Raw genomic sequence first — 175,702 nt, 5'->3', positions numbered from 1 at the left:
CGAGTTGCTGTGGTCGTTTTGTTTGCATGCATTGCGGTCGCCGCCGTTCGTGTCGCACAAATGCAACGAGGCCCTGACGGGGCGACACCAAATGCTCCGGACGCCCGCGCGGCAAGGGTTTTGCGGCAAGCAGGCGGGCCAGAGCGGCATGCAGGATTCTTGGGATAGGCGAGATTCTAACGCCGAAATCCCCTTCCCTGGAAGTTATCCACAGGGACGGATCAACGCATCGTGCAGCGGCCTGCTCAATTGGCGACAGAACGGCGGCAGTGGAAATTCGAACGTCGCGATCCTCTAACCTATTGACGACCAAAGAAAATCGGGATTAAATAGCGGGTTCCGCGAAAACCAATCCCTTGTACCACCGGCCATTGCTTTTTCCGCGATGCTCGCCGCGGTCAATTCTCAACAAGTGAGAGCAACATGAAACGTACTTACCAACCTTCCGTTACCCGCCGCAAGCGTACCCATGGCTTCCGCGTGCGTATGAAGACCGCCGGTGGCCGCAAAGTGATCAACGCGCGCCGTGCGAAGGGCCGCAAGCGCCTCGCCATCTAAGGCGTGCCGCTTTCCAGTTTTGTCGATAGCACCGCTATCAGCAGAATCGACCACCATCGAAGATAGCGGGCCTGACGTGAAACTGTCGGAAGAAGCGGACGACGCGCGCACCACCTTGTTGCGAACGCAGGCCGCTTTCCCGAAAGCCGCAAGGCTACTGAAAACGGATGAGTTCTCATCCGTTTTTCGTTTGCGCCCCTGGCGTCGCACCGAGCACTTCGTCGTGTACGGACGTCCCACCGGCAAGGATGCGCGGCTTGGGCTCGTGATCGGCAAGAAGTACGCGCCGCGCGCGGTCACGCGCAACCTGGTGCGCCGCATCGCCCGCGAGGCGTTTCGCGTGCGCCGCGCGCAGTTCGAAGGTTTCGACCTGCTGCTGCGTCTGCACACGAAATTCGATCGCAAGGCCATGCCGGGCGCCTCGTCGCCGCCGCTAAAGGCGTTGTGCCGTACCGAAATCGAGGCTTTGCTCGACAAGGCGGCTCGTGAAGCCGGAAAGCGCCGCATGCATGAGTCTGGGCCGCAAGTGGTCGATCGGCCCGCTGGCTCATGAACACGGCGCACGAAACCGGTAGTCCCGCTGTGCGGACCGCGCCCGACGGCACGGCCCGAGGTTCGTATTCCCATGCCGAGCCGTCCGGCCGCCACGCCATGCAAACGGTACTGATCGCTTTACTGCGCTTCTACAAGCTTGCCGTGAGTCCACTTCTCGGCAACCGGTGCCGCTTTTACCCTTCCTGTTCGGATTACGCGCGCGAAGCAATCCAGTATCATGGCGCCGCGCGTGGGACTTACCTTGCCGCGAAGCGGCTATGCCGCTGCCACCCGTTTTCGGCGGGCGGCGTCGACCTGGTCCCTCCTGCACCCCCGAAAAAGCGCTGACGCGCCACTCCATCGACACTGAGACAACGCATGGATATCAAACGCACCGTCCTATGGGTCATCTTCTTCATGTCAGCGGTCATGCTGTTCGACAACTGGCAGCGCGACCATGGACGCCAGTCGATGTTCTTCCCGAGCGCGACGCAAACCCAGCAGAACGCAGCCAGCGGCGCGACGCCGACGAGTCCGGTCAACGCGGGCAACGGTAGCGCCGCATCCGACCTGCCGGCCACGAGCGCAGGCCAGGCGCCTGCGACCACGGCCCAGCCTGCCGCAGCGGCCGCGCAGCTCGTGCACTTCCGCACCGATGTCTATGACGGCGAGATCGACACGCGCGGCGGCACGCTCACGAAGCTTTCGCTCGTGAAGGAAAGCGCCGACGGCAAGAGCCCCGATCAGTACATGACGCTGTTCGACCACACCAAGGATCACACGTACCTCGCACGTACGGGCCTGCTGGGTGGCGACTTCCCGAACCACAACGACGTGTACACGGCCATCAACGGCCCGCGCGAGCTGAGCGGCGACGCCAACTCGTTCCAGATCAGTCTCGAGTCGCCCGAGAAGGGCGGCGTGAAGGTCACCAAGACCTACACGTTCACGAAGGGCAGCTACGTGATCGGCGTGGACACGAAGGTTCAGAACGTCGGTGGCACGCCGGTCTCGCCCACGCTCTACATGGAGCTCGTGCGCGACAGCGAGCCGGTGGAAACGCCGCGCTTCTCGCATACCTTCATCGGCCCGGCGGTGTACTCGAACGAGCATCACTTCCAGAAGATCTCGTTTAGCGACATCGACAAGAACAAAGCCGACTATGTGAACAAGGCCGACAACGGCTGGATCGGCATGGTGCAGCACTACTTCGCGACCGCGTGGATTCCGCAGCAAGGCGTCAAGCGTGACATCTACGTCGAGAAGTTCGACACCAACCTCTACCGCGTGGGCGTGAAGCAGCCGCTCGGCACGATCGCGCCGGGCGCGACCGACAACGTGCAGGCACGCCTCTTCGCCGGTCCGGAAGAAGAACGCATGCTCGAAAGCATCGCGCCGGGTCTCGAACTCGTGAAGGACTACGGCTGGGTGACGATCATCGCCAAGCCGCTGTTCTGGCTGCTCGAGAAGATCCACAGCTATGTGGGCAACTGGGGCTGGGCAATCGTGCTGCTCACCCTGCTCATTAAGGCCGTGTTCTTCCCGCTCTCCGCCGCGAGCTACAAGTCGATGGCGCGCATGAAGGAGATCACGCCGCGCATGCAGGCGCTGCGCGAGCGCTTCAAGAGCGACCCGCAGAAGATGAACGCGGCGCTCATGGAGCTCTACAAGACCGAGAAGGTGAATCCGTTCGGCGGCTGTCTGCCGGTGGTAATCCAGATTCCGGTGTTCATCTCGCTGTACTGGGTGCTGCTCTCGTCGGTGGAAATGCGCGGCGCGCCGTGGATTCTCTGGATTCACGACCTCTCGCAGCAGGATCCGTTCTTCATCCTGCCGGTCCTGATGGCCGTTTCGATGTTCGTGCAGACCAAGCTGAACCCGACGCCGCCGGATCCCGTCCAGGCCAAGATGATGATGTTCATGCCGATCGCGTTCTCGGTCATGTTCTTCTTCTTCCCGGCCGGCCTCGTGCTCTACTACGTCGTGAACAACGTGCTGTCGATCGCACAGCAGTACTACATCACGCGCATGATGGGCAAAAGCAAGGCTGCTCCGAAGAAGGACGCTGCCTGAGCACAGGGGCGGCGCTGAACCGCCGCCCTCGCCTCACAACGTGGCGCGCAAAAAATGAAGCCGCCCGGCTCAAACCGGGCGGCTTTTTTGTTGCAAGCGCCACGAAAGCGCCTCTCGTATGCGGCGCTTTGTCTGCTTGCCGCGCCAAAGCGCGATCAGGCGATACTGATGGCTAGATCTTCTTGCCGGTGCCGTAAAACTGCGAAACCAGTTCTTCAACCAGGTAGCGGTGATGCACGCTCAACGCCTCGATCTTCGAAGCCAGTTCGAGCGTTTCTTCGGAAAGCGGATATTTCTCGTCGTGTTTGCGCGGCAAGGGAACGGCGCCCGTGACATTGCCCGGCGACGGTCCGTAATGGAGCCAATGCACATCCACGTCAAACCATTTTGCAAGCGTGTCCAGTTTGTCACTGGTGGGAATGGTGCGGCCGCTCAGCCACTTGTGAGCAGTTTGTGGAGACACAGGCTGCTCGCCGTGATGGCGGAGGTTGAACTTGTTGGCGAGGTCGGTGCTGCCACGCAGCTTTTCCGGAGCGCGCTTCATGGCGAACTTGAGACGTTCGGAAAAGGCGGCTTTTTCTTCGATGGTCGGCATGTTTCAAATTGTGCAACCAGCTTTCACCGAAGTTAGCAACCATTTGAGCTATACATAGCCCAAAAAGGCTACATATCGCCCGAAGATGCAGGCAGCGCAAGAATGTTGCGATATCGTTAGATACGCATTCCGCTCGGCCTTTTTGCTAGTCGTCAGGACCCTTGCTCTCAAGATGATCAGTTTTGTCCCAAGACAAATCTTATCTAAATTGAGATAAGAGCGGATTAGATCTTGGTGTAACCGGCGTGGGAGTTGCATGCGTGCCTCGCGTTACAATCCACGCACTTCTTCGGGCGCGGCTGCGCAACTTCGGCACGCCGCTTTCCGCGACACTTCGCCAGCCCTTCACAACCGCCCGCACATCGCAAGCCGCACTTAACCGGCTGTACCTAACCTCGTCGAATCACGTTGAACCAGTCCGCCATGCTCGCCGCCGATACCGATCCCATAGTCGCCATTGCCACCGCGCCCGGACGCGGCGGGATCGGCGTGGTGCGCATCTCGGCCGGCCGGGCTGGTGCCGCCGCCGCCGAAATGGTGATGCAGGCGCTGACCGGCCAGACCTTGAGTGCACGTCATGCGAGTTATGTGCCGTTCCTCGACGGCGCGGGCACGGTGCTCGACCGCGGCATTGCGCTCTACTTCCCGGCGCCGCATTCGTACACGGGCGAGCATGTGGTCGAATTGCAGGGCCACGGCGGCCCGATCGTGCTGCAACTCGTCCTGCAGCGCTGTATCGATGCGGGCCGCGCATTCGGCTTGCGCCTCGCCGAGCCCGGTGAGTTCACGCGCCGCGCGTTCCTCAATGACAAGCTCGATCTCGCCCAGGCCGAGGCCGTCGCCGATTTGATCGAAGCCAGCACCGAGGCTGCCGCCCGCTCGGCGGGCCGCTCGCTCGATGGCGCGTTCTCGCGCGACATCCACGCGCTCGTGGACGACGTCGTCACGCTGCGCATGCTCGTGGAAGCGACGCTCGATTTCCCCGAGGAAGAGATCGATTTCCTGGAGGCCGCCGACGCGCGCGGCAAGCTTTCGAAGATTCGGGCGCAGCTCGATCGTGTGCTTTCGGAGGCGCGCCAGGGCGCGCTGCTGCGCGAAGGGCTCGCGGTCGTGCTCGCGGGGCAGCCCAACGTGGGCAAGTCATCGCTGCTCAACGCGCTAGCGGGCGCCGAACTCGCGATCGTCACACCGGTTGCCGGCACGACACGAGACAAGATTTCGCAGACGATCCAGATCGAAGGCATTCCGCTGCACGTGATCGACACGGCGGGCCTGCGCGACACCGAAGACGAAGTCGAGAAGATCGGCATCGAGCGCACCTGGAGCGAGATCGGTCGAGCAGACGTGGTGCTGCACCTGCTCGACGCGCGTGTTGGCATGACCGCCGAAGACGATGCGATTGCCGGACGCTTTCCCGCAGGTGTGCCCGTCGTGCGCGTGCTCAACAAGACGGATCTGACCGGTGTTGCGCCCGAGGTGACCCAGCGCGAGGCGAACGATGGCAATGACGTGTGCGAGGTGCGCCTATCGGCAAAACAAGGTGACGGCGTTGCACTTCTGCGCGCCGAACTGCTGCGCATCGCGGGCTGGCAGGCCGATGCACAAAGCGTCTATCTCGCGCGCGAGCGCCATCTGATCGCGCTGCGTACGGCGCGTGAACATCTTGCGCAGGCCGCGGCGCACGCGGATCAGAACGCCCAGGCGCTCGATCTTTTTGCCGAAGAGCTGCGGCTCGCGCAAGAGTCGCTCAATTCGATCACTGGCGAGTTCACGTCCGATGATCTGCTTGGGGTGATTTTCAGCCGGTTTTGTATCGGAAAGTAACCCTCGTCTCCCGCTGCCCAAGGTCAACCCAATGAAACACGGCTCAATGAAACGCATTGTCGTATCGCTTTTTTCCGTGGCCATTGCAGCCGCGAGCGCATTCGCAGCGGCAGGCACATCTACGACCAGTGACGTCCCGAAGGAATCGTGCGCAATCGGATATGTCACCGGCGTGGGTGGATCACCGCAAAGCTTTCGCGAATACCAGTCGAGCGACAACAAATATCGCTATCTGGCTGACAATCCCATCCAGTGCCAGGTTTCCGAGGAAGGACGCACGTCCGGCTGCGTTGGCGTGGTCAGCCTGCGCAACGAGCGAGTGAGCGTGTATGACGACGGCGGCGACACGACAATGTCGGTGGTCACGCGCGTGGAACTCGAGCGCGGGACCTACCCCGTGATCATCGTCGTGCGCAAACAGGACGTTCGGTGCGAGGAATGAGCGCCGCGCGGGGTCGCCAACGCGTCATCCCACCGCTCATATCACTTTCGCGACCGAGTGGGCAAGCATTAACAGATCGTTGAACTGCGTAACCAGCTCGAAGCACACGAGGAACGCGAGCACTGAAGCCGGCCCCGGGTAGCGCATCGTCCAGCGCAGCACCGGCGCTGCGGTGCGCTCGCGCACGGGGTCGCGCGTCAAGACCCAGGTAATCACAATGCCGATCGCAGCGCCGGCCAGCAAGTCAGTCGGATAGTGAAAGCCGAGATACGCGCGCGGCAGGCAGATAAAGATCGCCGTATATAAAAGCGCCAACACGCCCACGATGCGCCAAACCAGAAAAATCCCCATGGCGATTGCGGCCCATAGCATGGCGTGGTCGCTCGGAAAGGAACTGAAGCCGGTCAGTCCGCTATCGCGCAACGATTCCATGGCGAAGTGCAGGTGCAAATCCTGATTGAAGATCGGTCGTTCCCGGAACGGCAGAAAATGCGCCATGGAACGGCCGACCGCAAGCGAGATCAAGCCACTCGCTATTGTCGCGAGCACCATTTCGCGCCGCCATTCGCGGCGCTCACCAGGCTGAAACCAGATCCACCACAGCAATGGGATCAGCAAAAAGCCCTTGAAAGTATAAAGCCCCGCAATTACCCGTATCGCGTGATCGGCGATAGCCGGGAGATGGATTTGTGTGAGAAAAGTCAGAATGACTAAATCAAAAGTATTCATTTATTGTGGGCCATTCCGCAGGTTTAATCATATGAATGCGGTCTGTCACTAAAATAAAGACACGCTATTTCGCCAAAAGCCGTCCAGGAAATAGCGCATCGTAAGTTCCCATAAAATTTGCAAGCGTAAAGAATCGAAAGCAAGTGTAAGCAGTAACGTGGAATCACGCAGCGTGCATAGAAACCGTCCGCCCTCGCCGCCCGCCGCGCGGGTTGTGTGGCTTCGTAAACTCCTGTCACAACTCGTTTCGTTTTCCAACGAGGCGCCCACCGACAATACGGGCATTGGGAGAAAACGATGAAGACAATCCGACTCTGCTGTGCAATCGCGCTGGCCATGGCGCTCGCGGGCCTCTCCGGCTGCGTTGTCGCCCCGCCTTATGCCTACGCACCGGCGCCCGCCTATGGATATGGCTATGCGCCCGGTTACTATGCAGCCCCGTCGGTCGATATTGGGGTCGGCTTTGGCGGCTATTATGGCCATGGCTGGCGACGCTAAGCACGCCACCGGCGCGGGTCCACGCTATGTCCCGACACCAGCCTGCCGATGATCCGTCGCGAGGGCTGGACACGCCGGCTGGCAAGGTTCGGCGAACTGGCCGTGCAAGCCTCCCCGCGCCCTATCCATTGTGATAGCTGTTCACACTTCGCCGGCGCATTAGAGTGGCAACAAGTGCCAAAAATGGAGCACCTTCAGGCAATGAGCGCTGTAGCCTGAGTGCGCCCGCCTCGCCTGCCCAGTCAAACCTGCTAGCCGCCTTCGCTGCGCCTGGCATCGCCGATTAACCTCGCCATGTAACCCGAGCATGGATTAGCCCGCCAGGGAGCGGGCTTTTTTCTTTTTGGGCGCGCGATGGCGATCCCACAGATAAATTCGCAGACAAAAAAATGCCGCGGCACAGGCCGCGGCCAAGAGCTTGCCACTACTGACTACAACTACACGGCGCGAGGGGACGTCGCCGCCAGATCATTGTCGCGGGTCGCCCAAAAGCCATCAACGATTACACCGCCGACCTGACAATCGTTAACGTTTATGCCCGTCGGATCTTCCGACCCTCGGTGCGCGCTTTCCCCGCCAAGTTGGAAATCGGCGGGATCTTGAAATTGCGTCTTGTTACCTGCATGTACGCCCACTTTCATCGGAGAATTCTGATCGTGGGAAGCCGCCCCTCCTTCATCGACGATCTCGCTCGCGACCTTTCGCCTGACAGCGCGCACCCCGTCGCCCCAAGCGACGACATCTTGCTTGACGCCTATTCGCGAACCGTCATCGGCGCGCTCGAGCGCGTCCAGCAATCCGTCGCTCATATCGCCGTCGAGCGCCGGACACCCGGTAGCGATTCCGCGCGCGGCGGCAGCGGCTCGGGCTTTTTATTCACGCCCGATGGCTATTTGCTCACCAACAGCCACGTCGTGCACCGCGCAAGTACGCTACGTGTCACGCTTGCCGACGGTGCGACCTACGAAGCCGATCTGGTCGGCGACGACCCGAGCACCGACCTCGCCGTGTTGCGCATCGGCGCGTCCGAGATTCTGCCGCACACCGAACTTGGCGACTCGGCGAAGCTGCGCGTCGGGCAGATCGCGATTGCCGTGGGTAGTCCGCTGGGGCTTGCGCAGACCGTCACCACCGGCGTGGTTTCCGCGCTCGGCCGCTCGTTGCGCTCGAACTCTGGACGCATGATTTATGACGTGATTCAGACTGACGCCGCGCTCAATCCCGGCAACTCCGGCGGGCCGCTCGTGAACTCTGCGGGCCAGGTGATCGGCGTGAACACCGCGATCATTCCCGGCGCGCAGGCCATCTGCTTTGCTACCGCGATCGACACCGCGAAATGGGTCATCACACAATTGTTTGCTCACGGGCGCGTGCGGCGCGCACACGTCGGCATTGCCGGCACCACGGCGCCGATCGCGCGCAAGGTTCAGCGTTATTTCGAACTCCAAACGACTAGCGGCGTGCGCGTGATGGAAATCGTCAAGGGGAGTCCGGCGGCTCTCGGCGGTCTGCGGGTGGACGATACGATCGTCGCGATCGACGGCGTGGCTGTCGACGGAATTGACGCGTTGCAGCGCTTACTCGACGCTTCGCGCATCGGGCGCGAGGCCGAATTCACGGTGATCCGGCTCACGCAAAAATTGAATTTGCAAATCACGCCCGTCGAACAAGCGCTTTTGGTGTAAGCGAAAGGCCGCTGCCGAAGAACGCGGCAGCGGCATTAATTTGGATGACGAACCATCTCACTTACCAGTCGGAAGATTGTCCGTAGTCGCCATAGTAGGGTGCCGGCGGTGCGGGCTGCGGCGGAGCACACGGCACATAGCGGCCAGAGTATTGATCGTAGCAGCTGCTCGGCGCAGGCGTGACAGCATAGACGGGAGCCGGCTGCGCATAGACCGGCGCGGCGACCGGGGCCGGTTCGGCATAGACCGGCGGCGGCTCATACGCGACTGCCGGCGCGCTGTTCATCGCGGCGCCCACCACTGCGCCGATCAGCGCGCCGCCGATCAGCGCCCCTACCACGTCACCGCCGCGGTCGTGCGCGCTGGCCGGGCCAGCCGCTGCCAGGCAGCCTGCCGTCACCAGTAGTACCGCTGCAATCTTTCGCATGTCGTTCTCCTCGAGAACCGTTCGAAAACATGCGTGCGATTGTGGGTGCGACGCGCGGATACAGGTGCTGCAAGTGGTAACGACGCATTACGTCGGCAATGAACGGCGCGGATACGCGTGCAGATTGGGAGGATTGGCAGCAGACGCAGGCACGCGCCGCGAACGGTTCGTCGCGATGTACACCGGGTCTGCCATGAGTGGGGTCAAGCGAGGACACGCGCGTGGCGCGCGCCCCATCTGTCCGGGATTCGACCCGGGCGGTAGTCCTGCCACTGGGGTCAGTGGTGCAGGATACTGCGCAGCGGATGACGCCAGTCGATATGAGGAGCCCCCGCTTCCACGCGCTGCCTATGCTCCTCGAGGATTTCGTCCGAAAACAGAAAAACGACAATGACGAGGGGAATAACCAGAAACGCGCCCAGTATTACGTGTTCGATCACGATAACCTCCTGGTTGTCAAGCGGTTGCAATTCCATTGTAGCTGGAAAGCTACAGCTTGCGCGAGAGGGGGTTATCGATTCTCTGAGCGAAGGTGGGCCGCCGCACGTTCAGGCCGCCGACTTCTTCCAGACAGCCGCGAAAAGCCCCGCGCCGATCAGCAACGAGCCGCCAGTACGATTGACGAGGCGCTGCACGCGCGGACTGCGCACCGCCTTGCGCGCAGCAGCCGCGAGCAGCGCGTAGCCGAACGCGTTGAGCGTGGCGAGCGCAAGGAACGTGGCCTCGAATATGACAATCTGCGGCATCGCAGCCGTATGCGGATCAATGAATTGCGGCACGAACGCGACAAAGAAAATGATGCTCTTCGGGTTGAGGGCGGTGACGGCATAGGCATGCGCGAAGATTCGGCCCGCGCGGGTTTCGGAGGTGTCGGGCGCGTCGGCGGTGGCAATCGGTGCGCGCCAGAGCTTGATGCCCAGATAGATCAGATAGGCGGCTCCGACCCACTTGAGCATCGAAAAAAGCGCTGCGGAGGCGGCGAGGATCACGCCGAGGCCAAGCATGGACGCCGTCATCGCGGTGAAGTCGCCGAGCGCGACGCCTGCGGTCGTCGCCAGCGCATAGCGGCGCCCATGGCCAAGCGCATACGAAACGACCAGCAAGACCGTGGGTCCGGGAATGGCGACGAGAATGGCCGACGCAATCGCGAAAGGCAACCAATGGGCGAGGGGCATAGGTTTCTCCAGTGAGGAAGCCCGATTTATCCACGAAGATCGCAGGGATGCAAGCGAAGGTGAGGGCACGCTTTACGCACTGGGTGCGAGAGAAAGCAATGTATTCCACGAGCCGCTGGCATCGTTTTTATTCTGCGTTTGATGACTAAATGGCTTTGCGCTCAAGCCTTCACGCCGCGACTTTATGTGCACTGCGTCATACATTTGAAAAGCGGATTGAAACGGTAATTTTGAGTACTTTGCACTGGCGCTGGCTCACGGTCGACTTGCAACTGCTGCGCTCGCACACAAGTTCTTCTTGCAGTCCTTTTGCGGTCTTCTAAATTTAAAAAAGTGTGCCGTGCGTAGAAGTTAAATACATAGCTAACCTGAGTATAAGCCTGCGGCGCTATACGGAATCGGAGTAAGCCGTAAAGTGCCAACTCTGATAAGACAGGAGACAACCATGAAAATGCTATTCGCGATGACCGCATTCGCTGCCGGTCTCCTTTGCGCCGTTTCCGCACAAGCGCAGGATTCCGCCTTGAAGCCGCAGCAAACCGTTCAACTCAAGCCCGGCTCGTATGGCTGCCTCTCGAAGGACAAGCTCGACGCGGTTTCCTTGCACGAGCAGGCCGGCGAGCATCAGCAGATGCAGGAATATTTCACCGATTATCGCTGCCTCTCCACGCCTGAGAATCAGTCGTTCCGCATCGTGCGCGTGGTTGGCCATGACGTCGAATTCGTCAATGCGGCGAACACCGACGACCAGGGCCTCTGGACCACCGACCGCTTCATCAAGCAGTAAATGTTGCGTAGCACCGGCGAGCCGCCCGCCATGAGCGGCTCACGCGCCCCGACTGGACCTTCGACCCAGTCGCTCGCCTGCGTTTAATCGGCTCGTCATTGGCCTGTCATCGGCCCATCCGCCTCGATCCCGTCATTGCATCGTCATTTTCGCGACCGACCATCGCGATGATCCAGCACGTCGCCGTCCGATGAATCCGGCACAGGATCTGCTGGAAACTCGCTATCATGTGCGGCTTTTGCGCGGCGCGGAATTCACACGGGATTCGCACCCATTCGATATGGCACTCAAATCGACCATCTATAAGGCAGAACTGCAGATCGCGGACATGGACCGGCATTACTACGCCGACCATGCGCTCACCATCGCATGTCATCCGTCCGAAACCGACGAGCGGATGATGGTGCGCATCGCCGCGTTCGCGCTGTTCGCCAGCGATCGTCTCGAATTCTGCAAGGGCCTGTCGGACACCGATGAGCCCTCGCTCTGGTGCAAGGACTACACCGGCGCGGTGCAGACCTGGATCGAAGTGGGGCAGCCCGACGAGCGTCGCATCGCCAAGGCAAGCGGGCGTGCCGAGGAGGTGATCGTGATCGCTTACGGCGGACGCACCTCGGATATCTGGTGGCAGGGCGTGCGCAGCAAGGTGGAGCGGCTGCGCAACGTGACGGTCTGGTCGCTGGGCGAGGGCGTGGCAGCGTCGCTCGGGGCTCTGGCGGAGCGGACCATGCGCCTTCAGTGCACCGTACAGGACCATGCGGCGTGGATCGGCAACACCGCGAGCGAACCCGTCGCGGTCGAATGGACCGTCCTCAAGGCGCCTGAAAACGTCTGATTGCGCGGCCCTCTCGCACGCGTGCTGCCTTTGTGGGGGTTGCCCGCGGGTCAATCAACGCACCGGCGGCCCTTTCAATTCGACCATGTTGCCCTCGGGATCGAACAGGTACAGCGACGGCCCGAAGCCTTCCGAGCCAAAACGCTCGACCACTTCGCCCGGGCGCGCGCCCATCTGCGTGAGCCAGGCCTTGAGCGCCTCGCCATCGAACGGTTCCACCCGCAGGCATAGATGATCCATGTTGCCGGCAGCGCCTGATGGCGTCGCGCCGCCGTCGCGGTCCAGCGCACCGCCGATCGCGGCGAGATCGACCAGCGAGCGGCCTGCGCGCAGCTGCACGAGCCCCAATTTTTTCTCCTCACGTTCGACGCGGCAGCCCAACACATCGCAATAAAAGCGCGTCATGGCGGCGAGATCGGCCGCGCGAATGACGACATGATCGATTTCGCGAATCTGGATAAGCATGGTTCTCCCCAAAACGGCGCGCGCGGGCGCAATCCACACAGTGTAGGGGAGGGAAATCAGGCGGAAAATGGCGAAGCGCGAGCGCTCGGATCGAGTCGGGCAGGGTGATGCGGTCCGCTGACGAATTCGCTGGACGAAAAAAAGCCCGCTACTGTGAGCGGGCTTAATCCATATCAGGAGGAGACATGGAGGAGACAGAAACTACTATACACAGCGATCTGACGCGGCGCAACAAGTTTTTAAGGGAAAACCCGCAATTGGGCCAAATTGTCGCAGTCACCGCCCCGCTTTTATGGCAGGCGGTTGCTGGCTGGGCATTCGCGGCTGGCAATCGGCAATCAGGCCAGATCTCCTGAACGACAGCGCAAGATCCGGCAGGCCGGCATGCATGGGAGCCGCTACAGTGGGTCCATCGAGTCCACCATTTCCGGGAGTCACGAAATGAACGCCATCCCGACCGCAGCTCACGGCGAGCTTGTCGCCGCCTTCGGGTCGGTCCCCGCACTGACTACCGACGACGAGCGCTGGGCCGCCATCGCGGCGCGCGACGCGCGTGCCGACGGCCAATTCTTCTACGCCGTGCGCACGACCGGTGTGTTCTGCCGCCCGTCCTGCGCGTCGCGCCTGCCGCGCCGCGAGAACGTGGCGTTCTTCGCCGATGCCGATGCCGCGCGCGCGGCCGGCTATCGTGAATGCAAGCGCTGCCGCCCCGGGGGCCTGCCGCGCGAGCTCGAGATCGTGCGCCGCGCCTGCGCTGCCCTCGACGCCGATCCCCAGGCCCGCCTCACGCTCGCGCAGCTCGGCGAGCTCGTGCACCTGAGCCCGTTCCATCTGCAGCGTCTTTTCAAGCGCGTGCTGGGCGTCTCGCCGCGCCAATACTTGGCGGCGCGCCGCGGCGCGGTGCTGCGCGACGCGCTCGCACAAGGCGCCGATGTCACGCGCGCGAGTGCCGACGCGGGCTTCAACTCGTCGTCGCGGCTCTACGAGAGCGTGGCGGGAGAGCTGGGCATGGCGCCGTCGGCGTTCCGCCGCAAGGGCGCGGGACTCACGATCCGCTATGCGGTCGCGGCCACGCCGCTCGGGCGCGTGCTCGTCGCGGCAACGGACAAGGGTATCTGCCGGATCGCGTTCGGCGACGATCCCGGCGCATTGAGCGCAAGCCTCGTGGCCGACTTCTCGAACGCACATTGCATCGAGGACACGGCAGGGCTCGCGCCGTTCGTCGCGCAGATCGACGCCTATCTGCATGGCCGCCGCGAGCACATCGAGCTGCCGCTCGACATTGCCGCGACGGCGTTCCAGCAGCGGGTCTGGGACGCGCTCCAGCGCATTCCGTACGGCGAGACGCGCAGCTATACGCAGATCGCCGAAACGCTCGGCGCGCCGCGCGCGGTACGCGCCGTGGCAAGCGCTTGCGCATCGAACCCGGTGGCGCTGGCGATTCCCTGTCACCGCGTCGTGCAAAAGGGCGGCGCGCTCGCCGGCTACCGCTGGGGACTCGCGCGCAAGGCCGCGCTGATCGACGCCGAAGCGCGTGCGGGCGAAGTCCTCGTCGCTGCCACGGCACAGGCCGGCGGCCCGCCTCCGCGCGACGCGAAACGAGACTCAAAGCGCGGCCGCGCCGACGCCACACCGGAGACCGCCGCTTGAGCGCCGTCCTGCCGAACGAACCACAACAGCCGCGAAGCGGCGGCCCGGATCCCGACGCCACCTTCGAGCTGCCGTTTCGCGCCCCCTACGACTGGCCGCGCATGCTGCGCTTTCTGGCGGGACGCGCGACGCCAGGCGTCGAAACCGTGGAAGACGGCGCGTGGCTGCGTGCAATCGACTTCCATGGCGTGAGCGGCACGCTCGCCGTACGCCGCCATGCGCGCAAGCACTGCCTCGTCGTCGAAGTCGACGGGCCAGTGAGCGCCCATGCAGCCGCATTGGCTGCGCCGCTGGCGCGCATCTTCGACGTGCGGACAAATCCGGCCGCGATCGGCGCGGGCTTCGCCGCCGATCCATGGCTCGCGCCGCTCGTCGCCGCCGCGCCGGGGCTGCGGGTGCCGGGGGCGTGGTCGGGCTTCGAACTCGTGGTGCGCGCGATCGTCGGCCAGCAAGTGAGCGTGAAGGCCGCGACGACCATCGTGGGCCGCCTCGTCGAGCGCGTGGGCAAACGTATCGAGGGCCACGCGCACGCGCGCACCGCATGGCGCTTTCCCACGCCTGCCGCATTGGCCGCCGCCGATCTTGCCGGGATCGGCATGCCGGGCAAACGGGTGGCCGCGCTCCAGGGGTTCGCGGCGGCCGTGGCGAGCGGGACGCTCGTTATCGAACGTCCCGCGGAACGTGCCCCGGAGCGCGCGCGTGCGCAAGGCGCCGCGCTTCGTGCCACCGGCAGCCGGCGCAGTCGCCATGACGAGCCCGCTGGCGATCCCGGGACTGCGCCCGCTGCAGAACATGCCACCGAACGCGCCACCCTCGACGCCATGCGCGCCGGATTGCTCGCACTGCCTGGCATCGGCCCCTGGACCGTCGAGTACGTGGCCATGCGCGCCTGGCGCGACGCCGATGCGTGGCCCGCCACCGACCTCGTGCTGATGCAGGCCATCGCCGCGCGCGACCCCGCGCTCGTGCGCCCCACGCAGCAGCGCGCGCGCACCGACGCATGGCGGCCCTGGCGCGCCTATGCCGCGATGCACCTGTGGAACGAGATCGCCGATCGGGCCGGCGCGGCGCGCGGCGGCTAGCAGACCACCCGCAAAGTCCCGCCCGAAGGGGGCCCAAGCAGGTCTTTCAGCGAGATGTTAAAGTGCCCGCTACCGAAAATCCCTTGCCGGCGGCACGTGCCGCACCGCGTCGCCGGCCAGAGCCCGACCCGCCCTTCAATGCCAGACACGACCTCTACACGCACGAACGACGTTCTCACGCAGCGCCTTTCCGTGCTGAGCGCCGGGCCGCATCGCGACGCGCTCACGCGCGGTCTGCGCGGCATCGAAAAGGAAAGCCTGCGGGTGACGCGCGACGGCCAGCTCGCCATGACGCCGCATTCGGCGGCGCTTGGCTCGGCGCTCACGCATCCGTCGCTCACGACCGACTACTCGGAAGCGCTGATCGAGATCATCACGCCGGCCGAGCACGACGCATCCATCACGCTCGAGAAGCTCGACGAGCTCCATCGCTTTGTCTACGCCACGCTCGCGCGCGACGGCGAGATGCTGTGGAACGAGTCGATGCCGGGCCTCCTGCCCGCCACCGACGACGGCATTCCCATTGCACGTTACGGCAGCTCGAACATCGGCCGCCTCAAGTACGTCTACCGCATGGGGCTCGCGCTGCGTTACGGCCGCACCATGCAATGCATCGCGGGCATCCACTACAACTATTCGCTTAACGAAGAGGTGTGGCGCGTGCTGCACGCGCACGACCAGTCCACGGCCACGCAGATCGACTATCAGTCGGAGCGCTACCTCGCGCTAATCCGCAATTTCCGCCGCACGAGCTGGCTGCTGATGTATCTGTTCGGCGCCTCGCCGGCGCTCGATGCGCGCTTCCTGCGCGGCCGCGCGCATGCGCTCGAAACCTTCGACGCCGACACGCTCTATCTGCCCTACGCGACGAGCCTGCGCATGAGCGACCTCGGCTACTCGAACACCACGGGCCAGTCGGCGCTGCACGCCGACTATGACACGCTGACGGGCTACCTCGACGCGCTCACGCAGGCGGTGAGCCAGCCGTATCCGCCGTACGAAGCCATCGGCACGCACCGCGACGGCGAATGGGTGCAGATCAACACCAACGTGTTGCAGATCGAAAACGAGTTCTATTCGACGATTCGCCCGAAGCGTGTCACGTATCCGGGCGAACGGCCGCTGCATGCGCTCGCCGCGCGCGGCGTGCAATACGTCGAAGTGCGCTGCATGGACATCGATCCGTTCGAGCCCACCGGCATTTCGCTCGAAGCCGCGCGTTTTCTCGACGCCTACCTGCTCACCTGCGCACTCGAAGAAAGCCCCCTGCTGCCGGCGGCCGACTACGCACAGGCGAACGAAAATTTCGGCCTCGTCACGAAGGAAGGGCGCCGCCCGGGCCTCGAGCTCAAACGCGGCAACGACACGGTCTCGCTGCAGGATTGGGCCGCCGAGCTGCTTTCGAAGATCGAGCGCAGTGCCGCCGTGCTGGACGCGCTGCGCGGTGGTGACGAGCATGCGCGCTCGCTTGCTGCACAGCGCGCGAAACTCGCCGATGCGTCGCTCACGCCCTCCGCTCGCGTGCTGGAAGCGATGCGCGGCAACCAGCAATCCTTCCTGCAATTTGCGCTCACGCAAAGCGAGCGCCATGCGGCGCATTTCCTCTCGCGTCCGCTTTCGCCCGAGGCGATGGCACAATTCGAGGCGCTCGCGCGCGAGTCGCTGGAAGACCAGGCCAAGCTCGAGCGCGAGGAGGTGGGCTCGTTCGACGCCTTCGTGACCGCGTATAGCCCCTACACGCTCAATCGCTACAGCGTTTAGCCCTGCGCTAGTGGAGTATTTTGGGCATTCCACTTGCTGGAAACACCAGCGTGCGGGCGCGGTCCAACAATGCATGGGCAGTACGCCCCGCCGACGCCACCGCGTGCCGACGACAAGATAACCGGGCCGCGCTCGACGCGAGCTCATACAGGGAGGAACCACACGATGAAACGAATCCTGCCGATCCTGTTCTGCGCGGCACTGACGGCCTGCGCGCCGCGCGGCCAGGTCAACCCCGACGTCATGCAGATCGCCACCGCGCCGCTCACGTGCAACGACAAGCCGCAGTGCGACATCTGGTGGCAACGTGCCCAGGACTGGGTGCGCGACCATTCGAAGTACGAAGTGCAAACCGTGACCGACACGCTGATCCAGACCGCCGGCCCCGGCGGCGGCAAGCGCGCGCTCGCCTACGAAATCACGCGGACCCACAACAGCGACGGCACGACCACCATCGGCTTTGCGGCCCATTGTGACAGTTCGCTCGGCTGCAAGCCCGATCCATGGGCGGCCGGCGCGGCCTTCAAGCAGTACGTGCGCACGGGCGTCGAACAGCCGATCCAGGGAATCAGCGGCGACGCGGAAAACCCTGACGCGTCCGGTGCGGATACGGGCGCCGCATCGTCGGCTGGGGCGCGCGCGGCGAATGAGTCCAAGTAAGCCCGGCTGGTTCGCACCGCGTGATAGCTCGTATTCCGAATCGAATCACTTCGATTGTGCATTTAAGCATTATCTGATTGGGTGACGTGTCGAGGGATCGTATTGTGGCTCTGCTTCGGCGTGCGCCGGACGACAGTACATTCCTCTTCCATCATTCGAATCGAAAATGAAAATGCGACTTCTGCCAGCCAGCGCACTGGCTGCCCTCATCGTCGTCGCGGCTGGTTGCACGACCGCGTCAGGCCCGACCTACAACCTCGACGTCGTGACGCTCGCCAACGGCTCGCAGGCGTATCGCGTACAGTGCTTGGGCCTGCTGGAAAGCTCGAAGGCCTGTATGAAGAAGGTCACCGAGATTTGCGGCAACAAGGAGCCGCTGCGAGTGTCCTCAACCGACCGCGCTGCGTCCGGATTCAAGGCCGAAAACGACCCGCGCGAAATCATGTTCGTTTGCCAGGCGCCGCAGCCCGCTGTCCAGACACCGCCGCCGCCTCCGCCGCCGGTCGTCGAAACGCAGCCGCGCACCATTACGCTCAGCGCCGACGCCAACTTCGAAATCAACAAGTACAACCTGCTGCCGGAAGGCAAGCAGGCACTCAACAAGTTCATCGCGGACAGCGACGGCGTGAACATCGGCACCGTCGTGATCAATGGCCACACCGATTCGACCGGTTCGAACGCGCTGAACGACCGCCTCTCGCTGCGCCGTGCGGAAACCGTCCGCAACTACCTGCAGTCGCATGGCCTGCATGCGGGCAAATACGAAGTGCACGGCTACGGCAAGTCGAAGCCGATCGCGAGCAACGCCACGGCCGACGGTCGCGCGCAGAATCGCCGCGTCGAGATTCAGACGAGCGGCATCACCGTCCGCTAATCCGAACTTTGAGCGCGCGGCGCGCGCAAGTCTTTGATTTGTCGCGGTTGCGCGTGTCCGGCGGAGTCGGTTACTGGGTACGCGCGGGGCTGATGTTGAGCAGGCGGAAGGCCTTTTCCTGAACAGGTGTGGGCCGCGTGGTCATCACGATCTTCGCCTCAGGGTTCAGAGGTGTGTGGCAGACGTTGTAGGCGAGCGTGGCCAGATCATCGAGCAGCGTGCGGAAGCTGTGGAGTGGCAAGCCGTCCTCACCCAGCCGGGTGGTGTCCTTGGATTTCGCCTGCTCCGAGCGTTGCGCCTTGGCGACTGGCGAAGCTCGGGCGGCGCGCGCGAGCTCGATGTATTCATCGTCAAACAGCATGGGCTTCAAGGTCTCGCGCATGTGCCATTCGACGTAGTAGGCGAGCGTGCACAGAAACACGTGAGCGCGCACGCGCTGGGCGTTCCAGTGGAATATGGGGCGCACCTGCAGGTCGACCGTCTTGAGCGAACGGAACGCACGCTCCACGACCGCCAGGCCCTTGTAGGCCGATACGGCCGCCTCGGCTGGCAGGTCCTGTTCGGGCAAGCTGGTGCGCACCACATATAGACCGTCGAGCGACGCTTCCTGCCGGATCTGTTCGGACTTGCGCGTCCACGTGAAGCCCTCGTCGGTAAAGCTCAGATCGAAGTGCTTGGCCATCTTGTAGTGGTCGATGACGCGGCCCACGCGCAAGGCAATCGTCTCCACGCCCTTCAGGCGGTTGCGGGCCCGCGTGGTCGCTGCGGCGATCTTCATCAACTCGGCTTCAGTGGCCTGCAGCAGCGCCTCGCGCTTGCGGCTGCGCTCCTCGGCCAGCAGCGGATTGCGGCACACGATGAGCCGCTCACCGGGAAACGACTCACTGGTCACCTCGAGCAGATTGCGCTCATCAAACAGCGACGGCTGGAAGGGCCCCTTCTCCTGGGCAAGCGCGCTCACCTGCGGCGCGCGCAGGCTGCTCACCCAGCCCAGGCCCGCCGGGCGCAATACCGTGTCAATACGCGCCTGCGTGAGCATGCCCCGGTCGCCCACCCAGGCGAGCTTGCCGATGCCAAAGCGCGTCTTGAGCTTCTCCACCTGAGAGGCCACGGTAGCCGGATCGGCGGTGTTGCCCGCGAAGACTTCGACGGCCACCGGACATCCATCAGGAGTGCAAACCAGCCCGAACACGATCTGCGGATCGTCGCGCTTGCCATCGCGGCTGTAGCCGTGGGCGGCGAGCTCGCAGCAGCGTCCGGTCACCCAGGTGGAGGTGAGGTCATAGAGCACCAGCGTGTTGCCGGCCAGATGTTTCCTGGCGAGCCGCTTCTCGATGCCTTCCTGGGCATCGCCGAGCCAGTCGAGCGCGGCGTAGATCTGCTCAAGGTCAACGTCGCCCAGACCGAGCAGCCGCGACAGCGAATGGGTGGCGGTTTCGTCGCGCAACATGCGATGGGTGGCGAGCTTGGAAGCCGGCGAGACCACCCGCGCCACCAGCAGTGCCATCACCACCGAGCGCAGCGCGGCAGGCGCCGATGCAAACCACTGCTCGGCGCCACAGGCGCGCGCGGCGCCGAGCGCCGCGGCCACGTGTCCGTGTGGCAGGCTGCGCTCGATCACGAAGGCCTCTTCAGCCGAGGGCACCGCGACGCCCCCGCGCAAGAGGACCTTCAAGCCCTCGATGACCTCGGCGGGAAGCGCCGAGAGGTTGGCGAGGGTGCGCTTCTTCACCTTGTTGCCATCGCGATACGACTCACGCAGCAGGATCGCGGGTGGGGAATTGCGGTTGGGAACGTGTTCGACGTACATGAACACTAATTCAAGCACAAAAACCGCTAAATACAATATAAAAATACTAATTTACATGGGTACACGATAGCCTCAAAAAATAGCCGAAACCCAGCACTGATAGGGGTTCCAGCTATTTGAGAAGGCAAAGCTCGGGCTAATACACCACGTTTATCACGGCAGCAACAGCACACGCCCGCGTTTGTCGCGGGCGTTCATCACGGGATCGCCAGTGGGCCATCAATGGCCCATTGCCGGTCCCGCTCCCTTTCTGGGCTTCGTAATCCAGACCAGCGCCGCAAGCACGACGAACATCGCGCATGAGATGCGGAAGAAGTCGTTGGTCGCCATCATGTAGCCCTGCGCCGTCACCACTTCATTGAGCTTCGCGGTCAGGCCCGGCCCTGCATAGCCGAGACTCGTCAACGCATTGCTGTATGCGCTGGTGTTGGGCGAATATACGCTCACGGACTCCGACAACACCGCGTGGTGATAAATCGCAGAGTTCTCCCAGAACGTCGTGCTCGCCGCCGTTCCAATCGCGCCCGACAGCGTGCGCAAGAAGTTGGACAGACCCGATGCGCTCGCGAGGCGCTCGTCGGAGATGCTCGACAGCGTGATGGTCGTCATCGGCACGAAGAAGCAGGCCACGCCGATGCCCTGCACGAGGCGTGGCAGGATCACCTGGTCGAACGGCACGTCGAGGGTGAACGTGGCGTTCCATAGCGAGACGCCCGCGAACACGACGAATGCGAAGCTCGCCACCATGCGCAGATCGAGCTTGTGCATATTGCGCCCGATCAGCGGCGAGAGCACGAGCGCGAGCAGCCCCACCGGCGCCGTCGCGAGGCCGGCGACGCCGGCCGTGTAGCCCATCACCGTTTGCAGCCAGAGCGGGAAGATCACGACCGAGCCGAAGAACGCCATGAAGCCGAACGAGATGATCAATGCGCCGAGCGCGAAGTTGCGGTCGCGAAAGAGCGAGAGATCGACGACCGGCTCTTTCTCGGTGGCCTCCCACGCAAGCATGAACGCCAGCGACACCGCCGCGATGATTGCGAGCGCAACGATGAACTTCGAGCTGAACCAGTCACGGTCCTTGCCGAGGTCGAGCATCATTTGCAGGCACGACACGCCGATCACGAGCAGCACGAGGCCCACAGCGTCGATGCGCTGTTTCGTGGTCTTCGTTTCGCGTCCGCGCAGCAGCAGGAACGCGCAAACCCCCGAGAAGAGCCCGATCGGCACGTTGATGTAGAAGATCCACGGCCATGTGTAGTTGTCCGTGATCCAGCCGCCCATGACCGGGCCGAAGATGGGCGCGACGATCACCGTCATGGCCCAGAGTCCCAGCGCAAGCCCACGTTTCTCGGGCGGGTAGGAGCGCATGAGGATCGTCTGCGAAAGCGGCACCATCGGACCGGAGACGAGGCCCTGCACGAGACGGAAGGCGATCAGCGTCTCGAAATTGGCGGCGAAACCGCAGGCCGCCGAGGCCAACGTGAACAGGATCACCGAAAGCGTGAAGAGCCGCACTTCGCCCACGCGCCGCGCGAGCCAGCCCGTGAGCGGCACGGCGATTGCCGAGGCGACCGAATACGAGGAGATCACCCAAGTGCCTTCGCTGTTGGCGACGCCGAGCGTGCCGGAAATGGTCGGCACGGCAACGTTGGCGATCGACGTGTCGAGCACCTCCATGAAAGTGCCGAGCGCGAGGCCCACGGTCAGCAGCGCGAGCTTTCCGCCCGAGAACGGCGCGGGCTCCGCGCTGGCAGGAGCGGGAGAGGGCGCGGCGGTGGATGCGTCCATTTTCAGGGTCCTTGCTCGGCTTCTTGCCGAAGTTTCCAGTTCGGGTGGCAGTCCATAAGTTAATGTCGCGGCATTGACTGCCCAGACAGTGATTTATCCGCAATGCGACACGATCGAGGCGAAATCTAGCTGGCGCCAAGGCGCCACGACACCGGCTTCACAGCTTGTGGCGATCTTCCTCGGCTGCGCTGAATGGCACATCCGCGCCGCCTTCGACATGACTGCATACCATCGACGTGTCCGCATCGTTCGCGATGAAACGTTGCAACAGGCTGACGAGCGTGGTCACTTCGTCGGCGGAAAAGCCGCGTAGCTGGTCGTTCACCACCGAGGCGACCAGATCCGGCAGCTGCTGCGCCGCATCACGCCCCAGCGGCGTGAGCGCCAGTTCGACCACACGGCGGTCCGCGTGACTGCGCTGGCGCACGAGAAAGCCTTTTTTCTCCAACCGGTCGAGCATGCGCGTCATCGATCCAGTGTCGTATGACAGCACGCGCGACATTTCATTGGGCGTGCGGGCGTGCTCGAACCACAGTAGGAGGATCACGCCGATCTGCGATGAGGTCAGCCCCAGCGGCGCGACGGCGCGGTCCATCCGCGCGGCCAGCACGTTTCGGGCCGTCGACAGGAAATAGCCCAGGCTCGGCACAACACCGACCTTGCCTGGTACGTACGCACCCTCGCTCATGGGAAGCCGCTCTCACGCATCTCGAAAACAGGCGAATTCTAGCCGGTTATATGCCTGCCTGGGCAGATAAATTGGGTGACGCGTCAGCCACCGATTCTCATGGTCGCTGCGTAAAAACAACAGCACATTTGGTGCGATGCAAAGTGTGTTGTGGTTTGATTGCATAGTCAATATTATGACAGGCAAGCACTTTATCTCCTCGTATTCCCCAATTCTCCTGTTGAATGCGCCATGCTGTACCTAAAAAACGCGCTCGGCGGCATCGGCCGCTCGGTTTCCTGCACTGCCAGGCTTGCTTTCACGCAAACCGGCGGCGCGGCGCGTTGGCGCAAGTTCGCGCTCTATGCAGCGATGTTCGTGCTGCCTGGCGGCTCGATCGCCGTCGCGCTGATGGTGTGGGCCGACCGACGCCGCGCCCAGCGAGACGGGGCGGGCACGTCCGTGGTGATGAGCGGCGTCATGCCGCCTGCAACGAGCCCAAGTGTGGTCGCGGCAAGCATGAATGCAGCAGCGGCCACCACGGCGGCAGCCAAAGCCGCCTGCTCCGGCGTCCAGGTTGCGTGCCGCGCCAACATCATGCGGGGTGCACATACGCGCGCAGGCCGCGCCGCGCTGCACGCCGTTCACGCGCTGGGTTGCTGGCGCCGTAACGACGCGTAATTTGCGACCGGCGTGCGGTAACACATCCTCATCCATTTCCGGCTTACCCTTGGAGGTTCCGCGCTGCGTGTGGCGCGTGCGCTACCATTGCCGCAACTTGCCAGCCCCTCGAACCGAGCCCGGCCCGCCGCATTGCCGCAGAGCGCACCACGCCGCGCGTCTTCGCGCACCAGCTGCGCGCGACTTTCACCCGGTTCGCCAGCCGCTTCGACAGGAATTCCTTGCATGTCTTGCCGTTTCGTCCCTCCCGGCCATCACGTTTCCCGCCGTAGCCGCGCCTGGCGCCTGGCGCCCAGGCCTGCCGTGCTGTGCGCGGTGGCAGCGCTCGCGTTCCAGTTGAGCGGTTGCGCCGTGGGCCCCGACTATCACAAGCCGGCTGCAGCAGTGCCCGAGTCGTACAAGGAAGCGCCCGAGGGCTGGAAGACTGCACAACCCGCCGATACCGCCGATCGCGGCCCCTGGTGGCTCATCTACGACGACGCGCAGCTCAACGGGCTGATGGATCAGCTCAACGCCAACAACCAGACCGTCGCGCAATACGCCGCCGCGTACCGCCAGGCGCGCGCATTGGTAGGCGAGGCGCGCGCGGCATATTTCCCGGTGGTGAGCGCCTCGTTTTCGGGCTCGCGCGCACGCTCCCCCGCGCGGGTTTCGAACTCTAGCAGCAACGGTTTTGCCGGCGGCGGATCGATCTCGAACAACGTCAACCTCGGCCTCGACGCGACCTGGGAACCGGATCTCTGGGGCAAGGTGAGCCGTACGGTCAGCGCGCAGGAAGCCGGCCAGCAGGGCGCCGCCGCCGATCTGGCCAACGCGCGCCTCTCGGCGCAGGCCACGCTCGCGCAAACCTGGTTCACGCTGCGCTCGCTCGACGCCCAGCAGAAGCTGCTCGATGACACCGTCGCGGCTTATCAGAAGTCGCTGCAGCTCACGCAGAACCAGTACGCGCAGGGCGTAGCGGGCCGCGCCGACGTCATCCAGGCGCAAACGCAATTGCAGTCCGCGCAAGCCGCCGCCATCGGCAATGGCGTGGCGCGCGCCCAAGACGAACACGCGATTGCCGTGCTGGTCGGCCAGCCGGCTTCGGCGTTCTCGATTCCGCCTTCACCGCTTATGGCCACCCCGCCCGCCGTGCCGGTCACGATGCCTTCGGCGTTGCTCGAGCGGCGTCCCGACATCGCCTCGGCGGAGCGCAAGGCGGCGGCCGCGAACGAGCAGATCGGCATAGCGATCTCCGCGTTCTTTCCCACGCTGACGCTCTCTGCCAGCGGCGGGTTCGAGAGCTCGGTGCTCTCGCAGCTGCTCTCCATGCCGTCGCGCTTCTGGGCGCTCGGGCCGTCGCTCGCGGCCACGGTGTTCGACGCGGGCCTGCGCCGCGCGCAGACCGAAGCGGCGCGCGCGTCCTATGACCAGCAAGTCGCGGCCTACCGGCAGACCGTGCTGGCCGCATTCCAGGACGTCGAGGACAACCTCGCGTCGCAGCGCATCCTCGCGCAGGAAATCGTCGTGCAGCAGCAGGCCGTGGAATCGGCTCAGCACGCACTGCGGATCGTCACGAACGAATACAAGGCCGGAACAACCGATTACCAGAACGTCCTGTCATCGCAGACGACGGCGTTCACGGCGCAGCAAAAGCTCGCGAGCATCGCGGGGCAGCGCATGGTGTCGTCGGTCGGGCTCGTGAAGGCGCTCGGCGGCGGCTGGGACGTCTCGCAGATGGCGCGCGAAACCGGCGGCGTAGCGGCGCCCGCGCCTGTCGCGGCATCGGACTCCGCGGTGCCGGGCGCGCCAGGCCAGGCGCCTTCGATGCGTGGCGCCGTGCAGGGTGCGGCAGCGCAGGGCGCTCAACCGCAGTAAGCCCGGTGGCGCGCTACACCTCGCGGATTCATGGCGTCAGCGCATGAAGGTCAGCGCCACAGCGCCGGTTCCCGTGGGCCGTCCCAGCAGATTCAGCAATCCCGCCAGATTCTCGCGCTGATCGGGCGTCGCGCTCGCGGTGCCATTGAACGACGCCGACGAGCGCGAAAACGTGCCATGCCCGTCGAGCAGCAACGGTCCTTGCTGCGTGCTCAGATCGAGCGTCGATGACGCGCCCTGCGCCTGAAGCACCGCCTCATACGAGCCGAGCGGCTTCACGAGCGAGACGCGTGAGCTCATGTCGCCGAGCGTGACGGTCAAGCGCCCGAATGCATCGGCGCCGAATACGCGCCAGGGACTCCACGCGAGCCGCACGTTGCCATCCAGATCTAGCGTGTTGAACGGCGCGCCGAGGCCCGCGAGCAGCGACGCGGGCACCGCGATCGCGCCCGACGTGACCGTCGCGCCGCGCAACGTCGCTTCGACGTCGACAGGGTCGGGCATGGCCTCGGTCTGGCGCATCTGCATGCGCACGCGGCCCGTGAGGAGCGCCCAGAACGACGTGCTCCATTCGATGCGGCCCGGCAGAAGCGTCGCGCCCTGCACGTCGCGGCCGGCGGCGAGCATGAGCGTGGCCGAGCCGTGCCAGAGCGAGCCTTGCGGATCGACGAGGTTGACATGGCCCTGGGTCGCGCGCGCGAACTGCGGCGCGATCCACGCGGCGGGCAGCCGCACGAGCAGCACCGCGCCTACGGACAACACGGCTACGAATAGCCAGGGCAACACGGCGCGCGCGCGCCGCATCCAATAAGACATGCGAGGAATCTCCTGTCGACCAGAGTTGGCGCTTTAGCTGTCGGCCGGAGCTAGTGCTTCAGCACTTACTCCGGGCCCATGCAAAGCGCCTTACTCTGGTCCCATGCTTCGCGGTCGACCGCGTTTCGCGCCTTAGCGCGCGTTCGCCGGCTGCAGCGACGCGGTCAAATCGACCTGGCCGTCGGCCTTCAGCGCCGTGATGTGAGCCTCGACCACCTGCACCTTGTACTGCTTGCGCACGTCGTCGAGCCAGGCCGCCCACGCCGGGAACGAGGCATTCTTCATCTGCACCTGCGCTGTCGTGCCGATCAATTGCACCTGCGCGTTCGGCATGCCGTGGTCGGAGAGTGATGCGGTCAGCGCATCCTTGAGCGCCTGGCCGCCAGGCGCGACGCTCGCCGCCGCGCCCGCGAGCGCACGCGCCTCGTCGGCCTGCGCGGTCATCTGCGCAAGCTGGCGCTTCATCGCGGGCAAGTTCTCGCGCAGGCGCGCGCGGCCGTCCGCCGCCGGTTGCCATAGCACCGAATAGCCGATTGCCACGACCAGCACCGCGCCGCCCCAGGTCAGCAGCATTTTTTCGCGCGCGGTGCGGACTTCCCAAAAGTTGCTCCACTGCTCGCTCAAGGTCTGCACCCATGCGCTGCTCGAACCGGTTGTCTTCACGATGCGCTCCTGATCGTCCATTTGCCGCTGCTGCTGTCCTGCGTGGCCGCGAGGCCATTGCGCGCAAGCCGCTTGCTCAAGTCGGCGTCGACATTGACGCCGGGCTTGAAGGTCACGTCGAGGCGCCGGTCGTGATAGTCGAGCGCTGCAATCGCATTCGCGGGCACCGGCCCGAGCGAGCGCGCGAAGGCGTCGGCGAGCGCGAGGAAATCGTCGGGCGAGGGCTCGCCCGCTGCCACGCGCAACTGGGAAAGCTGGCGCGCCATCTGCCCGGCGGGGTCGAGCACCACCGTCGTCTTCGGGAACGCGTTGAGCAGCAGCTCGGTCATCTGCGTGTTGATAGCGTCGCGCTGGCGCGCCAGCATCAGCCACTGCACGTTCGCACCGACGATCGCGACCACGAGCGAAGCCGCCACTAGCGCGAGCGGCACGCGCAGCCGGCGCAGCGTCGCGCGATCGAGACGCCACGGCTGCACCGCGAATTCGAACTGGCAGAGGTCGAACTTGCACGCGAGCGCGCGCTTCGCGAGCGTCTCGAAGCCAAGCGGCTGCGCACCGGGCAGCGCCGCCGCGAGCGCAGCTTTGTCGGCGGCGCTCGCGAATTCGCCTGGCACCCCCGTCAGCACGTAGCGCATGACGGGCGCGTCGCCGGCCAGCGCCGCCACGGTCGCGGCAAGATTTGCCGCCGGCACCGCAAAGCCTTCAGCCATCGCGCCGCGCACGATCGCGAGTTCGAGCAGCGCGCTGGACGCGCCTGCCACGGTGCTGGATACGGCCGCCGCCACGTCAGGCAGAAGCGCGGGCGCCGTCGACATGACCGGGCCGAATACGCAGGCCGTTACCGGGCTGCTTGCACTATCGGCGCCATCGGTACCATCGGCACTGCCTGCGCCGCCGGCAGCTTTGGCATGGTCGGCAACTTCCGTCGAGGCGGGCGGCATGGAGGGCTCGCCTGCGTACGCCGCGGCTTGCAGCGCCTGCGCAGCAGCAGCGCCGGTACCCCCCGCCGCATCGGGCAGGCTATCGGGCAAGCAGCGCGCCACCGGCACCGCGCGCAGGTTGCGGTGCCCCGCGCCCGTGAATCCTTCGATGAGGAAGCGGAACCACCCGCGGTCGACGGCCGCGACGGTCTGCATCCCGCCCGGCAGGCGCGCAGGATCCAGCGCGAGATGGCAAGTCTGCGGATCCTGGATCAGATGATCCTCGACGACGTTCGGCAGCGCCTGGCGCAGCCGCGGCCCCTTGAGCGGCGGCACCGTGGCGGCGACCATGAGCAGATCGCGCGCGGCGATCAGCAGCACGGTGGCCGACGCCTTCGGCAACAGGCCGAGCGCCGCCCGGCCCGCGCGCTGCGTCTGGCCCGCTTTGTCGAGCAGCACGAACGGCAGTTCGGGCAATTGCCATTCCTGCGAGTGGACCGCCGGATCGCGCGGCGGCATCAGGACGATCAGCGTGCTCAAACGCACCTCTTTTCGATGTTGGACGGGTACGATTTCATGGTTCGTCGCGCACGCGCACGATGCGCGTCGTATGGGTGAGCGGGTCGCGCCACACGAGCGTGGTGCGGTCCACGACGGCGCGCTCGTGCTGCACGCGCCCATGAACCACAAAATAGCTTGTATTGACGTCGCATTGCGTCGAGTCGACGCTGGTTTGTCCGGCCCCCGCGCCTTGCAGCGCGAGCTGCACATCGGCGAGGTTGTGGAAAAACACGGTCTGGCGCCGCGCCACGAACGCCTGCGCGCCGGACAGGCTCATGCCCTGCACGATCGCTGCGATCACCTCGGCGCTCGCCGTGTTCATGTTCACAGGCGTCGTGGTGGGCAGGACCGTCACGAACGGGCGCAGCCGCGCGACGATGTCGGGCGTGAAGCCCGGCACGTCGAGCAGCGCATCGGTGCTCGTCATGAGCAGCGGCGCGACGGCGCTGTTGGAGTCGGCATCGGAAAGGCCGGGGTTGTCGGTGAAGTTCGCACCGCCTCCCGTGCCGCCCGCGACTTGCTGAGCATTCGCGGCCGTGCCGGTGCTGCCCGCCGCCGTGGCGCCGGTCTGAAAGCGCGTGATCGAGTGGGCGAGCCCCGAGCGCAGGTAGACGGCCGCATTTTTTGCAAGCTGACCATCGATGCCAAGCAGCTGCAAGAGGCGCGCGAACGCCTGGATTTGCGCGAGATTCAGTTGCAGCGCGCCCGGCGCGGAGGTGGAAACGAGATTGCGCAGATTGAAGCGCGCCTGAGCGTCTTCGATGGAGCCGGAGAGCCAGGTGTCGGCGCCCTGTTCCGCGCGGGCTTCGCCAATCTGGCCGAGGAAGTCGGAAAGGCGCGTCTTCGCGACCGGCATGCCCCACGCGCCGCCCAGATAGGTCACGCCCGCCGAGGTGTCGCCCTCGGAGCGCAGCACGAGGCGCGTCCAGTCGAGCGCGGCGCGCGCGATCCACTGTCCTTGTGCGAGCAGCCGCTGATTTTCGATGCGGCGCACCTGCACCTGCTGGCGCCACAACATGCCCGAGACCAGAATCGCGGCGAGCGCGACCACCAGCAGCGCGCTGATGATCGCGGCGCCGCGCTGGCGACGCGCGGTAGCACGTACCGCGTTACAGGTAAGGAGGCGGGGAATTCGATGCTGTCGCACGCTCATTCCCCCACGAGAAAGACGCGCGTGACCGGCCGCGCAAGCGAGCGCGCGCTAACGCTCACCTCGAGCCCGGTCACCGCGCGCGGCACGGGCGCGTTGCCGAGTTGGGGCACCTTCACGCTGCTATTGTTCGTCGCGATCTGCGAGCGCACCTGGTTCATGTCCGAGGTCCAGCCCAACTTTTCCACGTAGAGCCGCGCGTCGATCGCGCCCACGCCCTGCATCATCGGCAAGGCGCTCCACGCATCGCTCTCGCCGCCACGCAGCGCGCGCCGCAAGTCGCCGAGATTGGCGAGCGGCGGCGACGCGTAGCGTACGACGCGCCCGTCGCTTACGCGGTAGCGCACCACCTGCAAACGCGGCGGCGCGCCGGGCGGCACCGCGAACGCGCGCACGATCTGCAGCGCGCCGCCGTCGACGGAGACCGCGGGCGCACCCGCTTCGTCGTCGCTGACGGCGTGGCGCGCGTCGATGCGCATCTGGTCGAACATCTGCGCAAACACGCGCTCTTCGGCCATCGAATGCGTGAGGACGTCGCGGCCGCGCACGATCTGGTCCAGGCCGCGCCACGACAAGATCGCGACCACCGCGAGAATAGCGATGGCAACGAGCAGTTCGATCAGCGTGAAGCCGGCGGCGCGGCGGGTGCGCAAAGCGCTGCGCGAAGTAGCGTGCCCGGCGGACGGCCCATGCCACCGCCCCGGCGGGACGCGCTTTCGGCGCATCGCGCGATCACAGCGACCGGTTCGTCTCATTGCCGAGCACCGTGACGAGTTGCGCGAGATTGCCGTCACGGCCCGGCGTCGTCACCGAGACCTCCACGCGGCGGAAAACGGGATTGGGCGTGGCCGTGACGTGCTGCGTGCAGGTCAGCTGCAAATTGCCTTGCGAGCAGTCGAAGCGGCGCTCGCCGACCTCGGGCCACGCGTGTGCGAGACGCAGTTGCGCGAGCGCGTTGTCGGCGCTCCAGCCCGCGAGCAGGCGCTGGTGCAGATCGGCTTCGCTCGCCGCGAGGCTACCCACGGCGCGCAACGAGGCCGCAAGCGCGATCGCCACGATGGCGAGCGCGACCAGCACTTCGATCATGGTGAAGCCGCGCGTCGCGGTGCGGGCGTCGCGACGAGGAACCAGGCGGGTGGCCTTGCGCATCTCAGCGGACCTCATACCGGCCCGCGCCGGTACCGACGATGGTGGCATGGCCCGCCGCCGAGAACAGCGTGATTTCGACGGGCTGCTCGACGGCCTCGGTGCCGAACACGAGGCGGCTCGCATGCAGGTCATCGCTGCCGGAGTAGGTAATCGATACGCCCGTCACGCCGCCTTCCCACTTGCGCGGACCGAGCAGATCATCGCGCAGCGGACGCCAGCCGTCCTCGGTATGCACGTCGAAGCGAAACCCGCCCTCGACCGGCTGCCACGCGATAGGGCGCGCACGCACCTGCGCCTCGTCGCCGGCGGATTCGAACAGCAGCGCGAGGCGCTGCGCCTCTTCGTTCAGATCGGTGCGCGGATTGCGTGTAAGCGAAAGCGACGCGAGCGACACCAGCAGCCCCGCGATCATCAGCACGACCAGCATTTCCAGCAGCGTGAAGCCTGCCGAACGGCTAGCCGAACGTGCGCGCGCCGCGCGCGGGGTGCGCATCGGCGTGCGGTCGCAACAGCGAAGGGGACGGGCGTGCATGGAGATGAAGAAAGCGAAGCTGGAGATGATCGGGAAACGGGGCCGCGAGCATGCATCCAGCCCCAGCGAGCCCCGGCAGACCTTGGTGGACCCGTCGGGATTCCATTGCCGGTTCGTAATCTATTCGTTGCCGGTTCGTCGCCGGCTCATGGCCTATTGCCAGGACCCGACGTCGGCGTCGTTGCCTTCGCCGCCGGGCTTGCCGTCGGAGCCATAGCTGAAGACGTCGATCTCGCCGTGCACACCCGGATTCAGGTACTGGTACGGATTGCCCCACGGATCGTTGGGCAGGCGCTCGAGATAGCCGCCGTCCTTCCAGTTGTTCGGCACCGGGTCGGTGGTGGGTTTTTGGACCAGCGCCTGGAGGCCCTGATCCTGAGTCGGATAGCGGCCATTGTCGAGCCGATAGAGCTTCATCGCCTGCATGACCGTACCGATGTCCTGGCGCGCGGCGACGCGGCGGGCTTCATCGGGACGGCTCATGATCTTCGGCACGATCAGCGCCGCGAGAATACCGAGGATCGCGATCACGACCATGATTTCGATCAGCGTGAAACCGCGCTGGCGACGTGCGCGCCGGCGTTCGATTTCGGCATGGCTGCGGGTCCATATGGACATAAGTGGCTTCCCTCCTGGCGAATGATCGTTGCGGCGCACCCTGTGCGCCCTGTTTCGTTGTTGCGCGCGAACCCGGATTCGCGGGTTCGCGCGCGCATGACGGGTCATTGTAATGTCACACGATGACGCCTTTGAGACCCGCACCCGCGGCTCCCGAGGCGCGCCATCAAAACGTTCACAATACTCCGTACAATGGAGCGCATGAACCCACTGCAAATCCGTCTTCTGTCACTCGCCGCGTTCGCGGTGTTCTGCGCCACGGCTGCGTGGTGGACGCTCGAAATCGCCGCAACGCGCGCCACCCCGGTGCAAGCCGCCGCCGCCCAGGCGCCCATTTCGGTCGCCGAGGCCGGCACGCTCTTTGGCGGCAAGCTCGAGCGCAACGTCGTGCAGGACATCCACCTGTTCGGCATCCTCGCGCTCAAGCAGGGCGCAGCGGCCATCGTGAGCTTCGGCGGCGACCCGGCCAAGGCCATCTCGCTCGGCGGCCTGATCGGCCCGGACGCGACGCTCGCCGAAGTGCGCGCACGCTCGATCATCGTCAACCGCCACGGCGTGCACTCCGAAGTCTTCCTGCCGGCCAATGCCGCCGGCCCCACCATCTACGTACGCTGACCGACTCCGCGCGCCGCGCTGCTTGCTGGCAAGCTTTTCTGCTAGCACCCGCCCGGCTCGCTGCGCGACTCACTGCACCAGATTGTTCAACTCGATGATCGGCAGCATCACCGCGAGCACGATCACCAGCACCACGCCCCCCATCGCCAGAATCAACAGCGGCTCGAGCAGGCTCGTGAGAAACATCGTGCGTCGCTCCAGTTCGCGCGCCTCGCCTTCGGCGGCGCGGTCGAGCATGGTCGTGACATCGCCGGTCGCCTCACCCGAGCGGATCAGGTGCACCAGCACGGGCGGAAACGTCTTCGTATTGCCCAGCGCGCGCGAGAGCGACGTGCCTTCGCGCACGCGCACGATGGCGTCGTCCACGTTCATGCGCATGGCGCGGTTCGAAAGCGTTTCGCCGGCCGCCTGCAGTGCGCGCAGGATCGGCACGCCCGCCGCGCTCAGAATGCCGAGCGTGCTCGCAAATCGCACCGTGTTGTAGCCGCGCACGAGCTTGCCCGCGAGCGGCGCCGTGAGGAGCCACCGGTCGAACGCGAGACGCGGCCCGGGCCGGCGCAAGGTCGCGCGCACGATCCACGCGACGATCGCCACCGCGATCAGCACGGCCCACCACCATTGCCGCACGAAGCCCGACAGCGCCATCATCACGATGGTCAGAAACGGCAGTTGCTGCTTGGTGCTCGCAAACACATTCACGACCTGCGGCACCACATAGCTCAGCAGGAACGTGACGATGCCGAACGCGATGATCGTGACGATCGTCGGGTAAGTGAAGGCCAGCACGATCTTCTGCTTGAGCGCGTTGCGCTGCTCGATGTAATCGGCGAGGCGCGAGAGCACGATGCCGAGCTTGCCGGTGTGCTCGCCCGCCGCGACGAGCGCGCGGTAGATGTCGGGAAAATCGCGCGGATGCTGCGCGAGCGCGTTGGCGAGCGAGTGGCCGCCCAGCACTTCTGCGCGGATCGCGGCCATCAGTTCGCGAATGTAGTCGCGCTCGGCCTGCTCGGTGAGCACCGCGAGCGCCTCGCCAAGCGGCAGCCCCGCCACCAGCAGGCTCGCGAGCTGGCGCGTGAGAATCGCCTGCTCGCGCTGCGAGAGACGCCGCCCGAGCGCGAGGCGCTGGGCGCGCGCGCCGCGCGTGCGGGTCGCCGCCGGCTCGACCACGAGCGGCGTGAGGCCCTGGCCGCGCAGTTGCGCACGCGCGCCGCGCGCGCTGTCCGCGTCGAGCACGCCCTTTTGCGCCTTGCCCGCGGCGTCGATCGCTTCGAAACGGAATGCCGGCATCGTCTTCCTTGCCTTCGCCTGAGCGCTTTACGCGCCGCCCGTCACGCGCAGCACTTCCTCTAGCGAGGTCGTGCCCGCGTCGAGCCAGCGCTCGCCGTCGTCGCGCAGCGTGCGCATGCCCTGCGCCCGGCCTGCGGTGAAGATCTCGGCGTCGGCGGCATTGCGGTGAATGAGGTTGCGGATCGGCTCGTCGATGGTGAGCAGCTCGTACACGCCGCGCCGGCCCGAATAGCCCGAATGGCCGCAGCGGTCGCAGCCAACCGGATGCCAGCGCTTGCGCCCATCGTCTTCGAGGCGTTCTTCCTTGCAATGCGGGCACAGTTGCCGCACGAGACGCTGCGCGAGCACGCCAAGCAGCGACGAAGCCAGCAGATAAGGCTCCACCCCCATGTCGGTCAGGCGCGTGACCGCCGAGGCGGCGTCGTTGGTGTGCAGCGTGGCCAGCACGAGGTGGCCCGTGAGCGAGGCCTGCACGGCGATCTGCGCGGTTTCGAGGTCGCGGATTTCGCCGATCATGATGATGTCCGGATCCTGACGCAGGATCGAGCGCAGCGCGCGCGCGAAGGTCATGCCGATGCGCTCGTTCACCTGGGTCTGGCCGATGCCCGCGAGGTCGTACTCGATCGGGTCCTCGACGGTCATGATGTTGGTGGTCGTGGTCTCGAGCCGCGACATCGACGCATAGAGCGTGGTGGTCTTGCCCGAGCCGGTCGGCCCCGTCACGAGCACGATGCCGTGCGGCCTGGCAATCAGCTGGTCGAACTGCTTGAGCGTATCGGCGGCCATGCCGAGCGCTTCGAGATTCAGGCGCTGCGCGTCCTTTTCCAGCAGGCGCAGCACCGCGCGTTCGCCATGACCCGTGGGCAGCGTGGAAACGCGCACGTCCACGGGACGCCCGCCCACGCGCAGCGTGATGCGGCCGTCCTGCGGCAGACGTTTTTCGGCGATGTCGAGCTGCGCCATGATCTTGATACGCGAAATCAGCGCGCCGTGGAGCGCCTTCTTCGGCCGCACCACGTCGCGCAGCGTGCCGTCCACGCGAAAGCGCACCACCGAGGCATTCTCGAAGGGCTCGATATGAATATCGGAGGCCTGCTCGCGCGCCGCCTGGGTAAGCAGCGCGTTGATCATGCGGATGATCGGCGCGTCGTCTTCGGATTCGAGCAGGTCCTCCACCTCGGGAATGTCCTGCATCAGGCGCGAGAGGTCGACTTCGCCTTCCACTTCGCCCACCACCTGCGCCGCGCTGCCGTCCTGGCGCGCGTAGGCCTGGTTGATCGCCTGGGCCAGCTCGTCAGCGGGAATGCGCACGAGCGAAAACGCCCCGAAATTGCGCGCGATTTCGGCAATCGCGGCGCCCGTGGTGCGCTCGCTGATCCACACCTCCAGACCATCCGCGTGCTGCTGCGCGACGAGGATCTGGCCGCTGCGCGCGAAGCCGTACGGCACGAGCCGCGCGGCAACGGGCGAGGGGGCCTCGCGTGGCGTGGCGCTCTCGCGTGCGGCCGCTGGGGACGAGCGGGGCGTATCGGCCATGCTCAAGGCTGCACCCTCTGCCCGGTGAGCGGCTGTTGCACCGGCGACGATTGCACCGGCGCGTATGGCGCCGGGGCGCCTTGCTGCGGATAGGCCGGCTGCATCTGCGTGGCATTAACGGGGCCGGGGGCGGGGGCAGCGGTAGGCGCGGACGCCGTTCCCGCCGCCTGATCGCGCCGCATCTTGTCGAGATCGAACAGGTTCAGCGCCGATCCGCCTTCATTCGGTCCAACCGGCATCGGCGGCACCACCGGGTCGTCGCGGTCCTTGATCAGGTTGTTGTCGGACCGGTACGCGCCCGTCACGCCCTGAATGTAGTCGTAGCGGTTCGACGACACCGCCTGCGCCGTATTGCGATCGTTGATGATCACCGGGCGCAGGAACACCATCAGGTTGGTTTTCTGGCGCGTCTTGTTTTCCGAGCGGAACAGCTGGCCGATCCACGGGATGTCGCCCAGCAGCGGCACCTTGCTGTTGCTGACCTGATAGTTGTCCTGCATCAGGCCGCCGAGCACGATGATCTCGCCGTTGTCGGCGAGCACCGTCGACTGGATCGAACGCTTGGTGAAGTTCGGGCCAGCCGGATTGGTCGTGGCGTTGGTCGTGCCGGTCACGATCGCCGAATCTTCGGTGTAGAGCTGCAGCTTCAGGATGCCGCCGTCGGTGATCTGCGGCTTGATGTGCAGCGTCAAGCCGACGTCGACGCGATCATAGGTGTTGAACGCGGAACTCGTCGAGCCGCTCGTGAGGTTCGAATACGTGCCGGTCTGGATCGGCACGTTCGTGCCGACGACGATCTTCGCTTCCTGGTTGTCGAGCGTGATGAGGTTAGGCGTGGACAGCACGTTGGCGTCGCTCGTCTGCGAGAGCGCCTGCAGCAACGCGCCAAGTCCCTGGACGCCGAAGATATTGTGCACCCAGCCCACGTTCAGGCCCTGCTGGATGGTCGAGCCCGCGAGCGCGCCCGCCAGGCCGCCGGTAGCGGCGCTGGCCGCCGCTGCCGCCGTCAGGTTGATGATGCTGTTGCCGGAGCCGGTCGCAAGGTTGGTCCCGGCCACCACGTTGCTATTGCCGATCTGCCACTGAATGCCGAGATTGGCGTTGGTGTTCGAGTTGAGCTCGACGATCAGCGCCTCGATGTAGACCTGCGCACGCCGCGCGTCGAGCTGGTCGATCACGGCGCGCAGGTTGCGGTACACCGGGTCCGAAGCCGTGATGATCAGCGAGTTGGTCGCCGCGTCGGCCTGGATCATGCCGCCGGGCTGGTTCTCGTCGCCCTTGTCCTTGTCGCCGCCGAGGAACGGCGAATCGGCGTTGCTGCCGCCTGACGCGCCGCCCGTCAGCGAATTGCCCGACGACATGCCGCTGCTGCCGCCGAGCGAACTGGGCAGCGGCGGGGTGCCGGAAAGACCGGTCGACGTATTGCCGTAACCACCGCCACCACCGCCGGAACTGCCCGAATTCTGGTTGAACGAATTCGCGCTGTTGCCCGACGACGATTCGTTACCGCCTTTGCCCAGCATCCCGCGCAAGGTCTTGGCGAGCTGCACCGCGTCGGCGTTGCGCAGCGCAACGACGTGCATGTTGCCCGGCATGCTCGTCGGCGCGTCGAGCTGCTTCGCCAGTTGCACGGCGGCGGCGAGACGCTGTGCGTTCGAGGCGCGCAGCATCAGCGAGTTGGTGCGCGGGTCGGCCACGACCGAAACCTTCAGCGAAGGATCCGAGGCGCCGATCGAGCCCGGATCGAGCATCTTCGAAATTTGCGGCGCGATGTCGAGCGCGTTGGCGTTGCGCAGCGGCACCACCTGCACCTGCTGGCCCGCAGCCGTGTCCACGCCGGCGATGATCGCGGCGATGCGGCGCACGTTGTCCGCATAGTCGGTCACGACGAGCGAGTTGTTGCCCGGATACGCGGCGATCGTGTTGTTCGGCGAAATGAGCGGGCGCAGCACGGGCAGCAGGTTGTTCGCCGATTCGTGCTTGAGCGTGAACACCTGCGTGACCACCTGATCGCCGCGCGCCGCGGGCGTGTTGCCCACATAGGTCGGCACGCCCTGGAGCTTGGCGTCGGCCTCGGGCACGACCTTGAGGACGCCATGATCCTGCACGAGCGCGAAGCCCTGCATGCGCAGCGCCGATTGCAGCGTCTTGAGCGCCTGATCCTCTGGCACAGGGTTCTCGGAAACGAGATTGAGCTGCCCCTTCACGCGCGGGTCGACAATGATCGTTTTGCCAGTGGCCGCGCCGATGGCCTTCGCCACCTGATCGATATCGGCGTTGACGAAGTTAAGCGTGACCTGGGCGTGCGCGAGTTGCGCCGCCATCAGCCCGCTTAGGAGCAGCGCCTTGGCGACGCGACGCAAAGCCATACGATTTCTTCTCATGGGTATCAATTCGAGGCCAGGGACGGACGCCGCCGGCCAGTCGTACTTATCGTACTCAACGTGCTTGCTGTAGCCGCCGCATGATTTCAGGCCGGGCAGCCCGCCGGCTGCGGCCCCGCCGGCGCTCCTCCACCCGGCAATCGACGGCCAGCAAAAAGTGCAACAGTAGCAGCTTTTCGTGTCGAATTTGTCACAAAGAAATTGCGTCTGGGGATTTACTCTAACTTCCGCCTGCATGGGGACGCATACTGAAAGGATTGGAAGCCGCCCCTGGAAGGAAATCGCGCCGCCGCACGCCGGGCGGTCCGCGCCTCTGCCTCGCTCCCGGCCAGCGTGCCATTCGGCTGTATTGACGCGACTTCTTCCGCAGGTATGATACGGGCGATCCACTGCGCACCATGCCGGCAACACTCGACGCAAGCACGGGTTTCCCCCATATAGGGCAACGCAGGCCTGCGCTACGGCTTACCGCAACGTCTCTCGACTTTCCATGAAAAAGGTTGCATCCGCCACGACCGTCGCTGCCCTGATGCTCGCCGCCTTCGCGAGCACGCCGGCGCGCGCGGACTGTTTCGACGAGGCGGCCCGCTACCAGAAGGTCAATCCGCTCATTCTGCGCGCCATCGCCTGGCAGGAATCGCACAACACGCCCGACGCATTGCACAGGAATACGAATGGTTCGGTGGACTACGGGGTGATGCAGATCAACTCGATTCATCTGCCCACGCTCTCGCAATACGGCATTTCGTCCAGCACGCTCATGCAGCCGTGCAAGAACGTCTATATTGCCGCCTGGCATTTGCGCCAGAAGATGAACAAGTATGGCAACACCTGGGCTGCCGTGGGCGCCTATCACTCCGAGACACCGGCATTGCGCGACCGCTACGCACAACAGATCGCGGCGATCTTGCGCAAATGGAAGCTGATGCCCTGAGCGGCACGGTGCTGGCTACCCTGCCAGCGCAGGGCTGGGACGCGTACTGTCAGCGCATCGGGCGCGCATGGTGCAAAATGCAGGCTTGCGCCGCGCGGCCGCGCGCGGCCCGATTCCCGCCTTTCTTTATCCTCACACCGCAATGAATCAGCCGCCACTGCCCGTCACCGTGCTCTCCGGGTTTCTGGGCGCGGGCAAGACCACGTTGCTCAACCACGTCCTCGCGAACCGCGCCGGCCTGCGCGTAGCCGTGATCGTCAACGATCTCGCCGCCGTCAACATCGACGCCTCGCTCGTGCGCGACGCCGCCGCGCTCTCGCATGTCGAGGAGCGGCTCGTCGAGCTGTCCAACGGATGCATTTGCTGCACGCTGCGCGACGACCTGCTCGCCGAAATCCGGCGGCTGGCCGACCCCGCGCAAGCCGGCCAGCAGTTCGACGCCATCCTGATCGAGTCGACCGGCATCGCCGAGCCGATGCCCATCGCCGAAACCTTCACCTTCGCCGATGAAGACGGCACGACGCTCGCCGATATCGCACGGCTCGACACGATGGTGACGGTCGTGGACGCCTTCAACTTCCTGCGCGACTACGCAAGCGCCGATCCGCTCGCCGAGCGCGGCGTGGCGGCGAGCGACACCGACGACCGCACGATCGTCGAACTGCTGATCGAGCAGGTGGAATTCTGCGACGTGCTCGTGCTCAACAAAGCCGATCTCGTGAGCGCCGACGAACTCGCGCGCCTGCAGCGCATTCTCGCGCGCATCAATCCGCGCGCGGTGCAGGTAGTGAGCCGCCATGGCCAGGTGCCGCTTGCCGAGGTGCTCAACTCGGGCCGCTTCGACTTCGACGCTGCCGCGAGCGCGCCGGGCTGGCTAGCCTCGCTGCATGAGCACGATCACGACCATGACGACGGCAGCGCGTCCCACCACGCCCATAGCGAAGCCGATGAATACGGTATCGGCAATTTCGTCTATCGGGCGCGCAAGCCGTTCCATCCCGAGCGTCTGTGGGCGCTGCTCAACCAGGAGTGGAAGGGCGTGCTGCGCTCGAAGGGCTTCTTCTGGCTCGCGACGCGCAACGACGTGGCGGGCTCGCTGTCGCAGGCGGGCGGCGTTTGCCGCCATGGCCCGGCCGGCACCTGGTGGGCGGCGCAGCCGCGCGAGGACTGGCCGCAGGACGCCGAGCTCGAAAAGGAAATCGCGGCCGACTGGTTCGGCGACGCGAACGACACGCGCATCGGCGACCGGCGCCAGGAGCTGGTGATGATCGGCGTGGATCTCGACCGCGAAGCGTGGCAGGCAAAGCTCGATGCATGCCTTCTGACAGACGCCGAATATGCCGCGGGCGCCGACGCCTGGCAGGCGTATGCCGATCCGTTCCCATCGTGGGATTTCGACGATGAGCACGATCACGACCACGACGGCGAGGGAGAAATCGTCCACCGCCACGACTGAGCACGCCGGGTGCGCAAACCCGGCGGACGAAAAAAAACCCGCCAGGGGCGGGTGTCAACTTAAAGCGGCAATCTTTTAGCGCTTGTTGACGGCGTCCTTGAACGCCTTGCCAGCCGTGAACTTGACGGTCTTGGCTGCGGGAATCTTGATGGTTTCGCCGGTCTTCGGGTTGCGACCCGTGCGGGCTGCGCGCTTGCCCGAACCGAAGCTGCCGAAGCCGATCAGCTGGACCGCGTCGCCCTTCGACACAGCCTTCTTGACCACTTCGAGGAGCGTGTCCAGCGTTTCACCGGTTTGTGCCTTGCTAGCGCCCGTCTGTGCTGCGACGGCGTCGATCAGTTCCTGTTTATTCATTGAGAAGTTCCTTTCTGTGTTTAGGTTGACACGAACAGCGCGAACGCGCCGATTATACGGTCGCGTGCCGCGCCGTCGAGCAGCTACGGAGCCGGAGCACCCCGGCATGATTTCGTTGCGACGGCCATGCTGGCCCGCGACGTCCGCGCTGCCGCTTCCCTGGGCGGCGCTTGCTATGATAGCGCAGCGCAAACCCAATAACGACAAGGGTTTCGAAGATTTAGAGGGGTTTGCGCGAGTTTTGCGCGCCCGCCTGTATTTTTGCCGGCCGCCGCATGCAAAAAAGGGCACCGCGACAGCGCCGCACCAGCAAATTTGACGCTTCCGGCGTTGCGCGGCACCAACGCTTTGTGCCCGCAAACCCAATGCCCGTGGGCCTTTTCCGCCGCATCCCGCGCTTCGAGACCCGCCGTTTCCCGCCAACGCGAACGCCATGACTGCCACACTGATCCCCGCCACGCTCGCGTTTCGCGAAGACGGCAAGCCGTATTCGCCACGCTTCGGCGACGTCTATCACAGTACTTTCGGCGCCTTCGAGCAGGCCGAATATGTGTTTTTGCGTGGCAACGACCTGCCCGGGCGCTGGCAGGGCAAGCGCATTTTCACCGTGCTGGAGACGGGATTCGGCATGGGCGTGAACTTTCTGGCGACGTGGGCAGCGTGGCGCGATGCGCCCGCGCGCTGCGAGCGCCTGCATTTCGTCTCGGTGGAAAAGCATCCATTTTCGCGCGACGATCTGCGCGCGGCCCTCGACGCGATAGTTGCGCACGCACCGCACGCTTCCCCCGTTTCGGGCACATCGATCACACGCCTCGCGCGCGAACTCGTCGATGCCTGGCCGATGCTCGTACCCGGCACGCACCGGATCGATTTCGAAGGCGGACGTGTCACGCTCACGCTCGTATTCGGCGACGCGCTCGACGCGCTTCCCAAAATGTGGCTGCGCGCGGACGCCATCTATCTCGACGGCTTCGCCCCCGCGAAAAATCCCGAACTCTGGTCGCCGGCGATCTTCAAGGCGCTCGCACGCGTCGCCGGCGAAGAGGCGACCTTCGCAACCTGGAGCAGCGCGGGCGACGTCAAGCGCGCGCTCGAACAAAACGGCTTCGAATACCGCAAGACCGCGGGCTTCGGCACCAAGTGGACGATGCTGGTTGGCCGCTTCGCGCCACGCTGGCGCGTGCGGCGTTACGAACCGCCGCTGGCGCTGGAACTCGCCGAACGGCACGCGGTAGTGATCGGCGCCGGGCTCGCGGGCAGCGCGCTAGTCGAGCGACTCGCGGCGCGCGGCTGGCGTGTCACGCTGATCGAGCGGCACGCAGTGCCTGCCCGCGAGGCCTCGGGCAATCCCGCCGGCGTGTTTCATCCGCTCGTTTCGCGCGACGACAGCAGCGCGTCGCGCATCACGCGCGCCGGGTTTCTCTACGCATTGCGGCGCTGGGCCGCGCTCGACGCCGCCGCGCAAGCATGCGGGCAGGGTGCAATCGAGGCGCCGGTGCGCTCGCACGCAGGACTCCTGCATCTTGCCTCGGACGACGAATCTCGGGCCGTGGCCGCAGCGCTCGCATCGTTTGGCTATCCCGAGGAATTCGTGCGCGGCGTCGACCGCGCGGAGGCCGAATCGATTGCCGGCATCGCACTCGCGCACGGCGGCTGGTTCTATCAGCGCGGCGGCGCGATCGATCCGGCCTCGCTGTGCCGGGCGCAGCTTGCTGCCGCAAGCGCCTTTCCGGATGCGCGAATCGATTTGCGTTATGGCGTGCAAGTCGCGCGCATCGAGCGCGCTGGCGAAAACTGGCAAGTCTTCGATGAAAGCGGCGCGCTCGTCGCGCAGGCCGGCGCGGTGATCTTCGCGAACGCACACGATGCCGCGCGCGCAGCGGCGCTCGACTTCGCTCCCACCCGCAGCGTGCGCGGCCAGCTCACGCTGCTCGACGAAAGCCCGCTTGCGTCCTTGCGCGTGCCTGTGATCGGCGACGGCTACGCGGTGCCGCTGCCCGGCGGCGTGACGCTCACGGGCGCTACCTACGAAGTCGACGATACCGACACGACGCTGCGCGAAGCCGGCCACCTCGAGAATATCGAACGCGCCGCGCGCATGTTGCCGGGCCTGCATGCCACCGCGGCTGACGCCACGGCCGCCCCGGCCCTGGATTCCTCGCATCAGCGCGTCTGGCGAGGCCGCGTGGCCTTGCGCTGCGTCACAAGCGACCGTCTGCCCATGCTGGGCCAGCTCGGCGACGAAGCGGCGGCACGACGCGACGCACAGCGGCTTTCCGGCGCATGGCCGCTCGACCTGCCGCGCGTGCCCGGTCTGTACGGCGCGTTCGCGTTTGGTTCGCGCGGACTCGTGTGGGCAGCGCTAGGCGCCGAGCTCATCGCCTCGCAGCTCGAAGGCGAGCCGTGGCCCATCGAGCGGGAGCTTGCCGAGCAGGTCGATCCCGCACGCTTTCTCCAGCGCGCCCTGCGTCAGCGCAGCCTCTAGCCACGCGACAATTTCCTGACCAATACGGTTATTCACCCGAGCCTGTGGATAACCGCGCGAATTGTGGGTAAATCCATTGTGGACGCGATGTGGACGTAAACGGGGTAACCCGGCGACCCATGTTCATGGCCCAAAAGTTACTCTTCGATACCCGAGCGCATCTCACACATTTCGCGCGTGGTTGTCCGAATGCCAAGCTGATGATTCACATAGGTATACATAGGTTATCCACAGCAAAGTCACGCCTTTGTTAACTTCTACTACGTATACATACGGTAAACCGTAAACCCAAAGCTGGCGCCATCGGTCTGGAATACGCCCAACGCCCTACTGCGCTGCCTGGAACCGGCTTGCCGCTGCACTGGCGAAACGGTCATTTTTTCCTTATTGTCATAAAGTCCGCCGAAAACGGACGCATTTACCGGCTTCGCCGAGCTTTACCGGCGGAGCGGGACAATTGCAAAAAAGCTATGGCACAATCGCCGTTCTTTTCCGCGTCATGCGCCGCTACAGACGGCCGGCGCGTCCAAGGAACGGATGCCGCATGTCCTGAATCTGATTGCTCAGGAAGGTCGGCAGCGTTCGTTCACCCATTGCGGGCGCTGACACTCCACACAGGACGCGCCAGCGCCGGCTGCTCGCCGCATGAGCGGCGCCGGCGCAGAGGTTTCCCGCTGTTGTCCGTCGTGTCTGGCCGCTACCCTCATCAGGTTGCGAGCCTGCGCGCCTCGTCTGTCAGCGCATGCGGCTCGACCGTGTGCCGGGCGCGAAGTGTCAGGTGTTTGGCGCCGCGCGCGGTCCGATCCCATGCAAGATGTTCTGCCAAGGAGAAGCCACTACGATGAAGTCGGCGTTTTCGTTCTTTCCCGCCTGGCCGTTGCAGCCGGACGGCATATTCTGGGCAGGTCTCGCGCTGCTCGCCGCCGGCCTTGTCGGCGAGCTGTGCTATCGCGCCTGGCGGCTGCCGCGCATTTCGAGCTACGCCATCATCGGGCTGATTGCCGGTTCAGCGGGCTTCGGCGTAATCGGCGGCAATGCTGCCGATGCCTCGCGGCCGCTGCTCGATGTCGCGCTCGGCCTGTTGTTGTTCGAGCTAGGCAGCCGGCTGGACTTGCGCTGGATCCGCCGCAATCCCTGGATCATCCTGTCGAGCCTCGCCGAAGCTACGCTGACCTTCGTGCTCGTGCTCGTCGTGCTGCTATTTCTTTCTGTGCCGGCGATCGTCGCCATCGTCGTGGCTTCGATCGCCATGGCGACTTCGCCCGCGATGGTGATCCAGCTGAAGACCGAGTTGCGCGCCGAAGGCCAGGTCACGCAGCGCCTGCTCACGCTCACGGCGCTCAACAGCATGTATGCGGTCGTGATCGAAAAGCTCGCTTCGGGTTGGGTGCACCAGGAAATTTACGGCAACGTTTTCGCCACCATCCTGCAGCCGCTCTATCTGCTGGTGGGCTCGATCATCCTCGCGTATGTGCTCGCGCACGCCTGCATGATGTTCTACCGCCGCCTGAGCCCGCAGGACGAGCATTCGTTCGTCGCGTTGTTCGGCCTCGTGCTGCTGGCGATCGCCGTGGCGCATCTGCTCAAGCTCTCGACCATCCTGAGCCTGCTGGCCGCGGGCATCATCGTGAAGAATCTCGAGGTGCGGCCGCAATTGTGGCCGCAGCATTTCGGCACGGCCGGCTGGCTGCTCACGGTGATCCTCTTCGTGCTCACGCTAACCACTTTCGAGTGGCATTACATTCTCGTCGGCGGCGTGGCTGCGGCAGGGCTCATCGTCGCGCGGCTGGTGGCGAAACTCGTCGGCGTGCTGATCTTCGCGAAGCCGAGCGGGCTCGAATGGAAGCAGGGCGTCGCGCTCGGTCTTGCGCTCACGCCCATGTCCGCGCTCGCGCTCGTGCTTGTGGAGGACACCTACGATCTTTACCCGTCGTTCGATCCGCGCCTGCGCGCGATCATGATGTGCGCGATCGTGGTGCTGCAATTGCTCGGGCCGTGGCTCGTCTACCGCGCGCTCGCGCTTGTCGGCGAACGCGGCGAAGAATGAATGCGGCGGCCCTGGCCGCCACGAAACACTGCCCGCCGCGCCATGCGCCGACTGGATCGGCAGCGATGCCCGGCACGGCTGAAAGAGGGGATGTCATGTCACTGGAAACTTTTGTCGATTCGCAGCCGTTCACGTTCGGTGTCGAACTCGAAATGCAGGTCGTCAACACGCACGATTACGATCTGACCAAGGCGGGCAGCGACCTCATGCGCCTCATCAAGGATCAGGAGATCCCGGGCAACATCACGCCCGAGATCACCGAAAGCATGATCGAGCTCTCTACCGGCATCTGCACGCATCATGAGCAGGCCGTGGCCGACCTGCGCAAGATCCGCGACGTGCTGGTTGCGGCCGCCGACCGCCTGAACGTGGGCCTGTGCGGCGGCGGCACGCACGCGTTCCAGCAGTGGAGCGACCGGCGCATCGTCGATACGCCGCGCTTTCAGTATCTTTCGGAGCTGTACGGCTATCTCGCGAAGCAGTTCACGGTGTTCGGCCAGCACGTGCATATCGGCTGTCCGGATGCCGATAGCGCACTGTTCCTGCTGCATTCGCTTTCGCGCTTCATCCCGCACTTCATCGCGCTCTCGGCATCGTCGCCTTATGTGCAGGGTGTCGACACCGGATTTCATTCGGCACGGCTGAATTCCGTGTTCGCGTTCCCGCTTTCGGGCCGCGCGCCGTTCGTGCTCAGTTGGGAGGAGTTCAAGGAGTATTTCTCGAAGATGGTGCACACGGGCGTCGTCAACAGCATGAAAGACTTCTACTGGGACATTCGCCCGAAACCGGGCTTCGGCACGATCGAGGTGCGCGTCATGGACACGCCGCTGTCGGTCGAACGCGCGGCGGCGATCGCCTGCTATATCCAGACGCTCGCGCGCCATTTGCTGATCGATCGGCCGATCCAGCCACGCGAAGACGACTACCTCGTCTATACGTTCAATCGCTTCCAGGCATGCCGTTTCGGCCTTGCCGGGACTTGCGTCAATCCGCAGACGGGCGAGCGTCGCACCATCTCTGAAGACATTCTGGCCACGCTCGACAAGATTGCGCCGCATGGCGAGGCGCTCGGCTCCGAGCGCGCGCTTGCAGAAATCGGCACGATTGCGCGCGCCCAGACCAACGATGCGACCTGGCTGCGCGGCGTGGTCGCCGAGGAAAAGTCGCTGCACGAGGCGGTGCGGCAGCAATGTCTGCGCTGGCGCGCCTGAGCGCGTGTGCCGTCCGGGCAACGTCGGACCCCTAATAAGCACAGGACAAGAGGGCAGCTCGCGAGCTGCCCTCGCGTTTTTTGGCGCCCGCGATACTTTGTGCCGCGTAAAAAAAGATTTTTTTGTCCCAGGCAAGTTACCAGGGGGTTCTTATTTTTTTGATGCTCGCGCAAACGGAGTCAATCGTTGCTGACCAAGTGCGCCATTTCTTGTGAAGAAGCACCAAAATGCCTGAAAACTCAATGACCTGCGCAGTCGGCGAGCAGTTAGACTCCGCTTGCGCTGCAGGAAAAAATCAGGGATAACCAGGTATCGGTAGAGCCTGGAGTTGGGCAGCATCGAGTATCAATACACCGACAATGACACACTTACTAACCGGTTATCCACAATTCGCACTGGATAAGTTAGCTGTGCGATTCGCCACTCTCGCATAGAATATTGGTTTGCTGCGCGGGCGCGAGGTCGTGAAGGGCGCTTCGGGCCTGCGAGGCGAGAGATGGAATGCCTGTGTGCGGCGGGCGTTTTTTACGCCAGCGAAGCAGGATTTTTTTGAGATGGTGCGGCCGATCTCCAGGAGTATTCCCGGGCGTCGGGCGCGAACTTTCCCACAAGGTCGCCAGTAGTGTGGCGGCTGACGATGCAGCGCAAGCTGCCAAATAACCAGCGAAAGACTATGAGCGAAGGCGTATACGGAGAGCAGGCAGCCGGGCGGGTGACCCATAGCCTGCTGCGACTGAGCACGGCAATGCGGAGCCAGGCGTGGGACTGGGCCGAAGGGGCGGGACTCACGCCGACCCAGGGTGAAATTCTCGTGCTGCTGATGCAGCGCAAGGGGCCGATGCGCCTCGGCGAGATCGCCCGCGAGACGGCACTGACTGCCGCCACGACCAGCGATGCGGTGAGCACGCTTGAAACCAAGGGTCTCGTCGAAAAGCGCCGCGCGCTCGACGACGGCCGCGCGCTTGCGGTGCGTCTGACCGCGCGTGGCCGCACGGCGGCGAAAAAGGCCGCGCAATGGCCCGACTTCCTCTCGAAGGCCGTCGGCACGCTGCGCGCCGATGAGCAGGCGGCGGTCTACCGCACGCTGCTCAAGACAGTCTACGTGCTGGAGTCGCACGAAGCCATGCCGCAGCATCGCATGTGTCTGACCTGCTCGCACTTCGAGCCGAGCAAGAACCCGAAGAAGACGCCGCATCATTGCGGGCTGCTCAACATCGACATGTCCGACACCGACGTGCGTCTCGATTGCTCGGTGTACGCGCAAGCCGACGCGACGACGCAGAAAAAGAACTGGAAGATCTTCGCGGCATGATGGCTGTGCGGGCCGTGCGGCGTCACGTGACGCCGCGGGCCTGCGGCTGCCCTTTTGCCACGAGCGGCCAGAAGTGGCCAAAAGTATCCGGTTCGACCGTGCGCGAGGGCGTCCTCGCGCGTGATCGTTGCACGCAGGTGCGTGCTCCAGTGTGTGCTTATCGTGCGATGGCGGCATGCCTGCCGCACGCACGAGCTTGTGCATTGTGTAGCTGACCCAGGGATTTGCCGATGAATCGCGAAGTATTGGCCATCCGCCACGTATATTTCGAGGACCTCGGCAGTTTCGAGCGGGTGCTCGGCGATCGTGGCCGTCCGGTGCGTTATGTCGATGTGGGCTTTGCACGCGTCGGCGCGCTCAATCCCGTGTCGGCTTCGCTGATGGTGATCCTCGGCGGTCCCATCAACGCCTGCGACGACGCGCGCTATCCCACTCTCGCGCCCATTGCCGGGCTGATCGAACGGCGCATTGCCGCCGGCTTGCCCACGCTCGGCATTTGCCTTGGCGCCCAGCTCATTGCGCGCGTGCTCGGCGCGCGCGTCTATGCGTCCGGTCGTCAGGAAATCGGCTGGACGCCGCTTACGCTCACCGACGCGGGCCGTGCCTCGCCGCTTCGGCATGTGGATGGCGCCGCCACGTCGATGCTGCACTGGCATGGCGATACGTTCGATCTGCCGCAAGGCGCGACGCGTCTCGCCTCCACGCCGCTGTGCGAAAACCAGGCGTTCTCGTGGGGCTCGCACGTGCTCGGCCTGCAATGCCATCCTGAAGTGCGCGCCGACCGCTTCGAACCCTGGCTGATCGGCAATGCCGCCGAGATCGATGCTGCGGGCATCGACGTCAATCTGCTGCGCGCGCAGACCGCACAACGCGGCCCGACGCTCGAGGCGCAGGCGAGTCGCATGTTCGGCGAATGGCTCGACGCCGCCGATCATGCAGGCATCAACGCACCCGCGAAGTCGCCCTGAGGCACCCTGAAGCATCCTGAGGCGCCGTCAGCGCCTGTCAAAGGCGCGTGCTATTCTCGAACGCTCTCACCACCGTTCGCACTTTCTCCATGAGCAAGCTCTTCACTCCGCTCGAACTGCGTGGCGTGACGCTCGCCAATCGCATTGTCGTGTCGCCGATGTGTCAATACTCGGCAGTGCGAGGCGAGGCCACCGATTGGCACATGATCCACCTTGGCCATCTCGCGCTGTCGGGGGCGGCGATGCTGTGTATCGAAGCGACGGCTGTCGAGCCGGACGGCCGCATCACGCCAGCCGATCTCGGCCTCTGGGACGACGTGACTGAAGCCGCGCTCGAACCGGTGATTGCCGCCATCCGCCGCTATTCGCCGATTCGCATCGCCATGCAGATTTCGCACGCGGGGCGCAAGGCATCGAGCCATGTGCCCTGGGAGGGCGGTCAGCTGATTTCCGTGGCCGATGGCGGATGGTTGCCGCATGCGCCTTCCGATCTACCGCACAAGGACGAAGAAACGCCACCGCTCGCGCTCGACACGGCAGGCCTGAATCGAGTGCGTAATGCATTCGCGGCGACGGCGCGGCGGGCAGCGCGCCTCGGTATCGACGCGCTCGAAATTCACGCGGCGCATGGCTATCTGCTCCATCAATTCCTCTCGCCGATCGCCAACCGGCGCAGCGACGAGTACGGCGGCTCGCGCGAAAATCGCATGCGCTTTCCGCTCGAAGTGTTCGACGCGGTGCGCGCGGAATTCCCGCACGATCGCCCGGTTGGCGTGCGAGTGTCGGCGACCGATTGGGTCGACGGCGGCTGGAGCCCCGAGGACACGGTCGTGTTCGCGCAGGCGCTCAAGGCGCGTGGCGCGGACTGGATCGACGTATCGTCGGGCGGTGTTTCGCCGTTGCAGAAGATTCCGCTCGAGCCCGGCTATCAGGTGCCGTTCGCGCGCAAGGTCAAGCGGGAAACCGGCGCGAACACGATCGCGGTGGGACTCATCACCGACGCGCTGCAGGCCAATCAAATTCTGGAAGCGGGCGAAGCCGACATGATCGCGATGGCGCGCGCGATGCTTTACGATCCGCGCTGGCCATGGCACGCCGCCGCGCAGCTCGGCGCGAGCGTGAGTGCGCCGCCGCAGTACTGGCGCTCGCAGCCTCGCGAGCACAAAACGCTCTTCGGCGAGACGACGCTCGGTCAGCGTTGAACGTGCAGCGCGGAACACGACACAGGCAAGCGCCACGCGAGTTGAACGAACGAGGTGCGAACGTGTACGATGCCGGTTGCAGCGCGCCTATAGGGTCTTGAGGGTTTTCAGGGCCTTTCGATTGAACGCGTGCTCACGAGCGCGGCGCCGACAAGGCGCCGCGTTTGCGTGGCATGACTACACAAGGATTCTTCAATGAGTGTACGCAGGATCGTCGTGCGCCAATCGGGCGTGCACGGCAAGGGCGTATTTGCTGCCGGCGCAATCGAGGCCGGCGAACGGCTGATCGAGTACAAGGGCGAACGCATCTCGTGGAAGGAAGCATTGCGGCGTCATCCGCATAATCCCGACGAACCGAATCACACCTTCTATTTCGCGCTCGACGACGGCGATGTGATCGACGGCAAGGTCAATGGCAACAGCGCGCGCTGGATCAATCATTCGTGCGCGCCGAACTGCGAAGCCGAAGAAGTCGACGGTCACGTCTACATTCATGCGCTGCGCGATATAGCCGAGGGCGAAGAGCTTTTTTACGATTACGGTCTCGTGATCGACGAGAAGCAGACCAAGAAGCTCAAGCGCGAATACGAATGCCGCTGCGGCGCGCGCAAGTGCCGTGGCACGATGCTCGCGCCGCCCGAAGAGAAGGGCGGCAAGTCGAAGAAGGGCAAGAAAAAGAAGTAAGCGTGGCGCGCGGCTGGGCCGTGCGCGCGTGCATCGCCATGAATTGCCGATGTAAATATGGGCCGCAGATTTGAACTGCGGCCCATATTTTTTTGAAGTCAGTCAGCGACCGGCGTCCGGTGCGTCGGCTTCGCTTGCTTCGGCGTGCGCCGCGGCGGCGGCCGAATCCTTGATGCGTTTCGCTTCCTTGCCGTCGTTCGCATCGAGTGCCGGACGGTTCACGAGCGGCACGCGCACGATGAAACGCGCGCCGCCTTCCGGCGCGTCCTCATAATGCACGCTGCCGCGATGCAGCGTCATGATGTCGTGCACGATCGCAAGGCCAAGGCCCGCGCCGCTGTCCACGCCGCTCTCGGTTTGCCCGTCACCGCGGAAGAAGCGCTTGAAAAGATCGGCTTGCTGCGTTTGCGGCACACCGCGGCCATTGTCCTCGACCACGATTTCGGCCATCGGCATGCCATCGGCGCGCGTCTGCGTGACGGTCACGGTAATGCGTCCGCCGTCGGGGCGCGCGGGCGGCAGATACTTCAGTGCATTGTCGAGCAGATTGGCGATCACTTCGTGCAGCAGCACGGGGTTGCCGCGCACCATCAGCGGCGTGTCGTTTTCGGGATCGTCGAGACGCTGGAAGCCGAGGTCGACCTGGCTCGCGAGCGCGCGCGGCACCCACTCGGCGCCGGTTTCAAATGCGAGCGCCGCCATGTCGATGTCGACGAAGCGCGCCGCCTGTTCGCCTGGCTCGGCACGCGCGAGCGAGAGCAACTGGTTGGAGAGCCGCACTGCGCGGTCGGCGGCGGCGCGCAATTCGCGCACGGCGTCGCTGACTTTCTGCGGCTCGCGCGCGTTCACGGCTTGCTCCGCATGCAGCTTCACGGCCGTGAGCGGCGTGCGCAGCTGATGCGCGGCGTCGGCGATGAATTTGCGCTGGGCGTCGAGCGCGGTCTTCAGGCGTCCGAGCAGTGCGTTGAGCGCGCCCGTGAGCGGACGAATTTCGACCGGCACGAAGGTTTCGTCGACGGGTTCGAGCGAGGTGTGCGTCTGCCGATTGAGCGAGTCGGCGAGATCGGTGAGCGGGTTGAGCTGCTGGTTCACCACGCGCCATACGATCGCCCAGCCAGCGAGCAGGAGCAGCAGCAGCGGCATCATGATTGCCACGAGGAATTCGGCGGCGATGCGAAAGCGGTGATGCACGGGCTGGCCCACTTCCACGACGATGGGATTGCCCTTGGCTTGCGGCACACGTACCTGCGCGACACGCACGCTCACGCCCTTGTAAAGGGTCTCGAACACATACGCATAGTGCATGCGGCGCACGTTGGTGCCTTGCAGCGGCAGGTCGTGGTCGCCGGCAATTTCGGTTTCGCCGTCGCTGATACGGTAGACGAGCTGCTCGACCGGGTCGGAGAACATCGCCTGTGCGAGCGGCGGCACGGTAATGGGTGCTTCAGGGCCGGCGATCTGGATCTGCCTTGAAATGGCGGTGGCAAGGTCGGCGAGCGAGCGGTCGACCACGTGCTGCGTGTATTGCCACGCGAGCCAATAGGCAATCAGGCCGCTCATCAGCGCGAGCAGCGAAAGTGGGGCGGCGAGGCGCCGCAATAGCGTGCGCCGCAGGCTCGTTGCGGCCGGTAGGGACATGGTCGGTTCGGGCGATGAAAGGTTACGCGCTCGGCAGGTTCGCGACGGGCGCGCCGCATGAATTGGAGCCCATTTTACGCGGGTGAGCGGGCCTGGGGCAGGCACGGGCCGAAGATGAGGGACGGAGCGAGGGCGGTGACGTGCTTCGCGGGTGAGCGGGCAGGTGTGCGGGTGCTCGCGCAACCGTGCAGTGCTCAGCAAGCCTGCGCAACGGCGCGCGGGGCGCCGCGGGCTTCAACCCATGCGTGGCGGGCTTAAAGCGCAAGCAAAGGAGTGATGGCGGCGCATGAGGGCATGCGCCGCCAATCGAGTGCCTGATGGCTCGCCGGGGCCTCAGGCGGCCTGGCGGATTTCCTGCAGCAGGTAACCGAAACCACGTACCGTGACGATCTCGACACGGCAGCTTTCGAGCTTTTTGCGCACGCGATGCACGTAGACTTCGATTGCGGTGTCGCCGAGATCGCCGCCGAAGTGCGTGAGGTGGTCCTGCAGTTGCGCCTTGCTCACGACGCGGCCATGACGCAGCAGCAGCATTTCGAGCACGGCAAACTCGCGCGGCGAGAGTTCGAGCGGCTTGTCGTCGTTGAAGATGCGGCGGTCGACGCCCGAGAGACGCACGCCGCCGAGCGAGACTTCAGGACGCGGCACGTCGCCGTGCGGGCCGCTGCGGCGCATCACGGCGCGAATGCGGGCTTCGAGTTCGGCCGGCTCGAACGGCTTGAGCATGTAGTCGTCGGCGCCCGAATTGAGGCCTTGCACACGGTCGTTCAACTCGTCGCGTGCGGTGAGCACGATGACAGGCGTGTGCCGGTTGCTCTGACGAAAGCGCGAAAGCAGCGTCATGCCGTCGATGCCCGGCAGGCCGAGGTCGAGAATCACGAGTTCGTGACGGTTTTGCGTGAGTGCCTGTTCGGCGAAGATGCCGTCGTGGACCATGTCGACCGTGAAGCCGGCTTGTTCGAGGCTAGACTGGATACCGCGTGCGATAGGGCGGTCGTCTTCGATCAGAAGGAGTCGCATGGGATTCGCTCAAATACAATGGGTTTAGCACTTACGCACGCAGTTCGCGTTTCGACTTCTGGCGCAACTGCTCGCCTTCGAGCGGCGACGAACTCGTGTTGTCGTTGGGCCAGGAAGTGCGTTCCAGACCGTATGCGCTGCTGATTGTACAGCGTCAGAACGTCTTCTCACCGGAACGTTTAGACCCTATGCAGGCGCTGCCTGGGAGTCTTACGTATCCTTCAAAAATGGCCTTCAAAGCTGAAGGTTTGGACGCCTGATACCCTGCATTATGCTTTCATTGCAGCGCTTATGCGTGCCGTGCGTCGTGCGGGTTTCCATCTAACGCGCGACGCACGCAAAGCGCTTACGCGATCTTCATTCAGGCCGAGGCGGCGAGGGGGCCGGGCGCGATCGAATCGATGAAGCGCGCGAGCTGGATGTCGCGCGTGGTGAGGCCGTCGGCCTCGTGGGTCGAAAGCGTGATTTCGACGCGGTTGTAGACGTTGAACCATTCGGGATGGTGATTCATTTCCTGCGCCTTGATGGCCACGCGCGTCATGAAGCCAAAGGCTTCGTTGAAGTCGGCGAAACGGAAATGACGCTGGATGGCGTCGCGGCCCGCGACGGCATGCCAGCCGCGGAGTTCGGCGAGCTGCGTGGCGCGCTCTTCGGATGTGAGTCGATTGATCATCGTGGCACCTGTCTGTGCTGGGTGTATTCCGGGCCCGGCAAACGCGCCAGGTCAATAGGCCATTTTTTCACGGATGGGCAACCTGCGCGAGCTAGCCGGACAGTGGTGCGGCAATTCGCGCGTCCGGTCGGATGGCGCGCTTAGACGTCGCCGTCGTCGAGCCAGCCTTCGCGCGTGCCGAGTGTGTAGACCGTGTCGCTGTGCAGCACGTCGCCAGCGGTGTAGGGCGCGGCGGCAATGAGCGGCGCGGGATCTGCTAGATGCGCGGCAATGCCCGTGCCCAGCGCGTCGAACAACTGCGCGAACGAGTCGATCACGAAATAGGTCTTCTGAAACGTGTCGATGCGATAACGCGTGCGCAGCACGCGCTCGAGGTCGAAGGCCAGCCGGTTGGGCGCGGCGCTTTCCACGCTGTAGAGCGATTCGCCCTTGCTCGACATAATGCCCGCGCCATAAATCTTCACGCCATGCGGCGCGTTTGCGTCGCCGCTTGTATCACCGCTTGTATCACCGCATGTCTCACGTATCAGGCCGAATTCCACCGTGTACCAATAGAGCCGCGCGAGCAGCGGCAACGCGTTTTCGTCTACGGCAAGCGCGGCTTGCCCGTAAGCGTGGATCCCATCGGCGAAAACGGGGTCGGTCAGCAGCGGCACATGGCCGAACAGATCGTGGAAGCAGTCCGGCTCTTGCAGGTAATCGATCTGGTCCGGGCGGCGCATCCACCAGGTGACCGGGAAGCGGCGGTGCGCCAGGTGCTCGAAGAAGATGCGCTCGGGCACGAGCCCCGGCACCGCCACGATGCGCCAGCCGGTCGCGGCCATCAGCCGTTCGCTCACAGCGTCGAACACCGGCACGTGCGCGACGTCCAGGCCAATGCGGTGTGCGCCTTCGATGAACGCCTCGCAGGCGCGGCCTTCGAGCAGCGCCGTCTGCCGCCGGTAGAGCTGGTCCCAGACGGCGTGATCGACTGCGTCGTAGCGTTCGAGCGGTTGGTCGATGGTGAAGTCGGGACGGGTCGTGAGGCCCGCGTCGAACTCCTCTTGCAGCTTCGCGGTGGCAGCGGCAGCCATGTTTGTAGCGCTCCGATAAAAATGCGGGTGAAGACGCAAGTGTAGAGCGGAGCAGGCGCGGCATGCGCGCATTAGAGGCAAGTAAGACGTTATATATGCAATAATCGAGCATTATTAAACCCATTAATGCGGATTTTTTTCATGCTCGAACTCGATCATTTCGACCTTGCGCTGCTCGATGTCTTGCAGCGCTTTGGCCGCGCCACGCATCAGCAACTGGGCGAGCAGGTGCCGCTTTCGCCTTCGCAGATCGGCAGGCGGCTGCAGCGGCTGGAGGCGTCGGGAGTGATCGACGGCTATCGCGTCGTGCTGCGGCCCGAAAAGCTGGGCTTGGGCGTGACCGCGTTCACGAGCCTGAAATTGAAGCATCACGGGGATTCGATCATCGAGCAGTTCCAGCAGCAGATCGACGTGCTGCCGGAGGTGCTCGAATGCCATGCCGTGGTGGGAGACGCCGACTATTTGCTGCGCATCGTGGCGCCGGATTTGAACGCGCTGTCGTCGTTTGTCATGAAGAAGCTGATGCGGGTGCCCGGCGTGGATAGCGTGCGCTCGAACATCGTGCTCACGACCTTCAAACGCAATGGTCCGCTGCCGCTCGGGCATCTGGAGCCCGGCGCGGCGGCGCCCTGAATCCGGCGCCGCGAGGCGTGCGCTGCCGGCCGCTCAGGCCGCCACGGCTGGCGCGTTGAGCAGATCGACGTAGGCCACGGCCACCAGATCGCTTTCATCCACGCCTAGCTGCCTGAACATTGCGTGGGCTTCGGCTTCGCCGCCTTGCTCGTCGTCCTCGGGGCCGAGCACCACTTCGAGCTCGACGAAGTCGCCCAGACCATCCACGCGGTCCAGATGGATGCGCGTGCGGCCCGCCAGATACACGTGGCGCTCCTTCGACACGATGCCGCGTGTCGTGAGCGCCGTGGCGAGCAGCGAGTGCATCGCCTCGGCATTGGTGACGGGGCTGCGCGTGTAGTACGAGGCTTTCGGGCCGTCACGGTCGTCGCGCTGATAGAAGATCAGCTCTGGCGGTGTGCCGTCGTCGAACTGGCGCAGCTTCAGGCGGCCGCGCGGCACATCATAGAAAAAATCCTGCTGGCGAAAGATCAGCGGCGCGTCGGGTGCGAGTTGGGCGGCGCGTTCGCGCAGAGCGTCGAAATGACGGGCGCGGGCTTTGATTTCGATGTTGCGGGCCATGCACGGCTCCTGTGGGACGGGAAACGATGGGCGAGGCCAGGAACGCGCCGCGCCTCCATGCCTGCATTCGCGCGCATCGGGTGTATCAGGTGGCCAGGGCGCGCAAAACGCGGAGCGAATTGCGAATCTAGCAAAACTTGTGTGACCGCGCTGTTACACCCGCGGTTTCACCCGCCTCTGTCGTGCACACGTTCATGAGCACGGCTCATATCGCCCATTGCGTTTCGATGGCCTTGAGCGCAGCCGCAATGGCCGGTTCGTCGCGGCGCGCGGCGAGCGTGATGAAAGTGAGTTCGGTGGGCACCGTCACGCCTTCGACGATGGTGAGCGCATGCGCGTGTGCTTCGGCGATCGCGGTGGGCTCGCGGGCCAGCGAGAGTCCCACGCCCGATTTCACGAGATCGAGCATCGACGGCTCCTGGTCCACCTCGGCGACTTTCACGGGCTTGGCGTGCGCGGCTTCGAAGAGTCCCGAGAGCAACCGGTTATGCGCCGACGCGGGCGGCGTCCAGATCCACGGCAGGGCCGCGAGCGCGCGCCAGTCGCGCGCGCCCTTGACGCGGTCTTTCCAGCCGGCGGGCGCGAGCACGCGGTATTGAAAGCGGGTGAGCGTGAGGGTGTGGAAGATGTCGGGATCGGGCGCGGGCTGGCCGATGTAATAGCCCACGTCCAGTTCGCGGGCGCGCACCTGGTCGAGCACCCAGCCCGACATGCCGTGACGCAGCGCCGTCTCGATCTGCGGCCAGGTTTCCACGAGCTGGCGCAGGAAGCCGCCGAGGCGCAGGAACGCGGGGTCGAGGATGGTGCCGATGCGCAGCCGGCCGCGCACCTCGTGGCGCAGCGCGGCGGCGGCGCGCTGTACGTCGCCGGCGGCGGCGAGTGCGCGCTCGGCGTGCGGCAGCAGCGCCTGGCCGTCGCGCGTGAGCACGAGGCCATGCGAGGTGCGGGTGAAAAGCGTGACGCCGAGCGTCTCCTGCAAATGCTTGATCTGCAGGCTCACGGCCGGCTGGGTCAGATGCAGATGCGTGGCCGCGCGCGTGAGATTGCCCTCTCGCGCGACCGTCACGAATGCGCGCAACAAGGTCAGGTCCATGCGCTGATATTAACTCGCCTTATATCTCTGTTGAGGATTAATCATTGGATCGCCGATGCCTTGCGCGATTACGCTAACTGGCAAAGAACAGGCGTTACGAGCACAAAAGCTCTGCACGGGATGGAACCTGGCACGAAGGCGCCAGGCCCCATCGACAGGAGACACCCAGCCATGGCCATACAAGAACGCGACGCACCCACGCGCCGCCTGGAAGGCGAATTCGATTATGTGATCGTCGGCGCCGGCTCGGCGGGCTGCGTGCTCGCCAACCGCCTCACGCAAGACCCCGATGTCTCGGTGCTGTTGATCGAGGCGGGCGGCAAGGACGACTATCACTGGATACATATCCCGGTCGGCTACCTGTACTGCATCGGCAATCCGCGCACGGACTGGCGCTACAAAACCGTTGCCGAGGAAGGCCTCAACGGCCGGGCGCTGTCGTATCCGCGTGGGCGCGTGCTGGGGGGATCGTCGTCGATCAACGGCATGATCTATATGCGCGGCCAGCGCGAGGACTATGACGAATGGGCGCGCGTGACCGGCGACTCGGGCTGGTCGTGGGATGCGGTGCTGCCCGTGTTTCGCAGCAGCGAGGATCACCACGGCGGCGCGAACGCGTATCACGGCGCAGGCGGCGAATGGCGCGTCGAGAGGCAGCGCCTGAAGTGGCGGATTCTCGAATCGTTCGCGCAAGCCGCGCAGGAGCAGGGCATTCCCGCTGTCGACGATTTCAATCGCGGCGACAGCGGCGGCCCGAACGGCGGCGTCGGCTATTTCGAGGTGAACCAGAAGCACGGCGTGCGCTGGAACACCTCGAAGGCCTTTCTGCGAGCGGCCATGAAGCGGCCCAATCTCACCGTGATTACGGGCGCGCTCACCGAGCGCATGATCTTCGAGGGCACGCGTTGCGTGGGCGTGGAATATCGCGGCGACGTTGCGTATTTCGCGCGTGCGCGCTGCGAAGTCATTCTGAGCGCGGGCGCGGTGAACTCGCCGCAATTGCTGGAGCGCTCCGGCGTGGGCGATGCGGCGCGGCTCGCGCGGCTCGGGGTGAGCGTCGTGAAGGATTTGCGCGGAGTAGGCGAAAACCTCCAGGACCATCTGCAACTGCGCATGGCGTTTCGCGTGAACGGCGTGCGCACCCTCAACACGGCCTCCGCGCACTGGTGGGGCAAGCTGATGATCGGCATGGAATATGCGCTGTTCCAGAGCGGTCCGATGTCGATGGCGCCCTCGCAGCTCGGCGCGTTCGCGAAGTCCGATCCAGGCAAGACGCGTCCCGACCTGCAGTATCACGTGCAGCCGCTTTCGCTCGATCGCTTTGGCGAGCCGCTGCATCGCTTCAACGCGTTCACGGCATCGGTCTGCAATTTGCAGCCCACATCGCGCGGCAGCATTCATGCAGTGTCGGCTAACCCCGAGGACGCGCCCGTGATTGCGCCGAACTATCTGTCCACCGAGGAAGACTTGCGCGTGGCTGCGAATGCCATGCGGCTTACGCGTCGCATAGCGGCCTCGGCTGCGCTCGCGGGTTATCGTCCGGAGGAAATTCTGCCGGGGTCCGCGTTCCAGAGCGAGGCGCAACTGCGCGAGGCGGCCGGCAACGTGGGCACGACGATTTTCCATCCGGTGGGCACCTGCCGCATGGGCCGCGCCGACGACCCGGACGCCGTGGTCGATGCGCGGCTGCGCGTGCGCGGCGTGCAGGGCTTGCGTGTCGTGGATGCATCGGTGATGCCGATCATCACCTCGGGCAACACGAATTCGCCCACGCTGATGATTGCGGAGCGCGCCGCGCAGATGCTGCGCGAAGACCGTCGGACAGGCGCATCCACGAACGTGCGCAATGAGGCGAGTGCGTCTGCGACACCTGCGTGACGCGCGTTTCGGACCACTATCCAGGACTTGCGCCGCGCAAGGCGGCGCAAGCGCTTTGCCACGTCTTGCGCGCAATCGCGGTGCATTCAAATCGATGTCATCACGATGCCTTCATGCTGCTATTTGCTATCAAATTGCGCGTTGAGAGAATGTGAACCGTGTTGCTCACCCGTAAGTGCAAATCCCAATGATTGCGCTGCATCATTGGCGAGACAATGGCGCGGAATGAGAGAGCGGGCAAACGCGCGCCCAAACATGGCGCGTCGTGCAAAGTCGGGCACTGCCCAGCACGAACGATCTGAAGTGTTACGCCTTACTTCGCGTGGAAGGGGACATGATTCTCGGCGACACGATTCTGGAGACACGCGGCCTCACGAAACAATTCAAAGGTTTCACGGCCGTCAACGGGGTGAACCTGCGGGTGTGCCGCGGTTCGATTCACGCGCTCATTGGACCGAATGGCGCGGGCAAGACCACTTGTTTCAACCTCCTAACTAAATTTCTGGTCCCGAGCTCGGGACGCATCGTCTTCAACGGCATCGACATTACCCATGAGCGGCCCGCGCAGATCGCGCGGCGCGGCATCATTCGCTCGTTTCAGATTTCGGCGGTGTTTCCGCATTTGACGGCGCTGCAGAACGTGCGTATCGGCCTGCAGCGCCAACTCGGCACCGCGTATCACTTCTGGAAGAGCGAGCGCACGCTCGCCGAACTCGACGATCGCGCGATGGATCTGCTCACCCAGGTGGGCCTCACCGATTTCGCCGACGTGCCGACCGTCGAACTCGCCTATGGACGCAAGCGCGCGCTCGAGATCGCGACCACGCTCGCGATGGAGCCCGAACTCATGCTGCTCGACGAGCCCACCCAGGGCATGGGTCACGAAGACGTGGACCGCGTCACGGCGCTCATCAAGAAGGTATCGAGCGGACGCACGATCCTGATGGTCGAGCACAACATGAACGTGATCGCCGGCATTTCCGACACCATTACGGTTCTGCAGCGCGGCGAGGTGCTGGCGGAGGGCAGCTACGCGGAAGTGTCGAAGAACCCGCTCGTGGCTGAAGCGTACATGGGCAGTGCCGACGCGGCGCTCGTGGGGGCGCACGCATGAGCACGGTGACGGAACATGGGCACGAAGCGGCCGTGAATGCGGCATCCGGCGAAAGCGCCCTCGAAATCGCGGGCCTGCAAACCTGGTATGGCGAATCGCACATCCTGCACGGCGTCGATTTTTCCGTGAAACGCGGTGAAGTCGTCACGCTGCTCGGGCGCAACGGTGCGGGGCGCACGACCACGCTGCGCGCGATCATGGGCCTCACGGGCCGGCGCACCGGGTCGATCCGCATTGGCGGGCGCGAGACCATTCATATGCCTACCTACCGCATCGCGCATTGCGGAGTGGGCTACTGCCCCGAGGAGCGCGGCATTTTCTCAAGCCTCTCGTGCGAGGAAAACCTGCTGCTGCCGCCCGCGATCGGCATGAAGGGCGCGAAGGGGATGTCGCTCGACGAGATCTACTCGATGTTCCCGAATCTCGCGGAACGCCGCAACAGCCAGGGTACGCGACTCTCGGGCGGCGAGCAGCAGATGCTCGCCGTGGCGCGCATCCTGCGCACGGGCGCGAACCTGCTGCTGCTCGACGAGATTTCCGAGGGCCTTGCGCCGGTCATCGTGCAGACGCTCGCACGCATGATCATCACGTTGAAGTCGCGCGGCTACACGATCGTGATGGTCGAGCAGAACTTCCGCTTCGCGGCGCCGCTCGCCGACCGTTTCTACGTGATGGAGCACGGGCGCATCGTCGAGCGCTTCGGCATTGCCGAGCTCGAAGGCAAGATGCCCGTGCTGCATGACCTGTTGGGGGTCTAGTTCCCATTTCTTTTGTCGCGTGCGGGCGCAGGACCGCGCCGCGCGATTCGTTTGCCTCCGGTGTTCATGGAGTGTTCCTGAATAACAACGCAACCAAATGAAGGAGACTGCAATGAAGAAAACCACGTTCGCGCGGCTTGCGGGCCTGTTTGCCGCCTCGGCTGCCGTGATGGCGTTCAGCGCAGGGACCGCGCAGGCCGCCAACGACGCGGTGAAGATCGGCTTCATCACCGACATGTCGGGCCTCTATGCGGACGACGACGGCCCGGGCGGCCTCGCCGCCATCAAGATGGCGGTGGCGGACTTCGGCGGCAAGGTGCTCGGCAAGCCAATCCAGGTGGTGTACGCCGACCATCAGAACAAGGCGGACATCGCGGCGTCGAAGGCGCGCGAATGGATGGACCGTGACGGGCTCGACCTGCTGCTCGGCGGCACGAACTCGGCGACCGCACTGGCAATGAACCAGGTCGCGCTCGAGAAGAAGCGCGTGTACATCAACACCGGCGCGGGCACCGATGCGCTGACGAACGAGCAGTGCACCCCGTACACGGTTCACTACGGCTACGACACGGTGGCGCTCGCGAAGGGCACGGGCCTCGCGGTGCTCAAGCAGGGCGGCAAGAGCTGGTTCTTCCTGACCGCCGATTACGCGTTTGGCAAGTCGCTCGAGAAGAACACCGCGGATGTCGTGAAGGCGAACGGTGGCCAGGTGCTCGGCGAAGTGCGCCATCCGCTCTCCGCGTCGGACTTCTCGTCGTTCCTGCTGCAGGCGCAGTCGTCGAAGGCGCAGATTCTCGGCCTCGCGAACGCGGGCGGCGATACGGTCAACGCGATCAAGGCCGCGAAGGAATTCGGCATCAACAAGACGATGAAGACCGCCGCGCTGCTGATGTTCCTGCCCGACGTGCACAGCCTCGGGCTCGACACCACGCAGGGCCTCGTGCTCACGACCGGCTGGTACTGGGACCAGAACGACGCGACGCGCAAGTGGGCGCAGCGCTACTACGACCAGACGAAGAAGATGCCGTCCGAGTTGCAGGCGGCCGATTATTCGGCAGTGACCTCGTATCTGAAGGCGGTGCAGGCGGCCGGCACGACCGATTCCGACAAGGTGATGGCCGAGCTCAAGAAGACGAAGATCGACGACATGTACACGAAGGGCGGCTACATTCGCGCGGATGGCGTGCTGATCCACGACATGTATCTGGTCGAGGTGAAGAAGCCGTCCGAATCGAAGAAGCCGTGGGACTACTACAAGGTCCTGCAGACGATTCCGGGCGAGCAGGCGTACACCACGAAGCAGGAGAGCAAATGCGCGCTGTGGAAGTAAGCGCCCTGGCGTTTTGTCGGACCCGAAGGGTGTGACGCAGGGGTGTCAGGCATGCTGCACGCGGCGCGGCGCAAGAGAAGCCCGCGCCGCGCGCTGCTTGTGTGCATAACCGTTGTTGGCATTCATGGCGGCTTTCATGACGATCTTTGGCATTCCGCTTCCGGCAATGCTGAGCCAGTTGTTGCTCGGGCTCGTGAACGGCTCGTTCTACGCGATCCTGAGCCTGGGCCTCGCGGTGATTTTCGGCATGCTCAACGTGATCAACTTCGCGCACGGCGCGTTGTTCATGCTGGGCGCGATGCTCACGTGGATGGGCCTCGCTTACTTCGACCTGCCGTACTGGGTGATGATCTTCGTCGCGCCCATTCTGGTGGGTCTCATCGGCGTCGTGATCGAGCGTTCGATGCTGCGCTGGCTTTATCGGCTCGATCATTTGTATGGACTCCTGCTGACCTTCGGGCTCACGCTCGTGGTGGAAGGCGTGTTCCGCTCGATCTACGGTTCCTCGGGGCAGCCGTATAACGTGCCCGACGCGCTTTCGGGCGCGACCAATCTCGGCTTCATGTATCTGCCCAACTATCGCGCGTGGGTCGTGGTCGCATCGCTGGCCGTGTGCTTCGCCACCTGGTTCGTGATCGAGAAGACGCGCCTTGGCGCCTATCTGCGCGCCGGCACCGAGAACCCCAAGCTCGTCGAGGCGTTCGGCATCAACGTGCCGCTCATGATCACGCTCACCTATGGCTTCGGCGTTGCGCTTGCCGCGTTCGCGGGCGTGCTGGCCGCGCCGGTCATCCAGGTCTCGCCGCTGATGGGCCAGCCGATGATCATCACGGTGTTCGCCGTGGTCGTGATCGGCGGCATGGGCTCGATCATGGGCTCGATCATCACGGGCCTCCTGCTCGGCGTGATCGAAGGCTTCACGCGCGTGTTCTGGCCTGAGGCTTCCGCTACCGTGGTGTTCGTGATCATGGCGATCGTGCTGCTGATTCGCCCCGCTGGCCTCTTCGGCAAGGAACGGTGATGCAAAGAAAAGTGCTTTATGGCGTCCTGCTGATCGGGCTGATCGTGGCGCCTTTCGTCGGCGCGTATCCGCTCTTCGTGATGAAGGTGCTGTGTTTCGCGCTGTTTGCCGCGGCGTTCAATCTGCTGATCGGCTATACGGGGCTGCTCTCGTTCGGGCATGCGATGTTCCTCGCGACGGCGGGCTATACCACTGGCTACACGATCCAGTCGCTCGGCTTCACGCCGGAGCTGGGCGTGCTGGCCGGCACGGTCGCGGGCACGGCGCTCGGGCTGATCGTGGGACTGTTCGCGATCCGCCGCCAGGGTATCTACTTCGCGATGGTCACGCTCGCGCTCGCGCAGATGGTGTACTTCGTGTACCTGCAGGCGCCGTTCACGCACGGCGAAGATGGCCTCCAGGGCGTGCCGCGCGGCAAGCTGTTCGGGCTCGTCTCGCTCGACTCCGATCTGACGCTGTACTATGTCGTGCTCGTGGTGATGGTGCTCGCGTTCATGTTGATCGTGCGGACCGTGCACTCGCCGTTCGGGCAGGTGCTGGGCGCGATCAAGGAGAACGAGCCGCGCGCCGTTTCGCTCGGCTACGACACCGATCGCTTCAAGCTGCTCGCGTTCGTGCTTTCGGCGGGCCTCGCGGGCCTCGCCGGGGCGCTCAAGGTGCTCGTGCTCGGCTTCGAGACGCTCGGCGACGCCTACTGGACCATGTCCGGTCTTGTGATCCTGATGACGCTCGTGGGCGGCATGGGCACGCTGTTCGGGCCGTTGCTCGGGGCGGCGTTGATCGTGGCGCTCGAAGACCGGCTCGGCGACATCGGCACCGCGCTCGCGCATCTGACGGGCGTGGATTGGTTCCGCTCGCTGGGCGAGTCGGCGACGATCGTGACCGGCCTCATCTTCATCGCGTGCGTGCTGGCGTTCCGGCGCGGCATCGTTGGCGAGATCGTCTCGCGCGTGCGGCCGTTGCGGGCTTGATAGAGCGGCGCAGCAAATGAACGTCCGGCTTCATGGTTTTTGGTCGGCGGCAATGAGACAATGGCACGCCAGAACGCCCGTGGAGCGCTCCCGCAGCGCTCGCGCGGTGCCCTTGCAGTTGCCCTCTTAAGGTGCCGCACTGCACCACTAGGGGTAAATGCTAGTTGCCCGATAGGGGGGGTGAAGTTTAAAGTCTTACCTAGTTCTGGTGCACCAAATTTGCAGGTGGAGAACGAGGAGACAACTGAGGCACAAAGTGCCCGGACAAGGAAGCGCTGTTGGATGGAAATCCAACAGCGCTTTTTATATTCGTGCGCCGTTTTTTGGCTGGCATACGTTCTCGCTTCCAGATTATCTTTTCCCTTCCGGTTTTTCTTCTTTTTCCTCTCGTTACCTCGGTATGGCGTTCGCCAATAATCGGCGCTTTTCGACGATTACGTCCGCATTCTTTCACGTTTCGAATTAAGCAAACGTTGCCGCAGCGAGCGTGAGCCCTGCCAGGCGTTGCATTCGCGCCGTAAGCCATTGGAAAGCGCTTGCTGCGCCAAACATCGCTCCGTTACACTCGCCATTCGCCGACCATGCGGTCAGCATTATCTGCCCGGATGGTTTTACGGATTCGCCGAAAATCCGGGGCAATAAAGAGAACGATTGTCGAAGGAGTCGAGATGCGGTTGGTTTGGCGTTGGATGAGCGCGGCTTGTGTCGCGACCGGGGTGCTCGCGGCGACCGCAGGTGCGGCGCAGGCGGACGTGAAGATCGGCGTGACGCTGTCGACCACGGGGCCGGCGGCATCGCTGGGGATTCCCGAGAGGAATACGGTCGCGCTGCTGCCGAAGGAAATCGCCGGCCAACGCGTCGCGTACATCGTGCTCGACGACGCCACCGATTCCACCCAGGCCGTGAAGAACGCGCGCAAGCTGACGAGCGAAGAGCACGTGGACGCGCTGCTCGGCTCGACCGTGGTGCCGAATTCGCTCGCGATGATCGACGTCGCTGCCGAAACGTCCACCCCGATGATCTCGATGGCCGCTGCGGCCACGATCGTCGAGCCGATGGATGCGAAGCGCGCTTGGGTTTTCAAGACGCCGCAGAACGATCAGTTGATGGCCGGCGCCATCGCGCAGCACATGGCCGCGCACGGCGTGAAGACGGTGGCCTTCATCGGCTTCTCGGACGCCTATGGCGAGAGCTGGTACAAGGAATTCAGCGCCGCTGCCGCGAAGCAGAGCATCAAGATCGTGGCGAACGAGCGCTTCGCGCGCAACGACGCTTCGGTCACGGGCCAGGCGCTCAAGATGATCTCGCAGCATCCCGACGCCGTGCTGATCGCCGGCGCGGGCACGCCGGCCGCGCTGCCGCAGAAGACGCTCAAGGAGCGTGGCTACGCGGGCAGGATCTATCAGACGCATGGCGTGGCGAACAACGATTTCCTGCGTGTGTGCGGCAAGGATTGCGAGGGCACCTATCTGCCGGCGGGGCCGCTGCTTGTGGCCGACCAGTTGCCGGCCTCGAATCCGGTCAGGCAATCGGCGCTCGCATACAAGGCGGCCTACGAAAAGGCCTATGGCCCGGGCTCGATCTCGACGTTCGGCGGTCATGCGTGGGACGCGGGCCTGTTGTTGCAGCACGCGATTCCGGTCGCGCTGAAGGCGGGCCAGCCGGGCACGAAGGCGTTCCGCGAGGCGCTGCGCAAGGCGCTTGAGGAGTCGCACGACGTTGCTGGCGCGCATGGCATCTTCAACATGAGCGCAAACGATCATGCGGGCCTCGATCAACGCGCGCGCGTGATGGTGCAGATTAGCGGCGGCAAGTGGAAGCTGGCCGGCGACTGAGTTTCACGAGGAACGCGCAAGCACAGCAAGCAAGAGACGAAAAAGGCACGCTCGAATCGAGGTGCCTTTTTTTTGTTGCCGATGCAACGAAGCGGGGCGGGCAGGGAAAACCATGCATCACATGCAGGACCCTGATTACTACACTCAGAGGCCAGCGCTGGATTTACGAAGATCATAGTAATTGGCGCCGGATGATTCGATAACACGCAGACAAAGCGTTTGGAGACGCGCAATGAAAACGAAAAAGTGGGTTTTGAGATCGATTAGCGCCGGACTCGCAGCGGCGCTGATGGGGGCGGCAGGCATGGCCGCCGCGCAGGTGAAGATCGGTGTGACGCTGTCAGCAACGGGGCCGGCTGCGTCGCTCGGCATTCCGGAGAAGAACACCGTGGCGCTGTTGCCCAAGGAGATCGCAGGCAAGAGCGTGCAGTACATCGTGCTCGACGACGCCTCCGACACGAGCAAGGCCGTGCAGAACACGCACAAGCTGATCGACGAGGATCACGTGGACGCGATCATCGGTTCGTCGGTGACGCCCAATTCGCTGGCGATGCTCGACGTCGTGATGCAAGGCAAGACGCCGATGATCTCGCTTGCGGCGTCGGCGGCCATCGTGCAGCCAATGGACGACAAGCGTAAATGGGCGTTCAAGACGCCGCAAAACGATGACCTGATGGCCAATGCGATCGCGGGCTATATGGAGAAGCATGGCGTGAAGACGGTGGGCTTCATCGGCTTCACGGATGCCTACGGCGAGAGCTGGTACAAGGAATTCGGCGCGGCGGCCGCGAAGCATAATCTCAAGGTTGTCGCAAACGAGCGCTATAACCGCGCGGATTCGTCGGTCACGGGGCAGGTGCTCAAGCTGATGTCGGCGAATCCTGACGCCGTGCTGATCGCAGGCTCGGGCACGCCGGCGGCGCTGCCCGCGACCACGCTCAAGGATCGCGGCTACAAGGGCAAGATCTATCAGACGCACGGCGTAGCGAACAACGACTTCCTGCGTGTGTGCGGCAAGGACTGCGAAGGCGAGATCCTGCCCGCGGGCCCGATTCTGGTTGCGGATCAACTGCCTGATTCGAACCCTGTGAAGACGTCGGCGCTAGCGTATAAGGCGGCCTACGAGAAGGCCTACGGCGCGGGCTCCGTGGCGACCTTCGGCGGCCACGCCTGGGACGCGGGCCAGATGCTCCAGCGCGCGATTCCGGTGGCGCTGAAGGCCGGGCAGCCCGGTACCGAGGCGTTCCGCGTGGCGCTGCGCGACGCGCTGGAAAACGTCAAGGAACTGCCGCTCTCGCACGGCATCATGAACACCACACCCACCAATCACAACGGCCTCGACGAGCGCGCGCGCGTGATTGTCGAGATCGTTAACGGCAAGTGGAAGTTGCAGGCCGAGTGAGCGCCGCGCACGATGTAGTGGCGTGACGCTGCGCGGCGTCACGTGAAACGCACGCCGCGCCCTCAACACTTGCGGTTCATTCCGGTCACTCACAATGGCTGCGCACCGCGTCTTCGCGGTGTCTCTTTTAAGGCGGCGCAGCCCGGCGGCTGCGCCGCGCGCTTTTCTTGCATCGCCGGTTTTTTCGACGTATCCGGCTTGTTCCTGGTTTCACGCGCTACACAAAGAGGGGTTATGGATTTATCGATCGCCGCGATCCTCGCGCAGGACGGCATCACCACCGGAGCGATCTACGCACTGCTTGCGCTCGCATTGGTGCTGGTGTTCTCCGTGACGCGGGTGATCTTCATTCCGCAGGGCGAGTTCGTCTCATACGGCGCGCTCACGCTGGCCGCGCTGCAATCGCAGAAGTTTCCCGCAACCTGCTGGCTGCTCGTTGCGCTGGGCGCCGCGTGCTTCGTGGTGGAGACTGCCGGGGTCGTGCGGCACGCCGAACGGCGCAAGCACGCGCCGCGCACGCTCGTGACGCTCGCGGGCAAGTATCTGCTGTTTCCTGTCGCGCTCTATGCGCTGACGCGCGGCGTAGCCGGGCAGCCGCTGCCCATGCTCGCGCAGATCGCGCTCACGCTCGCGATCGTCGTGCCGATGGGGCCGTTCGTTTACCGGCTCGCGTACGAGCCCATCGCCGAGGCGACCACGCTGCTGCTGCTGATCGTGGCCGTGGCCGTGCACTTCGCGATGGTGGGGCTCGGGCTCGTGATGTTCGGCGCCGAAGGTTCGCGCACGAACGCATTCACCGACGCAACGTTCAACGTCGGAAGCCTCTCGATTTCAGGGCAGAGCCTGTGGGTCATCGGCACTGCGGTGGTGCTGATCGTCTCGCTGTACTTCTATTTCGACCGCACGATCCCGGGCAAGGCGCTGCGCGCGACCTCGGTGAACCGGCTGGGCGCGCGCCTCGTGGGCATCGGCACGACCCAGGCCGGGCGGCTCGCGTTCACGCTCGCGGCAGGCCTGGGCGCGCTGTGCGGCGTGCTCGTGGCGCCGCTCACCACCATCTACTACGACTCGGGCTTCCTGATCGGTCTGAAGGGCTTCGTGGGCGCCATCATAGGCGGCCTCGTGAGTTATCCGCTTGCGGCTGCCGGCTCCGTGCTCGTGGGCCTGCTGGAGTCGTATTCGTCGTTCTGGGCAAGCTCCTACAAGGAAGTGATCGTGTTCACACTGATCATTCCCGTGCTGTTGTGGCGCAGTCTTTCCACGCCGCATGCCGAAGAGGAAGAGGAGTGACGCGATGAAACGACTCGTTTTGCACAACCGCTTCTTCTGGCTGTTCCTCGTGGTCATGTTCGCGCTGCCGGTGCTGCCAGGCCCCGTGCACGTGCCCGAGTACTGGATCACGCTGCTCAACTATATCGGCCTCTATTCGATCGTCGCCATCGGGCTCGTGCTGCTCACCGGCATCGGCGGGATGACGAGCTTCGGGCAGGCCGCGTTCGTCGGGCTCGGCGCCTATGCGACGGCTTTCCTGACCACGCAATACGGTGTCTCGCCGTGGCTGGCGTTGATCGTCGGCATCGTGATCACGGCGCTTGTCGCGCTCGTGCTGGGGCTCGTCACCATGCGGCTTTCCGGCCACTTCTTGCCGCTCGGCACCATCGCCTGGGGCCTCGCGCTGTTCTTCCTGTTCGGCAACCTTGAGATGCTCGGCAAGTACGACGGGATCAATGGCATTCCGGTACTCAACGTGCTCGGCATCAAGCTCGAATCGGGACGCCATATCTATTACCTGATCTGGGTGGTGGTGCTGGCGTCGGTCATCTCTGTTCAGAATCTGCTTAATAGCCGCACGGGCCGTGCCATCCGGGCCTTGCGCGGCGGTGGTTTGATGGCCGAGGCGATGGGCGTGAACACGGCGTGGATGCGCGTGGTGATCTTCGTTTACGCGGCGGTGCTCGCGGCGGTCTCCGGCTTCCTCTACGCCCATCTTCAACGTGCGGTGAACCCGACGCCCTTCGGCCTGAACCACGGCATCGAATACCTGTTCATGGCCGTGGTGGGCGGCGTGGCGCACGTCTGGGGCGCGGTCCTCGGTGCTGCGATCCTCACCGTGCTGCAAGACTGGCTGCAGACGCTGTTGCCGAAGCTGTTGGGCGAGAACGGTAACTTCGAGATCATCGTGTTCGGCATCTTGATGGTGCTGCTGCTGCAATATGCTCGGCGCGGCGTGTGGCCGTTCGTGGCGCGCTTCTTTCCGCGCGGGCCGCAGGCTCACGTGCCCGAGCATGCCGAGGCCTTGCCGCAGCGCAGCAAGCCAGCCGCGGGCGAAATGCTGCTGACCGTCGATAAGGCGCGCAAGCAGTTTGGCGGGCTCGTCGCCGTCAATGATGTGAGTTTCGAGGTGCGGGCGGGGCAGATCATCGGCTTGATCGGCCCGAACGGCGCGGGCAAATCGACCACCTTCAACCTCGTGACCGGCGTGCTGCAACCGACCAGCGGTGCGATTACGTTCCGCGGCGAGCGCATCGACAAGCTGACTTCACGTGAAATCGTCGCGCGCGGTATCGGGCGGACGTTCCAGCACGTCAAGCTGCTGCCGACGATGACCGTGCTGGAGAACGTGGCGATTGGCGCGCATCTGCGCGGCCATTCGGGTGTGCTGCGCAGCGTCGTAAAGCTCAATGCTGCGGAGGAAGGGCGTCTGATGAGCGAGGCGGCCAGGCAGATTCGCCGCGTCGGCCTCGAGCAGCACATGTACGACGAGGCCGGCAGCCTCGCGCTCGGCCAGCAGCGCATTCTGGAGATTGCGCGGGCGCTCTGCTGCGATCCGACCCTGCTGTTGCTCGACGAGCCCGCAGCCGGCTTGCGTTACAAGGAGAAGCAACAGTTGGCGGGTCTGCTACGCAGACTAAGAGAGGAGGGGATGAGCGTGCTGCTGGTCGAACACGACATGGATTTCGTGATGAACCTCACCGACCGCCTGGTCGTGATGGAGTTTGGCACGCGGATCGCGGAAGGATTGCCGGAAGACGTGCAGCAGGACCCGGCGGTGCTCGAGGCCTATCTGGGCGGGGTGGAGTGATGAGCGCACCTGTACTCGAAGTCTCTGGGCTCGCCGTCCGTTACGGCAAAATCGAGGCGCTGCACAAGGCCGCAATCAAGGTGGGCGCGGGGCAAATCGTCTCCGTGATTGGCCCCAATGGAGCTGGCAAGTCCACGCTGCTCAACGCCATCATGGGTTCGCTGCCCGTCACGGGCTATGCCAGCGGCCGGATCGCCTATCAGGGTGAGGAAATCGGCATGCTGCCGATCGAGCGACGCGTCGCTCGCGGCATGTGTCTCGTGCCCGAGAAGCGCGAGCTGTTTGCTTCAATGACCGTCGAAGACAACCTCGTGCTCGGCGCTTATCGGCGTAAGCGGGCAGGGGAGCGCAACTTTCTCGACCAACTCGATCACGTCTTTCAACTGTTTCCGCGTCTGAAGGAGCGGCGCGCCCAGGCTGCGGGCACGCTGTCGGGCGGCGAGCGCCAGATGCTCGCGGTCGGGCGTGCGCTAATGGGCAAGCCGGATCTGCTGATGCTCGATGAGCCTAGCCTCGGGCTTGCACCGCTGATCGTCAAGGAAATCTTCCATATCATCAGCGCCTTGCGACGGACGGGCGTGGCGACGCTTCTGATCGAACAGAACGCTCGCGCCGCGCTGCAGATTTCCGATTACGGCTACGTATTGGAAACCGGCGATCTGGCGCTCGAGGGGCCGGCGCAAGATCTGGCGCAGAATCCGCGGGTGATCGAGACTTACCTTGGTTTGGCTAAAAAGCAGGTCTGATCTCGTCAACCTCTGTAGAAATGGGCGGCGTGTTTCACGTGAAACACGCCGTTTTTTATTCGCGTGCGCTAACTGACTCTGCGGCTCTGCATGGGACCGGAGTTGAAGCACTAACTCCGGCCGACAAAAATTCGGGTGTGAACGACCTAAAACCCGAAACCGTTATAATTCGCGCATACCACTTTTTTCTGAGAAGGCTCACGCGGTCCATTCGTCCATGCGTGAGGTCCAGCCATGCTTTTTCCCACAGAATTTGACGTCATCGTCGTCGGCGGCGGTCACGCCGGCACCGAGGCTGCGCTTGCCGCCGCTCGCATGGGCGTCAAGACGCTCCTGCTCACGCACAACATCGAAACGCTCGGCCAAATGAGCTGCAATCCGTCGATCGGCGGCATTGGCAAAGGCCATCTGGTCAAGGAAGTCGACGCGCTAGGCGGTGCGATGGCCGCTGCCACCGACGAGGGCGGCATCCAGTTCCGCATTCTCAATTCGTCCAAAGGGCCGGCTGTGCGTGCGACACGTGCGCAGGCCGACCGTATCTTGTACAAGGCAGCGATCCGTCGGCGCCTCGAAAATCAGCCGAACCTGTGGCTGTTCCAGCAGGCGGTTGAGGATCTGATGGTTGAAGGCGACCGCGTTGTCGGGGCTGTGACGCAGGTGGGCATCCGCTTCCGCGCACGCGCGGTGGTGCTGACGGCGGGAACGTTCCTCGACGGCAAGATTCATGTGGGCCTGAACAACTACACAGGCGGCCGTGCCGGTGACCCGGCGGCGGTGACGCTGTCTGCACGCCTGAAAGAGCTGAAGCTGCCGCAAGGGCGCCTTAAAACGGGCACGCCGCCGCGCATTGATGGTCGCTCGATCGATTTTTCGATGCTCGAAGAGCAGCCAGGCGACCTCGATCCGGTGCCTGTGTTCTCGTTTCTGGGCAGGGCAGAGCAGCATCCGAAGCAGATTCCCTGCTGGGTTACACACACCAACGAACGTACGCACGACATTATTCGCGGCGGTCTCGACCGCTCGCCCATGTATACAGGCGTGATCGAAGGGGTGGGGCCACGCTATTGCCCGTCCATCGAAGACAAGATCCACCGATTTGCCTCGAAGGAATCGCATCAGATCTTCCTGGAGCCCGAAGGCCTGACGACGAACGAGTTCTACCCAAATGGGATCTCGACGAGTCTGCCGTTCGACGTTCAGCTGGAGCTCGTGCATTCGATGCGCGGGCTGGAGCATGCTCATATCCTGCGCCCCGGCTATGCGATCGAGTATGACTACTTCGATCCGCGCGGCCTGAAGGCATCGCTGGAAACGAAGGTGATTAGTGGTCTGTTCTTCGCGGGCCAGATTAATGGCACGACCGGCTACGAAGAGGCCGCAGCGCAAGGGCTGCTTGCGGGCATCAACGCAGGCTTGCAGGTGCAGGGTAAGGACGCGTGGTGTCCGCGCCGCGATCAAGCGTACCTCGGCGTGCTGGTCGACGACTTGGTGACACGCGGCGTTTCCGAGCCGTACCGCATGTTTACGAGCCGCGCGGAGTACCGTCTGAGCCTGCGCGAAGACAATGCCGATATGCGCCTGACGGAAATCGGCCGTGAACTTGGTGTTGTCGACGATATTCGCTGGGATGCATTCAGCCGCAAGCGCGACGCTGTTTCACGTGAAACAGAGCGCCTGAAGTCGACTTGGGTGAATCCGAAGACATTGGGCGCAGAAGAGGCAACGGCGCTCCTCGGCAAACCCATCGATCGCGAGTACAACCTCGCGGATCTGCTGCGCCGTCCTGGTGTGAGCTACGATGGCGTGTGCGGCCTGCGCGAAGGCGCCTGCGCGCCTGAGACACCGCTTGCTGACGACGAAATCCTGCTTGCCCAGATCGAGGAGCAGATCGAAATCGGCATCAAATATCAGGGCTATATCGATCGTCAGGCCGATGAGATCGAGCGCAACGGCGCTCACGAGAACACGCGTCTGCCGGACGGCATCGATTACGCTGAAGTTCGCGGTCTATCGTTCGAGGCGCGCCAGAAATTGAATCAATTCCGCCCCGAAACCATTGGCCAGGCGTCGCGCATCTCGGGCATCACGCCTGCCGCTATCTCTCTGCTGATGGTTCACCTGAAGCGCGGCCTGGGCCGCCGGCGCCAGAACCCGTCCGATCAGGGCGCGGACAACACGACGGTGGCTCAATGACGGGGCGCGCAAGGCAACCCGGCATCACGGATCGCGACGCGCTCGCACGGCTGCTGAAGGAGGGCGCGCAGGCGCTCTCCCTCGATTTGAGCGAGCGGCAGCACGAGCAGTTGCTGGACTATGTCGCATTGCTGGCGAAGTGGAACGCCGTCTATAACCTGACGGCGATCCGTGATCCGCGCCAGATGCTCATCCAGCATATCCTCGATTCGCTTTCGATCCTGCCGCATTTACCCAAATGCGCCGACGCCTCGGTGCTCGACGTTGGCTCGGGCGGCGGCTTGCCCGGCATCGTGCTCGCGGTTGCGCGTCCGGACTGGCAAGTCACCCTGAATGACATCGTGCAAAAGAAGTCGGCGTTCCAGTCGCAGGCCAAGGCTGAATTGGATCTTGCGAATCTGTCTGTGGTGACGGGGCGTGTTGAATCGCTGCGTCCTGGGATCGAAGTGCCAAAAAAATTCGATCTGATCGTCTCGCGGGCATTCGCGGAACTGGCCGATTTCGTTACACTGGCCCGTCACCTTGTTGCGGACGGTGGTGCGATCTGGGCGATGAAGGGCGTGAGGCCCGACACCGAGATCGAGCGCTTGCCAGACGGGGCGCGCACGCTGCAGACGATTCGTCTGACGGTACCGATGCTCGATGCGGAGCGGCATCTGACCGAAGTGGTGGTTAAGCCGACACAATAACGTGGTTCACTGGCGGAGATGGCCAGGCTCATACGGCCCAAGCCGAATGGCCCAGGCCGAATGACCGGATAGCGCGCCCAGCGGCATATACGCTATAACGTAAGCAAACTTTTTAAGGCAGTAAAAGGGACACACAAAAGATGGCAAAAATCTTCTGCGTTGCGAACCAGAAGGGCGGCGTCGGCAAGACGACGACAACGGTCAATCTCGCCGCGAGCCTCGCATCGCAGGGACAGCGTGTCCTTCTCATCGATCTCGACCCGCAGGGCAATGCCACGATGGGCAGCGGCATCGACAAGGCGGCGTGCGAGAACACGGTTTACGAAGTGCTGGTCGACGGCGTTTCGGTGCCGGAGGCGCGCACGCGGCCGGAGCAGGTGGGCTACGACGTTCTGCCGGCCAATCGCGAGCTCGCGGGTGCCGAAGTGGAACTGGTGACGGTCGAGCAGCGCGAGCGCCGCTTGCGGGCTGCGCTCGCCCAGGTCGACGACGAATACGATTTCGTGCTGATCGACTGCCCGCCGGCGTTGTCCTTGCTCACACTCAACGGACTGTGCGCGGCGCACGGTGTCGTGATTCCGATGCAGTGCGAGTACTTTGCGCTCGAGGGGTTGTCAGACCTCGTCAACACGATCAAGCAGGTGCACGCGAACATGAATCGCGACCTGAAGGTGATCGGTCTTTTGCGCGTGATGTTCGATCCGCGCATCACGCTGCAGCAACAGGTCTCTGAGCAACTGAAGGAGCACTTTGGCGATAAGGTGTTCGACGCGGTGATTCCGCGCAACGTGCGGCTTGCCGAAGCGCCTAGCTACGGCTTGCCGGGCGTGGTGTTCGATCGCGCGTCGCGCGGCGCGCAGGCTTATGTGCAATTCGGCGCGGAAATGATCGAGCGCGTACGCGCACTCTGACTCGGACTGGGGAAGCACGATGAACGCAGTAGCACGGAAGAAAGGACTGGGCCGAGGACTCGAAGCATTGCTCGGCGGCAGCGCGGACATTACCGAAGCGGTGAAGATCGAGGGCGCGCCCAATACGCTCGCGCTCACGCAGATGCAAGCCGGCAAATACCAGCCGCGCACGCGCATGGACGAAGGCGCGCTACAGGAACTCGCGGCGAGCATTCGTGCGCAAGGGCTGATGCAACCGATCCTGGTGCGCCCGGTTGGCCCCGAGCGCTACGAGATCATCGCGGGCGAGCGACGCTTCCGTGCGGCGCACATTGCCGGTCTCAAGGAAGTGCCGGTTCTCGTGAAGGATGTGCCCGACCAGGCCGCAGCCGCGATGGCGCTGATCGAGAACATCCAGCGCGAAGACCTCAATCCGCTTGAAGAGGCGCAGGGCATTCAGCGTCTGCTCGACGAGTTCAGTTTCACGCACGAGCAGGCCGCCGAATCGGTGGGGCGCTCGCGTAGCGCGGTGTCGAACCTGCTGCGTTTGCTGAATCTTGCTGCACCGGTGCAGACCATGCTGCTCGCAGGCGATCTCGACATGGGCCACGCGCGTGCGTTGCTCGCAGTCGATGCGGCCACACAGATCACGCTCGCCAATCAGGTGGTCAACAAGCGCATGTCGGTGCGTGAAACGGAAAAGCTCGTTTCGAACACCACCAAGGCCGCCCCCGCAGTGAAGGCGAAGGCCGCGCACGACGGCGGCCGCGACACGCGCCGTCTCGAAGATGAGCTGTCCGATTTGCTGGCTGCCACGGTCAAGATCAAGCTTGGCAGGAGAGGGCGCGGCCAGCTCACTGTCGATTTCGGCGACCTCGATGCGCTCGACGGTATTCTGCTTCGCCTGCGTGGCGAAGCTGCTGTTTGACTCCATGCTCATAGTCGTTTGCCGTGCGTGAATCCCATACTGCTTTGCGCGGCCCGTTAAGCGTGCTGCGCGGGCTCGGCGCGTTCGCGCTTGCCGAGCCGGTTTTGTCGATACTCGTCGTCGCGTTCGTCGCGTTGCAGATTTGCGCGCCGCGCGCATGGTCTTCGCTTCCCGCGCTGGTCGACTGGCAAACGGTGATGACGCTCGCCGGTCTGCTGATTCTCACCAAAGCGCTTGAATACTCAGGATTCCTGACTTGGGTGGCGCATAGGCTGGTGCGCCGGATTCGTTCCGAGCGCTCGCTCGCATTCCTTCTCGTTGCATTCGCAGCGTTGCTCTCGACGGTGGTGACGAACGACGTCGCGCTTTTTGTCGTGGTGCCGCTCGTGCTGTCGTTGCACCGACTTACGCCGCTGCCGCTAAAGCGGCTTGTCATCGTGATCGCGCTCGCCGTGAATGCGGGCTCGGTGCTCACGCCGCTAGGCAACCCGCAGAACCTGTTTCTTTGGCAACTTAGCGGTGCGTCATTTGGTCGCTTTGTTGCGTCGCTTGCGCCGCTCTGCGCGCTGTTGATGGCGCTGCTGTTCTTGCTCGCCGCGCTTCTTTTCAAGCCTAAGCCACTCGATTTGACGATCGACGTCGAACGCCATCAAGTCGATCGCGCGCTGGCAGGCGTTGCCGCATTACTTTTCGTAGCGTTCGTGCTGCTTGCAGACACGCATCGCGCGGGCATCGCATTGGGTGGCGTCGGAGTCGGTTTTCTCATCTGGCGCATGAAAATCGTGCTGAAGATCGACTGGCTTTTGCTGCTGATCTTCGTGCTGATGTTCATCGTGTTACGCAGTGCCGCCGCGCTGCCGTGGATTCACCACGCACTTGAGAATCTCGGATTGCAGACGCCACTACGCGCCTACGCAGCAGGCGCCATCCTCTCGCAGGGCATCAGCAACGTGCCTGCCGCCATCGTGCTCGCGGGTTTCACGCACGACTGGCGCGCGTTGGCGTTTGGCGTGAGCGTCGGCGGTTTCGGGTTTGCCATCGGTTCGCTGGCGAATTTGATTGCCGTGCGGCTTTCCGGCGTGCAAGGCGTGTGGCTGCCGTTCCATTTGATCTCTATCCCGTTCTGGGTAATCGCCGTTATCGGTGGTGGACTAGTGTTGTATTTTTTCTGACAGAAAAACCACAATGCAGCGACACAGTCATCTTTCCACGGTAAAATCGCGCCCCGTTTTGCTTGGCTCTCCTGACGTTCGCGCGTGACCTTACAGTTTCCGTTACCTGCGGCGTAATGGTGCGTTTTCCGCATGATGAAGTAGTATTTCATGCGTGTTATGAAACGGCCTAAAGTCTTGAATTGGCTGCAACTATCGCTTACAATCGCCCGGATTTATTTGGTTGGCGGGGCTGTAAGCGCGCTGCAAGAAACCGGGCGGAAGCCAAATATCCGGAATAACGCAATGGTGGGTCAGAGGCCAGACGAGGCGCCGCAGGCGCATGAAGGGCCCGATGGTCCACAACGCGGAGCCGAAGCATCCAGCGAAAAGCAGGGGGCAGGCCCGGACAGAGGACGAGCCGCTAGTGCGCGTGTTGATTCCACAACGGATCACAACGCACGATGGGATCAGCTAGACGCCGACCAGCAAGATAACAACGACATCGTTCCGCTCACCCGGGCCGAAGCCGAGCAGCTCTTCGGCGCACAGGTGAGCCGCCCGTCGCGCGTCACGCCGTTTCGTGTCGTAGCAGCGCAAGTGGCTTTGTCCCTGGTTGCCGCTTTGTTGTGGTGGCTGTTTTATAAGCCGCCGGGGGCGACTGCGCCGGACGCCGTAGCGCTGTCCGCGTTGCTGGGCGGAGCGATCTGCTGGATACCCGGAGCGCTGTTCGCGGCGCGCCTGAAGCAGTTGAGCAGGGCCGGCACGGTGATGAACTGGATGCTCGGCGAAGCATTCAAGATGGGGGCGACGATTGCGATGTTCGTTGCCATTGCGTTCTGGTATCGCGACGTGCAATGGATCCCGTTGCTCGTCACTTACCTGATCGTGCTGAAGACATACTGGATCGCGCTCGCGTGGCGCTGACCCGCAGCTGGCATCGCGCCGCCTTTCATGTGGAAGGCGTGGAGGCGAACAAGGCGGCAAGTGGTTGGCACATGTTGGAGTAAGACTCGATCCGAGGCGGTGCGTTCCCGCAACAGGTTGTTGCGCGGGAGTGGCCAAAACCGATTTTCGACAATTTGGGTGGTTTTAACGATATGGCAGCCAGCGAAGGAACGAGCGCTCCGGGTCCGTCCGAGTACATTGCGCACCACTTGCAGAACTTTGCCACTGGGCACCAGACGTCGATCGTCGATTTCCATGTCTGGAATCTCGACACGCTGTTCTGGTCGATCCTTTGTGGCCTCGTGACCATCCTCTTGCTGCGCCTCGCCGCGCGCAAGGCGACCCCGGGCGTGCCGGGCCGTTTCCAGTGCGCCATCGAAATGCTGGTGGAAATGGTCGAGGATCAGTCGAAGGCCATCGTCCACGGCAACCGTAAATTCATCGCACCGCTCGCGCTGACCGTGTTCGTCTGGGTCGCGCTCATGAACTCCCTCGACTTCATTCCCGTCGATCTGCCGACTCGCGTGATTGGCTGGCTCGGCCTGAGCGAAGTGTTCCCGCATCAGCGCATCGTCCCGACGGCCGACCTCAACGGCACGTTCGGCATCGCGCTCGGCGTGTTCGTGCTGATGATCTATTACAACCTCAAGATCAAGGGCGCAGGCGGCTTCGTGCACGAACTGCTGTCGGCCCCGTTCGGCGCGCATCCGGTCCTGTGGATCCCGAACCTTGCACTTAACATCATCGAGTTCGTCGCCAAGACGGTTTCGCTCGCCCTGCGGTTGTTCGGCAACATGTATGCAGGCGAACTGCTGTTCCTGCTGATCGCGCTGCTGGGCGGTCTGTGGAGCTTCGGCGCGGACACGACGGTGCTTGGCTTCATCGGCCACGTGATTGCGGGCAGCGTCTGGGCGATCTTCCACATCCTGATCGTTCTGCTGCAGGCGTTCATTTTCATGATGCTGACGCTGGTGTACATCGGCCAGGCACACGACAAGCACTAAGGGCTTGTCGAACCCAGAATTGCAGTTTTAAATCCCCAGTTCCAAAAAATCTCACAAAGGAGTGATCATGCAAGCTTTCATCGCCAACATCCAGGGTTTCACGGCCATCGGTATCGGCATCATCATCGGCCTGGGTGCAATCGGCGCCTGTATCGGTATCGGCCTGATGGGCGGCAAGTACATCGAAGCCTGCGCACGTCAGCCTGAACTGATGAACCCGCTGCAGACGAAGATGTTCCTGCTGGCTGGTCTGATCGACGCGGCGTTCCTGATTGGCGTGGGTGTTGCAATGCTGTTCGCGTTCGCTAACCCGCTGCTCTCGAAGCTCGCGGGCTAAGTTCCCTGGATGGTTGCGCCCGACCTATAACTATAGACGCGGGCGCAGGACGGAACGGGTGACGAGGCGCTGATCGAGTTTCACAACCGATGAGCGCCTTGCCGTTTCAACTCCCCGGAATAGCAACGTAAAAGGAAACACCGTGAATATCAACGCAACCCTGTTTGCGCAAATGGTCGTGTTCCTGATCCTCGCGTGGTTCACGATGAAGTTCGTGTGGCCGCCGTTGATCAACGCCCTCGACGAGCGCTCGAAGAAGATCGCTGACGGCCTCGCTGCCGCGGATAAGGGCAAGGCGGAACTCGAAGCCGCGCACAAGCGCGTTGGCGAAGAACTCGCTTCGGCCCGTAACGAGGGTCAAAGCCGCATCGCGGACGCAGAAAAGCGCGCATTGGCCGTCGCAGAAGAAATCAAGGCCCAGGCACAAGCCGAAGCGGCTCGCATCATCGCTCAAGCTAAGGCCGACGCCGACCAGCAGGTCGTGAAGGCACGCGAAGCGCTGCGCGCCGAAGTCGCGGCACTTGCCGTGCAAGGCGCCGAGCAGATCCTGAAGCGCGAAGTCGACCAGGCAGCACACGCCGACCTGCTGAATCAACTGAAAGCTGAGCTCTGATCATGGCCGAACTTGCAACCATCGCCCGCCCGTACGCAGAAGCGCTGTTTGGCGTGGCCGAAGCTGGTGACACCGCCGCCTGGTCCACGCTCGTCACGGAGCTGGCTCAGGTTGCGGCCTTGCCCGAGGTGCTGTCGGTCGCGACAAGCCCGAAAGTGAGCCATGCCCAGGTCGTGGAGCTGCTGCTTGCAGCGGTGAAGTCCCCGCTCAAGGATACGGCCGAGGCCAAGAATCTCGTGCAGATGCTGGTCGCGAACCACCGCCTGGAGCTGCTGCCGGAAATTCACGCACAGTTCGAAGCGCTCAAGAACGCCAAGGCCGGTGCGGCCGACGCGCTGATCGTGAGCGCATACCCGCTCGAAGGCGCGCAGTTGACCGACCTCGTCGCGAGTCTCGAACGCAAGTTCAAATGCAAGCTGAAGCCGGCAGTCGAAGTCGACAAGTCGCTAATCGGCGGCGTGCGCGTCACGGTCGGCGACGAAGTCCTCGATACCTCGGTCCGCGCGCGGCTCGCCAGCATGCAGGTGGCTTTGACCGCTTGAGCGCCCCGATAAATACATCGGGCGCAGCGGCTGGCACGCAACAGAATTGAACATCAGGAGCGAATAATGCAACTCAATCCCTCTGAGATCAGCGAGCTGATCAAGAGCCGGATCCAGGGCCTTGAAGCGAGCGCGGACGTTCGCAACCAGGGCACCGTGATCTCCGTGACCGACGGTATCGTGCGTATCCACGGCCTGTCGGACGTGATGCAGGGCGAAATGCTCGAATTCCCGGGCAACACCTTCGGCCTCGCGCTGAACCTCGAGCGCGACTCGGTCGGCGCCGTGATTCTGGGTGAGTACGAGCACATCTCGGAAGGCGACATCGTCAAGACGACGGGCCGCATTCTCGAAGTGCCGGTGGGTCCGGAACTGATCGGCCGCGTGGTCGATCCGCTCGGCAACCCGATCGACGGCAAGGGCCCGGTCAACGCCAAGATGACCGACGCAATCGAAAAGATTGCTCCGGGCGTGATCTGGCGTGAAGGCGTGTCGCAGCCGATGCAAACGGGCCTCAAGTCGATCGACTCGATGGTGCCGATCGGCCGTGGCCAGCGCGAGCTGATCATTGGCGACCGTCAGTGCGGCAAGACCGCGGTGGCCGTCGACACGATCATCAACCAGAAGGGCAAGGACCTCATCTGTATCTACGTCGCGATCGGCCAGAAGGCTTCGTCGATCCAGAACGTGGTGCGCAAGCTCGAAGAAACGGGCGCGATCGAGTACACGATCGTGGTCGCCGCTTCGGCTTCGGAATCGGCTGCGCTGCAGTACCTCGCGCCGTACGCCGGCTGCACGATGGGCGAATACTTCCGCGACCGCGGTCAAGACGCCCTGATCATTTACGACGACTTGACCAAGCAAGCTTGGGCATATCGCCAGATCTCGCTGCTGCTGCGCCGCCCGCCGGGCCGTGAAGCTTACCCGGGTGACGTGTTCTATCTGCACTCGCGTCTGCTCGAGCGCGCTGCACGCGTTTCGGCCGACTACGTCGAGAAGTTCACGAACGGCGAAGTCAAGGGCAAGACCGGTTCGCTGACGGCACTGCCGATCATCGAAACGCAAGCAGGCGACGTGACCGCATTCGTTCCGACGAACGTGATCTCGATTACCGACGGCCAGATCTTCCTGGAAACCGACCTCTTCAACGCAGGCATCCGCCCGGCTATTAACGCCGGCGTGTCGGTCTCGCGTGTGGGTGGTGCGGCACAGACCAAGGTCATCAAGAAGCTGTCGGGCGGTATCCGTACCGACCTCGCACAGTACCGTGAACTCGCGGCATTCGCCCAGTTCGCATCGGACCTCGACGAAGCAACCCGCAAGCAGCTCGAGCGCGGCCGCCGCGTGACGGAATTGCTCAAGCAGCCGCAATATCAGCCGCTGCAAGTGTGGGAGCTGGCTGTTTCGCTGTTCGCGGCGAACAACGGCTACCTCGACGACCTCGAAGTCAAGGACGTCTTGGCATTCGAGAAGGGCCTGCGCGAATACCTGAAGTCGAAGCACGCCGACCTCGTCGGCCGCATCGAGGACAAGAAGGACCTGTCGAAGGACGACGAGACCGCGCTCCACGCGGCGCTCAAGGACTTCAAGAAGTCCGGCGCATACTGATCCGTCCGGGAATCAACCACGATAAACGGACATTGAAGCGGCGCGGGTTCGCTGTAGTCAGGGCGCCCGCCCCGTTTCGATCAAGGAGCAAGCAATGGCTGGAATGAAGGAAATTCGCGGCAAGATCAAGAGCGTGCAAAACACGCGCAAGATCACCAAGGCGATGGAAATGGTCGCGGCGTCGAAGATGCGCCGTGCCCAGGAGCGCATGCGCGCCGCCCGCCCGTATGCCGACAAGGTCCGCGACATCGCTGCGCACATGAGCCGTGCGAACCCCGAGTATCGCCATCCGTTCATGACGGAAAACAACGATGCGAAGGTTGCCGGCGTGATTCTCGTCACGACCGACAAGGGTCTGTGCGGCGGGATGAACACCAACGTGCTGCGTGCGACGCTGCAGAAGTTCAAGGATCTGGAAGCATCGGGCACGTCGATCGAAGCAACGGCGATCGGCAGCAAGGGCCTCGGTTTCCTGAACCGTCTGCGCGCGAAGGTCGTCTCGAACGTCGTGCAACTCGGCGACACGCCGCACCTCGAGAAGCTGATTGGCGCGGTGAAGGTGCAACTCGACCAGTACTCGGAAGGCAAGCTCTCCGCGGTGTACCTGGCGTACACGCGCTTCGTCAATACGATGAAGCAGGAGCCGGTCATCGAGCAACTGCTGCCGCTGTCGAACGAGCGCCTCGAAGGCAACGACGACGGTACGACGCCGAAGTCGCAGTGGGACTACATCTACGAGCCGGACGCGCAAACCGTCGTGGACGAACTGCTGGTGCGTTATGTCGAAGCCCTGGTCTATCAGGCCGTGGCGGAAAACATGGCGTCGGAGCAGTCGGCCCGTATGGTCGCGATGAAGGCAGCGTCGGACAACGCGAAGACGGTCATCAACGAACTGCAGCTCTCGTACAACAAGAGCCGCCAGGCCGCGATTACGAAGGAACTTTCGGAAATCGTCGGCGGCGCCGCAGCGGTCTGACCGGGCACAAGCCGAACGCGAACCGCGCCGCTATGACTGGCGGCCGAGTGAAGAATTCAGGTATCTAAAGGAAAAGCGATGAGTACAACTGCTTTGGTAGAAGGCAAGATCGTACAGTGCATCGGCGCGGTGATCGACGTGGAATTCCCGCGCGAGAGCATGCCGAAGATCTACGACGCGCTGATTCTCGAAGGGTCGGAACTGACCCTCGAAGTACAGCAGCAGCTCGGCGACGGCGTCGTGCGCACCATTTGTCTGGGTGCGTCGGACGGCCTGCGCCGCGGCACCGTGGTCAAGAACACGGGCGAGCCCATCAGCGTGCCGGTCGGCAAGCCGACGCTCGGCCGCATCATGGACGTGCTGGGCCGCCCGATCGACGAAGCGGGCCCGATCGTCAGCGAGCACAAGCGCGCGATCCACCAGAAGGCACCGGCGTTCGACGAACTGTCGCCGTCCGCAGAGCTGCTCGAAACCGGCATCAAGGTTATCGACCTGATCTGCCCGTTCGCAAAGGGCGGCAAGGTCGGTCTGTTCGGCGGTGCTGGCGTGGGCAAGACCGTCAACATGATGGAGCTCATCAACAACATCGCGAAGGAACACGGCGGCTTCTCCGTGTTCGCGGGCGTGGGCGAGCGTACCCGTGAGGGCAACGACTTCTACCACGAAATGAAGGACTCGAACGTTCTGGACAAGGTCGCGCTGGTGTACGGCCAGATGAACGAGCCGCCGGGCAACCGTCTGCGCGTCGCGCTGACGGGTCTGACGATGGCCGAGCACTTCCGTGACGAAGGCCTCGACGTGCTGTTCTTCGTCGACAACATCTACCGCTTCACGCTGGCCGGTACCGAAGTGTCGGCACTGCTCGGCCGTATGCCTTCGGCAGTGGGTTATCAGCCGACGCTGGCAGAAGAGATGGGCAAGCTGCAAGAGCGCATCACGTCCACGAAGAAGGGCTCGATTACCTCGGTTCAGGCCGTGTACGTCCCTGCGGACGACTTGACCGACCCGTCGCCGGCTACGACCTTCGGCCACCTGGACGCAACCGTCGTGCTGTCGCGTGACATCGCCTCGCTGGGTATCTACCCGGCAGTCGACCCGCTCGACTCGACCTCGCGCCAGATCGACCCGAACGTGATCGGCGAAGAGCACTACTCGATCACGCGCGGCGTGCAGCAGACGCTCCAGCGCTACAAGGAACTGCGCGACATTATCGCGATTCTGGGCATGGACGAACTGTCGCCGGAAGACAAGCTGTCGGTCGCCCGCGCACGCAAGATCCAGCGTTTCCTCTCGCAGCCGTTCCACGTCGCGGAAGTCTTCACGGGCTCGCCGGGCAAGTACGTGCCGCTGAAGGAAACCATCCGCGGCTTCAAGATGATCGTGGGCGGCGAGTGCGATCACCTGCCGGAGCAGGCGTTCTACATGGTCGGCACGATCGACGAAGCCTTCGAAAAGGCCAAGAAGATCCAGTAAGGGTCGCGTTGCAGGCAACGAGGCGGAATGAGTTATCTCGTATAAGTGACGCGTTACTCAATCCGCCGCCGCAACTTTTTGACCCTAGGAGTCGACAGATATGGCAGCAACCATCAAGGTAGACGTCGTTAGCGCCGAAGAGAGCATCTTCGCCGGCCAGGCGAAGTTCGTCGCGCTTCCGGGCGAGGCGGGCGAGCTGGGCATTCTGCCGGGCCACACGCCGCTCATCACGCGGATTCGTCCGGGTGCGGTGCGCATCGTGGGCGCGGAAGGCGATGAAGAGTTCGTGTTCGTCGCCGGCGGCATTCTCGAAGTGCAGCCGGGCGCCGTGACGGTGCTCGCCGACACCGCGATCCGCGGCAAGGATCTCGATGAGGCGAAGGCCGGTGAGGCGCGCAAGCGCGCCGAAGAGGCACTGCAGAACGCAGGTTCGAACCTCGAGTACGCAACGGCGCAGGCGGAACTCGCCTACGCAGTCGCGCAGCTTGCGGCAATCCAGCGCCTGCGCAAGATGAATCAGCATTGATTCCGGCGCGCCCGCCCTGTGTGGCGGGCTGTGGCCGCGAACGAGAAGGGCTCCCACCGGGAGCCCTTTTTCATGGGTGAGCCGTTAGCCGCGGCCACTGTCGTTGAGCACCTCCACGCGCATCACGCCTTGGCGTTCGCTGAAGTAATGCGTATTGGAGAACAAATAGTCGCCCACCTGTACGTGCCTGAGGATCAGGTCACGGCCCGCCGGCGTGAGCTTCGGGTCGGCGAGCAGGGCGTCGAGGTCGGCTTCGGTGATGCGACGCTGGTTTTCGTCGTCGCGCCAGTCTTCACCCGCGCGCAGCGCGCCCTGCAGCTTGAACTCCGAGGTGAACAAACGCGAGCCGTCCGTCCGGTAGACGCTCATGCTGATCGGCCAGAGGCCTGCGTCGTACGCGTCCTGGGACACGATTTCGTGAATGAACACGTTGTTGCCGGAGGTGAAGCCGTCGAGCCGCAGCTTCCCGCTGGGACCCGTGACCCCGAGGCGCACGATGCCGCAGGAATTGCCGTTGTCGGCGCGCGGCAGTATGCCGAGATACGAATCGGTCGCGACAAACAGGATGCCAACCTTCTCGCTTTCTTGCGCACCAGGCGTGAATTGCTTTTCAATCTGGACTGACACCGACTTGTTGATGCCGACCACGTTGACTTCAGATGTCTGCGCGCCGATCTCGAAGGCGATTGCGCCATCCGTGTCGTCGATGGGCGCGCGGCGTTCGCCGTCGACGAGTGCAGTGAAGTCCCACCCGGTGCGCTGAAGGAACCGCAGCGAGACGCCGTCGTCGGCGCGCGCGATCACGAATTCATAGAGCCAGTACGAACCCGGGGCGAGTTGCAGCTCGATGGTGTCGGCGCCCACTATCATCAGGACACCTCCGATCAGCTTGTTCGTGTCCACGGCACCCTGGGCATCGGCGAGGGCGCTGTAATGCGTTCCAGCCGGCACCAAGCCGAACGCGTACTGGATCGTGCCATCAGGTTCGGAATAGCCATTGGCGTCGGAGCCCGGTACGCCGGCCCAGATTTTCTTCGAGAGTCGCAGCTTGCCTTTGCGCCCGTTGTTGTTGGTCACTTCCACGCGCATTACGCCCTGTCGCTGGTAGAAGTAGTTCTGGTTGGTGAACAGCCAGTCGCCGGCATGCACGTTCGCGCGGATCAACTCGCGTGCAGCGGGTGTGAATTTGGGGTTGTGCAGCAGAGCCGTCAGTTCTTCCTGCGTGACCTCGTGAGCGTCGGGAAAACCAGCGCTGTACCAGAATGCGCCATCGATGTTGTAGACGTCCATCTTATCGGGACGCACGCCGGCGTCGTAATACGCCTTGGGCACGATCTCGTGAATGAACACGTTGTTGCCCGACACAAAGCCGTCCAGGCGCAGCTTGCCATTGGCGCCCGTCACGCCGAGGCGGACCACAGCGGTGCCGTCGAAATTCGGCGAACCGGTTTGCGTGAGGCCGAGATACGAGCTCGTGCCGAAGAACAGAACGCCTTCGGTGCGGCCCGTGCCGCTGCTCATGCGCTTGTCGATTTCCACGCACAGCGCCTTGTTGATGCCGACGATGCGCACATCGGCTACGCCGGTGCCGATTTCGAACGCAATGGCACCGTCCTGATCGTCGACCGGTGAGGTGCGCTCGCCGTTCACGACGGCCGTGAAATCCCAGCCGGTGCGCTGACTGAACTGCAACGAGACGCCGTCGGCATTGCGGCCAATCACGAACTCGTAAAGCCAGTATTTGCCGGGGGCGAGCGCCAGTTTGACTTCATTCGCGCCAACCACCAACAGCACGCCGCCGATCAGCTTGCCGGCATCGACTGAGCCGTCCGGATTCGCGATGCTCGCGTAGTGCAGACCCTCGGGCACGACTCCGAAGGCGTACTGAATCGTATTGGAGGGATCGGAATATCCATTGGCGTCGGAGCCGGGCGCTCCGGCCCAAATTTTCTTGCTCAGACGAATGTGGCTGGATGTGTTGCTGGCGTTCATCGCTGCTCCTTTGAAGTTGAATTTCTGGACGCTTGATTAATTTGGACTGCAAATAAATTGGCGGAAACGAAAACATCGTTAAGTGTTTGCAAAGCAGAGCTCATTTCATTACAAATTGAAAGAAAAATCCATCGGGCGGGCGAGGCGTGCGATGCGAGAGCACCGCGCAGAGTCAAAAAATGGCTGGGTTTCTGATCCGGCGAGCAGGAGCGCAGCCCGAGGCGCCGCCATGGAGGCTGTCGGGCCACGGAAGAAAATCTACTTGACGTTTACGGAAAGGTAATGCGAAATCATGGCTTCGCAGCGGCTGGAGACGCGCTGCGGATCTGGTCCCCGCCCATGCGTTGCGGGTATTACTTGATGCTGCTGGCCGCGCGCACAGTGGCACAATGTTTTTCAAATCCATTTCAATCGGGAGCGAGATTCCCGGGGAGACAGCCATCATGGCCATCGACGCTGCCGGTGCGCGCGAAGCGCTCATCGCGCCGAAAGACGGGCTTTCCTACGTGCGTGGGAGGACCGACATACCGCTCTCCAATGCGACCATCGGTGCTTTTCTCAGCGAGACCGCGCAGCGCTTTCCTGAGCGCCCGGCGGTGGTGTTCCGCGAACAGGACATCCGCTGGACCTGGCGCGAGTTCGCAGAAGAAGTGGACGTGGTGGCGGCTGGTTTGCTGGCGCTTGGCGTGAGGGCGGGGGACCGGGTCGGCATCTGGTCGCCCAATCGCTTCGAGTGGCTGCTCACGCAATTCGCCACGGCGCGGATCGGCGCTGTGCTCGTCAACATCAATCCTGCCTATCGCCTCGCCGAACTCGAGTACGCCCTGAACAAGGTGAGCTGCAAAGCCATCATCGCCGCGGAAAGCTTCAAGACATCGAAGTATCTCGAAATGCTGCAAACGCTCGCGCCCGAGCTCGCGAGCGCAACCCCAGGCGACCTGCATGCGGCGAAGCTGCCTGAACTGCGTGCAGTGATCCGCATGTGCGATGCGGAAACCCCCGGCATGCTGAACTTCGGCGATCTGATCGAGCAAGGGCGGGAGCGGCTCGAACTCAACGGCCGTGCTGAACTCGATGCGATCGGCGCGACGCTCGATGCCAACGACGCCATCAACATTCAGTTCACGAGCGGCACCACGGGCAATCCGAAGGGTGCCACGCTCACGCATAGCAACGTGCTCAATAACGGGCGCTTCATCGCCATGGCGATGCGGCTCTCCGAAGAAGATTCGCTATGCATTCCGGTGCCGCTTTATCACTGCTTCGGCATGGTGCTGGCGGTGCTCGCGTGCGTGTCGGTGGGTGCGGCGATGGTGTTTCCGGGTGAGGCGTTCGACCCGCGCGCTACGCTCGAAGCGGTGTCGGAGGAGCGCTGCACCGCGCTGCACGGCGTGCCCACCATGTTCATCGCGGAGCTCGATCATCCCGACTTCGAGCGCTTCGACCTCTCGCGCTTGCGCACCGGCATCATGGCGGGATCGCCGTGTCCGATCGAAACAATGAAGCGCGTGGTCTCGAAGATGCACCTCGCCGAGATCACCATCGCGTACGGCATGACGGAGACGAGCCCGGTGTCGTTCCAGAGCGCGACGACCGACCCGTTCGACAAGCGCACGACCACAGTGGGGCGGATCCAGCCGCACCTGGAGGTGAAGATCGTCGATCCGCTCGGCAACATCGTGCCGGTGGGCCAGACGGGCGAGCTCTGCACGAAGGGCTACTCGGTGATGCGTGGCTACTGGGACGACGAAGCGAAGACAGCCGAAGCAATCGTCGATGGCTGGATGCACACGGGCGACCTCGCGACGATCGACGCTGAAGGCTATTGCAATATCGTCGGGCGCCTGAAAGACATGTTGATCAGGGGCGGAGAGAACATTTATCCGCGCGAGATCGAGGAGTTCTTGTTCCGCCATCCGAAGGTGCAGTCGGTGCAGGTGTTCGGTGTGCCCGATGCGAAGTATGGCGAAGAGGTGTGCGCGTGGATCGTGCTTCGCCAGGGCGAAGCCGCGACGCCCGAGGAGATCCAGGCGTTTTGCCAGGGGCAGATTGCGCACTACAAGATCCCGAAGTACATCCGTTTTGTCGACGAGATGCCGATGACGGTGACGGGCAAGGTGCAGAAGTTCGTGATGCGCTCGCGCATGATCGACGAACTTAAAATCAGCGAGCAAAAAACCGCTTGATGCCGTTATGTCGCGGCGGTTTCGCGGCACGCTGCCGCCGCGAAACCGCCAAAGGGACAAGCGCCATGAATGAACCGATGTTTTGCAGGCCGAACAAATTGGCTGGCCAATCGACGCGGTTGCGAATTAACCGTCCGGCTAACACGGCGAGCAATCAAATAAGAAATGCAGGCGAATGAGGTTTGTGCCCGCGATTATTCCCGCGATCGCACCAAATCGACGATAAAAGCGAGTGGGAAAGCAATAGACGAAAAAAAAGCGGGCCTGGAGCCCGCTAAAAACCACACGCTACGGGGTTAGCGCGAGGAGACCAAAGGAGGAGCCGGGTCTTGGAACGCAAAACGCCGGTTACGGCTCCAACAAGGATGCCCCTGACAGGGCTTCGGCTTGACGCCGACAGGCAGGTGTATTATGTCCGCTCACACTTGCACCGCGCCGCATCCGTGTTGAAACCGTTGAAGGCATTGTGGGCGAATTAATGAACCTTGGCGGTAACAAAGTGTTTCAGGTTGTAACGTCCGTCAGATAAGGCTTTGTGGGATTTTTTGCCGTCCCGAGCGTTTCATGAAAGTCATTTTTACCTGCGTTTTTTGGATGCTGTCAGACGCTGCGTGGACGCGAATTAGAGATGTTATTCCAAATGCATGAAGAATGCCGCGCTGTGTGGCCATTACCGGAAATCGGCTGCATAAAAACGCAAACCGCATATGCGGATCGAGTCGATATTTCCGGTTGAATCCATGCGTGCGGTGCAAGGATTGCTCATATGGCATTGCAACGAGTGGTTGCAACTCCTCATATGGATGGGCTAATGATGCCGCGCCGGGATGAGTCCCGGCGCAGTTTATTGCATCGTCACCTTACTTGAGCCATTTGTCGGAGATTGCCTGATACTCGCCGCTTGCGCGCGCAAGGTGCAGCCATTGATCGACATATTGCTGGAACACCACGTCGCCGCGCGGCACCATCCATGCTTTCTCGCCGTACTGGAATGGCTTGTCGGGGTGCACCGAGCACAGTCCCGGGTTGAGCTTCTGCTGCAACAGTGTTTCGGATGCGTCGGTGACCATGACGTCCGCCTTGCCGGCCAGGATCTGCTTGAAGATCGTTACGTTGTCCGGATAGACGGTGAGATTCGCGTGCGGGAAGAACTGCTTTGCGAAGCGTTCGTTCGTGCCGCCGGGATTCACGATCACGCGCGTGGCGGGCTGATCGATCTGCGCAACCGTTTGATATTTGCTCACGTCGTCGCAGCGCACGATAGGCGTCTTGCCGTCGACCTGGTACGCCTCGGTGAAGAATGCGCGCTTTTGCCGTTCGAGCGTGGTCGACACGCCACCCAAGGCGACGTCGCATTTCGCGAGGAAGTCGTTCATCAGGTTCGACCATGTCGTCTTCACGAACTCGGCCTTCACGCCCAGCGACTTCGCGAGCGACTCGGCCATATCGATGTCGATGCCCTCGAACGTGCCGTCCTGCTTGTAGAACGAATACGGTTTGTAGTCGCCCGTCGTGCACGCGCGCAGCGTGCCGCGCGAGAGCACTTGGTCGAGCCGCGAGGGCGTACTGGCGCTCTGCGTCGCCACGCCCGGCGTGGCCGTGCTCTGCGCAAATGCGTGCGGCGCTCCGGTGAGCCCGCCGACCAGCGCGGCGATGGCTGAGCAGGCAGCGGCGACCTTCTTATTGTTCATGCTGTGTGTCTCCTCTTCTAATGGCGGTTTCGATGTAATGGATCGGAAAGGCATCCGATCATAGCCTGCCCGCATTCATGCGTTAAGCGTGGGCTGACCTGGTTGGTCTCCGGTGGATGCGTGTGCGGCGCGCGGTCCGGAGCGCCTTATCCCGGCCATCAGCGTCATGTCGCGGCGGCGGCTCCGGTAGAATGGCCGTCTGCTTTCGAATCTCGCGCGACCAGCGCTTCCCGCCCGTGGCCCACACTCTTCTGAACGACACCTTTCTGCGCGCCTTGCTGCGTCAGCCGACCGAATACACGCCAATCTGGCTGATGCGCCAGGCGGGCCGCTATCTGCCGGAGTACAACGCCACGCGCAGCCGCGCGGGCAGCTTTCTCGGTCTCGCCAAGAATCCCGATTACGCGACCGAGGTGACGCTGCAGCCGCTCGATCGCTATCCGCTCGACGCCGCCATTCTGTTCTCTGACATCCTCACGATTCCCGATGCGATGGGTCTCGGCCTCTCGTTCCAGGCTGGCGAAGGTCCGAAGTTCGCACATCCGGTGCGCAGCGAAGAGGATGTCGCGAAGCTCGCGGTGCCCGACATCGGCGAGACGCTCGGCTATGTGACCGACGCAGTGCGCGAGATTCGCCGCGCGCTCACCGACGCGCAAGGTCGCCAGCGCGTGCCGCTCATCGGCTTCTCGGGCAGCCCGTGGACGCTTGCCTGCTACATGGTCGAGGGCGGCGGCTCGGACGATTTTCGCACCGTGAAGTCGATGCTGTACGCGCGCCCCGATCTGATGGAGCGCATTCTCGAAGTCAACGCGCAAGCCGTGGCCGCGTATCTCAATGCGCAGATCGAAGCCGGCGCGCAAGCCGTGATGATCTTCGACACCTGGGGCGGCGCGCTCGCGGACGGCATCTATCAACGCTTCTCGCTTGCATACATCAAGCGCGTGGTGGCGCAGCTCAAGCGCGAGCACGACGGCGAGCGCGTTCCGGTGATCACCTTCACGAAGGGCGGCGGCCTATGGCTCGACGAGATCGCCGAAACGGGTGTCGACGCGGTCGGCCTCGACTGGACCGTCAACCTCGGCCGTGCGCGCGAGCGCGTGGGCGATCGCGTGGCGCTTCAGGGCAACCTCGATCCGACCGTGCTGTTCGCCTCGCCGGCGGCGATTCGCGAGCAGGCGCGTGCGGTGCTCGAGAGCTACGGCGCTCAGCCGGGCCACGTCTTCAACCTTGGGCATGGCATTTCGCAGTTCACGCCGCCGGAGAGCGTCGCCGAACTCGTGGATGAAGTGCATGGCCATAGCCGCGCCATGCGCGCTGCGTCGGCCTGAATTTTGTTGCATTGCAACAAGCTGGGCTCCGGGCATCAGGGTCCAGCTTGATCCGCGACCGGCGCGAGAGGCCCTCCAGATGCCGTTGCGTTGCTGTCAAGACTTGACTTATACACACTTACCTCGTTGCGGCGCGCAAGAGGGAAAAATTGCCGCACAGCGTCAGCGGGGCTTGTGAACAATCAATCGAGACCTTGACAGGTAAGGCTTTCGGCGCTCCGCGACCCTTTGTGCGGTGTCTCACATAATGGGCCCGTCGTCTTCCGGGCAAAGCAGGGTGGCCAAGTTCTTAACAAAGTTATCCACAGGCGCAGCGACGAAAGCGCGATTGTTCTGCGGAATCCAAAACTTAGCGCAGAAAGTGAAGTTCTACTTTAACTTCGGACGTCGGTGCGCCAGCGCACAGTGTTTGCCTCGCCCACGTTGGGGCGGAGCATGATGCCGTGCTTCGTGCGCGTGGCGCTCGACCACCCGCTGCCTGCCCTCTACGACTACCGCTATCCGCCCGAGGCTCCGGCGCCGCATCCCGGCATGCTGGTGCGCGTACCGTTCGGCCGCCGCGACGTGGTGGGCTTGATCTGCGAAGTGAGCGCTCACAGTGACGTGCCTGCCAACAAGCTGCGCGATGTGAGCGCCGTGTGTGCGGATTTACCGCCGCTTTCGGCGCAGTGGCTCGCGCTCGCGGGCTTTGCCGCCGACTACTATCAGCGCGGGTTGGGGGAGGTCGCGCTGCCGGCGCTGCCACAGGCGCTGCGCGACCCGGCGCGCTGGCCGCGTTTGCTTGCGCCCGAGGAGCGTTACCGGCTGCTGCCGGCGGGACGCGAGGCGCTGCCCGACGCGTTGCCCGCGCGCGCCCAGGCATTGCGGCGGCTCGCGCAGGCCTTGGTGGATGCCAGCGAATTCGATCTCGCCGATGCCCGCTCGCTGCATCCGAAGGCGGCGGCCACACTCGAATCCTGGCGCGAAGCAGGCTGGGTCGAATACGAGTGCGTCGCGTTCGGTGGCGCAGGACGCTTGCCGGGCGGCGATGGCGGCGAAAGCCGCGCCGATCGCGCCAGCATCCCCTGCCATGCCGTTGTGGCTGCGGCCTTGCCCGTGCTGAGCGACGAACAGGCTGTCGCCGTCGAGACAATCCTCGACGCGCGCGGTTTTGCGCCGTTCCTGCTTCACGGCGTAACTGGCAGCGGCAAGACCGAGATTTATCTGCGCGCGCTGTCGGGCTTGCTCGAACGTGAGCCGGGCGCCCAGGCGCTCGTTCTCGTCCCCGAGATCAATCTCACGCCCCAGTTCGAGGCGGCATTTCGCACGCGTTTCGCGGGTGTGCTGCCCGACGACGCGATCGTCACGCTCCACAGCGGCCTCGCCGAGGGCGAGCGTGCACGCCATTGGCTGGCCGCGCACACGGGGCGCGCACGCATCGTGCTGGGCACGCGCCTCGCCGTGCTGGCCTCGCTGCCGCGCGTGGCCATGCTGGTGGTGGACGAGGAGCACGACCCCGCTTACAAGCAGCAGGAGGGGCTGCGCTATTCGGCGCGCGATCTGGCGGTCTGGCGTGCGAAGCAGTTGGGCGTGCCGGTCGTGCTGGGCTCGGCCACGCCGTCGCTCGAAAGCTGGTGGCAGGCGGAGCAGGGTCGCTATACGCGCCTCACGCTGTCACGCCGGGCCATCGCCGATGCGGTGCTGCCGGTCGTCAAGCTGATCGATCTCGAAGAAGAGCGCCGGCGCGGCCGCGCCTCGTTCGAGGGCCTTTCCGGCCCGTTGATCGCGGCGATGAAGGCGCGTCTCGAGCGCGGCGAGCAGAGTCTCGTGTTCCTGAACCGGCGCGGCTATGCCCCCGTGCTGTCGTGCGATGCCTGCGGCTGGGTGGCGGGCTGCCCGCGCTGCAGTGCCTATGTGGTGCTGCACAAGCCCGAGCGGGCGCTGCGCTGCCACCATTGCGGCTGGGAATCGCGCATTCCGCATTCGTGTCCCGACTGCGGCAACGTCGATATCGCGCCGATGGGGCGCGGCACGCAGCGCATCGAGGAAGCGTTGGCGAGCGCGGTTCCCGGTGCGCGGGTGTTGCGCATCGATGCCGATAGCACGCGCCGCAAGGGCAGCGCGCAGGCGCTGTTCTCCGACGTGCACGCCGGCGATGTCGACATCCTCGTGGGCACGCAGATGATCGCGAAGGGGCACGACTTCCAGCGCGTCTCGCTGGTGGGCGTGCTCAATGCCGACAACGCGCTGTTCTCGCACGATTTCCGCGCGAGCGAGCGGCTATTCGCGCAATTGATGCAGGTGAGCGGCCGCGCCGGACGCGCAGGGCTACCCGGCGAGGTGATCGTGCAGACGCGCTACCCGCGTCACGCGATCTATCACGCGCTGGCGCGCCACGATTATGTGGGCTTCGCGAATTCACAGATCGCCGAGCGTCGCGACGCGCATCTGCCGCCGTTCGTCTACCAGGCGTTGCTGCGCGCCGAAGGCCGCACGCTGGAAGCGGCGCTAGCGTTTCTCGCCGAAGCGGCGCAGGCGCTCGCGACGATACCGGCCGCGGAGCGCGTGACCGCGTACGACGCGGTGCCGCTCACGATCGTCAAGGTCATGAACGTGCATCGCGCGCAACTGCTCGTGGAAAGCCAGTCGCGCGGCGCGCTGCAGGCGACGCTGCGCGCGTGGCAACCCGCGCTGCGCGGCTTGCGGGGCGTGCTGCGCTGGAACCTGGAAGTCGATCCGCTGGATATCTGATCAGCGCCGCGCGGCCTGGTGCGCCTGTGCGCGCCGCTCTCGTCCGTCCGGGCCGGTTTGTGATACGCGCACCTTGCGCGTGGCCGGCGCCGTCGCGCCGCGAATGAACAACATGGCGCACAGCGCGCACATGCACCAGACACCCGCCACCACCAGCCACTTTTCCATTTTTCCACCTTCGCGCCGGATTCAATGATCGGCCCCTGTAATGGTTGTATAACGGCACGGCGGCGGAATCGATTAGGGTTCACCTGATTGTTGTTCGCCAGGGAAAATACCGAGTGCAGCCCGCGGGCCAATACTGGCCGGCGCTGGCCGCAAACCTTTACCCCACAAGGCTTCGCGGACGGTGCAACCATACTCGCCACAGGGTTGCACCTTTTTATTTGAAGGCGTACGATTCGGCCACTTTTTGGTCTTTCGCCGGTGCGGGTCGGCCGGCATGCGAAGGAAACATGGCTAGCACCACCCTTGGCGTCAAGGTCGACGACCTGCTCCGCTCGCGGCTCAAAGATGCCGCTACGCGCCTCGAGCGCACTCCGCACTGGCTCATCAAGCAAGCGATTTTTGCTTACCTCGAGAAGATCGAGCACGGCCAGTTGCCTCCCGAACTGAGCGGCCAGGTGAGCGCCGCCGATCTCGTCGATGGCGCAACCGGCGACGGCGACGAAGAGGCCGCATCGCATCCGTTCCTCGACTTCGCCCAGAACATTCAGCCGCAGTCGGTGCTTCGCGCAGCCATTACGGCCGCGTATCGCCGTCCTGAGCCTGAATGCGTGCCGTTCCTGATCGGCGAGGCGCGCCTGCCCGCGAACCTCACCGGCGACGTCACGAAGCTCGCCACGAAGCTCGTCGAGGCGTTGCGCGCCAAGGGCACCGGCGGCGGCGTCGAAGGCCTGATCCACGAGTTCTCGCTGTCGAGCCAGGAAGGCGTCGCGCTGATGTGCCTCGCCGAAGCGCTGCTGCGCATTCCCGACCGCGCCACGCGCGATGCGCTGATTCGCGACAAGATCAGCAAGGGTGACTGGAAATCGCACGTGGGCCACGCGCCCTCGCTGTTCGTGAACGCCGCGACGTGGGGCCTCATGATCACCGGCAAGCTGGTCACGACCAACAGCGAGACGGGCCTTTCCTCGGCGCTCACGCGCATGATCGGCAAGGGCGGCGAGCCGCTGATCCGCAAGGGCGTGGACATGGCCATGCGCCTGATGGGCGAGCAGTTCGTCACGGGCGAGAACATCTCCGAGGCGCTCGCCAACAGCCGCAAGTTCGAAGCGCGCGGCTTCCGCTACTCGTACGACATGCTCGGCGAGGCGGCCACCACCGAAGCCGACGCGCAGCGCTACTACGCCTCCTACGAGCAGGCCATCCACGCGATCGGCAAGGCCGCGGGCGGGCGCGGCATCTACGAAGGCCCGGGCATTTCGATCAAGCTCTCCGCGCTGCATCCGCGCTATTCGCGCGCGCAGCAGGAACGCACCATGAGCGAGCTGCTGCCGCGCGTGCGCGCGCTCGCCGTGCTGGCGCGCCGCTACGATATCGGCCTCAATATCGACGCCGAGGAAGCCGACCGCCTTGAGCTCTCGCTCGACCTGCTCGAAGCGCTGTGCTTCGACCCGGAACTGGCGGGCTGGAACGGCATCGGCTTCGTGGTGCAGGCTTACCAGAAGCGCTGCCCGTTCGTGATCGACTACATCGTCGATCTCGCGCGCCGCAGCCGTCACCGCATCATGGTGCGCCTCGTGAAGGGCGCGTACTGGGATACGGAAATCAAGCGCGCCCAGGTGGACGGCCTCGAGGGCTATCCGGTCTACACGCGCAAGATCTACACCGACGTGTCGTACATCGCCTGCGCGAAGCGGCTGCTCGGCGCGCCCGACGCGGTGTATCCGCAGTTCGCCACGCACAACGCCTACACGCTCTCGGCGATCTATCACCTCGCGGGCAATAACTACTATCCCGGCCAGTACGAGTTCCAGTGCCTGCACGGCATGGGCGAGCCGCTGTACGAGGAAGTCACGGGCCCGGTTTCGCAGGGCAAGCTCAACCGTCCGTGCCGCGTCTACGCGCCGGTCGGCACGCATGAAACGCTGCTTGCGTACCTCGTGCGCCGCCTGCTGGAAAACGGCGCGAACACCTCGTTCGTGAACCGCATCGCCGACGAAACCGTGCCGGTGAGCGAGCTGGTCGCGAACCCCATCGACGAAGCCGCGAAGGTCGTGCCGCCGGGCGCGCCGCACGCGAAGATTCCGCTGCCGCGCCATCTTTACGGCAGCGAGCGCCAGAATTCGATGGGCCTCGACCTCTCGAACGAGCATCGCCTCGCCTCGCTGTCTTCGGCGCTGCTCGCGAGCGCGCATCATCCTTGGCGCGCCGCGCCGATGCTCGCCGACGCCGACATCGCAGAAGGCGCTGCGCGTGACGTGCGCAATCCCGCCGATCATCGCGACCTTGTGGGAACCGTTGTGGAAGCAACGAGCGAGCACGTGAGCGCCGCGCTTGCGCACGCCGTCTCGACCGCGCCGATCTGGCAGGCTACGCCTGTGGAAGCGCGCGCGGATTGCCTCGCACGCGCTGCCGACTTGCTCGAAGCGCAGATGCACACGCTGATGGGCCTGATCGTGCGCGAGGCGGGCAAGTCGCTGCCCAACGCCGTGGCGGAAATCCGCGAGGCCATCGACTTCCTGCGCTATTACTCCACGCAGATTCGCGAAGAGTTCTCGAACGACACGCATCGTCCGCTCGGCCCGGTGGTGTGCATCAGCCCGTGGAACTTCCCGCTGGCGATCTTCATGGGCCAGGTGGCCGCCGCGCTCGCCGCGGGCAACACGGTGCTCGCGAAGCCCGCTGAACAGACGCCGCTGATCGCCGCACAGGCGGTGCGCATCCTGCGCGAAGCGGGCGTGCCGGCGGGCGCGGTGCAACTGCTGCCGGGCGATGGCGAGACCGTGGGCGCGGCGCTCGTCGCCGATCACCGCACGCGCGCCGTTATGTTCACGGGTTCGACCGAAGTCGCGCGCCTCATCAACAAGACGCTTTCGCAGCGTCTGGATTCGGATGGCCGTCCGATTCCGCTGATCGCCGAAACAGGCGGGCAGAACGCGATGATCGTCGACTCGTCGGCGCTGGCCGAGCAGGTCGTCGCCGACGTGCTGCAAAGCGCGTTCGACTCGGCGGGCCAGCGCTGCTCCGCGCTGCGCGTGCTGTGCCTGCAGGAAGACGTGGCCGAGCGCACGCTCGAAATGCTCACGGGCGCGATGAAGGAACTCGCGGTGGGCAACCCCGATCGTCTGTCGGTCGATGTGGGCCCGGTGATCGACATGGAAGCGAAGCGCGGCATCGACGCGCACATCGGCGCGATGCGCGAAAAGAGCCGCAAGGTCACGCAGATGCCGATGGCCGAGAGCTGCGCAGCGGGCACCTTCGTGCCGCCGACGCTGATCGAAATCGACAGCCTCGAGGAGCTCAAGCGCGAAGTGTTCGGACCGGTGCTGCATGTGATTCGCTATCGCCGCAGCCAGCTGGACAAGTTGCTCGAGCAGATCCGCGCGACGGGCTACGGCCTTACGCTCGGCATCCATACGCGCATCGACGAAACGATCGCGCATGTGATCGGCCGTGCGCACGTGGGCAATATCTACGTGAACCGCAACGTGATTGGCGCGGTGGTGGGCGTGCAGCCGTTCGGCGGCGAAGGGCTCTCGGGCACGGGTCCGAAGGCCGGTGGCGCGCTGTATCTCTCGCGTCTTCTGGCCAAGCGTCCGGCCGGGCTGCCGCAGTCGCTCGCGAAAGCGCTCGTGGTGGATGCGCCGCAGGCGGAAAACGGTGCGCCGCAATCGACCCACGCGACGCTTACGACGCTGCGCGACTGGCTCATCGCCGAACGCGAGCCCGCGCTCGCGGCGCGCTGCGACGGCTATCTGCAATACGTGCTGGCGGGCGCAACGGCGGTGCTGCCGGGGCCGACCGGCGAGCGCAATACCTACACGCTTTCGGCGCGCGGCACGGTGCTGTGCGTGGCGTCCACACCGACGGGCGCGCGTGCGCAGCTTGCGGTCGTGCTGGCCACGGGCAACCGCGCGCTGTTCCAGGGCACGGCGGGCGAAGCGCTCGTGAACGCGCTGCCGGCTGAGCTCAAGGCCCACGTTGCGGTGAAGAAGAGCGCCGACGCCGAATTCGACGCCGTGCTGTTCGAGGGCGACAGCGACGAACTGCTCGGCGTCGTGAAGGACGTGGCCAAGCGCGGCGGACCGATCGTCTCGGTGCAGGGCGTGGCGGCGCATGCGCTTGCCAATGGCGACGAAGACTACGCACTCGAACGTCTGCTTACGGAGCGTTCGGTGAGCGTGAATACCGCTGCGGCAGGCGGAAATGCGAATCTGATGACGATTGGCTAGACTTCACGGTCGCAAGAACCGTCCCCCAGGGACAAGGAAGCGGCAAGGCGAGACCCGAAGCCGCTCATTCGATACACCAGGTACCAAGGAGAAAACATGCAACACACCATGAAGCAGCTGGCAGGCGCAACGCTGGTTGCCGCACTGTCGCTGGCGGGGACGGCAAACGCGCAGCAAGCGCAGGACGTCAAGATCGGTTTCGCCGGCCCGATGACGGGCGCGCAAGCGCACTACGGCAAGGACTTCCAGAACGGCATCACGCTCGCGGTCGAGGACATGAACGCGACCAAGCCGGTGATCGGCGGCAAGCCGGTGCACTTCGTGCTGGACGCGGCCGACGACCAGGCCGACCCGCGCACGGGCACGACCGTCGCGCAAAAGCTCGTCGACGATGGCATCAAGGGCATGCTCGGCCACTTCAACTCGGGCACCACGATCCCTGCCTCGCGCATCTACGCGAACGCCGGCATCCCCGAGATCGCGATGGCGACGGCGCCGGAATACACGCAGCAAGGCTTCAAGACCACGTTCCGCATGATGACCTCGGACACCCAGCAGGGCTCGGTGGCGGGCACGTTCGCGGTGAAGAGCCTCGGCATGAAGAAGATTGCCGTGGTTGACGACCGCACGGCCTACGGCCAGGGTCTCGCCGACCAGTTCGCGAAGGCAGCGAAGGAAGCGGGCGGCACGATCATCGACCGCGAGTACACGAACGACAAGGCCGTGGACTTCAAGTCGATCCTGACCAAGCTGAAGGCGCAGAAGCCGGACCTGATCTACTACGGCGGCGCGGATTCGCAAGCGGCCCCGATGGTCAAGCAGATGAAGTCGCTGGGCATCACGGCGCCGCTGATGGGCGGCGAGATGGTGCACACGCCGACCTTCCTGAAGATCGCGGGTGACGCGGCGAACGGCACGGTGGCGTCGCTCGCCGGACTGCCGCTGGAAGAAATGCCGGGCGGCAAGGACTATGTCGCGAAGTACAAGAAGCGCTTTGGCGAAGACGTCCAGACCTACTCGCCGTACGCCTACGACGGCGCAATGGCGATGTTCGCAGCCATGAAGGCCGCGAACTCGACGGACCCGGCCAAGTACCTGCCGTTCCTCGCGAAGACCAACATGCCGGCAGTGACGACGAAGGAACTCGCGTACGACACGAAGGGCGACCTGAAGAATGGCGGCATCACGCTGTACAAGGTTGTCGACGGCAAGTGGACGACGCTGCAGAGCGTGGGCGGCAAGTAAGCGCTGCGCTCGCGGTTGATCCGCAAGTTGATGTAAGAAGCCCCGCAGGGTTGAAGCCTGCGGGGCTTTTTTATGCGCTCATCTTTTAAAGGTGAGTTTATTCAGGAATCCAAGCGATTCATTCTCCGCGCGCTTTCCTTCCCTGCTCGCGAATCTGCTCGAGCGACGCAGCAGGCGTGCTGGCCTCCTTCGTCACGCGAATCTCGATCAGCGCCGGCCTGCCTGCCTCGAGCGCGCGTTCCAGCGCCGGCGCGAACTGTGCTGTCGTCGTGACGATTTCGCCGTGCGCGCCGAACGATTGCGCAAATGCCGCAAAGTCGGGGTTCGTGAGCTGCGTGCCGTGCACGCGGTTCGGGTAGTTGCGCTCCTGATGCATGCGAATCGTGCCGTAATGTCCGTTGTTCACGACGATGAACACGACCGCGAGGCCGTATTGCATGGCCGTCGCCAGTTCGGGCGCGGACATCATGAAGCAGCCGTCGCCGGCGAGCGCGACCACGGCGCGCTCGGGGTAAAGCGACTTCGCCGCGATCGCGGCAGGCACGCCGTAGCCCATCGCGCCGCTGGTGGGTGCAAGCTGCGAGCGAAAATCGCGGTACGCAAAGTGCCGATGCAGCCAGGTCGCGTAATTGCCCGCGCCGTTCGTGACGATGGCGTCGTCGGGCAGGCGCGCGCGAAGCTGTTGCATGACTTCGCCCAGTTGCACATCGCCGGGCATGGGGCGCGGCGCGCGCCATGCGAGATACGCTTCGTGCGCGGCGTGGGCGGAGCCCGCCCACGCGGGTGCGGCGGGCGCTTTTAGCGCCGCGAGTTGCGCCGCCATCTCGACCAAACCCGAGACGATCGGCAGATCGGCGGCATAGACGCGGCCCAGCTCCTCCGCGCCCTGATGCACGTGGATGAGCGTCTGCTTCGTCTTCGGAATGTCGAGGAGCGCGTAGCCGCCGGTGGTGGCTTCGCCAAGGCGCGGGCCGAGCGCGAGCAGCACATCGGCCTCGCGGATGCGCGCGGCCAGCGCCGGATTGATGCCGAGCCCCACGTCGCCCGCATAGTTCGGGTGATCGTTGCTGAGCGTGTCCTGGAAGCGGAACGCAAGTCCCACCGGCAACTGCCATTGCTCGATGAAGCGCTGCAGGTCCGCGCACGCTTCGCGCGTCCAGCCATGGCCGCCCGCGATCACCAAGGGCTTCTTCGCCGCGGCGAGCAGCGTGCGCAGCCGTTCGATCTGTGCAGCCGACGGCGACGCCTGCACGCGTTGCGCGGCAGGCGCGATGTGCTGGGCTTGCGCTGCGGGAATCGCGCCGCTCAGCATGTCTTCGGGCAGCGCGAGCACGACCGGGCCGGGGCGCCCCGATGTCGCGACATGGAACGCGTGGCTCAAATACTCGGGTACACGGCGCGCGTCGTCGATCTGCGCGACCCACTTCGCCATTTGCCCGAACATGCGCCGGTAGTCGATCTCCTGAAACGCCTCGCGGTCCATCTGATCGCGCGCGACCTGGCCGATCAGCAGGATCATCGGCGAGGAGTCCTGAAAGGCCGTGTGGACGCCGATCGCCGCATGCGTCGCGCCGGGGCCGCGTGTGACGAGCGCGATGCCGGGCTTGCCGGTGAGCTTGCCGACCGCTTCCGCCATGTTGGCCGCCGCCGCTTCGTGGCGGCACACGAGGGTGTCGATGCGCGCGGTTTCGTCGGCGAGTGCATCGAGCACGGCGAGGTAGCTCTCGCCGGGCACGCAGAACACGCGCTCGACACCGTTGGCGACGAGCGCGTCCACGACGAGGCGCGCCCCGGTGACGGTCGCGGAATCGGAAACGCGGGCTGAATCGTCCGGCTGCTGCATCTGCATGATGATCAAGTCTCCTTCGTTCGTGATGTGAATACGTCCGAATCAAGTTTGAATTGCGCCGGAAGCCCGCGCATCAGCACTCGACGATGTTCACCGCGAGCCCGCCGCGCGACGTTTCCTTGTACTTCGTCTTCATGTCGGCGCCGGTCTCGCGCATCGTCTTGATGACGGAGTCGAGCGAGACGTAGTGCGCGCCGTCGCCGCGCAGCGCCATGCGCGCGGCGTTCACGGCTTTCACCGAGGCCATCGCGTTGCGCTCGATGCAGGGAATCTGCACCATGCCGCCCACCGGGTCGCAGGTGAGGCCGAGGTTGTGCTCCATGCCGATTTCGGCGGCGTTCTCCACCTGCTTGGGCGTGCCGCCGAGCACAGCGGCCAGCGCGCCCGCGGCCATCGAGCAGGCCACGCCCACTTCGCCCTGGCAGCCGACTTCCGCGCCCGAGATCGACGCGTTGAGCTTGTACAGAATCCCGATGGCCGCGGCCGTGAGCAGGAAGTCGATCACGCCTTGCTCGTTGGCGCCGGGCGTGAAGCGCACGTAGTAGTGGAGCACGGCGGGAATGATGCCTGCCGCGCCATTGGTGGGCGCGGTCACGACGCGTCCGCCGGCGGCGTTTTCCTCGTTCACGGCGATCGCGTAGAGGTTGATCCAGTCGATCATCGAGAGCGGGTCTTGCAGCGCGCGCTCGGGGTTGCCGGTGAGCGCCTTGTAGAGCTGCGCGGCGCGCCGCTTCACCTGGAACGGGCCGGGCAGCGTGCCGTCGGCGTCGGGGTTGTTGATGCCGCAGCCGCGCGACACGCACGATTGCATCACGTCCCAGATGCGCAGCAGGCCCGAGCGGATTTCCGCGTCGCTATGCCAGATGCGTTCGTTGTCGAGCATCAGCTGCGCGATGCTCTTGCCCGTCGATTGGCACATCGCGAGCATTTCGGCGCCCGTGCCGAACGGATGCGGCAGTTGCTGCGCGGCGGCCAGCACTTTGGTGTTGGCCGCGCCCGCGGTGACCACGAAGCCGCCGCCCACGGAGAGATAGGTGCTCTCGCGCAGCGTCGCGCCGCTCGCGTCGAGCGCGCGCAGCTTCATGCCGTTCGGATGCTCGGGCAGCGCCTGGCGATAAAAGGCGATGTGCTCCTTCTGCACGAACGGGACGACGTGGCTGCCGAGCAGCGCGAGCTGGCGCGAGACGCGCACGGTTTCGAGGCGCTCGGAGATGGTATCGGGGTTGACGGTGTCGGGCGCGTCGCCCATCAGGCCGAGCATCACGCCGCGGTCGGTGCCGTGGCCCTTGCCGGTCGCGCCGAGCGAGCCGTACAGCTCGACCTTCACGGAGGCGGTGGACGCGAGCAGTCCGTCGCGCTCGAGTCCTTCCGCGAACATCAGCGCCGCGCGCATCGGCCCTACGGTGTGCGAACTCGACGGCCCGATGCCGATTTTGAAGAGATCGAAAACGCTTACTGCCATGGGTACTGCTCCTGCTTCGTCTAGTCGGTTTCAATGAGTGCCGCGCACGCCTGATCTCGCTGCCCGCCGCACCCACCGCCACCACGGCGCGCTTGTCAGCGCGCCGGCAACGGCAGACAGACGGCCAGCCACGCCGGCGGCGTGGGCGCGAGACGCAGCGCGATTGGCGTATAGCGGCCGTCCAGTCGGGCGGCCAGGTGATACAGCTCGGCGGCGTTCTTCGGATCCCATGCGCCGGTGTAACCGGGCAACCCGGCTTCGCGGCGCCTGGCGTCGAACGGCACGCTCGAACGTACGAATTCCTCGTGGGTCTTCTCGCCCATCGCATAGGGCGTGAGCCAGTTCAGTGCGCTCGCGAGCGTCGCGCCGTTGGTTCCACGCTCGGGCAGCCAATTGCGGTTGTGCCGGCGCGCGGCGAGCGCGGCGGCCACCAGCGGCTCCAGGTCGTAGGTCACGTAGTGCAGCGCATCGCGCTCCGTGAAATCGAGCGTCGCGCCGTCGGGCGCGACGTTGTTGCCAATCTGCTCGATGAACAGCCGCTGCGCCGCCGCAATCAGCTTGCGGTTGTCGAGCGTGAACGCCGCCATCGCTATCAGTTTGACCCGGTGGCTTTGCCAGTTGTTCGCGAACGTGCCCGTGAGCGGGCGCGGCTGCTCGTCCACCTGCTTGATGTAGCCGTTCACGAATTTGTTCAGGAACACCATGGTGGCATTGCGCGTTTTCACGGGCAGCGCGCTCGCGGTCATGTCGTAGGCGAGAATCAGCCCGTCGAAGTGCGTTTCGTCGATGGGGTTGAAGCTCGGCTGATAGGTCGTGACCCACGCGAACAGAAAGCGGTCGACGAGTTTCAGGTAGCGGTCGTCGCTCGTGGCGCGCCAGGCGAGCGCCGCGTTGCGCATCAGGTCGAGTTCCTTCTCGGCCTCCACGCTCTGGTCGTAGATGCCCTCGTGCGGGAGTGTGCCTTCCGTGTGCAGCCGTGCCAGCGGATGCGGCACGTCGTTCACGTGCGCCTGCACCTCCGCCACGAGCGCTTTCACGCCCGGATCGGCGTTGGTGCGCTCGCTCGTCTGCAGCGCGGGCGCCGCGCAGAAGTTCATGGCCGCATGGGCGAGATTCGCCGCGCCCGGACCAGCAAGTCCCATGCCGAACAGCCAGGCCGTGACGAATGCCCGCGCGTGTCGGCCCGATGCACCGTTCGTGGCCCGCGTGGCTTGTGTTGCCGCCGGGGCATGCCCGGTCAAGGCCGTTCCCACCTTCCGCGCCATGCGCGACTCCCTGGTTCAAGGCTGACAGGTGTGTGATGTTAACGGTTTGGCGCGAGTTTGCGGGGGCAAATGTGCGGCGAGCAAAAACCGCCGCGGCTCCTCGCGGAGCGTGCGGCGGCTGCTGGTGTTGCATTGACTGAGCGATCGGGCGCGTTTTATTCGCCCTGGCCGGCGTTTTCGCTCGCATATTCGCTGATCGGCACGCACGAGCAGAACAGGTTGCGGTCGCCGTAGACGTTGTCGGCGCGGCCAACCGGCGGCCAGTACTTGCGCGCGACGAGCGACGCCACCGGATAGGCTGCCTGCTCGCGCGAGTAGCCGTGCTGCCACTCGTTGGCGACCACGACCGCTGCCGTATGCGGCGCGTGACGCAGCGGGTTGTCTTCCTTGTCCGCGCGGCCCTCTTCCACGGCGCGGATTTCCTCGCGGATTGCAACCATGGCGTCGATGAAGCGGTCGAGCTCTTCCTTCGACTCCGACTCGGTCGGCTCGACCATCAGCGTGCCCGGCACCGGGAAGCTCATGGTGGGCGCGTGGAAGCCGTAGTCCATCAGGCGCTTGGCGACGTCGTCCACGGTGATGCCGCTCGAATCCTTGACGGGGCGCAGATCGAGAATGCACTCGTGCGCGACCAGGCCGCCCGGGCCGCTGTAGAGCACCGGATAGTGCGGCGCGAGCTTCTTCGCGACGTAGTTCGCGTTGAGGATCGCCATTTCCGTTGCGGCGGTGAGGTTGGTCGCGCCCATCATCGCGATGTACATCCACGAGATCGGCAGGATCGAGGCCGAGCCGTAGGGCGCCGCGCTCACCGCGCCGATGCCGTTGCCCTGGTCGGTCGAGCGCTTGTAGCCCGAGGAAAGCTGGTTCGGCAGGAATTGCGCGAGGTGCGCGCCCACCGCCACTGGACCGACGCCGGGTCCGCCGCCGCCGTGCGGAATGCAGAAGGTCTTGTGCAGGTTCAGGTGCGAGACGTCGCCGCCGAACTGGCCGGGGGCCGCGAGGCCCACCATCGCGTTCATGTTCGCGCCGTCCACGTAGACCTGGCCGCCGTGCGCGTGCACGATCTCGCAGACTTCGCGCACGTTGCCTTCGAACACGCCGTGCGTCGACGGATACGTGATCATGATCGCCGCGAGCTTCGCAGCGTGCTGTTCGGCCTTGGCCTTGAGGTCGGCGAGATCGATGTTGCCCTGGGCGTCGCACGCGACCACCACGACCTGCATGCCGGCCATCTGCGCCGAAGCCGGATTGGTGCCGTGCGCCGAAGCGGGAATCAGGCAGACGTTGCGATGGCCTTCGCCGCGCGAAGCGTGGTACGCGTGGATGATGAGCAGGCCCGCGTACTCGCCCTGCGAGCCTGCGTTCGGCTGCAGCGAGACGGCGGCGTAGCCCGTGGCCGCCACCAGCATCTGCTCGAGCTGATCGACCATCTCGCGATAGCCGACGGTCTGCTCGGTGGGCGCGAACGGGTGGATGCGGCCGAACTCGGGCCACGTGACCGGCAGCATCTCCGAGGTGGCGTTGAGCTTCATCGTGCACGAGCCGAGCGGGATCATCGAGCGGTCGAGCGCGAGGTCCTTATCGGCGAGGCTGCGCAAATAGCGCAGCATTTCCGTTTCCGAATGATGGCAGTTGAAGATCGGATGCGTGAGGTACGTGCTCTCGCGCACGAGCGCGGCCGGGAACGTGGCCGCTTCCTGCGCCGCGAGTTGTGCGTCGAGCGCATCGACCGAGGGCGCTTCGTTTGTGAACGCGGCTTGCGCGAACACGGCGAGCAGATCGGCCAGATCGCCGCGCGTGGTGGTTTCGTCGACGGAAATGCCCACGCGCGTCTCGCTCACGCGGCGCAGGTTCATGCCGCGCGCGAGCGCCGCGTCGTGCAGCGCCTGGGTGCGCGCGCCTGCTTCGAACGTGAGCGTGTCGAAGAACGATTCGTTCACGAGCGTGTAGCCCAGTTGCTTGGCACCCGCCGCCAGAATGGCCGCGACGCGGTTCACGCGCTGCGCGATGCGTTTGAGGCCCTGCGGGCCGTGATAGACCGCGTACATGCTCGCCATGATCGCGAGCAGGGCCTGCGCCGTGCAGACGTTCGAAGTGGCCTTTTCACGGCGAATGTGTTGCTCGCGCGTTTGCAGCGCGAGGCGCAGCGCCGGGTTGCCCTGGGCGTCGACGGTCACGCCGACGAGACGGCCCGGCATCTGGCGCTTGAATTCGTCCTTCACCGCGAGATAGGCCGCGTGCGGGCCGCCGAAGCCCATCGGCACGCCAAAGCGCTGCGAGTTGCCCACGGCCACATCGGCGCCCCATTCGCCCGGCGGCGCGAGCACGGTGAGCGCGAGCAGGTCGGCGGCGGCGATGACCGAGCCGCCGGCTGCGTGGACGGCGGCGGCGAGTTCGCGGTAGTCGCGCACATCGCCGTTCACGCCAGGATACTGGAGCAGCACGCCGAACGCGCCTGCTTGCGCCGCCTCGGCGGCGGGACCGACCTTCACCTCGACGCCGATCGGCTTCGCACGCGTCTTCACCACTTCGATGGTTTGCGGCAGCACGTCGTCGGCGACGAAGAACACGTTCGACTTCGACTTGCCCACGCGCTGCACGAGCGTCATCGCTTCGGCGGCGGCGGTGGCCTCGTCGAGCAGCGACGCGTTCGAGATCGCGAGGCCCGTCAAGTCGACGATCATTTGCTGGAAGTTCAGCAGGGCTTCGAGGCGGCCCTGCGAGATTTCCGGCTGGTACGGCGTGTAGGCCGTGTACCAGGCCGGGTTTTCGAGCACGTTGCGCAGGATCACGGCCGGCGTGTGCGTGTCGTAGTAGCCCTGCCCGATATAGGAGCGGAACACCTGGTTCTTGTCCGCGAGCGCGCGCAGCGCGGCAAGCGCTTCGGCTTCCGAGCGCGGCTGCGAGAACGGCCCGAGCGGCAGCGTCTCGTTGCGGCGGATCTTCGCCGGAATCACCGCATCGATCAGCGCGGCGCGCGAGGCGAAGCCGAGCGCGTCGAGCATCGCCTGCTGGTCGGCCGAATCGGGGCCGATGTGGCGGGCGGCGAAAGCGTCATGCGCTTCGAGCGCAGCAAGCGAGAGCGGGGAGTTCATCAGACGATCCGGGTGTTCGAGCTTCATGGGGGTTCCGGGTTTTACTACCGGCACGGGCGGCGCGGGTTGAAGTGCGCGCCGTCCGCGCCGTTACGGTTAAGACAGGGTTGCCTGCTGAATGGCCGATCAGGCGCCGATGGCCTTTTCGTACGCAGCAGCGTCGATCAGCGCGTCGAGCTTGGCGTCGGCGGCCGGCTTGATCTTGAAGAGCCATGACTCGTACGGGGCGCCGTTCACCTGGTCCGGGGTGTCGACCAGCGCCGAGTTCGATTCGATGATCTCACCCGCGACCGGTGCGTAGATGTCCGAGGCGGCCTTGACCGACTCGATCACGGCAACCGCGTCGCCGGCGGTGACGGCGCGGCCCGCATCAGGCAGTTCGAGGAAGACGATGTCGCCGAGGGCTTCCTGCGCGTGGTCGGTGATGCCGACGGTCAGCGTGCCGTCGGCTTCGGTGCGGATCCATTCGTGCGATTCGGTGTATTTCAGATCGGCCGGGATGCTCATGGTTGCTCCAGTGCGTGGTTCGTTATGGCTTGAAAGAGGGGGGGCGTGCGTGGCGCGGATCCTCGCGGATCGCCTTGGCTCAAGCGGCGAGCACCTTGCCGTTGCGCACGAAGGGCAGTTTTACCACGCTTGCGGGCAGGGCCTTATCGCGGATCAACACCTGCACGACGTCGCCCGGCTGCACGCCCTGGGGCACGCGCGCGAAGGCGATCGATTCCTGCATCGTCGGCGAGAAGGTGCCGCTCGTGATTTCACCTTCGCCCTGCGGCGTGACGACTTTCTGGTGCGCGCGCAGCACACCGCCGGCCTTGCCGTTTTCCTTTTGCAGGATCAGGCCGACGAAGGCCATGCGCGAGCCGTTGGCTTCGAGCACGGGGCGGCCGACGAAGTCGCGCGGCTCCTTCATGTCGACGGTCCAGGCAAGGCCCGCGTCGAGCGGCGAGACGGTGTCGTCCATGTCCTGGCCGTAGAGATTCATGCCCGCTTCGAGGCGCAGCGTGTCGCGCGCGCCGAGGCCGCAGGGCTTCACGCCCTGGCGCTGCAGGGCATCCCAGAACTCGCCCACGGCGGCGGCGGGCAGCACGACTTCGAAGCCGTCCTCACCGGTGTAACCGGTGCGAGCGATCATCAATTCGCCGAACGGCGAGGCTTCGATCTTCGCGGCGTTGAAGGGCTTGAGCAGTTCGGTGGCGCTGCGCGAGGCGGGCGCGACTTGCCAGACCTTTTCGCGTGCGTTCGGGCCCTGCACGGCGACGATCGCGAGATCGCGGCGCGGCGTGACGGTGAGGCCGAAGCCGCCTTCGGCGTTGAGCTTCTCGAACCAGGCGATGTCTTTTTCGGCGGTGCCCGCGTTGACCACGGTGCGGAACGTATCTTCAGCAAAGTAATAGACGATCAGGTCGTCGATCACGCCGCCTTCGGGGTTCAGCATGCACGAGTAGAGCGCCTTGCCCGGCGTGACGAGCTTGGCCACGTTGTTGGCGAGCGCGCGGGCGAAGAACTCGCGCGTCTTCGCGCCCGAGAAGTCGACGACGCACATGTGCGAGACGTCGAACATGCCGGCATCGGTGCGCACGGCGCGATGCTCGTCGATCTGCGAGCCGTAGTTGACGGGCATGTCCCAGCCGCCGAAGTCGACCATGCGGGCATTGAGCGCGCGATGCGAGTCGTTCAGCGGGGTGCGTTTGAGTTCGGTCATGGGGCCTCAGGCGGTCACGAAAAATCGCGCGAAAACGAAAAAGGCCATGCAGGAAACGCCACAGGCCCAATGCCTGGGGTCGGTTCTTGCATGGCCCCTCTGTCCTCGATACCTGAGAGATTGCGCCGTGCTTGATGGTGCTCGATGGCGCGCGCCCCTTCGGTGGGCAGCCTGAACGCCAGGAGTTACGATCCTCCGCCGCCGTTCTACTACCGCTCTCCAGAGTTGCGGATTCGAAATTCACGCGCTGCGCTGGAAGGCGAGCGGGCGATTCGAAGGTCCGGCGCGCACGGTCCTTTTGCCTGAGAGTTTGTGGGTTGCCCCTTCGGCGGCGCCGCGCATTGCACCCGCTCGATGGCAGGGTGCGACAAACGGCGCGCTCTCCCGGCGCGCGCAGCGATTGTGCGCGACGCTTGGGCGGTGTGTCAATGCGGAAAAAATCGGGGCAGGCGGCGCGCGGCTGGCTGCACAGCGCGTCGCCTGAGGTGCCGGGTTACTCACCGATCGCGCGCGCCGCCGTATCCAGCTCCTGGTTCAGCACGTGTTGCTCGTCGGCGGAGATGCCGCCGCCGTGCTGGCTGGCCATGTCGTGCGCTTCGCCGCGGATCGTGTCGAGGCGGTGATGGAGCGCAGCCCCCTGGGGCGGCGGATAGTAGCCCTGATTCACGCGCATATCGATGCGGCGGCCCAGATTGTCGAGGCGTCCGTCGATCTGATGCAGGCGCTCCACGGCCACATCATGCGGGCTCGGGCCGGGATTCGGGGCCACCACCACGGTGGGGCGCGGGGCGGACTGGTTGACCACGCACGCAGCGAGCGTCGAGATGAGCGCGCCGGCGGCGGCGTAGCGGATGGCACGGTTCAAACGGGTCATTGAGACTCTCCTTGTTTGCAGCTTCTCGTCGTCGTTGCTGCATTTTTTTGCGTCGTACGTCCGCAAACGTGCCGCGCGCGCCGCCCGATGACCCGGGTGCGGCGCGCACTTGTAACGATTTGTTCAGACCTTTCAGCCGCGTCGGTGAAATGCAAGCTGCGAGGCGGGCGGCTCAAGCTGCACGCGTGAACGCAATCGTGCGGCCTTCGGCAGCGCTTTGCGTGGCGATCTCGATGATGCTCATCACGTCAATGGCATCCTGCGGGCTCACCGGGAATGGCTCGCCATCGCGGATCGCGGCCGCGAGCGCGCGATAGAGATCGGCGTAATTGCCGGCGGCGTTGGGCGCGGTGCGCTCGGCTTCCGTGCCATCGTCGGCCAGTGTGTGCAGGCGGCCCGCTTCGTTGCCTTCGCCGAAACCGGGCTGGCCCGGACGCAGCCCCGCCTTCAATTGATCTTCCTGCGTATCGAGCCCGTTCTTCAGGTAGCTGCCGCGCGTGCCATGAATCACGAAGCGCGGCGCGAACGCGGCCAGCGCGCTCGCGTGGAGCACGGCGTCATGGCCGGGGTAGCGCAGCATGAGATGCGCGTAGTCGGGCGCGCTGGCATTGTCGCGGCGCGCGTGGACGAACGCCGTGACTGCCTCGGGCGCACCGAACAGCGCGAGCGCCTGGTCGATCAGATGCGGCCCGAGGTCGTAGAGCAGGCCGCCGCCGCGCGTGGCGTCCTCGCGCCAGCGCTGGCGCACCTGCGGGCGGAAGCGGTCGAAATGCGATTCGAAGTGCGTGACGCGCCCCAGCGCGCCGTTCGCGAGCAGCTCGCGCACGGTGAGGAAGTCGCCGTCCCAGCGGCGGTTGTGGAACGGCGCGAACACGAGGCCACGCTGCTTCGCGATGGCCGCGAGCGTGCGCGCCTCTTCAGCGCTGAGCGTGACCGGCTTGTCGACGAGCACATGCTTGCCGCGCTCCAGCGTGCGGCGCGCGAGCTCGTAGTGCGTGTCGTTGGGCGTGGCGATCACTACGCATTCGATGGCGTCGAGCGAGAGCAGGGCGTCTAAGTCCGGGACGATCGCGGCGTCCGGGTAGTCGGCCTGCGCGCGCTCGGCCTGGCTCGTCGCGATGACGGCAAGCGTGGCGGCGCCGCTATGGGCGATCACGGGAGCGTGGAAGGTCTGGCCGGCGAAGCCGTAGCCCATCAGGCCGATTTGCAGGGGGGCAGTCATGAAGCGCGTCCTCTTTCCAGCAATGAAGCGGCGCGGCGCGAGCCGTCGCCGGGGGTGGCGGGAGCCCGTCATTGTGGCACGCGTAGCAGGGGCGACGCGTGAACGGCATCGGGGCCGCATCGATGTGAAGCCGCCTCGTGTTAACATCGCACCTCTCGCGTGAGAGGCCGCAGCGCTGTTGCGCGCGCCTCGCGCCATGCCGTGCCGGCCGCCGCGCTTTAAAGCCCTTGGGGCCTGAAGCCGCAGCGCCACGAAACGCACGCCTCCCAGCCGTACCACCTGTTTTTCCAATCCAGCAACGATGTCCGCAGGCCTGAATCCCGCCCAAAGCGAAGCGGTGCGCTATCTCGACGGTCCCTGTCTCGTGCTCGCCGGCGCGGGCAGCGGCAAGACGCGTGTGATCACGCAGAAAATCGCGCATCTGATCGAAGCGAAAGGCTTCGAGCCGCGCCATATCGCGGCCGTCACCTTCACCAACAAGGCCGCCGCCGAAATGCGCGAGCGCGTGGGCAAGCTGCTCGAAGGCAAGACGCTCACCACGCCCGGCAAGGAAGGCCGCAAGGTGCCGACCAACCAGTTGACGGTTTGCACGTTCCACTCGCTGGGCGTGCAGATCCTGCGCCAGGAAGCCGAGCACCTGGGCCTGAAGCCCCAGTTCTCCATCATGGACTCCGACGACTGCTTCTCCATGATTCAGGAGCAGGTGGGCTCGACGGATAAAGGCTTCATCCGCAAGATCCAGTCGATCATCTCGCTGTGGAAGAACGGCCTCGTGATGCCCGAGGAGGCGCTCGCCACCGCGTCGAACGAAGACGAGCACCAGGCCGCGATTGTCTACCGCAACTACGTGGCGACGCTGCACGCCTACCAGGCCGTCGATTTCGACGACCTGATTCGCCTGCCCACCGAGCTCTTCGCCAGCAACGAGCCGGTGCGCGAGCGCTGGCAAAACAAGCTGCGCTATCTGCTGATCGACGAGTACCAGGATACCAACACCTGCCAGTACGAGTTGCTCAAGCTGCTGGCGGGTCCGCGCGCCGCGTTCACGGCGGTGGGCGACGACGATCAGGCGATCTACGGCTGGCGCGGCGCGACGATCGAAAATCTCGCGCAGCTCGGCAAGGACTATCCGAAGCTGCACGTGGTCAAGCTCGAGCAGAACTACCGCTCGACGGTGCGCATTCTCACGGCGGCGAACAACGTCATTGCGAACAACCCTAAGCTGTTCGAAAAGAAGCTCTGGTCCGAGCACGGCATGGGCGACACCATCACGGTCACGCCCTGCAACGACGAAGAGCACGAAGCGGAATCGGTGGTGTTCCGCCTCTCCGCGCACAAGTTCGAGCGCCGCGCGCAGTTCCGCGACTACGCGATTCTTTATCGCGGCAACTTCCAGGCGCGCATCTTCGAACAGGTGCTGCGCCGCGAGCGCATTCCCTACGTGCTCTCGGGCGGGCAGTCGTTTTTCGACAAGGCGGAGATCAAGGACATCTGCGCGTACCTGCGCCTGATTGCCAACCACGACGACGATCCCGCGTTCATCCGCGCGATCACCACGCCGCGCCGCGGCGTGGGCAACACCACGCTCGAAGCGCTCGGCTCGTTCGCGGGGCAGGCGAAGGTTTCGTTGTTCGAGGCCGTCTACATGGGCGGCATCGAAGCGCGGCTTTCGGCGCGCCAGGTCGAGCCGATGCGCGTGTTCTGCGACTTCATGCAACGCCTCGCCGAGCGCGCGCATAAAGATCCGGCGACGGTCGTGCTCGACGACCTCATGGACGCGATCCACTACGAAGCGTATCTCTACGACGCGTTCGACGAGCGCCAGGCGCAGTCGAAGTGGCAGAACGTGCTCGAATTCCTCGAATGGCTCAAGCGCAAGGGCACGAAACCCGAACAGCAGATCGGCGAGGACAGCGAAGCCACCGGTTATGACAACACCGACGGTCTGGCCGACACCGGCAAGAACCTGATGGGCCTGATCCAGACCGTGGCGCTGATGTCGATGCTCGAAGGCAAGGAGGAAGACCCGGACGCGGTGCGCCTGTCGACCGTGCACGCGTCGAAGGGGCTCGAGTATCCGCATGTGTTCCTGGTGGGCGTGGAAGAGGGGATCATGCCGCACCGTGGCGGCTCCGAGGACGACGTGATCGACGACGCGCGCATCGAGGAAGAGCGCCGGCTCATGTACGTGGCGATCACGCGCGCGCAGCGCAGCCTGCATCTGAACTGGTGCAAGAAGCGCAAGCGGGCGCGCGAGACCGTGGTGTGCGAGGCGTCGCGCTTCATCCCCGAGATGGGACTCGACGACGCGCCGCCGCCCACCGCGGAAGAAGCGCCGATGTCGCCGAAGGACCGGCTCGCGAGCCTGAAGGCGTTGCTGCAGAAGGGCTGAGGGCGCGGGCTTCTTCGGCTGCGGGCGTGAAATGAAAAGGGCTGCATCGCATGCGATGCAGCCCTTTGTCGTTGTGCGCCATGCGGCTTGCGCCGCGTGCTGTCGTTGCGGCGGCATTCAGGCGACGACGCGCTTACTTTGCCGCGCTCACCATATAGTCGACGGCGGCCTTCACGTCGGCGTCGGAGGCGCTCGAACCGCCCTTGGGCGGCATCTGGCCCTTGCCGTGCAGCGCGTAGTTGTAGATCTTGTCCATCGGATCTTTCAGGCGCGGCGCCCAGTCGTCCTTGTTGCCGAACTTCGGCGCGCCGAGCACGCCAGCTGCGTGGCATGCCTGGCAGACCTGCTGATAGAGGGCCTTGCCCGCCTGCGAGGCGTCGGCGCTCTGGCCCGCGCCGCCTGCGGCCGGTGCGGAAGACGTTTGCCCGATCGCGGCGATCGCCGCTTTTGCGGCTGCGGCTTGCGCGTCGGCTGCTGCATTGGCGTCTGAGGCCGGCGCAGCGCTTGCGGCTGCCGCAGCCGGCGCAGGCTGCGGCGGATCCTGGAAGTTCGCACCGCCGTGGTTCGCCATGTAGACGATGGCCCGGCTGATCTCGTAATCGCTGTAATCGTCGGGGCTCGTGCCGCCGCGCGGGGGCATGGCGCCTTTGCCGGCGAGCGCCGTTTTCACGAGCGTATCGAAGCCTTGGGAGATGCGCGGCGCCCAGTCGCCCGAATTGCCGAACTTGGGCGCGCCTGCCGCGCCGCTCGCGTGACACGCGGAGCAGACGGCCTGATAGACCTGCTCGCCAGTCTTGTAGACGCGCGGCGCATTGGCGTCGTGCACCGACACCTGCGCGAGCGGCGCGATGCGCGCGGCGACCTGGTCGGTAGAGAGTTCATCGGTGCCCGCTCCGGTGCGCGTCGTGTTGTCGACGTAGTAGGCGAGCAGAATGATGATGACGATGGGGACGGCAAACCCGGCAATGACAGCGGCAATCAACTGCCCGGGCGTTTTGATCGGGGCTCCGTGGGGTGCTTCGCTCATGCTTGTCTCGACTCCCGTTGGTATTGTGGTGAGCGGTACAGCAGGACGGCAACAGCCTTGCGATAGATCAAGCACGGACGATTATAGACGCAAGGTTTCGCAGCGGGTTGCCGCAGGCGGGGGCTCTTCAGCGGGCGTTTACCCGAAGTGGTGCGGCGCAGCGGGGGGTGTTTGGGTAAATGGTGACGGATTGCAGGGGCGAGGCGTGGGGCTTATGGCTGGCGGGTACGCCAGTCAAGGCGCGCGCGGTGGACGCCGGCATCGAAACCGGGTATTCTCTCGGTCTCATTGCGGTGTCGCTATCCCCGTTTTCTTCGGGCTCCCGGCGGCAACTGCACCTCAATGCGCCCGTAGCTCAATGGATAGAGTACTGCCCTCCGAAGGCAGGGGTTGCTGGTTCGATCCCAGCCGGGCGCGCCAAGAAATGCATGAAAATACAATAGCTTAGCGATTGTCGATCGCCAGGACGTTTGGGATGGCTATACGACTTCGCGCGAACACACGGCTATGGAACGGACCGCAGCCAATGGTTCGCTCTGTATCGTGACGACGAAAAAATCGATGATGAAACGTTCGTCAACGGCGTGCGACGCGGCTCCTTCCGACTACATCCGATCGGTCCGATGCGACGTAGCGAAGGCTGCATTACGCTCGCCAATCCTGCCGGCTTTGCGCAACTGAGTAGCTACCTGCGCGAGAAGGTGCGACGCTGCCGATTCCGGATACAACTCTGAAAGCCTACGGCACGGTAGAGGTCCGCCAATGAAGTGGGTTCGTTACAGCGCGAACATTATTACGACGCTCGTACTCGGCTTCCTGCTCTCCCGCTGGATCGTTAGTTTGCCCTGCGAATTCTCGCCGCTATCGGCGTCGATCGCGTTCGTGATGCATGCGTTTGGCGTGGACACCGTCAAGAACGCAGATGACATTGAAACGACTGGCTTGCTGGTCATCATCGCCGCCGCGATGATCGTTGCTGCGCTGCTGGTGTGGCTTGCGAATGTCGCGCTGCGCCGTTGGCGCGCTTCGACATGAAAGACGCACTCCTCAACACCCCACCGAAGCGTCACTCAGCTTCGAATCCACCTCACTAGCCTCCCCGCCCGGCACGATACACGCCAAAAACGCATCGATCGCCGGACTCTGCCGCCGCGCCTTCAGGTAATAGACATACTCATCGATAGTCGTGTCCACGCCGCGCAGCGCAATCACCCGCAGATCCGGATGCCGCTCCGCCTCGCCGTGCGGAAAAATGCTGCCGCCTACGCCGTGCAGGATCGCTTCGCGAATCGCCTCGCGGCTGCCGATCTCCGCGACCGACGCCGGCGCGACACCGGCTTTCGCGAGGATCTCCTCGGTGCAGCGGCGCGTGACCGATCCTGCTTCGCGAATCAAAAGACGCACCTCGGCAAGGCGCGCGGCGTCGATCACGTCGAAGCGCGCAAGCGAATGACTGCGATGCACCACGAGCACGAGCGGATCGCTCGAAATCACGCGCCGCTCGAGCCCATCCGCGTCATTGCGCTGCGACGACACCGCGAGGTCGATGTGAAACTCGTGCAGCGCATTGAGAATGTCTTCCGAATTGCCGATCCGGCAGGTGAGCGCAATGGCCGGATGCGCCTTCGAGAAGCGGCCAATCGCTTCCATGATGTAATACGGCCCGGTTGCGCCTAGCCGCAATTGACCTTCGAACAGGCCACCGACGTTGCGCAGCATGATATCGGCCTGCGCTTCCAGGTCGATCATTTTCTCGACGAGCGGCAGGAGCGCGATGCCGGTTTCGGTGACCGCGAGGCGGCGTCCGCTGCGGTAGAACAACTCGACGCCGTATAGCTGCTCGATCTGACGGATCTGCGCGGCGATGGTCGGCTGACTCACGCCGAGGTGCCGCGCCGCACGCGTGATGCTGCCCTGACGGACCGTCGCGTGGAACGCCTTCAACTGATCGAACAAAATCCCATCCTCTTTTCCGGCTCGCCCGCGCGTCAGCGTAGCGAACCGATGTGTCCGTTGCATGACGCGCGCGGATGTCGAGTCGGCGCAAGCGCCCACCGGGTTTCGAGCAAAAAAGCTGAGGTGCACCGAAAGAAACCTGATGGAACCGGTCACTGCGAGGACATTCGTCGATGCGTTAATGAGCGCATTCGTCATCCACGGACCGATCCTCATGCGTCGAATCGATTCGCGCGCCGTCTGGGCGGCGCTTCTTTTTTCTCTTGCTCTCGCTGCGTGCGACGGCAGCGGCAGCGACGGCTCGTCGGCTTCGCCGAGCACGCGCAGTCAGCAATCTAGCCCGCAGAACAGCCAGCAAACTGGCTCGCCAAGCAGTCGGCACAGCAGTCAGCAAAACGGCCAGCAAATGGCGGGCGCCGACGCGAACCCGAACGCCGAAGACAAGCCACCGGGCGCGCCCGAGATGCACTGGGCGCCCGGCTCCGGCACGAGCAGCGCGCATTGATGCGCTGGCCGCATCCACGCTTTTCCCCAATTCCTCCCCCAATAACAGGATCTCCCATGTCGTCGAAAAACAGACGCGACTTTCTGCGCATCGCCGCCCAGTCGGCGGGCGCGATGGCTGCCTATGCGAGCTTTCCGCCCGCGATCCGCAAGGCGCTTGCCATGCCCGCCGCGACCCGCACCGGCACGATTCAGGACGTCGAGCACGTCGTGATCTTCATGCAGGAAAACCGCTCGTTCGACCATTACTTCGGCGGCCTGCGCGGTGTGCGCGGCTTCAACGATCCGCGTCCGCATCTGCTGCCCAGCGGCGCGCCGGTGTGGCAGCAGCCGCCCGCTTCGGTGCAGACCTCGCACTACCAATCGCGCGGCCTGAGTTCCACGGCGCCCTACGTGCTGCCGTTCTATCTCGATCCGAAGCAGACCACCGAATTCCAGCCCGGCACGAACCATGGCTGGAGCAGCGGCCACCTCGCGTGGAACAACGGCCAGTGGGACCAGTGGGTGAACCAGAAGCAGGACGTGCTGACGATGGGTTATCTGAAGCGCGAGGACGTGATGTACCACTACGCGCTCGCCGATGCGTTCACGATCTGCGACGCGTACCACTGCTCCGCGCACGCGGATACCGCGCCGAACCGCATCTACCTGTGGACCGGCACGATCGACCCTCGCAACATCTACGGCAATCCGCCGAACGGCCCGGGCATCGGCGAGCGCGACGACGTGAACGGCTACACGTGGACGACGTACGCCGAGCGTCTGGAGAACGCGAACATCAGCTGGAAGGTGTATCAGGGCGGTACTGGCATTCCGGGCGACCCGACCGACAACTACACCGATAACTCGCTGATGTTCTTCAAGAAGTTCCAGGTGAAGGAAGGCGCGAGCGGCCCGCTCGTCGACAAGGGCGCGACGGACCGCACGCTGGCTGGCTTCAAGGCCGATGTGCAGGCGAACCAGCTCCCGCAGGTGTCATGGATCGTCTCGCCATACAAGTACAGCGAGCACCCGTCCGCATCGCCCACCGATGGCGCGTTCTATATCAACATGGTCCTCGAGGCGCTGACCTCGAACCCGGACGTGTGGGCGAAGACCGCGTTCATCCTCAATTACGACGAGAACGACGGCCTGTTCGACCACGTCGTGCCGCCGGTGCCGCCGCTCGCAAGCGGGCCGAACGGCCAGGGGATGATGTCGTCGAGCCTGCTCTCGAACATCGGCGACGAGTATCTCGATCTCGGCCGGTATCCGCAGGAGATGGGTCCGCTGATCCCGGGCGCCGATCCCGGCGGCATCCAGCCGGTCGGTCTCGGACCGCGCGTGCCGCTGATCGTGATCTCGCCGTGGTCCAAGGGCGGCTGGGTGTGTTCGGAGACCTTCGATCACACCTCGGTGCTGCGTTTTCTCGAGGCGCGCTTCGGCGTGCAGGAGCCCAACATCAGCGCGTGGCGCCGTTCGGTTTGCGGCGACCTCACGTCGGCGTTCGACTTCTCCGGCAAGCCGGACACGTCGACGGTGAGCTTCGCGGTGCCCAAGCACATCCAGACGGCCGGTCAGGCGTACCAGGTGCCCGCGCAGCAGACCATGCCGGCGCAGGAGCCCGGCGCGCGTCCGGCGCGCGCGCTGCCGTATGAAGTGTTCGTGCACAGCCGGGTGAGCGGCCACGACGGCAATCTGTGGCTCGATTTCGCGAACACCGGCGCAGCGGGCGCGGCGTTCTACGTCTACGATCGCTTGAGCCCGGCCAATCCGCCGCGCCGCTATACGGTCGCAGCAAACGATCAGTTCGCCGATTACTGGAGCACTTCGATTGCGCAGGGTGCCTATCATCTCGCCGTCTACGGCCCGAACGGCTATCTGTGCGAATTCCAGGGCAACGTGCAAATCGCGGCCGATGGCCATCATGCGAGCCCGGAAGTGCGCATCGGCTACGACGTGCGCAATCGCCACATTTATCTTGAGCTGAGCAACAGCGGCACCGCCGCGTGCAGCGTGACCGTCGACAACGCGTACAGCAGCGCGCACTCGCGCCAGTACACGGTGCAAGCCGGGCAGACCATGCAGGACCACTGGGAACTGAGCTCGAGCCATGGCTGGTACGACCTGAACATCTCGGCGACGACGGTGGGCGGCGCGACGGACAAGGTCGTGCGCCGCTTCGCGGGCCACCTCGAGACGGGCCGGCCGAGCCAGAGCGATCCGGGGCCGGTGAAGCGCTGACCGGCGCAGGGTGCGGGGAATGCCGCGTGGCCGGTGCAATGCCGGCCACGCGGTTTTTCATTGAGGCGCAGATTTTGCGCGAGTGTCGGCACGATTCGTCACGATGGCCGGCCGCGCTGCGGCATCGCGCGAGCGGGCGTATGCTCAACGCTTTCTGCCCTCGCGCTACACCGGTCAACAAGGCAAAGGAAACGTCATGGAACTACGCAGAATCGGCACTTCGGCCTTGCAGGTCGCACCGCTCATGTTCGGCGGCAACGTATTCGGCTGGACCGCCGACGAAGCAACTTCGTTCTCGATTCTCGATGCGTTCACCGAAGCAGGCCTGAATTTCATCGATACCGCCGACGTCTACTCGGCCTGGGCGCCTGGCAACCAGGGCGGGGAATCGGAGACGCTCATCGGCAAATGGCTCGCGCAAAGCGGCAGGCGCGAAAAAGTGGTGATTGCAACCAAGGTGGCGAAGGACCCGCGCCGCCCCGGTCTCTCGGCTGCGAATATCGCGGCCGCCGTGGAGGATTCGCTGCGCCGCCTGCAGACCGACTATATCGATGTCTACTTCTCGCACGAGGACGATCAGAAGGTGCCGCTCGAAGAGACGCTCGGCGCGTATCAGCGCCTGATCGAGGCCGGCAAGGTGCGCGTGGTGGGCGCGTCGAATTACACGGGCGCGCGCCTCGAGGAAGCGCTTGCGCTGGCGCACAAGACCGGGCTGCCCGCGTACCAGATCGTCCAGCCCGAATACAACCTGTACGACCGCGCGGCTTACGAGGCCGATATCGAGCCGGTAGCGCTCGCGCAGAAGCTCGCGGTCGTGCCCTATTACAGTCTGGCGAGCGGTTTTCTGTCGGGCAAGTACCGTTCGCGCGAAGACCTTGCGAAGAGCACGCGCGGCTCGCGCGTCGAGCGCTATCTCGACCATCGGGGTGTGCGTATTCTCGCGGCGCTCGATTACGTGGCCGGGCGCCATGGCAGCTCGCTGGCGGCCGTGGCGCTCGCCTGGCTGATCGCGCGGCCCAGCATTACCGCGCCGATCGCGAGCGCGACGTCGCTCGAACAGCTCGACAGCCTCGTGGCGGCGGTGCGCCTGAAACTCGATCCGGCGGACATTCAGGCGCTCAACGACGCGAGCGCCTGAGCCTCGTTTGGGCCTCGTTTGAACCTGTCTGGGGTCCCCTGGCAGGCGCCAAAACGCGTATCCAGGACTCCTGAAGGTCGGTGGCGGGCCACCGGCGGTGCCCGCCACGCAAGTGCCTGAGTAGAATCAAGAAAGCCTGGTCACGCGAATCTTTTCCTGATATCATTGAGAGTGAATTGAGATCTTTGCCTGTTTTGTTGCCGTGTTCGTTACTGTTGGCGGCCGCAAACCGGCGGTCAGGTGTGTTGCATCAAGGTCGACCTGATCGCGTTCCGCTGTGAACCCCCTACTTCTCTTTTCCGGCCTCCGTGGCCGCCTTGCCTATCGTTGCGCCCCATCGTGGCGAACGACCGGAGGGCCGGTGCGTGAGTGGCATATGCCTGGTTTTTTGCCATTTGCGCCTTTGAACCGTATCAAGCGATTGAGTTAGGAAATACATGACGACGATTCTTCTGAAGGAAAACGAGCCGTTCGAAGTGGCCATCCGCCGCTTCCGCCGTGCAATCGAAAAAAACGGCCTGATCGCCGAGCTGCGTGAGCGTCAAGCTTACGAAAAGCCGACGGCCGTGCGCAAGCGCAAGAAGGCTGCTGCAGTCAAGCGCCTGCACAAGCGTCTGCGCAGCCAGATGCTGCCGAAGAAGCTCCACTAAGAGCACGCTTCAGCTTCCGCCTGACGGCGGCGCATGCTTCGCAAGAAGCTGCGCCGCCGTTTGCATTTCTGGCATCGGCTTGTGCATCGGCTCGATGGCGCCGTGCAGGCTCAGGCAGCATCCTGAAGCCGCTGCGGCGAAAGCCCGAACTGCGAGGCGATCGACAGTAGCCGGTCGTGCCACTCCCAGACGCCAAAAACATCGTGGACGTTTTGCAGGCAGCTCAGGAGATCGACGGTATTGGGATCGTAAATGTTGATATGGGCGCGCAGGAGCGCTTTCTTCAGCGCGGCGACACCCACGTCCATCCAGGCGGGCACCTCGTTCTCCGCGCGCGAAAGGTAACGCACGGGGATGCCTTCCATGGCGCTCATGTAGTCGCGCGCACGGATGAAGCTGCCGACCGGGCAGCCGCCGTAGTGGCACGAGCCGCCGCTATAACCGCCCCGATAGGCTCCGCCGCCGCTGGGCAGCAGCGCTGCGCGCCCTTGTCCATGGAGGTGCGCCACGGCGCGGTCGAAAATCTCCTGATGATTCAGGAAGTGCACGTTTTTCATTTCAGCCCCCCTGCGCGACGCACAGCGGTGAGGTCGTGCGGATGCGCTGCCACGCGCTTGGCGGCGGGTGTCTCCCCGTTGCTGGCGCCCCCGTGCTGCGTCTTCTGCCGACGCAACAACCACAGATACATCCGATATCCGTTATAACGGCGCGGGCAAAGAAAACCGTTGGGCCGCGCACCAAGGCAGGATGAAATCGCGCCGATTCGCCGTTCGCGCAACGCTTTATCAGGCGCTTTCTGCCGTGCGTGCCTTGCCCCGTGCCTTGGGCTTCGCGCCGCCAAGCACCGCGCAGGTTTTGCGGCACATGCAGTCGCGCTCGTGGTCGTTGACCATGCCCACGGCCTGCATGAACGCATAGCAGATGGTGGTGCCGACGAACTTGCAGCCGTACTTCTTGAGCGCCTTGCTGAGTGCGTCGGAGATTTCGGTGGACGTGGGCGCGTCGCGATACGAGATCAGGTCGTTCTGGATGGGGGTGTGGTCGACGAACGACCAGACGAATGCCGCCAGCGAGCCGTGTTCCGCCTGAATTTGCTGCACGGCGCGCGCATTGAGAATGGCGGCCTCGATCTTGGCGCGGTTGCGCACGATCGAGGCGTCCTGCATGAGCGCCTCTACGTGCTTCGGCGTGAAGCGCGCGACTTTCTCGACGTCGAAGTTGGCGAATGCGCGGCGATAACCTTCGCGCTTGTTGAGAATCGTCGACCACGACAGCCCCGCCTGCGCGCCTTCGAGCACGAGCATTTCATAGAGATGCCGGTCGTCGCGCGAGGGCACTCCCCACTCCTCGTCGTGGTATTGCACATACTGTGGCGACGCGCCAGCCGATACCCAGTTGCAGCGGTGTGTCACGGTGAATTCTCCTTGCGAGTAGCCCAGCAAGGATAGCGGATCGGCCGTGCGCCGCCATCTGGCCGTCCGGCCAATTGTGCGAAAGACGCCGAGCCGTTAGTCTCACGGCTCGATCCTCTTCAACTCACCGGTGCGCACGGCGCGGCAAACATCATGCAGAAATATTCCTGGTTGATCGGCGTGGATGGCGGCGGTACCGGCACGCGCGTCGCGCTGGGCGACCTCCATGGCGCGGAGCTCGCGCGTGCATCCGCCGGACCTTCCGGGCTCGGGCTCGGCATCGCACGCGCCTGGCAATCGATCGAAGAAGGCGCGTGCGCCGCTTTTACGCAAGCCGGGTTGACGTTCGACTGGTCGCGCTGCGTGCTCGGCTGCGGTCTGGCGGGTGTGAACAACCCCGACTGGCTGGCTGCATTTCGCGCGGCGGCGCCGCCCGTTGCGGGACTCGCGGTCGAGAGCGACGTCTATACGTCACTGCTCGGCGCGCATGGTGGCGAGCCGGGTGTGGTCGTGGCGCTCGGCACGGGCAGCATTGCCGCCGCGCTCGATGTACATGGCGTGTGCCGCATCGCTGGCGGTTTCGGCTTTCCGTCTGGCGACGAAGCGAGCGGCGCGTGGTTCGGCCTGCGCGCGATCGTGTGGGCGCAACAGTCGCTCGATGGCCGCGTCGCGCCCGATGCCTTCTCGCGTGCGTTGCTCGCCCATATTGGTGCAGCCGATCGCGAGAGTCTGATCGTCTGGCAATGCGCGGCCAATCAGACCGCTTATGCGAGCCTCGCGCCCGTGGTGCTCGCGTACCGCGATCACCCATTCGCGGCGAAGCTGCTGAGCGAAGCCGGCGAGGCCGTCGCGTGCCTGATTTCGGCGCTCGATCCCGAAGCCGCGTTGCCTGCGGCGCTGGCCGGCGGCCTCGCCCAGCCGCTGCGCGATTGGGTTCCGCAAGGGTTGCGCGAGCGCTTGCGCGCCCCCCTCGCCGATTCCGCCACAGGGGCCTTGATGCTTGCCCGGCGCGAGGGAGCGCGGCTCGGCGGTGGGTAGACGAGCGCAGTGGAGCCCGAAGCGCCCGCACGGACGCTCACCGCTGCGGCGCTCGGCGCCAGGTGCTAGCATTCAGGGTTTCCCCCCAGCCACCGAATCGCCATGTACAAGGTCATTGCAACCGATCTCGACGGAACGCTGCTCAACGCCGACCATCAACTGGATCCGTTCACGGTTGCCACGTTCAACAAGCTCAACGGGCAAGGCTTGCAGTTCATCATCGCGACCGGCCGCCATTATTGCGACGTGGCGAGCATTCGCGGCCTGCTCGGGGTTCCCGCGTATCTGATCACCTCGAACGGCGCGCGCGTGCATGGTCCGGACGACGCGCTGATCCACGCGAGCGACCTGCCCGAGCCGGTGGTTCACCGACTTGTCGCGCCGGACACGGTGGGTGCGCATGGCCGCTTAATCGTGAGTCTTTTCACGGACCGAGAGTGGTTCATCGACCGCGATGCGCCAGAACTGCTCGCTTACCATCAGGATTCGGGCTTCACCTACCGCGTGACCGAGAATCTGGGTGCGATCGGCGGTGCGGGCGTTGCCAAGGCGCTCTATATCGGCGACCCGGCCGACCTTGCTGAGGTTCAGCGCAGTCTCGAGCGCGAGTTTGGCGACGCGCTCTATATCACCTACTCCTTGCCCGATTGTCTCGAAGTGATGGTTGCCGGCGTGTCCAAGGGGCGCGCGCTGCGCGTCGTGCTCGACCGTCTGAATGTCGATGTCGCGCGGTGCGTAGCGTTCGGCGACAACATGAACGATATCGACCTGCTCGAAACGGCGGGCCATCCGTTCATGATGAACAACGCCAATCCCGACCTGATCGCGCGCCTGCCCCAGGTGCCGCGCATCGGCAATAACTTCGAAGCGGGCGTTGCCCATCACCTGCGCAAGCTCTTCGCGCTGGACGACGAGCTGGCGCGCTAGCTCACGCTAATCTGGCCGCCTGCGCTTATTGCGTGGGGGCAAGCGCCGCGCACGGGCATTCGTCCGAGCGGCCATCGAGCCCTTCGCGATCGTGGCTGAAGCGTGCGCGCGGCGCGTCTGCACTCCAGTCAATGCGTATCACATAGATGCTATCGAAATCCGTGCTCTTCCATTTGGGCACGTCGGACGCTTGCCCGCCGTGCTCGGCCACGATCTTGCGCACGAGCGTCTCGATTTCTCGATGTTCCCATCCGACCAGCAACGTGCGGCCGCGCCACGCCGGATCGAGCAGCGCTTTCTCTAGCGCATCGCTCTGGGCATAGCCAAACGGCGTCTGAATCGGCAGGCCGAACTGGATGGCCGTGGGCTCGACGGTCGCGAGCGGGCGCACATAGTAATAGTGTTGCCCGTGGTCGTCTTTCTGCTGGCCCGGGTCGGGCGCGTAGATCGCATCGGGCTTGCCGTACTTTGCGGCAATCACGGCGGGCAGCGCGAGCGCCCGGTTCAAGCCCTTGCAGTTGAGCTGGCCGAGCCCTTCGTCGGGCTTTTCGCCGTGACGCACGAACACCAGTGTTTCGATATCCTGCGCGTTTTCAGCGCACGCCGTGCCCGCACTCGCGAGCAAGCCGCTCGCGAGTGCGAACAGCGTTGCCAGCATCGCCGCTTTGCGCCTGATGCGACGAGGCGCGAATGCGGCGCGTACTCTCGATACGGCGAGGCGGTCCGGCGAATGTCCTGAACGCTTCATGCGGTGCGCCTCGAATTCGGGGTGATGGAATCGCCCGATTCTAGCAGCGCCGCTTGCCCCGCCTTGCGTGGCCATGACGGAGCGCAAACGCAACGCCCACGCAAAAGCGGGCGCCGAAGCGCCCGTGTGGCCAGACCGCGCGAGGCCTGTTATGCGTGCGCGCGAGCCGGCGCTTCAGCGACGGCTTCGCGGCGGCCCGCAATCATCGGATAGACGAGGCCGGCGATCGCCGCACCGATGATCGGCGCGACCCAGAACAGCCAGAGTTGCGAGATCGCCTCGCCACCCACGAAGAGCGCCGGGCCGGTCGAGCGCGCCGGGTTCACGGACGTATTGGTGACCGGGATCGAGATCAGGTGGATGAGCGTGAGGCACAGGCCGATGGCGATCGGCGCGAAGCCTGCGGGCGCGCGCTTGTCGGTCGAGCCGAGGATTACGAACAGGAAAAACGCCGTCATCACGACTTCGCAGACGAACGCCGCGACCAGCGTGTAGTGGCCCGGTGAATGATCGCCGTAGCCGTTGGTGGCGAAGCCGCTCGCGACGAGATCGAAACCCGGCTTGCCGGTGGCGATGCATGCGAGCGCGGCCGCGCCGAGCGTGGCGCCGATCACCTGCGCTACCACGTACGGCACGAGATCGCGTGCCGGAAAGCGGCCGGCGACCATGAGCCCGACGCTCACCGCGGGATTCAGATGGCAGCCCGAAATATGGCCGATGGCGAAGGCCATGGTGAGCACCGTCAGGCCGAACGCGAGCGCGACGCCCACGAAGCCGATGCCGAGCCCCTGCACCGGGCCGTCGAAATGAGCGGCAAGCACGGCGCTGCCGCAGCCGCCGAGCACGAGCCAGAAGGTGCCGAAGAACTCGGCAAGAAGTCGTTTGGATAAGTGCATTTCGCGATGCCTCGAAAAGGTCTTTGACGGGCGCCGAATAAAAAATGACGGCACCAGGAGAGGCCCGATTCTAGGGATTCGTGAAAAGCGCGGGTGTCAACGATTGTCAATTCCGAAGTAATTGCTCTTATTATTGCGGTAGATGCCTATCGAATGCCGCTTCCAGAGGGCAATCGTTAAATGCCACAATATCCCGATAAAACAGTATTAGCATCGATTGCTAATTCTGTTATTTGCGTCTAATCTCGTTTCGAGTCAGCTAGATTGACAATGAAGGGGAGAGACAAATGTCACAATATTCAGAACTCAAGGCGCAGATCGCCAAACTCCAGGCGCAGGCCGAAGATGCACGGCGCACCGAAATCGCGGACGTCATCGCAATGATCCGCGAGAAAATTGTCGAGTATGGTCTGTCTGCCCAGGACCTTGGCTTTGCGGCAGCGGCAAGGCGCGGACGCCCGCCCAAGAAGGCTCCGCTGCCCCCGCGCTATCAGGATCCCAAGACCGGCGCAACCTGGAGCGGGCGCGGAAAGCCGCCCAAATGGATCGCGGGCAAGAATCGCGAACGTTATTTGATCGCCTGACTGGACGTCATGCAAATGTCAGCTTGAGCAATGCCGCACGGCTACGCGTGCCACAAGAGACTGGCCACGCGCATTTGCGTATCCAGATAAAAAGAGCCGCATGTAACATGCGGCTCTTTTTTAGCGGCCAATAGTCGTGCTATTGCATTGTACGCAAACGATTCGCGCAGCCTTTTTTTGACTTTTTATCTTAATGTAAGGCGCTTGGCGCATTCATCCTGCGGCTGCAACACGGCGAAGCACCGGGCGACGCGTGGCTTCGATCAGCGCCGAATAGCTTTCGACATAATTACTGGCCATGGTGTGCGAGGTGAAGCGCTGCTCGAACTGTGCGCGAATGGCTTCGCGTGAAAGAGAATCAATATTCTGCAGCGCCCCCACGGCGCCCTGCACGTCTTCGCAGATAAAGCCGGTCACACCAGGATCGATCACTTCGGGCACAGAGCCGCGGTTGAACGCAACCACGGGCGTGCCGCATGCCATCGCCTCGATCATCACGAGGCCGAACGGCTCGGACCAGTCGATCGGGAACAGCAGTGCCTTCGCGCCGGAGAGGAACTCGGGTTTCTGCGCTTCGTTGATTTCGCCCACGAACTCCACGTGTGCCTGCGACAGCAACGGCTCGATCTCGGTCTTGAAGTAGTCCTGGTCGACTTTGTCCACCTTCGCGGCGATCTTCAGCGGCAGGCCCGAGAGCGCGGCGATCCTGATCGCGGTGTCCACGCGCTTTTCCGGGCAGATGCGGCCGAGGAATGCGAGGTACTCGGGCTTGCGGCTCGTTTGCGGCGTGAGCAGATTCTTCGGCAGGCCGTGATAGATCGTGTTCAGCCAGTTGGCCTGGGAGAGCGGCTGGCGCTGCGAATCCGAAATCGAAATGACAGGCGCCTCGGAGAACGAGTCGAACACCGGCTGCAGTTCGGGCAGGTCGAGACGGCCATGCAGTGTCGTCACGAACGGCGTATCGAGCGTCGAGAACAGCGGGAACGGCAGATAGTCGAGGTGAAAGTGCAGCACGTCGAACTCGTGCGCCATGCGGCGCACGCGCTCGAGCAGGACGATGTGCGGGGCGAGCGCGTCGCGGATCGTCGGGTCCAGACGCAGCGCGCGCGGCCATGCCGCTTCGAGTTTTGCCGTGGTGACCGAATCGCCGCTGGCGAACAGCGTCACGTCATGGCCGAGGTCGACCAGCGCTTCGGTCAGATAGGACACGACGCGCTCGGTGCCGCCATAAAGCTTGGGCGGAACGGCTTCGTAAAGTGGCGCGATTTGTGCGATTCGCATTGGCTAGATCTCCTTGGCAAATGCCGCGTGACGTGCGACTGACAGGGCAAGGTGCGCGGTCAGGTGTTTCGGTGTCGGGTTATCCCTGAGGTCGATTATGGACATTCGAATCGGCAATACGAGTTGTTTTGCAATCACTTAATGTTGTTACAGCGGGAAACACCGCCTGTAAGCACCCATTGCAAGCGTGACGCGCGAGAGCGCGGCATGCCGCAATTCGCGTGCCTGGCCGATCAATGTGGTCAGACCCCGTAAGGAGATTTATTACGCATCGGTGAAAAGGCTTTTATAATCGATAGAAGTTTGGCGAAAATATCTGAAAAGCATCATTCGAATCGCCTTCCGGCTTGTCCCCTTTTCCTTTGTCAGAAAAATTCCTACATAAAAAGGAAAGTTTTTCTTGCATCGCGTCGCGGCATTCGTCCGATTTCCATTTGTCAGCACCCTCGCCACAATGCGTGGACGACCACTCAACGGGCCGTTCGGCTTGTCGTGCGCCTGATGCCGAACGAGCAAACGTTTCCGTTACAGGCCTGACCAGCCGCTACGTTTCGAATTCGGGGGATTCCATGAGCGCGACGACGCCAAGCGACATGCTCAGCGAGATCAATGAAGTGAATCTGTCGTACCTGTTGCTCGCGCAACGGCTGCTGGGCGAGGACCGGGCCGCGGGCATGTTTCGCATGGGCATTTCGGAGCCGCTGGCCGACGTGCTGACCCGGCTCACGGCTGCGCAGACCGTGCGGCTCGCCGCCTCCAGCCAGCTCCTGTGCCGTTTCCGCTTCGACGAGCACGTCATCCTGAGCGCACTGGCCGAAAAGGGCAAAGCCGCGCAGATCCATTCGGCCATGCTCATGGCCGCTCAAAGCGCCGATCAGGCCGACTGAACCGGCGGCTCGCGCCCTTCCGGCTGTGCCGTTGCGCGCGGCATTCCAAACCGACCCTCAAACTCCGGCCTTCAAATCCGACCTTCAAACGTTTGCACGCGCGGAAAACGCGCGTCTGCCCGTTCTCAAAGTTTTTCGCGCCGGTGCCGTAAACCCAATCAAGGGCGCGGGCCGATGGCGGTTCGCGGCGCAATTTTCCAGTGAGGACCCGGCAGTGCTGATTATCGTGGGAACACTCGTGACGATCGTCTGCGTCTTCGGCGGCTACGCGCTGGAGGGCGGTCATCTGGCGGCGCTCATGCAGCCGATGGAGCTGTTGATGATTGGCGGCGCGGGTATCGGCGCGTTCATCCTTGGCAACGGCATGAAGACGATCAAGGCGACGCTGCGCGTCCTGCCTACGCTCTTCAAAGGCGCCAAGTACAACAAGGATGTGTACATGGAGCTGCTCGCGCTGCTCTACGTCCTGCTCGCGAAGGCGCGCAAGGAGGGCACGCTCACGCTCGAAGCCGATATCGACGATCCGCAGAAAAGCCCGATCTTCACGCAGTACCCGAAGATCCTGGCCGACCATCACATCGTCGAATTTCTCACCGACTACCTGCGGCTCATGGTCGGCGGCAACATGAATGCGTTCGAAATCGAAAGCCTCATGGACGAGGAGATCGAGACGCATCACGCCGAGGGCGAAGGGCCCGCGCACGCGCTCTCGAAGGTGGGCGACGCGATGCCGGCGTTCGGCATCGTCGCGGCGGTGATGGGCGTGGTGCACACCATGGCTTCCGCCGACAAGCCGCCTGCGGTGCTCGGCGAAATGATCGCCCAGGCGCTGGTGGGCACCTTCCTCGGCATTCTGCTTTCGTATGGCCTCATCGGCCCGCTCGCGAGCCTCGCCGAGCAGCGCGTGGCCGAGTCCACCAAGATGTTCCAGTGCATCAAGGTCACGATCCTCGCGAGCCTGAACGGCTACGCGCCGGCGATTGCCGTCGAGTTCGGCCGCAAGGTGCTGTACTCGACCGAGCGTCCGTCGTTCACGGAGCTCGAAGAGCACGTGCGCCGCGTGAAGGCGAAATAAATTCGACATGCGAATTGAAACGAGGGCGGCGGCAATCATGAAGCAACAGGTTCAGGCGATGAAGACGGGAGGCGGCCGATGAGCGCCAACAAGGATCGCGCCATCGTGGTGAAGCGCGTCGCGCCGAAAAAGGGCGGCCATCACGGCGGCGCATGGAAGCTCGCCTATGCGGACTTCATGACCGCGATGATGGCGTTCTTCCTGCTGATGTGGCTGCTTTCGTCGGCCTCGACGGTGCAGTTGCGCGGCATTGCCGACTACTTCAATCAGCCGCTCAAGGTCACCCTGTGGGGCGGCGATCGCAGCGCCGAGGATTCGAGCATCGTGAAGGGCGGCGGGCGCGATATCTCCTCGCAGGAGCAGGGCGTCACGCGCCGCAGCGATGGCGTCAGGGCGCACGCGGACCGCGCCGTCGCGCACGCCGACGACCAGGCGCAGAACAAGCTGCAAGGCTCGCTCGAGCGCCAGGAGCAGGTGCGCCTGCACGACCTGCAAGTCAAGCTGATGGCCGCCATCGAAGCGAACCCGGTGTTGCGCCAGTTCCGGCAGCAGATCCGCATCGACTCCACGCTGCAGGGCCTGCGCATCGAGATCGTCGATTCGCAGAAGCGGCCGATGTTCGCGACCGCGCACGATGTGGTCGAGCCGTATATGCGCGACATCCTGCAGGCGATCGGCAAGACGCTGAACGACGTGCCCAACCGCATCGTCGTGCAGGGCCACACCGACGCCGTGCCCTATGCGGGCGGCGAGCGCGGCTACAGCAACTGGGAGCTTTCGGCGGACCGCGCGAACGCGTCGCGCCGCGAGCTGATCGCGGGCGGCATGGACGAGTCGAAGGTGCTGCGCGTGCTGGGCCTCGCTTCCACGCAGAACCTGAACAAGGCCGATCCGCTCGATCCGGAGAACCGCCGCATCAGCATCATCGTGCTCAACCGGAAGTCGGAAGACGCGCTGACGCGCGACGACACCACGACCACCACGCTTTCCGACGACGCAGCGGGCTCGGGCAAGACGCTGTTGCCCGGACTCGTGCCGGGTTCGGGCGGCCCGGCGAATATGCCGGCCGCGCGGGTGCCGGCGCAGACGCCATTGCCCGGCACCGCGCCGGCCGGCGTGAAGCTCGCGCCGGTGACGCAGGCCGTGGCGCCGCCGTCGCCGGCCGAAGCACGGGAATAACGGCGGGGAATAACGAACGGCGCCAGCGCATGAGCAGCGCAGTGACCAGCAAAGCAGCGCGCGAACGAGGAAGGGATGATCAGAAATATTCTGGCAATCGACGATTCGGCGTCCATGCGGGAGATCCTGTGTGCGGCGTTCGGCTCGGCAGGTTACGAGGTGACGGTGGCCAACGACGGCGAAGACGGGCTCGAGCACGCGCTCGCGCAGCGTTTCGATCTGGTGCTCACCGATCTGTACATGCCGCGCATGGGCGGGCTCGACCTGATCAAGCGGCTGCGCGCGAACCCGTCGTATCAAGAAACGCCAATCCTGGTGCTGACCACGGAGTCGGACGAAGGCTTCAAGGCGGCGGTGCGCGACGCGGGCGCGACGGGCTGGATCGAAAAGCCGGTGGACCCCGAGCTGCTCGTCGACCTGGCGAGCGCGCTCGGCGAAGTTGACCAATGAGTGGACCAATGAGTGGACCAACGAGCGGGCCAATGAGCAACCCCATGAGCGGATACATGAAGTACGCACGCCAGCGCCACGCTCCGGCCACACACATCGCGGTGAAAGAGCAATGACTCTCGACATCACACAGTTCTATCAAACGTTCTTCGACGAGGCGGACGAGCTGCTCGCGCAGATGGAGCAGCTTCTCCTGAACCTGAACGTCGGCCAGCCCGATCCCGAGGATCTCGCGGCGATCTTTCGCGCGGCGCACTCGATCAAGGGCGGCGCGGCGACGTTCGGCTTCACGGCGCTCACCGAGACGACCCACATTCTGGAGTCGCTGCTCGATCGCGCGCGCAACCGCGAACTCGTGCTGCGCAAGGACATGATCGACACGTTCCTCGAAACGAAGGACGTGCTCTCCGATCAGCTCGCGGCCTACCGCGCGAGCACCGAGCCCGATGCGTCGGCGGCTGCTGCCGTGCGTGCGAAGCTCGAGCAGTTGTATGCGGAAAGCCGTGGCCTGGCCGCGCCGGCTGCTGCTGCGGCTGTGCCTGCGCCGGCTGCCGCGGTTGCTTCGGCCGCGCCCGCGGCCGCCGGCGATTCCGAAGAGGATCTCGACGCCGCGTTCGAAGCGAACCTGCCCGCGGCGATGGGCGGCGCGCCCGAGCATGTCGTGGATGAAGCGATAGCCGCCGCGCCGGCGGGAGCCGATGGTCCGCACCTGCGCATCACGCTGCGCCGCGTGGACGCGAAGGACCAGGCGCTGCTCGCCGAAGAGCTCGGCAATCTGGGCCGGATTCTCGGCCAGGTGAAGACCGGCGACGACCTCACGCTGTGGCTCGAAACCGATGTGCCCGCCGACGACATCGTCGCCGTGTGCTGCTTCGTGATCGACGAAAGCCAGATCGTGATCGGGCGCGGCACGCCCGTGGCCGCGCCCGCCGTGCAGTCGAGCGCGGTTGCCGCGCCCGCGGCGGTGCTCGAGCCAGAGCCGCAAGCGACGGCGGCACCGGCGCCGCTGCAAGTGCAAGCCGAAGCGCCCGCGCCCGCTGCAGCAACGCCGGCTGCGGCTCCTGCCGCGTCTGCTGCAGCCGCCGCACCTGCCGACAACGACCGCAAGCCGCGCGCGGCAGCCGCCGCATCGGCGGTATCGACCGAGGGCAGCTCGATTCGCGTAGGCGTGGAGAAGGTCGATCAGCTCATCAATCTGGTGGGCGAGCTCGTCATCACCCAGGCGATGCTCGCGGAAACCACCAGCAGCTTCGACCCGGCGCTGCACGACCGCCTCTTCAACGGCATGGCGCAACTCGAGCGCAATGCGCGCGACTTGCAGGAAGCGGTGATGTCGATCCGCATGATGCCGATGGACTACGTGTTCAGCCGCTTCCCGCGTCTCGTGCGCGACCTCGCCGCGAAGCTCGGCAAGCAAGTGGAGCTGGTCACGTTCGGCCAGGCGACCGAGCTCGACAAGAGCCTCATCGAACGCATCATCGACCCGCTCACGCACCTCGTGCGCAACTCGCTCGACCACGGCATCGAAACCGTGGAGGCGCGCCGCGCCGCGGGCAAGGACGGCACCGGCCAGCTCGTGCTCTCCGCCGCGCATCACGGCGGCAACATCGTGATCGAGGTGAGCGACGACGGCGCGGGCCTGCGCCGCGACAAGATTCTCGCGAAGGCGATCAAGCAGGGCATGCAGGTGAGCGAAACGATGACCGACGAAGAGGTCTGGAATCTCATCTTCATGCCGGGCTTCTCGACCGCCGACCAGGTCACGGACGTGTCGGGCCGCGGGGTGGGCATGGACGTGGTGAAGCGCAACATCCAGTCGATGGGCGGCCACGTGGAGATCACCTCGCACGCTGGCAAGGGCACCACGACGCGCATCGTGCTGCCGCTCACGCTGGCGATTCTCGACGGCATGTCGGTGAAGGTCGGCAGCGAGATCTTCATTTTGCCGCTGAACTTCGTGATGGAGTCGCTGCAGCCGCGCCACGAGGATATCTACACCGTCACCAACGGCGACCGCGTGGTGCGCGTGCGCGGCGAATATCTGCCGCTCGTGGCGCTGCACGACGTGTTCAACGTGGAAGGCGCGCGCACGGATCCCACCCAGGGCATCGTCACCATCATGGAGACCGAGGGCCGGCGCTTCGCGATGCTCATCGACGAGCTGGTGGGCCAGCAGCAGGTCGTGGTCAAAAACCTCGAAACGAACTATCGCAAGGTGCATGGCATCTCGGCGGCGACCATCCTCGGCGACGGCAGCGTCGCGCTGATCGTCGACGTGGCCGCGCTCAACCGCGAAACGCGTGCTTCGCACGGCGTGAGCGTGGGCGCGCATGCGGCCGCGAATGTGGCCAGAAATACGGCTAGAAATGCAGGGGCGTTTGCTGAATTCGCCTAAACGCACCGCAGTCCGGATCAACCAATCATTTCCCAACCGTTCAGGGGCTAACGTGGCAGAAGTCCAATCCATCCATGGCAGCGGCGCAGCAGGCGCCGCAGCCGGTGCGCACCGCCGCGACGCGCAGCAAGCCGATGCAGGCGGCCAGGAATTCCTCGTCTTCACGCTGGGCGCGGAAGAGTACGGCATCGACATTCTCAAGGTGCAGGAGATTCGCGGCTACGAGAGCGTGACGCGCATCGCGAACGCGCCCGAGTTCATCAAGGGCGTGATCAATCTGCGCGGCATCATCGTGCCGATCGTGGACATGCGCATCAAGTTTCATCTGGGCCGCGTCGAGTACGACCATCAGACCGTCGTGATCATCCTGAACGTCGCGCATCGCGTGGTGGGCATGGTGGTGGACGGCGTGTCCGACGTGCTCACGCTGCAAACGGACCAGATCATGCCCGCGCCCGAATTCGGCGCGACGCTCACGACCGAGTACCTCACGGGACTCGGCACCGTGGAAGGCCGCATGCTGATCCTGATGGACATCGAAAAGCTCATGACGAGCCGCGAGATGGCGCTGATCGAAACGCTCGGCGCTTAAAGGCGACCACGCGGCACCCACAACCGCAGCCCGCAAACGCCACACAGGACAGGAGCACACGAGATGTTGCACAGGTGGTCGATTCGCACGACGCTCACGGGCGTTGCGTTCATTTTGTTGGCACTGACGGGCCTCGTCGGCGCGCTCGGGCTGTACGCGCTCGGCAACGCGAGCGAGTCGCTCGCCACGATCGCGCGCGGCGACCTCGTCGCGATGCATGCGCTCAGCGATTCGTCGTCGTATCTGCTGCGCGCGCGCGTCTCGTTCGACCGCGCCAACTCGCTCAACGAAGCAGGTCAGGGCGACGAGGCGAAAAAGGTCGTCGAGCGCGCCGAATATCTGCTCGGCAAGTCCAACGAAGCGTGGAAGGCCTTCGAGGCCGCGTCCAAGCACGGCATCGAAGCAGCGGCGCTCGACACGCTCAACGCAAAGCACGCGACCTTGCTGCAAGAAGGCGTGCAGCCCGAACTCGCGGCGCTGCGCGCAAACGATATCGCCGCGTATCAGGCCATCGCCCGCACGAAGATCAGCCCGATGTTCGTCGACTACGACAACTCGGCCGCGCCGATCGCGCAGCAGTTGCAGGACGGCGCCCAGGCGCGCGAGCAAAACGCGCGCGCGCAAATCTCGCTCATGCGCACGCTGATCGCGGTGGCGATCGCAGTGGCGCTCGTGCTCGTGGTGGCGATCCGCTTCGCGCTGCGCGGCCTCATCGTGCAGCCGCTCGAAGATGCGGTGCAGGCGTTCGAGCGCATCGCGCACGGCGACCTCACCGAGCGCATCGACGTGTACAGCAAGAACGAGATCGGGCGTCTCTTCGCGGGCATCAAGCGCATGCAGGAAAGCCTCGTCACGCTGGTGTCCGCCGTGCACACGGGCGCGGGCTCCATCGACGTGGGCGCGCGCGAGATCGCCATGGGCAACACCGACCTCTCGCAGCGCACCGAGCAGCAGGCCGCCTCGCTGCAAGAGACGGCGTCGAGCATGGAGCAGCTCACCGGCACCGTGCGCCAGAACGCCGAGAACGCGCGCCAGGCGAGCCAGCTCGCCGTCAACGCGTCGGACATCGCCACGCGCGGCGGCGTGGTGGTGGGCGAAGTCGTCGACACGATGCAGGACATCGCCGCGAGCTCGGCGAAGATCGTGGACATCATCAGCGTGATCGAGGGCATTGCGTTCCAGACCAACATTCTCGCGCTCAATGCGGCCGTGGAAGCGGCGCGCGCGGGCGAGCAGGGGCGCGGCTTCGCGGTAGTCGCGGGCGAAGTGCGCAGCCTCGCGCAGCGCAGCGCGAGTGCGGCGAAGGAAATCAAGGAACTCATCAACGACTCGGCGCAGAAGGTGCAGAGCGGCTCGGACCTGGTGGGCCGCGCAGGCACGACGATGGAGGAAATCCTTCAGGCCGTGCGCCGCGTGACCGACATCATGGGAGAGATCAGCGCGGCTTCGGAGGAGCAGTCGGGCGGCATCGAGCAGGTGAATCGCGCCGTCACGCAGATGGACACCGTCACGCAGCAGAACGCGGCGCTGGTGGAAGAGGCGGCGGCTGCGGCGGCATCGCTCGAAGAGCAGACGCGCAATTTGCAGGCCGTGCTGGGGACGTGGCGCACGAATGGGAGCGCTCATGCGGGCGGTCACGATGTGCAGGGGCGCGCAGCGGGCGCGCACGCCGTGAAGGTCGAGCCCAAAACGGCGCCGACGGCTGCTGCGGCGGTGAAGCACACGCCGCCGATGGCTGGCGGCACGGCGCGAGCGAGTTCCGGCGCGAAGCCGGCCAGCGCAGCGAAGCCGCAGTCCAAGCCGGCCGGCGCCGCGCGCGTCGAGCCGCAAGCGGCAGTCGCCACGGCGTCCGTGCAGGACGATGCCGACTGGGAAACGTTCTGAGCAACTCGTCCCGGCACGACTACGTGGAAATACGTTGAAACGAACAAGGCAATGCACATGAGCGCACAAGGACGGCAAGATTCGCACCGCGGGGCGGCCTGTGTGGCCCGCGCGGCAGCGCGGGCGCTGCACGCCGCGCGCGCGCCGGGCGCATTGCAGGCGGGCGTGGCCGCAGGAGCCGCAGCATGAAGGCGCGGCGTTTTTCCGGCGCCGCGCGCACGGACCGGGCCGAGCGCGTCGAGCGTGGCGATGCCGCGCGCGCGCCAGGCATGCCGGGCATCTCGGGAGAAGGCGGCTCACGCGATTTCGATTTCACCCCGGCGGACTTCGAGCGCATTCGCGCGCTGATCCACCGCCGCGCGGGCATTTCGCTTTCGGACCACAAGCGCGACATGGCATACAGCCGTCTCGCGCGGCGCTTGCGCGCGCTCGGGCACGAGAGCTTTCGCGCGTATCTCGACGACCTCGAGCAGCGCAACGACGCTAGCGAGTGGGAAGCGTTCACCAACGCGCTCACCACCAATCTCACGGCGTTCTTTCGCGAGGCGCATCACTTTCCGATCCTCGCCGATTTCGTTCAGCGCCGCTCGCAGGTTTCGGTGTGGTGCTCGGCGGCCTCGACGGGCGAGGAGCCGTACTCGATTGCGATGACGCTGGTCGAAGCGCTCGGCGAGCGCGCTGCACGCGAGGCGCGCGTGCTCGCCACCGATCTCGACACCCAGGTGCTCGCGAAGGCGCAAGCGGGCGTGTACGCATTCGATCAGGTGAAGCATCTCTCGCAGGAACGCCTGAAACGCTTCTTCCTCAAGGGCACGGGCGGGCATGCGGGGCTCGTGAAAGTGCGCCCGGAATTGCGGCAGATGATCCGCTTCGAGCAACTGAATCTCACCGATGCGGACTACGGCTTGCGCACGGCGTTCGACGCCATCTTCTGCCGCAATGTGATGATCTACTTCGACAAGCCGACCCAGGCCCAGGTGCTCGCGCGCTTCGAGCCGCTGATAAAGCCGGACGGCCTGCTGTTCGCGGGTCATTCGGAAAACTTCACGTACGTGACGCAGGCGTTCCGCCTGCGCGGTCAGACCGTGTACGAGCGCGCCGCGAGTGCAGGTGCGGCGGCGAGTTCGCGTCACGGCGCGAAGGCCGAACCGGTCGGAGCCATCGCATGAGCGCGCGCCTGCCGATCGCGGCCAACCGCTATTTCGACTCGCACTTCCAGCGTCCTGGCGTGAAGCTGCTGCCCAACGAATTTTTCACCACCGGCGAAGACATGGTGCTCGTCACCGTGCTCGGTTCGTGCGTGGCCGCCTGCATTCAGGACCGCACGGCGGGCATCGGCGGCATGAATCACTTCATGCTGCCCGACGACGGCGCCGATGCGGGGAATGGCGCCGGCGCGCTGCCGGCCGCTTCCGATGCGATGCGCTACGGCGCCTATGCGATGGAAGTGCTCATCAACGAGCTGATCAAGGCGGGCGGACGGCGCGAGCGCTTCGAAGCCAAGGTGTTTGGCGGCGCAGCCGTGCTCGCGGGCATGACGACCATGAATATCGGCGACCGCAACTCCGCGTTCGTGCGCCGCTATCTGGCCACCGAGAGCATCCGCATCGTCGCCGAGGACTTGCAGGGCTCGCACCCGCGCAAGGTCGCGTTCCTGCCGCGCACGGGCCAGGTCATGGTCAAGAAGCTGCGCCTCTCGCAGGAGTCGAGCGTGGCCGAGCGCGAGCAGCTACTCGCGCAGCAAACACCGGAAGCTCGGGCCGAACGGCTCGCGCGGGCCCGCGCGCGCGTGGAGCTGTTCGGCCTGCGCAGCGGCGGCGCGGCGAGTGCGGGCACTGCGCCGGGCACGGCTGCCGCGTTTTCATCATCGCCGCCGCCGGCGCGCGCGCGTATCGAGCTGTTCGGTGCAAGCGCGCCGGCGGTGCGGCCATCCGCTCAAGACAACGCCAGGACAGTGGAGGAGGCGTGAACACTGTGCAGAAAATCAAGGTTCTATGCGTCGACGACTCGGCGCTGATCCGCAGCCTGATGACGGAGATCATCAACGGCCAGCCGGACATGACCGTCGTCGCCACCGCGCCCGATCCGCTCGTGGCGCGCGAGCTCATCAAGCAGCACAACCCCGACGTGCTCACGCTCGACGTCGAGATGCCGCGCATGGACGGGCTCGACTTCCTCGAGAAGCTCATGCGCCTGCGGCCGATGCCGGTCGTGATGGTGTCCTCGCTCACCGAGCGCGGCAACGAAATCACGCTGCGCGCGCTGGAGCTGGGTGCGGTCGACTTCGTGACCAAGCCGAAGGTGGGCATTCGCGACGGCATGCTCGACTACGCCGAAAAGCTCGCCGACAAGATCCGCGCCGCTTCGCGCGCGCGCGTGCGTCCGGCGGCGCGCGCGCCGGCTGCCGGAACTGCCGCGGCGACGGCGGCTTCGGGCGCCGCCGCGCAGGCGGCCCATGCCGCCGGCGCTCATGGTGCTCACCCGCACGCGCCGCTTCACGCCGCGCCGATGCTCAACAATCCGCTCGTCTCCACCGAGAAGCTGGTGATCGTCGGGGCGTCGACGGGCGGCACCGAAGCCATCCGCGAAGTGCTCCAGCCGCTGCCGCCCGACGCGCCGGCCGTGCTCATCGCGCAGCACATGCCGCCGGGCTTCACGAAGTCGTTCGCGCAGCGCCTGAACGGCCTGTGCCGCATCACCGTGAAGGAAGCGGAGCACGGCGAGCGCGTGCTGCCCGGCCACGCCTACATCGCGCCGGGCCACGCGCATTTGCTGCTCGCGAGAAGCGGCGCGAACTACATCGCCCATCTGTCCGACGCGCCGCCGGTGAACCGGCATCGGCCGTCGGTGGACGTGCTGTTCCGCTCGGCGGCGCTGCACGCGGGCAAGAACGCGATCGGCGTGATTCTCACGGGCATGGGCCGTGACGGCGCGGCGGGCCTGCTGGAAATGCGCCAGGCGGGCGCGTTCACGCTGGCGCAGGACGAGGCGAGCTGCATCGTGTTCGGCATGCCGCGCGAGGCGATTGCGATGGGCGCCGCCGACGAGATCGCGCCGCTCGCCGAAATGAGCCGCCGCGTGATGCTGCGCCTCGCCAGCATGGGCGAGCGGGTGCAGCGCGTGTAGTACCTGCAGGGCATGCCGGGCGCGGGCTCGTGCATGTAGAGAAATTTTGGTTTAGAGGAAGGAAACGCGATGGATAAGGGAATGAAGATTCTGGTGGTGGACGACTTTCCGACGATGCGCCGGATCGTCCGCAACCTGCTCAAGGAGCTGGGCTATTCGAACGTCGATGAAGCCGAGGACGGCGCAGCGGGTCTCACGCGCCTGCGCAGCGGCGGCTACGATTTCGTGATTTCCGACTGGAACATGCCGAACCTGGACGGCCTCGCGATGCTCAAGGCGATCCGCGCCGACGCGGCGCTTTCGCACTTGCCGGTGCTGATGGTGACGGCGGAATCGAAGAAGGAAAACATCATCGCTGCGGCGCAGGCGGGCGCGAGCGGTTACGTGGTGAAGCCGTTCACGGCGGCGACACTCGATGAGAAGCTCAACAAGATTCTCGAAAAGATGGCGAAGGCCGGGAGCTGACGTGAACGAGTTCACCGACGTGCAGCCCGCCGTGCCGCCCGAAGGGCAACCCGAAGTGCCGTCCGCCGTGCCGCAGAGCGACGCCGAGACCGGCGAGCTCGCTTCGGACCGCATCCTCGCGCGCATCGGCCAGCTCACGCGCACGCTGCGCGACTCCATGCGCGAGCTCGGCCTCGACAAGCACGTGGAGCGCGCGGCCGAAGCCGTGCCCGACGCGCGCGACCGGCTGCGCTACGTCGCGAACATGACGGAGCAGGCCGCCGAGCGCGTGCTGTCCGCGATCGAGGTGGCCAAGCCGATGCAGGTGCAGCTCGAAAGCGATGCCAAAGAACTCTCGGCGCGCTGGGCCACGTGGTACGACGCGCCGATCGGCCGCGAGGAAGTGCGCGCGCTGATGGACGACACGCGCCAGTTTCTGGAAGGCGTGCCGCAGTCCACGTCGGCGACCAGCCAGCAGCTGCTCGAAATCATGCTCGCGCAGGACTTCCAGGACCTGACCGGTCAGGTGATCAAGAAGATCATGGACGTGGTCTATCTGATCGAGCAGCAACTGCTGACGGTGCTGGTCGAGAACATCGCGCCGGAGCGGCGCGAGCAGTTCGCGGCGAATGCCGCGCTGCTCGCGGAGACGGCCAGCGGCACGGGCAGCCCCGAGGCCCTCCTGAACGGCCCGCAGATCGATCCCGAGGGCAAGGCCGACGTGATGCAGGATCAGGCCCAGGTGGACGACCTGCTCGCGAGCCTCGGGTTCTAGCGGGAGGCGGCGGCCTCCTGCATCGCCTTTCAGGCTGCTTGCCGCTTGCATGGCCTCCCCCGGCCTGCACGACGGCGCGCCAGCCTGGTCGGACGGCTAGCTCCCGAATGTCATTTCGCGCAGGCATACTAGGGCCTGCTAACTCATTGCCGCCACGGCGCGCCGAGAAATGCGCGACCGGGAGAGGGAGGACCACCTTGTATCCGCACGCATCCACCGTTGCAACTGTGGCGCCGGCTACGCCGGGCGCGTCCAGTGCGCCTTCGACATCGCGTCTTGCCGTGGCGCTCGTGTGCGCAATCGGCATGTGGGGAATCGCGCAGCCGGCCAGCGCCGCGCTGGGCGGCGCGCCCATGAGCACGCCGCAGGGCGCGAGCGTCACGGTTCCGGATGCCGCCACCAGCCCGGCTGGACAGGGGGCTGCATCCGCGGTCGTGCGCCAGGCGGCGCCGGCCAGCGCGGCATCCCCGGCTTCCGCTGCCGGCAGCACGGCCGCGTCGTACACCGTGAAGCAGACCACGCTCGCGAACGGCATCGTCGTGCGCGAGTACGTCTCGCAGGCAGGCATGGTGTTCGGCGTGGCGTGGAACGGGCCGCAGCCGCCCGACCTCGCGACGCTGCTCGGCAACTATTTCCCGCAATACGTTTCCGGCGTGCAAGCCAATCGCGCGAGAGGCGTGCGTGGCCCCGGCGCGGTCGAGAGCAGCGGCCTCGTCGTGCACTCGGGCGGCCACATGGGCGCCTTCTCCGGCGAGGCGTGGCTGCCGCAGGCGCTGCCGGCCGGTGTCAGCACGTCCGACATCCAATAACGAACGGGAGGCCAAACGTGTCCATCCACGGAATCCCCGGCGCCTTCGTTCGCGCCCTGCGCGAGCCGCGTGCTTTTCTTTTTGCCGTGCTGTTCGCGCTGACAGCGGGCCTCGCCGCGTGCGGCGGCGGTGGTGGCGGCTCTGGCGGCTCCGGCGCAGGCTCCAGCGCCGGGGGCAGCGGCGACACCTCGTCGTTGCCCGCGGGTCCGCAGCAGCAGCCCATCGCCGCCACCGCCTCGAATACTGTGGCCGTGACCGTGAACCGGGGCATCACCGGCAATGTGCCCAATATCCCCACGGTGAGCGTGAAGATCTGCGTGCCGAACACCGGCACTTGCCAGATCGTCGACAATATTCAGGTAGACACGGCCTCGTTCGGACTGCGCGTGGTCAGCTCGGCGCTCGACAGCCTCAATAGCACGTTGCCGCTGACCACCAGCAACGGCGCGACGCTCGCCGAGTGCACGGGGTTCGCCGACGGCTACACCTGGGGCACGGTGCGAAGCGCCGACGTACAGATCGGCAGCGAGACGGCCGGCAACATTCCGATTCAGGTGATCGGCGATCTCGCCACGTCCACGGTCCCAACGAACTGTTCGAGCATCGGCCCGTCGCAGAACTCGGTGCAGGCGCTCGGCGCGAACGGCATTCTCGGCATCGGCGTCGCGCCGTGGGACTGCGGCTCGGGCTGCGCGAATTCCGTGCAGAACGGCTTCTATTACGCATGTCCCAACGGCACCACCAGCAACAACTGCGCGAACACGGCCGTCGCGCTGAACAACCAGGTGGCCAATCCCGTCGCGCACTTTCCCGTCGACAAAAACGGCGTGATCCTGCAGATGCCGCCCATCTCCAACAACGGCCAGGCCTCCGCCACGGGCACGCTGGTGTTCGGCATCGGCACGCAGTCGAACAACGCAATACCCACCTCGGTGCAGCGTTTCGCTACCGACGGGTCGGGCAACATGACCGGCACGTATAACGGCCACGCGGTGCGGTACGCGTTCCTCGACTCGGGCTCGAACGGCCTGTTCTTCGCCGATAGCGGCATTGCGCAGTGCGGCGGCAATCTCGGCACGTTCTACTGCCCGGCCAAGCCGCTCACGCTCAGCGCGACGCTCACCGACAAGAACAACGTGTCGAGCAACGTGAGCTTCAACGTGGTGAGCGCAGCGGCGCTGCTCAATAGCGGCTCCAATTTCGCGCTCAACGATCTCGCCGGCGCGTTCGGGTCGAACGCGAACCTCGACCTCGGCTTGCCGTTCTTCTACGGACGTTACGTGTATTACGGTTATGGCCAGGCGCCCTACGTCGCGTTCTGACGTGTTCTGACGCGCATTTGCCGCGCGTCCGCCGCTGCTGCGGCGGGCGCGCATGCCTGCCTCGCCCTGGCCCTCGTGCCGCCTTCGTACTGACCCTCGTGCCGCCCCCCGGCCACCCCATCTCCCGAACTACCCCGGTTTCCCCGTCCTGATCCGCCAATCGCCGCTTGCGCCCCGAGGCAATAATCGCTCTCACTGAAAAAGGGCGTGCGCCGTCACCGCAGGGGTGGCGGGTGTGCGTGCGCCGCGACCGGAGCATCCGTGGCAGAGGACAGCGACCTCGAAAAAACCGAATCAGCCACTCCCAAGCGCCTCGAAAAGGCGCGTGAGGAGGGGCAGGTCGCGCGTTCGCGGGAGCTTTCCACGTTCGCGCTGCTCTCGGCGGGGTGTTTCGGCGCGTGGATGCTGTCGGGCACCATCGGCGAGCATTTGCAGACGATGCTGCGCGGCGCGCTCACCTTCAACCACGCGGGCGCGTTCGAGACGAAGCGCATGCTCACGGGCGCCGGCGTGGCCGCGCGCGAAGGTCTCGTCGCGCTCTTGCCCGTGCTCCTGTTGACCGGCGCCGCCGCGCTGCTCGCGCCCATGGCGCTGGGCGGCTGGCTGTTCTCGACCAAATCCCTGGAGATGAAGTTCAGTCGCCTCAATCCGGTGTCGGGGCTTGGACGCATCTTCTCGGTGAACGGGCCGATCCAGCTTGGCATGTCGATCGCGAAGACGCTCGTGGTGGGCGGCATCGGCGGATCGGCGCTGTGGATGCGGCGCGACGAAATTCTCGGTCTCGCCATGCAGCCGCCGCCGCGCGCGTTCGCCGACGCCCTTCATCTGATTGCCGTGTGCTGCGGCACGACCGTCGCCGGCATGTTCGTGGTGGCCGCCATCGACGTGCCGTATCAGCTCTGGTCGTATCACCGCAAGCTGCGCATGACCAAGGAAGAAGTGAAGCGCGAGCACCGCGAGAATGAAGGCGACCCGCACGTGAAGGGCCGCATTCGCCAGCAGCAGCGCGCCATGGCGCGCCGCCGCATGATGGCGCAGGTGCCCAAGGCCGACGTGGTGGTGACCAATCCGACGCACTTCGCCGTCGCGCTCCAGTACGCCGACGGCGAAATGCGCGCGCCCAGGGTGGTCGCCAAGGGCGTGAACCTCGTGGCCGCGCGCATCCGCGAGCTCGCCGCCGAGCACAACGTGCCGCTGCTCGAAGCGCCGCCGCTGGCGCGCGCGCTCTATTACAACGTCGACATCAATCGCGAGATTCCCGGCCCGCTGTATGGCGCGGTCGCGCAGGTGCTCGCGTGGGTCTATCAGCTCAAGCGCTTTCGCGAGCACGGCGGCGATGTGCCGATGGCGCCCACCGACCTCGACGTGCCGCCGGAACTGGACAAGGGCGCGGTGAGCGACGAAGACGCCGCCGAGGAAGCGGACGAAGCGCTCTCGCCCGAGGAGCGCGCGGCCAGCGGCAGCGCACAAAACACCGCATCAAGCACAGCATCGAACCCCGCCCACGGCGCGAATCGCGATGACACGCGCAACGACGCCCGCAACGGCAACGAAGGAGCCACAGAATGAACGCCCGCACCGGTTTCCTCGCGCGGCGCCCGGACGTGCTGCAAGGCACGAATCTGCGCGCGCTCGCCGGACCGATCCTGATCTGCATGATCCTCGGCATGATGATCCTGCCGCTGCCGCCGTTCCTGCTGGATCTGCTGTTCACCTTCAACATCGCGCTATCGGTGATGGTGCTGCTCGTCAGCATGTACACCATGAAGCCGCTCGACTTCGCGGCGTTCCCGAGCGTGCTGCTGTTCTCCACGCTGTTGCGCCTCTCGCTGAACGTGGCCTCCACGCGCGTCGTGCTGCTCGAAGGCCACACCGGCCCCGACGCGGCCGGCAAAGTGATCGAATCGTTCGGCCACTTCCTCGTGGGCGGCAATTTCGCCGTGGGTATCGTGGTGTTCGTGATCCTCATGGTGATCAACTTCATGGTGATCACGAAGGGCGCGGGGCGGATCGCCGAAGTGTCGGCGCGCTTCACGCTCGACGCCATGCCCGGCAAGCAGATGGCGATCGACGCCGACTTGAACGCGGGCCTCATCAACGAGGAAGCCGCGCGCAAGCGCCGCACCGAGATCGCCCAGGAAGCCGAGTTCTACGGCTCGATGGACGGCGCGAGCAAGTTCGTGCGCGGCGACGCCATCGCGGGCCTCCTGATCATGGCGATCAACATCATCGGCGGGCTGATCGTGGGCGTGGTGCAGCACGGCATGCCGTTCGCCTCGGCGGGCGAGACCTATACGCTGCTGACGATCGGCGATGGTCTCGTCGCCCAGATTCCGTCGCTCGTGATCTCGACGGCCGCGGGCGTGATCGTCTCGCGCGTGGCGACCAATGAGGACATCGGCACGCAACTCACCGGCCAGCTGTTCACGAACCCGCGCGTGCTGATGATCACCGGCGCGATCATCCTCATGATGGGCATGATTCCGGGCATGCCGCACTTCGCATTCTTGCTGCTGGGCGGGGGCGCGATCCAGCTTGGCCGCGTGATGAAAAAGAGCGCCGAGGCGAAAAAGGCCAGCGCCGTGCTCGCGGACGTGCTGCCGGCTGCCGCCGCGCCCGTCGAGAACGCCGAGGCGAGCTGGGACGACGTGGCGCTCATCGACACGCTCGGGCTCGAAGTGGGCTACCGCATCATTCCGCTCGTCGACAAGAACACCGACGGCGAGCTGCTCAAGCGCATCAAGAGCATCCGCAAGAAGTTCGCGCAGGAAATCGGCTTCCTGCCGCCGGTCATTCACATCCGCGACAACCTGGAGTTGCGCCCGAACGCTTACCGCATCGCGCTAAAGGGCGTGGAAGTGGGCTCGGGCGAGGCGTTCCCGGGCCAGTGGCTCGCGATCAATCCGGGGCAGGTGAGCGCGGTGGTGCCCGGCACGCCGACCACCGACCCGGCGTTCGGGCTGCCCGCGATCTGGATCGATTCGAACATGCGCGAGCAGGCCCAGGTGTTCGGCTACACGGTGGTCGATTCGAGCACCGTGGTGGCGACGCACCTCAATCACCTCGTGGTGACGCACGCGGCCGAATTGCTGGGCCGCCGCGAAGTGCAGGCGCTGATCGAGCGCGTGCAGAAGGACACGCCCTCGCTCGTGGACGACCTCGTGCCAAAGGTGCTGGCGCTCACGACCTTGCAGAAGGTGCTGCAAAACCTGCTGGAAGAGGGCGTGCCGATCCGCGACATGCGCACGATCATGGAGTCGCTCGCGGAGCATGCGCCGCGCATGCCCGACGCACACGACCTCACGGCGGCGGTGCGCATCTCGCTGGGCCGCGCGATCACGCAGCAGTGGTTCCCCGGCAATGCGGACATGCAGGTGATGGGGCTCGACGCCAATCTCGAACGCGTGCTTTCGCAGACGCTGACCTCGGGACCGAACCCCGGGCTGGAGCCGGGTCTCGCGCATACGCTGCTCACGCAGACCGAAATGGCGATGGGACGTCAGCAGGCGTTGGGACTTGCGCCCGTGCTGCTCGTGCAGCATGCGCTGCGGCCGATGCTCTCGCGCTTTTTGCGCCGCAGTCTGCCGCAGTTGAAGGTGCTTTCGTATGCCGAGGTGCCGGATACGCGCAATGTGCGGGTGGTGAATGTGGTGGGGGCGGGGTGATGAGCTGAGGGGGCGAGGCGTCAAAACGCTTCGAGAAGATCCAGAGTCGATGTAACGCCGATTGGCGCCGGCGCTTCCAGCATTGCCTTGTGCAGCGTGAATTTGCGTTCGCGCTCGCTCGCGAGGTCGTCGAATCCCTGCTTGAGGGCATCAAAACCATAGGTCTTCAGGCTTGACGCTGACGACTTCTTCGCCAGCGCGGGATTTCACGATTTCAGCCAACTCGATATCTTCGAGCCGGTCGCAGATCGCTTCCCATTGGTCGCCAGCTCAGAAAAGACCAAATATGCGACTAACTGTGTCCACAATGCCGAGCGCACGAAGTCGCAGCCCAGAGCCTCAGGTTCCGGGCACTCGCCATCCCCCGAATTACCCACCTTTCCCCGCCCTGATCCACCGATCGTCGAGGGCTCACCTTCGAAATAATTCCAACATCGGAGAAGGGCCCGTGCGAGAGCGCAAGGCCCGCGGTAATCCAGACGCAAACGACGGGCGGCGCAGGCCGCTCACCTCACTCAGGGGCTTGGCTTGAACATTCGCAAATTCATCGGTGGCACCAGCCGCGACGCGTTGCGCCTCGTGCGCGAAGCGCTGGGTGCGGACGCCGTCGTATTGTCGAATCGCACGCTCGACGACGGCAGCGTCGAAATCGTCGCGCTCGCGGACCGCGACCTCGCAGCGCTCGCGCCGGCGGACGGCGGAGCGCCCTTTGGCGGTGCGCCCTTTGGCGGAGCGCCTCTCGGCGGCACATCGTCCGCCGGTGGTCAGGCGCAGGCTGGCGCGGGCTTCGCGGCGAAGCCGTCGCGCGCCGCGATCGGCGCACCGCCTGCCGCCAGCACTGCGGCGACCGCTGGCAACCCTTACGCAAGCGGCGGCATGCCCGACGTGTTCTCATCGGTGTTCGGCGCGAGCCCGGAGGTGGGCGCGGAGCGCGACGCCGCTGGGGCGGACGCCGCGGCACAAGGCGAAGCCGATGAAGGCAACCACGACAGCGACAGCGACGACACCGCCGTCTCTCTCGGACAAGCCACGCAGGCAAAGCTGAGCGCCGAAGCGTCCGAAGCCGCGGCAAAGCCGTTCTCCGCTTCGCGTGCCGCGGCGGGCCAGCAAGCCAGGCAACCCGCAGTCGAGTCCCAGGACGCACCGCGCACGATGGCCGAATCGAACCCCTGGCTGATCGACCACGCGCGCCGTATCGCGAATCAGCAAGCGAACCAGCAAGCGAACCGGGACACGGCCCAGCCGGGCATGACGCCGGCCGCCGCGATGGCGAAGGGCCTCGGCGTGGCCGCCGACCCCACGCATCGCGCCGATATCGACGCGAACACGCCCGAATGGGCGCGCCAGGCTGCGCACGTCGCGGCGCGCCGCGCGGCCCGCAGCATTGGCCAGAGCCCCGATGCGGCCGGCCCGGCGCCCGCCGCTCAAAGCGTTCAAAGCGCCCCTAACCCGGCCCAGGCCGCCCAGAGCGCACAACCCGCCGCGCCCAGCACCGCACAAACGGTGAGCGAAGCGATCCGCGCGCGCATCGAGCAGGTCGTCAACGAAACCGTGATGCACGAGCTCGCCTCCATGCGCGGCATGATGGAAGAGCAGTTCGCGGGTCTCCTGTGGGGCGAGCATCAGCGCCGCAACCCGATGCAGGGCGCGCTCACGAAGCAGCTTTTCGCGGCCGGCTTTTCGGCGCAGCTCGTGAAGATGGTGGTCGACCGCCTGCCCAGCGTGGAAACCGAAGAGGCCGGCATGGAGTGGGTTCAGTCGGTGCTCGAATCGAACCTGCCCGTGCTCGAGGACGAAGAAGCGCTCATGGAGCGCGGCGGCGTATTCGCGCTGATGGGCCCGACCGGCGTGGGCAAGACCACGACCACGGCGAAGCTCGCGGCGCGCTGCGTGATGCGCTTCGGCGCGAGCAAGGTCGCGCTGCTCACGACCGACAGCTACCGCATCGGCGGCCACGAGCAACTGCGCATCTTCGGCAAGATCCTCGGCGTCTCGGTGCATGCGGTGCGTGACGGCGCCGATCTGCAACTCGCGCTCACCGAGCTCAAGAACAAGCACATCGTGCTGATCGACACGATCGGCATGAGCCAGCGCGACCGCGCCGTGACCGACCAGATCGCCATGCTGTGCGGCACGGGGCGCCCGGTGCAGCGCCTGCTGCTGCTTTCGGCGACCAGCCACGGCGACACGCTCAACGAAGTCGTGCAGGCGTACCAGCACGGCCCGGACAACTCGCCGCTCGCGGGTTGCATCCTCACCAAGCTCGACGAAGCGACCAACCTCGGCAGCACGCTCGACACGGTGCTGCGCTACAAGCTGCCGGTGCACTACGTCTCCACGGGCCAGAAGGTGCCAGAGAACCTGTACGTGGCCACGCGCCGCTTTCTCGTGCGCAGCGCGTTCTGCGTGCCGCGCGATCGCTCGCCGTTCGTGCCGCACGAGGACGATATTCCCGCGCTGCTCTCCGCGCTCTCGACGCGCTCGGCCACGCAAGCTCCCGAGGTCCGGTTTGGATAAGTTCGTGATCGATCAGGCAGAAGGCCTGCGACGGCTGCTCGCGCGCGAAGGCTCGCGCGTGATCGCCGTGACCGGCGGCCACGGCGCACCCGGGCGCACGACCGTGGTGATCAATCTCGCGGCCGCGCTGATCGCGCTGGGCAAGGACGTGCTCGTGATCGACGAGTGCCTTGGTCCGCGCTCGGTCAGTGCGCAGCTCGGCGGCGGCATGCGCGGCGTGAGCAACGAAGCGCGCGGCAATGCCGCAAGCCTCGCAGGAAACTTCGCGCCGAATTTCGCGGCGGTGATGCGCGGCGAGATTGCGCTGGACCAGGCCGTGGCGCGGCATGCGCTGGGCTTCGGCGTGCTGGCCGCGCCGCGCGAGCAGTGCGTGGGGGCGCAGCTGGATGCGCCATTGAGCAAGCTGCTGGCCGGTCCCGCCGATTTCGTGCTGATCGACGCGCGGCTCGACGCCGAAGGTGCGCTCTCGCCGCTCGCCTTGCACGCGCACGACGTGCTGATCGTGATGCGCGTGACCGCGCAGGCGATCACCGACGCCTACGCCTGCATGAAGCGGCTGCATTTCGCGCATGCGATTGGGCAGTTCCGCGTGCTTGCGAACCACGTGGCGAGCGCCGCCGACGCGCAAGCCGCGCTCGAGAATCTCGCGGGAGTGGCGAGCCGCTACCTCGCGGTATCGCTGGAGCGCGCGGGCAGCGTTGCCGCCGATCCGCACATGCCGCGCGCGCTGCAACTGTCGCGCTGCATCGTCGATGCGTTTCCGTCGACGGCTGCCGCGCGAGATTTTCGCCACGTGGCGGCCGAACTGCCGCACTGGCCGCTGCGCCCCGCGCTGTTGGCATCGGCGGGCGCGCCGGCGAGTCCGGAGCAAGCGGCGAATTCATTCGTTTCATCCGCCACGGACGCCCCGTCCGCGAGCGCGACGGCCTATGCGGGATGGCGGGCGGATTCGCCCGTGCACGCGCATCGGCACGTGTGACGGACACAGGAAGGAGAGCCAGATGTATAACGCTCAAGGAAAGATTTCGCAGGCCGAAGTGCTCGCGAAGTACGCGCCGCTCGTGCGGCGGCTCGGATTGCAGCTCGTGGCGAAAATGCCCGCGAGCGTGGATCTCGACGACTTGATCCAGGCCGGCATGATCGGCTTGCTCGACGCTGCGAATCGCTACAAGGAAGATCAGGGCGCGCAGTTCGAGACCTACGCGAGCCAGCGCATTCGCGGCGCCATGCTCGACGAGCTGCGCAGCAACGACTGGCTGCCGCGCAGCCTGCGGCGCACCTCGCGCGAAGTGGAAAGCGCGGTGCATCAGGTGGAGCAGCGGCTTGGCCGCTCGGCGAGCGAGACGGAGATTGCCGAGCATCTGCAGATGCCGCTCGACGAGTACCAGAGCATGCTGCAGGACCTGCACGGCAGCCAGCTCATCTACTACGAAGACTTCGACCGCTCCGCCGACGACGAGCCGTTCCTCGACCGCTATCGCGTCGATCACTCGGACCCTCTCTCGGCGCTGCTCGACGAGAGCCTGCGCGGCGCGCTAGTCGAGGCGATCGAGCGGCTGCCCGAGCGCGAGAAACTGCTGATGTCGCTGTATTACGAGCGCGGCATGAACCTGCGCGAGATCGGCGCGGTGCTGGAGGTGAGCGAGTCGCGCGTGTGCCAGTTGCACAGCCAGGCGGTGGCACGCTTGCGGGCGCGGCTGCGCGAGATGTCATGGGCGGGGACGGAGCATTAGTCGGGCGTAGTGGCGAGGGGTTTCAAACCCTACATGGATGTGTACATCGCGTCATGATGACAACCGCTTCGAGAAGTCCGTCATCAAGCCGGAAACGACTGCGCCGGCCATGGGGTTCGTGATGCTGCAGCGCGCCGTGACGCGCGCTGAGTTCGCTCAGATGCCAAGTGTGAGCGACGTGCTGGCGCGTCGGATTACACGCACGCTGCTCGACTTTGGATCGCTGAATGCGTCTTCGCCGCGAGGCGATCTTTCCTTTGGACTGCCCTTGAAGAGCCTTCCGTTTCTGTTTCCAGTGCTTTGGCCGGAGGTTGATCAGGGGTGAAATGTTTTTTATGGTTTTTGCTGATTTGTGGGGAAGTCGTTTCGCGACCCACTGCTGACAGTCGACCACCAAGCGTTGAAAGGCAGGTATAGGGGCTCAGCAGTCCGTCTATCGTGGCTTTGCACACAGGCAAACCGACGAACATCCCGGTGAAACGCCCAAACCTTGTTCATTGACACATATCAACCGCGTCTGCCGCCACTCGCTCATCATCAGCTATCGAAACAGGGCATGCTGGGGGCGAGTTATGAAAGGACGCATATTCGTCATTGGCGCCTCATTGAGCGGGATTAACGCGCTTTCGCGGCTGATCGCGCTACTTCCCGAGAATTTCCCATCTTCAGTATTTATCACGCAGCATGTGGGCGCTCACAGCCCGGGCATGCTGCCCCAGATTCTCAGCAACGCGGGACGACTGAAGGCCATACATCCCAAGAACACCGAGCTAATCGAGCCGGGGCGAATCTATGTGGCGCCACCGGATCGCCATATGCTTGTGCAGCGAGGATATATACGCCTGTCTCATGGCCCTCAGGAAAATCACACACGGCCCGCTATCGATCCGCTTTTCCGGTCGGCGGCCATCTCTTATGGCCCAGCCGTGGTGGGAGTCGTATTGACCGGACAGCTTGACGACGGTATGGCTGGCTTGCTTGCAGTCAAGGACAGGGGCGGCACCGCCATTGTGCAGGAGCCTTCCGAAGCAACAGCGGCCTCGATGCCTAAAAGCGCTCTCGCCCACGTCAAAGTGGATTACTGCTGCAAATTGGCAGAGATGGCAGCACTTTTCGTTCGTCTCGCCAATGACGACCCGGAGCCCAATGAGGACCGTAATCTCGATGAACTTATCGATATCGAAAACCGGATCGCCGAGGGTATCTTCGATCTTCAGGACTGGTGGAAGCTCGAAGGGATGAGCAGTCCATGTGGTCTGAATTGTCCTATTTGTCGAAGCGCCCTTTACGAGCTGCGCGACAAACGAATGATGCGATTCAGATGCCGCGCGGGACATGCTTTTTCCGCAGAAAGTCTCCTTGCGGAACAAGCTGACTCCAGGGAGACACAGCTCTCGGCTCTGTTCGGTTCGCTTACCGAAGAAGCGACGCTTGCGAAGCGCCTGAGAGACGCGCCTGTCTACAAGGAGCGCATCGACTTGACTGCGAGCCTGAACAGCAAGATCCAAGGCATAGAAGTGGAGTCCACACAGGTTTGTGAATGGCTACGCGCGCTAACTAATCTGGTAGAGCCCGATCCCGACGGAGGATTCTGACCTGCGGGAACGCCCGTCTGCAGGCTGTAAGATGTCGGCTTGAGCGGCGTAAAGCGGCCGCCTGAGGCAGCCTCGGCCGACCACAGCCCATCCCGGAGCGCGCGTTATTTCCAAAAAGTCAGAGCAGAATTTTCCATCACCGCCGACAGCACCAGATCCACTGTCCTCGCAGTTAGCACCCGGAAACAAAAAAGCCGAAGCCCCCGTGCTTCGGCTTTTCAATTCCCCACGCAACTGCCAACCACGCGAGGAACAAGGGCCAGTTACAGCCCGAACGCCGGCAGGCGTCCATCCGGCCCGTACAGCATCGACGTGCCGTTGCCGGTTTCGCCCCGCAAAATCGCGAGCGCCCGGCGATTATGTTCCATGCGGGTGCGAACCATCATGCCGATCGTCAGGTTCTGCCGGCGCGCGCGCTCGGTCGAGCCCAAGAGCCGCGCCCACTGGCCCGCGAGCCGCGCGTCGCCGTCGCAGGCCATCTCGATGCCCTTGCGTCCGGCCGGCAGGCCGAGCCCGGCCAGTTGCGCGTCGCGCACCTTCTCGAGCCCCGCCATGCGCTGCGTGAGCGTCGTCTTCTGTTCGACGATCTGCGGCAGCGCATCGATGCCGTCCGCCGTCGTGAGCGCCTTCTCCTCGAAGGCGAGCAGCGAGGCGAACGCCTCAACCGCGGCGTGTTCGTCGATCAATGTGGCGAGAAGCGCGTCTTTCATCCGGGACCACCTGAAAATGCGGGTTGCGGGACGGCCTGGCGCCCGCGCCCTGCGATTTAGCCGCCCGAGGCCGGCTTGAGCAGGCCGCGCGCGGTTTCGATAATGCCGTCGGCGATCTTGCCGGCGTCGATCTGCAGCGTGCCGTTCTTGATGGCGTCCTTGATCGACTGGACCTGGCCCATGTCGATGTCGGCGGCGCCGCTCGCCGCGAGCGAGCGCAGCGAAGAGGACAGCGACGAAAGACTCACGTTGGCGTCTGCGCTAGTACCCGCTCCGATGGCGCTCGATGCCGCGCCGGCCGATGCCGTGCCGCCCGCGCCTGGCGCGCTCGCGGATTCGCCTTGCTGCGTGCGCGCCGGGCCATCCTGGAGCGAACGCGCGTCATTGCGGTTGGAGGTGTCGATTTTCACGATTGGGCTTCCTGATCCGTATGGCCTTGATAACGGCAACGCTGCGCGCGAACTTTAGCGCGAAAGTCCTGCCGTTACATGCTGTTACGTGTCCTTGCCCACATGGCCGCCGCACCGCATTTTTTACCGGACCGGCAATCCTGCCTTAAATCTGCACCTGCACCGTGGCGGCATCTTTCACGACGCCGCTGATGATCTGCCCGCCGGCCGTGCGCACGCGCACCATCTGGCCTGGCGCGGCGTTATTGAGCACGCTGCCTTCGGCGGAAATCGTGAAGTTCGAGCCCACCGCGACCACCTTGACCGTCTGGCCGATCACCACCGACGAGGCGCTGCGCAGCATGTCGGTGCGCAGCGGCAAGCCTGCCGTGATGCGCGCGAGCGCGACCGCGCCGTTGGCCTGCGTAGGGTCGGTGATGATGGTCTGCGGCAGGCTTGCGAGGTCGCCTTCGCGCGGCATGAAGTCGGCGGCGGAGAGCGTCTGGCCGGCGTCGATCTGGCGGGCGGCCACGTAATAGGTGATGTCGACGGCCACGCGCCCCACCACATAGAGTGTCCACGGTTTCGCGCCGACGCAGCGCACGCCCACCGTCGTGCGGCCCCACATGCGCGCGCCCGGCGGCATGAACGGTTCGAGCGCGGCGCAAGCGGCGAGGCCGCGCGGAAACACCGGCCCGACGCTCACGCTCACCTTGCCCGGCAAGCCCGCGGCCTGCTGCTGGAGGAAGGCGACCACGGTGGCGCGAATGCGTTCGCCGTCCTCCTGGCCCGGCGGCAGTTGCGCGCTCTGCCCATAGGCCGCGGCGCTCGCGACTGCGGCGGGCGTGGTGGGCGCGGAACGGGCGGCGGTTACAGCCGGCGCACGCGTGACCGGCACGGTGGAGAGCTTCGCGGCGGCAGCCGGCGCGGCCGTTTCGACGACGACCGGGGCGACCGCGCTAGACGGCCTGACGACATTCACGCGCTGCAATCCGCCCGTGCCTGCGTTGCCGCTCATGGCGGCAGCCGGATATGCAGACGCATTCGCAGATGCATTCGCCGCTGGCACGCGCATGGGTTGAACGGCGCGCGCGAGCGCGGGGCGCGGCGTGGCCGCGCCGGCGGTGTTAGGTGCGCCCGGCGCGGGAATCGTGACGATCTCGGGCGTGGCGGCTTCGCCCGCGCGGCCGCGCTCGCCGGGCCCGGGGATCGCGATCATGCCCGGCTGGTTTTGCGCTTGCGCGAAATCCTGCTGCGGATCTTGCTGCGCGCTTTGCGTGCGGCGAGCGAGCATGGCTGCGTTCTGGGCGTAAGCGTTAGCGCTCGCGCTGGCGTTTGCCGCAGCGCCCCTCGAACCCGCGCCGCCGCCCTGCGCGAGCATCGCGCTCATCCGCGCGGCGTCCGAGCCCGCGCGGTCGCCGGGGCCCGCGATATAGATCTGCTGCCCAGCCGCTTCGGCTTCGCTTTGTGCGTGCGCGGCGCCGCTCACGGCCAGCGCCGCAAGCACGAGCGCAAGCGCACGCGAGATCGAACGGCGCTGCGCGCGGCGCGCCTCAGCCTCGCGGCGCGCGCCGCGCACACGAAGGGGGGCTTTGTGCGGCATCGTCGTTCTCCATTCATTGCATTGACACGCCTCGCATTCTAGGCGGCGGCCCTCGCGTGCTTGCGTCGAATAGAGGGGGCCTTTACCGGCTATTCGTCCGATTGGTTCTTGTCAGGCGCGCCTAACATTCGTCTCCATGCGTAAAGGCCTGCGGGCCTCGCCCAGTTGCCGGATGCGCGATGCATGCACCGGCGCAGCCCCTCAACTCGAGTCACGGAGAACGCCCGATGCTGGACAAACTCGATGCCGAATTCGCCTTTGGCCGCGAAGCGCTCGATGTACGCGCAACGCGCCAGGCGTTGCTGTCCTCGAACATCGCGAATGCCGATACCCCTGGCTACCGGGCGCGCGACGTCGACTTCTCGGCCTCCCTCGCGGGCGCGCTCAGGCAAGCGGGTGCGGCCACGCCGGGCATCGCTGCTGCGGGCGTCGCTGGCGGCGCGAGCGGCAACTTCCGGCCGCTCGCCCTGGCGCAGCCGGCGGGCGTGACGAGCGGCATGTCGATGGCCGCGACCGAGGCGGGCCATATGGCCGGCAACACGAAGCTGATCCCGACCGGCGGCCAGGCGGACACCTACACGAGCCCGGTGATGTACCGCAACCCGACGCAGCCCGCGCTCGACGGCAATACGGTCGACCTCGACACCGAGCGCGTGCAGTTCGCCGACAACGCGCTGCATTTCGAATCGGGCATGACGGTGCTTTCGCAGCAGATCAAGACCATGCTCTCGGCGATCCAGTCGGGTTCGAACTGAACGAACCGAGTGAACTGAAGGACAACGAAACCATGCCATCCCTGATGAACATTTTCAGCGTTGCGGGCTCCGCCATGTCGGCGCAATCGCAGCGGCTGAACGTGACGGCGTCCAATCTCGCCAACGCCGACAGCACGACCGGCCCCGACGGCCAGCCCTACAAGGCCAAGCAGGTCGTGTTCGCGGTCGACCCGCTCGGCGGCGCGCGCACGGCTTCGGGCCAGCAGGTGGGCGGCGTGAAGGTGACCGGCGTGGTCGACGACCCCACGCCCATGAAGCAGAGCTACCAGCCCGACAACCCCGCGGCGGACGCCAACGGCTACGTCTCGATGCCGAACGTGGACCCGGTGCAGGAGATGGTGAACATGATTTCGGCGTCGCGCTCGTATCAGGCCAACATCGAGACGCTGAACACCGCGAAGACGCTGATGCTCAAGACCCTGACCATCGGCACCTGAGACAGCGGCGCCTGAACCAGCAGCCCCGCGCACTAAACGGCAACACCGCGCAACATCGAGCCAGCAACGTCAAGCGAGGAGAACGCGTTGACCTCCAGCAACACCACCATCGGCGGCAGCACCGCCACCGTGTCGCAGCAACTGCTCGACACCATGAATCCCACGGCGGCTGCGTCGGGCAAATCCTCGGCCAGCGGCACGGGCAGCACGAGCGGCACCGACTTGCAGAACACCTTTTTGCAGTTGCTCGTCACGCAGTTGCAGAACCAGGACCCGACCAATCCGATGGACAGCTCGCAGATGACCTCGCAGCTCGCGCAGATCAACACGGTCACGGGCATCCAGCAGCTCAACACGTCGCTCTCGTCGCTTTCGACGCAGCTCTCGGCGGGCCAGAACGCGCAGGCCGCGCTGCTGATCGGCTCGACCGTGCTCGCGCCCGGCAGCAGCATGACGGTGACGAGCGGCGCAGCGCCGCAACTGGGCGTGACGCTGCCCGCGGCCGCCTCGGACGTGAAGCTCACGATCACCAACTCGGCGGGCCAGGTCGTCAATACGCTCGATCTCGGCGCGCAGTCGGCGGGCACCATCCCCGTTACCTGGAACGGCACCGACACCGCAGGCAACGCAGTGGCCGACGGCGCCTACACGGTGAGCGCGAGCGCGATCGTCAACGGCCAGGCCGGCACGGCCACCGCGCTCGTCGCGAGCAAGGTGCAGGGCGTGATCCAGCAATCGGACGGCGGCGCGGGCCTCTCGCTCGCCAACGGCAAAACGGTCTCGCTCTCGGGCGTGGCCGGCATTCTCTGAACCAGACAAGATTTAAGCGGAGTCGACACTCATGGGCTACCAGCAAGGATTGAGCGGCCTCGCCGCAGCGTCGAACGACCTCGACGTCATCGGCAACAACATCGCCAACGCGAACACGGTGGGCTTCAAGCAGAGCACCGCGCAGTTCGCCGACGTCTACGCGAACACCGTCGCCACCGCGGTCAATACGCAGATCGGCCTGGGCGCGGCGCTCTCGCAAGTGCAGCAGAACTTCTCGCAAGGCACGATCACCACGACCGGCCAGGCGCTCGACGTCGCCATCAACGGCAACGGCTTCTACCAGATGTCGAATAACGGCACGGTCACGTACTCGCGCAACGGCGTGTTCCAGCTCAACAAGGACGGCTACATCACCGATGCCTCGGGTCTCCAGCTGATGGGCTATGGCGCGGGCACGAACGGCGTGGTGAACACGGCGCAGACGGTGCCGCTCCAGGTGCCGACGACCAATATCTCGCCGGTCATGACCACCAGCGTCACCGCGCAGCTGAACCTGAACGCGCAGTCCACCGCGCCTGCCGCGACGCCGTTCGACGCCACCAACTCGAACACCTACAACTATTCGACGTCGATCACGGCATACGACTCGCTGGGCGGCACGCAGCAGGTCAACATGTATTTCGTGAAGGGCGGCCTCGACGCGAGCGGCAACCAGCAGTGGAATGTCTACGCGGGCACGGCGGGCGCGGTGTCGTCGACGGCCGCGGGCACGATGACCTTCGACAATGCCGGCAAGCTTCTCTCCACGGCCGATTCGACGGGCACTGCCACCACGCTCGGCGATATTCCCATCACGATCAACCCGACCGACGGCTCGAAGACCAACCAGGCGATCACGCTGAACTTCTCGGGCACGACGCAGTACGGCAGCGCCAACGGCGTGAACAACCTCGGGCAGGACGGCTATGCGAGCGGCACGTTGTCGAACTTCACGATCGGCGCGGACGGCACCATCACCGGCAACTACTCGAACGGCCAGACCAAGACGCTCGGCCAGGTCGTGCTCGCCAACTTCAACAATCCGAACGGCCTGTTGAACCTCGGCGGCAACCAGTTCCAGCAAACGGCCGCCTCGGGCGTGCCGCAGGTCTCCACGCCCGGCAGCACCAACCACGGCACGCTCACCGGCGGCGCGATGGAGTCGTCGAACGTCGACCTCACGAACCAGCTCGTCGACCTGATCACGGCGCAGCGCAACTACCAGGCGAACGCGCAGACCATCAAGACGCAGCAGACCGTCGACCAGACGCTGCTGCAGATGTAAGCCGCGCAGGCACCTCTAACGCACCGGGCACATCATGGACCGACTGATCTACACCGCGATGACGGGCGCCAGCCAGGCGCTCGAGCAGCAGGCCGTAGTTGCGAACAACCTCGCAAACGTTTCGACCACGGGCTTTCGCGCGCAGCTCGCGAATTTCCGCTCCGTGCCGATGTCGTTCGGCGACGGCTCGAGCGTGAACAACACGACCACGCGCACCTTCGTGCTGTCGTCCACGCCCGGCGCGGACATGACGCCCGGCGCGATCTCGCGCACCGGCAACCCGCTCGACATCGCCATCCAGGGCTCGGGCTTCATCTCCGTGCTGACGCCGGACGGCAACGAGGCCTACACGCGCGCGGGCAATCTGCACGTCGACGAGAACGGCCAGCTCGTGACCGCCGCGAATGACCAGGTGATCGGCGGCGGCGGCCCGATCGCGGTGCCGCCGGGCTCGGCGGTGACGATCGGCCAGGACGGCACGGTTTCGGCGATCGCGCCGGGCAGCCCAGCGAGCGCCATCGCCATGATCGACCAGATCAAGTTCGTGAACCCGCCCGCGGGCTCGCTCACGCGCGGCGACGACGGCCTCTTTCGCACCGCCGACGGCAACCCCGCCGACGCCGACCCGAGCGTGCAGATCGCCACGGAGTCGCTCGAAGGCAGCAACGTGAGCCCGGTGGCGGCGATGGTCTCGATGATCGACAACGCGCGCCAGTTCCAGATGCAGACCAAGCTGCTGCAAACCGCCGACCAGAACGAACAGAGCGCGAACCAGCTGCTCAACTTCAGCTAAGCCCCAGGCCTTTAAGCCTTCCCGGAGAAAGACACCGTGAACCGATCGCTCTACATCGCCGCCACTGGCATGAACGCGCAGCAGGCGCAAATGGACGTGATCTCCAACAACCTCGCGAACGTGAGCACCAATGGCTTCAAGGGCTCGCGCGCGGTGTTCGAGGACCTCATGTACCAGACGCTGCGCCAGCCCGGCGCGAACTCCACGCAGACCACCGAGCTGCCCTCGGGCAGCCAGGTGGGCACGGGCGTGCAGCAGGTCGCCACCGAGCGCCTCTACACCCAGGGCAACCTGCAGCAGACCGGCAACTCGAAGGACGTGGCCATCAACGGCGCGGGCTTTCTGCAGGTGCAGATGCCCGACGGCACCACGGCCTACACGCGCGATGGCTCGTTTCAGACCAACTCGCAGGGCCAGCTCGTGACGTCGAGCGGCTATCCGGTGCTGCCCACCATCACGGTGCCCGCCAACGCCACCTCGCTCACCATCGGCAGCGACGGCGTGGTGACCGTCACCACGCCCGGCTCGTCGAACAACACCACGGTCGGCTCGCTGCAACTGGCCATGTTCATCAACCCGGCCGGCTTGCAGAGCAACGGCCAGAACCTGCTCTCGGAAACCGCCTCGTCGGGCGCGCCCACGGTGACCACGCCGGGCCTCAATGGCTCGGGCACGCTCAATCAGGGCTATGTGGAAGCCTCGAACGTGAACGTGGTGCAAGAGCTCGTGAACATGATCGAGACGCAGCGCGCCTACGAGATCAACAGCAAGGCGGTCACGACCTCCGACCAGATGCTGCAGACGCTGAGCCAGATGCAGGTTTGAGCATGAGCCCGTCCGTACCAAACCTCGCTCGGCAGCACGCGGCGCACACGAATGCGCGAGCGGGGCTGCACACCGCCGTGGCGGCCATCGCGCTCGCCACGCTGGCGGGCTGCGCCTATATTCCGAACCGGCAGCCGATCACCCAGCAGCCGATGACGGCCGTGCCGCCGTCGCCGCCGGTCAACAGCTCGCCGGGGTCGATCTACAACCCCGGCTACGTGGGACGGCCGCTGTTCGAGGATCAGCGCCCGCGCAATATCGGCGACATTCTCACCATCGTCATTTCCGAAAACATCAACGCGACCAAGTCCTCGGGCGCCAACACCAAGCGCGGCGGCAGCACGAACCTGGCCGCGCCGGTTGCGGGCTTCGCTCCGGGCTTCTTCACGCGCATGAATCTCACGGCGTCGGGCGCGAACCAGTTCGACGCAACGGGCGGCGCCAACGCATCGAACACCTTCACGGGCGTGATCACCGTGACCGTGACGAACGTGCTGCCCAACGGCAACCTCGTGGTCTCCGGCGAGAAGCAGATGCTGATCAACCAGGGCAACGAATACGTGCGCTTCTCCGGCGTGGTGAACCCGAACACCGTGGCCGGCGACAACTCCGTGCTCTCGACCGATGTGGCCGACGCGAAGATCGAATACTCCGCGAAAGGCGTGATCGACGAAGCCGAGACCATGGGCTGGCTGCAACGCTTTTTCCTGAATATCGCGCCATGGTAAAGATCCGCTTCCGCCACACGCGCCGCTCGCGCGCGAAGGACCTGCTCACCGCACTGGGCTTCGTGGTCGGCCTCATCTTCGCGTGCGGCGCGCTGCTGGCTTACGCCGTGCCCGCGCATGCCGAGCGCGTGAAAGACCTCGTGTCGATCACCGGCGTGCGCGACAACCCGCTGATCGGCTATGGCCTCGTGGTGGGCCTCGACGGCACCGGCGACCAGACCACCCAGGCGCCGTTCACGACCCAGACGCTCGCGAACATGCTCGCGAACCTCGGAATCTCGATCAACAACACGTCGAGCGCGACGGGCTCCTCGCAGACGCTCAACAACATGCAGCTGAAGAACGTCGCGGCCGTGATCGTGACCGCCACGCTGCCGCCGTTCGCGCGGCCCGGCGAGCAGATCGACGTGACGGTGTCCTCGCTCGCCAATGCCAAGAGCATTCGCGGCGGCACGCTGCTGCTCACGCCGCTCAAGGGCGCCGACGGCCAGGTCTACGCCATCGCGCAGGGCAACGTGGCGGTGGGCGGCGCGGGCGCGTCGGCCAACGGCAGCAAGGTGCAGGTGAACCAGCTCGCGGCGGGCCGCATCTCGGGCGGCGCGACCGTGGAGCGCGCGGTGCCGTCGCCGGTCGCGCAAGGCGGCGTCTTGCAGATGGAAGTCAACGACATGGACTACGACACGACGCAGCGCATCGTGGCGGCGGTCAACAACCTGTTCGGCCAGGGCACGGCGGCGGCCGTGGACGGCCGCACGATCCAGGTGCGCGGTCCAGTCGATCCCGCACAGCAGGTGAGCTTCATCGCGCAGATCCAGAATCTCGACGTGCGCCCGGCGCAGCCCGCGGCCAAGGTGATTCTCAACGCGCGCACCGGCTCGATCGTGATGAACCAGATGGTCACGCTCGACAGTTGCGCGGTGGCGCACGGCAATCTCTCGGTGGTCGTGAACACGCAGACGGCGGTGAGCCAGCCCGGCGCGTTCTCGAACGGCCAGACGGTGGCGGCGCGCCAGTCGCAGATCCAGTTGAAGCAGGACAACGGATCGCTCAAGCTAGTGACGGCGGGCGCCAATCTCGCGGAAGTCGTGAAAGCGCTCAACGCGCTGGGCGCGACGCCCGCGGATCTCATGTCGATCCTGCAGGCGATGAAGGCGGCAGGCGCGCTGCGCGCCGATCTTCAGATCATCTAGGAGCGAACATGGACAACGCGAATCTCGGCACCAGCCTCGACCTCACCAACCGCTTCGCGCTGGACGTGCAGGGCTTCGACTCGATGCGCGCCGCCGCCAATGCCTCGCCGCAGCAGGGCGTGAAGATGGCCGCGAAGCAGTTCGACGCCGTGTTCACGCAGATGATGCTCAAAAGCATGCGCGACGCGACGCCCGACGACGGCCCGCTCGACTCGAAGGACGGCGCGCAGTTCGTCTCGATGATGGACCAGCAGCTCGCGCAGCAGATGTCGAACAAGGGCATCGGCGTGGCGAACGCCATGATCAAGCAGCTCATGCGCAGCATGGGCGGCGATGCAGGCGGCGTGGGTGGCGCGGGTGGAGTCGGCGGCGGCGCGGGCGGCATTTCCGGCGCCATGTCGGGAATGTCGGGCGCGGGCGGCAGCGGCAACGAAGGCAACATGGCGATGCTCAACGCGCTGGGCCGCGCCTACGGCAACGCCGCCGCGAACGGCGCGCTCGGCCGCTCGCAGGGCTGGAACGCCAACAGCGCGCTCACGCCGCCGATGCACGGCAACGGCGACGAAAAGGTGGACGCCTTCGTGAACAAGCTCGCGAACGGCGCGCAGCAGGCGAGCGCGGCCACCGGCATCCCGGCGCGCTTCATCGTCGGCCAGGCGGCGCTGGAGTCGGGCTGGGGCAAGCGCGAGATCATGAAGGCCGACGGTTCGACGAGCTACAACGTGTTCGGCATCAAGGCCACCAAGGACTGGACCGGCAAGACCGTCTCGACCATGACGACCGAGTACGTGAACGGCGCGCCGCACCGCGTGGTGGAGAAGTTCCGCGCCTACGACTCCTATGACGACGCGATGGCCGATTACGCGAGCATGCTCAAGAACAATCCGCGCTACGCCTCGGTGATCAACAACTCGCACAGCGCGGAAAGCTTCGCGCACGGCATGCAGCGCGCGGGCTACGCGACTGACCCGCACTACGCAAAAAAGCTCATGTCGATCATGCAGCAGATGGTCTGATCGGGTGTTCGTGAGCTCAAACGCGGAATATTTGCACGGCGCCCCTAAATTTCCGGCCGCGGCTGCCGCTAATGCAGGCGAGATCCAAAAAAATCTGGGGCGGGGATAACCGCCAGGACGGCGCGCGGCGGTTCAGCCCACGGCGCGCCGGCATGTCCACGAAATTCCGCCAGGCCGATGAATACCGTTCAGTCGAATCAACAGGAAGCTCACGAAGGCGAAGTCCCCGACTATGGCCGGCGCAACCCGCTGGAAGTCGGCGTGCAGTTGCGCAACCTCGCCAATCGCGGCGACTTCCTGACCTTGCAATACGGCGCGGGCCAACTGGTCACGCGCATCCTCGAAGTGAACACGCGCGAGCGCAACTTCGTGTTCGACTGGGGCGCCCTCCCCGAGCAGAACCGCGACGTGCTCGCGAGCGCGCGCTGCCAGTTCCACGCCTCGCCCGACGGCGTGCGGGTGGAATTCGCCACCGCCACGCCGCGCGAGACCGAATTCGAAGGCCGCCCCGCCTTCGAGGCCGATTTCCCCGAGGTGCTCTATTACATTCAGCGCCGCGAGTACTTCCGCGTCGATACGCCGGTGCTGGAGCCCTGCCTGTGCCGGGGCGCAATGCCCGCCGACGGTGAGCGCTTCCAGTTCGAGGTGCACGACCTCTCGCTCGGCGGCATCGGCCTGCGCACGACCGACGAGCGCGCGGCGAACTTCGAAATGGGCCTGACGATCGCGAACGTCGAGCTCGACTTGCGCTCGCACGGCACGCTGCGCGTGGATCTCGCGCTCGCGGTGCTGCGCTTCATCGACTTGCCCAACGGCGACCGGCGCTATCACCTCGGCTTCCGATTCGTGGCGCTGCCGGGCGCGGCGGAGAACAGCCTCCAGCGCTACATCACGCAGCTCGAAATGAAGCGTCGCGCGTTCCAGCGCGCCTGAGCTTCGCGACGGGGCTGCGGGCCGCAGGTGCTCACGCACATGCTCATGCAGGCGCTCAATTTTCGCGCCTCGCTGCCGTTATTACATGGGTTCATCCACGCGGCCCAACGACCCATCGCCCCATCGACGGGGTGCCGGAAAGGCCGCTCCTGAGGATCAAGCATGTCCAACATCTTCTCGATCGGGCTTTCCGGGTTGCAGGCGGCCCAGGTCGGAATTGCCACCGCCGGCGAGAACATCAGCAATTCGTCGACCACCGGCTACAACGTGGAAACTGCGGTCTACCAGGAAGCGGCCGGCCAGTACACGGGCTCGGGCTACCTGGGCGGCGGCGTGACCACGGCCACGGTGCAGCGCGCCTATAGCCAGTACCTCACGAGCGCATTGAATGCCGCGCAATCCAGCAACAGCGCGCTCACCGCGTCGTACACGCTTGCCACGCAGCTCTCGAACCTCGTGGGCAGCCCGACTTCGGGCATCGCCACGTCGATCACGACGTTCTTCTCGGGACTGCAGAACGTTTCGAACTCGCCCGCGAGCACGGCCACGCGCCAGACCGCGCTGTCCGACGCGCAGTCGCTCGCCGACCAGATCAACGCCGCCGGCCAGCAATACGACGCGATGCGCCAGAGCGTGAACACGCAGTTGTCGAACGCGGTCACGCAGATCAACACCTACACGCAGCAAATCGCGCAGCTCAACACGCAGATCTCGATGGCGAGCAGCGCCGGCCAGCCGCCGAACCAGTTGCTCGACCAGCGCGACCTCGCGATGACGAACCTCTCGCAGCTCGTGGGCGTGCAGGTCGTGCAGAACAGCAGCGGCTATAGCGTGTTTCTCGGCAACGGCCAGCCGCTCGTGGTGAGCGGGCAGAACTACAACCTGGGCACGCAGTCCTCCAACTCGAACCCCGCGGAAATGACCGTGGCCTGGCAAGGGCTGCCGGGCTCGACCACCCAGGCGCAGCCGCTTTCCAGCGCGGCATTGCAGGGCGGCACCGTGGGTGGCCTCGTCTCGTTCATGCAGAACACGCTGGATCCGGCGCAGGCGCAGCTGGGCGCGATCGCCACGAGCTTCGCCGCCCAGGTGAACCAGCAAAATGCGCTCGGCCTCACGCTCGGCGGCGCTCCGGGCGGCGCGCTGTTTACCGTGGGCGGGCCGGTCGTCACGGCCAATCTCGGCAACAACCCCAGCAGCACCGGCGCGGTCTCGGCCACGCTGACCAACGCCGCGAACCCGCCCACCGACAACTACACGCTCTCGTATTCGAGCGCGGCGGGCGGCACCTGGACGCTCACCGACACGACCACCAACACGGTGCTCGGCTCGACCACCACCCAGCCGAGCCAGAGCAAGCCGTTCGCGCCCGCCGGCAGCGGCCTGTCGATCACGTCGACGGGCACCATGAACGACGGCGACGCGTTCTCGATCCAGCCGACCGCGGGCGCGCTCGACAGCTTCGCCGTCGCGACGAGCGACCCATCGCTGATCGCGGCGGCCTCGCCGGTGCTGGTCGCGGCGGGCGGCACCAACACGGGCACGGCCAGCGTCACGCAGGGCACGGTCAGCGCGGGCTATGCGGTGGCTTCGCCGGGCCTGCAACTGAGCTATGCGGCCTCGGGCTCGGGCACCGGCACGCTCTCGGGATTTCCGGTGGGCTCGACGGTCTCCGTCACCGTGCCGGGCTCGAGCACGCCCACGCCGTACACGATCACGAGCAGCACCACGACGATCCCCTACGACTCGAGCACGGGCGCGACCATCGCCATCAGCGGCGACGCCAGCGGCACGGCCAACAACGTCAGCTTCACGATGACGGGCGCGCCCGCGGACGGCGACACCTTCACCGTCGCGCCGAACACGAGCGGTGCGCAGGACGGCCGCAACGCGCTCGCGCTCGCGAACCTCACTTCGGGCACGGTGTTCGCCGGTTCGCAGACGCTCACCAACGCGTACTCGAACTACGTGAACACGATCGGCAACACGGCGAGCCAGTTGAAGGCGTCGAGCACCTCGCAGCAATCGCTCGTCACGCAGCTCACCTCGCAGCAGCAGTCCGTGCAGGGCGTGAACCTCGACGAAGAGGCCGCCAAACTGCTGCAGTTTCAGCAGCTCTACCAGGCCAACAGCAAGGTGATCCAGACGGCGGCTTCGCTGTTCCAGACCCTGCTCGGCATCTTCCAGTGAGGCGCTGACCCATGCGTATCGCGACTTCCCAGTTTTATTCGTCCAGCGTGGCGACGATGGAGAACCAGCAATCGCAGCTGCTCCAGACGCAACAGCAGATCTCGACTGGCGTATCGCTCTCGACGCCGGCCGACAACCCGCTCGGCGCGGCCCAGGCCGTGCAGCTCTCGGCCACCAGCGCGACGCTCACGCAGTACGCGTCGAACCAGAACATGGCGCTGTCCTCGCTGCAGCTCGAGGACTCGACGCTCGGCAGCGTGACGACCACGCTGCAGGCCATCGGCCAGCAGGTTCAGTCGGCGATCAACGGCTCGCTCAACGACGCCGACCGCCAGGCGCTCGCCAAGCAATTGCAGGGCGAACGCAGCCAGCTGCTCACCCTCGCCAACACCACCGATGGTCAGGGGAACTATCTGTTCTCGGGGTTCAAGAGCACGTCGCAGGTGTTCACCAACGCCACGGGCGGCGGCGTGACGTATAACGGCGACTTCGGCCAGCGCCTGGTCCAGGTGGGCGGCTCGCGCCAGATCTCGGTGAGCGACACGGGCGCGGCGGTGTTCCTGAGCGTCTCGGCAGCGGGCTCGCAGGCCGTGGCCGGGGGCAGCATGCAGAACACGGGCACCGGAACCATCAGCGGCGTCACGGTGACCGATCCGACCCAGGCCACCAATGGCCATCCGCTGTCGATCCAGTTCGGTACCGACGCCACCTCCGGCGCGCTCACGTATTCGGTGATGGATAACTCGACCAATCCGCCGGCGACGCTCGCGCTGAATCAGCCCTACACGGATGGCGCGCCGATCGACCTCGGCGCCGCCGGCAAGATCGGCATGAACGTGACGATTTCGGGCACGCCCGTGGCCGGCGATACGTTCTCGGTCACGCCGGCCACGGCGCCGCAGAACAGCAGCGTGTTCAGCACCATCGACAGCGTGATCGCCGCGCTGCAAACGCCGGTGAACGGCAGCCCGGCGGCGGGCGCCAATCTCACGAATGCGCTGCAAAGCGGCTTCACCGCGATCGGCAATTCGATCTCGAACGTGGTCACGATCCAGGCGTCGGTGGGCGGCAGAGAGCAGGAAGTGAAGGCGCTGCAAACGGTGACGTCGACGAATGCGTTGCAGGTGACGTCCAATCTCAGCGATCTCACGAGCACCGACATGACCGCAGCGATTGCTCAGTACACGCAACTTTCCAATGCGCTGACCGCTTCTCAGAAGAGTTTTGCTGCGACTCAGAATCTTTCGCTATTCCAGTACATCAATCCCTGACGGGCATTGCCAGGAGCGGTTTCCTGAATCAAAAAGCGGAGGTGCGCGTTCGGTGCACCTCCGCTTTTTTTATCTCTGAGCCCGGGTTCTTTTAAGGGTCATCTTACGTATCACTTTCTTTCGACCCAATAGAATCCTCGCTCTGCTTACGTTTACTTACATTTCTCAGATGCGCTTATATAAGCAGTCCGAAGAGACCCCGGCGTGGGAATAGACCATAGCGCCCCGTCCGGGTAATGAAAAGAACTCGTTACAAGGTCAGGAAATGAGCTACAACAAGTCCATTCGCCACCGACGCTCCCGAACGCCCCATCAGCCCGCATTCCGGCTCGCGATCATGCCTGCCATGCTGACTGCGGCTCCAGGCTATGCGAACGGCGCCGGTGCGGTCGAAGGCGGGGTCGTCGCGGCGGGTATCGGCACCATCGCCACACAGGGCGCCAAAACGACGATCAACCAGGCCACCGACAGGATGGTCGTCAACTGGAACAACTTCGACATCGCCCGTGACCAGAGCGTGGCGTTCAACCAGCCCAGCGCGACCTCGGCGGTGCTCAACCGCGTGACGACAGCGGCGGCGCCCACCCAGATCGACGGTGCGCTGACGGCGAACGGCCGGGTGTTCGTGGTCAACCCCTCGGGCGTGATGTTCGGCAAGACGTCGCAGGTGAACGTGGGCAGTCTGGTGGCGTCGACGCTCAACGTCGACAGCCAGAAGTTCATGGACGGCGGCGAACCCGTCACCGGCATCATGAACCTGTCCGCGAACGGCGGCCAGGGCGTCGTCTCGAACGACGGTCAGATCAACGCGCGCGAAGCCGTCGTGCTGCTCGGCGCGCAGGCGACCAACCAGGGCACGATTCGCGCGAAGGACATCACGCTCGGCGCCGCCGACGGCGTGGCCATGCAGATGAACGGCTCGGGCTTCAAGGTCATGCTCGGGCGCGAAGCGCAGAACGCGCTCGCGGCCCATCAAGGCCGATGGTTCGGGCACAGGCAACCTGAACCAGAACGCGAACCTGGAAGCGACGAAAGGTTCGGTCAACCTCGCCGGCACTAACGTCACGCAAAAGCTCGGCGTCAACACCTATGCCGGCAACGGCATGAATATCGGCACCAGCGGAACGCTCCAGGCAGGGCTGCTGAGCGGCAAGACCGTCTCGGTCGAGGGTGACAGCGTCTTCCTGCTGCGCGACGTGAATGCCGACGGCGATATAGTTGCTCACGCAACTAATCGCGTTTGCACGCCCGCCGACGCGGGATGCAAGACCGGCACGAAGGGCGTGATCCAGTTGGGCAACATCACCAGCCGCAACGGTGGCGTCTTGCTGGCCGTCGATCCGGGCGTCTCGATCGATCCGGCGACCGGCATCCCGACGATCGCCTATACCGGCATGATCGGCCAGTACCCGACGACGCAGACTCGCGCGGCCACCGACATCGTGCTGCGCGGGGTTGCTGTCATCGCGGGCAACAACACGGCGGGCAAGTCGATCACGGTGGAAGCCGCGGCCCCGACGTATCTGGGCACGCTGTCGGCGCCGACGATCAACCTGCCCACGCCGATCACCATTAGCGGCCAGTAACGGGCAGCAGTGGCGGCATCGATTGCCGGGCGCACTCTCCCGGTGATCGCGCCGACGATCAACCGCCCGTCTCCAGCCGGCTTTGGCGCCAATTGGCCGGCTCATACGACAAGGGGGAGGCACGCGTTGCCTCTCCTTCCCTGATTGGCCTTCCCACACCCTTTCGCGTTCCGGCGCCGCCGGCATGTCTTGCGGATTGGGTCGCGCCGATTTGCACCCCTGATTTTCTTCGCACCTTGAAAGCCTCCAACCGGTACCGGCACCTTTGCCATCGCCTCGGCCCTGCCTGTTTGCCGCTGCTCGGCCTGACGGCGTGACATGTTTCCGCACAAGCCTTCGAACTCCCCAACGCCGGCGCGTTGATCCGGCAGAACGCCGATACGACGCGCGGCATCGAAGGCGAGTCCGGCGGCGAGCGCGCGAGCGCGTTGCCGCCGTCGACGCCGGCCCAGACGCCGCCCGCCGAGGGCGAGTTCAGCTTCGTCGTCAACGCATTCACCTTCGATGGCGCACTTTCCTACGCGGAGCAGCAGCGCGTCGACGCCTTCCTCGCGCCGTGGCGCGGGCGCAGCGTGACGCTCGCACAATTGCATGCGCTGCGCGACGAACTGACAACGGTGCTGTACAACGGCGGCGATACACTCGTGCGCGTGACGCTGCCGCCGCAGACCGTCACGGCAGGCGTGGTGCGCTTCGGCATCGAGCGCGCCCATGTGGAATCGGTCGCCGTGAAGAATGGTTCGAAGGTACATGCCCGGCCTCGGCGACCAGTTGCAGGCGACCGTCTACTTCACGCCGCGTTTCATGCAGACGAGCTCGGGCGAAGAAGGGCGAACGCGCCTCGGCCGGCTGTCCTACGACATGCTGACCGGCTTGGGCGCGAGCCGGGCGGGCATTGCGTACTCGCATGTCGATTACAAGCTTGGCGAGGAATTCAGCGGCCTCGGCACGGGGAGCGCCGACGTTGCCAGCGTATATGGCTCTTCGCCGGTGATCCGCACCGCCAATGCGAGTCTCGACCTCGGCGCGAGCATGGAGGCGTGGTTCACGACCGACGAGCGGCTCGACAACATCCTCGTGAGCCGGCAACGCAACTACGTTGCGTCGATGCGGGCCGACGGCAACTACTACGGCAAGTGGGGCGAGCGCCGCAACGCGACGCAGTACAGCTTCGTCACGAGCTATGGCACGACCACGCAGAAGGAATACGACTACAGCAGCGCCAACCCCGAGTATGTGGACCGCCGGTTCAATTCCCTGAAGATCGAACCGTCCGCGACTTTCATTCAGGCGCTGACATCGACCACGCAAGCGACGCTCTCGGTGCATGGCCAATGGGCGAGCCGCAGCCTGAACGGTTCGCAGCGGCTCGGCCTGGGTGGACCGACGGCCGTGCGCGCGTACGACCAGAACACCGCGTCTGTCGACGACGGCGTGATTGCTTCCGTTGGCGTGAGCCAGTTCATCCCGCCGCTGCCGGGCGTCGCGTTGCAGGTTTTCTATGACGACGCGCGCGGCCGGATCCGCAGCGATGGCGCCATGACGGGGGCGTCGGTGCACTTGCAGGGTTACGGGATTGGTGCGAGCTATACGGGCAAGCGCGTGTCGGCGCAGATCAGCTACGCGATGCGCGCGGGACCCGCGCCCGAGCATGCGGCGCGTCAGCAGACGTGGGTGACGGTTACGGCGGCGATTTAGGGAGGCCGCACGGTGTTGCAGAACCTCACGGCACTGGCCGCAACCCCGCCGCGACCCGCCCCATCTGCTCGACCCCGCCATCGAAAAGCCGCGCGAAGTACGGAATCAAATTCGGCATCATCAGCTGAATCAGCAGCAAGCCCACCAGCATCGTGAGCGCAAATCCAATCTGAAAGATCCCGATCTGCGGCGCGGCGCGATTCAAAATGCCGAGCGAGATATTCGTGATGAGCAACGCCACCACCACCGGCAGCGAGAGCAGCAGCCCGGCATTGAACACCGTCGCGCCCCAGCTCACGATCAGCCGGTAGCCATTGCCGGAAAGCACGTTCGCCGACACCGGCACGCTATGAAACGTCTCCACCAGCGCGGCAATCATCTGCAAATGCCCGTCGAAGACGAGAAACGCGAGCATCGCCATGATGTTGAGCCACGACGAAAGCGCAGGCGTAGAAGTATTGGCCTGCGGATCGAAGAATGACGCAAAGCCCAGCCCCATCCCCAGCCCCATCAAATCGCCGGCCGCCGTCACCACCGCGAACACGATCTGCATCGTAAAGCCCAGTGCCGCGCCGATCAGAAACTGATTAACCAGAATCCACACGCCCTCAGCCGAAAACACCGAGACCTGCGGCATGGACTGAAGCGTGGGTGCAACGATCAGCGTCGTGAACGCCGCAAGCCCGATCTTCACGCGCGTGGGCACGGAGCGATGGCCCACCAGCGGCGCGGCGGCCACCAGCGCGAGAATGCGCGTGAACGGCCAGAGGAACGCGGTGAGCCAGAGATTGAGCTGAGCGTAGGTGACGGTGAACATCGGCGGGCGTCTGCGAACGCAGGAAAGCGTGCGGGAATATGACCGCTCAGCTCGCGAGCGCCGGAATGCTCGCGAACATGCGATGCATGTAGTCGAGCATCGTCGTGAGCATCCACGGTCCGGCAATCACGAGCGTCACCGCAATCGCGATGAGCTTGGGAATGAACGAGAGCGTGCTTTCGTTGATTTGCGTGGCCGCCTGGAACAGGCTCACCACGAGACCCACCGCGAGCGACACGAGCAACAGCGGCGCGGCCAGCAGCAGCGCCACGTACATGGCTTCGTGCGAAAGGGTCAAGACGGTTTCGGGCGTCATGGCGAACTCCTCAGGTGAAGCTTTGCGCGAGCGAGCCGATCAGCAGCTGCCAGCCGTCCACGAGCACGAACAGCATGAGCTTGAATGGCAGCGAGATAGTTGCGGGCGAAACCATCATCATGCCCATCGACATGAGCACGCTCGCCACCACCATGTCGATGATCAGAAACGGAATGAAGATCGTGAAGCCGATCTGGAAGCCGGTCTTCAATTCGCTCGTGACGAACGAGGGCACGAGCAGCGTGAGCGGCACGTCCTCGGGGCCCTGCATGGGCGCTGCGTGCGAGATGCGCGCAAACAGCGCGAGGTCGGATTCGCGGGTCTGGCGCAGCATGAAGGTCTTGAAGGGCGCGACGCCGTGCGTCACGGCTTCGTCCATCGGCAGCGTGCCGGCGGCGAATGGCTTGTAGCCGTCGTTGTACGCCTTGTCGAGCACAGGCGACATCACGAACAGCGTGAGAAACAGCGCGAGGCCCACGAGCACCTGGTTGGGCGGCGTGGTGGTCGTGCCGAGCGCCTGGCGCAGCAGCGAGAGCACGATGATGATGCGCGTGAAGCTCGTCATCATCAGCACCATCGCGGGCAGGAACGACAGCATCGTGAGCAGCAGCATGGTCTGCACGCTCAGCGAATACGTGGTGCCGCCGTTCGGGCCCGGGCTCGTGTTGAAGGCGGGCAGGCCTTGCGGCTGCGCCAGGGCCTGTGCGTGCGCGAGGTGCGGCAGCAGCAGCGCTGCGGCGCCCGCACCGAGCACGAGCGCAACGGGCAATGCCGCGCGCGCGAGGCTCACGATCGAGGACGTGTGCGCGCGAGTGCGCGCGCCGGGAAGGGTGCTGCCGTGCATTACTGCGCTCCGCCGTCGTGACGCTTGAAACGTTTGCCTGCTTCGTGTTTCAACGCGTCACGAAAGCGTTGTCCGAAGTTGCCTTGAAGGGCGAGGGGGGCACCGGTGCCGGCAGCGGCCGGCAGTTCGCCCGCGGGCATCGTGTGCAGGAGCCGCACATTGCCGGGCGCGGCGCCCAGCACGAGCCAGATGTCGCCGATCTCGACCACGGCCACGCGCTCCTTGCCGCCGAGCGAGGCGCCGCCCACGGTCTTCACGAGTGCGCTCTTCGGACCATGCTGGAGCCCGAGACGCCGCGCGAGCCATGCGCAGCCGAATACCACGCCGATCACGAGCAGCAGGCCGAACACGGTTTGCAGCACCGCGCCGAAGCCGAGCGAGGGCGCTGCGCTGCCCACGATCACCGCCGATGCGCCCGACGCCGAGCGCGCGGCTTCGTTCACGGCCTGGTTGACGGTCTGCAAGTCGGCGGCTCGCGCGGGCATGGCGGCGAGCCATGCGCATGCGCTTGCCAGCGCGCAGCCGGATGCGGCAAGGCGTTTCATCGATTGAGCTTCCGGATGCGCTCGGAGGGCGTGATGATGTCGGTCAGGCGGATGCCGAACTTGTCGTTCACCACCACCACTTCGCCCTGGGCGATGAGGCAGCCGTTCACGAGCACGTCCATGGGCTCGCCGGCGAGGCCATCGAGCTCCACCACCGAGCCCTGCGCGAGCTGCAGCAGGTTGCGGATGGCGATCTTGGTGCGGCCCAGTTCGACGGTCATCTGGACGGGGATGTCCAGGATCATGTCGATGTCGTTGCGCGTCGCGCCCGAATCGACCTTCGAGAGCGGCTGGAACACGGCGGCGGGCTGCGCGGCCACTTCGTGGCTTTCGTGGCCGTTCTGCTCGGCGAGCGCGGCGGCCCAGTCGTCCATCGAGTCCATTGACTCCATTGCACCGGCCGCATCGGCCGCGGGGGCCGGGTCGCGCACGGGCTCGCTGCCTTGCATGGCGTTCACGTCACTCATATCCACCTTCCTTCATCGTGTCGGCTGCGCTGATCATCTTCTGGACCCGCAACGCGTATTGACCATTGAAAATTCCGTAGCCGCATTCCATCACCGGCACGCCGTCCACCTTGGCGACGATGTGCTCGGGAATGTTGATCGGCAGCACGTCGCCTTTTTTCATGTTCAGGATCTGCTCGAACGTGACCGGCACTTGCGCGAGATCCGCGGTGAGCTCCACTTCGGCGGCCTGCACTTGCTGCGAAAGCACGCGCACCCAGCGGCGGTCCACGTCGAGCACCTCGCCTTGCAGCGGCGAGGAGAGCACGTCGCGGATCGGCTCGATCATCGAGTAGGGCATGCAGATGTGCAGCGTGCCGCCGGTCGAGCCGAACTCGATCGAGAACTGCGTGACGATCACGATTTCGTTGGGCGTCGCGACGTTGGCGAACTGCGTGTGCATTTCCGAGCGCACGTATTCGAACGTGAGCGGGCGCACGCTTTTCCATGCGGTGGTGTAGTGATCGAACACGAGGTTGAGCAGCTTGCTGATGATGCGCTGCTCGGTCTGCGTGAAGTCGCGGCCTTCGACGCGCGTGTGAAAGCGCCCGTCGCCGCCGAACAGGTTGTCCACCACGAAGAACACGAGGTTCGGGTCGAACACGAACAGCGACGTGCCGCGCAGCGGCTTCACGTGCACGAGGTTCAGGTTCGTCGGGATCGGCAGGTTGCGCGTGAATTCGCTGTACTTCTGCACGCGCACGGGGCCCACGGAAATCTCGGCGGTGCGGCGCATGAAGTTGAAAATGCCCACGCGCAGCAGCCGCGCAAAACGCTCGTTGATGATTTCGAGCCCGGGCATGCGCCCGCGCACGATGCGTTCCTGCGTCGCGATGTTGTACGGCCGCACGCCGGGTTTTTCGGTCTGGGCGGCCTCGGTTTCGATCTCGCCGGTGACGCCCTTGAGGAGGGCGTCGACCTCCTCCTGCGACATGAACTCGTCGTGACCCATGCTCATGATGCAAGGCTCCGGATTGGCTGCGCGATATCCGCGATACCCGCGCGGGCGCGCATGGCATGCAGGCGAACGCGCGGGTTCATGTACGTGTCCATGCTGGGCTTACTGCACGACGAATTCGGTGAACAGCACGTCTTCGACGTGACCGGCGGTGCCGCGCGAATCGG

At 64.9% G+C, this 175,702-nt stretch carries 161 protein-coding genes, 1 tRNA gene, 1 pseudogene and 2 riboswitches (1 of these 165 only partly in view); of the genes and pseudogenes, 108 read left to right on the top strand and 55 right to left on the bottom strand.

Features of this window, described 5'->3' with window-relative positions; all coding sequences use genetic code 11:
• The first annotated feature begins 423 nt into the window (after positions 1–423).
• From rpmH to yidC, 4 genes are all read left to right on the top strand, one after another.
• Entirely contained in the window at positions 424–558 is a 135-nt protein-coding gene (gene rpmH / locus P5W99_RS15195) for a 50S ribosomal protein L34 (RefSeq protein WP_004198824.1), read from the top strand.
• A 76-nt stretch (positions 559–634) separates the two neighbouring features.
• Complete coding sequence (gene rnpA / locus P5W99_RS15190; protein WP_421025132.1) at positions 635–1,111, top strand: ribonuclease P protein component; 477 nt, start codon at positions 635–637, stop codon at positions 1,109–1,111.
• Positions 1,112–1,209: 98 nt separating this feature from the next.
• Positions 1,210–1,440: a membrane protein insertion efficiency factor YidD gene (gene yidD, locus P5W99_RS15185; protein WP_043287862.1), complete on the top strand. Its 231-nt coding sequence runs from the start codon at positions 1,210–1,212 to the stop codon at positions 1,438–1,440.
• A 30-nt stretch (positions 1,441–1,470) separates the two neighbouring features.
• Positions 1,471–3,165, top strand: coding sequence for a membrane protein insertase YidC (yidC, locus tag P5W99_RS15180; protein WP_421025131.1), 1,695 nt, complete (start codon positions 1,471–1,473; stop codon positions 3,163–3,165).
• A gap of 172 nt (positions 3,166–3,337) precedes the next feature.
• Here the strand turns inward: yidC and P5W99_RS15175 are convergent, their stop codons facing one another.
• Positions 3,338–3,760 (bottom strand): transcriptional regulator, encoded by a 423-nt coding sequence (locus tag P5W99_RS15175; protein ID WP_421025130.1) that lies wholly within the window; start codon positions 3,758–3,760, stop codon positions 3,338–3,340.
• Between the two features lie 423 nt (positions 3,761–4,183).
• Between P5W99_RS15175 and mnmE the strand changes: the two genes are divergently transcribed.
• Together mnmE and P5W99_RS15165 are read left to right on the top strand one after the other, a co-directional pair.
• Positions 4,184–5,584, top strand: coding sequence for a tRNA uridine-5-carboxymethylaminomethyl(34) synthesis GTPase MnmE (mnmE, locus tag P5W99_RS15170; RefSeq protein ID WP_421025303.1), 1,401 nt, complete (start codon positions 4,184–4,186; stop codon positions 5,582–5,584).
• A gap of 46 nt (positions 5,585–5,630) precedes the next feature.
• The gene (locus P5W99_RS15165; RefSeq protein ID WP_421025129.1) at positions 5,631–6,026 is read left to right on the top strand and encodes a hypothetical protein; all 396 of its coding nucleotides are present in this window, start codon (positions 5,631–5,633) and stop codon (positions 6,024–6,026) included.
• A 36-nt stretch (positions 6,027–6,062) separates the two neighbouring features.
• Here the strand turns inward: P5W99_RS15165 and P5W99_RS15160 are convergent, their stop codons facing one another.
• On the bottom strand, positions 6,063–6,755 hold the full coding sequence (locus P5W99_RS15160) for a phosphatase PAP2 family protein (RefSeq protein WP_421025128.1): 693 nt from the start codon (positions 6,753–6,755) through the stop codon (positions 6,063–6,065).
• A gap of 297 nt (positions 6,756–7,052) precedes the next feature.
• Here P5W99_RS15160 and P5W99_RS15155 point away from each other — a divergent pair, with 297 nt between their 5' ends.
• On the top strand, positions 7,053–7,253 hold the full coding sequence (locus tag P5W99_RS15155) for a hypothetical protein (protein ID WP_421025127.1): 201 nt from the start codon (positions 7,053–7,055) through the stop codon (positions 7,251–7,253).
• 656 nt (positions 7,254–7,909) lie between these two features.
• Positions 7,910–8,938: a S1C family serine protease gene (locus P5W99_RS15150; protein WP_421025126.1), complete on the top strand. Its 1,029-nt coding sequence runs from the start codon at positions 7,910–7,912 to the stop codon at positions 8,936–8,938.
• A gap of 61 nt (positions 8,939–8,999) precedes the next feature.
• On the opposite strand, the gene P5W99_RS15145 is transcribed toward P5W99_RS15150, so the two are convergent.
• The 3 genes from P5W99_RS15145 to P5W99_RS15135 all read right to left on the bottom strand — a co-directional run bounded on the left by P5W99_RS15145 (position 9,000) and on the right by P5W99_RS15135 (position 10,540).
• A complete protein-coding gene (locus P5W99_RS15145) occupies positions 9,000–9,365 on the bottom strand; it encodes an ecotin precursor (protein WP_421025125.1) in 366 nt (121 codons plus the stop codon).
• Positions 9,366–9,643: 278 nt separating this feature from the next.
• Positions 9,644–9,805, bottom strand: coding sequence for a hypothetical protein (locus P5W99_RS15140; RefSeq protein ID WP_027815941.1), 162 nt, complete (start codon positions 9,803–9,805; stop codon positions 9,644–9,646).
• Between the two features lie 108 nt (positions 9,806–9,913).
• Entirely contained in the window at positions 9,914–10,540 is a 627-nt protein-coding gene (locus tag P5W99_RS15135; RefSeq protein ID WP_421025124.1) for a LysE family translocator, read from the bottom strand.
• A 445-nt stretch (positions 10,541–10,985) separates the two neighbouring features.
• Between P5W99_RS15135 and sap1 the strand changes: the two genes are divergently transcribed.
• Together sap1 and P5W99_RS15125 are read left to right on the top strand one after the other, a co-directional pair.
• Positions 10,986–11,327, top strand: coding sequence for a surface attachment protein Sap1 (gene sap1 / locus P5W99_RS15130; RefSeq protein WP_421025123.1), 342 nt, complete (start codon positions 10,986–10,988; stop codon positions 11,325–11,327).
• A 280-nt stretch (positions 11,328–11,607) separates the two neighbouring features.
• A complete protein-coding gene (locus P5W99_RS15125) occupies positions 11,608–12,162 on the top strand; it encodes a YaeQ family protein (RefSeq protein WP_421025122.1) in 555 nt (184 codons plus the stop codon).
• A gap of 54 nt (positions 12,163–12,216) precedes the next feature.
• On the opposite strand, the gene P5W99_RS15120 is transcribed toward P5W99_RS15125, so the two are convergent.
• Positions 12,217–12,627 carry a VOC family protein gene (locus tag P5W99_RS15120; RefSeq protein ID WP_421025121.1) on the bottom strand — a complete coding sequence of 137 codons (411 nt, stop codon included), beginning with the start codon at positions 12,625–12,627 and terminating at the stop codon, positions 12,217–12,219.
• 185 nt (positions 12,628–12,812) lie between these two features.
• Between P5W99_RS15120 and P5W99_RS15115 the strand changes: the two genes are divergently transcribed.
• The 6 genes from P5W99_RS15115 (at position 12,813) to P5W99_RS15090 (ending at position 18,654) form a co-directional block, all read left to right on the top strand.
• Complete coding sequence (locus tag P5W99_RS15115) at positions 12,813–12,983, top strand: hypothetical protein (protein ID WP_421025120.1); 171 nt, start codon at positions 12,813–12,815, stop codon at positions 12,981–12,983.
• Positions 12,984–13,068: 85 nt separating this feature from the next.
• The gene (gene ada / locus P5W99_RS15110) at positions 13,069–14,277 is read left to right on the top strand and encodes a bifunctional DNA-binding transcriptional regulator/O6-methylguanine-DNA methyltransferase Ada (RefSeq protein ID WP_421025119.1); all 1,209 of its coding nucleotides are present in this window, start codon (positions 13,069–13,071) and stop codon (positions 14,275–14,277) included.
• 101 nt (positions 14,278–14,378) lie between these two features.
• Positions 14,379–15,359: a DNA-3-methyladenine glycosylase family protein gene (locus P5W99_RS15105; protein WP_421025302.1), complete on the top strand. Its 981-nt coding sequence runs from the start codon at positions 14,379–14,381 to the stop codon at positions 15,357–15,359.
• Between the two features lie 138 nt (positions 15,360–15,497).
• On the top strand, positions 15,498–17,120 hold the full coding sequence (gene gshA, locus P5W99_RS15100) for a glutamate--cysteine ligase (protein ID WP_434661313.1): 1,623 nt from the start codon (positions 15,498–15,500) through the stop codon (positions 17,118–17,120).
• Positions 17,121–17,285: 165 nt separating this feature from the next.
• Complete coding sequence (locus P5W99_RS15095) at positions 17,286–17,780, top strand: hypothetical protein (RefSeq protein ID WP_421025117.1); 495 nt, start codon at positions 17,286–17,288, stop codon at positions 17,778–17,780.
• Positions 17,781–17,946: 166 nt separating this feature from the next.
• On the top strand, positions 17,947–18,654 hold the full coding sequence (locus P5W99_RS15090; RefSeq protein ID WP_421025116.1) for an OmpA family protein: 708 nt from the start codon (positions 17,947–17,949) through the stop codon (positions 18,652–18,654).
• Positions 18,655–18,724: 70 nt separating this feature from the next.
• Here P5W99_RS15090 and P5W99_RS15085 read toward each other — a convergent pair whose 3' ends face one another.
• The 3 genes from P5W99_RS15085 to P5W99_RS15075 all read right to left on the bottom strand — a co-directional run bounded on the left by P5W99_RS15085 (position 18,725) and on the right by P5W99_RS15075 (position 22,940).
• On the bottom strand, positions 18,725–20,464 hold the full coding sequence (locus P5W99_RS15085) for an IS1634 family transposase (RefSeq protein ID WP_434661312.1): 1,740 nt from the start codon (positions 20,462–20,464) through the stop codon (positions 18,725–18,727).
• A gap of 219 nt (positions 20,465–20,683) precedes the next feature.
• The gene (locus P5W99_RS15080; RefSeq protein WP_421025115.1) at positions 20,684–22,252 is read right to left on the bottom strand and encodes a DHA2 family efflux MFS transporter permease subunit; all 1,569 of its coding nucleotides are present in this window, start codon (positions 22,250–22,252) and stop codon (positions 20,684–20,686) included.
• Positions 22,253–22,409: 157 nt separating this feature from the next.
• Complete coding sequence (locus P5W99_RS15075; protein WP_421025114.1) at positions 22,410–22,940, bottom strand: MarR family winged helix-turn-helix transcriptional regulator; 531 nt, start codon at positions 22,938–22,940, stop codon at positions 22,410–22,412.
• Positions 22,941–23,171: 231 nt separating this feature from the next.
• Here P5W99_RS15075 and P5W99_RS15070 point away from each other — a divergent pair, with 231 nt between their 5' ends.
• Positions 23,172–23,600: a hypothetical protein gene (locus tag P5W99_RS15070; protein ID WP_421025113.1), complete on the top strand. Its 429-nt coding sequence runs from the start codon at positions 23,172–23,174 to the stop codon at positions 23,598–23,600.
• A gap of 225 nt (positions 23,601–23,825) precedes the next feature.
• Positions 23,826–25,457, top strand: coding sequence for an efflux transporter outer membrane subunit (locus P5W99_RS15065; protein ID WP_421025112.1), 1,632 nt, complete (start codon positions 23,826–23,828; stop codon positions 25,455–25,457).
• Between the two features lie 36 nt (positions 25,458–25,493).
• Here the strand turns inward: P5W99_RS15065 and P5W99_RS15060 are convergent, their stop codons facing one another.
• From P5W99_RS15060 to gspG, 8 genes are all read right to left on the bottom strand, one after another.
• Positions 25,494–26,273, bottom strand: coding sequence for a type II secretion system protein N (locus P5W99_RS15060; protein WP_421025111.1), 780 nt, complete (start codon positions 26,271–26,273; stop codon positions 25,494–25,496).
• Between the two features lie 132 nt (positions 26,274–26,405).
• Complete coding sequence (locus P5W99_RS15055) at positions 26,406–26,957, bottom strand: type II secretion system protein M (protein WP_421025110.1); 552 nt, start codon at positions 26,955–26,957, stop codon at positions 26,406–26,408.
• Positions 26,933–28,396, bottom strand: a complete 1,464-nt coding sequence (gene gspL / locus P5W99_RS15050) for a type II secretion system protein GspL (RefSeq protein ID WP_421025109.1) — start codon at positions 28,394–28,396, stop codon at positions 26,933–26,935. Before gspL ends, P5W99_RS15055 begins: the two co-directional genes overlap by 25 nt.
• Before the next feature lie 34 nt (positions 28,397–28,430).
• The gene (gene gspK, locus P5W99_RS15045; protein ID WP_421025108.1) at positions 28,431–29,570 is read right to left on the bottom strand and encodes a type II secretion system minor pseudopilin GspK; all 1,140 of its coding nucleotides are present in this window, start codon (positions 29,568–29,570) and stop codon (positions 28,431–28,433) included.
• Complete coding sequence (locus P5W99_RS15040; protein ID WP_421025301.1) at positions 29,567–30,292, bottom strand: PulJ/GspJ family protein; 726 nt, start codon at positions 30,290–30,292, stop codon at positions 29,567–29,569. Before P5W99_RS15040 ends, gspK begins: the two co-directional genes overlap by 4 nt.
• Before the next feature lie 7 nt (positions 30,293–30,299).
• Positions 30,300–30,716, bottom strand: a complete 417-nt coding sequence (gene gspI / locus P5W99_RS15035; RefSeq protein ID WP_421025107.1) for a type II secretion system minor pseudopilin GspI — start codon at positions 30,714–30,716, stop codon at positions 30,300–30,302.
• A 1-nt stretch (position 30,717) separates the two neighbouring features.
• Positions 30,718–31,209 (bottom strand): GspH/FimT family pseudopilin, encoded by a 492-nt coding sequence (locus P5W99_RS15030; RefSeq protein WP_421025106.1) that lies wholly within the window; start codon positions 31,207–31,209, stop codon positions 30,718–30,720.
• 192 nt (positions 31,210–31,401) lie between these two features.
• The gene (gene gspG / locus P5W99_RS15025; protein WP_035523236.1) at positions 31,402–31,866 is read right to left on the bottom strand and encodes a type II secretion system major pseudopilin GspG; all 465 of its coding nucleotides are present in this window, start codon (positions 31,864–31,866) and stop codon (positions 31,402–31,404) included.
• Positions 31,867–32,067: 201 nt separating this feature from the next.
• Here gspG and P5W99_RS15020 point away from each other — a divergent pair, with 201 nt between their 5' ends.
• Positions 32,068–32,481: a hypothetical protein gene (locus P5W99_RS15020; RefSeq protein ID WP_421025105.1), complete on the top strand. Its 414-nt coding sequence runs from the start codon at positions 32,068–32,070 to the stop codon at positions 32,479–32,481.
• A 69-nt stretch (positions 32,482–32,550) separates the two neighbouring features.
• Here P5W99_RS15020 and gspF read toward each other — a convergent pair whose 3' ends face one another.
• From gspF to gspD, 3 genes are read right to left on the bottom strand one after another with little or no spacing between them, the layout of a single operon-like run.
• Entirely contained in the window at positions 32,551–33,768 is a 1,218-nt protein-coding gene (gspF, locus tag P5W99_RS15015) for a type II secretion system inner membrane protein GspF (protein WP_421025104.1), read from the bottom strand.
• 27 nt (positions 33,769–33,795) lie between these two features.
• Positions 33,796–35,304: a type II secretion system ATPase GspE gene (gene gspE, locus P5W99_RS15010; RefSeq protein WP_421025103.1), complete on the bottom strand. Its 1,509-nt coding sequence runs from the start codon at positions 35,302–35,304 to the stop codon at positions 33,796–33,798.
• A 2-nt stretch (positions 35,305–35,306) separates the two neighbouring features.
• Positions 35,307–37,673: a type II secretion system secretin GspD gene (gspD, locus tag P5W99_RS15005; protein WP_421073847.1), complete on the bottom strand. Its 2,367-nt coding sequence runs from the start codon at positions 37,671–37,673 to the stop codon at positions 35,307–35,309.
• A 505-nt stretch (positions 37,674–38,178) separates the two neighbouring features.
• Between gspD and P5W99_RS15000 the strand changes: the two genes are divergently transcribed.
• On the top strand, positions 38,179–38,622 hold the full coding sequence (locus P5W99_RS15000) for a lytic transglycosylase domain-containing protein (RefSeq protein ID WP_421025101.1): 444 nt from the start codon (positions 38,179–38,181) through the stop codon (positions 38,620–38,622).
• 142 nt (positions 38,623–38,764) lie between these two features.
• The gene (locus tag P5W99_RS14995) at positions 38,765–40,078 is read left to right on the top strand and encodes a GTP-binding protein (RefSeq protein ID WP_421025100.1); all 1,314 of its coding nucleotides are present in this window, start codon (positions 38,765–38,767) and stop codon (positions 40,076–40,078) included.
• 75 nt (positions 40,079–40,153) lie between these two features.
• Here the strand turns inward: P5W99_RS14995 and P5W99_RS14990 are convergent, their stop codons facing one another.
• Positions 40,154–40,432 carry an HU family DNA-binding protein gene (locus tag P5W99_RS14990; protein WP_027815965.1) on the bottom strand — a complete coding sequence of 93 codons (279 nt, stop codon included), beginning with the start codon at positions 40,430–40,432 and terminating at the stop codon, positions 40,154–40,156.
• A 433-nt stretch (positions 40,433–40,865) separates the two neighbouring features.
• On the opposite strand from P5W99_RS14990, the gene mnmC reads away from it, so the two are divergent.
• From mnmC to P5W99_RS14955, 7 genes are all read left to right on the top strand, one after another.
• Positions 40,866–42,917 (top strand): bifunctional tRNA (5-methylaminomethyl-2-thiouridine)(34)-methyltransferase MnmD/FAD-dependent 5-carboxymethylaminomethyl-2-thiouridine(34) oxidoreductase MnmC, encoded by a 2,052-nt coding sequence (gene mnmC / locus P5W99_RS14985; protein WP_434661309.1) that lies wholly within the window; start codon positions 40,866–40,868, stop codon positions 42,915–42,917.
• Between the two features lie 841 nt (positions 42,918–43,758).
• The gene (locus P5W99_RS14980) at positions 43,759–44,964 is read left to right on the top strand and encodes a cation:proton antiporter (protein WP_421025098.1); all 1,206 of its coding nucleotides are present in this window, start codon (positions 43,759–43,761) and stop codon (positions 44,962–44,964) included.
• A gap of 95 nt (positions 44,965–45,059) precedes the next feature.
• Positions 45,060–46,175, top strand: a complete 1,116-nt coding sequence (locus tag P5W99_RS14975) for a YbdK family carboxylate-amine ligase (RefSeq protein ID WP_421025097.1) — start codon at positions 45,060–45,062, stop codon at positions 46,173–46,175.
• A gap of 673 nt (positions 46,176–46,848) precedes the next feature.
• Positions 46,849–47,487 (top strand): MarR family winged helix-turn-helix transcriptional regulator, encoded by a 639-nt coding sequence (locus tag P5W99_RS14970; protein WP_421025096.1) that lies wholly within the window; start codon positions 46,849–46,851, stop codon positions 47,485–47,487.
• Positions 47,488–47,717: 230 nt separating this feature from the next.
• Complete coding sequence (locus P5W99_RS14965) at positions 47,718–48,455, top strand: glutamine amidotransferase (RefSeq protein WP_421025095.1); 738 nt, start codon at positions 47,718–47,720, stop codon at positions 48,453–48,455.
• A gap of 89 nt (positions 48,456–48,544) precedes the next feature.
• The gene (locus tag P5W99_RS14960) at positions 48,545–49,657 is read left to right on the top strand and encodes an NADH:flavin oxidoreductase/NADH oxidase (RefSeq protein WP_421025094.1); all 1,113 of its coding nucleotides are present in this window, start codon (positions 48,545–48,547) and stop codon (positions 49,655–49,657) included.
• A gap of 195 nt (positions 49,658–49,852) precedes the next feature.
• Complete coding sequence (locus tag P5W99_RS14955; protein ID WP_421025093.1) at positions 49,853–50,341, top strand: SET domain-containing protein; 489 nt, start codon at positions 49,853–49,855, stop codon at positions 50,339–50,341.
• Positions 50,342–50,443: 102 nt separating this feature from the next.
• On the opposite strand, the gene P5W99_RS14950 is transcribed toward P5W99_RS14955, so the two are convergent.
• Together P5W99_RS14950 and P5W99_RS14945 are read right to left on the bottom strand one after the other, a co-directional pair.
• Entirely contained in the window at positions 50,444–51,979 is a 1,536-nt protein-coding gene (locus P5W99_RS14950; protein WP_421025092.1) for a sensor histidine kinase, read from the bottom strand.
• Between the two features lie 333 nt (positions 51,980–52,312).
• Complete coding sequence (locus P5W99_RS14945) at positions 52,313–52,999, bottom strand: response regulator (protein WP_091999860.1); 687 nt, start codon at positions 52,997–52,999, stop codon at positions 52,313–52,315.
• Positions 53,000–53,094: 95 nt separating this feature from the next.
• On the opposite strand from P5W99_RS14945, the gene P5W99_RS14940 reads away from it, so the two are divergent.
• Entirely contained in the window at positions 53,095–53,259 is a 165-nt protein-coding gene (locus tag P5W99_RS14940; RefSeq protein WP_421025091.1) for a hypothetical protein, read from the top strand.
• Positions 53,260–53,360: 101 nt separating this feature from the next.
• Here the strand turns inward: P5W99_RS14940 and P5W99_RS14935 are convergent, their stop codons facing one another.
• On the bottom strand, positions 53,361–53,672 hold the full coding sequence (locus tag P5W99_RS14935; protein WP_434661305.1) for a 4a-hydroxytetrahydrobiopterin dehydratase: 312 nt from the start codon (positions 53,670–53,672) through the stop codon (positions 53,361–53,363).
• Between the two features lie 140 nt (positions 53,673–53,812).
• Positions 53,813–54,745, bottom strand: a complete 933-nt coding sequence (gene phhA / locus P5W99_RS14930) for a phenylalanine 4-monooxygenase (protein WP_434661303.1) — start codon at positions 54,743–54,745, stop codon at positions 53,813–53,815.
• Between the two features lie 141 nt (positions 54,746–54,886).
• Here phhA and P5W99_RS14925 point away from each other — a divergent pair, with 141 nt between their 5' ends.
• Positions 54,887–55,378, top strand: coding sequence for an Lrp/AsnC family transcriptional regulator (locus P5W99_RS14925; protein WP_065062258.1), 492 nt, complete (start codon positions 54,887–54,889; stop codon positions 55,376–55,378).
• A 33-nt stretch (positions 55,379–55,411) separates the two neighbouring features.
• Here P5W99_RS14925 and P5W99_RS14920 read toward each other — a convergent pair whose 3' ends face one another.
• On the bottom strand, positions 55,412–55,939 hold the full coding sequence (locus tag P5W99_RS14920; protein WP_421025089.1) for a class IV adenylate cyclase: 528 nt from the start codon (positions 55,937–55,939) through the stop codon (positions 55,412–55,414).
• A gap of 205 nt (positions 55,940–56,144) precedes the next feature.
• A complete protein-coding gene (locus P5W99_RS14915; protein ID WP_421025088.1) occupies positions 56,145–57,032 on the bottom strand; it encodes a LysR family transcriptional regulator in 888 nt (295 codons plus the stop codon).
• Positions 57,033–57,203: 171 nt separating this feature from the next.
• Here P5W99_RS14915 and P5W99_RS14910 point away from each other — a divergent pair, with 171 nt between their 5' ends.
• From P5W99_RS14910 to P5W99_RS14790, 25 genes are all read left to right on the top strand, one after another.
• Positions 57,204–58,910: a GMC family oxidoreductase gene (locus P5W99_RS14910; protein WP_434661301.1), complete on the top strand. Its 1,707-nt coding sequence runs from the start codon at positions 57,204–57,206 to the stop codon at positions 58,908–58,910.
• A gap of 334 nt (positions 58,911–59,244) precedes the next feature.
• Positions 59,245–60,024, top strand: a complete 780-nt coding sequence (locus P5W99_RS14905) for an ABC transporter ATP-binding protein (protein WP_421025086.1) — start codon at positions 59,245–59,247, stop codon at positions 60,022–60,024.
• Positions 60,021–60,782 (top strand): ABC transporter ATP-binding protein, encoded by a 762-nt coding sequence (locus tag P5W99_RS14900; RefSeq protein WP_421025085.1) that lies wholly within the window; start codon positions 60,021–60,023, stop codon positions 60,780–60,782. The genes P5W99_RS14905 and P5W99_RS14900 overlap by 4 nt, the downstream gene beginning before the upstream one ends.
• A 112-nt stretch (positions 60,783–60,894) precedes the next feature.
• Positions 60,895–62,112, top strand: coding sequence for an ABC transporter substrate-binding protein (locus P5W99_RS14895; protein ID WP_421025084.1), 1,218 nt, complete (start codon positions 60,895–60,897; stop codon positions 62,110–62,112).
• Between the two features lie 136 nt (positions 62,113–62,248).
• Positions 62,249–63,133: a branched-chain amino acid ABC transporter permease gene (locus tag P5W99_RS14890; protein ID WP_421073843.1), complete on the top strand. Its 885-nt coding sequence runs from the start codon at positions 62,249–62,251 to the stop codon at positions 63,131–63,133.
• Positions 63,133–64,104, top strand: coding sequence for a branched-chain amino acid ABC transporter permease (locus P5W99_RS14885; protein WP_421025082.1), 972 nt, complete (start codon positions 63,133–63,135; stop codon positions 64,102–64,104). Before P5W99_RS14890 ends, P5W99_RS14885 begins: the two co-directional genes overlap by 1 nt.
• 668 nt (positions 64,105–64,772) lie before the next feature.
• Positions 64,773–65,939: an ABC transporter substrate-binding protein gene (locus P5W99_RS14880; RefSeq protein ID WP_421025081.1), complete on the top strand. Its 1,167-nt coding sequence runs from the start codon at positions 64,773–64,775 to the stop codon at positions 65,937–65,939.
• Between the two features lie 232 nt (positions 65,940–66,171).
• On the top strand, positions 66,172–67,341 hold the full coding sequence (locus P5W99_RS14875; protein WP_421025080.1) for an ABC transporter substrate-binding protein: 1,170 nt from the start codon (positions 66,172–66,174) through the stop codon (positions 67,339–67,341).
• Positions 67,342–67,575: 234 nt separating this feature from the next.
• Positions 67,576–68,631 (top strand): branched-chain amino acid ABC transporter permease, encoded by a 1,056-nt coding sequence (locus tag P5W99_RS14870; protein WP_421025079.1) that lies wholly within the window; start codon positions 67,576–67,578, stop codon positions 68,629–68,631.
• Positions 68,632–68,635: 4 nt separating this feature from the next.
• Complete coding sequence (locus P5W99_RS14865) at positions 68,636–70,423, top strand: branched-chain amino acid ABC transporter ATP-binding protein/permease (protein ID WP_421025078.1); 1,788 nt, start codon at positions 68,636–68,638, stop codon at positions 70,421–70,423.
• Positions 70,423–71,169, top strand: coding sequence for an ABC transporter ATP-binding protein (locus P5W99_RS14860; RefSeq protein WP_421025077.1), 747 nt, complete (start codon positions 70,423–70,425; stop codon positions 71,167–71,169). Before P5W99_RS14865 ends, P5W99_RS14860 begins: the two co-directional genes overlap by 1 nt.
• 234 nt (positions 71,170–71,403) lie before the next feature.
• Positions 71,404–73,362 carry a tRNA uridine-5-carboxymethylaminomethyl(34) synthesis enzyme MnmG gene (gene mnmG, locus P5W99_RS14855; protein ID WP_421025076.1) on the top strand — a complete coding sequence of 653 codons (1,959 nt, stop codon included), beginning with the start codon at positions 71,404–71,406 and terminating at the stop codon, positions 73,360–73,362.
• Positions 73,359–74,051, top strand: coding sequence for a 16S rRNA (guanine(527)-N(7))-methyltransferase RsmG (rsmG, locus tag P5W99_RS14850; RefSeq protein ID WP_421025075.1), 693 nt, complete (start codon positions 73,359–73,361; stop codon positions 74,049–74,051). The genes mnmG and rsmG overlap by 4 nt, the downstream gene beginning before the upstream one ends.
• 140 nt (positions 74,052–74,191) lie before the next feature.
• The gene (locus P5W99_RS14845; protein WP_421025074.1) at positions 74,192–74,962 is read left to right on the top strand and encodes a ParA family protein; all 771 of its coding nucleotides are present in this window, start codon (positions 74,192–74,194) and stop codon (positions 74,960–74,962) included.
• 19 nt (positions 74,963–74,981) lie between these two features.
• A complete protein-coding gene (locus P5W99_RS14840; protein ID WP_421025073.1) occupies positions 74,982–75,869 on the top strand; it encodes a ParB/RepB/Spo0J family partition protein in 888 nt (295 codons plus the stop codon).
• Between the two features lie 44 nt (positions 75,870–75,913).
• Positions 75,914–77,041, top strand: a complete 1,128-nt coding sequence (locus P5W99_RS14835) for an SLC13 family permease (RefSeq protein ID WP_434662614.1) — start codon at positions 75,914–75,916, stop codon at positions 77,039–77,041.
• 285 nt (positions 77,042–77,326) lie between these two features.
• On the top strand, positions 77,327–77,947 hold the full coding sequence (locus P5W99_RS14830) for an ATP synthase subunit I (protein ID WP_421073914.1): 621 nt from the start codon (positions 77,327–77,329) through the stop codon (positions 77,945–77,947).
• A gap of 173 nt (positions 77,948–78,120) precedes the next feature.
• Positions 78,121–78,972 (top strand): F0F1 ATP synthase subunit A, encoded by an 852-nt coding sequence (gene atpB / locus P5W99_RS14825; protein WP_421025072.1) that lies wholly within the window; start codon positions 78,121–78,123, stop codon positions 78,970–78,972.
• 67 nt (positions 78,973–79,039) lie between these two features.
• Positions 79,040–79,309 carry a F0F1 ATP synthase subunit C gene (gene atpE / locus P5W99_RS14820; protein ID WP_028203308.1) on the top strand — a complete coding sequence of 90 codons (270 nt, stop codon included), beginning with the start codon at positions 79,040–79,042 and terminating at the stop codon, positions 79,307–79,309.
• A gap of 142 nt (positions 79,310–79,451) precedes the next feature.
• Positions 79,452–79,922, top strand: coding sequence for a F0F1 ATP synthase subunit B (locus P5W99_RS14815; RefSeq protein ID WP_421025071.1), 471 nt, complete (start codon positions 79,452–79,454; stop codon positions 79,920–79,922).
• Between the two features lie 2 nt (positions 79,923–79,924).
• Positions 79,925–80,464 (top strand): F0F1 ATP synthase subunit delta, encoded by a 540-nt coding sequence (locus P5W99_RS14810; RefSeq protein ID WP_035523148.1) that lies wholly within the window; start codon positions 79,925–79,927, stop codon positions 80,462–80,464.
• A 66-nt stretch (positions 80,465–80,530) separates the two neighbouring features.
• Positions 80,531–82,072 carry a F0F1 ATP synthase subunit alpha gene (gene atpA / locus P5W99_RS14805; protein ID WP_421073839.1) on the top strand — a complete coding sequence of 514 codons (1,542 nt, stop codon included), beginning with the start codon at positions 80,531–80,533 and terminating at the stop codon, positions 82,070–82,072.
• Between the two features lie 94 nt (positions 82,073–82,166).
• Entirely contained in the window at positions 82,167–83,048 is an 882-nt protein-coding gene (gene atpG, locus P5W99_RS14800) for a F0F1 ATP synthase subunit gamma (RefSeq protein ID WP_035523142.1), read from the top strand.
• A gap of 78 nt (positions 83,049–83,126) precedes the next feature.
• Positions 83,127–84,521, top strand: a complete 1,395-nt coding sequence (atpD, locus tag P5W99_RS14795) for a F0F1 ATP synthase subunit beta (RefSeq protein ID WP_213298554.1) — start codon at positions 83,127–83,129, stop codon at positions 84,519–84,521.
• Positions 84,522–84,621: 100 nt separating this feature from the next.
• Positions 84,622–85,047: a F0F1 ATP synthase subunit epsilon gene (locus tag P5W99_RS14790; protein ID WP_035523136.1), complete on the top strand. Its 426-nt coding sequence runs from the start codon at positions 84,622–84,624 to the stop codon at positions 85,045–85,047.
• Positions 85,048–85,131: 84 nt separating this feature from the next.
• Here P5W99_RS14790 and P5W99_RS14785 read toward each other — a convergent pair whose 3' ends face one another.
• A complete protein-coding gene (locus tag P5W99_RS14785; protein WP_434661293.1) occupies positions 85,132–87,039 on the bottom strand; it encodes a hypothetical protein in 1,908 nt (635 codons plus the stop codon).
• A 443-nt stretch (positions 87,040–87,482) separates the two neighbouring features.
• Here P5W99_RS14785 and P5W99_RS14780 point away from each other — a divergent pair, with 443 nt between their 5' ends.
• Entirely contained in the window at positions 87,483–89,225 is a 1,743-nt protein-coding gene (locus tag P5W99_RS14780) for an AMP-binding protein (RefSeq protein ID WP_421025068.1), read from the top strand.
• An 860-nt stretch (positions 89,226–90,085) separates the two neighbouring features.
• On the opposite strand, the gene P5W99_RS14775 is transcribed toward P5W99_RS14780, so the two are convergent.
• Positions 90,086–90,916, bottom strand: coding sequence for a transporter substrate-binding domain-containing protein (locus P5W99_RS14775; protein WP_421025067.1), 831 nt, complete (start codon positions 90,914–90,916; stop codon positions 90,086–90,088).
• Between the two features lie 236 nt (positions 90,917–91,152).
• On the opposite strand from P5W99_RS14775, the gene hemE reads away from it, so the two are divergent.
• Positions 91,153–92,244: a uroporphyrinogen decarboxylase gene (hemE, locus tag P5W99_RS14770; protein WP_421025066.1), complete on the top strand. Its 1,092-nt coding sequence runs from the start codon at positions 91,153–91,155 to the stop codon at positions 92,242–92,244.
• 435 nt (positions 92,245–92,679) lie between these two features.
• Complete coding sequence (locus P5W99_RS14765; protein WP_421025065.1) at positions 92,680–94,974, top strand: primosomal protein N'; 2,295 nt, start codon at positions 92,680–92,682, stop codon at positions 94,972–94,974.
• Here the strand turns inward: P5W99_RS14765 and P5W99_RS14760 are convergent, their stop codons facing one another.
• Positions 94,975–95,142: a hypothetical protein gene (locus tag P5W99_RS14760; protein WP_421025064.1), complete on the bottom strand. Its 168-nt coding sequence runs from the start codon at positions 95,140–95,142 to the stop codon at positions 94,975–94,977. It abuts the gene before it with no gap.
• A gap of 287 nt (positions 95,143–95,429) precedes the next feature.
• On the opposite strand from P5W99_RS14760, the gene putA reads away from it, so the two are divergent.
• Positions 95,430–99,371, top strand: a complete 3,942-nt coding sequence (putA, locus tag P5W99_RS14755; RefSeq protein ID WP_421025063.1) for a trifunctional transcriptional regulator/proline dehydrogenase/L-glutamate gamma-semialdehyde dehydrogenase — start codon at positions 95,430–95,432, stop codon at positions 99,369–99,371.
• A gap of 96 nt (positions 99,372–99,467) precedes the next feature.
• Positions 99,468–100,616: a branched-chain amino acid ABC transporter substrate-binding protein gene (locus tag P5W99_RS14750; RefSeq protein WP_421025062.1), complete on the top strand. Its 1,149-nt coding sequence runs from the start codon at positions 99,468–99,470 to the stop codon at positions 100,614–100,616.
• A gap of 118 nt (positions 100,617–100,734) precedes the next feature.
• On the opposite strand, the gene P5W99_RS14745 is transcribed toward P5W99_RS14750, so the two are convergent.
• From P5W99_RS14745 to P5W99_RS14710, 8 genes are all read right to left on the bottom strand, one after another.
• Complete coding sequence (locus P5W99_RS14745) at positions 100,735–102,459, bottom strand: thiamine pyrophosphate-binding protein (protein ID WP_421073913.1); 1,725 nt, start codon at positions 102,457–102,459, stop codon at positions 100,735–100,737.
• 79 nt (positions 102,460–102,538) lie between these two features.
• Positions 102,539–103,927: an L-serine ammonia-lyase gene (locus P5W99_RS14740; RefSeq protein ID WP_421025061.1), complete on the bottom strand. Its 1,389-nt coding sequence runs from the start codon at positions 103,925–103,927 to the stop codon at positions 102,539–102,541.
• Positions 103,928–104,022: 95 nt separating this feature from the next.
• On the bottom strand, positions 104,023–105,069 hold the full coding sequence (locus P5W99_RS14735) for an alginate lyase family protein (protein WP_421025296.1): 1,047 nt from the start codon (positions 105,067–105,069) through the stop codon (positions 104,023–104,025).
• Between the two features lie 278 nt (positions 105,070–105,347).
• The gene (gene gcvP, locus P5W99_RS14730; RefSeq protein WP_434661291.1) at positions 105,348–108,314 is read right to left on the bottom strand and encodes an aminomethyl-transferring glycine dehydrogenase; all 2,967 of its coding nucleotides are present in this window, start codon (positions 108,312–108,314) and stop codon (positions 105,348–105,350) included.
• Positions 108,315–108,413: 99 nt separating this feature from the next.
• On the bottom strand, positions 108,414–108,794 hold the full coding sequence (gene gcvH, locus P5W99_RS14725) for a glycine cleavage system protein GcvH (protein ID WP_421025059.1): 381 nt from the start codon (positions 108,792–108,794) through the stop codon (positions 108,414–108,416).
• Between the two features lie 79 nt (positions 108,795–108,873).
• Positions 108,874–109,992, bottom strand: coding sequence for a glycine cleavage system aminomethyltransferase GcvT (gcvT, locus tag P5W99_RS14720; protein ID WP_421025058.1), 1,119 nt, complete (start codon positions 109,990–109,992; stop codon positions 108,874–108,876).
• Between the two features lie 89 nt (positions 109,993–110,081).
• Positions 110,082–110,225, bottom strand: a riboswitch (glycine riboswitch).
• Between the two features lie 48 nt (positions 110,226–110,273).
• Positions 110,274–110,389: riboswitch (glycine riboswitch) on the bottom strand.
• A 96-nt stretch (positions 110,390–110,485) separates the two neighbouring features.
• On the bottom strand, positions 110,486–110,857 hold the full coding sequence (locus P5W99_RS14715; RefSeq protein WP_421025295.1) for a hypothetical protein: 372 nt from the start codon (positions 110,855–110,857) through the stop codon (positions 110,486–110,488).
• Between the two features lie 181 nt (positions 110,858–111,038).
• Entirely contained in the window at positions 111,039–112,088 is a 1,050-nt protein-coding gene (locus P5W99_RS14710; protein WP_421025057.1) for an oxidoreductase, read from the bottom strand.
• Between the two features lie 301 nt (positions 112,089–112,389).
• Here P5W99_RS14710 and P5W99_RS14705 point away from each other — a divergent pair, with 301 nt between their 5' ends.
• On the top strand, positions 112,390–114,480 hold the full coding sequence (locus P5W99_RS14705; RefSeq protein WP_421025056.1) for a UvrD-helicase domain-containing protein: 2,091 nt from the start codon (positions 112,390–112,392) through the stop codon (positions 114,478–114,480).
• 133 nt (positions 114,481–114,613) lie between these two features.
• On the opposite strand, the gene P5W99_RS14700 is transcribed toward P5W99_RS14705, so the two are convergent.
• Positions 114,614–115,507, bottom strand: a complete 894-nt coding sequence (locus P5W99_RS14700) for a c-type cytochrome (protein ID WP_421025055.1) — start codon at positions 115,505–115,507, stop codon at positions 114,614–114,616.
• A 344-nt stretch (positions 115,508–115,851) separates the two neighbouring features.
• On the opposite strand from P5W99_RS14700, the gene P5W99_RS14695 reads away from it, so the two are divergent.
• The 3 genes from P5W99_RS14695 (at position 115,852) to P5W99_RS14685 (ending at position 116,542) form a co-directional block, all read left to right on the top strand.
• Positions 115,852–115,927: transfer RNA gene (locus P5W99_RS14695), tRNA-Arg, on the top strand.
• Between the two features lie 50 nt (positions 115,928–115,977).
• Positions 115,978–116,241: a tlde1 domain-containing protein gene (locus tag P5W99_RS14690; RefSeq protein ID WP_434661288.1), complete on the top strand. Its 264-nt coding sequence runs from the start codon at positions 115,978–115,980 to the stop codon at positions 116,239–116,241.
• A 28-nt stretch (positions 116,242–116,269) separates the two neighbouring features.
• The gene (locus P5W99_RS14685; protein ID WP_421073831.1) at positions 116,270–116,542 is read left to right on the top strand and encodes a hypothetical protein; all 273 of its coding nucleotides are present in this window, start codon (positions 116,270–116,272) and stop codon (positions 116,540–116,542) included.
• 12 nt (positions 116,543–116,554) lie between these two features.
• Here the strand turns inward: P5W99_RS14685 and P5W99_RS14680 are convergent, their stop codons facing one another.
• Positions 116,555–117,463: a LysR family transcriptional regulator gene (locus P5W99_RS14680; RefSeq protein ID WP_421025052.1), complete on the bottom strand. Its 909-nt coding sequence runs from the start codon at positions 117,461–117,463 to the stop codon at positions 116,555–116,557.
• 142 nt (positions 117,464–117,605) lie between these two features.
• Here P5W99_RS14680 and P5W99_RS14675 point away from each other — a divergent pair, with 142 nt between their 5' ends.
• The 4 genes from P5W99_RS14675 to rpsU all read left to right on the top strand — a co-directional run bounded on the left by P5W99_RS14675 (position 117,606) and on the right by rpsU (position 121,978).
• On the top strand, positions 117,606–117,968 hold the full coding sequence (locus P5W99_RS14675) for a hypothetical protein (protein ID WP_421025051.1): 363 nt from the start codon (positions 117,606–117,608) through the stop codon (positions 117,966–117,968).
• 56 nt (positions 117,969–118,024) lie between these two features.
• Entirely contained in the window at positions 118,025–120,190 is a 2,166-nt protein-coding gene (locus P5W99_RS14670; protein ID WP_421073829.1) for a phosphocholine-specific phospholipase C, read from the top strand.
• 196 nt (positions 120,191–120,386) lie between these two features.
• The gene (locus P5W99_RS14665) at positions 120,387–121,328 is read left to right on the top strand and encodes an aldo/keto reductase (protein ID WP_421025049.1); all 942 of its coding nucleotides are present in this window, start codon (positions 120,387–120,389) and stop codon (positions 121,326–121,328) included.
• Positions 121,329–121,765: 437 nt separating this feature from the next.
• Positions 121,766–121,978 (top strand): 30S ribosomal protein S21, encoded by a 213-nt coding sequence (gene rpsU, locus P5W99_RS14660; RefSeq protein ID WP_004198205.1) that lies wholly within the window; start codon positions 121,766–121,768, stop codon positions 121,976–121,978.
• A gap of 110 nt (positions 121,979–122,088) precedes the next feature.
• Here the strand turns inward: rpsU and P5W99_RS14655 are convergent, their stop codons facing one another.
• On the bottom strand, positions 122,089–122,535 hold the full coding sequence (locus P5W99_RS14655) for a hypothetical protein (RefSeq protein WP_421025048.1): 447 nt from the start codon (positions 122,533–122,535) through the stop codon (positions 122,089–122,091).
• Positions 122,536–122,763: 228 nt separating this feature from the next.
• Positions 122,764–123,390, bottom strand: a complete 627-nt coding sequence (locus P5W99_RS14650) for a DNA-3-methyladenine glycosylase I (RefSeq protein ID WP_421025047.1) — start codon at positions 123,388–123,390, stop codon at positions 122,764–122,766.
• 153 nt (positions 123,391–123,543) lie between these two features.
• Between P5W99_RS14650 and P5W99_RS14645 the strand changes: the two genes are divergently transcribed.
• Both P5W99_RS14645 and P5W99_RS14640 read left to right on the top strand, forming a co-directional pair.
• Positions 123,544–124,428: a BadF/BadG/BcrA/BcrD ATPase family protein gene (locus tag P5W99_RS14645; protein ID WP_434661256.1), complete on the top strand. Its 885-nt coding sequence runs from the start codon at positions 123,544–123,546 to the stop codon at positions 124,426–124,428.
• A 102-nt stretch (positions 124,429–124,530) separates the two neighbouring features.
• The gene (locus P5W99_RS14640; protein WP_434661254.1) at positions 124,531–125,355 is read left to right on the top strand and encodes a Cof-type HAD-IIB family hydrolase; all 825 of its coding nucleotides are present in this window, start codon (positions 124,531–124,533) and stop codon (positions 125,353–125,355) included.
• 25 nt (positions 125,356–125,380) lie between these two features.
• On the opposite strand, the gene P5W99_RS14635 is transcribed toward P5W99_RS14640, so the two are convergent.
• Positions 125,381–126,013: a histidine phosphatase family protein gene (locus P5W99_RS14635; protein WP_434661253.1), complete on the bottom strand. Its 633-nt coding sequence runs from the start codon at positions 126,011–126,013 to the stop codon at positions 125,381–125,383.
• A 239-nt stretch (positions 126,014–126,252) separates the two neighbouring features.
• Complete coding sequence (gene aqpZ / locus P5W99_RS14630) at positions 126,253–126,999, bottom strand: aquaporin Z (RefSeq protein ID WP_421044794.1); 747 nt, start codon at positions 126,997–126,999, stop codon at positions 126,253–126,255.
• A 287-nt stretch (positions 127,000–127,286) separates the two neighbouring features.
• On the opposite strand from aqpZ, the gene P5W99_RS14625 reads away from it, so the two are divergent.
• On the top strand, positions 127,287–127,583 hold the full coding sequence (locus tag P5W99_RS14625) for an H-NS histone family protein (protein ID WP_421025042.1): 297 nt from the start codon (positions 127,287–127,289) through the stop codon (positions 127,581–127,583).
• A 213-nt stretch (positions 127,584–127,796) separates the two neighbouring features.
• On the opposite strand, the gene P5W99_RS14620 is transcribed toward P5W99_RS14625, so the two are convergent.
• Entirely contained in the window at positions 127,797–128,864 is a 1,068-nt protein-coding gene (locus tag P5W99_RS14620) for a glycosyltransferase family 4 protein (RefSeq protein ID WP_421025041.1), read from the bottom strand.
• 569 nt (positions 128,865–129,433) lie between these two features.
• Here P5W99_RS14620 and flhD point away from each other — a divergent pair.
• The 21 genes from flhD (at position 129,434) to P5W99_RS14515 (ending at position 153,312) form a co-directional block, all read left to right on the top strand.
• Complete coding sequence (gene flhD / locus P5W99_RS14615) at positions 129,434–129,751, top strand: flagellar transcriptional regulator FlhD (protein WP_421025040.1); 318 nt, start codon at positions 129,434–129,436, stop codon at positions 129,749–129,751.
• A 214-nt stretch (positions 129,752–129,965) separates the two neighbouring features.
• Complete coding sequence (gene motA / locus P5W99_RS14610) at positions 129,966–130,826, top strand: flagellar motor stator protein MotA (protein ID WP_421025039.1); 861 nt, start codon at positions 129,966–129,968, stop codon at positions 130,824–130,826.
• Positions 130,827–130,904: 78 nt separating this feature from the next.
• Positions 130,905–132,005 carry a flagellar motor protein MotB gene (gene motB / locus P5W99_RS14605; protein ID WP_421025038.1) on the top strand — a complete coding sequence of 367 codons (1,101 nt, stop codon included), beginning with the start codon at positions 130,905–130,907 and terminating at the stop codon, positions 132,003–132,005.
• Positions 132,006–132,080: 75 nt separating this feature from the next.
• On the top strand, positions 132,081–132,455 hold the full coding sequence (locus P5W99_RS14600; RefSeq protein WP_421025037.1) for a response regulator: 375 nt from the start codon (positions 132,081–132,083) through the stop codon (positions 132,453–132,455).
• A 112-nt stretch (positions 132,456–132,567) separates the two neighbouring features.
• Positions 132,568–134,850, top strand: coding sequence for a chemotaxis protein CheA (gene cheA / locus P5W99_RS14595; RefSeq protein WP_434661251.1), 2,283 nt, complete (start codon positions 132,568–132,570; stop codon positions 134,848–134,850).
• Between the two features lie 52 nt (positions 134,851–134,902).
• Positions 134,903–135,442 carry a chemotaxis protein CheW gene (locus P5W99_RS14590; RefSeq protein ID WP_421025035.1) on the top strand — a complete coding sequence of 180 codons (540 nt, stop codon included), beginning with the start codon at positions 134,903–134,905 and terminating at the stop codon, positions 135,440–135,442.
• A 63-nt stretch (positions 135,443–135,505) separates the two neighbouring features.
• Entirely contained in the window at positions 135,506–137,326 is a 1,821-nt protein-coding gene (locus P5W99_RS14585) for a methyl-accepting chemotaxis protein (RefSeq protein ID WP_434661249.1), read from the top strand.
• A 269-nt stretch (positions 137,327–137,595) separates the two neighbouring features.
• Positions 137,596–138,495, top strand: a complete 900-nt coding sequence (locus P5W99_RS14580; RefSeq protein WP_421025293.1) for a CheR family methyltransferase — start codon at positions 137,596–137,598, stop codon at positions 138,493–138,495.
• Entirely contained in the window at positions 138,492–139,295 is an 804-nt protein-coding gene (gene cheD / locus P5W99_RS14575; protein WP_421025033.1) for a chemoreceptor glutamine deamidase CheD, read from the top strand. Before P5W99_RS14580 ends, cheD begins: the two co-directional genes overlap by 4 nt.
• 5 nt (positions 139,296–139,300) lie before the next feature.
• Entirely contained in the window at positions 139,301–140,452 is a 1,152-nt protein-coding gene (locus tag P5W99_RS14570) for a protein-glutamate methylesterase/protein-glutamine glutaminase (RefSeq protein ID WP_434662610.1), read from the top strand.
• A gap of 69 nt (positions 140,453–140,521) precedes the next feature.
• A complete protein-coding gene (cheY, locus tag P5W99_RS14565) occupies positions 140,522–140,917 on the top strand; it encodes a chemotaxis response regulator CheY (protein WP_421025032.1) in 396 nt (131 codons plus the stop codon).
• A 55-nt stretch (positions 140,918–140,972) separates the two neighbouring features.
• Positions 140,973–141,671: a protein phosphatase CheZ gene (cheZ, locus tag P5W99_RS14560; RefSeq protein WP_421025291.1), complete on the top strand. Its 699-nt coding sequence runs from the start codon at positions 140,973–140,975 to the stop codon at positions 141,669–141,671.
• A gap of 305 nt (positions 141,672–141,976) precedes the next feature.
• Positions 141,977–142,480, top strand: a complete 504-nt coding sequence (locus P5W99_RS14555; protein ID WP_421025290.1) for a DUF2844 domain-containing protein — start codon at positions 141,977–141,979, stop codon at positions 142,478–142,480.
• A 23-nt stretch (positions 142,481–142,503) separates the two neighbouring features.
• Positions 142,504–143,802, top strand: a complete 1,299-nt coding sequence (locus tag P5W99_RS14550) for a DUF3443 domain-containing protein (RefSeq protein WP_421073911.1) — start codon at positions 142,504–142,506, stop codon at positions 143,800–143,802.
• Positions 143,803–144,063: 261 nt separating this feature from the next.
• Complete coding sequence (gene flhB, locus P5W99_RS14545; RefSeq protein ID WP_434661246.1) at positions 144,064–145,371, top strand: flagellar biosynthesis protein FlhB; 1,308 nt, start codon at positions 144,064–144,066, stop codon at positions 145,369–145,371.
• Entirely contained in the window at positions 145,368–147,467 is a 2,100-nt protein-coding gene (gene flhA / locus P5W99_RS14540; protein WP_421025030.1) for a flagellar biosynthesis protein FlhA, read from the top strand. The genes flhB and flhA overlap by 4 nt, the downstream gene beginning before the upstream one ends.
• A 528-nt stretch (positions 147,468–147,995) precedes the next feature.
• A complete protein-coding gene (gene flhF / locus P5W99_RS14535) occupies positions 147,996–149,984 on the top strand; it encodes a flagellar biosynthesis protein FlhF (RefSeq protein ID WP_421025029.1) in 1,989 nt (662 codons plus the stop codon).
• Positions 149,977–150,963, top strand: a complete 987-nt coding sequence (locus tag P5W99_RS14530; RefSeq protein WP_421073826.1) for a MinD/ParA family ATP-binding protein — start codon at positions 149,977–149,979, stop codon at positions 150,961–150,963. Before flhF ends, P5W99_RS14530 begins: the two co-directional genes overlap by 8 nt.
• Before the next feature lie 22 nt (positions 150,964–150,985).
• On the top strand, positions 150,986–151,717 hold the full coding sequence (locus P5W99_RS14525) for an RNA polymerase sigma factor FliA (RefSeq protein WP_421025027.1): 732 nt from the start codon (positions 150,986–150,988) through the stop codon (positions 151,715–151,717).
• A 37-nt stretch (positions 151,718–151,754) separates the two neighbouring features.
• Positions 151,755–152,042, top strand: coding sequence for a hypothetical protein (locus P5W99_RS14520; RefSeq protein WP_421025026.1), 288 nt, complete (start codon positions 151,755–151,757; stop codon positions 152,040–152,042).
• A 247-nt stretch (positions 152,043–152,289) separates the two neighbouring features.
• Complete coding sequence (locus tag P5W99_RS14515) at positions 152,290–153,312, top strand: chemotaxis protein CheB (RefSeq protein ID WP_434661243.1); 1,023 nt, start codon at positions 152,290–152,292, stop codon at positions 153,310–153,312.
• A gap of 263 nt (positions 153,313–153,575) precedes the next feature.
• Here the strand turns inward: P5W99_RS14515 and P5W99_RS14510 are convergent, their stop codons facing one another.
• From P5W99_RS14510 to flgA, 3 genes are all read right to left on the bottom strand, one after another.
• Complete coding sequence (locus P5W99_RS14510) at positions 153,576–154,022, bottom strand: flagella synthesis protein FlgN (RefSeq protein ID WP_421025024.1); 447 nt, start codon at positions 154,020–154,022, stop codon at positions 153,576–153,578.
• Between the two features lie 56 nt (positions 154,023–154,078).
• Positions 154,079–154,432, bottom strand: a complete 354-nt coding sequence (flgM, locus tag P5W99_RS14505) for a flagellar biosynthesis anti-sigma factor FlgM (protein WP_421025023.1) — start codon at positions 154,430–154,432, stop codon at positions 154,079–154,081.
• Positions 154,433–154,577: 145 nt separating this feature from the next.
• Positions 154,578–156,014: a flagellar basal body P-ring formation chaperone FlgA gene (gene flgA, locus P5W99_RS14500; protein ID WP_421025022.1), complete on the bottom strand. Its 1,437-nt coding sequence runs from the start codon at positions 156,012–156,014 to the stop codon at positions 154,578–154,580.
• 227 nt (positions 156,015–156,241) lie between these two features.
• On the opposite strand from flgA, the gene P5W99_RS14495 reads away from it, so the two are divergent.
• The 16 genes and pseudogenes from P5W99_RS14495 (at position 156,242) to P5W99_RS14420 (ending at position 171,549) form a co-directional block, all read left to right on the top strand.
• Positions 156,242–156,769, top strand: a complete 528-nt coding sequence (locus P5W99_RS14495) for a flagellar basal body protein (RefSeq protein WP_421025021.1) — start codon at positions 156,242–156,244, stop codon at positions 156,767–156,769.
• 32 nt (positions 156,770–156,801) lie between these two features.
• A complete protein-coding gene (gene flgC, locus P5W99_RS14490; RefSeq protein ID WP_421025020.1) occupies positions 156,802–157,227 on the top strand; it encodes a flagellar basal body rod protein FlgC in 426 nt (141 codons plus the stop codon).
• Positions 157,228–157,380: 153 nt separating this feature from the next.
• Positions 157,381–158,037, top strand: coding sequence for a flagellar hook assembly protein FlgD (locus tag P5W99_RS14485; RefSeq protein WP_421025288.1), 657 nt, complete (start codon positions 157,381–157,383; stop codon positions 158,035–158,037).
• A gap of 31 nt (positions 158,038–158,068) precedes the next feature.
• Positions 158,069–159,322: a flagellar hook protein FlgE gene (gene flgE / locus P5W99_RS14480; protein WP_434661240.1), complete on the top strand. Its 1,254-nt coding sequence runs from the start codon at positions 158,069–158,071 to the stop codon at positions 159,320–159,322.
• A 34-nt stretch (positions 159,323–159,356) separates the two neighbouring features.
• Positions 159,357–160,115, top strand: a complete 759-nt coding sequence (flgF, locus tag P5W99_RS14475) for a flagellar basal-body rod protein FlgF (protein WP_421025018.1) — start codon at positions 159,357–159,359, stop codon at positions 160,113–160,115.
• A 36-nt stretch (positions 160,116–160,151) separates the two neighbouring features.
• Complete coding sequence (gene flgG / locus P5W99_RS14470) at positions 160,152–160,940, top strand: flagellar basal-body rod protein FlgG (protein WP_421025017.1); 789 nt, start codon at positions 160,152–160,154, stop codon at positions 160,938–160,940.
• Positions 160,941–160,942: 2 nt separating this feature from the next.
• Complete coding sequence (locus P5W99_RS14465) at positions 160,943–161,668, top strand: flagellar basal body L-ring protein FlgH (protein ID WP_421025016.1); 726 nt, start codon at positions 160,943–160,945, stop codon at positions 161,666–161,668.
• On the top strand, positions 161,662–162,858 hold the full coding sequence (locus P5W99_RS14460) for a flagellar basal body P-ring protein FlgI (RefSeq protein WP_421025015.1): 1,197 nt from the start codon (positions 161,662–161,664) through the stop codon (positions 162,856–162,858). The genes P5W99_RS14465 and P5W99_RS14460 overlap by 7 nt, the downstream gene beginning before the upstream one ends.
• 8 nt (positions 162,859–162,866) lie before the next feature.
• A complete protein-coding gene (gene flgJ, locus P5W99_RS14455; protein WP_421025014.1) occupies positions 162,867–163,874 on the top strand; it encodes a flagellar assembly peptidoglycan hydrolase FlgJ in 1,008 nt (335 codons plus the stop codon).
• Between the two features lie 177 nt (positions 163,875–164,051).
• Positions 164,052–164,807: a flagellar brake protein gene (locus P5W99_RS14450; protein WP_421025013.1), complete on the top strand. Its 756-nt coding sequence runs from the start codon at positions 164,052–164,054 to the stop codon at positions 164,805–164,807.
• 162 nt (positions 164,808–164,969) lie between these two features.
• Positions 164,970–166,994: a flagellar hook-associated protein FlgK gene (gene flgK, locus P5W99_RS14445; RefSeq protein ID WP_421025012.1), complete on the top strand. Its 2,025-nt coding sequence runs from the start codon at positions 164,970–164,972 to the stop codon at positions 166,992–166,994.
• Positions 166,995–167,005: 11 nt separating this feature from the next.
• Complete coding sequence (gene flgL, locus P5W99_RS14440) at positions 167,006–168,265, top strand: flagellar hook-associated protein FlgL (protein WP_421025011.1); 1,260 nt, start codon at positions 167,006–167,008, stop codon at positions 168,263–168,265.
• 265 nt (positions 168,266–168,530) lie between these two features.
• Positions 168,531–169,325: a filamentous hemagglutinin N-terminal domain-containing protein gene (locus P5W99_RS14435; RefSeq protein ID WP_421025010.1), complete on the top strand. Its 795-nt coding sequence runs from the start codon at positions 168,531–168,533 to the stop codon at positions 169,323–169,325.
• Positions 169,326–169,368: 43 nt separating this feature from the next.
• Positions 169,369–169,851: a hypothetical protein gene (locus P5W99_RS14430; protein ID WP_421025009.1), complete on the top strand. Its 483-nt coding sequence runs from the start codon at positions 169,369–169,371 to the stop codon at positions 169,849–169,851.
• A gap of 359 nt (positions 169,852–170,210) precedes the next feature.
• Positions 170,211–170,483: pseudogene (locus tag P5W99_RS14425) on the top strand (ShlB/FhaC/HecB family hemolysin secretion/activation protein); the annotation flags it as partial.
• Between the two features lie 118 nt (positions 170,484–170,601).
• Positions 170,602–171,549 carry a ShlB/FhaC/HecB family hemolysin secretion/activation protein gene (locus P5W99_RS14420; RefSeq protein WP_421025008.1) on the top strand — a complete coding sequence of 316 codons (948 nt, stop codon included), beginning with the start codon at positions 170,602–170,604 and terminating at the stop codon, positions 171,547–171,549.
• A gap of 25 nt (positions 171,550–171,574) precedes the next feature.
• Here P5W99_RS14420 and fliR read toward each other — a convergent pair whose 3' ends face one another.
• The 7 genes from fliR to fliL all read right to left on the bottom strand — a co-directional run.
• The gene (gene fliR / locus P5W99_RS14415) at positions 171,575–172,366 is read right to left on the bottom strand and encodes a flagellar biosynthetic protein FliR (RefSeq protein WP_421025007.1); all 792 of its coding nucleotides are present in this window, start codon (positions 172,364–172,366) and stop codon (positions 171,575–171,577) included.
• 46 nt (positions 172,367–172,412) lie between these two features.
• The gene (gene fliQ / locus P5W99_RS14410) at positions 172,413–172,682 is read right to left on the bottom strand and encodes a flagellar biosynthesis protein FliQ (protein ID WP_421025006.1); all 270 of its coding nucleotides are present in this window, start codon (positions 172,680–172,682) and stop codon (positions 172,413–172,415) included.
• A 10-nt stretch (positions 172,683–172,692) separates the two neighbouring features.
• Positions 172,693–173,526: a flagellar type III secretion system pore protein FliP gene (gene fliP / locus P5W99_RS14405; protein ID WP_421025005.1), complete on the bottom strand. Its 834-nt coding sequence runs from the start codon at positions 173,524–173,526 to the stop codon at positions 172,693–172,695.
• Positions 173,526–174,071, bottom strand: a complete 546-nt coding sequence (fliO, locus tag P5W99_RS14400) for a flagellar biosynthetic protein FliO (protein ID WP_421025004.1) — start codon at positions 174,069–174,071, stop codon at positions 173,526–173,528. Before fliO ends, fliP begins: the two co-directional genes overlap by 1 nt.
• Positions 174,068–174,538 (bottom strand): flagellar motor switch protein FliN, encoded by a 471-nt coding sequence (gene fliN, locus P5W99_RS14395; RefSeq protein ID WP_421025003.1) that lies wholly within the window; start codon positions 174,536–174,538, stop codon positions 174,068–174,070. Before fliN ends, fliO begins: the two co-directional genes overlap by 4 nt.
• Positions 174,531–175,529: a flagellar motor switch protein FliM gene (gene fliM, locus P5W99_RS14390; protein ID WP_129563413.1), complete on the bottom strand. Its 999-nt coding sequence runs from the start codon at positions 175,527–175,529 to the stop codon at positions 174,531–174,533. The genes fliN and fliM overlap by 8 nt, the downstream gene beginning before the upstream one ends.
• 108 nt (positions 175,530–175,637) lie before the next feature.
• Positions 175,638–175,702 carry the 3' end of a flagellar basal body-associated protein FliL gene (gene fliL / locus P5W99_RS14385; protein WP_421025002.1) on the bottom strand. It continues 442 nt past the right edge of the window, so 65 of the gene's 507 nt are visible here — the last part of the coding sequence; its start codon lies beyond the right edge, outside the window; its stop codon occupies positions 175,638–175,640.

Origin of the sequence: Paraburkholderia sp. A3BS-1L (genome assembly GCF_051125215.1) — a bacterium.
Lineage (GTDB): Bacteria > Pseudomonadota > Gammaproteobacteria > Burkholderiales > Burkholderiaceae > Paraburkholderia.
The sequence above is the reverse complement of the archived record's forward strand: the minus strand, read 5'-3'. Positions and strand labels throughout refer to the sequence as shown.

Bases quoted from the DNA above. Each gene is read 5' to 3' on its own strand.
- rpmH (WP_004198824.1), top strand. From the start codon at position 424: ATGAAACGTACTTACCAACCTTCCGTTACCCGCCGCAAGCGTACCCAT.
- yidD (WP_043287862.1), top strand. From the start codon at position 1,210: ATGCAAACGGTACTGATCGCTTTACTGCGCTTCTACAAGCTTGCCGTG.
- yidC (WP_421025131.1), top strand. From the start codon at position 1,471: ATGGATATCAAACGCACCGTCCTATGGGTCATCTTCTTCATGTCAGCG.
- P5W99_RS15175 (WP_421025130.1), bottom strand. From the start codon at position 3,760: ATGCCGACCATCGAAGAAAAAGCCGCCTTTTCCGAACGTCTCAAGTTC.
- mnmE (WP_421025303.1), top strand. From the start codon at position 4,184: ATGCTCGCCGCCGATACCGATCCCATAGTCGCCATTGCCACCGCGCCC.
- P5W99_RS15165 (WP_421025129.1), top strand. From the start codon at position 5,631: ATGAAACGCATTGTCGTATCGCTTTTTTCCGTGGCCATTGCAGCCGCG.
- P5W99_RS15160 (WP_421025128.1), bottom strand. From the start codon at position 6,755: ATGAATACTTTTGATTTAGTCATTCTGACTTTTCTCACACAAATCCAT.
- P5W99_RS15155 (WP_421025127.1), top strand. From the start codon at position 7,053: ATGAAGACAATCCGACTCTGCTGTGCAATCGCGCTGGCCATGGCGCTC.
- P5W99_RS15145 (WP_421025125.1), bottom strand. From the start codon at position 9,365: ATGCGAAAGATTGCAGCGGTACTACTGGTGACGGCAGGCTGCCTGGCA.
- P5W99_RS15135 (WP_421025124.1), bottom strand. From the start codon at position 10,540: ATGCCCCTCGCCCATTGGTTGCCTTTCGCGATTGCGTCGGCCATTCTC.
- sap1 (WP_421025123.1), top strand. From the start codon at position 10,986: ATGAAAATGCTATTCGCGATGACCGCATTCGCTGCCGGTCTCCTTTGC.
- P5W99_RS15125 (WP_421025122.1), top strand. From the start codon at position 11,608: ATGGCACTCAAATCGACCATCTATAAGGCAGAACTGCAGATCGCGGAC.
- P5W99_RS15120 (WP_421025121.1), bottom strand. From the start codon at position 12,627: ATGCTTATCCAGATTCGCGAAATCGATCATGTCGTCATTCGCGCGGCC.
- P5W99_RS15115 (WP_421025120.1), top strand. From the start codon at position 12,813: ATGGAGGAGACAGAAACTACTATACACAGCGATCTGACGCGGCGCAAC.
- ada (WP_421025119.1), top strand. From the start codon at position 13,069: ATGAACGCCATCCCGACCGCAGCTCACGGCGAGCTTGTCGCCGCCTTC.
- P5W99_RS15105 (WP_421025302.1), top strand. From the start codon at position 14,379: ATGCTGCGCTTTCTGGCGGGACGCGCGACGCCAGGCGTCGAAACCGTG.
- gshA (WP_434661313.1), top strand. From the start codon at position 15,498: ATGCCAGACACGACCTCTACACGCACGAACGACGTTCTCACGCAGCGC.
- P5W99_RS15095 (WP_421025117.1), top strand. From the start codon at position 17,286: ATGAAACGAATCCTGCCGATCCTGTTCTGCGCGGCACTGACGGCCTGC.
- P5W99_RS15090 (WP_421025116.1), top strand. From the start codon at position 17,947: ATGAAAATGCGACTTCTGCCAGCCAGCGCACTGGCTGCCCTCATCGTC.
- P5W99_RS15085 (WP_434661312.1), bottom strand. From the start codon at position 20,464: ATGTACGTCGAACACGTTCCCAACCGCAATTCCCCACCCGCGATCCTG.
- P5W99_RS15080 (WP_421025115.1), bottom strand. From the start codon at position 22,252: ATGGACGCATCCACCGCCGCGCCCTCTCCCGCTCCTGCCAGCGCGGAG.
- P5W99_RS15075 (WP_421025114.1), bottom strand. From the start codon at position 22,940: ATGAGCGAGGGTGCGTACGTACCAGGCAAGGTCGGTGTTGTGCCGAGC.
- P5W99_RS15070 (WP_421025113.1), top strand. From the start codon at position 23,172: ATGCTGTACCTAAAAAACGCGCTCGGCGGCATCGGCCGCTCGGTTTCC.
- P5W99_RS15065 (WP_421025112.1), top strand. From the start codon at position 23,826: ATGTCTTGCCGTTTCGTCCCTCCCGGCCATCACGTTTCCCGCCGTAGC.
- P5W99_RS15060 (WP_421025111.1), bottom strand. From the start codon at position 26,273: ATGTCTTATTGGATGCGGCGCGCGCGCGCCGTGTTGCCCTGGCTATTC.
- P5W99_RS15055 (WP_421025110.1), bottom strand. From the start codon at position 26,957: ATGGACGATCAGGAGCGCATCGTGAAGACAACCGGTTCGAGCAGCGCA.
- gspK (WP_421025108.1), bottom strand. From the start codon at position 29,570: ATGAGCGTGCGACAGCATCGAATTCCCCGCCTCCTTACCTGTAACGCG.
- P5W99_RS15040 (WP_421025301.1), bottom strand. From the start codon at position 30,292: ATGCGCCGAAAGCGCGTCCCGCCGGGGCGGTGGCATGGGCCGTCCGCC.
- gspI (WP_421025107.1), bottom strand. From the start codon at position 30,716: ATGCGCAAGGCCACCCGCCTGGTTCCTCGTCGCGACGCCCGCACCGCG.
- P5W99_RS15030 (WP_421025106.1), bottom strand. From the start codon at position 31,209: ATGCGCACCCCGCGCGCGGCGCGCGCACGTTCGGCTAGCCGTTCGGCA.
- gspG (WP_035523236.1), bottom strand. From the start codon at position 31,866: ATGTCCATATGGACCCGCAGCCATGCCGAAATCGAACGCCGGCGCGCA.
- P5W99_RS15020 (WP_421025105.1), top strand. From the start codon at position 32,068: ATGAACCCACTGCAAATCCGTCTTCTGTCACTCGCCGCGTTCGCGGTG.
- gspF (WP_421025104.1), bottom strand. From the start codon at position 33,768: ATGCCGGCATTCCGTTTCGAAGCGATCGACGCCGCGGGCAAGGCGCAA.
- gspE (WP_421025103.1), bottom strand. From the start codon at position 35,304: ATGGCCGATACGCCCCGCTCGTCCCCAGCGGCCGCACGCGAGAGCGCC.
- gspD (WP_421073847.1), bottom strand. From the start codon at position 37,673: ATGGCTTTGCGTCGCGTCGCCAAGGCGCTGCTCCTAAGCGGGCTGATG.
- P5W99_RS15000 (WP_421025101.1), top strand. From the start codon at position 38,179: ATGAAAAAGGTTGCATCCGCCACGACCGTCGCTGCCCTGATGCTCGCC.
- P5W99_RS14995 (WP_421025100.1), top strand. From the start codon at position 38,765: ATGAATCAGCCGCCACTGCCCGTCACCGTGCTCTCCGGGTTTCTGGGC.
- P5W99_RS14990 (WP_027815965.1), bottom strand. From the start codon at position 40,432: ATGAATAAACAGGAACTGATCGACGCCGTCGCAGCACAGACGGGCGCT.
- mnmC (WP_434661309.1), top strand. From the start codon at position 40,866: ATGACTGCCACACTGATCCCCGCCACGCTCGCGTTTCGCGAAGACGGC.
- P5W99_RS14980 (WP_421025098.1), top strand. From the start codon at position 43,759: ATGAAGTCGGCGTTTTCGTTCTTTCCCGCCTGGCCGTTGCAGCCGGAC.
- P5W99_RS14975 (WP_421025097.1), top strand. From the start codon at position 45,060: ATGTCACTGGAAACTTTTGTCGATTCGCAGCCGTTCACGTTCGGTGTC.
- P5W99_RS14970 (WP_421025096.1), top strand. From the start codon at position 46,849: ATGAGCGAAGGCGTATACGGAGAGCAGGCAGCCGGGCGGGTGACCCAT.
- P5W99_RS14965 (WP_421025095.1), top strand. From the start codon at position 47,718: ATGAATCGCGAAGTATTGGCCATCCGCCACGTATATTTCGAGGACCTC.
- P5W99_RS14960 (WP_421025094.1), top strand. From the start codon at position 48,545: ATGAGCAAGCTCTTCACTCCGCTCGAACTGCGTGGCGTGACGCTCGCC.
- P5W99_RS14955 (WP_421025093.1), top strand. From the start codon at position 49,853: ATGAGTGTACGCAGGATCGTCGTGCGCCAATCGGGCGTGCACGGCAAG.
- P5W99_RS14950 (WP_421025092.1), bottom strand. From the start codon at position 51,979: ATGTCCCTACCGGCCGCAACGAGCCTGCGGCGCACGCTATTGCGGCGC.
- P5W99_RS14945 (WP_091999860.1), bottom strand. From the start codon at position 52,999: ATGCGACTCCTTCTGATCGAAGACGACCGCCCTATCGCACGCGGTATC.
- P5W99_RS14935 (WP_434661305.1), bottom strand. From the start codon at position 53,672: ATGATCAATCGACTCACATCCGAAGAGCGCGCCACGCAGCTCGCCGAA.
- phhA (WP_434661303.1), bottom strand. From the start codon at position 54,745: ATGGCTGCCGCTGCCACCGCGAAGCTGCAAGAGGAGTTCGACGCGGGC.
- P5W99_RS14925 (WP_065062258.1), top strand. From the start codon at position 54,887: ATGCTCGAACTCGATCATTTCGACCTTGCGCTGCTCGATGTCTTGCAG.
- P5W99_RS14920 (WP_421025089.1), bottom strand. From the start codon at position 55,939: ATGGCCCGCAACATCGAAATCAAAGCCCGCGCCCGTCATTTCGACGCT.
- P5W99_RS14915 (WP_421025088.1), bottom strand. From the start codon at position 57,032: ATGGACCTGACCTTGTTGCGCGCATTCGTGACGGTCGCGCGAGAGGGC.
- P5W99_RS14910 (WP_434661301.1), top strand. From the start codon at position 57,204: ATGGCCATACAAGAACGCGACGCACCCACGCGCCGCCTGGAAGGCGAA.
- P5W99_RS14905 (WP_421025086.1), top strand. From the start codon at position 59,245: ATGATTCTCGGCGACACGATTCTGGAGACACGCGGCCTCACGAAACAA.
- P5W99_RS14900 (WP_421025085.1), top strand. From the start codon at position 60,021: ATGAGCACGGTGACGGAACATGGGCACGAAGCGGCCGTGAATGCGGCA.
- P5W99_RS14895 (WP_421025084.1), top strand. From the start codon at position 60,895: ATGAAGAAAACCACGTTCGCGCGGCTTGCGGGCCTGTTTGCCGCCTCG.
- P5W99_RS14890 (WP_421073843.1), top strand. From the start codon at position 62,249: ATGACGATCTTTGGCATTCCGCTTCCGGCAATGCTGAGCCAGTTGTTG.
- P5W99_RS14885 (WP_421025082.1), top strand. From the start codon at position 63,133: ATGCAAAGAAAAGTGCTTTATGGCGTCCTGCTGATCGGGCTGATCGTG.
- P5W99_RS14880 (WP_421025081.1), top strand. From the start codon at position 64,773: ATGCGGTTGGTTTGGCGTTGGATGAGCGCGGCTTGTGTCGCGACCGGG.
- P5W99_RS14875 (WP_421025080.1), top strand. From the start codon at position 66,172: ATGAAAACGAAAAAGTGGGTTTTGAGATCGATTAGCGCCGGACTCGCA.
- P5W99_RS14870 (WP_421025079.1), top strand. From the start codon at position 67,576: ATGGATTTATCGATCGCCGCGATCCTCGCGCAGGACGGCATCACCACC.
- P5W99_RS14865 (WP_421025078.1), top strand. From the start codon at position 68,636: ATGAAACGACTCGTTTTGCACAACCGCTTCTTCTGGCTGTTCCTCGTG.
- P5W99_RS14860 (WP_421025077.1), top strand. From the start codon at position 70,423: ATGAGCGCACCTGTACTCGAAGTCTCTGGGCTCGCCGTCCGTTACGGC.
- mnmG (WP_421025076.1), top strand. From the start codon at position 71,404: ATGCTTTTTCCCACAGAATTTGACGTCATCGTCGTCGGCGGCGGTCAC.
- rsmG (WP_421025075.1), top strand. From the start codon at position 73,359: ATGACGGGGCGCGCAAGGCAACCCGGCATCACGGATCGCGACGCGCTC.
- P5W99_RS14845 (WP_421025074.1), top strand. From the start codon at position 74,192: ATGGCAAAAATCTTCTGCGTTGCGAACCAGAAGGGCGGCGTCGGCAAG.
- P5W99_RS14840 (WP_421025073.1), top strand. From the start codon at position 74,982: ATGAACGCAGTAGCACGGAAGAAAGGACTGGGCCGAGGACTCGAAGCA.
- P5W99_RS14830 (WP_421073914.1), top strand. From the start codon at position 77,327: ATGGTGGGTCAGAGGCCAGACGAGGCGCCGCAGGCGCATGAAGGGCCC.
- atpB (WP_421025072.1), top strand. From the start codon at position 78,121: ATGGCAGCCAGCGAAGGAACGAGCGCTCCGGGTCCGTCCGAGTACATT.
- atpE (WP_028203308.1), top strand. From the start codon at position 79,040: ATGCAAGCTTTCATCGCCAACATCCAGGGTTTCACGGCCATCGGTATC.
- P5W99_RS14810 (WP_035523148.1), top strand. From the start codon at position 79,925: ATGGCCGAACTTGCAACCATCGCCCGCCCGTACGCAGAAGCGCTGTTT.
- atpA (WP_421073839.1), top strand. From the start codon at position 80,531: ATGCAACTCAATCCCTCTGAGATCAGCGAGCTGATCAAGAGCCGGATC.
- atpG (WP_035523142.1), top strand. From the start codon at position 82,167: ATGGCTGGAATGAAGGAAATTCGCGGCAAGATCAAGAGCGTGCAAAAC.
- atpD (WP_213298554.1), top strand. From the start codon at position 83,127: ATGAGTACAACTGCTTTGGTAGAAGGCAAGATCGTACAGTGCATCGGC.
- P5W99_RS14790 (WP_035523136.1), top strand. From the start codon at position 84,622: ATGGCAGCAACCATCAAGGTAGACGTCGTTAGCGCCGAAGAGAGCATC.
- P5W99_RS14785 (WP_434661293.1), bottom strand. From the start codon at position 87,039: ATGAACGCCAGCAACACATCCAGCCACATTCGTCTGAGCAAGAAAATT.
- P5W99_RS14780 (WP_421025068.1), top strand. From the start codon at position 87,483: ATGGCCATCGACGCTGCCGGTGCGCGCGAAGCGCTCATCGCGCCGAAA.
- P5W99_RS14775 (WP_421025067.1), bottom strand. From the start codon at position 90,916: ATGAACAATAAGAAGGTCGCCGCTGCCTGCTCAGCCATCGCCGCGCTG.
- P5W99_RS14765 (WP_421025065.1), top strand. From the start codon at position 92,680: ATGATGCCGTGCTTCGTGCGCGTGGCGCTCGACCACCCGCTGCCTGCC.
- P5W99_RS14760 (WP_421025064.1), bottom strand. From the start codon at position 95,142: ATGGAAAAGTGGCTGGTGGTGGCGGGTGTCTGGTGCATGTGCGCGCTG.
- putA (WP_421025063.1), top strand. From the start codon at position 95,430: ATGGCTAGCACCACCCTTGGCGTCAAGGTCGACGACCTGCTCCGCTCG.
- P5W99_RS14750 (WP_421025062.1), top strand. From the start codon at position 99,468: ATGCAACACACCATGAAGCAGCTGGCAGGCGCAACGCTGGTTGCCGCA.
- P5W99_RS14745 (WP_421073913.1), bottom strand. From the start codon at position 102,459: ATGCAGCAGCCGGACGATTCAGCCCGCGTTTCCGATTCCGCGACCGTC.
- P5W99_RS14740 (WP_421025061.1), bottom strand. From the start codon at position 103,927: ATGGCAGTAAGCGTTTTCGATCTCTTCAAAATCGGCATCGGGCCGTCG.
- P5W99_RS14735 (WP_421025296.1), bottom strand. From the start codon at position 105,069: ATGGGACTTGCTGGTCCGGGCGCGGCGAATCTCGCCCATGCGGCCATG.
- gcvP (WP_434661291.1), bottom strand. From the start codon at position 108,314: ATGAAGCTCGAACACCCGGATCGTCTGATGAACTCCCCGCTCTCGCTT.
- gcvH (WP_421025059.1), bottom strand. From the start codon at position 108,794: ATGAGCATCCCGGCCGATCTGAAATACACCGAATCGCACGAATGGATC.
- gcvT (WP_421025058.1), bottom strand. From the start codon at position 109,992: ATGACCGAACTCAAACGCACCCCGCTGAACGACTCGCATCGCGCGCTC.
- P5W99_RS14710 (WP_421025057.1), bottom strand. From the start codon at position 112,088: ATGACTGCCCCCCTGCAAATCGGCCTGATGGGCTACGGCTTCGCCGGC.
- P5W99_RS14705 (WP_421025056.1), top strand. From the start codon at position 112,390: ATGTCCGCAGGCCTGAATCCCGCCCAAAGCGAAGCGGTGCGCTATCTC.
- P5W99_RS14700 (WP_421025055.1), bottom strand. From the start codon at position 115,507: ATGAGCGAAGCACCCCACGGAGCCCCGATCAAAACGCCCGGGCAGTTG.
- P5W99_RS14685 (WP_421073831.1), top strand. From the start codon at position 116,270: ATGAAGTGGGTTCGTTACAGCGCGAACATTATTACGACGCTCGTACTC.
- P5W99_RS14675 (WP_421025051.1), top strand. From the start codon at position 117,606: ATGGAACCGGTCACTGCGAGGACATTCGTCGATGCGTTAATGAGCGCA.
- P5W99_RS14670 (WP_421073829.1), top strand. From the start codon at position 118,025: ATGTCGTCGAAAAACAGACGCGACTTTCTGCGCATCGCCGCCCAGTCG.
- P5W99_RS14665 (WP_421025049.1), top strand. From the start codon at position 120,387: ATGGAACTACGCAGAATCGGCACTTCGGCCTTGCAGGTCGCACCGCTC.
- rpsU (WP_004198205.1), top strand. From the start codon at position 121,766: ATGACGACGATTCTTCTGAAGGAAAACGAGCCGTTCGAAGTGGCCATC.
- P5W99_RS14655 (WP_421025048.1), bottom strand. From the start codon at position 122,535: ATGAAAAACGTGCACTTCCTGAATCATCAGGAGATTTTCGACCGCGCC.
- P5W99_RS14645 (WP_434661256.1), top strand. From the start codon at position 123,544: ATGCAGAAATATTCCTGGTTGATCGGCGTGGATGGCGGCGGTACCGGC.
- P5W99_RS14640 (WP_434661254.1), top strand. From the start codon at position 124,531: ATGTACAAGGTCATTGCAACCGATCTCGACGGAACGCTGCTCAACGCC.
- P5W99_RS14635 (WP_434661253.1), bottom strand. From the start codon at position 126,013: ATGCTGGCAACGCTGTTCGCACTCGCGAGCGGCTTGCTCGCGAGTGCG.
- aqpZ (WP_421044794.1), bottom strand. From the start codon at position 126,999: ATGCACTTATCCAAACGACTTCTTGCCGAGTTCTTCGGCACCTTCTGG.
- P5W99_RS14625 (WP_421025042.1), top strand. From the start codon at position 127,287: ATGTCACAATATTCAGAACTCAAGGCGCAGATCGCCAAACTCCAGGCG.
- P5W99_RS14620 (WP_421025041.1), bottom strand. From the start codon at position 128,864: ATGCGAATCGCACAAATCGCGCCACTTTACGAAGCCGTTCCGCCCAAG.
- flhD (WP_421025040.1), top strand. From the start codon at position 129,434: ATGAGCGCGACGACGCCAAGCGACATGCTCAGCGAGATCAATGAAGTG.
- motB (WP_421025038.1), top strand. From the start codon at position 130,905: ATGAGCGCCAACAAGGATCGCGCCATCGTGGTGAAGCGCGTCGCGCCG.
- P5W99_RS14600 (WP_421025037.1), top strand. From the start codon at position 132,081: ATGATCAGAAATATTCTGGCAATCGACGATTCGGCGTCCATGCGGGAG.
- cheA (WP_434661251.1), top strand. From the start codon at position 132,568: ATGACTCTCGACATCACACAGTTCTATCAAACGTTCTTCGACGAGGCG.
- P5W99_RS14585 (WP_434661249.1), top strand. From the start codon at position 135,506: ATGTTGCACAGGTGGTCGATTCGCACGACGCTCACGGGCGTTGCGTTC.
- P5W99_RS14580 (WP_421025293.1), top strand. From the start codon at position 137,596: ATGCCGGGCATCTCGGGAGAAGGCGGCTCACGCGATTTCGATTTCACC.
- cheD (WP_421025033.1), top strand. From the start codon at position 138,492: ATGAGCGCGCGCCTGCCGATCGCGGCCAACCGCTATTTCGACTCGCAC.
- cheY (WP_421025032.1), top strand. From the start codon at position 140,522: ATGGATAAGGGAATGAAGATTCTGGTGGTGGACGACTTTCCGACGATG.
- P5W99_RS14555 (WP_421025290.1), top strand. From the start codon at position 141,977: ATGTGGGGAATCGCGCAGCCGGCCAGCGCCGCGCTGGGCGGCGCGCCC.
- flhA (WP_421025030.1), top strand. From the start codon at position 145,368: ATGAACGCCCGCACCGGTTTCCTCGCGCGGCGCCCGGACGTGCTGCAA.
- P5W99_RS14525 (WP_421025027.1), top strand. From the start codon at position 150,986: ATGTATAACGCTCAAGGAAAGATTTCGCAGGCCGAAGTGCTCGCGAAG.
- P5W99_RS14520 (WP_421025026.1), top strand. From the start codon at position 151,755: ATGTGTACATCGCGTCATGATGACAACCGCTTCGAGAAGTCCGTCATC.
- P5W99_RS14515 (WP_434661243.1), top strand. From the start codon at position 152,290: ATGAAAGGACGCATATTCGTCATTGGCGCCTCATTGAGCGGGATTAAC.
- P5W99_RS14510 (WP_421025024.1), bottom strand. From the start codon at position 154,022: ATGAAAGACGCGCTTCTCGCCACATTGATCGACGAACACGCCGCGGTT.
- flgA (WP_421025022.1), bottom strand. From the start codon at position 156,014: ATGCCGCACAAAGCCCCCCTTCGTGTGCGCGGCGCGCGCCGCGAGGCT.
- P5W99_RS14495 (WP_421025021.1), top strand. From the start codon at position 156,242: ATGCTGGACAAACTCGATGCCGAATTCGCCTTTGGCCGCGAAGCGCTC.
- flgC (WP_421025020.1), top strand. From the start codon at position 156,802: ATGCCATCCCTGATGAACATTTTCAGCGTTGCGGGCTCCGCCATGTCG.
- P5W99_RS14485 (WP_421025288.1), top strand. From the start codon at position 157,381: ATGAATCCCACGGCGGCTGCGTCGGGCAAATCCTCGGCCAGCGGCACG.
- flgE (WP_434661240.1), top strand. From the start codon at position 158,069: ATGGGCTACCAGCAAGGATTGAGCGGCCTCGCCGCAGCGTCGAACGAC.
- flgF (WP_421025018.1), top strand. From the start codon at position 159,357: ATGGACCGACTGATCTACACCGCGATGACGGGCGCCAGCCAGGCGCTC.
- P5W99_RS14465 (WP_421025016.1), top strand. From the start codon at position 160,943: ATGAGCCCGTCCGTACCAAACCTCGCTCGGCAGCACGCGGCGCACACG.
- P5W99_RS14460 (WP_421025015.1), top strand. From the start codon at position 161,662: ATGGTAAAGATCCGCTTCCGCCACACGCGCCGCTCGCGCGCGAAGGAC.
- flgJ (WP_421025014.1), top strand. From the start codon at position 162,867: ATGGACAACGCGAATCTCGGCACCAGCCTCGACCTCACCAACCGCTTC.
- P5W99_RS14450 (WP_421025013.1), top strand. From the start codon at position 164,052: ATGAATACCGTTCAGTCGAATCAACAGGAAGCTCACGAAGGCGAAGTC.
- flgK (WP_421025012.1), top strand. From the start codon at position 164,970: ATGTCCAACATCTTCTCGATCGGGCTTTCCGGGTTGCAGGCGGCCCAG.
- flgL (WP_421025011.1), top strand. From the start codon at position 167,006: ATGCGTATCGCGACTTCCCAGTTTTATTCGTCCAGCGTGGCGACGATG.
- P5W99_RS14435 (WP_421025010.1), top strand. From the start codon at position 168,531: ATGAGCTACAACAAGTCCATTCGCCACCGACGCTCCCGAACGCCCCAT.
- P5W99_RS14430 (WP_421025009.1), top strand. From the start codon at position 169,369: ATGAATATCGGCACCAGCGGAACGCTCCAGGCAGGGCTGCTGAGCGGC.
- P5W99_RS14420 (WP_421025008.1), top strand. From the start codon at position 170,602: ATGCCCGGCCTCGGCGACCAGTTGCAGGCGACCGTCTACTTCACGCCG.
- fliR (WP_421025007.1), bottom strand. From the start codon at position 172,366: ATGTTCACCGTCACCTACGCTCAGCTCAATCTCTGGCTCACCGCGTTC.
- fliQ (WP_421025006.1), bottom strand. From the start codon at position 172,682: ATGACGCCCGAAACCGTCTTGACCCTTTCGCACGAAGCCATGTACGTG.
- fliP (WP_421025005.1), bottom strand. From the start codon at position 173,526: ATGCACGGCAGCACCCTTCCCGGCGCGCGCACTCGCGCGCACACGTCC.
- fliO (WP_421025004.1), bottom strand. From the start codon at position 174,071: ATGAAACGCCTTGCCGCATCCGGCTGCGCGCTGGCAAGCGCATGCGCA.
- fliN (WP_421025003.1), bottom strand. From the start codon at position 174,538: ATGAGTGACGTGAACGCCATGCAAGGCAGCGAGCCCGTGCGCGACCCG.
- fliM (WP_129563413.1), bottom strand. From the start codon at position 175,529: ATGGGTCACGACGAGTTCATGTCGCAGGAGGAGGTCGACGCCCTCCTC.